Source organism: Pseudomonas sp. Tri1 (assembly GCF_017968885.1).
Taxonomy (GTDB): domain Bacteria; phylum Pseudomonadota; class Gammaproteobacteria; order Pseudomonadales; family Pseudomonadaceae; genus Aquipseudomonas.
The window spans coordinates 6,299,826-6,521,493 of the sequence record NZ_CP072913.1 but is presented as its reverse complement, the minus strand read 5'-3'; the positions used below and the strand labels follow the sequence as shown (position 1 = coordinate 6,521,493).

The window sequence follows — 221,668 nt, the reverse complement described above, 5'->3', positions numbered from 1 at the left end:
ATCAGGTGTGGGAACAGGTAGGGGCCAACGGTGTAGATCGCGCCGACTTTCAGCGGGGCGGTCAGTTGGTTCTTGCCGGCCTGGGCCAGTTCGCGGATGCCTTGGGCCTGTTCCAGTACTTTTTGTGCCTGGGCCACGATGCCTTCGCCGACGGGGGTAAGGCGCACGGCGCTTTTGCTGCGCTCGAAAATCAGCACACCGAGCTCGTCTTCAAGCTTTTTCACACCCACCGACAGTGTCGGCTGGCTGACATGGCAACGTTCGGCCGCGTGGCCGAAATGCTGCTCTTGGGCGAGGGTGACGATGTAGCGTAATTCTGTGAGGGTCATAGCAAGCGTCCATGAAGTTGCGAGCCAAGCATACCGGCTGCAATCGATAGACGCACGTTATCAGACTGGAGGCGGGGTATGACACTGTCCAATGCCTGTTGGGTGGTTGCCGGATATGGAAAAGGCATCTTTCGATGCCTTTTGGTCGGTTCTAATCATTGTGACGAGGGATCAGCGCCGACGCTTGTCGATGGAGTACACAAACGGCGCTGTCAGTTCGACGGTGCCGTTGGTCAACAGCTCGGCCGGCGGCTTGGGCAGCGGCTGGGCACGACGGATCATTTCCAGGGTGGCACGGTCCAGAGAGTCCGTGCCGGAACTGCCCACCAATTCGAATGACAACACATTACCTTCGGCATCCACCACGAAACGCAGGCGGTTGGTGCCTTCCTTGTTCATCTGCTGGGCCCTGGGTGGGTACTTTTTGTACTTGCCCAGGTGCGCCAGCAGCGTGCCTTGCCAATTGGCCTTGGCAGCCGATTGCGCGGGCGATGGGCCGGGGGCCGGTTGCGCGGATTTCTCGGTCGGTGCCGGGGTGGGCGGAGTGTCGCTGGGCTTCTGCTGCGACGGGACTTCCTTGGGCGGCTCCGGTTTTTTCTCCACCGGCTTGGGCTTGGGCGGTTGAGGCTTCGGCTTGGGCTTGACCGGTTTGGGCACGGCAATCTCGGCTTTCGGTGCTTCGGCCAGTTTAGGCAGCGGCAATTCTTCGACCGGCTCCGGCGGTTGCGGCGGCATGACGACTTTCGGCGGTGCGGGTGGCGGCGGGGCGGGCACTGGCGCCAGCTCGACCATCATCGCCTGGGGGGGCAACTCGATGGGTGGGCGGGACGTCCAGTTCAGCGCCAGCGCGATGGCAAGCGCGTGCACGCCCAGCACCACGGCCAGGCTACCGCTGTAACGCGTCAGCTTTTGGCGCGTCGTGATCATTTCTTGGGCGCCGTCTCGAGTCCGACCAGGCCGACCTTCAAGTAACCGGCGGCGCGCAGGGCGTCCATCACGTTCATGAGGTCGCCGTAATCCACGCCTTTGTCGGCCTGGAAGAAGATCGTCGTGTCCTTCTTGCCCTGGGTCTTGGCATCGAGGGTCGCACCGAGGCTTTCGGTCTTGACCTCGTCTTCGCCGAGGAACAGGCGCTGGTCGGCCTTGACGCTCAGGAACACCGGTTTCTCCGGCCGCGGCGAGGGCTTGGCCGTCGAGGCGGGGAGGTCAACCTTGATGTCCACGGTGGCGAGCGGGGCGGCGACCATGAAGATGATCAGCAGCACCAGCATCACGTCGATGAAGGGCGTGACGTTGATTTCGTGGTTCTCGGCCAGATCGTCGTCTGCGCCTTCTTTCAAATGCAGGCCCATGGCCGATTACCCCACTTTCACCATGTGCGGTTGCGAGCCGCGCTCGGGCGGCAGGTGGTCGAGGTCGCGGCTGACCAGCAGCAGGACTTCGGCCGAGGCGTCGGAGACCTGGGCCTTGTAACCGGCAATGGAGCGGGCGAAGACGTTGTAGATGACCACGGCCGGGATGGCCGCGACCAGGCCGAGCGCGGTCGCCAGCAGGGCTTCGGCGATGCCGGGAGCGACGACGGCGAGGTTGGTGGTCTGGGTCTTGGCGATGCCGATGAAGCTGTTCATGATGCCCCACACGGTGCCGAACAGGCCGACGAACGGCGCAGTGGAACCGATGGTGGCGAGCACGCCGGTGCCGCTGCTCATGTTGCGGCCACAGGCGGCCACCAAGCGTTCGAGGCGGAAGCTCACGCGTTCCTTGATGCCTTCCTTCTCGCGGCTGTTGGCCGACAGGCGCATCTCTTCGAGCGCGTCATGCACCAACAGGTTGGCCAGGGTGCCTTCCTTAGCAGCGCTGGCGCTGGCTTCCTTGAGGGTGGTGGCCTTTTTCAGGGCGGCGATTTCGCCACGCAAGCGACGCTTGGCACCCAACAGCTCGAAGCCCTTGGCGATCCAGATAGTCCAGGTGATGATCGAGGCGATGGCCAGGCCGATCATCACGATCTTCACGATGATGTCGGCGTTCTTGTACATGCCCCAAGGTGACAGATCGTGGGCCATGCCCAGGGAGTTATCGGCTTCGAGCACTTCGGGGGCATCGGCGGCGCTAGCCTCGACGGCTTGGGCCGGCTCGGTGGCCACCGGCGTCGCTACGGGAGCACTGGCGTCGGCGGGTGCCTGGGCAGATGCGGGTGCGGTAGCCGGATTGGTGGCTGGCGCCTGAGCATCGGCGAACGCGGCGGCGGGCGCCAGTAGCAGGCTCAGCAGCAGGGCTGCCACAGCGCTCCAGGCGCGAGGTCGGTTGGTTGGCGAAGCGAGGGATATTGAGCGTTTCATGCTGGCCGGACCTGAGAGGAAAAGAAGGTTGATGTTCTTCCAGGCCTCGTGGGGCCGAGAACAAAAGTGGTGGGCATTATTGCAAGTAATTCTTGTTAACAAAAGTAATACAGTTACTTTTTTTGTCGCATGGCTAGCCGCTCATCCTCTACGGAGGCTAGTCTGGGGCTTTGCCAGAGGAGTTTTTGATGTCCGCGCCTTCTGTTTTGATCGCCGGCTGCGGTGATATCGGCGGTCGCCTGGCCAGCCGGTTAGTGGCCGAAAATTGGCTGGTCCATGGCTTGCGCCGTACGATTTCGCACCTGCCGGCCGGGGTTGTCGGGGTGGCTGGGGATTTGTTCAGCGAGCAGTGTCCTGTCGAATGGCCCACCGGAGCGCTGGATTACCTGGTGTACAGCGCCGCCGCCACCGAGCATGACGAAGCAGGCTATCGCGCGGCGTACATCGAAGGGTTGCAGCATGTGTTGGGTTGGTTGAAGCAGCACGGCCAGCGGCCCAAGCGTCTGCTTTTTGTGTCCAGCAGCAGTGTCTATGGCCAGCAGAAGGGTGAGTGGGTCGATGAAACCTCGGTCACCGAGGCCAGCGGTTACTCCGGTCGGCTGATGCTCGAGGCCGAACAAGTGGCGCTGGACAGCGGCATCCCGGCCAGCCGCGTGCGCCTGACCGGCATCTATGGCCCGGGTCGTGAGTGGCTGTTGAGCCAGGTGCGCCAGGGCTATAGCGTGGTGGAAGACCCACCCCTGTACGCCAACCGCATCCATGCCGACGATGCGGCGGGCCTGCTGGCGTTCCTGTTGGACGCCGATCGCCAGGGCAAAACCCTGGAAGACTGCTACATCGGCGTCGACGATGCCCCCGCCGCGCTGGCCGAGGTGGTGGGCTGGTTGCGTGAATACATGGGCGTCACCCAATGGGCTGAAAACGCCAGCGTACGCCGCGCCGGCAGTAAACGCTGCAGCAATGCCCGGGCCAAGGCCTTGGGCTGGACGCCGCGGTATCCGAGTTTTCGTGAGGGGTATGCAGCGATTCTGGAAGGGCGCTGCTGACCCGGCATCAACGGGTCTTTAGGCAAAGGCTCACTCATTGCCGGAGAGCCAAACGCCGAGTCCTGTGGCAAGCGGGCTTGTTCGTTCAGGCAGAGCCTGCTCGGCGTGTGCCTGACGATGGGGTTTCCTGTTTGGCTCTTACCGTAGCTCAGCACCTTCCGGTCTTGACTTGCTTCATCGAGCTCGCGGAGCATTGTCCGACGCTTGCCCAAGCCAAGAGCGATGTGCAGGCCACCCGCAACCGCTTCAGTCAATCCGTTCGAGCCTACCTAACAGCGACAGGGACCGTCATCAATGCAAGCTAGTTTCAGCAAAGGCGTTATCTTTGCACTCTCCGCCGCCGCGCTTAACGCCACGATAGGCGTGCTCAGTAAAGTGCTCATGAGTAATGGTTTCACTGCCAGCAGTGTCGCCGTCATAAAGACGGTCCTGGGTTGTGTGCTGCTCTCAGCCTTGCTGCTATTTCTCAAGCGCCCGACAACGACGGCCAAATGGACCCAGGCGGCGATCTGCGCGTTTCTCGGTATCTTTGTGCTGTTCCACTTCGAAACGGCTGCCTATCGGCATTACGCCGCGGCGGGCGTAGTGGTGATGCTGATGGCCAGTGCTTCCATCTCCTCGATTGTGCTCGCACGCATATTTCTCAAGGATGCGATCACCGCGAACGCCACCGTGGGTGCCGCTCTGGCTATCGCCGGAATCGCGGTGATCTTCGGCGCCGACCTGCGACAGGGCTTCACGCTCCAAGGCGTTGCACTCGCTTCCATGGCGGGCTGCGGCTACGGGGCGTTTTCGGTAGCCATGAAGGGGATGGGGGTGTCCGGTGGGCTGCACTTTACTCGTCAGTTGCTGTTCTTCGGCAGCCTGTACTTGCTTATGCCGGCTTCGGCCGACGGCTTCGTCATCGGTGAACTGTCGCCCTTGGCAATTGCCGCACTGCTGGGGTTGGCTGCGCTGCCGACCATCCTCGGCTTTTTCTGCACCACCAAGGCAATCGAGTACCTCAAGCCATCCCAGGTGCAAGCCTTGGAGCTGACCGAGCCGCTTTTCGCCGCGCTGCTGGCGTTTGTAGTGCTCAATGAAGTGCCCCGCGAAAGCCTGTATCCGGGAGCGCTGCTGATCATCGTTGGGTTGTGTTTCTCCAATGAGCTGATCCGCCTGGGCAGAAAAAAGCCTGTCCCATCTCGCGCGTGAACCTTGACCGGAGGGCGCCCGTACATTTATTTCAAGGCGCCGTCTCGCTTACTGCTTTTCCAACAACCACTGCCGAGTACCCGGCGTGAACGACGGCATTTCATCGGCCAGCGCGGTATTGACGGTTTGGAAGATTTCCAGCTTCTTGCCGTCGCGGGCAAAGATCCAGGTGTTGCCCTGGCCATTGTGCTGCAGCCAGATATTGTCGTTGCCGCCGCTCATGGAGGCGCAGTCGCCCGCCAGGCACAGGGCGTAACGATCAGCACCCGGCAGGCCGCTGACCTGGCCGTCGGGCTGGAATTGCACGCTGGCGCCCTGGCCGGGGCCGTTGAGGATGTTCCAGGTGCCGCCGAGGTAGGCGGCATACAGCGCTCGCTCGAAACTGGCGCCGATGGGCGCGCCTTCCGGGACCTGGACTTGTGCGCGGTCGAACACCTGCTGCGGCTCGTTCTCGGTAGCCGCCTGGTTCAACTGGTTGCCGTCGCGCTTCAGTTCGCTGGCGGAGCTGCCGTAGAAATCGACTTTCCAGGCGCCGTCTTCTTCGCCCAGCAATTTGCCTTCGACATTTTCAAAGCCGTTGGTGTAGCGCGCCTGGCCAGCCCGGGTGTTGACGTCCCATTCCAGGTTGGGGCCATAGCCCTGCAATGCCTCGCGAAGCGGGCCACCCTTGGCGGCAGCGTCGATGGCTGCCTGGTTGATCCAGGTACCGCTGATGTCACGGTCGGCAGGGTCGCTGGCGCAGCCGCCCAGGAGCAGGGCGACCAACGAGAAAGCAAGCGCTTTGCGCATGGTGGAATCCTTTCAAGACGAAAACGGCGCAGCGGGGGAGGCTGCGCCGACCTTATTACTCGATGACCAGGATGGCATCCATCTCAACCTGCGCGCCCTTTGGCAGGGCTGCCACGCCGATGGCGGCACGGGCAGGGTAAGGCTGGTCGAAATATTTGCCCATGATCTCGTTGACCTTGGCGAAGTGGCTCAGGTCGGTGAGGAAGATGTTGAGCTTGACGATGTCCTTGAACGAACCACCGGCAGCTTCGGCCACGGCCTTGAGGTTTTCGAACACCTGCACGGTCTGGGCTTCGAAGCCTTCCACCAGCTCCATGGTCTTGGGGTCCAGCGGGATCTGGCCCGACATGTACACGGTGTTGCCCGCCTTGATCGCCTGGGAATAAGTACCGATGGCGGCCGGGGCCTTGTCGCTGGTGATAACGGTCTTGGTCATTGATGACTCCTTGTAATGGATGGGCCTATTGGGGGGCTATGCGCGCATCCGGGTGATGCGGATGACGCCCGTCAGGGCACGCAATTTCTTGATCACGCGGGCCAGATGCACGCGGTCGTGCACGCTGACCACCAGTTGGACCACGCTGATGCGGCCATCGCGTTCGTCCATGCTGATTTTTTCGATATTGCCATCGGCGGCGTTGACGCTGCTGGCCAACAGGGCGATCAGGCCGCGCTGGTGCTCCAGCTCGACCCGCAGCTCGACGTTGAATTCGCCGGTGACATCCTTGGCCCAGGAGAGCTGGATGCATTTTTCCGGGTTGTGGCGGATTTCGCTGATGTTGCGGCAGTTGTCCAGGTGCACCACCATCCCTTTGCCGGCGGACAGGTGGCCGACAATCGGGTCGCCCGGGATCGGCGTGCAGCACTTGGCGTAACTGAGCACCAGGCCCTCGGTGCCGCGAATCGCCAGCGGGCCTTCGGGGCTAGGCAGCTGTTCGCCTTCGCCGAGCAGGCGGCGGGCGACAACGTAGGCCATGCGATTGCCCAAGCCGATGTCTTCGAGCAGGTCTTCGATCAGCTCGAGACGGTATTCGTGGAGCATGAGTTGCACGCGCTCGGCCGGGATCTTGTCCAGGGAGCTGTCGAAACCGTTCAGCACTTTGTTCAGCAGGCGTTCGCCGAGGCTGATGGATTCGGAGCGGCGTTGCAGCTTCAGGGCATGGCGGATATGGGTGCGGGCCTTACCGGTGACCACGAAATTGAGCCACGCCGGGTTCGGCCGGGCGCCGGGGGCGCTGACGATTTCCACCGTGGAGCCGCTTTGCAGCGGTTCGGACAACGGCGCCAGGCGTCGGTTGATCCGGCACGCGATGCAGCTGTTGCCGACGTCGGTGTGCACGGCGTAGGCGAAGTCCACGGCCGTGGAGCCTTTGGGCAGCTCCATGATCCGACCTTTGGGCGTAAAGACGTAGACCTCGTCCGGAAACAGGTCGATCTTCACGCTTTCAATGAATTCCAGGGAGTTGCCGGCCCGCTGCTGCATTTCCAGCACGCCCTTGACCCACTGTCGGGCCCGGGCGTGGGTGCTCTTGGGTTGTTCGTCGCCGCTGGATTTGTACAGCCAGTGGGCAGCGATGCCGTTGTTGGCCATCTCTTCCATTTCACGGGTGCGGATCTGGATTTCGATCGGTACACCGTGCATGCCGAACAACGTGGTGTGTAGCGACTGATAGCCGTTGGCCTTGGGAATCGCGATGTAATCCTTGAAGCGCCCCGGTAACGGTTTGTACAAATTATGCACAGCACCCAGTACGCGGTAGCAGGTATCGACCTTGTCGACGATGATCCGGAACGCGTAGACGTCCATGATCTCGTTGAAGGCCCGACGCTTGCCGCGCATTTTCTTGTAGATGCCGTAGAGGTGTTTCTGCCGCCCGCTGACTTCGCCTTCGATGCCGTCGATGGCCAGGCAGTGGCTCAGGGACTCTTCGATCTTGTTGACGATTTCCTTGCGGTTGCCCCGAGCACGCTTGACGGCCTGGTTGATCCGCGCCGAACGCATAGGGTGCATGGCCTTGAAACCGAGGTCTTCGAACTCGATGCGGATCGCGTGCATGCCCAGGCGATTGGCGATGGGTGCGTAGATTTCCAGGGTTTCCTTGGCGATGCGTCGGCGTTTTTCGCCGGACAGCACTTCCAGGGTGCGCATGTTGTGCAAGCGGTCGGCGAGCTTGACCAGGATCACACGGATATCGCGCGCCATGGCCATGGCCATTTTCTGGAAGTTCTCGGCCTGGGCCTCGGCCTTGGTCTCGAAGTTCATCTGGGTCAGTTTGCTGACCCCGTCGACCAGTTCGGCCACGGTTTCGCCGAACTGCGCTTGCAGCGCTTCCTTGGCAATGCCGGTGTCTTCGATCACGTCATGCAGCATCGCCGCCATCAGGCTTTGATGGTCCATGTGCATGTCGGCAAGAATATTCGCCACTGCAAGAGGATGCGTGACGTACGCCTCGCCGCTACGCCGGCGTTGGCCGTCGTGGGCTTGTTCAGCGTAGAAATAGGCTCGGCGGACCAGATTGACCTGGTCCGTGCCGAGGTAGGCCGATAAGCGATCGGCGAGGGCGTCTATGCTCGGCATGATGATGACTCCTGCCGTTTGCTGTGACCCCGCGCCGTGCTACGTCGACCAGGCATAGGCTTAGACCGCCTCGTTGGACTCGTCCTCGAACGCTGCGAACAGCGGTTCGTCTTCGACGATTTCAGCGTTGGCGATGAACTCGTAGCTCATCAGGCCTTCGGCGATTTCACGCAGCGCTACTACAGTAGGCTTGTCGTTTTCCCACTGGACCAACGGCTCTTTGCCACCGGTGGCCAGTTGACGGGCACGCTTGGTAGAGAGCATGACCAGCTCAAAGCGGTTTTCCACGTGTTCTAGGCAGTCTTCAACGGTTACGCGGGCCATGGTATTCCTCGGAGCGAATGCAATATGCGCGCTGCCCGGTTGGGCGAGCGGACTCGACAGTTTAAAAAAACACCAGCGTTTAGGGAAGCGCTGATTTTTTAACCAAACCCCTCGGCGCGCTGCGACTACCAATGTAAAGCCGTCGCAGCGGTTTTGGGAAGGGCTGATCAGCCCAACAATTCGGCCAATAATTTACCGAAACGTTGCTGCTGGCGTTTCTGCTGCAGCTGGCTGGCGCGGAAAATCGCCTTCAGGTCGTCCAGCGCATGGGCGAAATCGTCGTTGATGATCAGGTAATCGTAGTCGACGTAATGGCTCATTTCGCTGACCGCTTCGCGCATCCGGCCTTCGATGATGTCGTCGCTGTCCTGGCCACGGTTGGTCAGGCGCTGGCGCAAGGCTTGCTGGCTTGGCGGCAGGATAAAGATCGAACGAGCCTGGGGCATGAGCTTGCGTACCTGCTCGGCACCTTGCCAGTCGATTTCCAGGATCAGGTCGTGGCCTTCGTCCAGGGTCTGCTGCAAATAGCTTTGTGAAGTGCCATAAAGGTTGCCGAAAACTTCGGCACGCTCCAGGAAGTCGCCGTGTTCGGCCATCTTCACGAATTCTTCGCGATCGACGAAGTGATAATTCACCCCGTTCACCTCCCCCGGGCGCATGGCGCGGGTGGTGTGCGAGACCGAGACGCGGATCTGCGGCTCGGCGTCGATCAACGCCTTGACCAGGCTGGTCTTGCCGGCGCCCGAGGGCGCGGAAATGATGTAGAGAGTGCCGGTGCTGTGGGTCATGTCGGGTTAGCCTTACTCAATGTTCTGCACTTGTTCGCGCATCTGCTCGATCAACACCTTGAGGTTGACCGCAGCCTGGGTGCTGCGCGGGTCGAAGGCTTTGGAGCCCAGTGTATTGGCTTCGCGGTTGAGTTCCTGCATCAGGAAATCGAGGCGGCGACCGGCCGCACCACCGGACTTGAGCACCCGGCGAACTTCGATGATGTGGGTGCTCAGGCGATCCAGTTCTTCGGCCACGTCGCTTTTTTGCGCGAGCATGACCATTTCCTGTTCCAGGCGCTGCGGGTCCAGCTCAGCCTTCATGTCGGCGAAGCGATCGAGGACTTTCTGGCGCTGGGTGGCGAGCATCTGCGGGACCAGTTCGCGCAGGGTGCTGACGTCTTCTTCAATGGAGGTCAGGCGCTCGTTGATCAACCGGGCCAGCTCGGCGCCTTCACGCTCGCGGCCGGCCTTGAGCTCCTTGAGCCCTTCATTGAACAACGCCATCGCCTCGGCGTTCAGCGCTTGCGGGTCGCTCGCATCGCCCACGAGCACGCCGGGCCAGGCCAGGACTTCCAGTGGGTTCAGGGCGGCAGGGTTGTTGATCAGGCTGGCGACGGTTTCGGCTGCAGCCACCAGCTGTGCGGCGCGCTCGCGGTCTACCTGCAGCGTCTTGCCGGTGCTTTCTTCGATAAAACGCAGGGTGCATTCCAGCTTGCCCCGGGACAGGCCTTGGCGCAGCGCCTCGCGCACGCCGCCTTCGAGGTCGCGAAAGGATTCAGGCAGGCGCAGGTGCGGCTCCAGGTAACGGCTGTTCACCGAGCGCAGTTCCCAACTCAGCGTGCCTTGGGCCCCGGCCTTTTCGACGCGGGCGAAGGCAGTCATGCTGTGCACCATGGAGGTTCCTCGCAATGCAGGCGGCCACAACCGGTGGTCGTGGAGCCTGGAATCTGTGAATAAAAGCCGAAGGGTAGCAAAGGCGCAGGATTGTAGCGCAGTGAGGCGTATGCCCCAACCGCGCTTGTGACAAAGCGCAGCAGCCCGTCGGGCGGCCCTTTGCGCGCCTTTGCTCGCATCGGCTTTTTAGAACTCGCTACGTTTAACTGCCCTATGACGATTCACGGCTCTATAATGCTCGGCAGTTTTCCGTCCTCTGTACAGGTGTTCCCTATGAAACGTCCAAGTGGTCGCGCTGCCGATCAGCTTCGCTCGATCCGCATTACCCGCAACTACACCAAACACGCCGAGGGGTCTGTACTGGTCGAATTCGGTGATACCAAGGTTATCTGCACGGTCAGCGTCGAAAACGGCGTGCCACGGTTCCTCAAGGGCCAGGGCCAAGGCTGGTTGACCGCCGAATACGGCATGTTGCCGCGCGCCACCGGTGAGCGGAACCAGCGCGAAGCCAGCCGTGGCAAGCAGGGCGGTCGTACCCTGGAAATCCAGCGCCTGATCGGCCGTTCGCTGCGCGCCGCGCTGGACATGTCCAAGCTGGGCGACGTGACGCTGTATGTCGATTGCGACGTGATTCAGGCCGATGGCGGCACGCGTACTGCGTCCATTACCGGTGCCATGGTCGCGCTGGTCGACGCCTTGAAAGTGATCAAGAAGCGTGGCGGCCTCAAGGGCGGCGACCCGCTCAAGCAGATGATCGCCGCTGTGTCCGTGGGCATGTACCAGGGCGAGCCGGTGCTGGATTTGGACTATCTGGAAGACTCCGCTGCCGAGACCGACCTGAACGTGGTCATGACCAGCGCCGGGGGCTTCATCGAAGTCCAGGGCACCGCCGAAGGCGCGCCGTTCCAGCCGGCGGAATTGAACGCTATGCTGGAGTTGGCGAAGAAAGGCATGAACGAAATTTTCGAACTGCAAAAGGCCGCATTGGCTGACTGATCGATTCACGCTTCAGACAAGGAGAGCGTCATGAGTGATGAGCAAATCCTACTGCCCCAGCCGAGCAAAGAGGCGCGTCAATGGGCAATGTTTTGTCACCTGTCTGCCTTGTTGGGGATCTGGATTCCGTTCGGTACGTTGATCGGACCGTTGGTGCTCTGGCAGCTCAAGCGCGAATCCGACCCGTTCATCGATGCTCAGGGCAAGGAAGCGCTGAACTTCCAGATCACCGTGGCCATTGCCTCGGCGATCAGCTTGCTGCTGATGGTCGTGGTCATCGGCTTCTTCCTGTTTGGCCTGGTGGCTATTGGTGCGCTGGTGCTGACCATCATCGGTGGGGTGAAGGCCAATGAAGGGCAGCCGTACCGATATCCGTTTACCTGGCGGTTGGTCAAGTAACGGAAGAAGTTGGCAACCCGGTTTGAGATAACCCGTTTGCAGCGATTCAAACAAATGCCCCGACTTGTCGGGGCATTTGTTTTGGGAGCGGGTAAGTGTTCGAACCTCATATGTGCCGCTCATACACTTCCAGTCACAACTAAATAGTCCTGGTGCGGCCAATGTTCTTGATAAGGTTGCGCCAAGTTATATTCATCAAGAAATATTTCGATATATTCAGGCCATTGAAGGTCCTTGAATAAAACAATCAATTAGTGTTGATGCGATCAACCTGTTCAAGAGGCGTGTCCAGGTAAACAGTTCGCTTCTGAATATCTGCTCAAGAATAAACCCCGATGGTTCAGCTCGATTTTTATGGAACACTGGTAGCCGCTTCTTTAGTGCTTTTACTGGGACGTGGACTTGTCGCCCGTGTCGGTTTCTTGCGCACTTACAATATCCCTGAACCGGTAGCCGGCGGTCTGGTAGTTGCCCTGGTTCTCCTGGCTTTGCGCCTCCTCGATATTGAAGTGCGATTCGATACTTCACTGCAGTCGCCCTTGATGCTGGCGTTTTTTGCCACCATTGGCTTGAGTGCAGACTTCGCCAGCCTGAAGAAGGGCGGGCGCGTAGTGGGGGTTTTCCTGCTGGCGGTCGTCGGGCTCCTGGTGGTCCAGAATGCCATGGGCATCGGGCTTGCAAAAATGCTGGGGCTCGATCCACTGATGGGCCTGCTGACAGGCTCGATTACTTTGGCAGGAGGGCACGGTACAGGTGCTGCGTGGGGGACCCTGTTCAGTGAGAAGTTCGGCCTGGCTTCCGCTTCCGAACTTGCGATGGCTTCTGCGACGTTTGGTTTGGTACTGGGTGGCCTGATTGGGGGGCCGGTGGCTCGACTACTGGTCAAGCGTGTCCAGCTACCCGGCCTGGAGCAGGAAAAGCCGCGTCTGCCAAAGGGCTTTGAGCAACCGAACAAAGAGCGTTCGATTACCTCGTTTTCGTTTATCGAGACGCTTGCCCTGATCGCGGTCAGCCTACTGGCCGGCTCCCTGTTGAATGGTTTGCTCCATGAAACAGCACTTGAGTTGCCGACCTTTGTTTGCGTCTTGTTCGTCGGTGTTGTTTTACGCAATGGACTTTCAGCGCTGGGCTTGTACCAAGTGTTTGAGCGTGAAGTTTCTGTACTGGGAAATGTCAGTTTGTCGCTGTTCCTGGCGATCGCTCTGATGTCGCTCAAGCTGTGGGATCTGGCGGCACTGGCTTTGCCGATCTTCATCATCCTGGCTGTACAAGCGTTAGCCATGGCGCTGTTTGCGATTTTCGTGACGTTCAGAATGATGGGTCGTAACTATGATGCGGCGGTACTGGCGGCAGGACATTGCGGTTTTGGACTGGGCGCCACGCCAACAGCCATCGCTAACATGCAGGCGGTGACGCAGCGCTATGGGCCTTCGCAGATAGCGTTTCTGGTGGTGCCCATGGTGGGGGCTTTTTTCATCGACATTATTAATGTCATCGTGATTAAGCTGTACCTTGCCCTGCCGTTCTTTGCCGCTGCTTGAGGTTCCGCGTATGCGTGAGTAGCGCCGGCCTGAAAAAAAATGCCCGTATCTTGCGATACGGGCATTTTCTTTAATCGGTCGGCAGACTGTCTGCTTCATCGCCTGAGCGATGTCGCGAAATACGCTTAGATGGTCAGCGTCCAGTCGTAATCGACGATCAGTGGTGCATGCTGCGAGAACCGTGGCTGGCGCGGTAGACGGGCACTGCGCACGAAACGGCGCAGGCCAGGCGTCAGCAGCTGGTAGTCGAAACGCCAGCCGAGGTTGAGCATCTCGGCTTGTTCGTTGTCTGGCCACCAGCTGTACTGGTCGCCCTCTCGGCTGACTTCGCGCAGGGCATCAACATAACCCATGTTGCCAATGATCTCGTCCATCCAGGCCCGTTCCGGCGCCAGGAAACCAGGAGATTGTTGGCTGTCGCGCCAGTTCTTGATATCCAGTTTTTGTTGCGCGACGTACAGCGAGCCACAATAAATGTACTCGCGACGTTTGCGCCGCTGTTTATCCAGATAACGGGCGAAGTCGTCCATCAACTTGAATTTCTGATTCAAATCTTCATCGCCGTTCTGCCCGGAAGGGAGCAGTAAGGTCGCGATGCTGACCTTGTCGAAATCGGCTTGCAGGTAGCGCCCGTAGCGGTCCGCCGTCTCGAAACCGAGACCGTTGATGACAGCCTTCGGTTGCAGCCGCGAGTACAAAGCCACGCCACCCTGGGCGGGGACTTCGGCATCGCAGGCATAAAGGAAGTAACCATCCAGTTGGAAGGCTGCATCGTCCAGTTCAAAGGCGGAGGCGCGGGTGTCCTGCAGGCAGATGACGTCGGCATTCTGTGCTTGCAGCCAACTGAGCAAACCTCGCTCGACTGCAGCCTGAATACCATTGACGTTCACACTGATGATCCGCATAAATGGCCCCAAAAATCACGTGCGTGTATGATACACGGCGTGTACCTATTTAGCTAAATCCGCGGTATTTGAGGCTTTTTTTCATGCAGGCGTATCAGCGCGATTTCATTCGTTTTGCCATCGATCGCGGCGTTTTGCGCTTCGGTGAGTTCACCCTCAAGTCCGGGCGCACCAGCCCGTACTTCTTCAATGCCGGCCTGTTCAACACCGGCACCGCCCTGGCGCAACTGGGTCGTTTCTATGCGGCGGCCATCGTTGAGAGCGGTATTCCGTTCGATGTTCTGTTCGGCCCGGCCTATAAAGGTATCCCGCTGGCCGCCACCACTGCCGTCGCCCTGGCTGAACACCATGGCCGCGACTTGCCTTGGTGCTTCAACCGCAAGGAAGCCAAGGCCCATGGTGAAGGCGGCAGCCTGGTGGGCGCACCGTTGACCGGCGACGTGCTGATCATCGACGACGTGATCACCGCCGGCACCGCCATCCGTGAAGTGATGCAGATCATCGGTTCCCAGGAAGGCGCCAAGGCGGCCGGCGTGCTGATCGCCCTGAACCGCCAGGAACGCGGCAACGGTGAGTTATCGGCGATCCAGGAAGTGGAGCGCGACTTTGGCATTCCGGTGATCAGCATTGTGTCGCTGACCCAAGTGCTGGAGTTTTTGGCCGACGATCCGCAGCTCAAGCAGCATTTGCCGGCGGTTGAGGCTTATCGGGCGCAGTTTGGCGTTTAAGAGATCTGCGTAATCCCCCTGTGGGAGCGAGCTTGCTCGCGATAGCGGTGTGTCAGCCAGCATTGATGTTGAATGATAAATTGCTATCGCGAGCAAGCTCGCTCCCACAGGAGCAAGGCAAAAAAAGACCCCGCTCAACCAGGCTGAGCGGGGTCTTTTTTTACCGGTGTCGCTTAAGGACGCTTGCGATTGCTGATCAGCGTACCCACGCCAGTATCGGTGAAGATCTCCAGCAGGATCGCATTCGGTACCCGGCCGTCGATGATCAGCGAGCTGCCGACGCCGCCCTGTACCGCTTCCAGCGCGCAACGGATCTTGGGCAGCATGCCGCCGTAGATGGTGCCGTCGGCGATCAGGTCATCGACCTGTTGGGTCGACAGGCCGGTGAGGACCTTGCCCGACTTGTCCATCAGGCCGGCGATGTTGGTCAGCAGCATCAGCTTCTCAGCTTTCAGCGCTTCGGCGACCTTGCCGGCCACCAGGTCGGCGTTGATGTTGTACGACTCACCATTGGCGCCTACGCCGATGGGCGCGATCACCGGGATGAAGTCGCCCTTGACCAGCAGGTTCAGCAGGTCGGTGTTGATCCCGACTACTTCGCCCACGTGACCGATGTCGATGATTTCCGGCTGGGTCATCTCCGGCGTCTGGCGGGTGACGGTGAGTTTTTTCGCCCGGATCAGTTCGGCGTCCTTGCCCGTCAGGCCAATAGCGCTGCCGCCATGGCGGTTGATCAGGTTGACGATGTCCTTGTTGACCTGGCCGCCCAGGACCATCTCCACCACATCCATGGTCTGCGCGTCGGTCACGCGCATGCCATCGATGAAGTGGCTTTCGATCGACAGGCGCTTGAGCAGGTCACCGATCTGCGGGCCGCCACCGTGGACCACCACCGGGTTGATGCCCACGGCCTTCATCAGCACGATGTCGCGGGCGAAGCCGGTTTTCAGCTCCTCGCTTTCCATCGCGTTGCCGCCGTATTTGATCACCAGGGTCTTGCCGACGTAGCGTCGGATATAAGGCAACGCTTCGGACAGGACCTTGGCGGTATTGGCGGCGGCTTCGCGTTCGAGGGTCATTCAGGGCTCCGGTGATGCTTCAAAAAATCAAAACGGTAGTTGGAGATCAGGTGCAACACGTTTGAGTTGGTTGTGGAACACATCCTTGATGCGCTGCAGTTCGGCCTCGTTGTCGGCCTCGAAACGCAGCACCAGCACCGGTGTGGTGTTGGATGCGCGAACCAGGCCCCAGCCGTGGGGATAGTCGACCCGCACACCGTCGATGGTGGTCAGTTCGGCGCCTTCGCCCCATTGAGCGTCGTGCAGTGCATCAATGATGCTGAATTTGCTCTCTTCGGTCACATGGATATTGATTTCTGGCGTAGAAATATCGTTCGGGAAGGTTGCGAACAGCTCTTCGGCGCTGGATTTTTCCTTGCTGAGGATTTCCAGCAGGCGCGCGGCGCTGTAAATACCGTCGTCGAAACCGAACCAGCGTTCTTTGAAGAAGATGTGGCCGCTCATCTCGCCGGCCAGCAGGGCGCCGCTCTGTTTCATTTTCTTCTTGATCAACGAATGACCGGTCTTCCACATCAATGGGCGACCACCATATTCCTTGATCAGTGGCACCAGGCGACGGGTGCATTTAACGTCGAAGATGATTTCGGCGTTCGGATTGCGCGCCACCACGTCGCGAGCGAACAGCATCAGCAGGCGGTCGGGGAACACCACGCTGCCGGTATTGGTCACCACGCCCACGCGGTCGCCGTCGCCGTCGAAGGCCAGGCCCAGGTCGGCATTGGTTTCCTTGACCTTGGCGATCAGGTCTTCGAGGTTTTCCAGCTTGCCCGGGTCCGGGTGATGGTTGGGGAAGTTGCCGTCCACGTCGCAGAACAGCGGAATGACTTCGCAGTTCAGGGCTTCGATCAACTGTGGGGCGATCACGCCGGCCGCGCCGTTGCCGCAGTCGACCACGACTTTCAGGCGGCGGGCGAGCTTCACGTCTTTTACGATTTCGTCGTTGTAGCGCTCGAGGATATCGACCTTGGTGATGCTGCCCTGGCCGCTGCTCAGGTCGTTGGTCTTGAGGCGGGTGTGCAGGGCCTGGATCTGCTCGTTGGCGAGGGTGTCGCCGGCGATGACGATCTTGAAGCCGTTGTAGTTCGACGGGTTGTGGCTGCCGGTGAGCATCACGCCGGATTTGCCGGCCAGCACATTGGCGGCGTAGTACAGCGCCGGGGTCGGCACCAGGCCCACGTCGCTGACGTGGCAGCCACTGTCGGCAACGCCTTTGATCAACTGTTCGACCAGCTCAGGGCCCGACAGACGGCCATCACGGCCGACGGACACGTTCGGCTCGCCCTGGGCCAGGCTCTGGGAGCCAATGGCGCGGCCGATCCAGTAGGCGGTTTCGGCGGTAAGGGTTTCCGGTACCACGCCACGGATGTCGTAGGCGCGAAAGATGCTGTCAGGGAAGATCGGGGCGATTGCAGCTGGGGTGTTCATGGGCGGGGCGCTCTATCAGGAAAGTGACTGGACAGGCCGACGGTTAGCGTCGACAGGCTCAAACTGAAGGGTATGACGGCGTTTTTGACAGAGAGTTCGTGGTGGGAAAATGCCATGAGACAGCGTTACCCCGACCTCGGACGCCTAATACATTGATTCCGGATGGGAAACCTAGCAGAAAGCCATTGCGCATTTTTTGTCCTGAAACAGAAGCTTAATAAACCGGCCGGGCAGGACGCCCGGCCCGAACAGCAGGATCAGTGGCTGCCGGAGTGCCCGAAACCGCCGGCACCGCGCTGGCTCTCGTCGAATTCTTCCACCAATTCGAAATGCGCCTGGACCACCGGCACCAGCACCAGTTGGGCAATGCGCTCGCCCACGGCGATGTTGAACGCCGTCTGGCCGCGGTTCCAGCACGAGACCATCAGTTCGCCCTGATAATCGGAATCGATCAGGCCCACCAGGTTGCCCAGCACGATGCCGTGCTTATGGCCCAGGCCCGAGCGCGGCAGGATCAAGGCGGCCAGGCCTGGGTCGCCGATGTACACCGACAGGCCGGTAGGGATCAGCAGGGTCTGGCCCGGCTCAAGGATCGTGTCCTGCTTGAGCATCGCCCGCAGGTCGAGGCCGGCGGAGCCCGGTGTGGCGTATTGCGGCAGCGGGAATTCGTTGCCGATGCGTGGATCGAGGATCTTGGCTTGTAGAGCGTGCATGAAAATTAAACCTGGTTCAGCCGTTCGGCGATAAAAGTGATCAGTTGGCGAGCGATCTTGCTCTTGCTGGTCTGGGCGAAAAGTGTGGCGTGCAACTGGCGGTCGATCACGCTGCAGGCGTTTTCTTCGCTGTTGAAGCCGATGCTCGGGTTGGCGACGTCGTTGGCGACGATCAAATCCAGGTTCTTGTCCTTGAGCTTGCGCGCGGCGTAATCGAGCAGGTGTTCGGTTTCGGCGGCGAAGCCGACACTGAACGGACGGTCGGGGCGGGTGGCGATGGTGGCGAGAATGTCTGGGTTGCGCACCATTTGTAGTAGCAGGCCGTCACCGCTTGTAGGGTCTTTCTTCAATTTTTGCGGGGCGACGACTTCGGGGCGGTAGTCCGCCACCGCCGCCGAGGCGATGAACAGGTCGCACGGGATGGCCGCTTCGCAGGCTGCGAGCATGTCCCGGGCGCTGACTACGTCGATGCGGGTGACCCGGTCCGGAGTCGGCAGGTGCACGGGGCCTGTGATCAGCGTCACCCGCGCACCGGCTTCCACCGCGGCTTCGGCCAGGGCGAAGCCCATTTTCCCCGAGCTGTGGTTGGTGATGTAGCGCACCGGGTCGATGTTTTCCTGGGTCGGCCCGGCAGTGATCAGCACGTGTTTGCCAGTCAACGCCTGGCGCTGGAAGCAGTCGGCGGCGCACTGGGCCAGGTCGGTGGCTTCAAGCATGCGCCCCATGCCGACATCGCCGCAGGCCTGGCTGCCGGAGGCCGGGCCGAAGACCTTCAGGTCGCGGCTTTCCAGCAATTGCAGATTGGCCTGGGTGGCCGGGTCGCGCCACATGGCCTGGTTCATGGCCGGTGCGACGGCGACCACGGCATCGGTGGCGAGCACCAGGGTGGTCAGCAGATCATCGGCAATGCCCTGGGCCAGGCGGGCGATCAAGTCGGCGGTGGCCGGGGCGACCAGCACCAGGTCGGCCCACTTGGCCAGTTCGATATGGCCCATGGCGGCTTCGGCCGCTGGGTCGAGCAAATCCAGGTGGACCGGGTGCCCGGACAGGGCCTGCATGGTCAGCGGGGTGATGAATTCAGTACCGCCGCGGGTCATGACGACCCGTACTTCCGCGCCCTGGTCGATGAGTCGGCGAACCAGCTCGGCGCTCTTGTAGGCGGCAATGCCGCCGCCGACGCCCAGAACGATGCGTTTCCGATACAGCCGCTGCATAGGCCTGCCTTTCGAGTTCAGTGGTCAGTGCAAGGCGAACCCCTTGGCAGCAGCTGCCAGGGTGCAAATCGCCTGCAAAAAAGATGGGCTACGATATCACAGCGACCGCTATGGAACAGCGGTGCCCACAATCAGGGAGATGGCATGAGTATTCGGGATTGGCCGGTGGCCGAGCGGCCACGGGAGCGGTTACTGGAGTTAGGAGCGGCAAGTCTTTCGGATGCCGAGCTGTTGGCGATTTTCCTGCGCACGGGGGTGTCCGGCAAAAGTGCGGTGGACCTGGCGCGACATCTGTTGCATCAATTCGGCGGCCTGCGGATTTTACTCGAGGCCGATCTGAGCACCTTCAGCGCGCACCTGGGGCTGGGGCCGGCGAAGTTTGCGCAGTTGCAGGCAGTACTGGAAATGGGGCGTCGGCATCTGGCCGAAAACTTGCGGCGAGATTCTGTGCTGGAGAGTCCGTTGGCAGTGCGGGACTACCTCAAGGCCATGCTGCGCCACGAGCCTCATGAAGTGTTTGGGTGCCTGTTCCTCGACTCCCGGCATCGGGTGCTGGCGTACGAGGCGTTGTTTCGCGGTTCCATCGACAGCGCCAGCGTCTATCCCCGGCAAGTGGTCAAGAGGGCGTTGGCTCACAACGCCGCTGCGCTGATCCTGTGCCACAACCACCCCTCCGGCAATACCGAGCCCAGCCAGGCCGATCGGTTGCTCACCGAGCGGCTTCAAGACGCCCTGGAGCTGATCGATGTGAGGGTGCTTGACCATTTCATCGTCGGCGATGGGGAGCCGCTGTCCATGGCGGAGTATGGGTGGATGTAGGCGATATCAGGCGATAGGAAAACCCTTGTGGGAGCGAGCAAGCTCGCTCCCACAGCCGGTTACTTGATGATGACTTTGGAGTAGTCCTGCCGCCCGAACGGGCTGACCGTATAACCTTGGACATCCTTGCGGGTCAGGGCGAACGCGGTTGGGTGCGCCAGGGGGAGCCATAGGGCTTGTTGCTGGATGTGCGCCTGGGCCTGTTCGTAGAGTTTGGTGCGCACGCCTTGTTCGCCGGTGGTCTTGCCGGCGCTGATCAGTTTGTCCAGGTCCGGGTTGCAGTAGCGGGCGAAGTTGGTGCCGGACTTGACCGCCGCGCAGGAAAACTGTGGCGTGAGGAAGTTGTCCGGATCGCCGTTATCGCCGGCCCAGCCCATGAAGAGCAAGTCATGCTCGCCGGCCTTGGCGCGGCGAATCAGTTCGCCCCATTCGATTACCCGGATTTCGGCCTGAATACCGATTTCCGCGAGGTCGGACTGCAGCAATTGCGCGCCAAGACTGGGGTTGGGGTTCAGCAGGCTGCCGGAAGGGCGGGTCCAGATGGTGGTCTGGAAGCCTTCTTTCAAGCCGGCCTTGGCCAGCAGGTCGCGGGCTTTGGCCGGGTCATGGGCGTAGCCGGGCAGGCTCTTGGCGTAACTCCAGGTGTTCGGCGGGTAGGGGCCGTTGGCTGCTTCGGCAGTGCCTTCGAAGACGGTCTTGAGGTAGCTGGCTTTGTCGAAGGCGAGGTTGATGGCTTGGCGCACCTCGGGTTTGTCCAGCGGCGGATGCTGGCTGTTGATCGCTACGAACGCGGTCATGAAGGCGTCGGTCTGGGCCACACTCAATGCAGGCTCTTGCCGGGCGGCTTGGACGTCCAGCGGCTTGGGCGAAAGGGCGATCTGGCATTCGTTTCGGCGTAATTTCTGCAGGCGTACGTTGGCGTCCGGCGTGATGGCGAAGATCAAGGGATCCACCTGGGGCTTGCCGCCGAAATAATCAGCGTTGGCCTTGTAGCGAATCGACGCGTCTTTCTGGAATCGGTTGAAAACGAACGGGCCGGTGCCGATCGGCAGGCTGTTGAGTTTTTCTGGCGTGCCGGCCTTGAGCAACTGATCGGCGTATTCGGCCGAGTAGATGGAGGCAAAACCCATGCTCAGCGTCGCCAGGAACGTCGAGTCCGCGTGGTCGAGGGTGAAGCGCACGGTCAACGGGTCCAGCGCGTCGATTTTCTTGATCAGCGCCGGCAGTTGCATGGACTGGGCATGGGGGAAGCCGCTCTGTGCAACCTTGTGCCAAGGGTTCGCTGGGTCAAGCATGCGCTCGAAACTGAATTTCACATCCTCGGCGCTCAGGTCGCGGCGCGGTGTGAAGTACTCGGTACGATGGAACTTGACCTGTGGGCGTAGCTTGAACAGGTACGTCAGGCCGTCGGTCGAGACTTCCCAGTGCTCGGCCAGGCTGGGCACCACCTTGCCGCTGGCGGTGTCGAAGTCCACCAGACGGTTCATCAGCACGTCGGCGGAGGCATTGGTGGTGGTCAGCGAGTTGTACTGGACGACATCGAACCCTTCCGGGCTGGCTTCGGTGCAAACGCTCAGGGCGGCGGCCAAGGCCTGCGGGGTAATCAGCAGAGGGGCGAGCAACAATGGTAGGGCAGCGAGGCGCATGGTCGGTTTCCTGTGCAAGTCGGAGGCCCATCTGCGAGTGCAGTCTGGAAAAAGCCTACCCTAGTGGGCTCGCCGCCAAATGACTATCCCCTTTTTGCATTTTCCGGCACTCTGCGCCGGCGCGTTGATGGCTCAAAACCGCCGTGGGTGAAAAAAACCTGCGCGCAGCGACGAGTGGTAACGGGCCGCGCCAGCCTTTGCCCCAGCCGTCCGGGGCGGTTGGTCGAGGATTTCCTGTGAAGACAAATCACATCGGCTGTTGTTGCACTGTGGTCTTTCTGGTATAAAGCAGCGCTCTTTTCTAGGGGCCCGGTTCCTTCACTGTAGGTGTAGCCGGTAAGACCCTTAAAGAAACGCGGCGCCTGGCGCCAAATGACTGAGAGATTAAGCGGCCAACCCATGCCGGGTTGGGCATGTGGTTTTAGAGGGCTGAGGCATGTCGAGAGTCTGTCAAGTTACCGGTAAGGGTCCGGTGACTGGGAATAACATTTCCCACGCAAACAACAAAACCCGTCGTCGTTTCCTGCCGAACCTGCAGCATCACCGCTTCTGGGTTGAAGAAGAGAAACGTTTTGTGCGTCTGCGCGTATCTGCCAAAGGCATGCGTATCATCGACAAGCGTGGCATCAGTGTCGTGCTGGCCGAACTTCGTCGCGATGGCAAGGTTTAAGGGAGCTAATCATGCGTGAATTGATTCGTTTGATCTCGAGCGCCGGTACTGGTCACTTCTACACTACCGACAAGAACAAGCGTACTACCCCGGACAAAATCGAGATCAAGAAATATGATCCGGTTGTTCGCAAGCACGTGATCTACAAGGAAGGCAAAATCAAGTAATTGATTTTTCCCTTCTTACGAAAAAGGCCCGTATCGCGAGATACGGGCCTTTTTTGTTGTGCGTCAGTTTGTGTATCAGCGACGGTGTCGATCAGCCGCAGTTGATGCTGACAATGATTCTGTCGGCATTGGTGTGCAGGTTGATGCGTCGCGGACGCAGATCCCAGCTCGAAGGGTATTTCGGGCCGGTGGCGCGTACGGGAGCCCCGTTGGCCAGGGCGCGAACCTCTTCAAGCAGTTCGGGGGTGCATTTTTGGCCGATGGTGTATTGGGCGATGGCGAGATCGCATTGATCGGGTAAGACGGGCATATTGCCTCCTTGCAAATATATATAGGGTCAGGGCGCTCACATTGTCGAGTTGGCCGCACATCCTGTGCGTTGCCATTGCGACGATGAAACATGTAGCGCCTGTGCGCAGTCTTACCGGCTGCGGCGGTCATTGGCCAGCGATAGAGTGTCAGCGTCCTTTTCGGCGGGGTTCAACTCTTCTGTTCAAACACCACATAAATCTTGCGGCAAGGCTCCAACACTTCCCAAGTGCCCTTGAACCCCGCCGGGATCACAAAGCGGTCACCGGCCCGCAGGGTCTTGGCATTACCATCGTCGTCCCGCAGAACGGAAACGCCCTGGACGATCTCGCAGTACTCATGCTCGGTGTAATTGACCATCCACTGACCGACGGCGCCTTCCCATACGCCAGCGTTCATTTGCCCGCAGGGGCTGCTGTAATGGTTGAACACCGTTTGCTCGGGGTCGCCCTTGAACACCTTGGCTGGGTCCGGGCGATAGCGTTCGGCGGTGGTGTTGGCCTGGCTGAAGTCGACGATGTCCTGAATGCTCATGCGGTAATCCCCGGTAATGACGGCGCGAATGGCTGGAAGCGCCAAAGTCTATGTTTATTAAAACGAACATCGCAAGGCTGTTTGCCTGCGTTGTGTCAAATATATTGAAACATGACCGGCCGCTGGTTTAGGGTGGCGGGTGCCCTATGCCAAAAAAGCGCCGAAAACAGGCTGGCCGGGCAGAATTCTTGGAGCGCTGCGCACTGTGTAGCGTTCGTACTCAATAAGAGGAGGACACTCGCATGACCACCCTGACTCGTGCCGACTGGGAACAACGCGCTCGCGACCTGAAGATCGAAGGCCGCGCCTTTATCAACGGTGAATACACCGATGCGGTGTCCGGTGAAACCTTTGATTGCCTCAGCCCGGTCGATGGCCGTGTGCTGGGCAAGATCGCCAGCTGTGATGTCGCCGACGCCCAGCGTGCCGTCGAGAATGCCCGTGCCACCTTCAACTCCGGTGTCTGGTCGCGCCTGGCGCCGAGCAAGCGCAAAGCGACCATGATCCGATTTGCCGGCCTGCTCAAGCAGAACGCCGAAGAACTGGCGCTGCTCGAAACCCTGGACATGGGCAAGCCGATCAGCGACTCCTTGAACATTGATGTCCCCGGTGCAGCCCAAGCGTTGAGCTGGAGCGGTGAAGCCATCGACAAGATCTACGATGAAGTGGCCGCTACCCCCCACGATCAACTGGGCCTGGTGACCCGCGAACCGGTGGGCGTCGTGGGCGCTATCGTGCCGTGGAACTTCCCTTTGATGATGGCCTGCTGGAAACTCGGTCCGGCGCTGTCCACCGGTAACTCGGTGGTGCTCAAGCCTTCGGAAAAATCCCCGCTGACCGCCATCCGCATTGCCGCACTGGCGATTGAGGCCGGCATTCCGAAAGGCGTGCTGAACGTGCTGCCTGGCTACGGCCACACAGTTGGCAAGGCCCTGGCCCTGCACATGGACGTCGATACCCTGGTGTTCACCGGTTCCACCAAGATCGCCAAGCAACTGATGATTTACTCCGGTGAATCGAACATGAAGCGCATCTGGCTGGAAGCCGGTGGCAAGAGCCCGAACATCGTGTTCGCCGATGCCCCGGACCTGCAAGCCGCCGCCGAATCCGCCGCCAGCGCCATCGCGTTCAACCAGGGTGAAGTCTGCACCGCCGGTTCGCGGTTGTTGGTGGAGCGCTCCATCAAAGACACGTTCCTGCCGCTGGTGATCGAGGCCCTCAAAGGCTGGAAGCCCGGCAATCCGTTGGATCCAGCCACCAATGTCGGTGCCCTGGTGGACACCCAGCAAATGAACACCGTGCTGTCCTACATCGAAGCCGGTCACAGCGATGGCGCCAAACTGGTGGCCGGTGGCAAGCGGATCCTTGAGGAAACCGGCGGCACCTACGTCGAGCCGACGATTTTCGATGGCGTGAGCAACGCGATGAAGATCGCCCAGGAAGAGATTTTTGGTCCGGTGCTATCGGTCATCGCTTTCGACACCGCCGAGCAAGCCATCCAGATCGCCAATGACACGCCGTACGGCCTGGCCGCAGCGGTATGGACCAAGGACATCTCCAAGGCTCACCTGACCGCTAAGGCCCTGCGTGCGGGCAGCGTATGGGTCAACCAGTACGACGGCGGCGACATGACCGCGCCGTTCGGTGGTTTCAAACAGTCGGGCAACGGTCGCGACAAGTCGCTGCATGCCTTTGACAAGTACACCGAACTGAAGTCGACCTGGATCAAGCTGTAACGATGATAGCCCCGGCTTCTGTCCAGGGCTTCAAGCAGCGCTGATCCCCCTGTGGGAGCGAGCTTGCTCGCGATAGCGGTATAGCAGTCGACGACTTTGTTGAATGTTGCGCCGTCATCGCGAGCAAGCTCGCTCCCACATTTGTTTTTGCATAGTGCTTGAAATATCACTGTCCACAGGAGCGTGGAAATGCGTTGGGCGACTTATTTCGCCGTGTTGGCGTCTGTCCTGAGTGTAGGCTTGGCCTTGGGCGTGAGCATGCCGCTGGTGTCGCTGCGCCTCGAGGGCTGGGGCTATGGCTCGTTCGCCATCGGCGTGATGGCTGCGATGCCGGCCGTTGGGGTATTGCTCGGTGCCAAAGTGTCGAGTCGGCTGGCAGCTCGGTTCGGGACGGCGAGGTTGATGCGTTTGTGCCTGTGGGGTGGTGCCGTGTCCATCGGCCTGTTGGCGCTATTGCCCAGTTATCCGGTCTGGCTGGTGTTGCGGCTGGTGATTGGCGTGGTTCTGACCCTGGTGTTCATTCTCGGTGAAAGCTGGATCAATCAACTGGTCATTGAACAATGGCGCGGACGGCTGGTGGCGCTATATGGCAGCAGCTACGCCCTGAGCCAGTTGTCCGGTCCGTTGTTGCTCGGCGCGCTGGGCACTGATCACGATTACGGGTTCTGGGTTGGCGTCGGTCTGCTGTTGATCGCACCTTTGCTGTTGCTGGGTCGAAGCGGTGCGCCTGGCAGTGAATCCGGCAGCGTGACGTTCGGGGATTTGTGGGCGTTCTGCCGAGGCTTGCCGGCAATTGCCTGGGCAGTGTCGTTGTTCGCGGCGTTCGAGGCGATGATCCTGACCTTGCTGCCGGTTTATTGCCTGCGCCAGGGCTTCAGCGCTGACATCGCCCTGGCGATGGTCAGTACGGTGGTGGTTGGCGATGCCTTGCTGCAGTTGCCCATCGGGGCCCTGGCCGATCGCCTGTCGCGCCGATCGTTGTTTACCGGCTGCGCGATGGCGTTGACGTTATCGAGCCTGGCGGTGCCATTGTTGATCGATACTTTGCTGATCTGGCCGTTGTGGGTGCTGTTTGGTGCCAGTGCAGGTGGTTTGTTTACCTTGTCGTTGATCCTGATTGGCGAGCGGTACCGCGACGATGCGTTGGTACGGGCCAATGCCCATATTGCCCAGTTGTGGGGAATCGGTTGCCTGGTCGGTCCGCTGGCGGCGGGAGCGGGCAGCCAGTGGATCAGCGGGCATGCGCTGCCGTTGTTCATGGCGGCGGGGGCATTCGGGTTGGTGATTCTGTTGTTGCGTCAGGGGGCATTTGGGGCGCCCCAAGCTGCTTGAACACCCCAAAAAACTGTGGCGAGGGCAGACCTACAACATCCGTTCTAACCCAACGGTCGTGCTGAACCAGGCATTGAAGCGGCGCCACCAACTGCCTGGCTCGCGCTCCAGAACGTGCAGTTTGTCGTTGTCTTCGGTGGTCCACACCAGCTTTCCATGTTCCAGTCGGGCCTGATAGCTCAAGGTCGGAGCCATGCCTTGCAAGGCCAGTTCGCGCACTTGGCCGGCGAGTTCCGGGCTGTCCACCAGCACGCCGACTTCGGTGTTCCACAGCACTGAGCGCGGGTCGAAATTGAACGAGCCGATGAAGGATTTCTGTCGGTCGAAAATGATCGCCTTGCTGTGCAGGCTTGAGTCCGATTCGCCGTAGGACTTGCTGTAGAACAGATGAGGGCTGGTGCCTTTGTCGCCCGGTTGCCGGCGAAGCTCATACAGACGTACGCCATGCTCCAGCAGTGCTTTGCGATAGGGGGCATAACCGCCGTGCACCGCCGGCACGTCAGTGGCTTCCAGCGCATTGGTCAGCAAACTCACCGACACCCCGGCATCGGCACGACTGGTCAGGTACACCAAGCCAGTTTGGCCGGGAACGAAATAGGCCGAAATCATGATCAATTCATTGCTCACGCCCGTCAGTTCCGGGGCCAATTGTGTGGTCAACAGCAGCTGCGGATCCGGCTCATCCTTGGCCAGGACCTTGCTGGGCGCGTCCCACAGGGCCTTGTTCCAGGCCCAGACCAGCTGATTGCGCCAGGTGTCCAGGCGCGGCTGGGTCTTGTAGCGGGTCAACTGCTGGTAGAGCGCGTGGTTCTCTTTGTGCGTCTGTTCCATGGACTCTTGCAGGCGTAGTCGGCTGTTGGCCAGGTCTCGAGGCGTTGGGCGATGGGACAGGAATTGCTCAATAGGCTTGCTCAGGGCGCTGTTCCAGTACTGGTCGAAGCTGTGCCCCAGTTGCTCGGCCACCGGCCCGACGCTGAGCAGGTCAATGTCGGTGAAGTTCAGGTTCGGTTCGGCATCAAAGTATTCATCCCCCAGGTTGCGGCCGCCGACGATGGCCATGCTGTTATCCGCCAGCCATAGCTTGTTATGCATCCGGCGGTGTTGCTGCGACAGGTTGAGCAGGCGCCCGAGGCCGCGGGTTACGCCGGTGGCTCGCCCCAGGTGCAGCGGGTTGAACAGGCGGATCTGGATTTGCGGATGGGCCGCAAGGGTTGCGATGATCTGATCCTGGCCATCACTGGTGGTGTCGTCCAACAGGATGCGTACGCGCACACCCCGGTCGGCGGCCTTGAGCAATTCGTCAACCAGCATCCGCGTGCTGATGCCGTCGTGAACGATGTAGTACTGCAAATCCAGGCTGCTTTGTGCATTACGAATCAACTCGGCCCGGGCGGTAAAGGCATCGGTGCTGTCCGAGAGCAGGCGAAAACCTGACTGTCCCTCATGGGGGGCGGCCTGAGCCTGGACCGAGCGACCGAATGAGGATTCGGTGGCCGGCAACACTTGGGAGGGCTCGCGGATGACATCGAAGTTGGCGCAGCCGCCCAGCAGCGAGGCGACTACCAAAAGCGCATGCAGGATCGGTCTGGATCTCACGTAGGATCGTTCCGCTTGTTTGCGTTGATCGGCAGGTGGGTGCTGCTTGCTTGCATACAGTTCAGACGCTGTCTCGCTGAGTTTCGTTCAACAGCGCAATGGCGGCGGTACCGACCTTGCGCACAGCCTCTTCGATCTGTGCCGTTGGCTTGGCAGCGTAGTTCATGCGCAGGCAGTTGCGGTACTTGCCTGAGGCCGAAAAGATGCTGCCGACGGCCACCTGTACGCCTTGTTCAAGAAGGATCCGATTGAGTTTCAATGTGTCGAAGCCTTCAGGCAATTCGACCCATAGCATGAAACTGCCTCGCGGGCGGCTGGCACGGGTTCCTGATGGGAAATAGCGGCTGACCCAGTCGATCATTACGTCGCGATTGCGCTGGTATTGGGTGCGCATTCGCCGTAAATGCGGTTCGAAATGCCCGCCTTTGAGGAATTCGGCAATGGCGATCTGCGGTTGTGGCGCGGTAGAGCCGGTGCTGATGTATTTCATGTGCAGCACCCGCTCCAGGTACCGGCCCGGTGCGACCCAGCCAATGCGCAGGCCCGGAGCCAGGGTCTTGGAAAAAGAACTGCAAAGCAGGACGCGGCCGTCTTCGTCGAAGGATTTTATCGTGCGTGGTCGTGGGTAGGTGTAGGCCAGTTCCCCATACACATCGTCTTCGATGATCGCCACGTCGAAGCGCTGTGCCAGGGTCAGCAGGGCGCGCTTATTGGCGTCGGGCATGATGTAGCCCAGTGGATTGTTGCAGCTGGGCGTCAACTGTATGGCTTTGATGGGCCATTGTTCCAACGCCAGTTCCAGCGCTTCCAGGCTGATGCCGGTCAGCGGGTCGGTAGGGATTTCCAGGGCCTTCATGCCCAGGCCCTTGAGGGTTTGCATGGCGCCGTGAAAGCTGGGGGAGTCCACCGCGACGATATCGCCTGGCTCACAGGTGGCGCGGATGCTGACCGATAGCGCCTCGTGGCAGCCTGTGGTGACGATCAGGTCGCAGGGGCCCAGTTGGCAGCCCGAGTCCAGTGACAGACGGGCGATCTGCTCGCGCAATGCGAGGTTGCCGTAGATGTTGTCGTAATACAGGCCGGGCATGTCTTGCCGGCGACTGATCTGCGCCAAGCTGCGCAACAGCGGTTTCATGGTCGGTGAGTGAATATCCGGCATGCCGCGCCCCAGTTGCACTACATCCTTGCGTGGCACCGCGCGAATCAACTCAAGCACTTGATCCCATTGGGAGATATCCACCGGCCGCTGGGCTGGTCGCCCCACTGCGGGCAGGTCAGGCAGCTCGCGGCTGGCCGGTACGAAATAGCCGGATTTGGGTTTCGGCATCGCCAACCCGCTGTCCTCCAGCACCCGATAAGCCTGCTGCACCGTACTCAGGCTCACGCCGTGTTCCGTGCTCAACGCACGCACCGACGGCAGCCGGTCACCGGGGCGATAGAAACCCTGTTCGATGCGGGTGCCGAGCAATTCGGCGAGGTTCACGTACAGGGTCATGGTGTGCTCCCAATGAGGTGGATATCGGCAACCAATACAGTTGGTTCAGAAAAAGAGGATTCAGTAACAAAAATGCTCAATCTGTATGTTCATAAAACATACGGTTTGAATCTGTATTGCTTCTGGCCGTCCGCGCATCATGAAACCTCTGGCTACCCAAGTAAACAGGAGCGATAAAAATGAACGGCTTGAGCGATGTGCGGCTGACGTTACACAGCCAGGAACTGGCGGCGGGGCAGGAAAAGGAGCTGCGCGCGCGCAATGCGCCTGCCTGCCTGGGGCGCTGGGGCCTGTTCTGGCATCGTCTGCATACACGTCAAGCCTTGTTGGAGCTGACACCCGAACAGTTGCGTGATATCGGGCTGACCCGGGAGCAGGCGCTGGAGGAAGGGTTGAGACCGTTCTGGCGGCTTTGAAGGACTGAGGCGTTGAACGCGAAGCCTGTGGCGAGGGAGCTTGCTCCCGTTCGGTCGCAAAAAAGAAGGGCTGCTATGCAGCCCCGCGGTAGCAAGCTCCCTCGCCACGGTTAGGGGTCAAACCAACTCTTTCAACCTATGCCACAACATCCCCAGCGCCAGCAGTGGCGAACGCAGATGCTTCCCTCCCGGGAAGGTCATGTGCGGCACTTGGGCGAACAGATCGAACCCGCCGCTTTGCTGGCCGCTGATGGCTTCGGCCAACAGCTTGCCAGCCAAGTGCGTGGCATTCACCCCGTGACCGGAATAGGCCTGGGCGTAATACACGTTGGGTTGGTCCTTGAGCTTGCCGATCTGCGGCAAACGGTTGGCTCCGATACCGATCATCCCGCCCCATTGATAATCGATTTTCACATCCGCCAATTGCGGGAAAACCTTGAGCATTTTCGGACGCATGTAGGCGCCAATGTCCTGCGGGTCGCGGCCTGAATAATGACAAGCGCCGCCGAACAGCAAACGTCGATCCGCTGAAAGCCGGTAGTAATCCAGTGCTACCCGTTGATCGCAGACCGCCATGTTCTGGGGCAATACCGCCTGGGCCTGGGCTTGGCTCAAGGGTTCGGTGGCAATGATGTAGCTGCCGGCGGGCAACACTTTGCCGCTGAGCTCCGGGTTGAGACCATTGAGGTAGGCGTTGCAGCCTAGCACCAGGGTCTTGGCGCGAACCGAGCCTCGCTGAGTGTGTACTTTCACTTCAAGGCCGTAATCGATGCGCGTGACCGCCGATTGCTCGAACAGCCTGACTCCCAGCTGCTGCGCGACGGCGGCTTCGCCCAAGGCTAGGTTCAGTGGGTGCAAATGGCCCGAACCCATGTCGATCAGGCCGCCCACGTAGCGGTCCGAACCTACCACGCTATGCATTTCATCGGCTTGCAGTAACCGGGTCTGATGGCGATAACCCAAGCCGCGCAATTCTTCGGCGTCCTCGGCGAAGCCTTCCAGGTCGCCGGGCTTGTTGGCCAGGTCGCAGTAACCCCAGGTGAGGTCGCAGGAGATCTGAAAGCGCTCGACGCGTTGTCGGACGATTTCCACCGCTTCGAGGCCCATGAGTTTCATCTGGCGTACGCCGTCGGCACCGATGACCGGGGCGAACTGCTCGAGGCCATGGCCAACGCCGCGAATCAACTGGCCGCCGTTGCGCCCGCTGGCGCCCCAGCCGATCTTGTGGGCTTCCAGCAACACGACGCTCATGCCACGCTCGGCCAGCTCGATCGCCGTGTTCAGCCCGGAAAACCCGCCGCCGATCACGCAGACATCCGCCACCGCTTCGCCTTGCAGCACCGGATGGTCCGGTTGCGGCAAGCTGCTGGCGGCGTAATAGGAGGCGGCGTGCGCGTGGCTCGGGACAGGTTGCTGAACACGGGCGTTCATGTGCGTAATCCTGATTTTTGTGTTTGAGAAATTTTACGGAGCATAAGCCGTGGATTCATTCGTGGGCAACACCGGTCGGCTGGCGCTGTCTGGAGTAAGGCTTTTAAGGCAGAATCGAGCACTGTCCCACCTCGGTAACCACCTCGATGAGCTGCAACAGTCAAAAAATCCGTACGCTGCGCCAACAGATTCCCTCGTTCGAGTGCGTACCGGGTTGCCATGACTGCTGTGGTCCGGTGACCACTTCGCCCGAAGAAATGGCCCGCTTGCCGCGTAAGAGCCGCGCTGAACAGGACGCGGCCATGGACGCACTCGATTGCGTGCACTTGGGGCCGAACGGTTGCACGGTCTACGACGAACGGCCGCTGATCTGCCGGCTGTTCGGCACCACGGCGACCCTGCCATGCCCCAATGGGCGGCGGCCGGTGGAGTTGATCCATCCACGGGTCGAAAAGCAGATTCATGAGTACATGGCCAGCACCCGGCAGGTACTGGTCTAGCAAGCAGAGAGACCAGTCGCGGCCTTTGCGAGCATGTCCTGGAGCCAGGTTCAGTCTGGAATCGGCAGGTTCAAACTCTCCTTTACCTCTTCCATCACGATGTAGCTCTTGGACTCGCGCACGTGGGGCAGTTTGAGCAGAATGTCCCCCAAGAGCTTGCGGTACGAAGCCATCTCGGAAATTCGCGCTTTCACCAGATAGTCAAAATCCCCTGACACCAGATGGCATTCCAGCACGTGTGGCAACTTCAGCACCGCGCGCCGGAACTCTTCAAAGGTGTCGCCGGACTTGTAATCGAGGCTGATTTCGACAAACACCAGCAGGCTGCCCTTCAAGTGTTGCGGGTTGAGTCGGGCGTTGTAGCCCATGATGATCCCCTCGCGCTCCAGGCGCCGAACCCGCTCGGTGCAGGGCGTCGTGGAGAGGCCGACCTTTTCCCCCAGCTCCGTGAAGGAAATCCGTCCATCCGCCTGGAGGATGCGCAGGATATTGCGGTCGATCTTGTCCAGCTCGCGTTTGGTCTGGGTGTTGGTGCGCACAGGTGATGCTCCTCCATGAAAAGGGTTTTTGCCGAGAATTCTCGCCAAATATAGGCATTTATATAGTGAAAAGCACTGGCTAATCTTTTTTACACTGCGCGCATCGAAGCTTTGTATAACAAACGTCAGCGGTTATCCGCGATGAGGGCATCAACATGCGCGTTCTGGTCTTGGGTAGCGGCGTCATCGGTACCGTCAGTGCTTACTATCTAGCCCGGGCCGGGTTTGAGGTGGTAGTGGTCGACCGTCAGCCGGCGCCAGCCATGGAAACCAGTTTCGCCAACGCCGGCCAGGTTTCGCCAGGGTATGCCTCGCCGTGGGCCGCCCCAGGTGTGCCGCTCAAGGCCATCAAGTGGTTGTTGCAACGCCATGCACCGCTGGCCATCAAGGCCACCGCTGACATCGACCAGTACCTGTGGATGGCGCAGATGCTGCGCAATTGCACCGCTAGCCGCTATGCCATCAACAAAGAGCGCATGGTGCGCCTGTCCGAATACAGCCGTGACTGCCTCGATGAGCTGCGCGCCGAGACCGGCATCGCCTACGAAGGTCGCAGCCTGGGGACTACCCAGTTGTTCCGCACCCAGGCGCAGCTCGATGGCGCGGCGAAAGACATCGCGGTATTGAAAGAGTCCGGCGTGCCGTTCGAATTGCTCGATCGCGAGGGCATCGCCCGGGTCGAACCGGCCCTGGCCAATGTCACCGACATTCTGACCGGCGCCTTGCGTCTGCCCAACGACCAGACCGGCGACTGCCAGATGTTTACCACGCGCCTGGCGGAAATGGCCGAGAAGCTCGGCGTGCAATTCCGCTTTGGCCAGGATATCCAGCGCCTGGACTACGCCGGCGACCGGATCAACGGTGTCTGGATCGACGGCAAGCTGGAAACTGCCGACCGCTATGTCCTGGCCTTGGGCAGCTACTCGCCGCAATTGCTCAAGCCGCTGGGTATCCGCGCGCCGGTGTATCCGCTCAAGGGTTATTCCCTGACCGTGCCGATCACCGACCCGGCGATGGCGCCTACTTCGACTATTCTCGACGAAACCTACAAGGTGGCGATCACCCGGTTCGACAACCGCATTCGCGTAGGCGGTATGGCGGAAATCGCCGGTTTTGACCTGTCCCTGAACCCACGTCGGCGTGAAACCCTGGAGATGATCGTCAACGACCTTTATCCTCATGGCGGCGACCTGGCCCAAGCCAGTTTCTGGACCGGCTTGCGCCCGACCACCCCGGACGGTACGCCGATCGTGGGTGCCACTCCGTTCAAGAACCTGTTCCTGAACACCGGTCACGGTACGCTCGGCTGGACCATGGCTTGTGGTTCCGGTCGCCTGTTGGCAGACCTGATGGCGAAGAAAAAGCCGCAGATCAGCGCCGAAGGCCTCGATATTTCCCGTTATGGCAGCAAACACCAGGAGTCCACGAAACATGTCAATCCAGCGCCAGCTCACCAATGACCGCATGAGCCAGGTTGTCGTGCACAACGGCACCGTTTACCTGGCGGGGCAGGTCGGCGACGACATGAGCGCCGGTATCGAGCAGCAGACCCGTGAAACCCTGGCCAACATCGAGCGCTTGCTGGACTTGGCCGGGACCGACAAGAACCGTCTGCTGTCGGTGACGATCTATCTGAAAGACATTGAGGCGCACTTCGAAGGCATGAATGCGATCTGGGACAAATGGCTGCCTAAAGGCGTCGCCCCGGCCCGTGCCACTGTGGAAGCCAAGCTGTGCGAACCGGAGATTCTGGTAGAGCTGTCGGTTGTGGCCGCGCTGCCTTAATCCCTGTCAAAACGATCCCTCTTCCGGCGCTGTTGGTGGTTCATGCCGTCAGCCAGCGCCGGTTTTTTATTCATGACCGCCTAGAAGCCCGCCGCCATGCGTCCTGCCCGTGCCCTGATCGACCTTCAAGCCCTGCGTCACAACTACCAATTGGCTCGCGAAGTCACGGGGGCCAAGGCCCTTGCGGTGATCAAGGCCGACGCCTACGGGCACGGCGCGGTGCGTTGCGCCGAGGCGCTGCAGGACACGGCCGATGGGTTCGCCGTGGCGTGCATTGAAGAGGCCCTGGAGCTGCGGGCCGCGGGGATTCGTGGCCCAGTCCTGTTGCTGGAAGGGTTCTTCGAGGCTGATGAACTGCCGTTGATCGTCGAGCACGACCTGTGGTGTGTGGTGCATTCGTTGTGGCAGCTTGAAGCGATTGAAAATGCGACGTTGAGCATGCCGATCACCGTCTGGCTCAAGCTTGATTCGGGGATGCACCGGGTCGGACTGCATCCGGCGGACTACCAAGCCGCCTATCGTCGCCTGCTCGCCAGCGGCAAAGTGGCGAAAATTGTATTGATGAGCCACTTCGCCCGCGCTGATGAACTGCACGATCCCAGCAGCAGCCAACAACTGGCTGTATTCGAGGCGGCCCGTCAGGGTTTGGCGGCCGAGATCAGCCTGCGCAACTCGCCGGCGGTGTTGGGTTGGCCGCAGATGCCGAGTGACTGGGTGCGGCCGGGCATCATGCTTTATGGTGCGACGCCTTTCGATGAACCCAATGCCGTCGCCTCGCGCCTGCAGCCGGTCATGACCCTGGAATCGAAGATCATCTGCGTGCGTGAATTGCCCGCGGGCGAGCCGGTGGGCTACGGCGCCCGTTTTGTGACCGCACAACCGACGCGGGTTGGGGTAGTCGCGATGGGTTATGCCGACGGTTACCCGCGCCAGGCACCCAATGGCACACCGGTGCTGGTGGCCGGGCAGCGCAGCCAACTGGTCGGGCGGGTGTCGATGGACATGTTGTGCGTCGATTTGACCGATATTCCCCAGGCCGGGCTCGGTTCGACTGTGGAGTTGTGGGGCAAGAACATCCTCGCCAGCGACGTCGCGAAAGCCGCCGACACGATTCCTTACCAGATTTTCTGCAACCTGCGACGGGTGCCACGGCTCTATTCCGGGCGCTGACGCAACGCGTAACCTACCGAAAGTCGCTTCACCGCACAGGATTCGGGTCAAAGTGTTGTAAATACTGAACGCTGTCGCCATGATAACGCTCACTTTCCACACAACCTGATCCCTGGAGGCTCCAGCATTGGACGTCGGTGAACGACTGCAATCCATTCGTAAACTCAAAGGCCTTTCCCAGCGTGAACTCGCCAAGCGCGCGGGCGTCACCAACAGCACTATTTCGATGATCGAGAAGAATAGCGTGAGCCCCTCGATCAGCTCGCTGCGTAAGGTTCTTGGCGGGATTCCCATGTCCATGGTCGAGTTTTTCTCCGAAGAAATCCTCCAGGAGAAACCGACCCAGATCGTCTACAAAGCCAACGAACTGATCGACATCTCCGACGGCGCCGTGACCATGAAGCTGGTGGGCAGGGCGCACCCGAGCCGAGCGATTGCCTTCCTGAACGAAATCTATCCGCCTGGGGCCGATACCGGTGAAGAGATGCTCACCCATGAGGGTGAGGAAACCGGGATTCTGGTGGAAGGGCGACTGGAACTGGTGGTCGGTGTCGAAACTTTCGTGCTTGAAGCCGGCGACAGCTACTATTTTGAAAGCACCAAGCCACACCGTTTCCGCAATCCGTTCGATGTGCCGGCGCGACTGATCAGCGCAGCTACACCGGCCAATTTCTAGGGAAAGAGGCGCCGGGCCTGGATGGCAAAGGCGCCCGAAGGAGGAGCTGTCACTTCAAACAAGACCCTTGCGACTTTGGGGTTGTTCCGTAGTGGCAGGCTTACCGCTATACTTGCGCCCGCCTGCAAACCGTGGCCGCAGGCGTGACTAGCCACCATTGAGGGTGTACGCGTGAACCTAATTATGAAAATGCTGGCTGCACCAGCAACCGTATTGGCCCTATGGGCAGTCAGTGCCCAAGCGGCGACCAACGACGAAATCGCCAAGCGCCTCGAACCCGTTGGTCAGGTCTGCGTCCAGGGGAAAGAGTGCAAAGGCATGGAAGTTGCCACTGCCGCTGGCGGCGCTGGCGGTGCCAAGAAGCCCGCTGATGTGATTGCAAAACATTGCAACGCTTGCCACGGCACGGGCCTGTTGGGTGCGCCGAAAATTGGTGACAAGGCTGCCTGGAAAGAACGCGCCGATCACCAGGGCGGTCTCGACGGCATCCTGGCCAAGGCCATTACCGGCATTAACTCCATGCCGCCAAAAGGCACCTGCGCCGATTGCTCGGATGACGACCTCAAGGGTGCCATCAAAGAGATGTCTGGCCTGTAATACGCCGACATCCTTCACAAAAAAGCCGCTTACGAGCGGCTTTTTTGTGCGTGGGTTTTTTCCAGGGCTGGTCATCGCAACCAAGACGCGGCAAGCTCGGTCCAACCCACATTCATGGAATGTCCAGGAGGGTCGGATGGTGCAGTTGTGTTCAATCGAACAGGCGGTGGATGACGTACTCGAGCGTCTACCTGAGCATATTCACCTTGGCATGCCCCTGGGGCTGGGCAAACCCAACCTGTTTGCCAACGCGCTGTACCGACGTATCGCCCAATCGCCCGAGCGACAACTGACCATCTACACGGCCCTGAGCCTGGGGCGACCGAACCTGGGTGACGGTTTGCAGAAACGCTTCCTTGAACCCTTTATCGAACGGGTCTTCGGTGATTACCCCGAACTGGATTACCTGGCCGACCTGCACCACGACAGCCTGCCGGCCAACATACGGGTCGAGCAGTTCTTCATGCAGCCCGGCAGCCTGTTGCACAGCGCGTCGGCCCAGCAGAACTACGTTAGCAGCAACTACAGCCACGCAGCCCGGGATATCAATGCGGCCGGCTTGAACCTGATAGGGCAGTTGGTGGCGAGCGATCCACAGCACCCGGATCGCTTGAGCCTGAGCTGCAACCCGGACGTCACCCTTGACCTGTTGCCGATGATCGCCAAGCGGCGCGCGGCCGGGGAGACCATCCTCCTGGTCGGCCAGGTGCACAGCGATCTGCCCTACATGCCGGGCGACGCGGAAGTCGGCATCGACGCTTTCGACCTGTTGATCGACGAGAAGGACAATCACACATTGTTCTCCACGCCGAACATGCCGGTGGGCTTCCAGGATCATCTGATCGGCCTGCACGCCAGTACCCTGGTGCGTGACGGTGGGACGCTACAGATCGGCATCGGCTCCATGGGCGATGCGTTGACGGCGGCGCTGCTGGCGCGCCAGGCCGACAACGCCGGGTACCAGGCCTTGTTGACGGACCTGAACCTGAGCCAATGGGCGCAATTGATCGAGCGCGAGGGTGGGCTCGAGCCGTTTGCCAAGGGGTTGTATGGCTGTAGCGAGATGTTCGTCAACGGCTTGCTGGTGCTGGCAGACGCCGGGATCATCCGACGCAAGGTCTATCCCGACGTCCCGACCCAGGAGCAGGCCAACGCCGGCACCCTCGACGAGGCGGCACAACCCGACGGCGTCTGCGTACATGGCGGGTTCTTTCTCGGGCCGCGCAGTTTTTACGAACGTCTGCGGGAGTTGCCACCGGCCCGCCGCCTCGAATTCAACATGACCCGCATCAGTTACATCAACGAGCTGTACGGCCAGGAACCACTCAAGCGCCTGCAGCGACGCGACGCACGCTTTATCAACACGGTCTTCACCATGACCCTGCTGGGTGCCGGGGTGGCTGACCAGTTGGAAGACGGCCGGGTCCTCAGTGGTGTGGGTGGGCAATACAACTTCGTTGCCCAGGGCCATGCGCTGGAGGGCGGGCGTTCGATCCTGCTCCTGCGTAGCTGGCGTGAGGCGGGAGGCGAGATCAGTTCGAACATCGTCTGGGAGTACGGCCATTGCACGATTCCCCGGCATCTGCGGGACATCGTGGTGACCGAGTACGGTATCGCCGACCTGCGGGGCAAGACCGATGCCGCAGTGATCGAGGCGCTACTGAACATCAGCGATTCACGTTTCCAGCCCGGGCTGATCGAGCAGGCGCAGAAAGCCGGCAAGTTGCCCAAGGACTTCTTGCTCGACCCACGGTTCGCGGACAACACCTCGGAACGTTTGCAGGCTATCCAGGCGCGGCATCCGAATCTGTTCCCGGAGTACCCGCTGGGTTGTGATTTCGACGCAATAGAGCGGGACCTGTTGCGAGCGCTGAACTGGCTCAAGAGCAAGTTCAAGCTCACCGAGATCCTGGAGTTGGGCAAAGCCGCCCTCGACGCCCCGGAGCCATGGGAATTTGCCGGTCATCTGGAGCGGATGCAACTGACCAACCCTGAAGGACTGAAGGAGGAGTTGTTTCAGCGGTTGTTGCTTGCTGGGCTCAAGACCACTGCGCAACAACAACCAACCTAAACCCCTGTGGAAGCGAGCTTGCTCGCGATATCGGACTATCAGCCAATGTTGATGCTGGATGTACCGGCCTCATCGCGAGCAAGCTCGCTCCCACAGGATTGGAGGTGGTGATCAGTCGATGAAGGTCACGACCCCACCTGCCAGCGACTTCACCCGGGCCAGCGATTCAACGCGATAGCCTTGGGCATCCAGTTCTGCGCGGCCGCCCTGGAACGACTTCTCGATCACGATACCCAAACCCGCGACGGTGGCGCCGGCCTGCTTGATGATGGAGATCAATGCCTGGGACGCTTTGCCGTTGGCCAAAAAGTCATCGATGATCAGCACACGGTCGCTGCTGGTCAGGTGACGGGGGCTGATGGCCACGGTGCTTTCGGTCTTCTTGGTGAACGAATACACGGTCGCCGACAGCAGGTTTTCCGTCAGGGTCAGAGACTGTTGCTTGCGGGCGAAAATCACCGGGACGCCAAGGTTCAGGCCGGTCATGATCGCCGGGGCAATGCCCGAGGCTTCGATGGTGACGATCTTGGTGATGCCCGAGTCCTTGAACAGCGCGGCAAACTCATCACCGATCAGCTTCATCAACTGCGGGTCGATCTGATGGTTCAGGAACGCGTCGACTTTCAGGACCTGATCGGAAAGCACGATGCCTTGCTCGCGAATTTTCTGGTGCAGGGCTTCCATGAAGCCTCCTCTGGTGACGCCTTCTGCGTCTGGATTGGGTAAAAAGCGTGGTGGAAAAAGTAGTCGATTCTAACGCTTCAACATCGCTCGTATATCGGCCAGGGCGCTGTTGCCGCGAACGACTTTGACTTCCGTCGGAGTGTCGTCATTACCTTCCCAGGCCAGGTCGTCCGGCGGCAGCTCATCGAGAAAACGGCTCGGGGCGCAGTCGATCACTTCGCCGTATTGCTTGCGCTTGGCGGCGAAGGTGAAAGCCAGAGTCTGACGAGCCCGGGTAATGCCGACGTAGGCCAGGCGCCGCTCTTCCTCGATGGTGTCGGCCTCGATGCTGGAACGGTGCGGCAGGATTTCCTCTTCCATGCCCATGATGAACACGTAAGGGAATTCCAGGCCCTTGGAGGCGTGAAGCGTCATCATTTGCACGCCTTCGGCGCCGTCTTCCTCCTCCTGCTGGCGTTCAAGCATGTCTCGTAACACCAGTTTGCCGATGGCGTCCTCGACGGTCATGTCGCCGTCTTCATCCTTTTCCAGGGTGTTTTTCAGCGCCTCGATCAGGAACCAGACGTTGCCCATGCGGTAATCGGCGGCCTTGTCGCTGGAGCTGTTGGTGCGCAGCCAGTTCTCGTAGTCGATGTCCATGACCATGCTGCGTAGCGCCGAGATCGGATCTTCGCCGGCGCACTGTTCACGGACCTTGTCCATGAAGCGCTTGAAGCGTGCCAGGCGGTCGGTGAAACGGCTGTCCAGGTGTTCGCCCAGGCCGATTTCGTCGGTAGCGGCGTACATCGAGATCTTGCGCTCGGTGGCGTAGTTACCGAGTTTTTCCAGGGTGGTCGAACCGATTTCCCGCCGCGGGACGTTGATCACTCGCAGGAAGGCGTTGTCATCGTCCGGATTCACGATCAGGCGGAAATAGGCCATCAGGTCCTTGACTTCCTGACGCCCGAAAAAGCTGTTGCCCCCGACAGGCGATAGGGGATCTGGTGATGCTGCAATTTCAGCTCGATCAGCTTGGCCTGGTAGTTGCCTCGGTACAGGATCGCAAAGTCACTGTACGGTCGATCGGTGCGCAGGTGCAGGCTGAGGATTTCCATGGCCACGCGCTCGGCTTCGGCGTCTTCGTTGCGGCAACGGATCACCCGGATCTCGTCGCCATGGCCCATCTCGCTCCACAGTTGTTTTTCGAACTCGTGGGGGTTGTTGGAAATCAGCACGTTGGCGCAGCGCAGGATGCGGCTGGTGGAGCGATAGTTCTGCTCCAGCATCACCACTTTGAGCGACGGATAGTCTTCCTTGAGCAGCATCAGGTTTTCCGGCCGCGCACCGCGCCAGGCGTAGATCGATTGGTCGTCGTCGCCCACTACGGTGAACTGGTTGCGTTTGCCGATCAGCAGTTTCACCAGCAGGTACTGGCTGGCGTTGGTGTCCTGGTATTCGTCCACCAGCAGGTAGCGGACCTTGTTCTGCCATTTTTCGAGAATGTCGGCGTGGTCCTGGAACAGCTTGACCGGCAGCAGGATCAGGTCGTCGAAGTCCACCGCGTTGAACGCCTTGAGGGTGCGCTGGTAGTGGGTATAGACGATGGCGGCAGTCTGTTCCTTGGGGTTGCGGGCGTTTTCCAGGGCTTCGGGCGGCAGGATCAAATCGTTTTTCCAGGCGCCGATCATGTTCTTGATCTCGTCCACGCCGTCGTCGCCCGAGTACTCCTTCTGCATGATGTCGGTCATCAAGGCCTTGACGTCGGTCTCGTCGAAAATCGAGAAGCCCGGCTTGTAACCCAGCCGCGCATGTTCCTTGCGGATGATATTCAGGCCCAGGTTGTGGAAGGTGCAGACCGTCAGGCCGCGACCTTCACCGGCGCGCAGCAGGCCGCCGACCCGCTCTTTCATTTCCCGGGCGGCCTTGTTGGTAAAGGTCATGGCGACGATGTACTGGGCACGGATGCCGCAATTCTGGATCAGGTGCGCGATCTTGCGAGTGATCACGCTGGTCTTGCCGGAGCCTGCGCCGGCGAGCACCAAAAGAGGGCCGCCGACATAGTTCACGGCTTCTTGCTGCCGGGGATTGAGTCGGGACATGACAGGGTCAGGGAGTCGTTTGCAAAATGGGCCGGCATTTTAACAGGCTCAGAGAATTGTGCTGCTCTGTCCGACTTGTGACGTAACACTTCATTGTCATTTGCCGCTTTTGTCACTTTCACGCAGGATGTCGGGCGAACTTGCGCCTAACCGTGTGACTTCGCGTGGGAATAAACCGCCGAAAGCAAGTGTTTGAGAACCGTTGGCATTGGTCATTGCCAATCGGCAGGGTCATAATGCCCGGCGCCAACCACCTTGCAGAGTCTAGGGAGTCAGCTTGTCTACGCCTGTCGAACCCTTGCGTTTGCTGTTACTGGCCGAAGCGCCTGAGTGGTCAGCGATTTTGCGCGAGTGCCTGGCGCCCATGGGGCCGTCGGTCGTGCTCATCAGTGCCCCGAGCTGGGACTCGGTCAGCAGCCTGTTCGAAGACAATCGAAACTCGGTATTGTTGACGATTGCGGCCTTGCAGCCGGCGCCCGGCCGCTGCCGCTTGCCGACTGTCCTGCTGCTTGAGCATGAACCCGTGACTCCACCCGATGGCGTCAGCGACTGGCTGGTGCGCGATGTCCTCGATGGGGCGACCCTGCGCCGTTGCCTGCGCCATGTGCGTGAGCGCGGCGTGCTGGAAAACACCTTGCAGCGCCTCGCCGAACAAGACCCGCTGACCGGCATTGCCAATCGCCAGGGGTTCCAGACCTTGCTGGCGGCGCGCCTGGCTGAAAACGAAGGTCGCGGCCTGGCACTCGGTCACCTGGACCTGGACAACTTTCGTCACGCCAACGATGCCCTCGGCCACCAGGCCGGTGACCGCTTGATTCTGCAGGTTGTATCGCGACTCAAGGGGGCGCTTGAGGCTGGCGATCAACTGGCACGCCTGGGCAGCGATGAATTCGCCTTGCTGATTGATACCCGTCGTGCACCGCAGCGGGCCGAGTGGATGGCCGAGCGCATCACCGAAGCCATGGCCGAACCTTATTGGGTCGACGGCGAAAGCCTGTTGATCGGCTGTAGCCTGGGTATCGCTCACGCCCGCGCCCAGGCTGGTGCGGACCCGCTGATGTGGCACGCGCATATCGCCATGCAGCAGGCCAAGAGCACGCAAGGCTGCACCTTTCATATCTTCAATGAACGCATCAATCGCAATGCCCGCAGCCTCGCCGACCTGGAAAGCGAACTGCGCCGGGCGTTGCGCCGCGACGAGTTGGAGTTGCATTACCAGCCTCGGTTGAACCTTGATGGCGGCAACATCGTCGGTCTCGAGGCCCTGGTGCGCTGGCGTCATGGCGAACGCGGGCTGCTGCCGCCGAGCGAGTTCGTGCCGCTGGCCGAACAGAGTGGCCTGATCGTGCCGCTGGGCTACTGGGTGATTTCCCGAGCGCTGCGGGACATGCAGGCTCTGCGCGAGCGTGGTTTGGCGCCGTTGCACATGGCGGTCAACCTGTCGTTCCGGCAGTTCCAGGACAGCCAACTGCTGCCAACCCTGAGCCGGCTGATTGCCGAGCGAGGTGTCGAGGCCCAGTGGCTGGAGTTCGAACTCACCGAAACCGCTGTCATGCGCCGCAGCGAACTGGTCAAGCAGACCATGGATGCCTTGGGTCGCCTGGGGGTGCGTTTCTCCCTGGATGACTTTGGCACAGGGTTTTCCTCGTTCGTGCACCTCAACAGCCTGCCCATCGCCCTGCTCAAGATCGACAAGAGCTTCGTCGGCGGCATGGAGCAACGCGAGGAGAATCGCAAACTGGTGCATGCGATGATCAACCTCGCGCACAACCTCAATCTGGAAGTGGTGGCCGAAGGCGTGGAAACCCAAGAGCAGCTGGATTTGCTACGTGGCTTCGGGTGCGACCAGGTGCAGGGTTTCCTGATCAGCAAGCCGTTACCGTTGCCTGAGCTGGTGCAATACCTGACGTTCGATGGCAATCAGTCGACGCAGCACTTCGTGGTTTAACGCCGCCCCTGCGGGAGCGAGCTTGCTCGCGATGACGGCGTGTCAGCCACCCCATCTGGAACTGATACACCGCGATCGCGAGCAAGCTCGCTGGTCACACAGGGGGCCTCAATCGGCCTGGATGGCTTCGAAACGCCGCGGCCCAGCCTCCCCCCTGATCATCCGCCGCATCTTCCATTCAAACGCCAGCGTCAGGCTCACCGCCGCGCAGGCCAGCCCCAGGGCCAGTCCCCACCAGACGCCGGTCGGGCCCCAGTGCAAGTGGAAGGCCATCCACCATGCTGCCGGCGCGCCGATCAGCCAATAGCAACCCAGGCCCACCAGGAAGGTGGTCTTGGCATCCTTGAGCCCGCGGATGCAGCCCATCGCGATGGTTTGTGCGCCGTCGAACAGTTCGAACCACGCCGCCACGGCCAGCAGGCTCACGGCCAAGTCGATCACCGGACCGAATGCCGGGTCGTTGTGGTCCAGGAACAAGCCGATCAGTTGGTTGGGCAGTAGCCAGAACACCATGGCGAACGCCAGCATCACGGCCGCGCCAAAGCCAATCCCGACCCGCCCGGCCAGGCGCGCCATCAGCAGTTCCCCGGCGCCGTAGTGTTGGCCGATGCGCATGGTGATTGCGTAGGACATCCCCGCCGGAACCATGAACGCCACCGAGACGATTTGCAGGGCGACCTGGTGTGCCGCCAGCGGTGTGCTGCCCATGGTGCCGATGCACAGCGCGGCGAACGCGAACAGCCCGACTTCCACCGCGTAAGTGCCGCCAATCGGCAGGCCCAGGCGCCAGAGCTCCTTGAGGTATTGGCGATTGAGCCGTGATAGCCCTTCCAACAGTGGATAGGCACGGTAGGCCGGGTGCCGATGGATATGCCAGGCCAACGCCAGGGCCATGCAGTTGGCGACGATGGCCGTGACCAGGCCGATCCCCATCAAGCCGAGTTTCGGCAGGCCAAACAGGCCGGTGATGAAGGCGTAGTTGAGCAGGAAATTAGCCACGGTGCCGCCGAGGCTGATCACCATCACTGGCGTGGCCCGGCCGATGGCGCTGGTGAAGCCGCGCAGGGCCATGAAGCTCAGGTAGCCGGGCAGGGCGAACGGCAGCGCCAGCAGGAACTGGCCGGCGGAAAGCACGTTGGTTTCAGTTTGGCCAAACAGCAGCAACACCGGTTTGAGGTTCCACAACAATAACCCGGCCACCAACGCCATCAGCCACGCCAGCCACAGCCCGGCCTGGGTCAGGCGAGTGGCGCCTTCGACATCGCCGGCGCCCTGACGGATCGCCACCAACGTACCCACCGCCGCGATGACGCCAATGCAGAAAATCGACACGAATGAATAGCTGGCTGCGCCGAGCCCGCCACCGGCCAGCGCTTCGGGGCTCAGGCGCGCCATCATCAACGTGTCAGTCAGGACCATCAGCATGTGCGCCAACTGCGAGGCAATCAACGGCCCCGCCAGCCGCAGGATGGCCCAGAGTTCGGTACGCGCCGGATGCCGCATGATCATCACACTCCATGTTTAAACAAGGCAGTAAAGCGATGATTCTCGGTGCTTCTGGCGGTTTGCACAAAAGGATAAAAAAGATCGCTGGCATGATTAAAACTCATGCAGAAAAGATTTTCTGGTAGGGTTTGATCCAACGCTATAGGAGTTTTCCTGATGTCTCGTCGTCTTCCTCCTCTTTATGCGCTGCGGGCATTCGAAGCAGCGGCGCGATACAGCTCGTTTACCCGGGCAGCGGAAGAGTTGTCGATTACTCAAAGTGCAGTCAGTCGGCATATTCGTACGCTTGAGGAGCACTTTGCCTGCCGGTTATTTCAGCGCAGTGGTCGCAATCTTCAGTTGACCGAGGCGGCGCGGTTGTTGCTGCCGGGTGTACGGGACGGTTTCATGGCGCTGGAGCGAGCCTGCCATACATTGCATGGTGAAGACGGCATCCTGCGCATGAAAGCGCCGTCGACCCTCACTATGCGCTGGCTGCTGGCGCGCCTGAGTCGGTTCCGGCATCTGCAACCTGGCAACGAGGTGCAACTGACCAGCGCCTGGATGGATATCGATGCGGTGGACTTCAACACCGAGCCCTTCGATTGCGCTGTGCTTCTGGGCAATGGGCATTTTCCTGCGGACTGGGAAGCCAGCCTGCTGTTCCCCGAGGAGCTGATCCCGGTGGGCGCGCCGAACCTGTTGAACGACCAGCCCTGGGATGTGGCGCGGTTGGCCAGCGCCGAACTGCTGCACCCCACGCCGGATCGCCGTGACTGGCGCAACTGGCTGCAACGTATGGGGCTGTCGGACAAGGTCTCGCTCAAGGGGGGACAGGTGTTCGATACGCTGGAGCTGGGCATGATCGCCGCGGCCCGTGGTTATGGCGTATCCATGGGCGACTTGCTGATGGTGGCCGAGGACGTCGCCCAAGGCCGCTTGAGCCTGCCTTGGCCGACCGCTGTGGCCAGCGGTGAGCACTATTACCTGGTCTGGCCGAAAACCCGGCCCGGAGGTGAACGTTTGCGTCGACTCAGCGATTTTCTCCTAAGCGAGGTGAAGGCCATGCAATTGCCCGTCGTAGAGCGTCTTGGCTGAAACGATGCAGGAGCCGTGCTAGCCACTTGGCGTTATTCCGCCTAAACCGCTCAAGTATTCGGTTTCGCCGCCGAATGTGTTGGAGATAGTACTTTCGTATTAGAAAGAGCCTACCTACATACACCCGAATAAAATGCCGAGTGCGCGACGTGATCAGGATGATCCGGTCTCTCGGCCAGGAGCCGTCATGTCTCAACCTCGTGCCCGAATCGCCTCACAGCTAGGCCTTGCCCTTGCCGTGATACTGGCGGTCGTGATCTCCGGCAGCACTGTCTTTGCCCTGCGTTCGCTGGATACTGCCAACCTTGCCACCCGTGAAGAACATCTGGCCAGCGAAGCGCGACTGATGGCCGACCAGCTCAACACCTTCCACGAGACTTTGCGTGAAAGCACCCAGCGGTTGAGCGGGCTGTTCGAGAAGCGTTTCAGTGCGGGCCTGAGCGTGAACCCGGATCAGATGGTTGCGGTGGCGGGCGTCCAGACGCCGAGCCTGAACCTGGGCAGCCAGGTGCTGAACAACAACTTCCAGGAAGTTGACGAATTCAAGCAAACAACCGCCGGGGTGGCCACGGTATTCGTGCGCAGCGGTGACGATTTCATTCGTATCAGCACGTCGCTGAGCAAGCAGGACGGTACGCGGGCCATCGGTACCATGCTCGACCGGGCCGGTCCGGCATATGGCCCGGTGATGAGTGGGCAGAGCTACATTGGTCGAGCCTTGCTCTTTGGGCGCTTCTACATGTCGCAGTACACACCCGTACGTGATAGCAGCGGTAAGGTAATCGCCGTGTTGTACGTTGGATTCGATTACACCGACGCGCAGAACGCGCAGTTCGAGAACCTCAAGCGCTTCCGCATCGGCCAGACCGGTTCGCTGGCCTTGCTGGACGAGCAAAACAAATGGTTGGTGCCACCGGCCGGCGTCCAAGCCTTGGACCAAGCTGCTACTACCATCGTTGGCTTGGTCAAGAAACCGGGTAAAGGGGCGTTCTGGAGCGATACCGCCGAAGACTTCTACAGCGTGGCCGTGCCATTTACAGGCGGGCCGTGGGCGGTCGTGGCAAGCATGCCGAAAGCTGAAATCCGTGCCGTGACCTGGAGCGTCGGTACGCAACTGGCCATTGGCAGCCTGTTGGCGATGTTGCTGGCGGTCGGTGCGGCCATGTGGCTGCTGCGCAGCAAGCTGGCGCCATTGGGAGACCTGGTGCGCCAGGCCGAAGCGTTGGGCGCTGGCGACCTGAGCGTGCGTCTGAATGTGTCGAGCCATGACGAAATCGGCCAACTGGCTCGCGCTTTCAACCAGATGAGCCAGGCCCTGTCGACCATGGTCGAGCACATTCGCAAAGCCTCGCAAGAGGTCAACAGCCGGGCCCAGGCCCTGTCCGGGTTGTCCAACGGGGCTTACGAAGGGATGGAGCAGCAGTCCGGGGAAATCACCAGCATGGCTGGCGCGGTGGAAGAGTTCAGCGCTACCTCGCTGGATATCGCCGATAACATGGGCAACACCCAGCGCTTGGCCCAGGAAAACGCCCAGCAGACTCAGATCGGTCGTACATCGATGGATGAGGCTTCGTCGTCCCTGGAGCAAATCGCCAGCGCGTTGAACAGCACTGCTACGGTGATCAACACCTTGGGCCAGCGTTCCCAGGAAATCGGCGGTATCGTCGGTGTCATCACTTCGATTGCCGAGCAGACCAACCTGCTGGCCTTGAACGCCGCCATCGAAGCCGCCCGTGCCGGTGAGCAGGGGCGTGGTTTCGCCGTGGTGGCTGACGAAGTGCGCAGCCTGGCATCCCGTACCCGCCAGGCCACTGACGAAATTTCCGGCATGATCCACAGCATCCAGCAGGAAACCGGCAACGCCATCAGCACCATGGAACAGGGCAACCTGTTGATGCAGGAAGGCCTCTCGCGCAACGCCAACGTGGCCTCGGCCCTGGCGCGCATCGATGAGCAGAGCCGTTCTGCCGGCCAACAGTTCGCCGCCATCACCACCGCCACCCAGGAACAAAGCAGCACTGCGACCCTGCTCAGCAGCAACCTGCAAAGCATCGCCATGGCCAACAGCGAACAGCGCCAGGTGGTCTCGAACCTGGCGGTCACCGCCAAGGAACTGGAAAAACTGGCCCAAGACCTGCGCCAAGAGGTTGATCGGTTCCGCTGAGGCCTATGGAACCAACGCGAGCAAGCTCCCCCGGGATCAGCGTGGGAGCGAGCTTGCTCGCGATGGCAGCGGTACAGTCAGCATCTCCACCAACTGAGCTATTGCTATCGCGAGCAGGCTCGCTCCCACAAGGGAATTGCGGTGACACACTTCTGGTGCCCGCCGGGAATCGGTGTGGGAGCGAGCTTGCTCGCGATGACGGCGGCACAGCCAACATCAACCGCTGACTGACCCACCGCCTTCGCGATCAACCCTCTCCCACAAAGCTTTCCCTCCAATTGTGTTTTTTTCAGAGATGTTGCCGTTTTTGTGCTTGCTGAAACGTTTCTTCAAGTCTATAAAAACCGCACAACTCCAATAAAAGGCCCTGTCCATGAATTCGCTCAAGCTCCTCGTTGCCCTTAGCGCCTTGGGCGCTGCTTCCCATGCCATGGCTTGGGATTATGTTCTGCTCGATACCGATAAAGCGGCTCAACCCTGGCAAATCACCAGCCAACAACTCGGCGTGAAAACCGACAAACCCTTTTCCGTGACGATGCGCACCCTGCATGGTGGCCGGCAAGAGGGCGTCAGCATCGTCGATATCGACAACGGCACCATGAAGTTATCAGTGGTTCCGACCCGAGGCATGAATGTGCTGCAGGCGTCGGTCGGCAATGTGCGCATGGGCTGGGATTCGCCGGTCAAGGAAGTGGTCAATCCAGCGTTCATCGAACTCAATGGCCGTGGCGGATTGGGCTGGCTCGAAGGTTTCAATGAGCTGGTGACCCGCTGTGGCTACGAATGGGTCGGCCATCCCGGTATGGATAACGGTGAATTGCTGACGCTGCATGGTCGCGCAGCCAACATCCCGGCCAACAAAGTCACTTTGCACATCGATGAAAAGCCTCCATACGCCATCACCCTTCGGGGCGAGTTGAAGGAGCAGGCCTTCAAGAAGGTCGACTTCTCGGTGCAGACCGAACTGGTCACCGAGCCTGGCAGTGTGACTTTCGCACTCAACGATACGTTGACCAACAACGGCGACTACCCGAAGGAATACCAGGCGCTCTATCACAGCAACTTCAGCACACCTTTCCTGGAGCAGGGCGCTCGTTTCGCTGCACCGGTGCAGCAGGTCTCGCCGTTTAACGATAAGGCCAAGGGCGATTTGCCTGATTGGCAGACGTACCGCGCGCCCACCAAGGATTACGACGAAACCGTCTATAACGTCGTGCCGTACGCCGATTCCAAGGGCGATACGCTCACCGTCTTGCATAACAAGGCCGGCAGCCTCGGTGTGTCGGTGGGCTTCAACACCGCTACGCTTCCGGTATTCTCCCTGTGGAAAAACACCGATACCCAAGGCCAGGGCTACGTGACCGGGCTGGAGCCTGGCACCAGCTTTTCCTATAACCGCCGGTATCAGCGGCCGCTGAACCTGGTGCCTACCATCGCGCCGAAAGAGCAGAAGCAATTCAAGATCCACTACAGTCTGTTGGCGGATAAGGGCGCCGTGGACAAGGCTCTCAAGCGCATCGATGAAATCCAGGGTGGCCGGAAAACCGAGGTGCGGGATACGCCGCTGGTAGACCTTAGCAAGCCATGACGCACTTCAGGGCGTTGCGGGCCGATACTGCAATGCTTCGGCCAGGTGCTCGCGACTGATTTGATCCACCCGCTCAAGGTCCGCCAACGTACGGGCGACCTTGAGCAGGCGGTGGGCGGCTCGTAGCGATAAGGTCAGGCGCTCGCAAGCGGTTTCCAGCCACGTTTCATCGATTGCGGATAATTTGCAATGCTGACGCAAGCCCGGCAGATCCAGGAAAGCGTTGGCGCAGTCCTGACGCTTTTGCTGGCGCTCCCGGGCCTGGGCCACTTGCTCGGCGACGGTGGCGGTATCGGCACCGGGTTCGTGCCTTGGGTTCAACGCCGTGGCCTCCCGGGCGACGGTCAGGTGCAGGTCGATGCGGTCCAGCAGAGGGCCAGAGAGTTTATTGCGGTAGCGCTGCACCATGTCCGGTGTACATGAGCAACGACCGCTGGGCTCGCCAAGATATCCACAGGGACAGGGATTCATCGCCGCTACCAATTGAAAGCGTGCCGGAAAGCGCACACGGTCTCGGGCGCGAGAAACCACGATGTGGCCCGACTCCAGTGGTTCCCTCAGGACTTCCAGCACCTTACGGTCGAACTCCGGCAGTTCATCCAGGAACAGTACGCCATGGTGGGCGAGGGTGATTTCCCCTGGTTGCGGTTTCGATCCACCGCCCACCAGCGCCGGACCGGAAGCCGAGTGGTGGGGCTGGCGAAACGGGCGCTGCGGCCAATGGCTCAACGGCACGCAACTGGCGACCGACTGAATGGCTGCGACCTCCAGGGCCTCACTTTCCGCCAACGGCGGTAGCAGCCCCGGCAAACGGCTCGCCAGCAGGGTCTTGCCGGTGCCCGGTGGTCCGCTGAGCAACAGGTTGTGAGCCCCTGCGGCGGCGATCAGCAACGCCCGCTTGGCCCCGGCCTGGCCTTGTACTTCATTCAGGTCGGGGTAGGGCTTGCTGGCTGAAAGCAGCCCGTTGGAAACAAACGTCTTGACCGGGGTGTGGCCGTTAAAGTGAGCCACGGCTTCGAGCAGATGATTCACCGCAATCACCTTCAGCCCCGACGCCAAGCAGGCTTCCTCGGCATTCGCCCATGGCACCACCAGCGTACGCCCGGCCTTGCGCGCCGCCAGCGCTGCCGGCAATACCCCGCGTACCGGTCGCACGGCGCCGGATAACGCCAACTCGCCAAGGCATTCAACGTCGTCGAGCATCAGGGTCGGTACTTGCACGCTGGCTGCGAGGATCCCCAAGGCAATGGCCAGGTCGAACCGACCGCCGTCCTTTGGTAGATCCGCCGGCGCCAGGTTCAAGGTGATGCGCCGCGCCGGAAAACTCAGGCCCGAGTTGATGATCGCGCTGCGCACCCGGTCCTTGCTTTCCTTCACCGCCGCCTCCGGCAAGCCGACCATCGTCAACGACGGCAAGCCATTGGCCAGGTGAACTTCAACGGTAACGGCAGGAGCCTCCACCCCCACCTGGGCGCGGCTATGGACAATGGCAAGCGACATGAATCGTTCCTTGAGTGAATAGGGCGCCGCGTCCTGCGGCTCTTGAAGGTTAGTCGTGGGGGCAGGCATCGGTGGGGTAATTGACGGGGAAATTTTGGCAGGATGTTGCGGGATAACCGGTCGATGGAAGGCGAGTGCGACACTCGTTTCCAGCATGGCTCACTGCGCGCGCTTGCTATCTGTCTCCACTCTGCCGGTTCGAAAATGACCGGGCCGGGCCTCTGCTAGACTGCGATTTGCTCCATCGGCACTTGGCGGTATCAGAGGCGCTACGAGGAGGTGGCCCATGAACGATCTGCTGGCTCTGTTGACCGATAACCGCTTCATGCCCCACGGGCATTGCTATATGTGGCGCCCGGACCTGCTGTGGACCAATGTGATCGCCGATGGCCTGATCACCCTTTCCTATATCAGCATTCCCTTCACGCTGATCTACTTCATCCACCGGCGCAAGGACGTACCTTTTGACTGGATGCTGACGGCCTTTGGCGTGTTTATCCTGGCCTGTGGGACCAGTCACGTGATGGAGATCCTGACCATCTGGCAGCCCTATTATTGGCTGTCGGCGCTGGTCAAGGTGATCACCGCGATTGCCTCGGTGATCACCGCCATCCTGCTGGTCCGGCTGGTGCCCGCGGCCCTGAAGATCCCCAGCCCGCAGCAACTGGCCAAGGTCAACGACGAGTTGCGCGAGGCGCAGGCCGAGCTGGTCACCACGGCGCGCCGGGCCGGCATGGCAGAAATCGCCACCAATGTGCTGCATAACGTGGGCAATGTGCTCAATAGCGTCAATGTGTCAGCCCAGGTCCTGTACGAGAAAGTGCATACATCCAAAAGGCCGGGAGTCGCCAAGGTCGTTCAATTGATGAGGGAGCATCCTGATGATCTGGGTGACTTCATCAGCAGCGATCCGAAAGGCCGCGCGCTACCGGATTATCTCGGCAAGCTGGCCGAGGCGCTGGCAGCCGAGGAGCAGAGCATGATCGGCGAGCTGACGAAGCTGACCAGGAGCATCGACCATATCAAGGAGATTGTCGCCACCCAGCAGTCCTATGCCGGCAACTCCAGCGTGCTGGAGCCGGGTTCGCTACGAGAGCTGCTCGAGGATGTGGTGCGCATCTGCGATGTGTCCCTGGCCCGCCATCAGGTCACGCTGGTCAAGGAGTTCAGCGATATTCCGACGATGCCCCTGGACAAGCACAAAGTGCTGCAGATCCTGGTCAATCTGATCAACAACGCCAAGCAGGCGCTTGGCTCGGGCGTGGAGCGACCGTCCCGGATTACCCTGCGCCTGAAAGCAGTGGGCGACACGCATGTGCGGATCGAGGTCGAGGACAACGGCGAGGGGATTTCGCCGGACAATCTCGCGCGGGTGTTCGAGCACGGTTTCACGACGCGTGCCGATGGTCATGGTTTCGGCCTGCACAGCTGCATCCTGGCCGCCCACGAGATGGGCGGTGAGCTGACGGCATGGAGCGCGGGGCCGGGCAAGGGCGCGCTCTTTACCCTGGAGCTTCCGCTCGCGCTTGCCCAAGGCCAATCCCTGCGAGCGGCGAGTGGTTGAGCGCTTACACCTCCCTCAGCAATTGATCGGCGATACGAATGCTCAGTGCGGCACCTGTCAGCGTGGGGTTCACACAGGATGACGACGGCATCACGCTAGTGCCAGCGATGAACAGGTTGGCGTGGTCATGGCTACGGCAGTCGCGGTCGACCACCGAGTTTTTCGGATCGTCGCCCATGATGGTGGTGCCCATGATGTGCTGGCGGTTCTGGAAGTTGACGTCGGTACTGAGGATGTCGGCGTCGAGCAGATGGGCGAACTGCTTGAGGTCCTCCAGGGCTTTCTCCTTGCCGGCATGCCAATAGTCGGGAACGCTGTAGTAGATTTCCGGTACCGGCAGGCCAATCGCGTCGAAGCGGGTTTTGCTCGGCGTGACGCGGTTTTCCGGCAGCGGCAGGGTTTCGAAGTCCACCGCCCAGTTCAAGGAGCGCGCTGACTGCAGCCGGATCTGTTCGTCGAGCCTGGAACCCAGCACGCCCTTGGCGATCAGGTTGGTGGTGATCTGCGAGGTGGGCACCGTGTTGCGCACCTTGATCTTGTAGCTTGGGTAGTCCTTGCGGAATGCGCCGTCGCGGCTGTTCAGGTACACCAGCAACTGTGTCGGCCCCTCGCCAGGCCACATGTCTTCCTTGGTCATCACGTTCATGCTCACACCAGTGTGGTCCATGAGGTTGCGGCCGACCTGGTCGGAAGTATTGGCGATGCCGTTGGGGTATTGCTCGGATGTGGACATCAGCAACAGCTTCGGTGATTCAATGCCGTAGGCCGCCAGCACGAAGTAGCGGGCGGTCAGGCGATGCTGGGTCTTGTCCGGGCGCATGTACCAGATCGCGGTGATCTTGCCGTCTTCGCCGGCCTCGATCCGATACACCACCGAGTTGTCCAGGACCTTGGCGCCGTGGCGCTCGGCCTCGTCGATATGCATCGAGCCGTCGTATTTGGCGGCAATTGGGCAGACCGGGTTGCAGTTGTTGTTGCCCGCGCACGGCGGGCGCTTGCCATAGGGGCGGGTGGCGCGACCATTGGGTTCGAGGATCGGGTTGTAGCCGCCCTTGCTCAACAGGCTTGAGAGGCGCTTGAACATGTAGCTGGGCTTGAGGCCTTCCATTGGGTAGGGGATCGAGCGCGGTGGATAGGCCGCACCGCCCTGGCCGCTTTCATCCTGGCCGTCGACCCCGGACACGCCCAGCTCGGTCTCGGCGCGGGCGTAGAAAGGCTCCAGTTCGTCGTAGCTGATCGGCCAGTCGCGCCCGCGCCCGTAGAGGGAGTTGAGGCGAAAGTCATTGGGCAGCATGCGCCACAGCGAGGAGCCGAAATGCCAGGTGGTGCCGCCGACTACGCGCAGGTAGGAGGTGTTGTACTTTACCGGGCCGACCTGTTGCAGGTAGTCGCCATAGGTGGAAGGTGCATGGGGCAGGCTCGGATAGGGCGAACCGGCACCCTGCAGCTTGGCGTTGGCCAGCGAGAGCTTGACCGGCGCATTGCGGAAGGTCTCGACGATGTCGCGGCGGTTCACCCGTGGGCCCGCTTCGAGGACGATCACTGATTTGTTCGCCTTGGCCAGGCCGCTGGCAATCAGGCCACCCATCACGCCGGAGCCGATGACGACCACGTCGGCGTCGTAAGCAACGCTGCTCATAGTTTGAAATCCTGAGTGTCGGCTGGCTTGGTGCCCCAGGAGTCGGGGCCGCCACCGTAGGTTGGGATGATGAGGATGCCGTGGGTCGGGCGATACATCAGCGCTTCGCGGTAGCTGATCAGTTCGGCGTCGGCGAGCTCGCCGACGATGCCCAGGTACCAGGCCGAGATGATGCTGGTGGCCGTCGCTTTCAGCGATGGGTCCGGGTTGGGCTGGGCCAGGTATTCATCCACATGCTTGAAACCCTGCCCGTCGACCAGTTGCCTGAGGGCTCCGACATTGCCACTGAAGTTCGGTGCGCGTCGGCTCAGGGCGCGGTAGTAGCGCGCCGCCAGGACCGGGTTGACCGGGCGACTGACGAGGAATTGCGACAGGGTGATGAAGTCCTGGTCGCCCTCGGCCATGGCCATCACCGATTGCCAAGGGCCGAGGCCCCCGACCAGAGCTGTCAGGCCGAGGGTGATCGAGCCGCGCAGCAGGCTGCGCCGGGACACCCCAGGGGCGGATGAGGATGAAACGGGCGTGTGTTGGTCAGTCATTGAGGTTTCCATTGCTCAGGCCTCCTGTTGCCGGCGACGAGCCTTGAGCCTGTAAAGCGCCAGGAGGATCAGCAGGCCGAGCGCGATCAGTGCCGGTGCGCTGTAGCGTGCCAACACAGCGATGGGGGCCTTGGGTCCGCCTTCGCGCACCTGTGCCACATCGGCGGCAGTCACGTTCAATCCGGCATTGCCGTAGCGGGACAGGACGTAGTTGCTGACGTCGGCGATCTGCTGGTCGTCGAGACGATCGGTGAACAGCGCATCGGGGCCGAAGGCCGGCATGTCGATTGCCACGCCGTCGACTTCGCGATGCACGCCGTAGACGATGGTCGCGATCAAGTTGTCGCGGCGACTGGTGGCGGTGTTGTGGAACAGCGACGGATATTCACGGGTGCCCTCGCCGTTGGCTTGGTGACAGTTGGCGCAGGTGCCGCTGAATATGTGCCAGCCCGGATTGTCCTGCGGCTTGCCGCCACGCAGGCTGAGTTCGTCGTTCGAGGCCTGGCCGAAGGTATGGCGGGCCTGTTGCTCGCCGGTAGCGATCGGTGGGGTCTGCAGCAGATAGGCCGCGATGGCCTTGAGGTCATCTTCGCCAAGGTACTGCAGGCTGTTCTCGACCGCTTCGGCCATGGGGCCGGCCGCCTGTGCCTTGCCCTCTACATGGCCGCTGCGCAGGTAGGCAACGAGCTCATCTCTCGACCAGGCACCGATCCCGCTGGTCTTGTCCGAGGTGATGTTCGGTGCATACCAGGGGCCCAGTGAACCACCGGAAAGCGCCTTGGCGTTATCCGCTGCCATCAGGACATTGCGCGGGGTGTGGCAGGTGTCGCAATGGGCCAGTGCGTTGACCAGGTAGTCGCCGCGATTGACCTGCGCGGACTTGTCCGGATCCGGCTCGAAGCGTTTCTGGCTATGGAACAGGGCATTCCAGCCGAGCATCGAGGCACGGATGTTGAACGGGAAGTCGAGCTCGGTCTTGGGGCTGGGTGTATCCACCGGTACGACTTCATGCATGAAGTACTGGTACAGGGCGGCGACATCGCTGTCGGTCATTTTTGCGTAGGAGGTGTAGGGCATCGCCGGGTACAGGCGAGTGCCGTCCGGGGTCACGCCATCGCGCACGGCGCGGGCGAAGTCTGCCTGGCTGTAGTGCCCGATGCCGGCGGTCCTGGAAGGGGTGATGTTCGTTGAGTAGATGACGCCCATTGGCGAGTTGAGCGGGTAACCGCCGGCAAACGGCTTGCCGTCACTGGTGCTATGGCAGGCCACGCAATCGGCGGCCACCGCCAGCCGTTTGCCTGGCGAGGCGCTGCTGTCGAGCGTCTCGCCATGGGCTGCCAGGCTAACCGTTATCAGGGTCAGACACCCTGCGAGCATATTCCTCACGGGCCTGGCCTTGCGCACGTCGGGCAATGCCTGACTCATCCTCTGCGGATGCATGTGTCACTCCTCACGGTTGGGCTTCGACGCACGTTCTCAGGTTCATTTCGTTGAAATGGCCAAAGTCATACGATGTCTTATGTTGTGATCAATGTGTTACATGATGTAACATTTCTCAAGAAATATGGCTATAGGCCATTACTTATATTTTTCATTGGATGCGTCTAGCCAAGGTATTTCAGAAGGTGAGAGGCCTATAGCGTTGTGAGCGCAATGGGCAAAAAAGCGAGGAGTTCGCCCCATCAAGTTTGAAGGCGAGCAGGGCACATAGCTTGTACGTTTGTGATGTTGTACGACGTCTTGCTCGAGGTTCACATCAGCGGCGATGGAGGCTGGACACAGGCCCTTTACCTGGCGTTACGCGGGGCAGGGAAATGCACACATAGCAGGGCTGCTGGACCAGCATCCCGTGAGGATCCACCGATGAACTGGCTCAATGACGCAAAATTATCAACCAAACTGATCACCTCGTTTTTCCTCTGTGCGTTGATCACGCTCGCCGTGGGCATGCTTGGCGTCAGCGGTGTTTCCGCGCTGTCGACACGCCTGCAGGGGGTGTTCAACAACAACCTGGTCTCGGTCGCCAACACGTCGCAGACCAAGACCAAGGCGGTCGGCCAGACGCGCGACATGTACCGGCTGTATGTCGCTACCGCCGGCAACGCGCCGCAGAGCCTGAAGGATGAGTTTCTCGCCTCGATGAAAGCCAACCAGTTGGCCAGCGAACAGGCTTTTGCCGCTTACCGTAAAGGGAACCTGGCTGAAGACGAGCGCCTGGCCGGTGACCAGATGGCCCGCGATTGGCCGGTCTACCAGGCCATGGTGCAGCAGTATGTGGCGATGATGGCGGCTGGCGACCTGGAGAACGGTCGCACTCTGTTGCTGGGCGATCTGCAGAAGACCTATCGCAAGGTGATGGACCAGTTGACCATCATGATCGACTCCAATGACCGCCAGATCGGCGAAGACGCCAAGGCCGCGACGCTGCAGGAGACGACGGCCAAGACTGTGTTGTACAGCGGCATCGTCGTGGCCTTTATTGCCGCGCTGCTGTTGGGCGTGTTTATCAGCCGTCTGATCAGTCGACCGATCGCCGCGGCGGTCGATTGTGCCCAACGCATCGCCCAAGGCGACCTGACCCAGCACATCAGCAGCCGCAGTCGCGACGAGGCTGGCCAGTTGCTCAAGGCCCTGGGCGATATGCAGGCGAGCTTGAAGACCACCATCCAGCAGATCGCCAGCGCTTCGGACCAGTTGGCTTCCGCCGCCGAGGAGCTGACGGCCGTCACCGATGATGGCAGTCGTGCATTGACCCGGCAGAATGACGAAATCCAGCAGGCCGCCACGGCCGTGACCGAGATGACTTCGGCAGTTGAGGAAGTAGCCCGCAATGCGGTCTCCACTTCTCAGGCTTCGCAATCGACCAGTTCACAAGCCAGCAATGGGCGTGATCAGGCCCGTAGTGCGGTGCAGGCGATCAACACTGCAACCCTGGAAATCACCTCGTCCACCGGGCTGGTCAGGGATCTGGCGGTGCAAGTCCGTGATATCGGCAAGGTGCTGGATGTGATCCGTGGGATCGCTGAGCAAACCAACCTGTTGGCGCTCAACGCGGCCATCGAGGCCGCCCGCGCCGGGGAGCAGGGTCGCGGCTTCGCCGTGGTGGCCGACGAGGTTCGAGCCTTGGCGGCGCGCACCCAGGCGTCCACTGGTGAAATCGAGAGCATGATCCACGCAGTCCAGGATCGGGCTGACAGCGCGGTCGATGCCATGGGCAAGAGTCAGGCGCTGGTGACCGAGACCCAGAGCCTGGCCCGGGCCACTGGCGAGGCTCTGGAGCAGATCGCCGACGGCATTTCGCAGATCAATGACCGTAACCTGGTGATTGCCACGGCTTCGGAGGAGCAGGCCCATGTGGCACGGGAGGTCGATCGCAACCTGGTGAATATCCAGGATCTCTCGACCCAGACCGCAGCTGGGGCGAACCAGACCAATGCGTCGAGCCAGGAGCTGTCTAACCTGGCCCTGTCATTCAATACCCTGGTCGGCCGTTTCCGTCTCTGACCCCTTGGGTTGAATACGCCTGGGCTGATGCCAGGCGTATGGCCCGAAGGTGCTTACTCCTGTGCTGGAACCAATCGCGCTTCCAGCTCCGCGACCTTGGCCTCCAGGCTTTCAAGCCGTGCCCGGGTTCGGGCCAGCACGACCATCTGGCTGTCGAATTCTTCCCGGCTCACCAAGTCCAGTTTGCTGAACCCACTTTGCAGCAGGGCCTTGAACTGGCTTTCGATTTCGCTTTTGGGTAGCGGGGTGTCGCCGCTCAATAGGCGGGAGGCGTGGCCGCTCAGGGCGTCGAGGAGGTCTTTGGGCGCAAGCATGTGCAGTGTCCTGAAAACGATGGCGGGCAGTGTACCACGCAGTGTCTATAGTCAATTGGCAAGCAAGGATGCACGCTTTTCGCGCACTGGGTCGGACGATGGCGCACTGTTGTTGTGCGTATCGCTGCGGTTCGTGGTGCGAAGCAAGCGGGTACGGTGGGTAAGAGACTGAAATCAGAGGGTTTGGGTACAGGTGGCAAGGTTTCTGCTTAGACGCTGATGACCCATGCACTGATGCAGTCGTTGTGACGAATGCAGTGCAGCAGGCGGAGCGGGGAGCTTCGTCAGGAACGGTTAGCTGGCACCTGTCGGGCAACTTGGGCCGACGATGCGTTACAAAGCCAGGCACTGCGCTTAGACTTGAGTCGGGTTTGTTTTCCTGGGGCAAGTCCACCAATTCGGGAGAAAGTTTCATGAAGCTAGTCACTGCCATCATCAAGCCGTTCAAGTTGGACGACGTGCGCGAGTCGTTGTCCGAGATCGGCGTGCAGGGCATTACCGTTACTGAGGTCAAAGGCTTCGGTCGGCAGAAGGGTCACACCGAGCTGTATCGCGGCGCGGAATACGTGGTCGACTTCCTGCCCAAGGTGAAGATCGATGTCGCCATTGACGACAAGGATCTCGACCGGGTGATCGAGGCGATCACCAAGGCCGCCAACACCGGCAAGATTGGTGACGGAAAGATCTTTGTGGTCAATCTGGAACAGGCTATTCGCATCCGTACCGGCGAAACCGATACCGACGCTATCTAAGCCGCCAAACCCAACGCCCCAGGAGAAAACAATATGACTCTGCGTAAATTCGCAGGGCTAGGAGCCCTGTTGTCCTTCGCAATGCCTGGCCTGGCCATGGCAGAAGAAGCGGCAGCCCCAGTCCTGAACTCCGGCGACACCGCCTGGATGCTGACTGCTACGATTCTTGTGCTGTTCATGACCATTCCCGGCCTGGCGCTGTTCTATGGCGGCATGGTTCGCTCGAAAAACCTTCTTTCCGTGATGATGCAGTGCTTCGCCATTACCGGTCTGATCAGCATCCTGTGGGTCATTTATGGCTACAGCATCGCGTTCGACACCACGGGTATGGAGCAGGGCGTCGTCAACTTCAACTCCTTTGTCGGCGGCCTGGGCAAAGCGTTCCTGGCGGGCGTCACCCCGTCCAGCCTGACCGGCCCGGCAGCGCTGTTCCCTGAAGCCGTGTTCATCACGTTCCAGATGACCTTCGCCATCATCACTCCGGCGCTGATCGTCGGTGCGTTTGCCGAGCGGATGAAGTTCTCCGCCATGCTGGTCTTCATGGGCGTGTGGTTCACCCTGGTGTATGCACCGATTGCGCACATGGTCTGGTCCGGTAACGGCGGCCTGCTGTGGGACTGGGGCGTGCTGGACTTTGCCGGCGGCACCGTGGTGCACATCAACGCCGGTATCGCTGGCCTGGTGGCGTGCCTGGTGCTGGGCAAGCGCAAAGGCTTCCCGACCACGCCGATGGCCCCGCATAACCTGGGCTACACCCTGATGGGCGCCGCCATGCTGTGGGTCGGCTGGTTCGGCTTCAACGCCGGTTCTGCCGTCGCCGCCAACGGCACCGCCGGCATGGCGATGCTGGTTACCCAGATTGCCACCGCTGCGGCGGCGCTGGGCTGGATGTTTGCCGAGTGGATCACTCACGGCAAGCCAAGCGCACTGGGCATCGCCTCGGGCGTGGTAGCGGGTCTGGTTGCGATCACTCCGGCAGCCGGCACCGTGGGCCCGATGGGCGCCCTGGTCATCGGCCTGGCGGCGGGCGTGGTGTGCTTCTTCTGCGCCACCACCCTCAAGCGCAAACTTGGCTATGACGATTCCCTGGATGCCTTCGGCGTGCATGGCATTGGCGGTATCCTCGGCGCGATCCTGACCGGTGTATTCGCTGCGCCGGCCCTGGGTGGCTTCGGCACCGTGACCGATATCGGTGCGCAAGTGTGGATTCAATTCAAGGGCGTGGGGTTCACGGTGGTCTACACCGCGATCGTCACCTTCATCATCCTCAAGGTGCTGGACGCCGTCATGGGTCTGCGTGTTTCCGAGGAAGAAGAAGCCGTGGGCCTGGACCTGGCCCAGCACAACGAGCGTGGCTACAACCTGTAAGCACGCGCGATAAAAAAATGCCCGGTTCGCCGGGCATTTTTTTGTCTGGGATTTGTCAGTGCTCACAGGGAGTGCTGGTTTTTCCGACGTCTTTTGTTATGTATGCGACATGGGTTTTTCTACGGCCAAAGGCTTACATGGAGGCAGGCGCATTAGGCCCTTTGTTTTTTCCCAGAGCGCGCTAGAATGCGCGCCGAACGTGCGGAGATCTGTATGTGGCAACAGACGCTGATAACCCTGCGGGCAAGGCCCCGGGGCTTTCATCTGGTGACGGACGAGTTACTCGCCGGCCTGCCTGAACTCCAGGTATGTCGTGTCGGTCTGTTGCATCTGTGGCTGCAGCATACCTCGGCCTCGTTGACCATCAACGAGAACGCCGATCCGGCGGTACGTCGAGACTTCGAACGATTTTTCAATCGGCTGATCCCACAAGGAACCGTCGATTATGAGCACAACGACGAAGGCCTGGACGACCTCCCGGCGCACTTCAAGGCCAGCGTGCTTGGTTGCCAGCTCAGCCTGCCGGTCACGGCAGGACGGCTGGCCCTGGGGACCTGGCAAGGTGTCTATCTGGGCGAGCACCGTGATCATGGCGGTGCTCGTAAAGTCCTCGCCACCTTGTACGGTGAAGGGGCATAACCGCTGATTGCCGGCGGATGTTGAATTTTTTCTGGCAGCCTTCGACAGATGGCGAAGCTGGGCTATAACTAATCTGCTTTTCGCAAGTCATGAGGTAGAACATGAGCGACGATGATCTGGAAAACGACGACCTCGAAGTAGGTGACGAAGACGAGGCTGAAGAAGGCCTGGAAGCGGCGGCTGAAGACGTTGCCGATGATGAGGCCGATGTACCGGTCCCCACCGCCAAAGGCAAGGCCAAGGCGGCGGTATCGGTCGACGAGTTGCCGAGCGTAGAGGCCAAGAACAAGGAGCGTGATGCGCTCGCCAAGGCCATGGAGGAATTCCTGGCCAGGGGTGGAAAGGTGCAGGAAGTGGAGGCCAACGTGGTCGCTGATCCGCCCAAGAAGCCTGACAACAAGTACGGCAGTCGCCCTATCTGAGCTTCTGCTTCTTGCTTGCTGGAAAAGCCCGCCGTCGCTGCGGGCTTTTTCATGGGCTGGATAAAGTTTTCAGGCTAAGCGCCGTCCCTGTGGGAGCGAACTTGCTCGCTCCCACAAAGGGTTTTTGGCGGCTACAGAGCAGGGGTTCAGGGCTGGCTGTGCCATCCCGCCAGCAATCCTGGGAGCTCCGTCAGGCTGCGAATCTCTGCGTCCGGCGCATGGTCGGCGTCCCAGGCCTTGCCTGCCGGGTTGAACCACACCGCGCGCAGGCCGGCCTGTTGGGCGCCGGCGATGTCATCGCCCGGATGATCGCCAATGTGCACGGCGGTTTGCGCCGTGGCGCCGCCGCGCTGCAAGGCTTCGTGAAACAGCCGGGCGTCAGGTTTGGCGATGCCGATGTCTTCGGCGCACAGGGCGAACTTGAAATAATCCGCCAACCCCAGGCGGCGCACATCGGCGTTGCCATTGGTGACCACGCCGAGGGCGAAATGGTTGGCCAGGATTTCCAGGGTGGGCTGTACCTCGGGAAAGATCTCCAGTTGATGGCGGGCGTGCAGGAACGTTTCGAATGCCTGGTCCGCCAGCTCCGAGGCTTGCCACTGGTCATAGCCGGCTTCCTGCAATGCCCGGAACAGCACCCGCCGGCGCAACGCACTGATGCGGTGCTTCAGGCCAGGCTCTTCGCGCAGCACTTGCTCGCGAATAGAGAACAGGTGCTCCACCGGCACGCCGCCCAGGTTCGGTGCGTTGTCGGTCAACCACTGGCGTAATACGGCTTCGGCGCTGGCGATCACCGGGGCGGTGTCCCACAGGGTGTCGTCGAGGTCGAAGGTGATGAGCTCGATGGTCATGATTCGTCGCCCTTGATACGTTTGGCCCTGGGGTGGGCACTGTCATAGACCGTCGCCAGGTGCTGGAAGTCCAGGTGGGTATAGATCTGTGTGGTCTTGATGTCCGAGTGGCCGAGCAGCTCCTGGACGGCGCGCAGGTCCTGGGACGACTCCAGCAGATGGCTGGCGAAGGAATGCCTGAGCATGTGTGGGTGCAGGTTCTGCCCCAGTTCGCGTTCGCCAGCCGCCTTGACTCGTACCTGGATCGCCCGTGGACCGAGGCGCCGCCCCTGTTGGCTGACGAACACCGCGTCGTCGGCAGGGTTGGTGAGCGCCCGCAGCGGCAGCCACAGCTCCAGGGCTTCGCGGGCCTTGCGGCCGATGGGTAGCAGGCGGGTCTTGCTGCCTTTGCCGAGCACTTGGACCATGCCGTCGGCCAGGTCCAGTTGATCCAGGTTCAGCCCTGTCAGCTCCGAAAGCCGTAGGCCGGAAGAATAGAACAGTTCGAGAATCGCCTGGTCTCGGCGCGCCAGGAAATCATCCTCGACGGCGCCTTCAAGCAGTTGCAGGGCGCGATCGGTGTCGAGGGTTTTCGGCAAGCGGCGTTCGCCCTTGGGCGGTGCCAGGCCAGTGGCTGGATCGTGATCGCAGAGGCCTTCGCGGTTGAGGTAGTGGTACAAGCCGCGCACCGCCGACAACAATCGCGCCAGGCTGCGGGAGGATTGCCCCTGTTGATGCAGGCGTGCAATCAGGCTGCGCAGACGCTGGATGTCCAGCGCCGACCAACTGTCGATGCTCTGCTTCTGGCACCAGCCCAGGACTTTTTCCAGATCGCGGCGATAGGCCGACAGCGTGTGGGGCGACACCTGGCGCTCACTGCGCAAGTGTTCGCAGTAGGCGTCCAGTTGCCGTTCCATCCTCAGCGTACCGAGCGCAGAGAGCCGGCAACCCGTGGCAGTACCCGGCCGGTGACCTCGGCGATGTAGCTCAGGAACAGCGTGCCCACCGAACTCTTGTAGTGCTGCGGATCGCGGCTGGCGATAGCCAGCACGCCATGCACGCCCTGGTGGACTATGGCGACGACGGCGGTGGAGCCGATCTGCTTGCGCTGTTCTTCGCCGAACAGGAAGTCCAGTTCATGCTCGCGCAGGCTGCCACTGACGCTTTTGTTTTCCGTGAGCAGGCCGCCGATGGCGGTCTGTGCATCGGCGTGAGTCACCCAGCGGCCCACCGGCATGGCGTTGTCACCGAACAGGATCAGGCTGACGAAAGGCACCTGGAAATCCTGGCGCAGGCTGTCTTCGACGCTCATCACCAGGTCTTCGAGGGTACTGGCGTCCATCAGGGCCAGGATCAACCGTCGGGTCTTGTCGAAGAGCCGATCATTGTCGCGGGCCACGTCCATCAGGTGGGAAAGACGATGGCGCATCTCGATGTTGCGCTCGCGCAGGATTTTCATCTGGTGTTCCACCAGCGACACGGTGTCGCCGCGCCGGTGGGGGATGCGCATCGCCGCAAGCAGTTCTTCGTGCGCGACGAAGAAGTCCGGATGGGCCTCCAGGTACGCGGCTACGGCTGCGGCGTCCGGAAGCGGGCTCGGGGATTCGTCGGGCTGTGGGGCTGGAACCTGTGGCTGGTCGGTCATGGGTTTGGCTCACTCAAAGACGAACTTGTCCTTCGTATACGCGTACTGCCGGGCCGGTCATCATCACCGGTTGGCCAGGGCCTGCCCATTCGATGGACAGGCGCCCGCCCGGAAGGTCGATCAACAATGGCGAATCCATCCACCCCTGACTGATCGCCGCGACGGCGGCGGCGCAGGCGCCGGTACCGCAGGCCTGGGTTTCCCCGGCACCGCGCTCCCAGACGCGCAATTGCGCACGGTGACGATCGATGACCTGCAGGAAACCGACATTCACCCGCGCGGGGAAGCGCGGATGATGTTCTATTTTCGGCCCCAGTTCATGCACCGGCGCGCTGTTGATGTCGGTGACCCGCAGCACGGCGTGGGGGTTGCCCATGGACACTGCTGCCACTTCCACCGTATCGCCATCGACTTCCAATGGATAGCTCAAGGCCTGGGCCGGCGCTTGGAATGGAATGTCCGCCGGTACCAAGCGTGGAGCGCCCATGTTGACGCCGATCTGGCCGTCGCTACGCACATCCAGTTCGATGATGCCGCTTTTGGTCTCGACGCGAATCTGCCGCTTGGCGGTCAGGCGCTTGTCCAGTACGAAGCGGGCAAAGCAGCGCGCGCCATTACCGCATTGCTCTACTTCCGAACCGTCGGCGTTGAAGATCCGGTAGCGGAAATCCACGTCCGGGTTGTTGGGTGCCTCGACGATCAGCAGTTGGTCGAAACCGATACCGGTGTGCCGATCCCCCCATTGCTTGGCGTGCTTGGGCAGGATGTGCGCGTGCTGGCTGACCAGGTCAAGGACCATGAAATCATTGCCCAGGCCGTGCATCTTGGTAAAACGCAGCAGCATGGTTTTACTCCGGCAGCAGGCTTTCGCCGGCAAACAACTCGGCTACCGTCTCGCGGCGACGCACTTCGAATGCCTGATCACCGTCCACCAGCACCTCGGCGCAACGGCCGCGGGTGTTGTAGTTGGAACTCATGACAAACCCATAGGCACCGGCTGAATGCACAGCCAGCAGATCGCCTTCTTCCAGCGCCAGCTCCCGGCCCTTGGCCAGGAAGTCGCCGGTTTCGCAGATCGGCCCGACGATGTCATAGCTGCGGGCGGCGGTGTTGCGAGGGCGTACCGCGGTCACGTCCATCCAGGCCTGGTACAGCGCCGGGCGGATCAGGTCGTTCATGGCCGCGTCGACGATGGCGAAATCCTTGTGCTCGGTGTGCTTGAGGTATTCGACCTGGGTCAGCAGCACGCCGGCATTGGCGACGATGTAGCGGCCCGGTTCGAACATCAGCGCCAGGTCACGCCCTTCGAGGCGCTCGCGCACTGCCTTGATGTAGTCGGCCACCAGGGGCGGCTCTTCGTCGCGGTAGCGCACGCCGACACCGCCACCCAAATCGATATGACGCAGGTAGATGCCACAGTCGCCGAGGCGGTCGACCAGTGCCAGCAGGCGGTCGAGGGCATCGATGAAGGGTTCCAGGGTGGTCAGTTGCGAGCCAATGTGGCAATCGACGCCCAATACTTCCAGGTTCGGCAGTTGGGCGGCGCGCACGTACACGTCTTCGGCGTCGGCAATGGCGATGCCGAACTTGTTTTCCTTGAGACCGGTGGAGATGTACGGATGGGTGCCGGCGTCGACGTCCGGGTTCACGCGCAGGGAGATCGGCGCGCGGACACCCAGCTCGGCGGCGACGACTTGCAGGCGCTCCAGCTCATCGGTGGATTCGATGTTGAAGCAGTGCACACCGACTTCCAGGGCACGGCGCATGTCTTCGCGGGTCTTGCCGACACCGGAGAACACGATCTTGTCGGCGCTGCCGCCAGCAGCCAATACGCGTTCGAGCTCACCGCCGGAGACGATGTCGAAGCCGGCGCCCAGGCGCGCCAGGACATTGAGCACACCCAGGTTGGAGTTGGCTTTTACGGCGAAGCACACCAGGTGCGGCATGCCGGCGAGGGCATCGGCGAAAGTCCGGTACTGGGCTTCGATATGGGCGCGGGAATAGACATAGGTCGGCGTGCCGAAACGTTCGGCGATCGCGGACAGGGCAACCCCTTCCGCGAACAGCTCCCCGCCACGGTAGTTAAAAGCGTCCATGGCGTTCCCTTAGTAAGTGGTGTGGGTGTCGTGCGCGTGGGATTTGGCTTGCGACGACTTGGCCTGCTCTTCAGGGGACTTGCTGTCATCAGGCAGGTACAGCGGACCTTTTTGACCACAGGCTGTCACAAGGCAGGCAACCGCGACGAGCGCAGCAAGGGAAGAGATCAGGCGCTTCATGGCGAAATCCTTGAAAATGCGTTAATTGCGCCGGAGTATACCGGCCACCCGGCAGATTGCCTATGCAACGGGGCTCCCGTCCGACCGGCCACCCGGCATTTGGCGGCGCCGGTAGTCGTCGGTCGGTATATCCTTTGCAATCATCGAGACGCGCCCGTATCTTGCGGCGCTTGAGCATGAGCAGACATTTTCGAGGTTGCCGCAATGAGTTTGACTGAAGCCCGTTTCCACGATCTGGTCGATAGCACCCAGCAGACGTTGGAGGATGTGTTTGACGAAAGTGGCCTGGATATCGACCTGGAAAGCTCCGCCGGAGTGCTGACCGTCAAGTTCGAGAACGGCTCCCAGTTGATCTTCAGTCGCCAGGAGCCGTTGCGGCAGTTGTGGCTGGCGGCGGTGTCCGGTGGATTCCACTTCGACTACGACGAGGAAAGCGAGCGCTGGATGTGCGACAAGAGCGAAGAGCAGCTGGGCGAGATGCTCGAGCGCATCGTCATGCAGCAGGCTGATGTCGAACTCGATTTCGAAGGCCTTTGATCGCGTGAGCCAGACCGTGCCGGCGCGGCCGCCCAAGCCGCTCTACAGTAATGTCAGCCCGGCGGTGCCGTCGCCGTGTACCAGCGTGTGCAAGCTGGACGAGCAGAGAGTCTGCCTCGGCTGTTTCCGTCATGTGGAGGACATCCGCGAATGGCGCTCGGCCGATGATGAGCGTCGGCGGGTCATCTGTGCCGAGGCGCTCAAGCGCCAATTCCGGTAGGAGCTGCCGAAGGCTGCGATCTTTTGATTTTGATCTTTGGGGGCTTTCGCTTAGTACTCAATTGTCTGGGGCAAGATCGCAGCCTCGTTGCACTCGTCAGCTCCTACTGTTAGTGTCCGGCTACGCCTCAACTCATCGAGGCCCGTGAAAACCCCGCCTTTTTGTGGCGGGGTTTTGCTTTTTTTGTGCAGAAGAAAGGAGTCTGCCAGGATCATGACCGCACCTACCATCACCCTTACCCGTCTGGACGTACAGCGTCTGGAGCGCCTGATCGACAGCCTTGATGAAACGCTGCCGGGCGTGATTGCGTTGCAAACCGAGCTGGATCGCGCCGAGAACGTGGTGGGCCACGATGAAGTGCCCGCCGATGTCGTGACCATGAACTCGCGTGTGCACTGCCGCGAAGAAAGCAGTGGCAAGGACTATCACTTGACCCTGGTCTACCCACAGGACGCGAATGCCGATGAAGGCCGGATCTCGATCCTCGCCCCGGTGGGCAGCGCTTTGCTGGGTTTGAAGGTCGGCCAGCATATCGACTGGCCAGCCCCGGGCGGCAAGACGTTGAAGCTGACGTTGCTGGGCGTGGAGTACCAGCCTGAAGCGGGCGGCGACTTCCACCTCTGAACCCGTCAGACCAAGGCCAGCGCCTCGTTCAGCGCGCTTTCCAGGTCGGCCTTGTAGCGCAGGTACAAATTACTTGAACAGGCGCTGTCACCTACCAGGCCGGAGAGGTCCAGGTCGGTGATGTAGCAGCGATAGCGTTGGGTCTCACGGCGTTGCCCGACAATCTCCCTGGCGACCACGCTGAACAACTGGTCGCCATGCTCCAATTCCGAAAACTCCTGCTGATCGCAATACAGGGTGACGTGCACCTGGCCGTGCGCGGCTTTGCCAATGATTGCCTGTACGTCGTAGAACGGTTTGTTCACCGGCGTCTGCGGTGCCTGCCGCGCTTCGATCCGCCGTGCTCGTCCACTGCCTGAGGGCAGAAGCTGGTAATACAGGGTTTCCAGGGGCAGCGGCTGGGTGGCATCCATCGGCAACAGCGCGTCGCGGCGGTATAGCACCGATTGCAAAAAGCGCTGCAGGGGAACCAGCAGGCTGTGTTCGTCGTGATAAGGCAGGCGCTGTTGCCACAAGGCGTTAAGCTCATCGAGCACGTATAGCTCGGCCTCGTGCTCGCTGACCCGGTAGAACACCTGGATGCACTCGGGCTGGCCCATGGGCAGGACCAGCGCCAGGTCGTGGTCTTCCAGGGCCATCGGGTCCAGCTGCAGCGGGCTATAGGCCGTCAGTTCCTCGCCGAGGTAATCGATCAGCGCCGACAGGCTGCCAAGCGCCACGTGATTGACCTGGCCGGGCATCAGTTCCAGCACGTGATAGTGCTGCTGGACCTGTAGCAGATAGCGGTAATTGAGCCGGCTCAACAGCAGGGTCTGGGCCGTTTCGAAGACTTCTTCGACCCGTCGCGCAATGAACTGGGCGCGGTTGTGGCAGAAGCAGCGTACCCGCAAGCGCGGCTGGCGCTGTGTGGCGGGCAAATCGTTGAGGTAGTCGCGCAGGCAATCGAGCAGGGCGTGCTCACCGTCGAAACGGTTGACCAATACTTCGTTCCAGCTGTTGAGCGTGACCTGGTCGAGGGTCAGTACCAGATTCTCCCGCACCCCGGCGTAGCTCAGGGAGTCGGTACGCTCGGTGGTCATCAGGATATTCAGGTCGCGGTGATGCTTGAGCGGGTCGACGCCGACGTTTACCAGGATCAGCACTTCGCTGGGGACGCTGGCGCGCAGCAACTGCTCTTCATCCACCGTGACCAGGGGCAGGGCGACGGACTGTTGCAGGCTGCCCAGCAGATTGAACAGCTCGAACTCGCTCAGGTCGCTTTCCCCGGGATGCAGCGCCAGGCGCGTGCTGCTGTCGATCACGCCGTTGCGATGGCTCCAGGTCAGCAGCTCCAACAGCTCGCGGCTGCGCTTGATTGGCGCGAAGTTCTCCCACTCCAGGGCGTTGAGGCTGCCGTTATACAAGCCCCACTGGTTCTGCCCCGGCTCTTTCTTGTTGGGTGACTGGACCAGGGTCAGGGTGTCTTCGGCCAAGTCCGGGGCAATGCCGGGGTTGATGAACTCGACCTTGTCGGCCTTGCGTTCGAAGGCGGCATACAGCCGCCTGCCAAGCACGTTGAGGTCGCGCCTGTTGATCAGGCTGACGGTTTTCTCGGTGCGGGCAAACTGGGTCAGGAAGCGGTAGCTGTAGGTCAGTTCATTGACCAGCGCCCGGCGTTCGTGGCTGACCTGGCGCACCTTCCATTGGCTGCGACTGTCCAGCAGCGCCAGTTGACGCTGGTCCCAGCCCCATTCCCGGGCCAGGCGTTCGAGCAATACCCGTTGCCAGCCGCCGCTGCGCGCCGTCTGGCCGGTGAGTTTGCGATTGACCTTCAAGTACAGCGCCCGGCGGATCAACTCCAGGCGTTCGGGTTCACCCCGGGTGTTGAGGTATTCCTCGAGGCGGCGATAAACCACCATGTACGGGTCCAGCTCTTCCAAGTCCAGGCGATTGGCAAACACGGCCTGTTTGAAGCGCAGGCTCAGGCAGCGCACGTTAGGGTGTTCGCTGGCATATACCTCGGTCAGCAGCAGCTTGAGCACCGACTTGTAGGGCGATTCGATGCCTTTGAACAGCTGCCAGAGCCCAGCGCCGATGAATTCCCCGGCCGGGATGTAGGCCAGGTGCCCCAGGTCCAGGGTTTCATCCGCGCGGATGAAACGCTTGGAGATCAGGGTATGAATGTATTGTTCATAGTTGTCTTCTTCGTAGACTGGTACCAGCCACCAGATGGGCGTGCGCCCGGCCAGCCAGATCGCGGTTCGGTAGAACTCGTCCAGCAACAGGTAATGCTGGGTCGTGCCGCAATCGTCGGAACTGAGCTGGTTGTCCCGTTCGCCCCGTACGAAACGTGCCGGGTCGATCAGGAAAAAGTGTGCCTCGGCGCCCTGGGTCGCGGCCCAGGCCTCCAGCAGTTGGCATTTCTTACGCAGCTCGTCCAGTTCCTCGTCGCTCAGGTCCGGACCGTGGCAGACCCACACATCCATGTCGCTCTGATCGGCCTGGGCCAGCGTGCCGAGGCTGCCCATCAAGAACAGGCCGAGAATCGGGCGCGGCGGGTTGCTGCCGTGGCGTGGTTTGTAAGAAAACGAACGGGTCAGTCGCTGGGCTTCGGCCAGGACGCTGGCGTCAGGCTCATAATTCGACAACCCGGCAGGCGTGCTGCCCGAGACGTAGCCGGGCAACAGTGGATGGTTGACGTGGAAAAACAGCGGTAGCAGCGTCAACACGCTTTGCTGGCGGGTCGACAGGCCTTCCAGGGCACGTTCCATCCGCACACTGTTGAGCTTGAGAAAACGTGCACGCAACTGGCTCAGGACCTTGCGGTCGATTCCCTCGTCCAGATCGGGGCGTATTTCGTGATTGCGGGTCATGTCAGCTCAAACCGGCTCGCGGCGTCGAACGTGGGAGATCACAGGTAATGGCAGTTTAGCGTCCGAGCTACAGAATTCTTAAGCTGAAAGTCGGCTTTTGACGTCAGAATCTTTTCGCAGGGCGCCTGCGGAAATCTCGATGAAGGAGATTTCCGTGGGCGGCAGGGGAGAGTCAGGCGGTTTCTTGAACGCTGAGTATCGTCAGAACGGTTTGTATGTTTTGTGCGGCATCGCGCCCCAGGCTGGTCAGATAACCACCGTCGGGTTGGTCGATCAGTTCTTTCTCGTACAGGCGTTGGGCGGCGGCAATGGCTTTCGGGGCAGCGGTCTGATGAATTTTCAGGCCTTCCTGGGAACTGTCCAGGTTGAAGAGTGCAAGGATTTCCAGTTCGGCAACCAGCTCAGGGGTAAGCGACATAAGGACTCCAGACTTTCTAGGAATTTGGACGACAGCGTCACTAAGGTGAGCGCACTCGGCCGGGCTGTCCAGTGTCAGTGGCATGCTTTTTTTGTTTAAAGCGATTCTTTTGTGGCGAGCGAGCTTGCTCCTGCGCGGCTGCGCAGCAGTCGTCAAGCTATTGGGGCCGCTTCGCGCCCCAGCGGGAGCAAGCTCCCTCGCCACAAGAGCGGTTCAGTTCTTTTCCGGCGGCAACTCAGGCAAGGCGCGCAAGGCGGCTTCGTACCACTGGGTATTGAACGGGCGATCTTCTTCCAGGATCGCATCGATCTCCACCGCCAGCACATGGGCCATCAGGTTGAGAATGTCTTCGCGCTCATAACCCACCAGGGTCAGCTTGTTGAACGTGGCCTTGGCCGCTGGCGGGTTATCGTTTTCGATCTGGTTTTCGATGGCCTGGATCAGCGTGTTCTCGACGAATTCTTCTTCGTCGCTGTCGATGTCGGTTGGCTCGCTCATGGCAGGCTCCTGTGAGAAAGGCCGCCAGTTTACCTGCATTCAGCGACCTGATGCGCCTGGCAAGAAATGCCTCGACGGTCTATAACCCAAGGCTGCCAACCCCACACGGCCTGGAGGCATGGGTAATGCTCAAGCTTTATGGTTTCTCTGTCAGTAATTATTACAACATGGTCAAGCTGGCACTGCTGGAGAAGGGCCTGCCCTTCGAAGAAGTGCCGTTCTACCCCAACCAGACCCCCGAAGCGCTGGCCATCAGCCCTCGCGGGAAGGTGCCGGTGTTGAAAACCGAACAAGGGTTTGTCAACGAAACCAGCGTGATCCTCGAATACATCGAGCAAACCCAGCCAGACAAGGCCCTGCTGCCCAGTGACCCGTTCGAGCGCGCCCGGGTCTTGGCCTTGTGCAGGGAAATCGAGCTATACATTGAGCTGCCAGGGCGGGCCTGCTACGGCGAGGCATTTTTCGGCATGTCAGTGGCTGAGGCCATCAAGGAAAAGACCAGGGCCGAATTGCTGCTGGGGGTCGCCTCGCTTGGCAGGCACGGCAAATTCTCGCCCTACGTGGCGGGCGATAACTTGAGTATTGCTGATCTGTATTTCTTCTACAGCGTATCGCTGGCCCGCCAAGTAGGCAGGAAGCTGTTCGATATCGACCTGCTGGCAGACATGCCGGCGGCCCAAGCGCTGATGGAAAGGTTGGAGCAAAACCCGCACGTGCAGCGGATTGCGGCGGACAGGGAAGCGGCGATGCCGGCATTTTTGGCGATGATCGCGGCCAAGAAGTGAGTTTTGTAGTGTTCTGAAGGACGCTTTCGCGAGCAAGCCCGCTCCCACATTGGATCTTTATCTGTTCACAAATGTGTGACCACTGAAGATCCTGTGGGAGAGAGCTTGCTCGCGAAGCCTTTAGCTTTTAGCGACTGGCGAGCAACGCCTGGCCGCGCACCACGGCAGCTTTGACCTGCGCCGGTGCCGTGCCGCCAATGTGGTCGCGGGCATTGACCGAACCTTCCAGGGTCAGCACCGCGAACACGTCCTGTTCGATCTGGTCGCTGAACTTGCGCAGCTCGTCCAGGCTCATTTCCGCCAGGTCCTTGCCACTGTCCACGCCGTACTTAACGGCATGGCCGACGATCTCGTGGCAGTCGCGGAACGGTAGGCCACGGCGTACCAGGTAATCGGCCAGGTCGGTGGCGGTGGAGAAGCCGCGCAGGGCCGCTTCGCGCATCACAGCGTGCTTGGGCTTGATGGCCGGGATCATGTCGGCGAAGGCACGCAGCGAGTCGCGCAAGGTGTCGGCGGCGTCGAACAGCGGTTCCTTGTCTTCCTGGTTGTCCTTGTTGTAGGCCAGCGGCTGGCCTTTCATCAGGGTCAACAGGCCCATCAGGGCGCCGAACACCCGACCGCTCTTGCCCCGAACCAGCTCCGGCACGTCGGGGTTTTTCTTTTGCGGCATGATCGAGCTGCCGGTGCAGAAGCGGTCCGGCAGGTCAATGAATTGGAATTGCGCGCTGGTCCACAGCACCAGTTCTTCGGAGAAGCGTGACAGGTGCATCATCGCGATGCTCGCGGCGGCGCAGAATTCAATGGCGAAATCACGGTCAGACACGTTATCCAGCGAGTTGCCGCCCACGGCGTCGAAGCCCAGCAGTTGCGCGGTGTATTCGCGATCGATCGGGTACGTGGTGCCTGCCAACGCGGCGCTGCCCAGGGGCATGCGGTTGGTGCGCTTGCGGCAGTCGACCAGGCGTTCGTAATCGCGGCTGAGCATTTCGAACCAAGCCAGCATGTGATGCCCAAACGTTACAGGTTGAGCGGTTTGCAGGTGGGTAAAGCCCGGCATGATGCTCTCGGCCTCACGCTCGGCTTGCTCCAGCAGGCCTTTTTGCAGGCGGGTGATCTCGGCCAGGATCAGGTCGATTTCATCGCGCAGCCACAAGCGGATGTCGGTGGCTACCTGGTCGTTGCGGCTGCGACCGGTGTGCAGCTTCTTGCCGGTTACGCCGATGCGATCGGTCAGGCGTGCTTCGATGTTCATGTGCACGTCTTCAAGGTCGACGCGCCAGTCGAACTGGCCGGCCTCGATTTCACCCTGGATGGTCTTCAGGCCATCGATGATGCTGTCGCGCTCGGCATCGGTCAGTACGCCGACCTTGGCCAGCATGGTGGCGTGGGCGATCGAACCCATGATGTCGTGGCGATACAGGCGCTGGTCGAAGTTGACGGAGGCGGTGAAGCGGGCGACGAAGGCGTCGACGGGTTCACTGAAGCGGCCGCCCCAGGACTGATTGGTCTTGTCAGTGCTCATGAATTCGCTCGTGATCGGCTGAAGAAAAAATAGCGGTTAAAGGCTGCGGCGGATGATAGCAGGGTTGTCGGGGCTGGCGCTGGCACTGGTCGGCAGGTTTTTTGTCCACAACCCGAGCATTTAATGAGGCTTTTTGCGCAACGATATTTTCCGATTGAGCAATATCGTCGCGGCAACCGTCTACAGTGGACGGTAGGACTTTTGCTTTTTCCATCCATGGCGCATCGGACGAACAGAAAAAGGGGGGAGCTCATAGTGGTCAGGTCGAGTGTTAACAATCCCTACGGCGACGCCGTGCGACAACAGGCCTCGAGCATCTATCGGCAGGCGCTGGTAAAGATAGGCAACCGCCTCGCGGCACTTTTTGGCCCTCGAGCGAGTCTTAGCGTGGATCGCGGTGACGGATGTCACTTCCCCTGTCTACGCTATCCTTGTGCGAGACTCACGCAGGAATCCAGCGCAATATGAATGTCCTGATCGTTGATGACGAACCACTGGCCCGTGAGCGCCTGAGCCGAATGGTCGGCGAACTCGAGGGTTACAGTGTCCTGGAGCCGAGCGCCACCAATGGCGAAGAGGCATTGGCCCTTATTGACAGCCACAAGCCGGATATCGTGCTGCTCGATATTCGCATGCCGGGCCTGGATGGCTTGCAGGTCGCGGCGAAGCTGTGTGAGCGAGAGTCGCCGCCCGCCGTGGTGTTCTGTACCTCTCGGGACGACTTTGCGCCCGAACTCCTGCAGGCCGGCGCGGTGGGCTATCTGGTCAAGCCGATCTCTGCCGAGGCGCTGGTTGAAGCCTTGCGCAAGGCTGAGCGGCCCAACCGGGTGCAACTGGCGGCGCTGACCCGTCCGGCAGCCGAAAGTGGCAGCGGCCCGCGCAGCCACATCAGTGCGCGTACCCGCAAAGGCATTGAACTGATCCCGTTGAACCAGGTGGTCTACTTCATTGCCGACCATAAATACGTGACCTTGCGCCATGAGAGTGGCGAGGTTCTGCTGGACGAGCCGCTCAAGGCCCTTGAAGACGAGTTCGGCGAGCGGTTTGTGCGCATCCACCGCAACGCCCTCGTGGCCCGAGAGCGAATCGAGCGTTTGCAACGCACGCCCCTGGGACACTTCCAGCTGTTTCTCAAAGGCCTCAATGGCGATGCCTTGATTGTCAGTCGGCGCCATGTGGCAGGTGTGCGCAAGATGATGCAGCAGCTTTAGCTCAGCGCTGATCGCACTTGCACACTTCATTCCAGGACATTGACGGCCAGGGAGGCCTTGGGGTCGTGATTCAAATCAAAGCGGTTTTGACTGAGCTGTTATTATCCGCCGTATCTTTTAAGTACGGATTGATCCATGTCCCCTCGCGAGATTCGCATCGCCACCCGTAAAAGTGCCCTGGCCCTCTGGCAGGCCGAGTACGTCAAAGCCCGTCTGGAAGCTGCCCACCCCGGCCTGATCGTGACGCTGGTGCCCATGGTCAGTCGTGGCGACAAGCTGCTGGACTCGCCGCTGTCGAAAATCGGCGGCAAGGGCCTGTTCGTCAAGGAACTGGAAACCGCGCTGCTGGACCAGCAAGCCGACATTGCCGTGCATTCGATGAAAGACGTGCCCATGGACTTCCCCGAAGGCCTGGGCCTGTTTTGCATCTGCGAACGCGAAGATCCGCGCGATGCCTTCGTCTCCAATACGTTTTCCAGCCTTGAAGCTCTGCCAGCCGGGAGTGTGGTCGGCACCTCCAGCCTGCGCCGTCAGGCCCAGTTGCTGACCCGCCGTCCGGATCTGCAAATCCGTTTCCTGCGCGGCAACGTCAACACTCGCCTGGCCAAGCTTGACGCCGGTGAGTACGACGCGATCATCCTCGCCGCCGCTGGCCTGATACGCCTGGGCTTCGAAGCGCGCATCACCTCGGCCATCAGCGTCGACGACAGCCTGCCGGCTGGTGGTCAGGGCGCGGTGGGCATCGAGTGTCGCAGCGCCGACAGCGATATTCAGGCCCTGCTGGCACCTCTGCACCATGAAGACACCGCCACGCGGGTGTTCGCCGAGCGAGCCCTCAACAAACATCTCAATGGCGGTTGCCAGGTGCCCATCGCCTGTTACGCCGTGCTGGAAGGCGAGCAGGTCTGGTTGCGTGGCCTGGTGGGCGATCCGAACGGTGGCCGGCTGCTCAGCGCCGAGGCCCGGGCGCCGCGTCGCGATGCCGAGGCGTTGGGTGTACGCGTGGCCGAAGAGCTGCTCGGCCAGGGCGCCGATGAGATTCTCAAGGCGGTCTACGGCGAGGCCGGCCACGCGTGACGGGCTGGCGACTGCTGCTCACCCGGCCGGCGGACGAGTCGGCGGCGCTGGCGGCTGTCCTGGCTGAAGCGGGGATCTTCAGCAGTAGCTTGCCGTTGCTGGACATCGAGCCGATCCCGGTGTCCGATGCCGAGCAGGCGATCCTGCGAAGGCTGGACCAGTACTGTGCGGTGATCGTGGTCAGCAAACCCGCCGCACGCCTGTGTGTCGAGCTGCTGCGTCAATACTGGCCCCAGCCTCCAGACCAACCTTGGTTCAGCGTGGGCGCGGCGACCGGACAGATCCTCGCTGATGCCGGCCTCACTGTGTTTTATCCCGACAACGGCGATGACAGCGAAGCCTTGCTGGAACACTTGGTGCTGCGCCAGGCGGTCGCGCGGCCCGATCCCAAGGTTTTGATCGTGCGGGGCGAGGGCGGACGTGGCTTGCTGGCAGAGCGTTTGCGCGAGCAAGGTGCTAGTGTCGATTATCTGGAATTGTACCGACGCGGCCTGCCGCACTATCGCGAAGGTGAGTTGCCAGCGAGGGTTGCGGCGGAACGCTTGAACGCCCTGGTGGTCAGCAGTGGGCAGAGCTTCGAGCATTTGCAGCGGCTGGCTGGCGACGCGTGGCCCGCTCTGGCGCGGTTACCGTTGTTTGTTCCAAGCCCGAGGGTTGCCGAGATGGCGCGTGCCGCCGGAGCCCGAACAGTTGTGGATTGCCGTGGCGCCAGTGCCGCGGCTTTGCTGGCGGCGTTACGGGAACAATCCGTGCCGTTTTCTAATGCAAAGGATGGATACGTGAGCGAAACAGCCTTGCCAAAAGAAGATCAAGACCAGCCAGCGATCGTTGCGCCGGTTGAAAACCCGGTTCCGATGGCGCCGCGTCGCAGCAACGGGCTGGCCATTGTCGCGTTGTTGTTGGGGGCTGCCGGCGTGGCCGTGGGTGGCTGGGGTGTGTGGCAGGTGCGTCATCTGCAAGCCAATAACCAGCAGCAGTCCTCCCAGGTCCAGGCGCTCAATGATCAGGCCCAGACCCTCAAGCTCAATGAACAACGCTTGAGTGAACGGCTGGCGCAGTTGCCGCCGGCCGAAGAGCTGGAGGAGCGGCGGCGTCAGGTCGCCCAGTTGCAGGGCGACCAGCAACGCCTGAACCAGCGCCTGGAAACTGTGCTCGGTGCCAGCCGCAAGGACTGGCGCCTGGCTGAAGCCGAGCATCTGTTGCGCCTGGCCAGCCTGCGTCTTTCCGCCCTGCAAGACATCAGCAGTGCCCAGGCACTGGTCCAGGGCGCTGACGAAATCCTGCGTGAGCAGAACGATCCAGGCTCGTTCGCTGCCCGTGAGCAACTGGCCAAGTCCCTCGCGGCGTTGCGCAGCACCGAACAGCCGGATCGCACCGGGCTGTTCCTGCAACTGGGGGCCCTGCGTGATCAGGTGTTGCAACTCAGCGAGTTGGCACCCGAATACAAGGACCGTGGTGAATCCCTGCTGGGCCTGACCGCCGATGGCGATGGTGCCAGCCGATGGGCGCAGTGGTGGGATCAGATCTCGCGCTATATCCGCATCGATTTCAATGCTGACGAGAACGTCCGTCCACTTCTGGCCGGGCAGAGCTTGATGCAAGTACGCCTGGCGTTGAGTCTGGCGCTGGAGCAAGCACAATGGGCCGCCCTCAACGGTCAGGCAGCGGTCTACACCCAGGCACTGACCGAAGCGCGCGATGTGCTCAGGAACAACTTCAATCAGGACAATCCGCAAAGCAAAGTCATGCTCGAGCGAGTGTCTGAGCTGAGCAAGCAACCGGTCACGGTGGTCACGCCAGACCTGACGGGCACCCTGAGCAGCGTCCAGGCTTACCTCGAACGCCGCAACCTGAATGTCGAAGAGTCGGTCAAGCCACTGCCCAAATCGGGTGAGCAGGGAGGCGCGCCATGAAACGTCTCTACGTGATTCTGTTCGTGGTCATCGCTGCCGCCGCGTTGCTGGGCGTGGCGATTGCCGAGCATTCGGGTTACGTGCTGGTGGCGTACAAGAACTTTCGTTACGAAGCCGGCCTGTGGGTCACCCTGGCGCTGGTGGCGGTGCTCTGGCTGCTGTGGCGAGGTGTGAGCGCCTTGATCGGGCTGGTGACCACCTCTGGCGGCGTGGTCAACCCATGGTCGCGGCGCAACCGCAGTCGTCGTGTGCAAGTGGCAATCGAGCATGGTCAACTGGACCTGGCCGAAGGTCGCTGGGCCAGCGCCCAACGGCACTTGCATCGCGCCGCTGAAGCCGAGCGTCAACCATTGCTGTATTACCTCGGCGCGGCCCGTGCGGCCAATGAGCAAGGTCTTTACGAGCAGAGCGACAGTTTGCTGGAACGTGCCCTGGAGCGTCAGCCCCAGGCAGAACTGGCCATTGCGCTGACTCACGCACAACTGCAGACGGACCGTGGCGACACCGACGGCGCATTGAGCACGTTGCAGGCCATGCATGAACGCCATCCCCATAACGCCCAGACCCTGCGTCAGTTGCAGCGCCTGCATCAGCAGCGCGGCGACTGGTCGGCGGTGATTCGGCTGTTGCCGGAACTGCGCAAGGACAAAGTCCTGCCAGCCAGTGAACTGACTGAACTTGAGCGCCGGGCGTGGGGCGAAAATCTCACACTGGCGGCCCATCGTGAAGAAGACGGTAGCGTCGGCTTGCAGTCGCTCAATCGTGCCTGGCAACAACTGACCTCGGCGCAGCGTCAGGAGCCAGCGCTGGTACTGGCCTATGCCGAGCAACTGCGGCAGCTAGGGGCCCAGGTCGAGGCTGAAGAGGTGCTGCGAGCCGCGCTCAAGCGTCACTACGACAGTCACCTGGCGCGCCTGTACGGGTTGGTCCGCGGCAATGATCCGAGTCGACAATTGCAGACGGCCGAAAGCTGGCTCAAGGATCATCCGGCCGATCCGAGCTTGCTGCTGACCCTGGGGCGCCTGTGCCTGCAGAACAGTTTGTGGGGCAAGGCGCGCGATTATCTGGAGAGCAGTTTGCGGGTCCAGCGCAACCCCGAAGCTTGTGCCGAACTGGCGCGGCTGCTGGCACAACTGGGCGATGCCGAGCGCAGCAATCAGTTGTTCCAGGAAGGCTTGGGGCTATTGGACGAGCGTCTTCTCGCCGCGCCTTTGCCGGTCCCGGCTCAGGTCTTGTCCACTTGAGATGGGTATGAGTCGTTCTTGAAAATGGAATGAATCATTGTGGCGAGGGCACTCGCCACAAGGTCCACCCCCTGTTCCCAGTTCAGACAGGTGCCGCCCTTGAGCCAGCGGTTGCGAATACCGGTCCGGTTTAGGGGCTTTGGCAATGCCGTCAGTAAAGTCCTACAGCTGACTGCGCGCAATCCCCTCGTGCCTGTCGGGAATTCCCTACACCCTTGGTGAAGTGTCTGCCCAGGCCCGCCTTGAAAGGCCCGAGGGCTTTCCTCTACCGTAACTGCTTGTCTCTTTTGTTACGGAACCGCCATGCCTTTGGCCAGCTCACGCTTCTTGTTTCTCATGGCTTCCATCGCCGCAGCCCTGGCTTTGGGCATCGCCAGCTATCTGGAATATGCAGTCGGACTGACACCTTGCAGCCTGTGTGTTTTGCAGCGGTTGTGTCTGCTGCTGTTTCTGGTGAATAGCCTCGTGGCCTGCGTACACGGCCCGGGCCAAAGAGGCAGCATTGGCTACGGGGTGATGGGGTTGGTTTTCGCGTCGGGGGGCATGACCCTGGCATGGCGCCAGGTTCTGGTGCAGAGCGCATCTTTCGAGTCGCTACCTGATTGTATTGCGCAGCAGCAGAGGGCGGATTCCTGGTGGTGTGCCGTGCATCGCGTCCTCGACGGTGCGGTGGACTGCGCGAACATCACTTGGACGTTGTTCGACCTGAGCATCCCTGAGTGGAGCCTGTTGTTTTTTCTTGCGGTGTCCAGTGCGATGACCTATCTGCTGCTGCGCCTTGTCTGGAATGCTCTGGTACGACCGCTCAGCGGCGATACGTCGCAGCTGGTCCGGGCCTTGGATTAAACACTTGTATGAACTTTATCTCCTGCGTACCTTGAAGCGGTTGTCGTGCGGGCATAATCTGGCCCGCACGTGTTATTGGAATTGTGCCGCTCGATCATGTTGTGTCTGGCTTGTTCCTGATCATTTCAGGCGTATGCAGGCTGCGAGGGGCATGACTCACAAGGGAAGAAATCACCATGCTCGAAAGTTGTCAGAATGCTCAGGAACGCTGGGGTGGGGTGCATCTGCTGATCGACCGCTGGTTGCAGGAGCGTCGCGAGCTGATTCGGGCCTATGATGCCCTCGGCGACAAGCCTGAAGCGCTGGGCGAAAGCCGCAAGCCGTTGCAGGAATTTTGCGGCGTGCTGGTCGACTATGTGTCTGCCGGCCATTTCGAGATCTACGAACAACTGACGGGCGAGGCCAAGGCCTTCAACGACAAGCGTGGCCTGGAGCTCGCCGAGCAGATCTACCCGCGCATCGACGTCATTACCGAAAAGCTGCTGGCGTTCAACGACCTTTGTGATGAAGGCAAGTGCGTCGCGGAAAAATTCAAAGAGCTGGGCGGCTTGCTGCACGAGCGTTTCGAACTGGAAGACTGCCTGATCGAAGTGCTGCACAACGCTCACAAGGAAGAGGCTGCGGTCCAGGCCTGAGGGGCTCGCGGTAATAAAAAACGGTGCGCATTTGCGCACCGTTTTTCGTTTGGGGCCGCGTCAGGTCGTCGCACCCAGCAACTCGATTTCAAACACCAGTGGCGTGAAGGGCGGGATCACATCCCCAGCACCTTCGGCGCCATAAGCCAGGGTCGAAGGAATCACCAGTCGCCACTTCGCGCCGACCGGCATTTGCGGCAACGCGCTGCGCCAACCGTCAATCACACTGTCGAGGCTGAACCACTGCGCCTGGCGGTTGGAATCGAATACGGTGCCGTCTGGCAACCGACCGATATACAGCACCTGGACCTTGCCGTGCGGACCGGCCTTGGCGCCGTGGCCCGGCTTGAGCTCGGTCAGCAGGATGCCGTCTGCCAGTTGCTGGACGCCGGGTCGGTTTTTTTCCTCGTTGAGAAATCTCTGTTCCGTCTTCAATGCGACTTCGACCTGCGGTGTCGTCGACTGCGCCGTCAATTGCGCCTGATGCGCGGCCAGGATCTGTTCGATGCGCTCGTCCTTCAGGGCCAGCGGCTTGCCCAGATAGGCCTGCTGCAGGCCTTCGACCAAGGCTTGGATCTGCAGGTCGGGCATGTCCTGGCGCAGGCGTTCACCCAAGCTCGCGCCCAGGCTATAAGCCAGATCGTGGGCATCGTTTGCATTGGTTTTTTCAACAGCCTGGGCCATGGAGCAAACCATGCACAGGCATAAAAAAAGGTGACGCGACATGTGTGCTCTCCGGCCTCGAATCGAGGAATTATGCCAGTGCCGATCTCTATAAAGGTGGATTGACGGGGCACTGGCGCAGAAGATTTTTCGTCTCTTGCAACGCAACGTCTTATGTAGTGTCAACATGCCCTAGCGGCGGTTGTAGCAGAGGTCTAGTATGAGCCGCACTTACGTCAGTCAGGAGGTAAACCATGTCGGCCACCAAGAAGCCTGTAAACACTCCGTTGCACTTGCTCCAACAACTTTCGGGCAGCTTGCTCGAACATTTGGAAAACGCCTGCTCCCAAGCCCTGGCTGATGCTGAAAAACTGCTCGCCAAGCTGGAAAAACAACGCGGCAAAGCACAGGAAAAACTGCACAAGTCGCGCACTAAACTGCAAGACGCAGCCACCGCTGGCAAGGCCAAGGCACAAGCCAAGGCCAAAGATGTCGTGAAAGAACTCGAAGACCTGCTCGATGCCTTGAAGGATCGTCAGTCCGAAACCCGCACCTATATTCTGCAACTCAAGCGTGATGCCCAGGAAAGCCTGAAGCTGGCCCAAGGCGTTGGTCGCGTGCAGGAAGCTGCGGGCAAGGCGCTGACGCTTCGTGCTGCCAAGCCTGCTGCTGTATCGGCCAAGAAACCGGCTGCTAAACCTGTCGCGGCAAAAGCACCGGCCAAAGCGGCGGCTAAACCAGCCGTGAAAGCGCCGGCCAAAGCAGCGGCTAAACCTGCTGCCAAGTCGGTCGCTGCCAGCGCTGCCAAACCAGCGGCAAAAAAACCAGCCGTCAAAGCTGCCGCCAAGCCAGCGGTAAAAACGGCCGCCGCTAAGCCGGTTGCTGCCAAGCCTGCTGTGAAAGCTGTCGCCAAGCCTGTCGCTAAAACCGCCGCTGCCAAACCCGCAGTTGCGAAAACCGCCGCGGCCAAACCTGCGGCTAAAGCGGCTGCAAAACCTGCCGCCAAACCCGCTGCGGCGAAGCCAGCTGCCAAGCCTGCGGCAACCAAAACTGCTGCTGCCAAACCAGCTGCTGCCAAGCCGGCTGTGAAAGCGGCGACCAAACCAGCTGCTGCCAAGCCTGCTGTGAAAGCAGCGGCCAAACCAGCTGCTGCCAAAGCTGCAGCTAAACCCGCGGCCAAACCAGCTGCGGCAAAACCTGCCGCCAAGCCAGCTGCCGTGAAGCCGGCCGCTGCAAAACCTGCAGCCAAGCCGGCTGCAAAACCTGCCGTGAAAAAGCCAGCGGCCGCAAAACCTTCGACTGCGCCAGCCGCCAAGCCTTCGACTCCGGCGCCGACCGCGACACCTGCTCCAACCGCCAGCACTTCGGCTCCGGCGACCAGTCCATCCGCCTCCGCTGTGTCGAGCACCAGCACCCCAACCAGCGCTTCCTAAGTGCCGGACACCGCGACGCGCAGCTGATGCAGCGCGTCGCGGTTCACTGGTTCGGCACTCGCCGCCAGCCCTTGCAGCCATTGCGCTGAACCTGTCTGTTGTTCTCCAGGCCAATTCTCGGTCGTCGCCTGCAAGCGCTCCAGCAAGCGCTGTTCGGCGTCCAACTCCAGTTTCTTGACCTGCTCGCGCAAGCTATGCAGTGCTGTGTCTTGAAGGGCACGGGCTTTCCATTGGCTACGAAGCGTGCGCAACGGCTTTACCACCTCTGTATCCCAAGGCTCCGCCAGTTGTCGAAGCTGTTGCAGCCTCTGTTCATTGCAGGCCACGCCACGCTGTTCCAGCCACAGGCCGCAAAGCAACAGGCAGACATTGGCACCAGCCTTCTGTAGCACCAGGCAGGCCGGCTCCACGCCGGGCTTGGCATAGAGGTCGAGGGAAAAGCTCCACAGGTCAGGGGACATCGTGCTACTCGCGCCAGTTGTGAGCGAAGCTGGTAGACTCCGCCGCCATTATGATCCGACTTCAGAACCTGACTTTACAGCGTGGCCCGCAACGTCTGCTAGAAGACGCCGAGCTGACCCTGCACGCCGGCCACAAAGCTGGCCTCATCGGTGCCAACGGCGCTGGCAAATCGAGCCTGTTCGCCCTGCTACGGGGCGAACTGCACCCGGACTCGGGCGATTGCTTGCTGCCGGCCGATTGGCGTATCGCCCACATGCGCCAGGAGGTCGACACCCTCGAGCGCCTGGCCGTGGACTACGTGCTCGACGGCGACCTACGCCTGCGCCAGGTTCAACGCGACCTGGCCGCCGCCGAAGCGGCCCACGACGGTGCCGCCCAAGCCCGTCTGCATTCGGAGCTCGACAGCGCCGACGGTTACACCGCCGATGCCCGCGCGCGCAAATTGCTCGCTGGCCTGGGTTTTACCAATGAACAGATGGACCGTCAGGTCGGGGATTTCTCCGGTGGCTGGCGGATGCGCCTGAACCTGGCGCAGGCGTTGATGTGCCCCTCGGATTTACTGCTGCTCGATGAACCGACCAACCACTTGGACCTCGACGCCATCATCTGGCTCGAAGACTGGCTCAAGAGCTACCCCGGCACATTGTTGCTGATATCCCACGACCGTGACTTCCTCGACGCCGTGGTCGATCACGTAGCCCATGTCGATCAACGCAAGCTGACCTTGTACCGTGGTGGCTACAGCGCCTTCGAACGCGCTCGTGCCGAACGCCTGGCCCAGCAACAGCAGGCCTACGAGAAGCAGCAGGCGCAGCGTGCGCACATGGAAAGCTACATCGCCCGCTTCAAGGCCCAGGCCACCAAGGCCCGCCAGGCCCAGAGCCGGATCAAGGCGCTGGAGCGGATGGAGGAGCTGTCTGCGGCCCATGTCGATTCGCCGTTTGATTTTGTCTTCCGCGAATCGACCAAGATTTCCAGCCCGCTGATCGACCTGTCCGATGCGCGCCTGGGTTATGGCGACAAGACCGTGCTGGAGAAGGTCAAGCTGCAACTGACCCCCGGTGCGCGGATCGGCCTGCTCGGCCCCAACGGTGCCGGTAAGTCGACCCTGATCAAAAACCTCTCCGGTGAACTCGAGCCTCTGGCCGGGCGCCTGACCCGGGGCGAGAACACCGTGGTCGGCTACTTCGCCCAGCATCAACTCGACTCCCTGGATTCCAAGGCCAGCCCGCTGTTGCATCTGCAACGCCTGGCGCCGACCGAGCGCGAGCAGGTCCTGCGCGATTTCCTCGGTGGTTTCGACTTCCGTGGCGCGCGCATCGACGAACCGGTGCTGAATTTCTCCGGCGGCGAAAAGGCGCGCCTGGCGCTGGCGTTGATTGCCTGGGGCCGGCCGAACCTGTTGCTGCTCGACGAACCGACCAACCACCTCGACCTGGAAATGCGCCTGGCCCTGACGATGGCCTTGCAGGAATTCAGCGGGGCAGTGCTGGTGGTGTCCCACGATCGGCATTTGCTCAAGAGCACCACGGACAATTTCTTCCTGGTGGCCGACGGCAAGGTCGAAGAGTTCGACGGCGACCTGGAAGACTACGCACGCTGGCTGGTGGAGTATCGCCAGCGCAACGCCCCTGTCAGCACCACGCCCGTCAACCCGGACAAGACCGACAAGAAAGCCCAGCGCCAAGCCGCAGCGGCGTTGCGTCAGCAGTTGGCACCGCACAAGCGCGAGGCCGATAAGCTCGAAGTCGAACTGGGCAAGCTGCATGAAAAATTGCAGAAAATCGAAACCAGCCTTGGCGACAGCGGTCTGTACGAGGCAGCGCGCAAGGACGAGTTGCGCGATCTGTTGGCCGAGCAGGCCAGGCTGAAGGTTCGGGAAGCGGAGCTTGAGGAGGCGTGGATGCAAGCCTTGGAGTTGCTGGAAAACCTGCAAGCGGAGCTGGAGGCATTGTCCTGATGGAAGCGTTGGCGTTGCCTGTCCCTGTCATGTGGATCGAGCCGATCTGGCTCGGTGTGCAAATCCTGCTGATTCTGTTGGCCGGTTATGTCGCGCAACGGGTCGTGGCACGGACTCTTACAGGCCTGGGTGAGCGTTACCCGTTCCCACCCCAGTTGGTCATTATCCTGCGGGGCATACTGCGCTGGTTGATCATGGGCAGCGCGGTGCTGGTGGTGCTCGAACGCCTCGGTGTCTCGGCCACGGTGCTGTGGACTGCGCTGTCGGGTTTCGTCGCGGTGGCCGCGGTGGCGTTCTTTGCCATTTGGAGCGTGTTGTCGAACCTGTTGTGCGCCGTCTTGATCTACACCGTCGGCCCGTTTCGCCTGGGGGATGTGGTCGAGCTGGTGGACACTACTGACAAGCCCGGCATCAAGGGGCGCGTGGTGGCGATCAACCTGTTGTACACCACGTTGATCGAACCCGAGGAGCTCGGCACTGGCAGCGCCATGGTACAGGTGCCCAACAGTCTGTTCTTCCAGCGCTCGGTGCGGCGCTGGCGTGGTAGCGAGGCCTTTCCGGTCGGCGGCTTCGTCGAATAAGCAGGCCTTGGCCGATGGGCTGTCTTTGCAAAATAGCGGTAGTCAACTGCGCGGCGGCGCATTAGCTTAGTCGTTTCGACGAATCTGAGCCGAGGTGTGCAATGGTGCTGGAAACATGGCTGGCGTTTTTTGCCGCATGTTGGGTGATCAGTCTTTCCCCAGGCGCCGGTGCTATTGCATCGATGTCCAGTGGCTTGCGCTACGGTTTTTGGCGCGGTTACTGGAATGCCCTGGGCCTGCAGCTGGGCCTGGCGTTGCAAATCGTGATTGTCGCCGCCGGTGTTGGCGCGATCCTCACCGCATCGGCTACCGCGTTCTATGCGATCAAATGGTTTGGTGTGGCCTATCTGGTTTACCTGGGTATCAAACAGTGGCGAGCCATCCCCGGCGATATCAGTGATGAGGCCGTCGTGCGGCCTATCGGCAATCCGTTGGCACTGGTGTTTCGCGGCTTGCTGGTCAACATCAGCAACCCCAAGGCTCTGGTGTTCATGTTGGCGGTGCTGCCGCAGTTCATCGATCCCCATGCACCCTTGGTCAAGCAATACCTGATCCTGGGCGTGACCATGATCTGCGTCGACCTCATCGTCATGGCCGGGTACACCGGGCTGGCGTCCAAAGTCCTGCGCCTGCTGCGTACCCCGCAACAGCAACGGCGGATGAACCGTACTTTTGCGGGCCTGTTCATCGGTGCGGCAGGTTTTCTGGCGACGATTCGCAGGGCTGCGGTGTAAAAACCGACTTTCACACAACACCTGTGGTGAGGGAGCACGCTCCCTCGCCAAAGGCTTCCAGGCATCTACCCAGTGATGTGACTCAGCGCAGGATCACCGGCGCGCTATCGCGCGGCAGATTGTTGCGCTGTGCTGGCTCGCGGGGTTGTTCGTAGCTCGGGCCGCCGAGTTGCTCGCTCAGTTGCTGCGCTACGTCCTCACCCAAGGCCTTGGACACATCGCGCACGACCCGTGGCCGGTTGAGGCTGATGTGCGCGTCACGGTGGTTCAACAGCTTGGTGTCCTGGCCTTCGCCCATGGCGGTGAAGGCCGAGGTGATTTCGTAGGTTTTGGTGTTGATCAGGCTGAAGTCCGCCACCAGGGTCAGCGCCAGCACTGCCGAGTAGCTGTCGGTGTTGGCCAGTTCGTTGATATCGCGGGTGAAATCGATGTCCGACACCGTGCCAAACAGCACGTAATCGGCACCCTTGAACTGCCCAGCCTTGATGCGCTTGATCACGTCATAGACATCGCCCTTGGACGACGCAGTGTGCGGGGTGCCCTGCACCAGCTGGAACATTCCGCTGCGCAGGATCTCGCCCTTGATGTCACCGGTGAACTTGCGCAGCTCGCCTTGCTCGATGTAGCTGCTGGTGGCTTCCATTTCGTCGTAGCTCGACGAGGCGCTGGCGCTGTACGTGTTCGCCTGGAAGTTGCTCTGGGCGGAAACGGTGTGGATGTATTCCTCCACTCGTTCCTGGTACGCCAGGTCCGTCACCGCGACTTTTGGGGCCGCCTGGGCGCCGAACGCGCAGGCCAGGGCCATGATGCCGATCCATGTGCGCATGGTTTAACGCTCCGTGGTCTTGCGGATTTCTTTCTCGTCCATCCACTCGGCCAGACCGCTTTCGACGTCGACCAACTGCAGGCTGAATTTGTAGAAGACGTCCTTGTAGTCGCTGCTGCGCTTGACGATCGAGCTGATAGAGCCCTCGATGCGGTATTTGGCCGCGATCATGTTACCGGTCTTGGCCACAGTGCTTTTCTTGTACAGGCCGCTCTGGTTCTGCAGCTTGAGCTGGTCGACCTGGCTGTCCATGGCGTTGTTGTCGCTGGCAAAACGCGCCGCACCGGTTTTCATCAGTTGGGTCTTGATGCTGGTGGTGATTTCGCGGGTGTCGATGTACTCGCTGGTCTTGTTCTTCACGTCATAGACCTGGACCACCGGGCGGCCCTGCAAAACGCCGGACTGGGCCAGGGAGCGGGTCATGGATTCGGCGATCATCTGCAGGTCGGTGGAGCCGAATTCGTTGGTCACGGTTTCCACAGCCTTGGTGTCGCCGTAGCTGATGTTCTTGTTGCCCAGGACCGGGGAGTTGTTGGCGCAGCCGCTGACCAGCAGGACGGCGAAGGCGATGGAGGAAATGCGTACAAACATGTAGGGGCTCTCGAAAGCTGAAAAAGGGATAACGCGTCACTCAGGTACTTTCTGTGGCAGCGAGCTTGCTCGCGATAGCCGTGTGTCAGTCACATCATGGCTGGTTGATCCAGCGCTATCGCGAGCACGTTCGCTCCCACAGTTTTTTGCGTCTCAAGGCGTGTTGATTTCCAACCGGAAGTCCACGGCCTTGGGTGTCGGCGCAATGGCCGGCAGGAAGCTGGTTTGTTCGCCGTACATCGTCAGGCTTTTCCAGGTTTCTTCCTCGGCGATCGGAAAACCTTCCGGCCCCAGCCAGGCAAAGCGGTAATACATCGTCTTGTTGTTGTAGCTGGTGTTACTCAACTGGACATTGACGGTCATGTAGCCGTTTTCCCGGGCTACGCGCATGGCGCCGACCACGATGTTTTTTGTCTTGCCCATCGCCACGACCTTACTGGCGGCACTGCCCGGCTCCGGTGGCGGTGGGGTGGCGCAACCGGCCAGCAAGGCCAGGGCGCCGACGGCGATCAGTTTTAAACGCATGTGAACAAGACTCCGTTCTTAAGGTTGCTTGAGGGCAATGGCGGTCGGGTTGGCGCTGGGCATCACTTGGGCGGCCAGGCCACCGGCGAACACCTGGTTACCCACCGCCCGCAGGCTGATGACCTGGTAACGCTGGTCGACGGTGACCTTGACCACCGAGCCGCCTATGGCGCTTGGCAAGGTCACCTGGTGCTCGCCTTTTTTCAGGCGCAGGCGTACCACCTGGGTGTAGTCCGGCAGGGTGCGCCAGGTCCGGGTGTCGGCGCCTTCGAGCACGGCCGAGGTGAGGCCCACAGCCAGGCCGGCCAGGGGGTTGGTGTCGTTGATCTGCTTTTGTGCCACGCCGCGGCTGATGGCGCGCACGGTGGTGCGCAGGATGATGCCTGGCATATCGTCGCGCAGGGCCCGACGGGACATGGCGGTGGTGCTGTTGAGCTGGGTCAGGTCCATCTGGCGGCCGTCGACGCCGATCTGGGCGAAGGTGGCGGTGGAGGTGTCAGGCTTGATCAGCGGGAACGACAAGGGCGTGATGACCAGGTTGCCGCTGATGGGCAAGGGCAGGGGAATGCGGATCGAGTCCCGCGACGGCGCCAGGCCACTCTGGACCACGATCAGGATGTCGCTGTCTTCGTTCTTGGCGGCAGGCTTGTCGAGGTTGAGCAGCGCCTGTTCCAGCAATGGTGTGTTCGGGCGCAGTTCGGCGGCCTTGCGATAGCCCGGCGCGGCCAGGTCCTTTTCGCCGAGGGCTTCGTAGACGAAACCGGCCAGGTAATGGCTGAACGCGCTCTGGTAACTGTTTTTGAGGCTGACCACTTCCGGGGCGTCGAGGCTGGCCACCGGGTAGCCCTTGAGGTCTTTGTACTCGGTCTTGACCCCTTGCTTCTCGGCGTCTTCTTCGCGCTTGAGGTATTCCTTGTCCCGCAGGTCGGCGATCACCGCTTCGCGTTCGTGGGTTTTCTTGATCTGGGTCCGCGCACCGTCGAAGTCGTTCACCGCCAGCAGGTTCAGGGCCATCTGCGTGGTCAGCATGACCTTTTCGTAGTCGTAGCCTTCGTAGCGGCGGACTTTATCGTTGACCAGGAAACTGCCGAACTGGGCCAGGTACTTGGCGGTGTCGAGCTTGACCGCGTCTTCCCACTGGCCGACCTGTTGGTCCGCGCTGGTCCAGGCCTTCTGGCTGCCGGACAGATCGCCCTTGGCACGCAGCAGCTCACCTTTCTCGAAGAAGTACAGGAGGTCTTTGTCCTGGTTGCTGTTGTTCTTTTCCAGCAGGGTCAACGCTGCGTCGACGTTGCCGGAAGCCAGCTGCTGGTTGGTCTGGGCCAATTCGCTGTCGTAGTTGCGAAAGGCCGAACAGCCGGACAGCAAGGTGATCGCACCGAGGGCGAGCGAAAAAGCGGCACGGGATGCCATGACTACATCTTCCCTGAGGTATCAGCCGGGGTGTGCGGGTCGGGCTGGGGCGATCCCACGGACAGGCATCGGAACGCTGTCAGTTCCTCATAAGAAGAGGAGCTTTTATGCCATCTGACAATAAGAAGGCGGCGCGATTATAAACAGGGCCCGGGGTTATGTAATGGCTTTTCAATGTCGAAGTGCCTTTTTTGTGACATCACCTCCAAAGCATGAAAATCCGATGAAAATGTACCGTCAACACACATCGCCTCTTGAGCCAAAGTCATTGGAAGTGAACAATGTGTTACTTCTTATTACCAACTGAGAGTCATTCATGACTGCCCCGTTTCGTATTCTGGCGTGGCTTGCACTGCCATTGCTGGCGTTGTGCAGCGCTCCGTTGCTGGCCGACACCGTTGAAGGCGCCCCCCAGGCGTTGCATTTGCTCGATTACATTGGTGCCGATTACCCGGTAACGGTCGAAGCGGGCAAGGTCGTCGATGAGTCGGAATACCGCGAGCAGCTGGAATTCACCCAGGCAGTGGAAGGCTTGATCGCCGGGCTGCCGGCCAAGCCGGAAAAGGCTGAGCTGACGCAAGGCATCAGTGCCTTGCGCAGCGCGATCACCCAGCGTCAGGACGGCGGTGATGTTGCCCGCCTGGCCCGACAGCTTGGGGCCAGGTTGGCGGTGGCTTATGAAGTGAGCCAGGCGCCGGTCATCACCCCCGACCCTACACGCGGTGCGCCGTTGTACGCCCAGCATTGTTCGGTGTGCCACGGGGACAGTGGTGCTGGCGACGGGCCTGCCGGCGTCGGCCTGGAGCCGCCGCCGGCCAACCTGCGCGACGGTCAGCGCCTGGATCGCTTGAGTCTCTACGCGATCTACAACACCCTCGGCATGGGCGTCGAAGGCACCGACATGCCGGCCTTCGCCGATCAGCTCGACGATCGTCAGCGCTGGGACCTGGCGACCTACATCGCCAGCTTCAGCGCCGACCCGGCCGCTGCGAAAAGTGAGCAGATCTACAATCTTGCAGACCTTGCGCGGCAGACGCCGGCCGAAGTCCTCGCTGCGCAAGGTCCAGCTGCCGCGGCCACTTTCCGTGCCCAGCGTGCCCAGCCGCCGCAAGTGCAACGCGGCCCGGCACAGTTGCTTGATTACACCGCCGCCACCCTGGATAAAAGCATCGCGGCGTATCGTGCCGGTGACCACGACCAGGCCTACGACCTGTCGGTAGCGGCTTACCTGGAAGGCTTTGAGCTGGTGGAAAGCTCGCTGGATAACGTCGATGCCAACGTGCGCAAGGACACCGAAAAGTCCCTCATGGCCTACCGACAATCCTTGCAGGATGGCTTGCCGGTCGAGCAGGCCGAACAGCGCCTGGACGCGGCCAAGGCTAAGTTGAAAGAGTCCGCCGGCCTGCTGGGCGGCGACGGCTTGAGCTGGTCGCTGAGCTACATCTCAGGGTTGTTGATTCTGCTGCGCGAAGGGTTGGAAGCGATCCTGGTGCTGGCGGCGATCCTGGCGTTCCTGCGCAATACTGGCCAGCAGTCGGCGGTTCGCAGCGTCAACGTTGGGTGGGGGTTGGCGCTGTTGGCCGGCCTGGCGACCTGGGGGCTGGCCGCGTATGTGATCGACGTCAGCGGTGCCCAGCGCGAATTGCTCGAAGGTGCGACGGCGTTGTTTGCCAGTGTGATGGTGTTGTGGCTGGGGGTGTGGATGCACGACCGGCGACATGCGGCGGCCTGGCAGGATTACATCAAGAGCAGCCTGGTGGGCGGTGGCGGGCGTTTCGGTTTTGCGATCCTGGCGTTCTTCTCGGTCTATCGCGAACTGTTCGAAGTGATCCTGTTCTATGAAACCCTGTGGCTGCAGGCGGGCCCTGCCGGGCATAACGCGGTACTGGCTGGCGGCGCGACGGCGTTGGTACTGCTGGTCGGGTTGGCCTGGGTGATTCTGCGCGGCTCGGCAAAACTACCGCTGGCATTGTTCTTCAGCATCAATGCCGCGTTGCTATGCGCACTGTCGGTGGTATTCGCCGGTCATGGTGTGAAGGCACTGCAGGAAGCCGGGATCTTCGGCACCCGTCCGGTGGCGTTCTTCGATTTCGACTGGTTGGGTATTCATGCCGATGCCTATTCGCTGAGCGCCCAAGTGGTGGCGATCCTGGCGATCGTGGTGCTGTATGGGCGCAGTTGGGTGGTCGAGAAGCGTAGAGTTCAGGTTTCCTGAGAAAAGCATTCGCTGCGCTCATTATCGCGAGCAGGCTCGCTCCCACAGGATGTAGGCTGTCTTTGTGGGAGCGAGCTTGCTCGCGAAGCTTTTAAAGAGGAACAATCCCAATGCGCGTATGGATCGACGCCGACGCCTGCCCGAAGGCCGCGAAGGATCTGGTGGTCAAGTTCGCCCTCAAGCGCCAGTTCGAGGTGGTGCTGGTGGCCGGTCAGCCGCAGATCAAGCCTGGCCTGGCCTGCGTGAAGCTGATCGTGGTACCCAGCGGCCCTGATGCGGCGGACGATTACCTGGTGGAGCATGCGGTACCTGGCGAGCTGGTCATTTGCAGTGACGTGCCCCTGGCTGACCGGCTGGTGAAGAACGGCGTCGCGGCCCTCGACCCGCGGGGCAAGGAGTTCGATGCCCAGAACATGGGCGATCGGCTGGCGGTGCGCAACCTGTTCACCGATTTGCGTGAGCAGGGCCACATGGGTGGCGGCCCGGCGGCGTACAGCGAGCGGGACAAACAGGGGTTTGCCAATGCCTTGGACCGGATACTGACGCGGTTGGCCCGAATCTCCTGAGTCTTGCCCGATCCCCTGTGGGAGCGAGCTTGCTCGCGATAGCGGTGTGTCAGCCAATGCCTATGCCACTGAACTGACGTCATCGCGAGCAAGCTCGCTCCCGCAGCGGTGGGTCAGGCGTCGTTCTCGTGCGTCAGTTCCAACACCCGGTCCACCAGCTTGTTGATGCCCGAGGCCGCTTCGCTGATGTTCCGCGCCAGCATGTAGGCCGGGGTGCTGACCAGTTTGCGGGCGGTGTCTTCGACGATGTCGGTAACGGCACAGTCCTCGTGAGTGCCGCCCATCTTGACCACGGCGGCAGCGGTGTCGGCGTCGTTGCCGATGGTGCAGACCACGCCGGGGCCATAGATTTTCGCTGCCAGGGCCGGGGAGATGCAGATCAGCCCCACCGGTTTGCCCGCTTCGGCAAAGGCCTCGGCCAGTGCCAGGACTTGCGGCTGGACGCTGCAAGCGGCGCCCTCGACAGCAAAGTTGGAGAGATTTTTCGCCGAGCCGAAACCACCCGGTACGATCAACGCATCGAAGTCTTCGGCCTTGGCGTCACGCAAGTCTTTCACGTTGCCCCGGGCGATTCGTGCCGACTCCACCAACACGTTGCGGCTCTCGGGCATTTCTTCGCCGGTCAGGTGATTGATCACATGCAGTTGGGCAATGTTGGGGGCGAAACACTGCACCTGTGCCCCGCGCTGGTCGAGACGCAGCAAGGTGATCACGCTTTCGTGGATCTCGGCGCCGTCATACACGCCACAGCCGGAAAGGATCACTGCAATTTTTTTGCTCATGGGTTTTTCTCCAGATTCATGGCGTTAAATGTCCACTAATTTGTCACTCGTTGCCATAGGGTTCTCCAGCAGCTACACCTAATCTGCCGGTTACCTCCAAGCTCGGATTGCGTCATGAATTTCATTCTGTATGCCGTGCCGTTCTTCTTCGTGCTGATTGCCGTCGAGCTGCTGGCTGATCGCTGGCGTGGCGTGAGTCACTACCGTGTGGCGGACGCGATCAACAGCCTGAGCACTGGTGTGCTGTCGACCACCACCGGCCTGCTGACCAAGGGCGTGGGGTTGGTGACCTACGCCTTCGCCCTCGACCACTTGGCCGTGATTGATCTGCCCGCCGACCGGGCCTGGACCTGGGTGTTCGCGTTTGTGTTCTACGACTTTTGCTACTACTGGCTGCACCGCATGGGCCATGAACGCAACATCCTCTGGGCCGCCCATTCGGTGCATCACCAGAGCGAGGACTACAACCTTTCCACCGCGTTGCGCCAGACCAGTACGGGGTTTGTGCTGAGCTGGATTTTCTACCTTCCATTGGCCGTGCTCGGCGTACCGCTGGTGGTGTTCGTCAGCGTTGCGGCGCTGAATCTGCTGTACCAGTTCTGGGTCCACACCCAGCACATTCCCAAGCTCGGCTGGCTGGAGTGGTGCTTCGTTACGCCGTCCAATCATCGTGCTCACCATGCACAGAACCCTCTCTACATGGATCGCAACTACGGCGGGGTGTTCATTATTTGGGACCGTCTGTTTGGCACCTTCCAGGAAGAAGACGATAGCGAGCCGGTGATTTTTGGCGTGACCACGCCGCTGGCCAGCTGGAATCCGTTGTGGGCGAACCTGCAGTTTTATGCACAGCTGTGGGCGGATGCCCGGCGGGCCGAGCGCAGGTGGGACAAGCTGAGGATCTGGTTCATGCCCACCGGATGGCGGCCAGCGGATGTGGCCGCCAGGTTCCCGCTGAACAAGCCGGACTTGAGTCAGTTCCGCAAGTTCGACGTGCCGCTGGACGGGCATCAGCAGTGGTACGTGGCCTTGCAGTTCTGCGTCTACATCGCGCTGGGCAGCTACTTGATGAACCTGGAGAACAGCTTGCCAGTCGCTGCCCTGGCGCTCGGCTGGGGGGCGGTGGCCTTGGGCTTGTTCGTGCTGGGCGTGGCCCTGGAGAATCGCCCGTGGGCACTCAGGCTGGAGCTGTTGCGGTTGGTCTCGAACCTGCCGCTGGTGTGGCTGGCGCCGCTGGTCGGCTTATGGCCGGCAGGCCCTGTGGCCTGGGTCGGGCTGCTCAGCTACAGCTTGCTCAGCGGCATTGGCCTGTATTACTGCCGCCACCGGTTTACTCGGTGGGCGTCGTAGATTCGCCGGACCTGGCTTGTTCCAGCCGCTCGGCTTCAAGGACCTTGCGGGCCAGCCGAGCGTTCTTGATGCGCCGCCGTAGCCACAGGCACAGGCCCAGCAGCAACAGGGCGCCGAGTACCCACAGCTCATATTTCTTGATACTGCCAAGCATGCCTTCGAGCACCGCGCCGAAGTGGTACGCGGCAGCGGCCAACGCCGTGGCCCAGATCGCCGCGCCGATGCCGTTGAGCAGCAGGTAGCGGCCCGGCGGGTAGCCTGACAGGCCGATGGCCACCGGCATCACCGTGCGCAGGCCATAGACGAAGCGAAAGCTCAGGACCCAGATGTCCGGATGCTTGCGAATGTGTTCCAGCGCGCGATCACCCATCAATTGCCAGCGCGGCTTGCGCGCCAGCAGCTTGCGTCCATGCTTGCGGCCCAGGAAATACCACAGCTGATCGCCCGCGTAGCTGCCGCAGAATGCCACGACCACGACCAGGTTGATGTCCATGTAGCCACGGAACGCCAGGAAACCTGCGAGCACGAGGATGGTTTCGCCTTCGAAGAACGTGCCGATAAACAGGGCAAAGTAGCCGAAGTCATGCAGAAATTGTTGGAGCATTGTCTGGGTGCTGGCGAAATGAACGCGCAGCCTAACCCTTCAGGCACATTCAGGAAAGTATCGAAATGTGTCTCGACGTGAACAATTCCTACAATGACAATAACTGCGACGACAGGACGCAGGTGCACATATCTGTCATCTGTTGGTCATAATGGCCGCTTATAACTGTCACGCTCGCCCGTCAGCGCGGGCTCAGGAGTCTGCCGTGAGCTTTACCCCCGCCAATCGTCTGTTCCCTGCTACCCGCCTGCGTCGCAATCGCCGTGATGAGTTCTCTCGTCGGCTGGTGCGTGAAAACGTGCTGACCACCAACGACCTGATCCTGCCGGTGTTTGTGCTGGACGGTGAAAACCGTCGTGAAGCGGTGGCGTCGATGCCGGGGGTGGAACGCCTGACCATCGATCTGTTACTGGAAGAAGCCGCCCACTGGGTCGAGCTGGGCATTCCGGCGCTGGCGCTGTTCCCGGTGACGCCGCCGGCCCTCAAGTCGCTGGACGCTGCCGAAGCCTGGAACCCGCAGGGCATTGCCCAGCGGGCCACGCGTGCCTTGCGCGAGCGCTTCCCGGAGCTGGGGGTAATCACCGATGTGGCGCTGGACCCGTTCACCACCCATGGGCAGGACGGCATCCTTGATGAAGAGGGCTATGTGCAGAACGACATCACCGTCGATGCACTGGTCAAGCAAGCGCTGTCCCACGCCGAGGCCGGTGCCCAGGTAGTGGCGCCGTCGGACATGATGGACGGCCGCATCCAGGCGATCCGCGAAGCCCTCGAGGTGGCCGGTCACGTCAATGTGCGGATCATGGCCTATTCGGCCAAGTACGCCAGCGCCTATTACGGTCCGTTCCGCGATGCGGTCGGCTCGGCCCTGAACCTGGGCAAGGCCAACAAGGCCTCTTATCAAATGGACCCGGCCAACAGCCACGAAGCCTTGCACGAAGTCGCGGCGGACTTGTCAGAAGGCGCAGATATGGTCATGGTCAAGCCGGGCATGCCTTACCTCGACATTCTTTACCGGGTCAAAGACGAGTTCAAAGTACCGACCTTTGTTTATCAGGTCAGCGGCGAGTACGCCATGCACATGGCCGCGATCCAGAACGGCTGGTTGAGCGAAGGCGTAATCCTCGAGTCCTTGACCGCTTTTAAACGTGCAGGAGCTGATGGCATCCTGACTTACTTTGCCGTGCGTGCCGCTCAATTGTTACGAGAGCAGAAATAGCCTCCCAGGAACTTGCGATGAATACCGAAGGACTCTCTGAAGTTGCTGTAAAAGACGCTCAGCCCGTGGTCGAGCAAATTGCCGAGACACCGCCGGAAATGGAGCCTGCTCCACCGGCCGTCATCGAGCCTGCCCCGGCCCCGGCGATTGTCGTTCCCAACCTGGATGACAGCAGCCTGTACATCCATCGCGAGCTGTCGCAACTGCAGTTCAATATCCGCGTGCTGGAACAGGCGCTGGATGAGTCCTACCCGCTGCTGGAACGGTTGAAGTTCCTGCTGATCTTTTCCAGCAACCTGGATGAGTTCTTCGAAATCCGCGTCGCCGGCCTGAAAAAGCAGATCACCTTCGCCCGTGAACAAGCCGGTGCCGACGGTTTGCAGCCGCACCAGGCCCTGGCGCGCATCAGTGAACTGGTCCACGGCCACGTTGACCGTCAGTACGCGATCCTCAACGACATCCTGTTGCCGGAGCTGGAAAAGCACCAGGTTCGCTTCATTCGTCGCCGCTACTGGACCACCAAGCTCAAGACCTGGGTGCGCCGCTATTTCCGCGACGAGATCGCGCCGATCATCACGCCGATCGGCCTCGACCCGACGCACCCGTTCCCGTTGCTGGTCAACAAAAGCCTGAACTTCATCGTCGAGTTGGAAGGTATCGACGCCTTTGGTCGCGATTCCGGTCTGGCGATCATTCCCGCGCCACGCCTGCTGCCACGTATCATCCGTGTACCGGAAGACGTTGGCGGTCCCGGCGACAATTATGTGTTCCTGTCGTCGATGATCCATGCCCACGCCGATGACCTGTTCCAGGGCATGAAGGTAAAGGGTTGCTACCAGTTCCGCCTGACCCGTAACGCCGACCTGTCGGTGGACACCGAGGACGTCGAAGACCTGGCCCGCGCCCTGCGCGGCGAGCTGTTCTCCCGTCGCTACGGCGATGCGGTGCGCCTGGAGGTGGCCGATACCTGTCCGAAACACCTGTCCGATTACCTGCTCAAGCAATTCAACCTGCATGAGACCGAGCTGTATCAGGTCAACGGCCCGGTCAACCTGACCCGGCTGTTCAGCATCACCGGCCTGGACAGTCATCCGGAACTGCAATATTTGCCGTTCACGCCACAGATCCCGAAACTGCTACAGAACAGTGAGAACATTTTCAGTGTGATCAGCAAGCAGGACATCCTGCTGTTGCACCCGTTCGAGTCGTTCACGCCGGTGGTCGACCTGTTGCGCCAGGCAGCCAAGGACCCTCACGTATTGGCGGTGCGCCAGACCCTGTATCGCAGCGGCGCCAACTCGGAGATCGTCGACGCCCTGGTGGACGCGGCGCGAAACGGCAAGGAAGTCACCGCGGTGATCGAATTGCGGGCGCGCTTCGATGAAGAGTCCAACCTGCAACTGGCCAGCCGTCTGCAAGCGGCCGGTGCGGTGGTGATCTACGGCGTGGTCGGTTTCAAGACCCACGCCAAGATGATGCTCATCCTGCGGCGCGAAGCTGGTGAGATCGTGCGTTACGCCCACTTGGGCACCGGCAACTATCACGCGGCCAACGCCCGCCTGTACACCGACTACAGCCTGCTGACCTCTGACGATGCTTTGTGCGAAGACGTCGGCAAGCTGTTCAGCCAGTTGATCGGCATGGGCAAGACCCTGCGCATGAAGAAACTGCTGCATGCGCCATTTACCCTGAAAAAGGGCATGCTCGACATGATTGCCCGGGAAACCCAGTTCGCCCTGGAAGGCAAGCCGGCGCACATCATTGCCAAATTCAACTCGCTGACCGATCCGAAAATCATCCGTGCGTTGTACAAGGCCAGCCAGTCGGGCGTGCGCATCGACCTGGTGGTGCGTGGCATGTGCTGCCTGCGGCCGGGCATTCCGGGGGTTTCCCATAACATCCATGTGCGCTCGATCATCGGGCGTTTCCTGGAACATACCCGGGTGTTCTACTTCCTCAACGGCGGCGAGGAACAGATGTTCCTGTCCAGTGCCGACTGGATGGAGCGCAACCTCGACAAGCGGGTCGAGACCTGCTTCCCGGTGGAAGGCAAGAAGCTGATCCTGCGGGTCAAGAAAGAGCTGGAAAGCTACCTCACCGACAACACCCACAGCTGGAGCCTGCAATCGGATGGCCGTTACATCCGCAACACGCCGACCGGCAACCAGAACCCGCGCAGCGCCCAGGCGACCTTGCTGGAGCGCTTGAGCAGCCCGGTGTTGGCGGTTCGTTGAGCGATTGGGCGGGAGCTGAACTCAGGCCTTGTGGCGAGGGAGGTTGCTGTGGCGAGGGGGCTTATCCCCTCGCCACAGAAGGTTTCAGGATTCAGTGAATATTCAGCACAATCCCAACCCGGGTTAGCCAGTCGGCTTCCTGGGCGAAGTCGGCCTGGGTCAGTTGGTTCTCTTCCAGCCAACCTTCGGGAAACAGCACATCCAGCTGATCGCCATTGGCGTGCAGGACCACCTGGGGCATTTCCTGGGTGCCGCGGATGTGGTGGAACAGGATCGCAAAGCGCAGCAGCACGCACAGGCGAATCAGTTTGATGCCGTCATCGCCGAACTCGGCAAATTTATCCTTGGGAATATTGCGTCGGTGACCGCGCACCAATAGCGCGAGCATCTGCTGGTCTTCCCGGGAGAAGCCCGCCAGGTCCGAGTGCTCGATCAGGTAGGCGCCATGCTTGTGGTAGTGATAGTGGGCGATGTCCAGGCCCACTTCATGCACCTTGGCGGCCCAGCCCAGCAATTCGCGCCAGACACCGTCGTTCAGATCCCAATCATCGGCCACCTGGTCGAAGGCATGCAGCGCCTTGCGCTCGACTCGTGCCGCCTGTTCCTGATCGACGTGATAACGCTCCATGAGCGAGCCCAGGGTGCGTTCACGGACGTCTTCGTGGTGATGACGCCCCAGTAGGTCATACAGCACGCCTTCGCGCAGGGCGCCCTCGCAGTGGTCCATGCGCTGCAATTCGAGAGCGTCGAAAATCGCTTCCAGAATCGCCAGGCCCGCCGGGAAAATCGCCCGGCGGTCAGGCTTGATGCCTTCAAAGTCGATCTTGTCCGCATCGCCGAGCTTGAACACCCGGCGCTTGAGCCAAGCCAGACCCTCGGCATTGACTTCGCCACTGCCATGCCCGCCAGCCTTGAGCGCCAGGCCAATGGCGCGAATGGTGCCTGAGGAGCCGATGGCTTCATCCCAGGTCAGGCGATGGAGGGCGTGTTCGATACTCATGATTTCCAGGCGCGCCGCCGTATAGGCTTGGGCGTAGCGAGCCGGGGTGATCTTGCCGTCGCGGAAATAGCGCTGGGTGTAGCTGACGCAGCCCATCTGCAGGCTTTCGCGCAGCAGCGGCTCGAAACGCTGGCCAATGATGAACTCGGTACTGCCGCCGCCGATGTCCGCCACCAGGCGTTTGCCCGGGGTGTCGGCCAGGGTGTGGGACACGCCGAGGTAGATCAGGCGGGCCTCTTCACGGCCGGAGATGACTTCCACCGGGTGGCCGAGGATCTCTTCGGCACGGCGGATGAATTCGCCGCGGTTGCGCGCCTCGCGCAGGGCGTTGGTGCCCACGATCCGCACCGCGCCCAGGGGCATGCCGTTGATCAGTTGGGCGAACCGCTTGAGACAATCGAGCCCGCGCTGGATGGATTCTTCACTCAACTGGCGTTCTTCGTCGATACCGGCGGCCAGTTGGACCTTCTCGCCGAGCCGCTCAAGAATGCGGATTTCCCCGTTCTGGGCCTTGGCGACGACCATGTGGAAGCTATTGGAGCCCAGGTCTATGGCAGCAATCAGGGACAGATTCTTGGCTTGGGATGGCGGCATGGTCAAAAAGTCTCGGTCGATAACTTCGACATCCTGCCACGATCAACCGGTTACGCCAACGCAAAGGCGACCGCTTCGCGGTCAATCGCGAGCAAGCTCGCCCCCACAGGTGAACGAACCGCATGTGGAATGCGGTCAGGGTGGGAGCGAGCCTGCTCGCGATGAGTCCGGAAGCGGCACCGCAGAACCTCAGGCCGCAGGCTCGATTGTCCCAATGAAATTCGCCAGCTCGGCCGTCTGCGGCTCGGCGAACAAGACCTTGGGGTCGCCGACTTCATGCACCTTGCCCTGGTGCATGAACACCAGCTTGTCGCCGACTTCCCGGGCGAAACGCATTTCATGGGTGACCATGATCAGGGTCATGCCTTCCTTGGCCAGTTGCCGCACCACGCTGAGCACTTCATTGACCAGTTCCGGGTCCAGGGCCGAAGTGATTTCGTCGCACAGCAGCACTTTCGGCGACATCGCCAAGGCCCGGGCAATCGCTACCCGTTGCTGCTGGCCACCGGACAAACGGTCCGGGAAGGCATCGAACTTCTCGCCGAGGCCGACCCGTTCCAACATCTGCCGCGCCAGTTCGGCCGCCTTGGCCTTGGGGACCTTCTGTACAACCTGCGGCGCGAGCATCACGTTCTCGCCGACGGTCAGGTGCGGGAACAGGTTGAACTGTTGGAACACCATCCCGACTTTCTGCCGCAGGCTGCGCAGGTCGGCACGGGCGGCGTCGAGGTATTCGCCGTCCACCTCGATCACGCCGTCGTTGATCGACTCCAGGCCATTGAGGGTGCGCAGCAAAGTGGATTTGCCCGAGCCGCTGCGGCCGATGATCGCCACCACCTGGCCTTCCTCGACGGTCAGGTCGATGCCTTTGAGCACGTGGTGATCGCCGTAGTATTTATGCAGGGCGGAAATTCTAAGCAGAGGCATGCAGTCTCCTTTCCAGGTAGCGCGCACTGAGGGACAAGGGGTAGCAGAGCAGGAAGTAACCGAGGGCCACCAGGCCATACACCATGAACGGCTCGAACGTGGCGTTGGCGAGCATGCCGCCGGTCTTGGTCAGTTCGGTAAAACCAATGATCGAGGTCACTGCTGTGCCTTTGACCACCTGTACCGAAAAGCCCACGGTCGGCGCCACGGCGATGCGCAGGGCTTGGGGCAGGATCACGTAGCGCAACTGTTCCAGTGGGTTGAGGGCCAGGCTCGAAGAGGCTTCCCACTGGCCGTTGGGGATCGCTTCGACGCAACCGCGCCAGATCTCCGCCAGATAGGCACTGGTAAACAGCGTCAAGGCAATCGCCGCCGCCATCCACGGCGAAATCTCCACCCCGGCCAGGGCCACGCCGAAGAACACCAGGAACAACTGCATCAACAGCGGCGTGCCTTGGAACAGTTCAATGTAGGTGCGGGCGACGTTGCGGGGCAGGGCGTTTTTGGAAATGCGCAAGACCATGACCAGCAGGCCGATCAGCCCGCCGCCGATAAACGCTACCAACGACAAGGCCAGGGTCCATTGCAAGCCCGTGAGCAGGTTGCGCACCACGTCCCAGAAAGTGAAATCGCTCATTGGCTGCTCCTGGCAATGTAGCGGCGACCCACCCAGTTCAGGAACTGGCGGATCAACAGGGCCATGCACAAATAGATCAGCGTGGTCAGTGCATAGGTTTCAAAGGCGCGGAAGTTGCGCGATTGAATGAAGTTGGCAGCGAAGCTCAATTCTTCGGTGGCGATCTGCGAACAGACCGCCGAGCCGAGCATCACGATGATGATCTGGCTGCTCAGGGCCGGCCAGACCTTGCCCAGTGCCGGCAGCAGTACCACGTGGCGAAAGGCTTCGAAGCGGCTCATCGCCAGCGCTGCGGCGGCTTCCAGTTGCCCGCGCGGGATGGCCTGGATGCCGGCGCGAATGATCTCGGTGGAGTAGGCACCGAGGTTGATCACCATCGCCAGCACCGCCGCTTGCCATTCGGAGATCTGCAGGCCCAGGGACGGCAAGCCGAAGAAGATGAAAAACAGTTGCACCAGGAATGGCGTGTTGCGGATCAGCTCCACGTACACGCCGAAGATCGCCGCGAACGGACGAATGTTCCACGCCCGCACCACGGCCCCGACGATGCCCAGGCTGACCCCGAGCAGCGCGCCGATGGCCGTCAGTTCCAGGGTGAACAAGGCACCGCGCAACAGCAGCTCGGTGTTTTGTACCACCGGCAGAAAATCGAACTGATATGCCATGCTCAGCCTCTCAAGCGACGGTCAGAGGTCGGCCGGCAGTGGCTGTTTGAGCCAAGTCTGGGAATTTTTCTCCAGGCTGCCGTCGGACTTGGCGGTGGCGAGGATCTGGTTGACCTTGTCCAGCAACGCCGGCTCGTTCTTGTTCACGCCCACATACACGGGCGAGTCCTTGAGTTTCACCTTCAGCGCCGGGACACGCTTGGGGTTGCGTTCGCTGATGGCGACCATCACCACGTTGCCGCTGGCAATCAGGTCGACCTGGCCGGCCAGGTAGGCGGCGATGGTCGAATTGTTGTCTTCGAAGCGCTTGATGGTGACGCCTTCGGGGGCGACCTTGGTCAGCTCGATGTCTTCGATGGCGCCACGGGTGACGCTGATGGTCTTGCCCTTGAGATCATCCAGGCCGTTGATGGCTGCGTCGGGTGGGCCGAACACTGCCAGGTAGAACGGCGCGTAGGCGCTGGAAAAGTCGATGACTTTTTCCCGCTCCGGGTTCTTGCCCAGGCTGGAAATCACCAGGTCCACCTTGCCGGTGGTCAGGAACGGGATGCGGTTGGTGCTGTTGACCGGGGTCAGTTCGAGCTTGACCTTGAGCTGGTCGGCCAGCAGTTTCGCAGTGTCGATGTCCAGGCCGCGGGGTTTCATGTCCGGGCCTACCGAGCCGAACGGAGGAAAGTCCTGGGGCACGGCGACCTTGAGCGTGCCACGCTTGACCACGTCTTCCAGGCCGTCGGCGTGGGCGGGTAGCTGGCAGAGCATCAGGCTGGCAAACAGGGCAGTGAGCAGGGCGCTGCAACGCTGAATCATGGCGAATCTCCGCAATCGGTGATGTGATTTCTGCGTTCGGACAGAGCACAGGCCATGCCAAACAAGCTTTTATTCAGTCAAAGCCACGGAATTGCTGGTGTTTGGCGGTCTTACTGGTCTGAACAGTTGCGGCACATTTCGCACCTTTATCGGGCGTCGGTATTTGTCGCCGAACCCTGCTGGGGCACGACTTGCCGGGCGCGTCGAATAGCTTTACAACTACCGGCTTCTTCACTCGGCTTGTCTGAAAATCCATGAATTCCATCTCTCGTGCCGTTCCCGAAGTGGCGCTGCAAGCCATCCGCAAACTGATCGCCGATGAAGGCTTCGGTCCCGGGGATGCGCTGCCGTCGCAACGGGATCTGGCATTGCAACTGGGTGTAAGCCGGGCGTCGTTGCGCGAGGCGCTTTCCTCGTTGAGCGCTTTGGGCATGATCAGCGTGCAGCCGGGCAAAGGTGTGTTCGTGCAGTCGTCGACAGAGATGCCACGCCACGAGTCGGCGCCGGGCTGGCCGTTCGCGGCCCAGGCTTCGCCGGTGGATATCTTCCAATTGCGCTACGCCTTGGAGGGCTTCGCGGCGGGGTTGGCGGCGGTGACGTTGAGCGCCGACGAGCTCGACACGCTGCAAGACAATATCGAAGCCATGCGCCGGGAGTTGAAAGTCGGGGATTTCGACGCCGCCGCTCGGCTGGATTTCGAATTTCATCGACGGATCCTGTTGGCCAGCGGCAATCAGGCAATGTTGAGCATCCTCACCGCCAGTGCCGATATCTTCCTGGAAAGCCAGAAACTACCGTTCATCAGGGCGGAGCGGGCGATGGAGACGTGGCAGGAGCATCGCAAAATCCTTCGCGCCTTGGCTCGCCGCGCTTCGGGGGCTGCGCAAAAAGCCATGCAGGAACATGTACGTAACGCTGCGTTGCGTACCGGAATTTCCTTCGTGGCACCTGCTGCCTCGTGACGTGGGCCATACTCAAATACACCTGCTGCCATAGCGAGACTCAATCAACTCAAGCTTCCTGAACCTTGGAAGGGCAGCTATGATGGGCCACGTTTTTTTGCTGATTACCCGGAGACTTCCATGAGCAACGAGCTTATCAAACACGTTAGCGACGCTAGCTTCGAGGCTGACGTACTCAAGGCCGAAGGCCCGGTACTGGTCGACTATTGGGCTGAGTGGTGCGGTCCCTGCAAAATGATCGCCCCGGTCCTGGACGATATTGCTACCACCTACGCAGGCAAGCTGACCATCGCCAAGCTGAACATCGACGAGAACCAGGATACTCCGGCCAAGCACGGTGTGCGTGGTATCCCGACCCTGATGCTGTTCAAGAACGGCAACGTCGAAGCCACCAAGGTTGGCGCGTTGTCGAAGTCTCAACTGGCCGCTTTCATCGACGCTAACATCTAAGCGTCGAATGCCATTGAAAAAGCCCCGCAAATCGCGGGGCTTTTTCGTTATTCAGGGCTAGACGCTCGCAAACGCAGGTGTTACATTCGGCCCCGCACTGGTTTCTCCATTGCCCCCTGCAAGCCGTCGCCGACGCTCTCCTTTCGAATAAGTACGCGATCCTGTCGCCTTCTCCGCGGCGCGGCCTCATTAAGCCAAAAGCTTAATTTCCCCCCTCCATAAATGATTACGTCATTCCTATATGAATCTGACTGAACTCAAGCAAAAGCCGATTACCGAACTGCTCGAATTGGCCGAACAGATGGGCATAGAAAATATGGCCCGTTCGCGCAAGCAGGACGTGATTTTCTCCCTGCTCAAAAAGCACGCGAAAAGCGGCGAGGAAATCTCCGGTGATGGCGTGCTGGAGATTCTCCAGGACGGCTTCGGCTTTCTCCGCTCCGCAGACGCTTCCTATCTCGCCGGCCCAGACGATATCTATGTCTCGCCGAGCCAGATCCGCCGTTTCAACTTGCGCACCGGTGACACCATCGTTGGCAAGATCCGCCCTCCAAAGGAAGGCGAGCGTTACTTCGCACTGCTCAAGGTCGACACCATCAACTTCGACCGCCCGGAAAACGCGAAGAACAAGATTCTCTTCGAGAACCTGACCCCGCTGTTTCCGACCGTGCGCATGAAGATGGAAGCCGGCAACGGCTCCACCGAAGACCTCACCGGTCGTGTCATCGACCTGTGCGCACCCATCGGCAAAGGCCAGCGCGGTTTGATCGTGGCGCCGCCGAAAGCGGGCAAGACGATCATGCTGCAGAACATCGCGGCCAACATCGCCCGTAACAACCCTGAAGTTCATCTGATCGTGCTGCTGATCGACGAGCGTCCGGAAGAAGTGACCGAGATGCAGCGCACCGTGCGCGGCGAAGTGGTCGCCTCGACGTTCGACGAACCGCCGACCCGCCACGTGCAGGTTGCCGAAATGGTGATCGAGAAGGCCAAGCGCCTGGTCGAGCACAAGAAAGACGTGGTGATCCTGCTGGACTCCATCACCCGTCTGGCCCGCGCCTACAACACTGTGATCCCGAGCTCCGGCAAGGTGCTGACCGGTGGTGTCGACGCCCATGCCCTGGAGAAACCGAAGCGTTTCTTCGGTGCTGCGCGCAACATCGAAGAAGGCGGCTCGCTGACCATCATCGCCACCGCGCTGGTTGAAACCGGCTCGAAGATGGACGAAGTGATCTACGAGGAGTTCAAAGGCACCGGCAACATGGAGCTGCCTCTGGATCGCAAGATCGCCGAAAAGCGCGTCTTCCCGGCTATCAACATCAACCGTTCCGGCACCCGCCGCGAAGAGTTGCTGACGGCCGATGACGAGCTGCAGCGTATGTGGATCCTGCGCAAGCTGCTGCATCCGATGGACGAAGTCGCTGCCATCGAGTTCCTGGTCGACAAGCTGAAGCAGACCAAGACCAACGACGAGTTCTTCCTGTCGATGAAACGCAAGTAATACCAAGCACGCTTCAAGAAAGGGCGCCCTGAACAGGGGCGCTCTTTTTTTTCGCGGCATTTGTATCAAAATAGACAACTTTCCCAGGCCGGTAGTGTCCGTGCTTGCATCAGTTCGTAAAACAACAAGGACCGTTATGCACACATTCGGCAGCCGTCGTGACATCGACGGCTTGAGGGCGCTGGCCGTTATTCCGGTGGTGCTGTTTCACTTCGGCTTCAGCACGTTCAGCGGTGGTTTTGTTGGTGTTGACGTTTTCTTCGTCATCTCCGGTTTCTTGATAACCGGCATCCTGTTCCGCGAGATCAACGCGCAGCGTTTCAGCTTCGTCGATTTCTGGGCCCGACGCGCGCGGCGCATCATTCCGGCCTTGAGCGTGGTGCTGGTGGCGGCGTTGGCCCTGGGCTGGTTGCTGCTGACGGCCAAGGATTTTTCCGAGCTTGGCCGGGCGGTTCGTTATCAGGCGCTGTTCATCTCGAACATCCTGTTCATGCGTCAGGACGGCTACTTCGAGCCCGCGTCAGACCTCAAACCGTTGCTTCATACCTGGTCCCTGGCGGTGGAAGAGCAGTACTACATCTTCTTTCCACTGCTGATGATGTTGTTGATGCGCCATGTTCGCCATTGGCGCTGGCTGCTGTTTGCCATGCTGCTGGTTTCCTTCGGATTGAACATCGCTTATCTGGAGCGCAAGCCTGACCTGGTTTTTTTCTCGCTGCCGACACGGGCCTGGGAATTGCTGTGCGGTGCGATGCTCGCGGTGTTGCCGGCGTCGAAACAGGCGGTGAAGCCATGGCTCTATCAGGTTGCCGGCGTGGTCGGGTTGGTGGCTGTGCTGGTGGCGGTTTTCACCTTCGACGAGAACACGGTATTCCCGGGTTGGGCAGCCTTGCTGCCTGTCCTTGGCGCTAGCGCACTGATCTGGTCCGGCGCACAAGGCTCGACCTGGGTCGCGCAGGTGCTCGGTACCCGGGCGCTGGTCTGGATCGGCTTGCTTTCCTATTCCCTGTACCTGTGGCATTGGCCGGTCTACGTCTATGCCAACGCGATTTCCATCGACGGTATCCAACATTGGGAGGCTGCTGGCTGGATGCTGCTGGCGCTGGGTCTTGCCTGGTCGAGCTGGCGTTTCGTCGAGCTTCCATTTCGTGAAAAGCGCGTGCTCGCTGGCCGCAAGCCGGTGCTGGTGGGAGGCTTGTTGGCCATGTTCGCCCTGGCGGTGACGGGGGCGGTGGTGCGATCGGCGGATGGATTTCCCCAACGCCTCACGGGCAAGGCACTGGAGTATGCACAGGCACGGGATTGGCGGGCCGGACAGATGAAATGCATGCTGGTGACCTCGGACAAGAATCTGGACAAGGCGTGTCTGGTTGGTGCGAACCAGGGTGAGCCGGCGACACAACTGTTCTGGGGCGACAGCCACGCTGCCGCGCTATTGCCGGCGATTGAAAATAACGCCGCCCGCCAGGGGCGCCCGGTGTGGCTGTACAGTATGAGTGCCTGCCCGCCGATCCTGAGCGATGAGCCGCGTCAGCGTTGCAAGGACTTTAACCAACGGACCATGGAGCAGATCCGTCGCCTGCAGATCAAGGACGTGGTGCTGGCTTCCAATTGGAGTCTTTACGTCTACGGTCGTGAGGACGGCGATAGGAAGGTGTTGCTCAACCCTCGCGACAATGCCGCCGAGGCCGAGGCGCGTATGGCTGCAGCGCTCAAGGCGCGGGTGGCGGCGATCAGGGCGACGGGTGCGCAAGTCTGGTTATTCAAGGAAGTGCCGCTGCAGCGCAAGGGCACTATCAGCCGCTTGACCAGCCTGGCCCGGGTTGGGCGTTCGGCCGAGGGATTGGGGCGTCCGCTCCAGGAGCACTTGGCCCGCCAGGGTTTTCTGAGTGCCTTGTTCGCCTCGATGAGCGCCGCCGACCCAGGCGTGCATGTCATCGATCCGACCCCATTGATGTGTGCGGGCCAGGTCTGCAGCATCGAGGTCAATGGGCATTCGCTGTACCGGGATGAGGATCATCTGTCTGACATTGGCAGCGCCCGGCTAAGCCCGTTGTTTGCCCCGGTGTTGCTGGGTACAAGCGATAATTGATCGCTGCTGCGTATGCCCGGGCTGCTGTTTGGGCGTGAGAGCAGGTAGGATGTACGCCTATTTTCGGGGTGGCATCTCAATGAAATTCAAGGATCTTCGGGATTTCGTGCAGCAGCTTGAGCAGCGCGGCGAGTTGAAACGCATCCAGATTCCTATCTCTCCAGTGCTGGAGATGACGGAAGTCTGCGACCGCACGCTTCGGGCCAAAGGTCCGGCGTTATTGTTCGAGAATCCTACGGGCTACGACATCCCGGTGCTGGGCAACCTGTTCGGCACGCCTGAGCGCGTGGCCCTGGGCATGGGCGCCGAAGCGGTCAGCGAACTGCGCGAGATCGGCAAGCTGCTGGCGTTTCTCAAGGAGCCCGAGCCACCGAAAGGTCTGAAGGACGCCTGGTCCAAGCTGCCGATTTTCCGCAAGATCATTTCCATGGCGCCGAAAGTCGTCAAAGACGCGATTTGCCAGGAAGTGGTGATCGAGGGCGACGATGTCGACCTGGCGATGCTACCGGTGCAAACCTGCTGGCCGGGCGATGTGGGGCCGCTGATCACCTGGGGCCTGACCGTCACCAAGGGCCCGAACAAGGATCGCCAGAACCTGGGGATCTATCGCCAGCAGGTGATTGGCCGCAACAAGGTCATCATGCGTTGGTTGAGCCACCGGGGCGGTGCGCTGGATTACCGTGAGTGGTGTGAAAAGCACCCCGGTCGGCCATTCCCGGTGTCGGTTGCCCTGGGCGCGGACCCGGCGACCATCCTCGGCGCGGTGACGCCTGTGCCTGACAGCCTCTCCGAGTACGCGTTCGCTGGCCTGTTGCGCGGCAACCGCACCGAGTTGGTGAAATGCCGTGGCAACGACCTGCAAGTGCCGGCTACCGCCGAGATCATTCTCGAGGGGGTGATCCATCCCGGTGAGATGGCGGATGAGGGCCCGTATGGCGATCACACCGGCTACTACAACGAAGTCGACAGCTTCCCGGTGTTCACCGTCGAGCGCATCACCCATCGGATCAAGCCGATTTACCACAGCACCTACACCGGCCGCCCGCCGGACGAACCGGCTATTCTGGGGGTGGCGCTGAACGAAGTGTTCGTGCCGATCCTGCAGAAGCAGTTTCCGGAAATCACCGACTTCTACCTGCCGCCGGAAGGCTGTTCGTACCGGATGGCCGTAGTGACCATGAAGAAGTCGTATCCGGGGCACGCCAAGCGGGTGATGCTGGGGGTCTGGTCGTTTTTGCGACAGTTCATGTACACCAAATTCGTTATCGTCACCGACGACGATATCAACGCACGGGACTGGAACGACGTGATCTGGGCCATCACCACGCGCATGGACCCCAAGCGTGACACCGTGATGATCGAGAACACGCCAATCGACTACCTCGACTTCGCCTCGCCGGTGTCCGGCCTGGGGTCGAAGATGGGACTCGATGCCACGCATAAATGGCCCGGTGAAACCACCCGTGAGTGGGGCCGGGTTATCGTCAAGGATGAAGCCGTTACCCAACGGATCGATGCCATCTGGAATCAGTTAGGAATAGATTGATGCGTGTAACCTTGCAGCCTTCCGGAGCGGTGCTGGAGATCCGGCCCGCCGAACGGATTCTCGATGGTGCTCGGCGCCTGGGCTATGAATGCCCGCAAAGCTGCCGCAATGGCAACTGCCACGTCTGTGGTGCGTTGTTGGTGGAAGGCCGTGTGGAACAGGCTGGCGAGGTGCGCGATCACGGTGAGATTTTCACCTGCATCGCCGAGCCTCTGGAAGACTGTGTGGTGTTGTGGGATGGCGTGCTGTCGCCGGGCGAGTTGCCGGTGCGCAAGCTGGCCTGCCAGGTCATCGAGTGCGCTGACGTGGGCGGCGATGTCTGGCGAGTACGCTTGCGCGCACCAGCGGGCAAGCCGCCGCGCTATCACGCCGGGCAGTACCTGATGATCGAGCGGGAGAACGGCGAGAAGTCGGCATTCTCCCTGGCTTCCGCGCCGCATTCGGGGCGTGACCTGCAATTGTACGTGTTGGTGCGCGAAAGCAGTGCGCAGGCACTGTTGGAACAACTGCGACGCAACCCCAACGTGCGTGTCGAAATGCCTTTTGGCGACACCCACCTGTCCGAGCTGCCGGACGGCCCCTTGGTGCTGATCGCCGCCGGTACCGGTATGGCGCAGATGCACAGCCTGATCGAGCATTGCCGCGCGGCGGGTTTCAAGCATCCGGTGCATTTGTATTGGGGCGTGCGGCGGCCGGAAGATTTCTATGAAATCGAACATTGGGACGAGTGGAAAAAGCTGCCGAACCTGTTCCTGCACAAAGTCGTCAGCGACGTATGTGGTTGGGAAGGACGTTGTGGGATGCTGCATGAAGCCGTGTGCGAGGACATCAGCGACCTCTCTGGCGTGCATGTCTACGCCAGCGGCTCGCCGGCCATGATCTACGCCACGCTCGATGCGCTGGTGGAGGCTGGAATGGACGCCCACCAAATGCGTGCCGATGTGTTTGCGTATGCGCCGCGGGCTTGATAGCGATTGAGCCCCTGTCTTGAGTCATGCGCTTTTGTGATCTGCAACCGTGCGTTTTGTGGCGAGGGAGCTTGCTCCCGCTCGGTTGCGCAGCAACCGCCTGTTTTGGGACGGCTACGCAGTCCAGCGGGAACAAGCACCCTCATCATATGAGTGGATGCCACCTTCCATCGATATAACTCCATATATTTCGTTTCGATATTTAGCCTTGGGGCTAGATACCGATAACGTATATAGGGTGCGGACTGGCATTTAACTTGCCTTGATCCCGATAAACGTCAACAGCATGACGGGCAATCCCCATCCACCGACCCGCGAGGAGCCAAACGCTAACGGCCATGACCGCTATCGAATCTGCCATTCCCTGTGCACCGTATCCGCCACGCCTTGACCTGGGGCCGCAGTTGACCCGTGAACAACTGCTCGCCTCAATGCAATCGACCATGAGCCGTCACCAAGGCGGGCCGGTCTGGCTGTTCGCTTACGGTTCCTTGATCTGGCGGCCGGAATGCACGGCAGTGGAGCGGATGCGCGGCCGGGTCCACGGTTATCATCGCGGTTTGTATCTGTGGTCCCATGAACACCGCGGTACCCCGGAGTTGCCGGGGTTGGTGTTCGGTCTGGATCGCGGCGGTTCGTGCAGCGGGTTCGCTTATCGATTACCGCAGGAGAACCTCGAAGACTCGCTGTTTGCCTTGTGGCAGCGCGAGATGCCATTCCCGTCCTATCGTCCCCATTGGCTCAGTTGCCGTCTCGAAGATGGCAGCCGGGTGCAAGCCTTGGGGTTTGTGCTGGAGCGGCACCTGCCCAGCTATGCCGGCAACTTGCCGGACCATGTGCTGAGCCAGGTGTTCGAAAGCGCCTGCGGGCGTTACGGCAGCACCCGTGATTATGTCGAGCAGACCATTCACGCACTGCGTAGCCACGCCATGCCAGACCGGAATCTGGAGGCGCGGCTCAAGCGCTGCAAATCAGCCTTGGATCAGGCGATCGCTTCGCGGCTCTGACTGGCGATTTGCTTGTGCCACAGGGTTGGCGCGAGGAACGCCATCGACAGCAGGCAGGCTCCGACCAATAGGACAAAACCACCATCCCAACCGAAATGGTCCACGGTGTAGCCCATGGCGGCACTGGCCGCGACCGAGCCGCCGAGGTAGCCAAACAGCCCCGTGAAACCGGCGGCGGTACCGGCGGCTTTTTTCGGCGCCAGTTCCAACGCCTGCAAGCCGATCAGCATGACCGGGCCGTAGATCAGAAAGCCAATGGAAACCAGGGCGATCATGTCGACGGTCGGGTTGCCGGCCGGATTCAGCCAGTACACCAGGGTTGCCACGGTCACCAGTGCCATGAACACCATGCCCGTCAGGCCACGGTTGCCGCGGAAGATCTTGTCCGACATCCAACCGCACAGCAGCGTGCCGGGAATGCCCGCCCACTCGTAGAAGAAGTAAGCCCAGGAGCTTTTGTCCACGGTGAAGCCCTTGGCTTCCTTGAGGTAGGTCGGCGCCCAGTCCAGCACGCCATAGCGCAGCAGATAAACGAAGACGTTGGCCATGGCGATGTACCAGAGCATTTTGTTGCGCAGCACGTATTTGACGAAGATTTCCTTGGCGCTGAATTCGTTCTCGTGACTGGCGTCGTAGCCTTCCGGGTAATCGTTCTTGTATTTCTCGATGGGCGGCAGGCCCACCGATTGCGGGGTGTCGCGCATGGTCACGAAAGCAAACACGGCCACGGCAAGCGCCACGGCAGCGGGCACATAGAATGCGGCGTGCCAGTCGTTGAACCAGCCCATCCCCAACAGGAACAACGGACCGATCAGGCCGCCGCCGACGTTATGCGCCACGTTCCACACCGACACCACGCCGCCACGTTCCTTCTGTGACCACCAGTGCACCATGGTCCGTCCGCTGGGTGGCCAACCCATGCCTTGGGCCCAGCCGTTGATGAACAGCAGAATGAACATCATGGTCACGCTGGACGTCGCCCAAGGCGCGAAACCGAAAACGAACATCACCCCCGCCGACACCAGCAAGCCGAAGGGCAGGAAGTAGCGCGGGTTGGAGCGGTCGGACACCAGGCCCATCAGGAACTTCGAAAGCCCGTAGGCGATGGCGATGGCCGACATGGCCAGGCCCAGTTGCCCCCGGGTGTAACCCTCGTCGATCAGGTACGGCATGGCCAGGGAGAAGTTCTTGCGCAGCAGGTAATACCCGGCGTAGCCAAAGAAGATACCGGCAAAGATCTGCCAGCGAAGGCGTCGGTAGGTGCTGTCTATTTTTTCTTCAGGCAGGGACGCCTGGTGTGCGGCAGGACGAAAGAAAGCAAACATTCAAGGGCTCCAGGTTCTTGTTATGACTGCGAATGCGAATGTTACAGTTTCGTTACCGAAAATAGCATTGCTTGCTGGTCGATAAACAGAGAAAAAAGCCTTGGGTAATGTTCTTAAGTGAACACGTCGCTCAGGCATGCGCTGATGACGCTGTAGGAATTGTCTTGTCTGGATTTTTCGCACCCACATGTCGTGATGGCGGGACAGAACAGTGGGAAACGTCCTTCAACTAAACGGGAAGTCTCGCCATTTAGCCAATGAGGCCCGGTCTTTACCCTTCACCTTTCTGCCTGCGCTGGCATTCGGGTGAGGGGTAACGGTATGAAGTGGTGTGCTGTGATGCTGTTGCTGTGCTTGTCCGGTACGAGTTGGGCGACGGATGTGTTGTGGGTGCCCGAGCGTCCTTGGACGGTGGGCAACGAACATCGGGAGCAGACGCATGTCGTGGCGCCGTTCGAGTTCCGCCTGGATGACAGGCCTTTGGATGACCGTAAATGGATCCAGGCCTGGGAGTGCTCGGACATCAATGCGCTTGGGGCCAACTATGGGTGCAAGGTTTGCTCCCGTTCCATTCCACGCGCAACTACTTGTCCAATGTGTTTTTCGTCAAGCAGATGTCGGATGTCGAGCGTCTGGCCTTGATCGCCCGCTTCAACAGGCACATGCCCATGATCGTGATGCACTACGGGCGTTTTCCTGCGTCACGGTGTGTGCGAATGTTGCCCAAGGAGATTCGCGCGTTGTGCTAGTGCTTGCCAATAGCGGCCCGCAGCGTCAAACGCCCGGACCGCTGTGAAGCTTCAGCGCACCTGCACAACCACCTTCCCCACCGCCTTGCGCTGCCCCAGGTCATTGATCGCCTGGGCGGCATTGCTCAGTGGATACACCTGTGACACCAGTGGCTTGAGCTTGCCTTCGGCGAACCAGCCAAACAGTTGCTGAAAGTTGGCAGAGTTGTCCTGGGGCTGGCGCTGGGCGAAGGAGCCCCAGAACACACCCACCACGGCAGCACCCTTGAGCAGGGCGAGGTTCACCGGCAGTTCGGGGATGCGCCCGCTGGCGAAACCGACCACCAGCAGCCGGCCGTTCCAGGCGATGGCGCGCACGGCCTGGTCGAACAGGTCGCCGCCCACCGGATCGTAGATCACATCGGCGCCCTGGCCGTCGGTAAGGCGTTTGATTTCGTCCTTGAGGCTGGTTTCGTTGTAGTTGATCAACTCGTCGGCGCCAGCTGCCTTGGCTACGGCGAGTTTTTCGGTGCTGCTGGCGGCGGCGATGACCCGGGCGCCCATGGCCTTGCCGATCTCCACCGCTGCCAGGCCGACGCCGCCGGAGGCACCGAGCACCAGCAGGGTTTCGCCAGGTTGCAGGTTGGCCCGTTGCTTGAGGGCGTGCATCGAGGTGCCGTAGGTCATGCTGAAGGCGGCAGCGGTGTTGAAGTCCATGGACGCGGGGATCGGCAACACGTTGTAGCCTGGCACTGCCACTTGTTCGGCAAAGCTGCCCCAGCCGGTCAGTGCCATGACCCGATCACCGACCTTCAGGTGGCTGATTTTTTCACCCACCGCACTGATGACGCCCGCCGCTTCGCCGCCAGGAGAGAACGGAAAGGGTGGCTTGAATTGGTATTTGCCCTCGATGATCAGCGTGTCAGGGAAATTCACCCCGGCGGCGTGCACCTCCAGCAGCACTTCGTTCTTCTTCGCGACGGGGCTGGCGACGTCTTCCAGCACCAGCGATTCGGCGGGGCCGAATTCTTTGCACAGCACGGCTTTCATCAGGGCTATTCCTTTGGGAGTGGTGGCCGATAAGTGTAGGTGTGAGAGTCAATGGGTCAACGAGCATGCCCCGCCCTGATAGCCAGCCATAAGCTTGTGCTTGAACGGTGGGACGGTATGCTGGGCCGCAAACCGGATGAGGAGTCACTTGTGAAAGCGTGGATCATGTTGATGCTGGCCCTGTCGTTGCCTGTGGCAGCGATGGCCGAAGAGGGCAAGGAAGCGAAGGAAGGCGAGGCGCCGAAGGTCAGTTACATCACCCTCAGCCCGCCCTTTGTCGGCAACTATGGGCTCGATGGTTCGGCGAAGCTGAGGGTCTACAAGGCCGATGTGGCCCTGCGCGTGACCGGCGATGCTGCCGTGGCGGCGGTGAAGGCCAACGAGCCGTTGATTCGCAACCAGTTGGTGGCGCTGTTCGCCCAGCAGACCACCGAGGCCATGAATAACCTGGAAGCCAAGGAAAAGCTGCGCCAGGAAGCATTGAAGCAGACTCAGCAAGTGATGAACGACGAAACTGGCAAACCAATGGTGGATGATCTGTTGTTCAACAACCTGATCATTCAATAAATCGCCAAGATCGCCGCCTTCGGCAATGCCACGACTGTGTCGGCGCTGCTGAAGGCGGCGCTTTTTTGATCAAGACGCCAGGCTTTTGCGAAACCGCCCCAGGGCGATGGCAAAGAACAATAGCCCGATCGCCGCCAACGCCAGCATGTCCGGCCATACCACCGCAACGCCTGCGTCACGGAACAGGATCGCTGCGCTGAGGCTGACAAAATGGGTCGACGGCGAGCCTTGCATTACCCATTGCAACCATTGCGGCATGCTGTCCAGCGGCGTGCTGCCGCCCGATAAAAGCAGCATCGGGATGATCACCGGGATCGCCAGCAAGCCGAATTGTGGTGTCGAACGGGCCAGGGTGGCGAGAAAGATGCCCAGGGCGGTACTGGCGAACAGGTAGAGCGCGGTCACCAGCAGGAAGAGCAGCATGGAGCCGGCGAGCGGCACCCCCAGCGCGAACTTGACGATGATTTCCAGCGACGCCCAGGTACACAGCACCACCACCAACAGGTTGCTCCAGATTTTCGCCAGCATGATTTCCAGCGCCGTCAGCGGCAGCACCAGCAGGTGATCGAGGGTGCCGTGCTCGCGTTCGCGCAGCAATGCGGTGCCGGTCAGGATAATGGCCAGGATCGTGATGTTGTTGACGATCTGGATCACTGCCAGAAACCACCCGCCCTCAAGGTTGGTGTTGAACAGCGAGCGGGTGGTCAGCCTCACGGGGGGCTGTTCGGTCGCTTGTGCCTGGCCGCTGTAGGTCAGCAGTTCCTGCTGGAAAATCCGTCCGATGTAGCCGGCGCCCATGAAGGCCTGGCTCATGGCCGTGGCATCGACGTTCAGTTGCAGCGCCGGTTCGCGTCCGGCGAGCAGGTCGGCCTGGAAGTTGGCGGGCACGTTAATGACAAAGGTGTAGCGGCCACTGTCCATGACCTTGTCCAGCTCGGCATAAGGCAGCGCCACTGGGTTCTGGAACTCCGGCGGTTGCAGGACCTGAGCCAGTTGGCGTGACAGGTGGCTCTGGTCTTCATCCACTATCGCCACGCTGGCGTTGTGGACACCGATCACCGAGCCCGCGGCCGGCATGTAGATCGCCACGGTAAAGGCATAGCCCAGAAACAGCAGCAGGACGGAGTCGTAGCGCAGGCTGGTCAGTTCCTTGAGCCCAAGACGCCAGATATGTGAGAGCGTGTGCATCAGGCCTCCTGCTTTTTCAGCATGACCAGGCTGAGCCCGGTGAACCCCAGGAAAAACCCGAACAACGCCAGGCATTGCGGCCACAGCTGGCGCAGATCCAGGGCCTTGGTGAAGGTGCCGACGGCGATGTCCAGGAAATAACCGGCGGGAAACAACTGGCCCATCACCGATGCGGCGCCTTCCAGGGACGAGCGCGGCACGATCAGCCCCGAGAATTGGATCGTCGGCAGGCTGGTGATGATCATGGTGCCGAGGATCGCTGCGATCTGGGTGCGAGTGAACGCCGAGATCAGCAACCCCATGCTCGTGGTCGCCAGCACGTAGAGCAGGCCGCCCAACGCCAGCGTCAGGCCACTGCCCTTGAACGGCACGCCGAACAGCCAGCGGTTCATCGCGGTCAGCAAGGCCAGGTTGACCAGGCTGACCGCCAGGTAAGGCGCTTGTTTGCCCAGGAGGAATTCCAGGCGGGTCAGCGGCGTGGCGTAGAAGTTGGTGATCGAACCCAGTTCCTTTTCCCGCACGATGCCCAGGGCGGTCAACATGGCTGGAATGAATGCGAGGATCAGTGCCATCACCCCTGGGCCGATGGCGTTCACACTGACCACATCCTGGTTGTAGCGGAAGCGGGTTTCCAGCTTGGCCGCGGTTTGGCGGTTTCGCGCCGGGCTGCTCTGTTCGACCAACTGCTCGAGATTAGCCTGATGCACGGCCTGGACGTAGTTGCGACTGGTCTCGGCGCGAAACGGCATGCCGCCGTCCAGCCAGGCGCCAACGGCGGGCTGACGACCGGCATACAGGTCACGACCGAAACCGGGCGGTATTTCCAGGGCCAGTTTGATTTCCGAGCGTTGCAGGCGCCGATGCAACTCGCTGGCGTCTTGGATAAGCGGCTGCTCGTCGAAGTAGCGCGAGCTGCGAAACGCTTCCAGATAAGCGCGACTTTGTGGGCTCTGATCCTGATCAAACACAGCGAATGCGAGTTTTTCCACGTCCAGGGAGATGCCGTAGCCGAAAATTACCATCATGAACAACGCTCCGAGCAAGGCGAACGCCATCCGCACTTTGTCTCGCAGCAGTTCCTTGCCTTCCCGGCTGGCGACGGCCCACAGTCGGCCGAGGCTCAGGCCACGCCGGTCCCGGGGGGCGTCGGCGGTGTCGAGGGTCACGGGGGCCGTGTCTTGCGGCGTCTCGCCCTGGGCTTGTTCCAGGCAGGTGACGAATGCCGCTTCCAGGGTCTGGCCGTTGAACTGCGCCTGCAAGGCTGCCGGTGTGTCACAGGCCAGGACTTTGCCGGCGTGCATCAGTGAAATGCGGTCGCAGCGTTGGGCTTCGTTCATGAAGTGCGTGGAGAGAAAAATCGTCACGCCTTGCTCGCGGGACAACTCGATCAGCAACCGCCAAAAGTCATCCCGCGCGGCCGGGTCGACGCCTGAGGTCGGTTCGTCGAGGATCAGCACTTCCGGGCGATGCAGCACCGCCACCGCCAGGGACAAGCGCTGGCGCAGGCCCAGGGGTAAGGCTCCGGAAGGTTGGTCGGCGAAGTCCTGGAGGTTGAAGCGCTGGATCAGCTCCTCGATACGGGTGCCGCTCTGGGCCTTGGGCAGGTCGAACAGCTCGGCGTGCAAGGCCAGGTTCTGTCGTACGCTCAATTCCCCATACAGTGAGAAGCTCTGTGACATGAACCCCACGCGTTTGCGGGTGGCCAGGTCCTTGGCGTCCACCGGCTTACCCAGCAGTCGGGCATCGCCTTCGCTGGCGGGCATCAACCCGGTCAGCACTTTCATGGTGGTGGTCTTGCCGCACCCGTTGGAACCGAGGAAACCAAAGATCTCACCGCGACCGATGGCGAAGCTGACTTTGTCGACGGCGGTGAAGTCACCGAAGCGCAGGGTAAGGTCATGGGCTTCGATAGCGATGTCGGCAGTGCCGTCGGTCCTGGGAGGGATCGTCAGCGGCTGGGCGTCGTGGCCGCTGTCGCCCTGGAAATGGGTGAAGGCCGAGTCGAGCTTGCCGTCGGGTGTGACGGCAGCCAGTTCGGCACTCAAACCCTTGGCGATCACGCGACCGTTGTCGAGCATCAGGCAATGCTCGAATTGTTCGGCCTCTTCCATATACGCCGTGGCGACCAGCAAGGTCAGTTGCGGTCGTTGGCGGCGTACGTCTTCTATCAGTTCCCAAAAGCGCCGTCGGGACAGCGGGTCTACGCCGGTGGTGGGTTCATCGAGAATCAGCAGGTCCGGTTCATGGATCAGCGCGCAACACAGGCCGAGCTTTTGTTTCATGCCGCCGGACAGCTTGCCCGCCGGGCGGTCGGCAAAACGCTGTAGATCGGTAGCCAGCAGCAACTGGCCCATGCGTTGTTTGCAGTCTGCCCGCGACAGGCCGAACAGTGTGCCGAAAAAGCGGATGTTCTCGCGTATCGACAAGTCAGGGTAGAGGTTGCCCCCCAGCCCTTGAGGCATGAACGCGATGCGTCGATAGAGGGTATTGCGATGGCGCCGGTCCTCGATCGAGGCGCCGAGGACCTGCAGCTGGCCGCCCTGGAGTTTCTTGACCCCGGCAATCAGCCCCAGCAGGCTCGATTTGCCGGCACCGTCGGGACCAATCAGGCCGCAGCGAGTACCGGCGGGCAGGCTGAAGGTGATATCGCTCAAGGCCAGGTGCTGGCCGTAGCGATGTTCCAGGCCCGACGCCTGTAACGCCGTTTCGCCTTGGGTGGCGCTCATTGCAGGTTGGCCGGCCAGTCGATGGGGGCGGTGCGCACGTAGCCGGCGCCGGGCATGCCGGGTTTGGCCTGAGGCACTTCACCGGGTTGGGTCAAGCGCACTTTGACGCGAAACACCAGTTTCTGGCGCTCATCACGGGTCTCGACTTCTTTGGGGGTGAATTGGGATTTGGCCGCGACGAAGCTGACCTTGGCCGGCAGCGGTCGCTCGGGCAGGGCGTCGAGCAGCAGTCGTGCTTCATCGCCCACCGCCAGTTTCCCGGCCACGGATGCCGGCAGATACAGGTTCATGTATTGGTCGTTCGGATCGATCATCAGCAGCACCCGGCCGCCGGCGCCCAACACTTCGCCCGGCTCGGCCAGGCGCAACTGGATCACGCCGTCGATGGGTGCGCGCAAACTGCTGTCGTCGATTTCGCTGGTCAGTTGGGCCACTTGGGCCTGGGTCGCGCCGATGGCGGCCGTTGCCGCCGATACCTGGGCCCGGGCAGCGTTAACCGCAGCGTTGGCGGTATCGACGCGGGCTTGCTGCTGGTCAATGACCTGGGCGCTGGCGTAGCCGCGCTTGAACAGTTCCTGGCTCCGTTTGAGCTCCTGGTGAGCGAGCAATTGTTCGCTCTGGCGCAGTTGCACATTGGCCTCGGCGGCGGCGAGGTTTTCCCGGGCCCGCACGACCTCGGCTTCAGCCTGGTTGCGCTGGGCCTCCAGGGTGCGGGTGTCCATGCGCGCGAGCAATTGGCCCTTGAGGACGTTGTCGCCTTCATCGACATGAACCTCGGCCAGGCGTCCGGGGGTCTTGCTGGCGATCTGGACTTCGGTGGCCTCCAGGCGCCCGTTGCCCATGCTCAGGCCTTCTGGCAAGCGATCATGGCGCGACTTCCAGTAGCCGAACCCACCGGCGGCCAGCAACACAGCCAGCAAGGCGAGGGCAAAAAAGCGAGAGGTACGATGGTTCGTCGACATGTACGGCGTCCTGCGGGCTGTAGCGTTACAGTCTGCTGGATCAGCGACCGGTCCAGCTTGATGTCCATCAACTCATGGGTGATCAGCGCAGGGCAATCACCGCCGCCCACTGCTCGGCTGTCACGGGCATCACCGACAGTCGGGAGCCTTTCTGCACCAGCGGCATCTCGGCCAGCGCGGTCTGCTGTTTGAGGTAGTCGAGCTTCAGCACGCGGGGGAAGGTCTCGACATGGGCCACGTCGATTGCAGTCCAGGGGTTTTTGTCCGGGCTGGCCTTGGGGTCGAAATAATGGCTGTCAGGTTCCAGTGCTGTCGGATCGGGGTAGGCTGCCCGCACGATCCGCCCGATCCCGGCAATGCCTGGCTCCGGGCAACTGGAGTGGTAGAAAAAGAACGCGTCACCCACCACCATGGTCCGCAGGAAATTGCGCGCCTGATAGTTGCGAACCCCGTCCCAGCGCGTCTGGCCGAGCTTTTCCAGGCCCTGGATGGATAATTCGTCGGGCTCGGACTTCATCAGCCAATAGGCCATGATTTCTACTCCTGGGCGGTGTTGAGAAAAAAAGTTCAGCGATTTTATGACAAACCGACAGTCGGTTGACGCCAGAGTTTGCGTGTCGGAGCAGGTTGCCGCAAAATGCCGGCCTTCCAAGCTTGACGCTGCTGCACGGCCAATAAGAAAACCGCTGCTGTCATCGTGTGTGATCTGCCTTGAGGGGGGCAATCGATGAAACGCAAACCGGATTTGTTGTGGATCTTAGTCATTCTGTTCGGCCTGGGGGTCGTCACCACGGGTTACGCCCAGAGTTTATGGTCCAACAAGACCGACGCGCCGGTGGAAATCACTCAACCTGCGCCATCGATCAAACGCTGAAACTGTCTTCCGGGCGCCGCTGATTCTCGCGGCGTCTACTGCACCAGGTACCAATGCCTGTCGCTGACCGTTCCCTGCAGCGGTACGTCCCAGCTTGCCTGCGCCAAACGTTCGACCTTCTGACATTCATGGGCCAGCCCCAGCAGCGTCGGCTTGCGCCACTGCTTGCGTCGCGCCAGATACGCCAGGCTGCGGTCATAGAAGCCGCCACCCATGCCCAGCCGGCCTCCCGCATCGTCGAACCCCACCAGTGGCATCAACACCAGATCCAATGTCCAGACCTTGCGCTGCCGGGCGATATTCTTGCGCGGTTCAGGGATGCGGAAACGGTTGGGCTGCATTTTTTCGCCAGGGTGGATGCGTTGGAAAACCATCTTGGTCTGCGGCCATGGGCTGAGCACCGGCAGATAAGTGGCCTTGCCTCGGCGCTGGGCGGCGCGCAGCAGCAGGCGTGGGTCGATTTCGCCATCGTTGGGCAGGTAAAGGGCGATGTGTCGGGCGCGGCGAAACAGCGGGTGCTGGGCCAATTGCTTGTAGAGCCCTTGGGCGGCTTGCCGCTGCTGGGCGGGTGTCAGGGCACGGCGGGCCTGGCGCAGCAGGCGTCGAAGTTGCGGGCGGGGCAGCGGCGCAGGTTCAGTCATATCGAGGCTTCACGCAGTGGCGAGGGCAGCACAGCGTAACCGCAAAACAGGGTGCTCAGAAATGCCGGCGGCGCAAACAACAATGCCAGTCCACCTGGACTGGCATTGTTTGAAATCAGGCTCCCCGGATGAACCGCTGTCGGCTTAGCCCTTGAACCCGAAAGTTCAAGGTGGAAGTTGCAGGGGGCGTTAAGGCTTTCCGTCAAGCGGACATGCACACCGGCCCCAACGTGCAACCCCCGTGGTTGTGCGTATCGGCTCAGGGACATCACCAACTGGCAAGCACCCCAGGGAGTGAGGCGAGTATACCCCAGGCAGCCTCGCGAATCAGCCCTTGCTGACGTCCGGATCGGTGGCCAGTACCAGATCCACTCGATCGAGCAGGTCACGCACCTGTTCGCGGGTCGAGCCGCTGACCTGCAGGTCCGGCGTATCCTGGCGATGCAGCAGGTCGTGGGTAATGTTCAAGGCTGCCATCACGGCAATGCGGTCGGCACCGATGACTTTGCCGCTGCTGCGGATTTCGCGCATCTTGCCGTCCAGGTAGCGGGCGGCGCTCACCAGGTTGCTACGCTCTTCCTGGGGGCAGATGATCGAATATTCTTTATCGAGGATCTGCACGGTAACGCTATTGCTTGAACTCATGAGTCTTGCTCCAGGGCCTTGAGGCGCGAAATCATCGATTCGACCTTACGCCGGGCGATTTCGTTTTTTTCAATGAGGTGCGCGCGTTCCTCGCGCCAGGTTTTTTCCTGAGCTAATAGGAGTCCGTTTTGGCTCTTAAGTTGCTCGACCCGGTCAATTAGCAATTCGAGTCTGGCCATCAGCGCTTGCAGGTCGGTGTCTTCCATTGTGTCCACTGAAGATTGTGTCTGATGGGGGATAGGGGTCGCACAGCCTTTAATGGTCTTGGCGAGTCTGTCGATGTAGGATACAAGGCCTCCATTCTAGACATAGCGCCGTCTGGCGCCTAGCTGCCCATGCCCATTCAGAATTCTCCGTACCAAGCCTTCGCCACCCTGCTGAGCACCAGTGGTCATCCCGTCTCGCCTGCCGAACTGCACGGCCTGCTGCTCGGCCGTAGCTGCGCCGGCGCCGGCTTCGATGCCGACGGCTGGTTGGCCGATGCCGCCGAGCTGCTGGAAGGCGAGCCAGCGGACAACGTCCGCAACGCGCTTATCGGCCTGCAGGAAATGGTCAAGGGCGAGTTGACCAGTGACGACATGACTGTCGTCCTGCTGCTGCCCACCGACGACGCACCGTTGGCCGACCGCGCCGCGGCATTGGGCCAGTGGTGCCAGGGCTTCCTGGCCGGCTTCGGCCTGACCCGCCGCGAATACGCATTGAGCGATGAGGCCAAGGAAGTGTTGCAAGACTTGGCCGCGATCTCTCAGGTCCAGGATGCCCTGGAAGAGTCCGATGATGGTGAAAGCGACTACATGGAAGTGATGGAGTACCTGCGGGTCGCACCATTGCTATTGTTCACCGAGACCAAGAAAACCGATGCAGCGGCGACCAAACCGTCCTTGCATTGATTCTAGAGGGAACCCCGTCTGCCCATGATTCATATCCCGAAATCGGAATACAGCCGTCGCCGCAAGGCCTTGATGGCGCAGATGGAACCCAACAGCATCGCAATCCTGCCCGCCGCCGCCGTTGCGATCCGCAACCGCGACGTCGAGCACGTCTACCGCCAGGACAGCGACTTCCAATACCTCAGCGGCTTCCCCGAGCCGCAAGCGGTGCTGGTGCTGATGCCTGGCCGGGCCCACGGCGAATACATCCTGTTCTGCCGCGAGCGCAACGCCGAACGTGAGTTGTGGGACGGCCTGCGGGCCGGCCAGGAAGGGGCGATCCGTGACTACGGCGCCGATGATGCGTTTCCCATCACCGACATCGACGACATCCTGCCGGGCCTGATCGAAGGCCGTGACCGGGTGTATTCGGCCATGGGCAGCAATCCCGAGTTCGACCGGCACTTGATGGAGTGGATCAACGTGATTCGCTCCAAGGCCCACCTCGGCGCCCAGCCGCCGAACGAATTCGTTGCCCTGGATCATCTGCTGCATGACATGCGCCTGTATAAATCGGCGGCAGAAGTGAAAGTGATGCGCGAGGCGGCACGGATTTCCGCCCAGGCGCACATCCGGGCGATGCAGGCGGCGCGGCCGGGGTTGTATGAATACAGCCTGGAGGCCGAGCTCGATTATGAGTTTCGCAAGGGCGGGGCGAAGATGCCGGCCTATGGCTCGATCGTCGCGGCGGGGCGCAACAGTTGCATCCTGCATTACCAGCAGAACGACGCACTGCTCAAGGACGGCGACCTGGTGTTGATCGACGCCGGTTGTGAAATCGATTGCTATGCCAGTGACATCACCCGTACCTGGCCGGTCAACGGCAAGTATTCGCCCGAGCAGAAGGCAATCTACGAAGTGGTGCTGGCGGCCCAGGAAGCCGCATTTGCCGAGATTGCGCCGGACAAGCATTGGAACCAGGCCCATGAAGCGACAGTCCGGGTCATTACCGAGGGGCTGGTGCGACTTGGGCTGTTGGAAGGCGAAGTGGACGAATTGATCGCCAGCGAAGCCTACCGGGCCTTCTACATGCACCGTGCCGGTCACTGGCTGGGCATGGACGTGCATGACGTGGGCGAATACCGGGTTGGCGGCGAGTGGCGGGTACTGGAGGTCGGCATGACTCTCACCGTAGAGCCGGGCATCTACATCAGCCCGAACAACCGCAGCGTAGCGAAAAAATGGCGCGGCATTGGCGTGCGCATCGAGGATGACGTGGTAGTGACCAAAACCGGTTGTGAAATCCTGAGCCATGGCGTGCCGAAAACGGTCGCCGATATCGAGGCCCTGATGGCCGCTGCGCGGACGCAAGCGGCATGAGCCGGGTCAACCTGGCGATCGTCGGCGGCGGGCTGGTGGGTGCCAGCCTGGCGTTGGCCCTGCAAGCCGGCGCCAAGGCCCGGGGCTGGAAGATCATGCTGATCGAACCCTTCGCCCCCGGTGATACCTGGCAACCCAGCTACGATGCCCGTTCCTCGGCGCTGTCGTACGGGGCTCGACAGATCTATCAACGCTTGGGTGTCTGGCAGGAAATTTCCCGTCGCGCCGAGCCGATCAAGCAGATCCACGTGTCCGATCGCGGGAGATTCTCCACGGCGCGCTTGTCGGCCATGGAAGAAGGCGTGCCTGCCCTGGGCTACGTGGTGGAAAATGCCTGGCTCGGCCAGTGCCTGTGGCAAGGCTTGGACAAAGACGTGGTCAGTTGGCGCTGCCCGGCGCAGGTCACCCGGATGGAGCCGCTGGTCGGCGGCTATCGCTTGACCCTCAACGACGAAACCACCCTGGAATGCGACCTTGCCGTGCTGGCAGACGGTGGCCGCTCCAACCTGCGAGAGCAGTTGGGTATCGGCGTGCGCAATCGGCCTTATGACCAGAGCGCGTTGATTGCCAACATCACCCCCAGCGAAGCCCATAACGGCATGGCCTTCGAACGCTTCACCGACGATGGCCCGATGGCCTTGTTGCCCCTGCCGGAAAATCGCTGCGCGTTGGTCTGGACTCGCCAGGGCATGGACGCGCAACGGCTGGCTGCCCTCGACGAGCGCAGCTTCCTCAACGAATTGCAGAGTGTGTTCGGGTATCGCCTGGGCACGCTGAAGCAGGTGGGGGCGCGGCATCTGTATCCGCTGGCGCTGGTGGAGGCCGAGGAACAGGTCCGTTCAAACCTGGCGATCCTGGGCAATGCCGCCCACAGCCTGCATCCGATTGCCGGGCAGGGGTTCAACCTGTCTCTGCGCGACGCCCAGGCCCTGGCCGACGCCTTGCTCGCCAGCGACAGCGAGCCGGGCGATTTTGCCGTGCTGCAAGCTTATCGCGAGCGCCAGCGAATGGATCAGACCCTGACCGTGGGGTTTTCCGACCAGGTCACGCGCCTGTTCAGCAGCAACCTGCCGCTGGTGTCCCTGGGGCGCAATCTCGGCCTGCTGGGCCTGGACCTGCTGCCGCCGGCCAAGCGCTGGTTCGCCCGCCAAGCCATGGGACTGGGAATACGGCCCGATGCGTGAGGCATGGTTTGATCATTTTTCTCATGGGCGGCTCAGGTCGCCAGTACAACAGGCTTAAAGCATGGAATTGCGTGCAGATCTGCTGATTGTCGGCGCCGGAATGGTCGGCAGCGCCCTGGCGCTGGCGTTGCAGGGCAGTGGCCTGCAAGTGCTGTTGCTCGACGGCAGCCCGATGAGCGTCAAACCCTTCGATCCCCAGGCTGCGTTCGAGCCGCGGGTCAGTGCCTTGTCGACGGCCAGCCAGCGGATCCTCGATCGCCTGGGTGTCTGGGACGGCATCCTCGCCCGGCGCGCCAGCCCCTATACCGACATGCACGTCTGGGATGGCAGCGGTACCGGGCAGATTCATTTCTCGGCCGCCAGCCTGCATGCCGAGGTGCTCGGGCATATCGTTGAAAACCGTGTCGTGCAGGATGCCCTGTTGGACCGGCTGCATGACTGCGACCTGGGCTTGCTGGCCAATGCACGCCTGGAGCAGATGCGCCGCTCTGGCGATGACTGGCTGCTGACCCTGGCGGACGGGCGCACCTTGCGGGCACCGCTGGTCATCGCCGCCGATGGCGCGAATTCGGCTGTACGCCGCCTGACAGGCGTGGCAACGCGAGAATGGGATTACCTGCACCATGCCATCGTCACCAGTGTGCGCAGCGCCAAGCCCCATCGCACGACGGCCTGGCAACGTTTTACCGACAACGGCCCGCTGGCGTTCCTGCCACTGGAGCGCGACGGTCAGCACGATTGGTGCTCGATCGTCTGGTCCACTACCCCCGGCGAGGCGCAGCGCTTGATGGCGCTCGATGACACTGAGTTCTGCAGCGAGCTGGAACGGGCCTTCGAAGGTCAGCTCGGCACGGTGCTGAGTACCGACCCACGCCTGTGCGTACCGCTGCGTCAGCGTCACGCCAAGCGCTATGTGGCCGAGGGGCTGGCGTTGATCGGCGATGCGGCCCACACCATTCACCCGCTGGCTGGACAAGGGGTGAACCTGGGCTTCCTCGACGCCGCTGTGCTGGCCGAAGTGTTGTTGCAAGCGGCCGGGCGCGGCGAGCGACTGGCAGACGTGAAAGTGCTCAGCCGCTACGAGCGCCGACGCATGCCCCATAACCTGGCGTTGATGGCGGCGATGGAAGGTTTCGAGCGGTTGTTCCAGGCCGACCCACTGCCGGTGCGCTGGTTGCGTAATACCGGGCTGAAGCTGGTAGACCGCATGCCCGAGGCCAAGGCGCTGTTCGTGCGCGAGGCGCTGGGGTTGATTGGGGATTTACCGGATTTGGCCAAGGCCTAGATTTTTGTCGGGGCCAAAGGCCTCATCGCGGGCAAGCCTTGCCCCCACAGGTGTGCAATGTAGGACGAGCTTTTGTGGGAGCAAGGCTTGCCCGCGATTGCGGACGCAAAAAACAGCACATCTCAGAGCTGCAACATTTGGAAATGTGTCTGGCAACTGTTCGATTGAGATGCCAAATGTGAGTCCTTATCATTTGCGCTCGTTCATACATCGAGAGACCGCTCCTATGCTGGCACCCAAGCGCTTGCTGTCCGCCCTCGCCTTGACCCTGATCGGCACCACCGCCGCCCAGGCCGCCGATGAGGTGGTGGTCTACTCCTCGCGTATCGATGAGCTGATCAAGCCGGTCTTCGATGCCTACACCAAGAAAACCGGCGTATCGGTGAAGTTCATCACCGACAAGGAAGCGCCGCTGATGCAGCGGATCAAGGCCGAAGGCGAGAACGCCACCGCCGACCTGCTGCTCACCGTCGATGCCGGCAACCTCTGGCAGGCCGAGCAAATGGGCATTCTCCAGCCATTCACCTCCCCGGTGATCGACGCCAACATCCCATCCCAATACCGCGCCGCTTCCCATGCCTGGACCGGCTTGAGCCTGCGGGCGCGGACCATTGCCTACTCCACCGATCGGGTCAAACCCGGCGAACTGACCACCTACGAAGCCCTGGCCGGCAACGAATGGGAAGGCCGTCTGTGCCTGCGCACGTCGAAGAAGGTCTACAACCAGTCCCTGACCGCCACGCTGATCGAAACCCACGGCGCGGAAAAAACCGAGGAAATCGTCAAGGGCTGGGTCAGGAACCTCTCCACTGACGTGTTCTCCGACGACACCGCGTTGCTCGAGGCGATCAACGCCGGCCAGTGCGATGTCGGCATCGTCAATACCTACTACTACGGTCGCCTGCACCAACAGAAGCCGGATCTGAAGGTCAAGCTGTTCTGGCCGAACCAGGCCGACCGTGGCGTGCATATCAACCTCTCGGGCATCGGCCTGACCAAACATGCCCCGCATCCGGAAGCTGCGAAACAACTGGTGGAGTGGATGACCACGCCTGAGGCGCAAAGCATCTTCGCCGACGTGAACCAGGAATTCCCGGCCAACCCGAAGGTGGAGCCCTCCAAGGAAGTTGCGGCTTGGGGCAAGTTCAAGGCCGACACCTTGCCGGTGGAAGTGGCGGGTAAGCGCCAGGCTGAAGCCATTCGCTTGATGGATCGCGCTGGCTGGAACTAGAAATCGGACAAAGCCTCTGTGGCGAGGGGATAAATCCCCTCGCCACGGGGCTTGTGGTCGGTCGGTCATTTAGGCTTAAACCTCTTCTTTACCCAGGCACGAACAGCACCACGCGTCATAAGATATGTGCCCGCGCCAACGCGCGGGCATCATCATTTAAACGAGAGTTCCCTTTGACCCACCCCGTCCAACGCCGCTGGTACCCTCTGGTCTTCGCCGTCGCCGCGCTGGTCCTGTTGCCCCTGAGTGTGTTGCTGTTGTCCTGGCAGAGCGTCGACCAGCAGATCTGGTCCCACCTGTGGGATACGCAGATGCCGCGTTTGTTGGGTAATACCCTCACGCTGATCCTGGGGGTGGGTGTCGGTGTGACGTTACTGGGTGTCAGCCTCGCCTGGCTCATCAGCTTGTGTGAGTTTCCTGGTCGACGTTGGCTGGACTGGGCATTGATGCTGCCATTTGCGATTCCCGCGTATGTGCTGGCGTTTGTCTTCGTCGGCCTGCTGGATTTCGCCGGCCCGGTGCAAACGCTGTTGCGTGAATGGTTCGGCAGCGGCTTGCGTCTGCCCCGGGTTCGTTCCACCGGCGGGGTGATCCTGGTGCTGGTCCTGGTGTTTTACCCTTATGTCTATCTACTGGCGCGAAGTGCATTCCTGGCCCAGGGCAAGGGGTTGATGGAAGCGGCTCGGGTGCTTGGGCAGACGCCATGGCAGGCATTCTGGCGAGTGGCGCTGCCGATGGCCCAGCCAGCGATCGGTGCGGGCGTGGCGCTGGCGCTGATGGAAACCCTGGCGGATTTCGGCGCGGTGTCAGTGTTCAACTTCGACACTTTCACCACCGCCATCTACAAGACCTGGTACGGCTTCTTCAGCCTCTCCAGTGCTGCGCAACTGGCCAGCCTGTTGCTGCTGGCGGTGATGCTGGTGCTTTACGGCGAACGCCGCGCCCGAGGCGCCCAGCGGGCCAGCAACGAGCGCCCCCGAGTCAAGGCGCTTTATCACTTGCGAGGTCTCAAGGCTGTGGCGGCCAGCGGCTGGTGCGCCCTGGTGTTTGCCTGTGCTTTCGTTATTCCGATGCTGCAACTGGTGGTGTGGTTCTGGCAACGTGGGCGGTTCGATCTGGACGAGCGTTATGCCGGGCTGATCATCCATACCCTCTATCTGGGCGGGTTGGCGGCGCTGGTTACTGTTTGCGTCGCCTTGCTGTTGGCTTTCGCCCGGCGTCTGGCGCCGACCCGTCCCATTCGCGCTGGCGTTGGTCTGGCGAACCTGGGGTATGCCTTGCCTGGTTCGGTGTTGGCGGTGTCGATCATGCTTGCTTTCAGCTATCTGGATCGAGAGCTGGTCATCCCGTTGTCGACCTTGCTCGGTGGCGCGGGCAAGCCGTTATTGCTGGGCAGTCTGGCGGCGTTGTTGCTGGCGTATCTGGTGCGATTCCTGGCCGTGGCCTACGGTCCGCTGGAGAGCAGCCTGGCGCGAATTCGCCCGTCGTTGCCGGAAGCTGCTCGTAGCCTTGGGGTCAGTGGGCCGCGACTGTTTTTCAAAGTGTATCTGCCGTTGCTGTTGCCCGGGACCTTGAGCGCAGCGTTGCTGGTGTTCGTCGATGTGCTCAAGGAAATGCCCGCGACCCTGTTGATGCGCCCATTCGGCTGGGACACGCTGGCGGTACGGATTTTCGAAATGACCAGCGAAGGGGAGTGGGCGCGGGCTGCATTGCCGGCGCTGACCCTTGTGCTGGTGGGGCTGTTACCGGTCATCGGATTGATACGGCGTTCGGCCCATCGAAACAGCTAGGTGTCAGTCCTACGTCATGCGGCTACAATGCGCGGCATTCGGTGCGGTCCGTCTGTCGGACCGGGTAACTGAGAGTGGTTGAGAACGCCTTTTCTTCAAGGTGTCTACGCCGTGCAGTGCCCGTCCGCACCTTCGCCAAGCCCGGAAGGAGAAACCCATGGGACAGCGTACGCCTCTGTATGACCTTCATCTCGCCCTAGGCGCGAAGATGGTCGATTTTGGCGGTTGGGATATGCCTTTGCATTACGGTTCGCAGGTCGAAGAACACCATCAGGTGCGTCGCGACTGCGGTGTGTTCGATGTATCCCACATGACCGTGATCGACGTGGCCGGCCCTCAGGCCAAGGCCTGGTTGCAGCGCTTGCTGGCCAATGATGTCGATCGCTTGCAGGACACAGGACGTGCCTTGTACAGCACCATGCTCAACGAGCGCGGCGGCATCGTCGACGACATGATCATCTATCGGGTCGAGGACGGTTATCGTCTGGTCTTCAACGCTTCGACCCGCGATCAGGACCTGGCCTGGATGCAGGCGCAGTTGGGTGAGTACGACGTGCAACTGCATGAGCGTCCCGAACTGGCGATGCTGGCGATCCAGGGCCCCCAGGCCCGGCACAAGATCGCCGAGCTGGTCACGCAATCGCGTGGCCAGTTGATCCAGCAACTCAAACCCTTCGAAGGTCGCGCCGACGGTGACTGGTTCATTGCCCGAACCGGCTACACCGGTGAGGACGGGCTGGAAATTGTCTTGCCCGCCCACGAAGCCCCGAGTTTCTTCAATGATCTGGTGGGGGCCGGCATTTCTCCCATCGGTCTCGGGGCCCGCGATACCTTGCGCCTGGAGGCTGGCATGAACCTCTATGGCCAGGACATCCACCAGGGTGTTTCCCCGCTGGCCTCGAACATGGCCTGGAGCATAGCCTGGGAGCCAGCCAGTCGTCAGTTCATCGGTCGCAGTGCCCTGGAAGCCGAGCTCGCTGGCGGTGTGCAGCACAAACTGGTCGGCCTGGTGCTGGAGGAGCGGGGTGTTTTACGCGCCCATCAGGTGGTTCGCATCGCTGATGTTGGCGAAGGAGAGATCACCAGTGGTAGTTTTTCTCCTACGCTTAGCAAGTCGATTGCCTTGGCACGTGTTCCGATGGCGACCGCCGACCGTGCGGAGGTGGAGATTCGTGGCAAGTGGTACCCGGTGCGGGTGGTCAAGCCGACCTTCGTCCGCCATGGTAAAACCCTGATCTAACTTTTTGCGGCGGGCCGCTGGCCGCTGACACTTTCTCTTGAGGACACAGAGCATGAGTTTTATCCCTACCGATTTGCATTTTGCCGAAAGCCACGAGTGGGCGCGCCTGGAAGCTGACGGTACCGTCACCGTGGGCATCAGCGATCACGCACAGGAAGCTTTGGGCGATGTGGTGTTTGTCGAGCTGACTGAGGTCGGTAAGGTTTTTGCCGCAGGCGACCAGGCCGGCGTGGTGGAGTCGGTCAAAGCCGCTTCCGATATCTACGCCCCGATTGCCGGTGAAGTGATCGCGATCAACGAAGAACTGAGCGGTTCGCCGGAGCTGTTGAACTCTGATCCGTATGGCGCCTGGATCTTCAAGCTCAAGCCAAGCGACAAGGCCGAGCTGGACAAGCTGCTTGACGCAGCAGGCTACAAGACTGCTATCGGCGAGTAAGGCCGACTGTACCCTGTGGGAGCGAGCTTGCTCGCGATAGCGGTGGATCAGCAGTATTGATGTTGACTGACACACTGTTATCGCGAGCAAGCTCACTCCCACAGGGGGTTGGGGCAGCCTCTGGATATTCGCCAGGCAAAAAAATGCCGCTCAATCGAGCGGCATTTTTCATGGGCCTGGGGATCAGTCCTGGGCGACGGCGTTTTTCGCCAGGATCGCGTTGGCCAGTTCCATGTCGGTGGCTTGCAGGCCAGGGTTGTCGGCACGGACTTTCTGCATCGCTGCTTCCAGGTATGGACCACGGATACCGCCGTCACTGGCGACAAAGCTGCCGGCATCATCCTGGGCGGCGACGATCAGTTTGTGATCCTTGAAGGTCAGGTAGGTGGAACCGGTGGTCGCACCGGATGAGATGACGTTACGCCAAAACGTGTCGGCCATTGCCGAGCCAACAGGAAGAGACAGCAAGGCTAGGGTAGCGACAGCAAGTTTGAGACGCATGATAGGTGACTCCACTGGGTTAACTATGACTTTGGATTACCTGCGCCTCGATTCAGTTCCGTGACTTCTCAGTCAGCCCGCTCCACCTGCAGCACCGCGCCTTCCTGCGCGACCACCCTGACCCGCGTACCCACGGACGACTCGGGACCCTTGGCCAGCCAGACACTGTCAGCCACCTTGATCTTGCCGCGTCCATCGACAATCGCTTCATGAACCGGGAATACCTTGCCGATCAGCTCCTGTCCTCGCCGGTTGAGGTACGGTTGATCGCTTTCGCGAATGGCGCTGCGCTGGCGTCGCCACCAGTACAGTGCTGTCGCGATGGCGAACAGGCCGAACAACAGGAACTGCAGCTCCCACGACATCTGCGGCAGGATGAAGGTCAGCAGGCCGACAGCTGCGGCGGCCATGCCGATCCACAGCAAGTAGCCGCCGGCGCCGAACACCTCAAGGATCAGCAGGATGACGCCCAGCGCCAGCCAGTCCCAGTACGACATTTGTTGCAGGAACACCCACATACGCGCACCTCAGGCTTTCTTGCTGTCAAAGGTGGCCTTGACGATCTCACCGATGCCGCCGACGGCACCGATGACCTGGCTGGCTTCCAGCGGCATCAGGATCACCTTGCTGTTATTGGCCGAGGCCAGGCGGCCCAGCGCATCGATGTATTTTTGCGCGACGAAGTAGTTCACGGCCTGGACATTTCCGTCGGCAATCGCCTGGGACACCACCTTGGTGGCCAGGGCCTCGGCTTCGGCCTGGCGTTCACGGGCCTCGGACTCCAGGAATGCGGCTTGGCGGCTGCCCTCTGCTTCAAGGATTTGCGCCTGTTTCTTGCCTTCGGCGGTGAGAATCGCCGACGCTCGCAGGCCTTCGGCCTCCAGGATCTGGGCGCGCTTGATTCGTTCGGCTTTCATCTGCCCCGACATGGCGGCCATCAGATCGGCCGGTGGGCTGATGTCCTTGATCTCGATCCGGGTGATCTTGATACCCCACGGCGCCGTGGCTTCATCGACGGTGCGCAGCAGTTTTTCATTGATGCCGTCGCGCTGGCTCAGCATCGCGTCCAGCTCCATGGACCCCAGCACGGTGCGGATATTGGTTTGCAGCAGATTGCGGATGGCGTGTTCGAGGTTATTGACCTCGTAGGCAGCCTGGGCCGTATTGACCACCTGGAAGAAGCACACCGCGTCGATCTGCACCGTGGCGTTGTCGGCGGTGATGACTTCCTGGGGCGGGATGTCCAGCACGCTTTCCATGACGTTGATCTTGCGACCGATGCGATCCATCACCGGGATGATGATGTTCAGGCCAGGCTTGAGCGTATTGGTGTACCGGCCGAACCGCTCGACAGTCCACTGGTGGCCCTGGGGCACAACCTTGAAACCCATGAATAGAATGGCGATTACGAGGCCGACAAAAAGTAGAAGAACGCTACCGATCTGCATGACTGTTCCCTGTTCGGATTGAAATGACTTGCGAGCCCTGAGTGTAGGGCAAGCGGCCACTATCTTCCCTATGTAGGAACAAACCTATGTGGGAGCAAAGCTTGCTCGCGATGCAGGCGCCTCGCTTCCCCGGCAGACTGCGTCGTCTTCATCGCGGGCAAGCCCTGCTCCCACAGCGAGGATAGAGCTGCCGCTACTTCTGTTCGCTCTGTGGCGTCACGCGCAGGACCTCCTCGACAGTGGTCAAGCCTGCCGCCACCTTTTGTGCCCCCGAGAGCCGCAGGCTGCGCATACCCTCCTTGAACGCCTGGCGGCGCACCGCCAGCAGGTCGGTATCGGGGTGGATCAAGGCCTTGACGCTGTCGGTCAGTTGCATGATTTCGTAGACCCCGGCGCGCCCGCGATAACCGGTGTCGCGGCACTCCAGGCAGCCGACGGCCTGCTGGGCGTTGCTTGGCAATGGAGCCTGCCAGGGCCGGGTGAGGGTTTGCCAGTCGTCTTCGTCCAGGGTCAGGGGCGCCTTGCAATGCGGGCACAGGGTGCGCACCAGGCGCTGGGCCATGACCCCGAGCACCGTGGCCTTGATCAGGTAGTGGGGGACGCCGAGCTCCAGCAGGCGGCTGATGGCGCTTGGCGCATCGTTGGTGTGCAGGGTCGAGAGCACGAGGTGCCCGGTGAGGGCGGCCTGGATCGCCATTTCGGCGGTTTCCAGGTCACGGATCTCACCGATCATGATGATGTCCGGGTCTTGGCGCATCAGCGCGCGCACGCCGGCGGCGAAGGTCAGGTCGATGTTGTGCTGGACCTGCATCTGGTTGAAGGACGCCTCGACCATCTCGATCGGATCTTCGATGGTGCATAGGTTCACCTCCGGGGTCGCCAGCTTCTTGAGGGTGGTGTAGAGGGTCGTGGTCTTGCCCGAACCGGTCGGCCCGGTCACCAGGATGATGCCGTTGGGCTGGCGGGTCATGTCTTGCCAGCGGCGTAGGTCATCGGCGGAGAAGCCGAGTTGGTCGAAGTCCTTGAGCAGCACCTCAGGGTCGAAGATCCGCATGACCATTTTTTCGCCAAACGCCGTGGGTAAGGTCGACAAGCGCAACTCCACTTCGCCACCGTCCGGGGTCTTGGTCTTGACCCGGCCGTCCTGGGGTTTGCGTTTTTCCGCGACGTTCATCCGGCCCAGGCTCTTGAGTCGACTGATAATGGCCATCGTTACCTGCGGCGGGAACTGATAGACGGTATGCAGCACCCCGTCGATGCGAAACCGTACGGTGCCCTGTTCGCGACGCGGCTCGATGTGGATATCGCTGGCCCGCTGCTGGAAGGCGTACTGGAACAACCAATCGACGATATTGACGATATGCGCGTCGTTGGCGTCCGGCTCCTGGTCGCTGGCGCCCAGGTTGAGCAACTGTTCGAAATTGCTCAGGTTGCTCGGCTGCTGGTCGACTGTGTTGGCGCCGCTGACCGATTTGGCCAGGCGATAGAACTCCACGCTCAAGCGCTGGATATCCACCGGGTTGGCGACCACCCGCTGGACGGGCAGCTTGAGCACATGGGTCAGGTCCGCTTCCCAACTGCTGACGTAGGGCTGGGCGCTGGCCACGGTGACGGCGTCGCGATCGACCGCCACCGCGAGGATTTTGTGGCGCTGGGCAAAGGCATAGGACATCAAGGGCGTCACGGCTGCCACGTTGATTTTCAGCGGGTCGATGCGCATGTAGGGCTGGCCGGCCTGCTGGGACAGCCACAGGGTCAGGCTCTCCAGGTCCAGGCGTTTGCCGGGGCGACTAAGATCGTCCAGGTGCTGGTTGGCGATGAACTCCAATGGATGCAACTGGGAATTGGCGCTATGGCGTCGGCGGGCATTGAGCGCGGTTTCGGCTGAATCCTGACTGATGAAGCCCTGGGCGACCAGTTGGCGCAGCAGATCGTTGAGGTCCAGCCAGCGGTCCTGAGTGGCGTGTTTGGTGGACATGTGGGTTCCTATTGGACAAATTGCAGCAAAGCCGCGATACAGACGCTTCGGCGTCCTGGCTCGGTCTGCAAAAGAATAGTCCCGACCCTATGGACCGTTGGGCCACTACCCGACCAATGCGTTTCGAATTCTTGCCTGGGCGCCTTCAGCCTGCCGCCTGGATCGGCTCAACCCGCGCAGTAGCAGCGTCTTGCAGGTCCACCGAACACACGCTGATCAAGTTACGCAATTTTTCCGCGAGGACCTGGGCACGATGCCAGCTCAGCCCGTCCAGGATGACCTCCAACGACAGCAAGTCGTCGTGGCGCTCGACGTGCGCCCACTGCGGTGTCAGGCCCTGCAGGGCGAATAGGTTCAGTGCCCGGCACAGCAGATCCGGTTCGGCTTCGGCCAGTAAATGGTATTGCACGCGGCAATGGGCATTTGCGCTGTGCCAGACGTCGGCGCGAGTAGGGGCCGTGGCAACGGCTTCGAATGGGGGCATGTTCGGTCTCCTTGGGTGCGGGAGAAATATTTACATGCGCTGCCCGGTATTTCTTATCTAAGATGAGTGATTTAGCGATAAACGGGAATTGTATGATTCTTGTAATGGCGTATCTGGGGTTTATTAATGCATAGCGAGCTGGATAACTACGACCGCAGGATACTGGCACTGCTGCAAGAAGATGCTTCGCTGTCCAGTGCGCAGATCGCCGAGCAGGTAGGCTTGTCCCAATCGCCATGCTGGCGACGGATTCAGCGGATGAAGGAGGAGGGGATCATTCGTGGCCAGGTGACGTTGCTGGATCGCAAGAAAATCGGCCTCAATACGCAAATCTTCGCCGAAATCAAACTCAATGCCCACGGCCGGTCGAATTTCACCGAATTCACCGAAGCGATTCGCGGCTTTCCCGAAGTGCTGGAGTGTTACGTGCTGATGGGGTCGGTGGATTTCCTGCTGCGTATCGTCACGGCAGACATTGAGGCCTATGAGCGGTTTTTTTTCGAGAAGCTATCGATGGTGCCTGGGATCCAGGAAGTGAACTCGATCGTGGCGCTTTCGGAAATCAAATCGACGACGAGTTTGCCGGTGATGCGCTGAGCTTGTTTTTTCGGTGTCTGTGCCGGCCCCATCGCGAGCAAGCTCGCTCCCACAGGGGGACTCTGACGTACACAGATAGTGTGTTCGCTGAAGATCCACTGTGGAAGCGAGCTTGCTCGCGATAGCAATATTACAGGCGCAGCAGATGCTGGAGGTTACAGACGCAGCAAAGTCTTCCAGGCCCGATTCTGGTAAACCGCAATCGCCTGTTGTTTACGCGCATCCAGCGCTTCGTCGGTGATCGGTGCGTTAGCCAACTGCGCCAGTTTATTCAGCTCACCGTAGAGGCGATCCATTTCCGGGATCTCCAGCACATGACGGGCGTGGTGGAGCCAGGCCTGGATGCGTTCGATGCGCGGCAGTTGCTCGGCGAGGTCTTCCGGCTGCTGCTGATAGCGTTGCAATTGCAGGGACGAGGATTCTTCGCCCAGCAGGCGTGGCAACCAGCTGCCCAGTTGCGCGGCGCCCTGGCGATTGCCGCGGGTGTTGCGCTCGGCGGCCCAGCTACGAGCCAGCAGCCAGCGTGAAGTGTTGAGGGAAAACAGGCCCCAGCGCGGGTCTTGCAGTTCTTCGAGGAACTGTTCTGGCGCAGCCTTGCGTACGTCTTCGTCGTCCAGGCCGGCCTGGACCAGCGGGCGCCAGTCTTCCAGCAGGGCGTCGAGTGCCACGCGCAAATCATGCGTCGATTGGCGCGGTGCGGCCTGGCCGAGGCTGCTGAGCAGGGCGCGCAATTCGGCGAGGTTTTCCACCCAGTCCTGCAACAGGCGCCAGTGGCCATTGAAACGATATTGCTCGGCCAGGCGCTGGCTGCTGCCGAGCAAATGCCAGCTCAGCGCGGCGAAGGCGTCGTCCAGCGGCGTTTCGGTGGTCAGTTGCGGGGCCGGCAGGCTCAGGGCATAGCTGCCCGCGTCATACAGGCGATAGCCACGCTCGGCCTTGCTGATGTCGCAGGGCATCAACGGCAGGGTCGCGGCCAGTTCAGCGGCCAGTTCCAGCAGCGCGGCGGGCTCGCCTTCGCGCAGTTCCAGCTCCAGCTCGCAGATTTCTTCCTTCTGCTTGCCGACCACCACGTGGCCCAGGTCCAGCGCGGCTTCGATGACCACTTTGCTCTTGCCACGACCCCAGGCGATTTCGGCGCGTTCGCGGACGAAATCGGTGGTGAAGATGGCCTTGAGGGTTTTCTTGTCCAGTTCGGCCAAGGTCTCGGGCCAGCACTCGCCGTCGAGCTTCTTCAGATCGAGCTTGGCCTTGGGCAGGTGCCAGTCGTATTCGTTGCGCTCGGACAGGCCGGCGATGCTCTGGCCACGGGTCTTGAGGGTCTGGATCACCTCTTCGCCGTCGCGACGCAGGCGCAGGGCAACCTTGGCCCGGGCCAGGTCACGCTCAGGCGTGTCGAAGTACTGGTTCATCAATTCATGGCGTTCCCAGCCACTCTTGTTGCGTTTTTTCAGCAGCGGGTGCTCGCGCAGGGCTGCCAGGGTCTCGCGGCTGACGCGGAGTTTGATTTCGGTTTCTTTCTGCATGGCCGGAAAATCCAGGGATCGGGTGCGCAGCCGGGGGAAGGTGTGGCTGCCAAGGCCGTGCAGTGTACAGGACTCACTCATCCTACGCGCCGTGGCGGTTTATTCCTTGCTCCAGATGGTTCTATGATGGACATCAACTTGTAAGCCCGGAGCCAGCGATGCCTTTGCCGTCCATGAAAGATCAGTTCGCTGCCCTGATCGCCGCGCCTTCGATCAGCTGTACCCAGCCTGGGCTGGACCAGTCCAACAGTGCCGTGATCGAGCTGCTGGCGGGCTGGCTCAGCGACCTGGGGTTCTCCTGCGATATCCAGCAGGTCAGCCCTGGCAAATTCAACCTGCTGGCCAGTTTCGGCAGCGGTCCCGGTGGCCTGGTGCTGGCCGGCCATAGCGATACGGTGCCGTTCGACGGCGCGTTGTGGCAGACCGATCCGCTGAAACTCACCGAGGTCGATGGCCGCTGGGTTGGCTTGGGTAGCTGCGACATGAAAGGCTTTTTCGCCTTGGCGATCGAAGCGGTCAAGCCGCTGCTGGACCAACCGTTCAGGCAACCACTGCTGATCCTCGCCACCTGCGATGAAGAAAGCTCCATGGCCGGCGCCCGGGCCCTGGCCGATGCCGGGCGTCCATTGGGGCGCGCGGCGGTAATCGGTGAGCCAACCGGCCTCAAGCCTATCCGCCTGCACAAAGGCGTGATGATGGAGCGCATCGACATTCTCGGGCGTAGCGGTCATTCCTCCGACCCGAGCCTGGGCCACAGTGCCCTGGAAGCCATGCACGACGCCATGGGCGAACTGCGCGGCCTGCGCCTGCAATGGCAGCGTGAATTCCGTAACCCGCAATTCACGGTGCCGCAGCCGACCCTGAACTTCGGCTGCATCCACGGCGGCGACAACCCCAACCGGATTTGCGGCCAGTGCTCAATGGAGTTCGACCTGCGGCCCTTGCCCGGCATGGACCCGCAAGTGTTGCGGGCGGCGATCCAGCAGAAACTCGACCCCATCGCCGAACGCCATAAAGTCAAGATCGACTACGCACCGCTGTTCCCCGAAGTGCCACCGTTCGAGCAGGCCGAAGACTGCGAGCTGGTACGGGTGGCCGAGCGACTCACCGGTCATCGTGCCGAAGCAGTGGCGTTCGGCACCGAAGCGCCTTATCTTCAGCGCCTTGGCTGCGAAACCCTGGTGCTCGGTCCTGGTGATATCGCCTGCGCCCACCAACCGGGCGAGTACCTTGAAATGTCACGTTTGCAACCTACCGTACAATTGTTGCGGCAGTTGATCGGACATTACTGCCTGACGCCGGCTACGGCTGGCTAAATTGCCCACATCCGGGCCCGTATTCTTGAGGAGAGCGCGCGTGTCGCCAAGCCTGTTCCGACGATAACCACCAGCCCGCTGTGCGTTCCGTTTCGTCTTTTTTCGGCTGTTATTTATTACAGGCCCAGGTTCATGCCCGAATACGTCAATTGGCTTCGTCACGCTTCGCCCTACATCAACGCCCACCGCGATTGCACCTTTATCGTCATGCTGCCCGGCGACGGGGTGGAACACCCTAACTTCGGCAACATCGTCCATGACCTGGTGCTGCTGCACAGTCTCGGCGTGCGCCTGGTGTTGGTCCATGGTTCGCGTCCGCAGATCGAAACCCGCCTCGCTGCACGAGGCCTCACCCCCCATTACCACCGCGGCATGCGCATTACCGATGCGGCCACACTGGAATGTGTGATCGATGCGGTCGGCCAGTTGCGCATCGCCATCGAAGCACGCCTGTCCATGGACATGGCGTCCTCGCCAATGCAGGGCTCGCGGCTGCGGGTCGCCAGCGGCAACCTGGTCACCGCGCGCCCGATCGGTGTGCTGGAAGGCGTGGATTACCACCACACCGGCGAAGTCCGTCGAGTCGATCGCAAGGGCATCAATCGCCTGCTGGACGAACGCTCCATCGTGCTGCTGTCGCCGTTGGGCTATTCGCCTACCGGGGAGATTTTCAACCTCGCCTGCGAAGACGTCGCCACCCGGGCGGCCATCGACCTGGCAGCCGACAAGCTGCTGCTGTTCGGTGCCGAGCAGGGGTTGATCGGCGAAGACGGTCGGTTGGTGCGTGAATTGCGCCCGCAACAGGTCCCGGCCCACATGCAACGGCTGGGCAGCGACTATCAGGCCGAACTGTTGGATGCGGCGGCACAGGCATGTCGTGGCGGCGTAGCCCGCAGCCATATCGTCAGTTATGTCGAAGACGGTGCATTGCTGGCCGAGCTGTTCACTCGCGATGGCAGCGGTACGCTGGTGGCCCAGGAACAATTCGAGGTGGTGCGCGAAGCGGCCATCGAGGACGTTGGCGGCTTGCTGGACCTGATCAGTCCGCTGGAGGAGCAAGGGATCCTGGTTCGGCGTTCCCGCGAAGTGCTGGAGCGTGAGATCGAACAGTTCAGCGTGGTCGAGCGCGAAGGCATGATCATCGCCTGCGCCGCGCTGTACCAGATCGCCGATTCGGACGCCGGGGAGTTGGCTTGCCTGGCGGTGAACCCAGAGTACCGCCACGGGGGGCGCGGTGACGAATTGCTGGAGCGGATCGAAACCCGGGCCCGAGCCAAGGGGCTCAAGACGCTGTTCGTGCTGACGACGCGGACCGCCCACTGGTTCCGTGAACGTGGCTTTGAACCCAGCAGTGTCGAGCGACTGCCAGCGGCGCGGGCTTCGCTCTACAACTACCAGCGCAATTCGAAAATCTTCGAAAAGTCTTTGTAAACGGCCTTAGGAAAACTTGCGCTGGCGCGATCTTCTTGATTTCAGACAATGAGCAGCTAGTCTGGAACACGTCAAGATCGCGGCATGCGCGAGCTGTCGTGACAGGATCGAAGGCGCAGGAGGCGCGTAAACATATCTCGTCGCCAAGAATTCGCGGGCCTCGTAAATTCCCGACGAATCATCGTTCAGTAATTCCCTGCGTCGCCGATAAGTCATGTCACGGCTTGATGGTGCTGTGATGGCGACCATATGTCGAAATGAGCTGAAAACTATTGAAACAATTCTTTTTGGAATTATAAAGAATCCATTATCCTGCGGGCCGGTGTAGCAGGGTTAGACCATAGTCGTAGTCATAAATGGTTACGATTGACTTGTCAGTCACGGTCTGGCGCTAATCGCGCATCCGCGGAATCCGGGCGTTCGATCCGGAACCAAAGACACACAAGAATTAGAAAACGAGAGGAGCGAAGCATGAACAAGTCCACCTTGGCCCTGGCTGTGGCCGTTGGGGTTTTGGCGCAGCAGGCAGGCGCCGCCGGTTTTATCGAAGACAGCAAGGCGTCTGTCAGTTCTCGTACCCTGTACTTCAATAACGATAACCATGAAACGGGTAGCGAGGACCTGCGCGAAACGGGCACCGGCCTCAAGTTCGACTACAAGTCCGGCTTCACTCAAGGTGTTGTTGGCTTTGGTATCGACGCCCAGGCGCTGGTTGGTATTCGTCTCGATGGCGGCCGGGGCCGTAACAACGGCTCCTATATGCCAGCCGATACTGATGGTTCGGCGGTACATGATTGGAGCCGTCTGTCCGGTAACGTAAAGGCGCTTTTCTCCAAGACCGAGGCCCACCTGGGCGGTGCCCTGGCGCCTAACCTGCCGATCCTGGTCGCCAACGATAGTCGTCTGCTGCCGCAGACCTTTGAAGGTGGCACCATCACCTCCAAGGAAATCGACAACGTCACGTTCAACGCCGGTCAGTTGGAACACGCTACAGGCCGTGCATCGAGCAACAGCACCGGGCTGGCAGTGGCGGGCGGTACCCAGGACAGCAACCAGTTCCGCTTTGGCGGTGCTGACTGGAAGGTCACCAAAGACCTGACGCTGCAGTACTACTACGCCAACCTGCAGGATTACTACAAGCAACACTTCCTGGGCGCGGTGCATGTTTTCCCGATCAGCGAAGGTCAATCCTTCAAGACTGACCTGCGCTACTTCGACAGCAGCTCCGATGGTCGCAACGGCGACGCGGGTTATCGGTTCAGCAACAACGGCGGTTATGCCAAGCATGCGGGCGAGGTCGATAACAAGACCTGGAGCGCCATGTTCACTTACACCCTGGGCGGCAGCGCCTTCCTGTTGGGTCACCAGCAAGTCGGTGATGACGGTGGCTTCGTATACCTGAACCAGGGCAACGTGGTTAACGGCAACGGTCGTCCCGAAGGTGCCGGCGGCGCGAGCTTCTACCTGTTCACCGACAGCATGATCAACGGGTTTGTCCGTGCCGGTGAAAACACCACCTTCGGCCAATACTCCTACGACTTCGCTTCCTTGGGCGTTCCAGGCCTGAAAGCCTCGGTTGCCTACCTGCGTGGTGACGACGTCAAATCCGCCAGCGCCAGCGGAAGCGATTACTCCGAGTGGGAACGCGACATGCGTGTGGATTACGTAATCCAGCAAGGTGCGTTGAAAGGCTTCGGCACTACCCTGCGTCAGGGTACCTACCGCAGTAGCGGTGTAGGCGACAGCCAGGATCAGACCCGCCTGATCTTCAACTACACTTACAACTTCATGTAAGACGTAGCGAAGTAAAAAAAGCCCCGCCCGGCAACACGCCGGGCGGGGCTTTTGCGTTTTCGAGTCAGGCCCACCCCTGTAGCCTTTCTCGAAACCTCTCCTCTTTTCAGCAACTCGAGGCCTTCTCGAACCTCGTTGACGATCTTGGTCCCGCCGGCGATGCGATACCAGTGAACAGTTTTTTATATTTCTAATAGCTCTAAATAAATCAATATTTATTCTTTTTAAAGCCGTCGAAACCGGTGCACAGTTGAGCTCAACAAGACCTTATCCAGGAGCCGCACCATGAGTCTCAGACTGGGCGACATCGCCCCCGACTTCGAACAGGATTCCAGCGCCGGCAAGATCCGTTTCCACGAATGGCTCGGCGACAGCTGGGGTGTGCTGTTTTCCCATCCGGCGGATTTCACGCCGGTGTGCACCACCGAACTGGGCTTCACCGCCAAACTCAAGGATGAGTTCGCCAAGCGCGGCGTCAAGGCCATTGCCCTCTCGGTTGACCCGGTGGACTCGCATCACAAATGGATCGAGGACATCAACGAAACCCAGAACACTGTCGTCAACTTCCCGATCCTGGCCGACGCCGACCGCAAAGTGTCTGACCTGTACGACCTGATCCACCCCAATGCCAGCGATACCTTGACCGTGCGGTCACTGTTCGTGATCGACCCGAACAAGAAGATTCGCCTGACCATCACTTACCCGGCCAGCACCGGGCGCAATTTCCACGAAATCCTGCGGGTGATCGATTCCTTGCAATTGACCGATAACTACAAAGTTGCCACCCCGGCCAACTGGCAGGACGGTGATGAAGTGGTGATCGTGCCGTCGCTCAAGGACGAAGAGGAGCTCAAACAGCGCTTCCCCAAAGGCTATCGCGCCGTGAAGCCCTACCTGCGCCTGACCCCGCAGCCCAATCGCTGACGCAAAACCTGAACCTGTGGGAGCGAGCTTGCTCGCGATGACGTCGGATCTGCCAACGACGATGTCGACTGATACACCGCTATCGCGAGCAAGCTCGCTCCCACAGGGGAATCACTGTGCACCAAGGGTTTTGGCCGTTTCGACGGCCTTTTTTCATGCCCTGGATAAGGCAATTTGAATATATCTATAACGAATAACTAAATGAATAAATATGATTTAAAGATATATATGTCTCCCTGTTATGGTTGGCTCCATACCGCGAGATCGCCCACTGCGAATCGCACGTGACAGTTGAGGAATGGTAGGCATGTTGGTCGTCTCACTCGGTGGCAGTCCCAGCCAACGCTCCCGCTCCGGGGTGCTGCTGGAGCGCTCGCAACGCTGGCTGCAGCAGCAAGGTGTGGAAGTGGTGAGCTATCAGGTGCGCGATTTTCCGGCCGAGGACCTGCTCCATGCCCGTTTCGACAGCCCGAAGGTGGTTGACCTGCTCCAGCAGATCGAAAACGCCGACGGCCTGTTAATCGCTACGCCGGTCTACAAAGCATCTTTTTCCGGAGCGCTGAAGACCGTGCTGGACTTGCTGCCTGAGCGAGCCCTGGCCCATAAGGTGGTGCTGCCCATGGCCACTGGCGGCAGCATCGCCCATATGCTTGCGGTGGATTACGCCCTCAAGCCGGTGCTGTCGGCGCTCAAGGCCCAGGAAATGCTCCACGGTATTTTTGCCGAAGACAGCCAGATCGCCTACGGCGAAGGCAGCGCCCAGGCGCAGTTGACCCCGGCCTTGCAACAACGCCTGAACGAAGCGCTGGAACAGTTTTTCAGCGCCATGGCCCGTCGGCCCAAGCCGTTGGACCCCAGCGTGTTGAACGAACGTTTGTTGAGTGCTCGCTGGAGCATTTGAACCGTAACCCCAGATTCAACTCACCTTACTCAGCCGCTAACGGCCAAGCAGGTGCAGCCAAACCCCCACAGCAAAAAGGAGAGGCGCCATGCGCACTGTCATTTTGCGTCGCGGGCTGGTCGCTCTGTTTGCTGCGGCTGTGTCCTTCGGCGTCATTACCCAAGCCCAAGCCGAGACCTTGCGGATCGGTTATCAGAAATACGGCACCCTGGTGCTGCTCAAGGCCAAGGGCTCGTTGGAAAAACGTCTCGCTGCCCAAGGCGTGGATGTGCAATGGACCGAATTCCCCGGCGGCCCGCAGTTGCTCGAAGGCTTGAACGTCGGCTCCATCGACTTTGGCGTGACCGGTGAAACCCCGCCGGTGTTCGCCCAGGCGGCGGGCGCCGATCTGCTCTACGTCGCCTACGAACCGCCAGCACCCGCCAGCGAGGCCATCCTGGTGCCCAAGGGTTCGCCCATCCAGTCGGTGCAAGACCTCAAGGGCAAGAAAGTCGTGCTGAACAAAGGCTCCAATGTCCACTACCTGTTGGTGCGGGCGCTGGAGGATGCGGGCCTGAAATATTCCGATATCCAGACTGTTTTCCTGCCGCCGGCCGACGCCCGCGCGGCGTTCGAGCGTGGCAGTGTCGACGCCTGGGTGATCTGGGATCCGTACCAGGCTGCCGCCGAACAACAGTTGCAGGCGCGCACCCTGCGTGATGGCAAGGGCATCGTTGACAACCATCAGTTCTACCTCGCCACCAAACCTTATGCGCAAAAAAATCCCCAGGTCATCACCACCCTGGTGGAAGAAGTGCGTGCGGTGGGCGAGTGGTCCAAGGCCAACCCTGAAGATGTGACCAAGCAGGTATCGCCGCTGCTCGGCCTGCCTGCCGATATCACGCTCACCTCGGTGAAGCGCCAGGGCTACGGAGCACTGTTCCTCACTCCGGACGTGGTGGCGGCGCAGCAGAAGATCGCCGACAGCTTCTACCAGCTCAAATTGATCCCTAAGCCCTTGAGCATCAAGGACGTGATCTGGACGCCGCCGGCGGCCGTTGCGAACGCGCAGTAATTCGATTCCTTTAGGAGACCACTCCATGAGCCTCAATATTTTCTGGTTCCTGCCAACCCACGGCGACGGCCATTACCTTGGCACCGCCGAAGGCGCCCGCGCGGTCGATCACGGCTACCTGCAACAGATCGCCCAGGCGGCGGATCGACTGGGTTTCGGGGGCGTGCTGATTCCCACCGGGCGCTCCTGCGAGGATTCCTGGCTGGTGGCCGCGTCGCTGATTCCGGTGACCCAGCGCTTGAAATTCCTCGTCGCCCTGCGCCCCGGGATCATTTCCCCGACGGTAGCGGCGCGTCAGGCCGCGACCCTGGACCGCTTGTCCGGCGGACGTGCGTTGTTCAACCTGGTGACTGGCGGTGACCCGGACGAATTGGCCGGCGACGGCTTGTTCCTGAACCACGAAGAGCGCTATCAGGCGTCGGTGGAATTCACCCGCATCTGGCGCCGGGTACTGGAAGGCGAGACCGTGGATTACGACGGCGAACACATCAGTGTGAAGGGCGCCAAGCTGCTCTATCCGCCGATCCAGCAGCCGCGTCCGCCGCTGTATTTCGGCGGCTCGTCGGAAGCCGCCCAGGATCTGGCCGCCGAGCAGGTGGAAATGGTGCTGACCTGGGGCGAGCCGCCCGCAGCCGTCGCGGAAAAAATCGAACAGGTACGGGCCAAGGCGGCGAAGCTCGGTCGCACCGTACGCTTCGGCATCCGCCTGCATGTAATTGTGCGCGAGACCAACGCCGAAGCCTGGCAAGCGGCCAACCGATTGATCTCCCATCTGGACGACGAGACCATTGCCCGTGCCCAGGCCTCTCTGGCGCGCTTCGATTCGGTAGGCCAGCAACGGATGGCCGCGTTGCACGGTGGCCGACGCGACAAGCTGGAAGTCAGCCCCAACCTCTGGGCCGGTGTCGGTCTGGTCCGTGGCGGTGCCGGCACGGCGTTGGTGGGCGATGGTCCGACTGTGGCGGCGCGGGTCAAGGAGTACGCCGACCTGGGGATCGACACTTTCATCTTCTCTGGTTATCCACACCTGGAAGAGTCCTACCGCGTGGCCGAGTTGTTGTTTCCGCATCTGGACGTGGAGCGCCCGGAACTGCCGAAGAGCCAGGGTTATGTGAGCCCGTTCGGTGAAATGGTCGCCAACGACATCCTTCCCAAAGCCGCGTCCCAGAGTTGAGGCGGCCATGAAGAAAATTATCCACAACCTTGCGCCTTGGGCGGTACCGCTGCTGTTGCTGACGGTATGGCAACTGTCGGTGTCGGCGGGTTGGTTATCCACGCGGATCCTGCCGGCACCCGTGGCGGTGGTCGAAGCTGGGGTCCATCTGGTGCGTAGCGGCGAGATCTGGACGCACCTGGCCATCAGCAGTTGGCGGGCTGCGGTCGGTTTCCTGATCGGCGGCGGCATTGGCCTGGCCCTGGGTTTCATCACCGGCCTGTCGAAATGGGGCGAGCGCCTGTTGGACAGTTCCGTGCAGATGGTCCGGAACGTGCCGCACCTGGCGCTGATTCCGCTGGTGATCCTGTGGTTTGGTATCGACGAGTCGGCGAAGATTTTCCTGGTGGCCCTGGGCACGCTGTTTCCGATCTACCTCAATACCTACCACGGGATTCGTAACGTCGATCCGGCGCTGGTGGAGATGTCTCGCAGTTACGGCCTGTCCGGTTTCAGTCTGTTTCGCCAGGTGATTCTGCCCGGGGCCTTGCCTTCGATCCTGGTGGGCGTGCGGTTTGCCCTGGGTTTCATGTGGCTGACGCTGATCGTGGCGGAAACCATCTCCGCCAGCTCCGGTATCGGTTATCTGGCAATGAATGCCCGGGAGTTCCTGCAGACCGATGTGGTGGTGCTGGCGATTCTCTTGTACGCCGTGCTGGGCAAACTGGCCGATCTCGCCGCCCGCGGGCTTGAGCGGGTCTGGCTGCGTTGGCACCCGGCCTATCAAGTGCACAAGGGGGGTGCCGCATGACCGCCCAACAACCTCCGCGCCTGCTGCGAGGCATTCCGTTGGCAGTGCGCAAGCTGCAAAAAACCTTCGGCTCGCGCCAGGTGCTGCGGGACATCGACCTACACGTTCCGGCCGGGCAGTTCGTGGCCGTGGTCGGTCGCAGCGGCTGTGGCAAAAGTACCTTGCTGCGCTTGCTGGCCGGCCTCGATCAGCCCTCGGGCGGCCAACTGTTGGCCGGCTCGGCGTCGTTGAGTGACGCCCGGGAGGACACGCGGCTGATGTTTCAGGAAGCTCGTTTGCTGCCCTGGAAAAAAGTCATCGACAACGTCGGCCTCGGGCTCAAGGGTAACTGGCGGCCGCAAGCGTTGCAGGCATTGGAAGCCGTGGGCTTGGCCGACCGCGCCCATGAATGGCCGGCGGCATTGTCCGGCGGGCAGAAACAACGGGTGGCCCTGGCCCGCGCCCTGATCCATCAACCACGCCTGCTGTTGCTCGACGAACCCTTGGGAGCGCTGGACGCGCTGACCCGAATCGAGATGCAGCAACTGATCGAACGCTTGTGGCAGCAACACGGTTTTACCGTGCTGCTGGTGACCCATGACGTCAGCGAAGCGGTGGCAATCGCTGACCGGGTGATCCTGATCGAGGACGGCCAGATCGGCCTCGACCTGGCTATCGACCTGCCACGCCCAAGGGTTCGCGGCTCTCATCGCCTGGCGAGCCTGGAAACCGAAGTCCTCAACCGTGTGCTGTCCTTGCCCGGCCAACCGCCGGAACCCGAACCCGTTTCACCCTTGCCCACGCAGTTGCGTTGGGCGCAATAACTTCATCCAGACAGGAATCGACACCATGACTATCAAAGCCATCAACGTACGCAACCAGTTCAAAGGCACCATCAAGGAAATCGTAGAGGGCGACGTACTGTCGGAAATCGACGTGCAGACCGCCTCCGGCATCGTCACCTCGGTCATTACCACTCGCTCGGTCAAGGAGCTGGAACTGGCGATCGGCAGCGAAGTGATCGCCTTCGTCAAATCCACCGAGGTGTCTATCGCCAAGCTGTGAGCGATGCTTTACCCACAGCCCCGGACGGCGCGAGCCCTTCGGGGCTTATCGTTCCCACGCTCTGCGTGGGAATGCCTCTACGGACGCTCCGCGTTCGGCTCTTGGGGACGCGGAGCATCCCTGGCTGCATTCCCACGCGGAGCGTGGGAACGATCACCGATCAATCAGAGCGCTTGGGCAAATACGGCGGCAGATACAACCCCAGGTACGCATCGAATACCCGCATGCCTTCCTCCGCCATGCGCGGGGTGATCTGGTTGTGTTGTTGCACCGAGCGGGCGTAGACGCGGTCGCCCAGCTCCATGGCCAGGGCGAACACGTCGACGTCTTTAGGCAGCGTTGGCAGTTCGAAATGGCGGTCGAACAATTTATGCATCAGGTCGCCCAGCTCGAGGTCGTGTTGACGGTCGGCCTGGGTGACTTCGGTCAGGCCATGCTGGGCCAGGATCAGTTGGCGGGCGGCGGCGTCCTGGCCATAGATGGTGAGCATGCGCTGCTCCACCAGCCGCGACAGGTCGTGCCAGTGGTTCAGGGCTTGATGATCGATCGGCGCCTGCAGGCAGGCGCGAAAGGCTGCATGGACGTCGGCGGTCAACGCTTCAAGCAACGCCGGGACGCTGGCGAAGAAGTGGTAGACGGAGGAGGGCGGGATCCCCGCGCGTTCGGCGACGCTATAGATCGACAGGCTGGCCACGCCTTCGGCGGCAAGCAGCGTACGGGCGGCATCAAGGATGGTGTCGATCCGGGCCTGGCTGCGTGCGCGGGGTTTGCGAGGGGTGGCGATGCGCGTCATGGGTGTCTCCTGCGGGGCTGCCGGGCATTGTACGAGCCGGGTCCGGTGTTGTCTTCCCGGCCGCCATCGCGAGCAGGCTCGCTCCCACATTGAGTGTGTGGTGACCCTAGAATCATGCGCACCGCAAATCCCTGTGGGACGATCTTGCTCGCGATCCGCCGAAGGCGGCCATCCACCCAAACACATAAAAAACGCCGCAGCCCTGAAGGCCTGCGGCGTTATTTTTCACTGCAACCCACTTACACGGTATGCAGGTACCAGTTGTACTCAAGGTCGGAGATGGAGTGTTCGAACTCCTCCAGCTCACTTTCCTTGCAAGCCACGAAGATATCGATGTATTTCGGATCGATGTACTTGGCCATGACTTCGCTGTCGTCCAGTTCGCGCAGGGCATCGCGCAGGTTGTTCGGCAGGCTTTGCTCGTTCTGCTCGTAGCTGTTGCCTTCCACCGGCGCACCGGGCTCGATCTTGTTGACCAGGCCATGGTGCACGCCTGCCAGCACTGCCGCCATCAGCAGGTACGGGTTGGCATCGGCGCCGGCAACACGGTGTTCCAGGCGCACGGCATCGGCGGAACCGGTGGGCACGCGCAGGGCCACGGTGCGGTTGTCCAGGCCCCAGGTCGGCGAGTTCGGCACATAGAACTGGGCACCGAAACGACGGTAGGAGTTGACGTTCGGGCAGAGGAAAGCCATCTGCGCCGGTAGGGTCTCGAGCACACCGCCGATCGCGTGACGCAGTGCGGCGTTCTGCTCGGGATCCTCGCTGGCAAAAATATTCTTGCCATCCTTGTCCAGAATCGAAATGTGAACGTGTAGACCATTGCCCGCCTGGCCCGGATACGGCTTGGCCATGAAGGTGGTATCCATTTCATGGTCGTAGGCGATGTTCTTGATCAGACGCTTGAGCAGGACCGCGTAGTCGCAGGCCTTGATCGGATCGGCGACGTGGTGCAGGTTCACTTCGAACTGCGCCGGAGCACTTTCCTTGACGATGGCGTCGGCGGGAATGCCTTGCTCCTTGGCCCCTTCCAGAATGTCCTGGAGGCAATCGACGTATTCGTCGAGGTCGTCGATCAGGTAGACCTGGGTCGAATGCGGGCGTTTGCCGGAGATCGGTGAGCGGGGCGGTTGTGGGCGGCCATTCACGTTCTCCTGGTCGATCAGGTAGAACTCCAGCTCGAATGCGGCGCAGATGGTCAGGCCCAGTTCATCGAACTTGGTCACGACCTGGCGCAGGACTTCACGAGGGTCGGCGAAGAAAGGCTCGCCTTCGAGTTCGTGCATGGTCATCAACAGTTGTGCGGTAGGACGCTTCTGCCAGGGCTCATTGCACAGGGTGTCAGGAATTGGATAACAGATTCGGTCAGCGTCGCCGATGTCCAGGCCCAGGCCGGTGCTTTCCACCGTCGAGCCATTGATATCCAGAGCAAATAGAGAGGCCGGCAGGTTGATGCCTTTCTCGTAAACCTTGTGGAGGCTGGTGCGTTCGATGCGCTTGCCGCGCACCACACCATTCATATCCGCAATCAGAAGGTCAACGTACAGAACCTCAGGATGTTCCTTAAGGAACGCGTTCGCTTCGTTAAGCTGAACGGCACGCGGGGGTACCGACATGATGCAACACCTTTGTTGTTAAAAATATCAATCATTGATCTCTTCGAAAGCCAGTCAACCCGAACGGCATGCCGAAGTCAAGCAGGGCCTTTTTTGCCCTAAAAAAGCACCTGTGGAGCTTTTTTGAGGCAATTTAGGGCGTTTTTTTCCCTTTGCCGGGCTTGGCGCCCGCAGGCTTGAGCGGGCCGTGTTGTATTTTTTACGGGGGTGTTGTGTAAAAAAATGAACAAGGCTAAGCTCGATTCAAACCCATAACAGCAATAATACCGGGGTGCTTCATGTCTCGCCTGCCGTTAATCGGCGTCACCACCTGCTCCAAGCAGATTGGTCTGCATGCGTATCACATCAGTGGCGATAAATATTCCCGGGCTGTCGCGACAGCCGCCAAGGGCCTGCCAGTGCTGATCCCGTCCCTGGCGGATTTATTCGCTCCGTCCGATATTCTGGACAGCCTGGACGGCATTCTTTTTACCGGCTCTCCTTCTAATGTAGAACCTTTTCATTATCAGGGCCCCGCCAGCGCGCCGGGTACTGCTCATGATCCTGCACGGGATGCCACCACCCTGCCGCTGATTCGCGCCGCGGTCGATGCGGGTGTGCCGGTGCTGGGCATCTGCCGCGGCTTCCAGGAAATGAACGTAGCCTTTGGCGGCAGCCTGCATCAAAAAGTTCATGAAGTCGGAACCTTCATCGATCATCGTGAAGACGACACACAATCGGTAGACATTCAGTACGGCCCGGCTCATGCCATGCATATCCAGCCTGGTGGCGTCCTGGCGGGCCTGGGCTTGCCGTCGGTGATTGAAGTCAACTCGATCCACAGCCAGGGCATCGAGCGCCTGGCTCCTGGTCTGCGGGCCGAAGCGGTGGCGCCGGACGGCCTGATCGAGGCGGTCTCAGTGACACAAGGCAAGGCTTTTGCTTTAGGTGTGCAGTGGCACCCTGAATGGGAGGTAAGCTCCAATCCGTACTACCTTGCGATTTTCCAGGCATTTGGCGATGCCTGCCGGGCAAGGGCAACACAACGCGACGCCGATGCGTCAAACAACGCCTGACTACTAATAGCAGCCAGGAAACTCACGCCTAGAGGCATTTATGAGTAACAACCTCGACCAGCTCACCGATTGGTTGAAAGACCATAAGATCACAGAAGTCGAATGCATGATTGGCGACCTGACCGGCATCACCCGGGGCAAGATCTCGCCGACCAACAAGTTCATTGCCGAAAAAGGCATGCGCCTGCCCGAGAGCGTCCTGCTCCAGACCGTTACGGGCGACTATGTCGAAGACGACATCTATTACGAACTGCTCGACCCTGCCGACATCGACATGATGTGCCGCCCGGACGAAAACGCAGTATTCCTTGTGCCTTGGGCCATCGAGCCCACCGCCCAGGTTATCCACGACTCCTACGACAAGCAGGGCAACCCTATCGAGCTGTCGCCGCGAAACGTGCTCAAGAAGGTGCTCAAGCTTTATGCCGACAAGGGTTGGCAGCCGATCGTCGCACCGGAAATGGAGTTCTACCTGACCAAGCGCAGCGACGACCCGGACTTTCCGCTGCAACCGCCCGTTGGCCGCTCCGGTCGCCCGGAAACCGGTCGCCAGTCTTTCTCGATTGAAGCGGCCAACGAATTCGACCCGCTGTTCGAAGACGTCTATGACTGGTGCGAACTGCAGGAACTGGACCTCGATACCCTGATCCACGAGGACGGTACGGCGCAGATGGAAATCAACTTCCGTCACGGCGATGCCCTTTCCCTGGCCGACCAGATTCTGGTGTTCAAGCGCACCATGCGTGAAGCGGCGCTCAAGCACAACGTGGCCGCCACCTTCATGGCCAAGCCCATGACGGGCGAGCCGGGCAGCGCGATGCACCTGCACCAGAGCATCATCGACAAGGAAACCGGCAAGAACGTCTTCTCCAATGAAGACGGGACCATGAGCGAGCTGTTCTTGCACCATATCGGCGGCCTGCAGAAATTCATCCCCGAGCTGTTGCCGCTGTTCGCCCCCAACGTCAACTCGTTCCGCCGCTTCCTGCCCGACACCTCGGCGCCAGTGAACGTGGAGTGGGGTGAAGAGAACCGCACCGTGGGCCTGCGGGTGCCGGATGCCGGGCCGCAGAACCGCCGGGTGGAAAACCGCCTGCCGGGTGCCGACGCCAACCCGTACCTGGCCATTGCCGCCAGCCTGTTGTGCGGTTACATCGGCATGGTCGAAGGCATCAACCCGAGCGCACCGGTCGTGGGCCGCGGGTATGAGCGCCGCAACCTGCGCCTGCCGTTGACCATTGAAGATGCCCTCGAGCGCATGGAGAACAGCGCGACCATCGAGAAGTATCTGGGCAAGAAATTCATCACAGGCTACGTCGCGGTCAAGCGGGCCGAGCATGAAAACTTCAAGCGCGTCATCAGTTCGTGGGAGCGGGAATTCCTGCTCTTTGCCGTCTGATGCGCCGGGCGGGGCTGCTTCGGGCAGCCTCGCTCCCACCGATATAAAGGAGAATTCGCATGACCCGCAACAACCCGCAAACCCGTGAATGGCAGGCCCTGAGCAACGATCATCACCTGGCGCCGTTCAGCGACTTCAAACAGCTCAAAGAGAAAGGCCCGCGCATCATCACCCACGCCAAGGGCGTCTACCTCTGGGACAGTGAAGGCAACAAGATCCTCGACGGCATGGCCGGCCTCTGGTGCGTGGCGGTCGGCTACGGCCGCGATGAACTGGCCGACGCCGCCAGCCGCCAGATGCGCGAACTGCCTTATTACAACCTGTTCTTCCAGACCGCCCATCCGCCGGTGCTGGAACTGTCCAAAGCCATCGCCGACATTGCCCCTGAAGGCATGAATCACGTGTTCTTCACCGGCTCCGGCTCCGAAGGCAACGACACCATGCTGCGGATGGTCCGTCACTATTGGGCGATCAAAGGCCAGCCGAACAAGAAAGTCATCATCAGCCGCAAGAACGGTTATCACGGTTCGACCGTGGCCGGCGCGAGCCTGGGCGGCATGACCTATATGCACGAACAAGGCGACTTGCCGATCCCGGGCATTGTCCACATCGCCCAGCCGTACTGGTTCGGCGAAGGCGGCGACATGAGCCCCGAAGAGTTCGGCGTCTGGGCGGCCAATCAACTGGAAGAAAAGATCCTGGAGCTCGGCGTGGACAACGTCGGAGCCTTCATCGCCGAGCCGATCCAGGGTGCGGGCGGCGTGATCGTACCGCCGGACAGCTACTGGCCGCGCATGAAGGAAATCCTCGCCAAGTACGACATTCTGTTCGTGGCCGACGAAGTGATCTGCGGTTTCGGCCGTACCGGTGAGTGGTTCGGTACCGACCACTACGGGTTGAAACCGCACATGATGACCATTGCCAAGGGCCTGACCTCCGGCTACATCCCCATGGGTGGCCTGATCGTGCGCGATGATGTGGTCGCGGTGCTCAACGAAGGCGGCGACTTCAACCACGGGTTTACCTATTCCGGTCACCCGGTAGCCGCTGCGGTGGCCCTGGAAAACATCCGTATCCTGCGCGACGAAAAGATCATCGAGCGTGTCCATGCCGAAACGGCACCCTATTTGCAGAAGCGTTTGCGGGAACTGAATGATCATCCGCTGGTGGGTGAAGTACGCGGGGTCGGTTTGCTGGGGGCCATCGAGCTGGTTCAGGACAAGGCCACGCGCAAGCGCTATGAAGGCAAGGGTGTAGGCATGATCTGCCGGCAGTTCTGTTTCGATAACGGGCTGATCATGCGTGCGGTGGGCGACACCATGATCATTGCGCCGCCGCTGGTGATCAGCAAGGCCGAGATCGATGAACTGGTGACCAAGGCGCGGCAGTGCCTGGACCTGACCCTCAGTGCGTTGCAAGGCTAAGTGCTAGGCTCTGAGCGAGGTGCCCGAAAGGGCCTCGCCCGGCGTGAACAAAAGGCTGGGCTTTTGTTGAAAGCCTGCCCTGTAACTTGCCAGACTACCGCCTGTTCAAGTTGCCAGAGAGTCGGCTACTGAACTGTGGCTAAGAAGAATAACTGGAGCACTTTTTCATGAAGGCATTAGGCATGAAGACATTAGGTATGAAGATAGCTGGCAAGACCCTCCTCGCCATGTCCCTGATGGGCGTGATGGCGGGTGCCGTTCAGGCGGACGATAAAGTGCTGCACGTCTATAACTGGTCCGACTACATTGCGCCGGACACCGTCGCCAAGTTCGAGAAAGAGTCGGGGATCAAAGTGGTCTACGACGTATTCGACAGCAACGAAACCCTGGAAGCCAAGTTGCTGGCCGGCAAATCCGGTTATGACATCGTGGTGCCGTCGAACAACTTCCTGGCCAAGCAGATCAAGGCCGGGGTCTACCAGAAACTCGACAAGTCCAAGTTGCCCAACTGGAAAAACCTCAATACCGACCTGCTCAAGGCCGTTTCGGTCAGCGACCCGGGCAACGAACACGCCTTCCCGTACATGTGGGGCTCGATCGGCATCGGTTTCAACGCCGATAAGGTCAAGGCCGCGCTGGGTGCCGATGCACCGACCAACTCGTGGGACCTGCTGTTCAAGCCGGAGAACGCGGCCAAGCTGAAATCCTGCGGCATCAGCTTCCTCGACTCGCCGACCGAAATGATCCCGGTGGCGCTGCACTACCTGGGCTACCCAACCGACAGCCAGGACAAGAAACAACTGGCTGAAGCCGAGGCACTGTTCCTCAAGATCCGTCCTTCGATCGGCTATTTCCACTCGTCCAAGTACATCTCTGACCTGGCCAACGGCAACATCTGCGTAGCGGTCGGCTACTCGGGCGATATCTACCAGGCCAAGTCCCGTGCTGCCGAAGCCGGTGGCAAGGTAAAAGTCAGCTACAACATTCCGAAAGAAGGTGCTGGCAGCTTCTTCGATATGGTCGCCATCCCTAAAGATGCCGAAAACGTCGAAGGTGCCTACAAGTTCATGACCTTCCTGCAAAAGCCGGAAATCATGGCTGAAATCACGGACACCGTGAGCTTCCCGAACGGCAACGCGGCCGCTACGCCGCTGGTCAGCAAGGAAATCACCAGCGACCCGGGCATCTACCCTCCGGCGGACGTGCAAGCCAAGCTCTACGCGATTGCCGACCTGCCAGCCGCGACCCAGCGGATCATGACCCGCAGCTGGACCAAGATCAAATCCGGTAAATAAGCCGGCCTGAAGCATCTTCCTGTTGTCGCCGTCATCGCGACGGTGACAACAGGAGCAATTAAATGACTAAAAGTTTTGCTGGATCGGTTTATCGAGGGTAAGTTGCGCGCCGGTTTTGTTGCAGGGCCTTTGCGGTCAGGTAACGGGGGCAACTTGGGCCCAACTATTTAAGAGGACCTCCACGTGCCTGTTTTTTCTTTGCTACGCAATGCCCTGTTGGTCGGCGCTGGCCTGACGCTTGCCGTCAGCGTCCAGGCGGCGTCCACCGTGCATATTTATAACTGGTCGGACTACATCGGCGAGACCACCCTGGCGGACTTCGAAAAAGCCACGGGCATCAAGCCGGTGTATGACGTGTTCGATTCCAACGAAACCCTGGAAGGCAAGCTGCTGGCCGGGCGTACCGGTTACGACGTGGTCGTGCCGTCCAACCACTTCCTGGGCAAGCAGATCAAGGCCGGGGCGTTCCAGAAACTCGACAAGGCGCAGCTGCCCAACTACGCCAACCTCGACCCTGCGCTGCTCAAGCGCCTGGAGAAGAACGACCCGGGCAACCAATACGCCGTGCCTTACCTGTGGGGCACCAACGGCATCGGCTACAACGTCGAGAAGATCAAAACGGTCCTGGGCGTCGACAAGATCGATTCGTGGGCCATGCTGTTCGAGCCGGAAAACATCAAGAAGCTCTCCAGCTGTGGCGTTTCGTTCCTCGACTCGGGCGACGAGATGATCCCGGCGATGCTCAATTACCTGGGCCTGAATCCCAACAGCGAAGACCCTGAAGACTACAAGAAGGCCGAGGCCCAGCTCCTCAAGATCCGGCCTTACGTGACTTATTTCAATTCCTCCAAATACATCTCCGATCTGGCCAACGGCGAGATCTGCGTGGCCGCCGGTTTCTCTGGCGACATTTTCCAGGCCCGGGCACGTGCCAGCGAAGCCGGCAAGGGCGTCGAAATCGCCTATGTGATTCCCAAGGAAGGCGGCAACCTCTGGTTCGACATGCTGGCGATCCCGCGAGACGCCACCAACGTCAAGCAGGCCCACGCGTTCATCAATTATGTGCTCAAGCCTGAGGTGATCGCCCAGGTCAGCGACACCGTCGGTTATGCCAACCCCAACCCGAAGGCTGGCGAACTGATGGATCAGAAAGTACGCACCGACGAAGCGGTTTACCCACCGCAAGCGGTCGTCGACAAGCTTTACGTCAACTCCGAGTTGCCGCCCAAGATCCAACGACTCATGACCCGCAGCTGGACCAAGGTCAAGTCGGGTAAATAGCGTTAAGCGCGCTCTAACTATCCAAGGTTCGCCCGCATGGGGCGAACTGCAAATTCTGTGGGAGTTTCGTAAATGGCAGTTGCCTCCGGCGCCTATAAGAAAGCCCTCGAGGGCGACCAGACACCCAAGCAGGTGTTGGTCAAAATCGACCGGGTCACAAAGAAGTTCGACGAGACGATTGCCGTGGACGATGTGTCCCTGGAAATCAAGAAAGGCGAGATATTCGCCTTGCTCGGCGGTTCGGGATCGGGCAAATCCACCTTGCTGCGCATGCTGGCTGGTTTCGAACGGCCCACGGAGGGGCGCATTTTCCTCGACGGTGTGGACATCACCGACATGCCGCCTTATGAGCGGCCGATCAACATGATGTTCCAGTCCTACGCCTTGTTTCCCCACATGACCGTGGCGCAGAACATCGCTTTTGGCTTGCAACAGGACAAGATCCCGAAAGCCGAGATCGACGCCCGTGTCGCCGAAATGCTCAAGCTGGTGCAGATGAGCCAGTACGCCAAGCGCAAGCCGCACCAGCTCTCCGGCGGCCAGCGTCAGCGCGTGGCCCTGGCCCGTTCCCTGGCGAAGCGGCCAAAGCTGTTGCTGCTCGACGAACCGATGGGGGCCCTGGACAAGAAGCTGCGCTCGCAAATGCAGCTTGAGCTGGTCGAGATCATCGAGCGGGTCGGCGTGACCTGCGTCATGGTGACCCACGATCAGGAAGAGGCCATGACCATGGCCGAGCGCATCGCGATCATGCACCTGGGTTGGATCGCCCAGATCGGCAGCCCGATCGACATCTACGAAACCCCGACCAGCCGGCTGGTCTGCGAGTTCATCGGCAACGTCAACATCTTCGAGACCGAGGTAGTGGACGATGCCGAAGGCCACGCAGTCCTGACCTGCAAGGACCTGGACCGCAACATTTATGTGGGCCACGGCATCAGTACGTCGGTACAGGACAAGTCCGTCACCTACGCCATTCGCCCGGAAAAACTGCTGGTCACCGCCGAGCAGCCGACCTGCGAAAACAACTGGTCCAGCGGCAAGGTCCATGACATCGCTTACTTGGGCGGCCATTCGGTGTTCTACGTCGAATTGCCGAGCGGCAAGCTGGTCCAGTCCTTCGTCGCCAACGCCGAACGTCGTGGCCAGCGGCCGACCTGGGGCGACCAGGTGTACGTCTGGTGGGAAGATGACAGCGGCGTGGTGCTTCGCTCATGAACATGCGCAAACTCAAACGCCGACTCGACCGAATAACGCCCGGTGGCCGTCAACTGGTCATCGGGGTGCCCTTCATCTGGCTGTTCCTGTTCTTCATGCTGCCGTTCTTCATCGTCCTGAAGATCAGTTTCGCTGAAGCCGATGTGGCCATTCCGCCGTATACCGAGATCTACAGCTACGTCGACCAGAAGCTGCAGCTGCTGCTCAACTTGAGCAACTACGCGATGCTGGGCGACGACGAGTTGTACATTGCCGCCTACCTCGGCTCGCTGAAAATGGCCCTGATCAGCACGGTGCTGTGCCTGATCATCGGTTACCCGATGGCCTACGCCATCGCCAACGCCCGCAAAGAGCTGCAGACGGTGCTGGTGCTGTTGATCATGATGCCGACCTGGACCGCGATCCTGATCCGCGTCTACGCGTGGATGGGCATCCTCAGCAACAACGGCCTGCTCAACGGCTTTTTGATGAGCATGGGCTGGATCGACGAACCGCTGCAGATCCTCAACACTAACCTGGCGGTGTATATCGGGGTCGTTTACTCCTACCTGCCGTTCATGATCCTGCCGCTGTACGCCAACCTGGTAAAACACGATCCAAGCCTGCTGGAAGCCGCGTCCGACCTGGGCTCGAGCACCTTCAACAGCTTCTGGAAAATCACCGTGCCGCTGTCCAAGAACGGCATCATCGCAGGTGCAATGCTGGTGTTCATTCCGGTGGTGGGGGAGTTCGTGATCCCGGAACTGCTGGGCGGCCCGGAAACCCTGATGATCGGTAAAGTGCTGTGGCAGGAATTCTTCAATAACCGTGACTGGCCGGTGGCATCCGCCCTGGCAGTAGTGATGCTGGCGATTCTGATTGTGCCCATCATCCTGTTCAACCGCAGTCAGGCCAAAGAAATGGAGGGCAAGGAATGAAGCGCTTCAGTTTTTCAAGCCTGATGCTGGTGCTGGGTTTGCTGTTCATCTACGCGCCGATGCTGATCCTGGTGATCTACTCGTTCAACGCCTCGAAGTTGGTAACGGTGTGGGGCGGCTGGTCGATCAAGTGGTACGTCGGCCTGCTGGACAATACTCAGTTGATGGGGTCGGTGGTGCGTTCGCTGGAAATCGCCTGCTATACGGCGGTCGCTGCGGTGGCCCTGGGCACGTTGGCGGCTTTCGTGCTGACCCGCATCACCCACTTCAAGGGGCGCACGTTGTTCGGTGGCCTGGTCACCGCGCCATTGGTGATGCCGGAAGTGATCACCGGTCTGTCGCTGTTGCTGCTGTTCGTGGCCATGGCACAGATGATCGGTTGGCCCCAGGAGCGTGGCATTATCACGATCTGGATCGCTCACACCACATTCTGTGCGGCTTATGTAGCAGTGGTGGTCTCGGCGCGCTTGCGTGAACTGGACCTGTCCATCGAAGAGGCGGCCATGGACCTCGGTGCGCGGCCGTGGAAGGTGTTCTTCCTGATCACCATCCCGATGATCGCGCCGTCGCTGGCGGCGGGGGGCATGATGTCGTTCGCGTTGTCCCTGGATGACCTGGTGCTGGCGAGCTTTGTCTCGGGCCCAGGCTCGACGACATTGCCGATGGAAGTCTTCTCGGCGGTGCGCCTGGGGGTGAAACCGGAGATCAATGCCGTGGCGAGCCTGATCCTGCTGGCCGTGTCGCTGGTGACATTCCTGGTCTGGTTCTTCAGCCGCCGCGCCGAAGAGAGCCGTAAGCGGGCGATCCAGCAAGCTATCGAAGAAAGCGCCGCCGACTCCTGGAAACAACCGGAAGTACGCCGGACCGTGACCGCGCCGGTCTAACCTGACACTGGCGCAAATGTGGGAGCGGGCTTGCTCGCGAAGACGGAGGTACATCCAACTTTCATGTTGGCTGATGCACCGCTTTCGCGAGCAAGCCCGCTCCCTCAGTTTTTTGTTCGCCTACAAATTCGCGGCCGAACGCAGATCCCCTTGTGGGAGCGAGCTTGCTCGCGATAGCGGTGGGGCGTGCTGGCTACGAATGCCAAGGCGAAGTGCGGATTACCTCCACGAAGTTCATCGGTTTGAACCCGGGTTCCTGATCCACCAGCACGTCGGTCTTCACGTTGCCAAAGGTGGTCTGCGGACGATGCCGCAAGCCGTCGGCGAAGGCGCAGATGATGCACTCCTTGAAACCTGCTCCGCGGGGGTGAGCGTGCACCACGGCGTCGCGTTGCGCTGCCGGGAACGCGGCGTAGTCCATTCCCAGCACGTCCATCTCCACTCCGGCCGTCACCAGCGCCACCGTGGGACGCAGATGTTTGGGCACGCCCGGCGTAGTGTGCAGGGCAATCGACAGCCACACCTGCTCAATGTCGTCATCGCTCAATCCGTAGGGCTTGAGAAACGCTGCGGCCGCGTTTGCACCGTCTACTTCGAAGCGCTCGTTGTCGCTGCGATAACCCTCCACCAGACCCAGATCGTGGAACATCGCACCGACATACAGCAACTCCGGGTTATAGGCCAACTGCCGACGCTGGCCACTCAAGGCGCCGAACAGAAATACCCGGCGAGAGTGGTGGTACAGCAGGTCGGACTCGATATCGCGGATGTACTCGGTGGTGGCGCGGGCGAGGGTGCTGTCGGGGATCTTGATGCCGGCGATGCTGTTCATGCTGTTCTCCTCTTGACGATGGGCCAGTGCGGCGCCGAGGGGGTCAGTCTGTTCGCCGCAAGGTCCCGGAACAATGTTCCCATGGCTGCGATCCTTGCCAATAAGCCTGGGTTTCGTGCCAGATGGCTTCCGGGGCGCGAATTGGCTAGGGTGCTGGAGTCGTTCGACTCGAAGGCAAGCAAGCACCATGCAGAAAATCGTCGCCGTCGTGGTATTCCCTGGTGTCCAGTCGCTGGACGTTACCGGGCCCATGGACGTGTTCAGCGAAGCCAATCGGTTCCTGGTCGCCGAGGATCACTATCGACTTGAAGTGATCGGCGCCGAGCGAGGCGCGATGTCCTGTTCCAACGGTTTGTCCCTGAATGCCCATCGGCATTTCAGCGAGGCTCGGCAGGCCTACGACCTGCTGTTGGTCGCGGGTGGGCCGCAGTTGCCGTTCATACACCTTGGCGCAGAATTCGATGCTTGGCTGCGGGAGGCCTGTGGTCGGGCCCGGCGCTTTGGGTCGATCTGCAATGGCGCTTTCATGCTGGCCCGGGCTGGATTGCTGGAGGGGCGGACTGTTACCACCCATTGGGGTGACGCCGCGGCGCTGGCGCAGCTGTGTCCCTCGACCCGGGTCGAAGCGGATCGTTTGTACGTGCAGGACCGCCAGCTCTACACCTCCGCCGGGGTCAGCGCTGGCATCGACCTGTCGTTGTTCCTGCTGGCCCAGGACCATGGCCCGGACGTTGCCCTGAGTGTTGCCAAGCGGCTGGTGGTGTTCACCCAGCGCGCGGGCGGGCAGTCGCAATTCAGCCCTTTTCTTGCACCCCACGCTGAACCGACATCCACCGTGGCCCAGGTCCAGGCCTATGTACTGGCGCACCTGAACGGTGACCTGACCATCGCCGATCTGGCCAATGCCGCGAGCATGAGCCAGCGTAACTTCTCTCGGGTGTTCACCCGGGAAGCGAAGATCACGCCCGCGGAGTTCGTCGAGCAGGCCCGGGTGGACGCGGCGCGGGTGATGCTCGAAAGCACCCGCGCCCCGCTCAAGACCGTGGCTTGGCAATGCGGCTTTCGCGATGCCCAGCACATGCGCAGCGTATTCAATCGCAGGCTGGGCGTAACGCCGCAGCAATTCAGGCTGAATTTCGGCGCGCTGGCGTAGGCGTCAGCCGGTCACTTCTTCAACGCGTCATGGGCCTCCAGTGCGCGCAGAGAGTAGATGTACGCCGCGCCGGCGTTCAGCGACACCGCGGTGGCCAGGGTGGCGGCGATTTCTTCGCGGGTGGCGCCGGCCTTGATGGCGGCGTCGGTGTGCACGCCGATGCAGCCGTCACAGCGGGTGGTGATGGCCACGGCGATGGAGATCAGCTCACGGGTCTTGGCATCGAGGACGTCGTTTTCGGCAGCGGCTTCATCCAGGGCCATGTAGGCCTTGACCATTTTCGGGTTGCTCTTGCCCAAGGCGCCAAAGGCACTCTTGATGGTGGGCAGCAGTTCGGACCAGTTGTTGAACATTGCGTTGACTCCTATGAAGGGGGACGGGGTGTTGAACCCTAGTAGTCTTGACCATCCATGACGATCAAGCCTGTTGGCGATGAAAAAATACCCCACAAACTCAGGGCGCGGCCCTGGCCGGCAACAGCTTCAGGGTTGCGCGGGTATTGGCCACCACTTCTTCCTCGGCCAGGTGCGCCTGGTGATACACCCCTTCGATGTAGGCCTCGGCCTGGTCTTCGTAATGCTTGTCGAACGGCACGCCGCTCTGGCCCACCGGATTGATGGTGACGCTGTGGGCCGGGTCGGCGAAGTCGATGATCCGTCGGGTGGACGGGCCGTAAGTCACTGGCCAGGGCGCCGGGCCGATTTTGGCCGAGAGGTTGTTAGGCACTTCGTGGGTGCCCGGCGCAGCGAACGGGCCGACATTGAAGATCCGATCCAGCGGCTTTTGCATGCCCAGCGGATGGCCGTGGGTCAGGGTGTGGGCCTTGCCCCACTGCCATTGCGTGGCATCCTCGCCGAGGGTGGTCTTCAGGTGCGCCAGGCTCTTGCTCCAGGCTTTTTTCACGGTGTCGGCCCGGGTTTGCGTACCCAGTGTCGAGCGGTCGTCCCACCACGGTGAGTCTGCCGCAGCCGCCAGGCGTGGAAGGGCCGCGTCGATCACCCGGGTCGACAGCGCGGTCTCGAAGAAGCCGTCGCCCAGCTCATCGTGCAGGGCCGCGTCGGCCAGGTTGAACAAGAACTGGTTGAACAGCGTGGCGCTGGTGGAGTCCAGCGGGTAATCGCCTTGCCATTGGGCCAGTTGCTCCACCCATTTGCGCTCCTGCGGATCGCTGACCACTTCACGCAGCACCGGCAGCAAAGGTGCGAGCAAGCGCGGGCCGTAGGCGGTGGTGGTACCCAGTTGCAGTTTCTGGGTGGTCTCGATGTCCCATTTCGCCTGTTTGTCGCTGAGCTGGAGGTTGAGCTGCTGGCCACGGTCAGGGAGGTTGTAGTAACCCGGGATCTCGATGCCACTGGCCGGCACCGGCTGGAAGTTGGCCGAGATGATGTAGCCCCGTGGCGGGTTTTCTTCCTGGGGGTTGCTGCTGAAAGGGTAGAAGCCTTCTTTTTCCGCCTCCGGACTGCTGCCATCGAGTATGAATCCGGGCTTCACGCCGGCCGGCCTCTTGGGTAATTGCGCCGCCGCCCACCAGCCGATATCGCCCTTGGCATTGGCCCAGACGACATTCAGCCCAGGTGCATGGATCTTGGCTGACGCGCTGCGCGCCTTGGCAAGGCTGTCGGCGCGGTTGAGCTGGTAGAAGGCGTCGAGGATCGGATTGCGACTTTCCAGGAACCCCCACCACATGGCGATCGGCGTCTCGCCGGCGTTCGCGCCGAGGGCATCGTTGACGATCGGACCGTGGGGCGACTGGCGCAGCACCAGGGTCACCGGCGCCTGGCCCTTGACCGCGATCTGCTGTTCGCTGCGGGTCATGTCCATCCATTGGCCGCGATACCAGACCTGCTCAGGGTTGTCCGGGTTGACCTTCTCGGCGATCAGGTCCAGGTCGTCGTTCTGGAACATGGTGACGCTCCAGCCGAAATCCTTGTTCATGCCCAGCGTCGCAAAGGGCATCAGCGCCTGGTAATGCCCGTAGAGCTCGAAACCCGGCGCCGACAGGTGCGCTTCATACCATACCGAGGGCGCGGAAAAGCGAATATGCGGGTCGCCCGCCAGCAAAGGCTTGCCACTGTGGGTTCGGTTGCCGGAGACCGCCCAGGCGTTGCTGCCCTCGAACTGCGGCAGGCCATTGTCGGCCAGGGCCTGCTCGCTCAGGCGAGCCAGGGCGTTGAGGTCCTTCCAGGCGCTGGCCGCCAATGGCAGGGCACTCTTGCGACTGGCGGCCAGTACGCCTTGAGGCTGCCAGTCGAGGTCGAAAATATTCAGGTAGTTGGCGCCCAGTTGGTCGCGCACGTAGGTCAGCAGTGGTTCGGTACGGAACGCGGCGGCGAAACTGTAGGCCATGTAACCGGTAATGCTCACGGTATCTTCGGTGGTGAAGGGGCGCTTGGGAATGCCCAGCACATCGAACTCCACCGGTCGGGTGTGGCTGTCCTGGTAGGCGTTGATGCCGTCCAGGTAGGCCTGCATCGCCATCCAGGCCGGGGATTGTGGGTCTTGTTCGGTGACATAGGTCGCGGCGCGCTCGCGGATACGCAGGCTGCGCATCAGCTTGTCGGTGTCGAGCAGCTTAGGCCCCAGCACCTCGGCCAGTTCGCCGCGGGCGAGGCGGCGCATGATTTCCATCTGGAACAGCCGGTCTTGGGCGTGGACATAGCCGAGGGCGCGGTACAGGTCGGTTTCGTTCTCGGCGCGGATGTGCGGCACGCCGCGCTCGTCGTAGCGCACGGTCACTGAACCGTGCAGTCCTTGCAGTTGCACCGTGCCCTGGCGGGTGGGCTGCTTGCTGTAGAGGTAGCCACCCGCGACGATGATGGCGGTGACGACCAATGACAGGAAGGCGATGAGGGTGCGTTTCATGGAGATTCCTTATTGAGTGACAGCGACCCCATGGTCTCGCTGTTTATTCCCTGTTTAACATGCCGCTGCTTCCCTGCGCATCGCTCCTCGGAGGGATTTCCCCCGGCTGGCTATTCTTTGGCTGATGTGTCCTGGCCCCACGGGCAATAACACCCCACCGCCAGCGTGTGGGTGGCATCGACCGTCCGGCCGACGCTCAATGCTTCGAGGATCGGCTCGATGAAGCTATTGCTCGAGTTGCATGTCAGCCCTTCACTGTAGGGGCCGAAATACGCCAGTTTGCCGCTGCGATCCCAGATCGCCACGGCGGGGCTGGCTGGAATCTGGCTCGAGCCGGGGAGTACCGCAAGGGACTTGAGGCTGCTCAGCGTGGTCGGCAGGCGACCTTGGCTGCCGGCCTTTTGCACCGTGTAAAACTCGACGCCTTGCGGCACATATTTATCGATCAGTTCAGCCAGGTGTTGCTGATTGCCGACGTTGCAGGGGCACGCCGGATCCCAGAAATGCACCAGGCGGATCGCGCCGGGGCCGGCCAGTTCGGTCGGCAGGCGCAAAGGGTCGCCGGAAAACACCGCCGTGTGCTGGCTGAACGTGCGCAGAAAACGTCCCTGGAACCAGTCGTAGGCGACCCACAACACGGCGGCACACCCGAGGGCAAGCAGGCTGGCAAGCAAGGTCGTGCGGTGGGGCGAACGCATGGAGTCGATCCTCTGAGACCGCGTAGCTTGCCATGCCTGCCGCGACAGATGAATATCGCAGGCCTATAAAGTCCGTTTCGCGCGCTGCGCCTTGCCTGGAAATAGTGATGCCTGCCACTTTCGACCCCGATCACCTGCGTGCCAGCCTGCAACCCTTGGCGCAGTGGCAGCCTCTCTCGGAGCAAGCGCAGGCCTATCAGCGGTTCTATGGGCTGGATTTCCCCCAGCGCCCGTTGCGCAAGGGACTGGGGCGTTTCGAGATAGACGGGTATGAGGTGGTCGCTCAGGTCTGGTGGCCGGACAAAGCCGTAGCGACGATGTTTGTGTTCCACGGTTACTACGATCACATGGGACTGTACCGACACTTGATCGAGTGGGCCCTGGAGCAGAAATTCGCGGTGATCGCCTGCGACTTGCCGGGGCATGGCCTGTCCAGCGGCGAACGCGCCAGCATTGGCGATTTCGCCGAGTACCAGGCCACGTTGCAGGGCCTGCTGAGCGAGGCCGGAAAGCTGGACCTGCCGCAACCCTGGCATCTATGCGGACAGAGCACCGGCGGGGCCATCGTGGTCGATCACGTGCTCAACCAGGGTGCCAACAGCCCGGCCCAGGGCCAGGTCATTCTGCTGTCGCCCCTGGTACGGCCGCGGGCCTGGGGCTGGTCGCGCCTGAGTTATTACCTGCTCAAACCCTTTGTGACCGGCATCGCCCGGCGTTTCAGCGAAAACTCCAACGACCCGCAGTTCCTGTCCTTCCTGCAAGCCGATCCGCTGCAACCGCTGCGCCTGCCCACCGCGTGGGTGGGGGCGTTGGGGCAGTGGATCAAACGCATCGAAGCCGCCCCGAGCAGCCCGCGCCAGCCATTGATCGTACAGGGGCAGGCGGACATGACGGTGGACTGGGGGCATAACCTGCAGGTGCTGCGCAGCAAGTTCGACCGGCCGCAGGTATTGATGTTGTCTGAAGGCCGGCATCACCTGGCGAACGAGACGCTGGCGATACGGCAGGAGATGTTTGGGTTTCTGACCAAGCGGATGAGCCGGGCGCGGCGGTGACTGGGCGATTGCTATCGCGAGCAGGCTCGCTCCCGCAGAGGCTTGAGTGAACTCAGGTTTGACGAGCGCCAAAGGTCCAATGTGGGAGCGAGCTTGCTCGCGATAGCGGTGCCATGGACGCTGAAGATCTACTGCCCGAGATTCTGCCCCACCGCCAACCCCGCCCGAATCGCCGCCAAGGCCGCTTGATAATAAGCCTGGCCCTCGGTCGACTCGGCGAAGGTGGAAAACTCTTCCAGCTCGGTATCCGTCAGGTCGCGGTAGACGTACAACAACGTGTTGTTCAGGTCGGTGCCGATCTGTTCCATCAGGCGCTGGCGCTGACCATTGAGCATGCCCTGGGCCTGGCCGCCGCCCAGCAGGCCGGGGATCATCGAACTCAGGCTATCGGCCGCCACGCCGGCGATCGCCAGGCTGACTTCAGCGCCAGCCTCGCGGGCCGGCAGGGCCTTGGCCAGGTGGCCGATGATCAACAGGCGGTTGTCGCTGGCTTGCATCTTCGGCAGGCCCTTGGCGTTTTTCGCCAGTTGATCGCGACGGGTCGCCAGTAGCTCGGCGGCCACGACTTTGCGGCCCAAAGGCGATTGGAAAAAGCTCAGGGCCGGCTGAGGGTCGCGAAGATTCTTGCGCATTTGCGCTTCGGCCCGCTGGTCCATGGCCTGGGGGGCGAAACGTTGATTGCTGTTGTTCACCAGTGCCTGGAACACCGCTGGCGGCAGGCTGTCCTGGTAACGCTGCTGCGCGGCGCTCAGGGCGTCATTGAAATGCGCCCGCTGTTCCGGCCAGCCGGCGACCTTGTACAACTGGTCATAGCTGTCTGCCCAGGCAGGCAATACGCAGAACATCAACAGTGAGAAAAGCAAACGGCGCATAGGGACTCCTGTCAGCAGCCGACTATTCTCCGTGGGGTGTGGGGTCTTGTCGAGAATTCGTATCAAGTTCGTACGGCGGTGCTATCTGGCAGCAAAAAACCTGCTGAGCGTCGCTGTCGGTTTTACGGGCACAGGAATACTATGCGCGCCATGCAAATACCTTCTGATCACCCCCTGTTGTTACGTATCGTCGACGACCTGGCCGAGCGCGGCTGGTCGCAGCAGAACATTTTCCTGCCGGATGCGCTGACCCGTGCCCTGGCGGCTGAATGTCGCCAGCGTGCCGCCGAGGGCGAGCTGGCGCCGGCCGCGGTCGGGCGCGGGCCGTTTTCGGAAATTCGTGAAGGCATTCGCGGTGATCGTATCCAGTGGATCGAACCCGGCCAGGCGCAGGCCTGCGACCGTTACCTGGGGCTGATGGACAGTCTGCGCGAGGCGATGAATCGGGGGTTGTTCCTGGGCCTGGAAGATTTCGAAAGCCATTTCGCCCTGTACCCGCCCGGCGCGTTCTACCTCAAGCACGTCGACCGCTTTCGCGACGACGACCGGCGCATGGTGTCGGCGGTGCTCTATCTCAACGACGCTTGGCTGCCGGAACATGGCGGTCAGTTGCGCATGTACCTGGACGACGGCGTGGAACATGACGTGGTGCCCTCTGGTGGCTGCCTGGTGGTGTTCCTGTCGGGGGAAATACCCCATGAAGTCCTGCCTGCCACGCGCGATCGCCTGTCCTTGACGGGATGGTTCCGGCGCCGTGGCAACGAGTTGTTCTGAGCATGGAAAAGATCCTGGTCAGTCGCTGCCTGCTTGGGCACCGCGTGCGCTACGACGGTGGCGCCAGCGGGCCGTTCGATCAGTTGCAGCAATGGCTCGACGAAGGCCGGGTCGTGCCGTTGTGCCCGGAAGTCGCCGGCGGCCTGCCCACGCCACGCGCGGCGGCAGAGATTCCCGGTGGGCAGGGCGGGCAAGTGCTCGATGGTCGCGCAGCGGTAATCACCTCGGACGGCGAAGATGTCAGCGCGCAGTTTTTATCAGGTGCGTATCAAGCGCTGGCGTTGGTGCGTGAGCACGGCATCCGGATCGCTGTGCTCAAGGCCAACAGCCCGTCGTGCGGCAACCTGCTGACCTATGACGGGACGTTCAGTGGCGTGAAAGTCAGTGGCGAAGGCGTGACGGCAGCGTTGCTCAAGCGCCATGGGGTGCAGGTGTTCAGTGAGTTGGAGTTGCCGGAGGCCGCTGCGGCGCTCAGGGCTTTGATCGACGAGTAACTACGGGGTAGCGCTGCTTTCCTGTGGCGAGGGAATAAATCCCCTCGCCACAGGGGGCACCATGTGCCCAAGCAGGAATTGTGTCATCTAGAGCTGCTCGGCCAACTGCTCGATCTGCTCCTGCCGCTCCGCCTGGCTCAACCGCGCCTGAGGATTCAACGACGACCATTGCGGATACGCCCGCGCCTTGCCCAAGGCGTCGGGCAGTTTGCCTTCGCGCCAGGTCTTGTCCTGGGGCATGGCGATGCGGATGCTGTCCACCGCCGCGTGGCCACGCTGGTTGAGGGCTTGCAGCAGTTGGCGTTGGCGTAGGGCCAGCAGGCGCAGCACGTTGTCGTCCACCGTCAGTTCCCGCTGCCCCTTGAGCTTGCCCATCAGCCGGTTGCCGTAGCCGCGTGCGGTTTGCAGAGCACCGCCGGCAATGGCCCCGGCCAAGGCGGCGGCACCGAGGGTCAGGCCACCCACCAGCAAATCCACACCGGCACCGGCCGCCGCGCCCGCCGCGATCCCGCCACCGACCCGCACGCCCAGTTGCTTGAGGGTTGCAGGGTTGAACAGGTCATCGCCCCAGCGGCCGTCGAGCAGCGGCAGGTCGCTGGCCGCCGCATCCTGCGGCCGGAACGCGTAGAGCTTGAGCAGCGCTTCGACGCAGCGCTGTTCACGCTGACGTACCGCGTTGCGTAGCTCGCTGATGGCTTGGCGTTCCAGTTCAGCATCGCTGGCCACACTGCGACGGCAGGCGGCGCAGTCGATCAGTAACTCGGCGATCAAGCGCACCGCACTCTGTTGGCGAGCCTGGCGTTGGGCCTGTTGATCGGCGACCAGTCGTTCCAGTTGCCCCCGGGCGCTTTCCAGCAACAATGCAAGGCTTTCATACAGACGTCGTTCACCGTCCTCGGGCGGGGCGACGCTGTCAAAGCGCACCAGGGCGTGCAGCCCCAACCGTGCCAGGGCTTCGCGCCAGTCGGGCTCGCGGTGATTGGCGCTGCTGACGAAATTCAGCACCGGCAGCAGCGGCTTGCCGCAACTGGCGAGCACTTGCAACTCATCGCGATACTTGGCCAGCACCGGTTCCCGAGCATCGATCACATAGAGCCCGGCATCGCTGGCAAGCAGTTGCCGCAGCACTTTGGCCTCCTGCTCGAAGCGTTGCCGCGCCTCGCTGCCCTCAAGGAAGCGGGCCAGTCGCGCCGGGCCGTCCAGGCGTTCTCCAGGGCGTTCGAGGCGATCGAGGTAGTCGAGCAGGGCGATGGCGTCTTCCAGGCCCGGCGTGTCGTACAGCTCCAGCAGCGCTTCGCCGTCCACCGACAGACGCGCGCCCTCGACATGTCGAGTAGTGCTCGGACGGTGGGACACTTCGCCGAAGCCGACATCCCGGGTCAAGGTACGCAGCAGCGACGTCTTGCCCACGTTGGTGTGGCCGACCACGGCCAGTTTCAGCGGCTTCAGGGGCTCAGTCATGGCCGGTCTCCAGCCAGTTCAGGGGTGCACAGTCGGCGAAGGGCAATTGCAACTGCTGCAACGCGTCGTGCCAGTCGCCCAGGCGCTCGGCGTCCAGCGCTTCGCCGGGCGGTGCTTGCAACAGCCAGACACGGGTGGCGCTGGCGCTGCGGGCCAGCTCGGCGATCAACGTGAGGCTGCCACGGTCAGGGGAGCGGCGTGGGTCGCAGGCAATCGCCAGTCGTGCCGGGGGAAAGCGTGACAGTTGTTCAAGGAGTTTGTGGCGCGACTCGCGGCTGTCGAGGATGCCAGCGTTCTTCACGGTGTCTGGCAGTTTCGGTGGCCAGGGTCGATTGTCCAGTTCGATGGCCACCAGCAATGCGCCATCGCTTTGCATTGCGCCGACCGCGCTTTCGGTGTGATGCAACTGCGCAGGCGCGGCGTCGTTGACGCCCAGGCGTTCGCTGCTGGGCATCAGCCGTTCGCGCAGTTGTGCGTAGCCCGGCAGGTTCAAGTCCAGGCGCAGCGTGGCCCGGCCACGCCGCCAGCGCCACAGGCACAGCAGCGCCAGGCCCAGGCGTGGCACCACACCATAGACCAGCAGCACGCCCACCAGCCAGGCGGCCCAGGCCTGCCGGGCGCTTTCGATGTTCAGGGCGCCGTCGCCGCTGGCGCGAATCATCTCCGCGGTCGGTACGCTGAACCCCAGCAGTGCGGGCAGCGCGCCTAGCGCCTGGGTCATGGCGACGAAGGTCTGGCCGCCGAGAATCGTGGTTTCCCAGACGAAGCCATAGCGCCGGGTCGCCATCAGCATCAATACGATGACAAGGGCGCTGAGCATCGCCAGCAGCCACAAGCCGTTGACCAGCGCGCCGAGGACCCAGCGATTGAGCTTGTGCCGTTGCAGCAACAGCAGCAGGGCCGGTGCCAGCTGGGCGGCCTTGGCATCGCGGGCGAGTTTTTCGCTGAGCCACAGCCACAGGCGCCCCAGTGCGGCACCTTGCTCACCGGCGAAGATCAGACCCAGGGTCCAAGAAATGAGCAGAATCAGGTTCAGCCCCAAAAGACTGCCCAAGGCCCAGAACACATTGACCGGCGTTTGCCCGTCGCCGAGGGCGGCAAAGCCCAGGCCGGCGCCGCTGATAATAGCGAGCACCGCCAATACCAACAGTGCCAGGCGCGCCCCTTGCAGCCAGTGGCGCAGGGCTTGGGTAAGGCCATCGCGTTCGGCCAGCCAGTGGGCGCGGTGGCGGATGCGGGTGGATAAGTCGCCCCCTGCCGCACGGGCCAGGCGATTGGCTTCCTGGTCCTCGAGCGGGCCGGCGTGCTCTTCACGCAGGCGTACCGTCTCGGTCAACCAGAGGTTCTGCAGTTCTGTCACGGGCGCTTCCGTTGCTCGAATGAGGGTTGAGCATAACCGCTGTGGCGCTTGTCGGGGTACGTTGCCAGGCGTCGAGCCTCTGGTATCCTCGCCGCCATGAACAGAACTCTCCCCCTAAGCCTGATCGCAGCCCTCGGTGAAAACCGTGTGATCGGCGTCGACAACAGCATGCCCTGGCACTTGCCGGGGGATTTCAAATACTTCAAGGCCACTACCCTGGGCAAGCCGATCATCATGGGGCGCAAGACCTGGGATTCCCTCGGTCGCCCCTTGCCGGGGCGTCTGAATATCGTGGTCAGCCGACAGCCTGGCCTGGTGCTGGAGGGCGCGGAAATCTTTTCCACGCTGCAGGCTGCGGTGGCGCGAGCCGAGGCGTGGGCGCTGGAACAAGGCGTCGATGAGCTGATGTTGATCGGCGGCGCCCAACTGTACGCCCAGGCCTTGGAGCAAGCGGATCGGTTGTACCTGACCCGCGTGGCCCTGAGCCCGGAAGGGGATGCGTGGTTTCCAGCGTTCGATTCGAACCAGTGGACATTGGTGTCGAACCAGCCTAACCCGGCCGAAGGGGACAAACCGGCCTACAGCTTTGAGGTGTGGGAAAAGCGCTAAGCCATGTGGGAGCAAAGCTTGCTCGAGATTCAGACGACGCAGTGCTTCAGTCCAACCGCGTCACCGTTCTTCGCGAACAAGCTTCGCTCCCACAGGTATGAGGCCATCAAGCGTGCACCAACTCCCCATGCTCCTCGGCATCCAACAACGCCTTGTCAGTCTGTTGCATCACCTGGCTGGTGATCGCCCCGGCGGTGATCGAGCCGCTGACGTTCAACGCCGTACGCCCCATGTCGATCAGCGGCTCGACGGAAATCAGCAGCGCCACCAGCGCGACCGGCAAGCCCATGGCCGGCAGCACGATCAAGGCGGCAAACGTCGCGCCGCCACCGACACCGGCCACCCCGGCCGAACTCAACGTCACGATCGCCACCAGCGTCGCGATCCATAGCGGATCCAGCGGGTTGATGCCCACCGTTGGCGCAACCATTACCGCGAGCATGGCCGGGTAGAGGCCGGCGCAACCATTCTGGCCGATGGTGGCGCCGAATGAGGCACTGAAGCTGGCAATTGCCCGCGGGATACCGAGACGGCTGGTCTGGGCTTCGATGCTCAGCGGGATGGTCGCGGCGCTGGAGCGGCTGGTAAAGGCGAAAGTCAGCACCGGCCAGATCTTGCGGAAAAAACGCAGCGGGTTGATCCCGGCGGCGGATACCAGCAGGCCGTGGACCACGAACATCAGGCCCAGCCCCAGGTACGACACCACCACGAAGCTGCCGAGCTTGATGATGTCCTGCAGGTTGGAGCCAGCCACGACCTTGGTCATCAGGGCCAGCACGCCGTACGGGGTGAGTTTCATCACCAGGCGTACCAGGCGCGTCACCCAGCTTTGCAGGGTATCGATGGCGTTGATCACTTTCTGACCTTTCTCTACGTCATCCTTGAGTAGCTGCAACGCCGCAACACCGAGGAACGCTGCGAAAATCACCACACTGATGATCGAGGTCGGCTTGGCCCGGGCCAGATCGGCAAAGGGGTTCTGCGGAATGAACGACAGCAGCAATTGCGGGATATTCAGGTCGGCGACCTTGCCGGCGTAGTCGCTCTGGATCACCTGCAGGCGCGCCAACTCCTGGGTACCGGCCACCAGGCCTTCGGCGGTGAGGCCGAACAGGTTGGTCAGGCCGATGCCGATCAAGGCGGCGATGGCGGTGGTGAATAACAGCGTGCCGATGGTCAGGAAGCTGATCTTGCCCAGGGACGAGGCGTTATGCAGGCGGGCCACGGCGCTGAGGATCGAGGCGAAAACCAGCGGGATGACGATCATTTGCAGCAACTGCACGTAACCGTTGCCCACCAGGTCGAACCAACCGATCGAGGCTTTGAGCACCGGGTTGCCGGTGCCATAAATCGTGTGCAGGGCAAGACCGAACACCACGCCCAGCACCAGTGCCAGCAGCACCTTCTTGGCCAGGCTCCAGGTGCGGTGACGGGTTTGCGCCAGGCCGAACAGCAAGGCGAGGAACACCAACAGATTGAGGATCAGCGGCAGATTCATTAAAAAAAGACTCCGATAAGACGTGCCAGTCGCCCGAAGCCGCGACTGCGAGGCGAGAAGCCTAACAGCCTGATAACTAATGAATTAATACTAAAAGAGCATGTAGATTGTCGTTTATGGAATAAGGGTGTGGCGTTTACGGATATGCCGCTGGCGCTATCAAGACGCAAGCGGTCGCGGGCAGGCGAGGACTGTCACACGCATTTGTTAGCGTCGGGTTCTTTGAACCTGGGAGAAATGCCGATGAAGCTCGTACCTCGTTTTCTCGCTGTCGCCTTGAGCCTTGGCCTTGCTGGCCAAGCCCTTGCCACCGATCTCAAGCACTGGCCGGCGGAACAGGCCAAGGCCCTTGAAGCGATGATCGCGGCCAACGCCAACAAAGGTAACTACGCGGTGTTCGACATGGACAACACCAGTTACCGCTACGATCTTGAAGAGTCGTTGCTGCCGTTCATGGAGAACAAGGGCCTCATCACCCGTGAAACCCTGGACCCTTCCTTGAAGCTGATGCCGTTCAAGGACACCGCCGATCACAAGGAAAGCCTGTTCAGCTATTACTACCGCCTGTGCGAAGTGGATGACATGGTTTGCTACCCGTGGGTTGCCCAGGTGTTTTCTGGCTTTACCCTCAAGGAGCTCAAGGGCTACGTCGACGAGCTGATGGCTTCTGGCAAGCCAGTGCCGACCACGTATTACGATGGCGACAAGGTGGTCAACTACAACGTCAACCCACCCAAGGTCTTCACCGGCCAGGCTGAGCTGTACAACAAGCTGATGGAAAACGGCATCGAGGTCTATGTCATGACCGCGGCGTCGGAAGAGCTGGTGCGCATGGTCGCCGCCGATCCGAAGTACGGCTACAACCTCAAGCCGCAAAACGTCATCGGCGTGACCACGCTGCTCAAGGATCGCAAGACTGGCGAACTGACCACCGCACGCAAGCAGATCAGCGCTGGCAAATATGATGAGAAGGCCAACCTCGGTCTGGAGTACACGCCTTATCTGTGGACCCCGGCGACCTGGATGGCTGGCAAACATGCGGCAATCCTGACCTACATCGACGAATGGAAAAAACCGGTGCTCGTGGGCGGCGACACACCCAGCAGTGACGGCTACATGCTGTTCCATGATGTGGACGTAGCCAAGGGCGGCATTCACCTGTGGGTCAACCGCAAGGACAAATACATGACCCAGATTAACGGCATGATGGCCAAGCACGCCGCCGCCCAGGCCAAGGAAGGGTTGCCGGTGACGGCGGATAAGAACTGGGTGATCGTCAAGCCGGAAGACATTCAATAAGACCCACGACCCCTGTGGGAGCTCGCTCCCACATTTGATTTCGGTGTTCTCGGGATCTGCGTTCACCCCAATAAAAATGCCCCGCACTTGGCGGGGCATTTTTATTGCGGCTAACGACGCTTACAGGCCGTCGAGCATCGCCTTGTTCCGCACCGCGCCCTTGTCGGCGCTGGTGGCGAGCAGGGCATAGGCCTTGAGGGCCGTGGTGACTTTACGCGGACGCACTTCCACCGGTTTCCAGCCTTTCTTGTCCTGCTCGACGCGGCGCGCGGCCAGTTCTTCATCGCTGATCAACAGGTTGATCGAGCGGTTCGGAATGTCGATCAGCACCTTGTCGCCATCGCGCACCAGGCCGATGGCACCGCCAGCCGCCGCTTCGGGCGAGGCGTGGCCGATGGACAGGCCTGAGGTACCGCCGGAGAAACGACCGTCGGTAAGCAGGGCGCAGGCTTTACCCAGGCCCTTGGACTTCAGGTAGGACGTGGGGTAGAGCATTTCCTGCATGCCCGGGCCGCCTTTCGGGCCTTCGTAGCGAATGATCACGATATCGCCAGCTTTAACTTCGTCGGCGAGGATCCCGCGCACGGCGCTGTCCTGGCTTTCGAAAATCTTGGCGTTGCCTTCAAACACGTGGATCGACTCGTCGACGCCGGCGGTTTTCACCACGCAACCGTCCAGGGCGATGTTGCCGTACAGCACGGCCAGGCCGCCTTCCTTGGAGTAGGCGTGCTCGACGCTGCGGATACAGCCGTTTTCGCGGTCGTCATCCAGGGTTTCCCAACGGGTCGACTGACTGAACGCGGTTTGCGTCGGGATGCCCGCCGGACCGGCCTTGAAGAAGTGATGCACGGCCTCGTCGGTGGTCTGGGTGATGTCCCACTTGGCGATGCCTTCGGCCATGGTCTTGCTGTGCACGGTCGGCAGGTCGGTGTGCAGCAGGCCGCCACGGGCCAGGGAACCGAGGATGCTGAAGATCCCGCCGGCACGGTGCACGTCTTCCATGTGGTACTTCTGGATGTTCGGCGCGACCTTGCACAGTTGCGGCACGTGACGGGACAGGCGGTCGATGTCGCGCAGGTCGAAATCGATCTCGGCTTCCTGGGCCGCCGCCAGCAGGTGCAGGATGGTGTTGGTGGAACCGCCCATGGCGATGTCCAGGGTCATGGCGTTTTCGAACGCCTTGAAGTTGGCGATGTTGCGCGGCAACACCGACTCGTCGTTCTCACCATAGTAGCGCTTGCACAGTTCGACGATGGTCCGGCCGGCCTCCAGGAACAGCTGTTCGCGGTCGCTGTGGGTAGCGAGGGTCGAACCGTTACCCGGCAACGCCAGGCCCAGGGCTTCGGTCAGGCAATTCATCGAGTTGGCGGTGAACATGCCGGAGCACGAACCGCAGGTCGGGCAGGCACTGCGTTCGTACTCGGCAACCTTCTCGTCAGAGGCGCTGGAGTCGGCGGCGATGACCATGGCGTCCACCAGGTCCAGGCCATGGCTGGCGAGCTTGGTCTTGCCGGCTTCCATCGGGCCGCCGGAAACGAAGATCACCGGGATGTTCAGGCGCAGGGCAGCCATGAGCATGCCAGGGGTGATCTTGTCGCAGTTGGAAATGCACACGATGGCGTCGGCGCAGTGGGCGTTGACCATGTATTCGACGGAGTCGGCGATGATCTCGCGGCTCGGCAGCGAATAGAGCATGCCGTCGTGGCCCATGGCGATGCCGTCATCCACGGCGATGGTGTTGAATTCTTTCGCTACGCCGCCGACGCGTTCGATTTCCCGCGCGACCAGTTGGCCGAGGTCCTTGAGGTGAACGTGGCCCGGTACGAACTGGGTGAAGGAGTTGGCAATGGCGATGATCGGCTTCTTGAAGTCGTCATCCTTCATCCCCGTGGCGCGCCACAAGGCACGGGCGCCGGCCATGTTGCGGCCATGGGTGGATGTTTTCGAGCGGTAATCAGGCATGGAGCACTCCGGGCGGCTAATCAGGTACTTATCAGGTATCAATGGGGAAGTGAGCTTCTGTCGACGTCTGGAACACCCGGGTTTGGCGGTGTGTCCGGACGTTGCCGATGACTTTGCAGGATCGCTGCGCGCCTCAGCATGAGCTCATAAACCCGCCGGGGATGAATGGCGATGAATGTCGCGATTCTACACCGCTGGCGCCAGGATGAAATGACGCAAAGCGCCGATCGGACGCCAATGTCGCGCTTGGGATGACGACTGGCAGCGTTCAGCCGGGCAACAGGCCCCTGTGACGATGCCGCACCAGGGTATTGAGTCCCAGCCCCAGGAGGCTGAGCAGCATCAGGCACAGGGCCAGGGTCACTTGCAGGTCCAGTGGTGTAAGGCTGATCGCGGCACTGGTCAGGCCACCGACGACGAAGATCAGCACACTGCCGGCCGAGGCGGACGTACCGGCTTGTTCCGGGAATAGGTTCATGGCCCGGGTGTGGGCCGCCGCCCGGGCAATGGTCGTTCCGGTGGTGCATACAATCATGGGCAGCAACAGGGTGGTGACCGACAAGCCAAAGTGACTGGACAGCCCGAGCATCAAGGCTCCCGCCGCCAGGATCAGGCCCAGGCCTGTGATGATTTGCGTCTGTGGGTCGATCCGCGTGCTCAGTACGGTCGCCACCGCTCCCCCGCCGATATAAGCCAGTCCGTAGCCCAGCAGCGTCCACGAAAAGGCCTCGGGCGAGAGTTGCAACTGGTCGATGAGCACCAATGGCGAAATGACGATAAACGAGAAGTGGCAGGAAAAGGCCAGGGCCGACGTCAACCAATAGGCCATGAAGCTGAAGTCACTGCAAACCTTTCGATAGGCTGCGATGAAATCCAGGTGCTTGCGTTGGTGGCCCGTCGCGCAAGGCTTGAGTAAAAGGCGTGCGCTCATGAACACGCCGACGGCCAGGACGATGAACACCAGGAAGCTGCCACGCCAGCCAATCCAGCTCTGTAGCCCGGTGCCGGCCAGGGGGGAAACGGAAATGAAAATACCGCCGCAAGTGACCAGGAAGATGCGCAGTCGCTGCTGCTCGCGGCCGGTGAACAGGTCTTGGATCAACGCCTGGGACAGTACGAAACAACCGCAGCCCAAGGCCTGGACGACACGAAAGAACAGAAAGGCCCCGTAGCCGTCGGCGAGCACGCAGCCTGTTGCGCCGAGGGCCGAAACGGTAATCCCGATCAAGAGCAGGTTTTTTCGCCCCATGACGTCGGAGAGTGGGCCGATCAGCAGCTGCGAAAGGGCGATACCCACCGCGAACAGGCTGACAGACAGGGCGATATCGGACGATGGGCGCTGGAAGTGTTCGGACAGTGCAGGGAACGAGGGCAGCACCACATCGATCGGAAATACACCGAGCAAGGTCAGCGTCAGCAGCAAACCGACGACGGCGGGTTTTCGGGTGTGCAAAAGGTCCTTGGTGTCAGCCATCGATAAACCCCGCTTGAGAGAAAAGCTGCCGGTTGTTCTCGTTGTCGAAAAAACTCGCTTTCGTCATGGCCGCGAATGTCGATACCGCGCCGCAGCGAACCCGTCGGGCATGGGCATCCGGTTGCCGGAGTTCGGCAATGATCTGCAGCGATGACTGCTCGTCGAAGCCGCCGCTGGAGAGGCTGCGCATCAGCCAAGGCAGGTCTGGCTCGAAGTAAAGGCCGATGATCTCCAGCAGCATCCTTGCGGCCCGATCGCGTTGGGTCGGGGGCAGGGCGGCCCACAGAAACTGGAACACCTCGCAGAAGTAGCGACTGTGGCGTGCTTCATCCTCGAGATGATTCCTGAGCATCTGGTACACCGTGGAAACCAGGCGTTCACGGGTGATGGCCAACAGTTCTTTGGCGATGATCGTTTCGGAGACGAACCCCAACAGGAACCACGCCAGGGGGCGATCGGCGGGGCTCGCGGCTTCGATCACACCCAGCAGCCGATCGATGCGCCTGGGGCGTGGGCGGTCGCGAATGTCATACAGGGCGGCGATCTGTTCGGCCACTTCATTGGAAAAAAGAGCGTGATAACCCTCGTCCGTGTAGAGCTGCAGAGCCGCGGTTTTCATCGGCCTGGGGATCGCTGCGGCCAGTTCGCCGTGAACGATGATTTCCACCGCGCGATTGACGACCTGATGTTCGAGCATGGTGGTGTAGTCGAGGAAATACACCAGGTGATTAGCCGCCAGGCGCAGGGCAACGGCGCGTCCCGCCTTGTCGATCAGTGGATGCGCGATATAGGGAATGAAGGCTGGCGGAAACCAGTCCCGAGTCGCCAGTTGTCGCTCCAGGTCGTCGGGCAGGCGGTAGTCGTTTTTTTTCACGCGTACTGCTGCCTTGTTATCCCAATCACCCAAGGTGTAACGAGGCGTTTGCGTAGAGGCTGGGCCCGTCATGGTGTGTTGTCCTGGCCATTGACCAGAGCCATCAATTCCTTGCAGTGCACCTGTCCGTCGCCATGACCACAGCCAACAAAAAACAGCGGTTGCTCGGGTGCGCCTTCAAGGCCAAGCAGGCGTTCCACTTGGCGGTCGGACAGTGCCCCGGTCAGCCAGGTCTTGAGGCCCAGTGCGGTTGCCACCATCAGGAAGGTCTGGGACACGTGACCTGTTTCGACAAAAGCCATCCGGTAGGCGCGGGAGTGTTCGTACTTCCACCAGAGTTTGTCGAAGCGCGAGGTGATGAACAGGCCGAACGGTAATGGATCGATGAAGTGCTGGCCGCATAGCAATTGGCCCAGGGGTTCATCCGGTAGCGGCCGTATCAGGCTCAAGGCATGTTCGTCAGGATGATAGGCATAGATGCCCGGTTCCAGGCCGACGACGTTGCGCACGTAGAGATAGCCCTCGCAGGCGTTCAGGCCGCCGCCCGAGGGGCTGCTGCGACGCGCGTCCAGTGCGTCGGGAAGGCTGGCGGGAATGACCGAGCGTTCGTTCAGGTAGCCCAGGGTCAGGTACAGGAGGGTGCTGGCTTGCTCGATTGAAATGGCGTGCCCACTGAATGAGCGAGAAGTGCTCCGACTCAATAGTGTCTGCGTCAGCGAAACGTCCTGCAGATTAACCAAGGCGCAGGGGGCAAGGGCAATCCGCTCGACCGGGCACGGCTGTACCCGGGTGGGAGGCGTGGGTGAGGAAAGTATTTCGCTGCAATGTTGCAGGTACGAGGCTGCCCATTGATTCACATCTTGGGGAACACATTCACACGGTATATTTTTTGTGCCGATATGAAATATTTTCGACAACTCATCCCAGTTCCAGGTAAGGGGTTTGATGGGTGTTTTAATCAGTATGTCGGCGTTTGCAAGTTCAATATCAATGGTGTTGCTGGTGTCGAATTGTGCAGGGTCGTTTATAAGTTGTGCCAGACGTAGCGAATAGTTGAGGTTAAGTTCGAATTGAGTATGGTTTTCATAGTTCCATACGATCTGGTGTGGCGGGCGCGCAAGTATGAAAAGGTACGGATTTATATGCATGAAAATTGATTCCGCTGGGCGAAGAGTCTGGATGGGGTCGAAGCGCCGGCACTCCTCGGCCCCATCGGTTACTTACTTAGCGGCTTTGGGAACAATCAGGCCCGCCAGATTAGCGATTTTGTCAGCTTCCAGATTGATTGCTTTCATGATGCAGCTCCTTTGTTTGAAACAAGTGTTGTGCTTCTAATGGTCGTCACTGCCATGTGACAGCTCAATCATAGTTTGTAATGGGGGCTTGGCAAGTGAGTATTGAGTAGGAAAGCTCCAGTAATAATGTGGGAGAGTTCATACAAGATTCGCCAAAGTCGGTATTAACTTCGGTGCTCGGTAACTTTTCATACGCGCAAAAAAAATCGCAGCCAAGGCTGCGAATCACATCGTATGTCTATGTACGGGGCACAGAGCGGTCGCTCCGGCCCCGCCAGGGACTCAACTGTTGGGCAACAGCCGGCAGGTAATGCTCTTGATGTAGCGGGTTTCGGCAATTGCCGGGTGCACTGGATGATCCGGCCCCTGGCCGCCGCGTTCGAGCAATTGGATATTGCGGTCCAGGTGGCGGGCACTGGTCAGCAGGATGTTCTGCAGGTCGTCTTCGGGCAGGTGCATCGAGCATGAAGCACTGACCAGGATGCCGTCCTTGCTGAGCAGGCGCATGGCTTGTTCGTTGAGACGGCGATAGGCGCCTTCACCATTTTTCAGGTCTTTCTTGCGCTTGATGAAAGCGGGTGGGTCAGCAACGATCACGTCGAAACGTTCTTCGCTGGCCTTGAGCTCCTTCAAGGCTTCGAACACGTCGCCTTCGATGCAGGTCAGTTTCTCGGCGAAGCCATTGAGCGCCGCGTTGCGCTCGACACCGTCAAGGGCGAAGGCCGAGGCGTCGACGCAGAACACTTCACTGGCACCGAACGCCGCCGCTTGCACCCCCCAGCCGCCGATGTAGCTGAACAGGTCCAGGACGCGCTTGCCCTTGGCATATGGCGCCAGGCGTGCGCGGTTCATGCGGTGGTCGTAGAACCAGCCGGTTTTCTGGCCTTCCATGACCGGAGCCTCGAACTTCACGCCGTTCTCTTCCAGGGCGACCCATTCCGGCACCAGGCCGAACACGGTTTCGACGTAGCGGTTCAGGCCCTCGGCATCGCGGGCGGCCGAGTCGTTCTTGAACAGGATGCCGCTGGGCTTGAGCACCTGGGTCAGGGCGGCGATCACGTCGTCCTTGTGGGCTTCCATGGTGGCAGAGGCGATCTGCACCACCAGGATATCGCCGAAACGGTCGACCACCAGGCCCGGTAACAAGTCGGAATCGCCATAGACCAGGCGATAGAACGGCTTGTCGAATAGTCGCTCGCGCAACGACAGCGCGACGTTGAGGCGATGCACCAGCAGGGATTTGTCCAGCGGCAGCTTCACGTCACGGGACAACAGACGAGCACAGATCAGGTTGTTGGGGCTCATCGCGACGATGCCCAACGGCTTGCCACCGGCGGCTTCGAGGATGGCCTGGTCGCCGGCCTTGAAGCTGTGCAGCGGAGTGGCCGCCACATCGATTTCGTTACTGTAGACCCACAGGTGGCCGGCGCGCAGGCGACGGTCGGCGTTGGCTTTGAGGCGCAGGCTAGGCAGGGACATGACGTCGCTCCGGAAAAAAGAGCGGGAGTATACCGTGTTGCAGGGGATGGCGGGCTTGAAGGACGATAGGTGGGCGGCGGTGTATCGGATCCATCTTTAAGGGTTAGAATCCCCGCCTGACCCGGAGTGTGTACTCATGTCCAAAGAACTTTCCGCCGAACAGATCCAACAGTCCCTGCAAGGGATCAGTGTGCCGCCCCAGCCGCAGATCATGGTGGATCTGCAGATGGAACAGTACATGCCCGACCCGGACCTGGAGACCATCGCCAAGCTGATCTCCCACGATCCCGGCCTTTCCGGTGCCTTGCTCAAGATCGTCAACTCGCCGTATTACGGCCTGCGCAACAAGATTACCTCGATCCAGCGCGCGGTGAACCTGCTGGGCAGTCGTTCGATCATCAACCTGATCAATGCGCAGTCGATCAAGGGCGAGTTGCACGATGACGCCATCGTCACCCTGAACCGTTTCTGGGATACCGCCCAGGACGTGGCGATGACCTGCCTGACCCTGGCCAAGCGCGTCGGCCTGGAAAATGGCGACGAAGCCTACGCGTTGGGGTTGTTCCACGATTGCGGCGTGCCGTTGATGCTCAAGCAGTTTCCCGATTACATGGGCGTGCTGGAGGAGGCCTACGCCAATGCCAATGCCGAGTGTCGGGTGGTGGACACCGAGAACCGCGTGTTCAACACCAACCATGCGGTGGTCGGTTACTACACCTCCAAGTCCTGGCGCCTGCCAGATCACGTCAGCCAGGCCATCGCCAACCACCACAACGCCCTGGCGATTTTCAGCGACGAGTCTTCGCGCAACAACAGCCAGCTGAAAAACCTGCTGGCGATCCTGAAAATGTCCGAGAACATCTGTGCTTCCCACCGGGTGCTCGGCAATCAGGCCGAAGATCATGAGTGGGATAGTGTCGGCAGCCTGGTGCTCGATTACATCGGTTTGTCGGAATACGACTTCCAGACCCAGAAACAGGAAATTCGCGACCTCGCCACTCGTTGAGTGCCGGGCTTGCCTGACTCGAGAATCCCATGCCAGAACTGCCGGAAGTCGAAACTACCCGCCGCGGAATCGCGCCACATCTAGAAGGGCAGCGGGTCAGCCGCGTGGTGGTACGCGACCGCCGCCTGCGCTGGCCGATTCCGGAAGACCTCGATGTGCGGCTCTCGGGCCAGCGCATCGTGCAGGTGGAGCGGCGGGCCAAATACCTGCTGATCAACGCCGAAGTCGGCACCTTGATCAGCCATTTGGGCATGTCCGGCAACCTGCGGTTGGTAGAAGTCGGCATGCCCGCCGCCAAGCACGAGCACGTGGACATCGAGCTGGAATCCGGCCTGGCCTTGCGCTACACCGACCCCCGGCGCTTTGGCGCGATGCTCTGGAGCCTCGACCCACTCAACCATGAACTGCTGATTCGTCTCGGTCCCGAGCCGTTGACCGAGCTGTTCGATGGCGAGCGACTGTTCCAGCTCTCCCGTGGGCGCTCCATGGCGGTCAAGCCGTTCATCATGGACAACGCGGTGGTGGTGGGTGTGGGCAATATCTATGCGACCGAAGCGTTGTTTGCCGCCGGCATCGATCCGCGTCGGGAAGCGGGAGGTATTTCCAGGGCGCGTTACTTGAAGCTGGCGGTCGAGATCAAACGCATCCTCACCCATGCCATCGAGCGTGGCGGTACCACGCTGCGGGACTTTATCGGCGGCGATGGCCAGCCCGGTTATTTTCAGCAGGAATTGTTCGTCTACGGTCGGGGCGGGGAGCCGTGTAAGGTCTGTGGCACAGGGCTGCGGGAAATTCGCCTGGGCCAGCGCGCCAGTGTCTGGTGTCCGCGCTGCCAGAGCTGATTCGGCCTACGGTCTATAGTCAGTAGTCATACTGCTACTTTGCCGAAGGATCGCCACATGAAGCTGTTTCGACCTGTCGTTCTTGCGCTGTTGCTGAGTGTCGGTTTGCCTGTCTGGGCAAACGATGGCAGCGGCGACCCGCGCTACACCATCCAGAATCCGCCTGCCTTTGCCATGATCGGCGACCTGCTGATTGCTCGCCCGCTGTTACTGGCCGCCACCGTGATTGGTGCCGGCGCATTTGTGGTGTCCCTGCCGTTTACCGCGCTGGGCGGTGGGGTTGGCGATGCGGGGAAGGCGCTGGTGGTGGACCCGGCGAAGGCCACGTTCGTGCGGTGCCTGGGGTGTGTGGGGGAGGGGTTTGAGCGGCAGGAGTGAAGCGTTCGGTGCGGCGGATGGCCTCATCGCGAGCAAGCTCGCTCCCACAGGGATCTGCTGGATTTACACCATTTGTGTCTGAAGCCAATCACTTGTGGGAGCGAGCTTGCTCGCGATAGGGCCCGCATCGGCGCTACAAAATGATCTGGCTCAAGCCTTGCCAGTAATCCTGCGATATTTCGCCATCAACTGTTCTGCAGTCTCCGGGTGGGCTTCATCCAGGGGGATGCAATCCACCGGGCAAACCTGCTGGCACTGGGGTTCGTCGTAGTGGCCGACGCATTGGGTGCACAGGTTCGGGTCGATGACGTAGATCTCTTCACCCTGGGAAATGGCTTCGTTCGGGCACTCGGGTTCGCAGACGTCGCAATTGATGCAATCGTCGGTGATGATCAGGGACATGCAGGCTCCTGCCGGGGCATAAGGCCCGGGCATCTGAAAACGTATGTGCGCAATTGTGCCGCATTGGCGAGCGCAGTGCACGCGGGCGCGATGGACTGCGTTGTGCCAGGCTGCGAAGAGGATCGCAGCCGGCGGCTTATTTCTTGAAGCGCAGGGTCAGCGCATCGGCCACGGCTGGGTGGACGAACTTGGTGATATCACCGCCCAAGGCCGCGATTTCCCGCACCAGGGTCGACGAGATGAAGGAGTAGCGCTCCGACGGCGTCAAGAACAGGCTTTCGACGTCGGGGGCCAGTTGGCGGTTCATGTTGGCCAGCTGGAACTCGTACTCGAAGTCCGAAACCGCACGCAGGCCGCGCAGGAACACATTGGCGTTCTTCTCCTTGGCAAAGTGCGCCAGCAGCGTCGAGAAGCCGACCACCTCCACGTTCGGCAGGTGCTTGGTGACTTCACGGGCCAGTTCCACACGTTGTTCCAGCGGGAACAGCGGGTTTTTCTTCGGGCTGGCGGCGACGGCAATGATCACATGGTCGAACAGGCGCGAGGCGCGTTCGACCAGATCGCCATGGCCCTTGGTAATAGGGTCGAAGGTACCTGGGTACAACACTCGGTTCATCGCGTCGTCCTGGCGGGTGTCCGTTGGGGAGTCGGATGGTATCGCAGCCTTCTCGGTCGGCCAAGTCGGCTGTTGGGTAAGAAAGCACTATAGACGCTGCGAATAACCCGCATATTCATGATTTCTTCAGACGTTCGGCCAGGGAAGTCGCCAGTTGGGCCGTCAGGCCGTACACCGATAATTGTGGGTTGGCGCCGATGCTGGTGGGGAACAGTGAACCGTCATGGATTGAGAGATTGTGCAGTTGGTGATGACGACCAAGGCTGTCGGTGACGGCAGTTTTGGGATCTTCACCCATGGCGCAGCCCCCCATCACGTGAGCGCTGCCCAGGCGCGTGCGGTACAAGGCAAGGTCAAGGCCGTCGATCTGCGTGCGGGCTTCGGCCAGGGTTTTCACATAGCGGGCATCGCTGTGCATGGGCATGACCGCCCTGGCGCCACCGGCGAACTGAATCTCGGCCATGCTGTGGAAGGCCCGGCGCAAACCGTCCCAGGCGTACGGCGAAACGTGATAGTCGAGCACGGGTGTGCCGTCGCTGCGCAACTCGACGCTGCCGCCGGGGCTGTCTGGATGAAAACCATCGCGCAACAACGCCAGCATGGCGTGGGTGTGGGGCAGTTGCGCCATGTGCAGGGCGTTCTCGCGCCCCAAGCCGCCGAGCAACGTGGCGGCGAGGGCTGGGTGCAAGGGCGGCACCTCAAGCTTGTAGGACATTTTGCCAGCAGCACCGTCCAGCCATTGGAAATGATCGGAATAAATCGATTGCGGGGCGCCGTAGAACGGGTTGATGACCTCGTCGAATTGCCCGGCGGACATGTTCACCAGATGCAGGAAAGTGCGCTTGCCCAGGCGTTCGTGCGGATCCGGCGCATCGGAGCGTAGCAGTAGGGCTGGGCTGTTGATGCCGCCGCCGGCCAGTACATAGTGTCGAGCCTTGACGGTGATGCGTCGCCCGGTCGGTGTCACGCAACGCTCGTCCATGGCCAGGCACTCCAGGCCGGCAATTCCATCGTTCTTGATGATCAGGCGCTCGGCCCGCGCCAGGTAAAGCAGCACGCCACCCTTGTCCAGCGTGGCCGGGATGGTGGTGACCAGCATCGACTGCTTGGCGTTGGTCGGGCAGCCCATGCCGCAATAGCCCAGGTTCCAGCAGCCGCGTACGTTGCGCGGGATAACGTGCCAGCTGTAGCCCAATCGTTCACAGCCCTTGCGGATCACGTCGTTGTTGGCATTGGGTGGAATCAGCCACGGCGCCACACCCAGGCGTTGCTCCATCTGTTCGAACCAGGGCGCCATCTCGGCGGGGCTGTGGCCCTTGACGTTGTGCTCGGTGGCCCAGTGGTCAAGGGTTTGAGCGGGGGTGCGAAAGCTGGAGGTCCAGTTGATCAGCGTCGTGCCACCCACCGCCCGGCCTTGAAGAATGGTGATGGCGCCGTCCTTGCTCATGCGCCCGAGCCCTTCCTGGTACAGGCTGGTGTAGGCCTGGTCCTCAAGCATCTTAAAGTCGTTGCTGGTCTTGAGCGGGCCTTCCTCGATCAGCAGCACGCGGTAGCCGGCAGCGCTGAGAATTTCGGCCGTGGTGCCGCCACCGGCGCCGCTGCCGATGATCGCCACATCCGCTTCCAGGCTCAGGTCCTGGGTCAACTGCGCGCCGTTGTGGGTGGTCCAGCCACGGGCGAGGCCTTCGCGGAAGGGATCGGGTACGGGCATTCTGGGGGTCTCTTATTATTTAAAGTTTACGATGTCCCTGTGGGAGCGAGCTTGCTCGCTCCCACAGGACCACCTGGCTTTCAGACTGTTGGTGGTCCCGGATACCCGCAATGTGCCCAGGCCTCGGCCCGGCTGTACCACGCCATCATCACCATCTGCAGCAACGAGCTATGGCCTTGTCGCAGAAGGTCCAGTGAGCTGTTTTCCCAGCGATCGAGGAATTGACGGATGTCATCGGCGCTGGCGTTTTCCCACGCGCCCCAGACCCCGGTCAGCGGCCCACGGGTAATGCCCAGGGTGAGGACGTCGAACAGTTGGCGAGTGAGCTTGAGCATGGACGGCGACAGATGAGCCAGGCCGGTATCCAGGCTTTGCAGGGTGGCGCCGGTGGCCGTGGCGATCTTTTCGACGGCCACGGCGCCGTCCAGCATCACGGGGATGACAGCGCGCAGGAACGGCAGGTCGCTGTCGCGCAGGGCTGCCAGCCCGCTGGCCGGTTGGCTGGGCGAGCACCCGCCCAGGCTGGCTGCCAACCCGACGCTGGCCAGGAACGCGCTGGCGCCGAGGCTGAATTTCAGCAGGTCGCGCCGTGACAGTGTGGGTGTATCGGTCAGGCTTGGGTTCATTATTGTTATTGCCCGGGAAGATGCGTGTTAACGGACGAACAGCTTCTGGATCAGCTTCTGCAGAGGCTTGCCGTAAGGTGGATAAATCAGTTTCGCGGCGTTGAAGCGCTGTTTGGTCAGCACGCCCTTGGCCTTGCTGAAGGTCAGGAAACCCTCGTGCCCGTGGTAGTGCCCCATCCCCGAGGCGCCGATGCCGCCGAACGGCATGTCATCCTGGGCAACGTGCAACAGCGTGTCGTTCAAACAGACACCACCGGAATGGGTTTCGTGGAGCACGCGATTCTGTTCGGCCTTGTTGTAGCCAAAGTAGTAGAGCGCCAGCGGGCGAGGCCGCTGATTGATGTAGGCAAAGGCCTGGTCCAGACGCTCATACGGCACGATGGGCAGCAGCGGACCGAAGATTTCATCCTGCATCACGGTCATGTCGTCGCTGACATTGAGCAACAGGCTGTGGGCCATGCGCCGCCCCTGGCTTTGGTCGAACAGCTCGATCAGCAGTGCGCCCTTGCTGGTGGCGTCGCTGATGTAGCCGTTGAGCCGTGCCAGTTGTCGTTCGTTGATGATCGCGGTGTAGTCCGGATTGTCAGCCAAAGTCGGATAAAACCCGCGAACCGCCTGGCGATACGCTTCAACGAATTCACCGACGCGGCTCTGCGGTACCAGCACGTAATCCGGTGCGACACAGGTTTGTCCGGCGTTCAGGGTTTTGCCGAAAGCAATGCGCTCGGCGGCGTCCTTGAGGGGAACGTCGATGGACACGATGGCCGGCGATTTTCCACCCAGTTCGAGGGTGACCGGGGTCAGGTTTTCGGCGGCGGCACGCATCACGTGCTTGCCAATGCTGGTGGCACCGGTGAACAGCAGGTGATCGAACGGTAGTTTGGAAAACGCCATGCCGACCTCGGCCTCGCCGAGCACCACGCAAACCAGGTCCTGGGGGAAAATCTGGGCCAGCAATTGCTTGAGCAGCAACCCGGTCGCGGGGGTCGCTTCGCTGAGCTTGAGCATGACCCGGTTGCCCGCCGCCAACGCCCCCACCAACGGCCCAATGGCCAAGAACAACGGGTAGTTCCACGGCACGATGACCCCGACCACTCCCAGCGGCTGATACACCACTTTGGCCGACGCCGGTTGGAAGGCCATGCCGACCTTGCGCCGGGAGGGTTTCATCCAGCCCTTGAGGTGCCGGCTGGCGTAATGAATGCCATGCAGGCTCGGCATCAACTCGGCCAACAGCGTCTCGTCCGCGCTGCGGTGGCTGAAATCCTGGCTGATAGCATCGATCAACGCTTGTCGTTCGTTGCTTAACAGTTCCCGCAATGCCTTGAGCCATTGCCGGCGCTGTTCGGCCGGTGGCATGGGATGGGCGGCGTAGGCCTGGCGCTGGGCATCGAAGAGCGCCCGCAGTTGGCCTGGTTGCTGTTGAGACTCGTGCAAGTAAGCAACGTCGGCAGGCATTGTCGGGCACCGGATATTATTGGAATGGGTGTTTTCTAGAGCTTGTACTCTAGAAAGTCAATGACATCCGCAACGGCTTTGGGTTTTTCCTGTGACCGATAGGTCGTAAGATGCCGATCAATGCCTTCGTCGAATTAAAGCCCAAACCATGGCCCCACGAATGAAAACCAGCGAGCGCATCGTGCAAAACAGCCTCGAACTGTTCAATCAGCAGGGCGAGCGCAGTGTGAGCACCAATCACATCGCCGCCCACATGGACATGTCCCCGGGCAACCTCTATTACCACTTCCCCAACAAGCAGGCGATCATCGCCGTGCTGTTCAGTGAATACGAAAACCTGGTGGACAGTTTCCTGCGGCCCCCCAAGGCCGGGCGTCCACGGTAGACGACAAGCGCTTCTACTTGCAGGAACTGCTGTCGGCGATGTGGCGCTACCGGTTCTTGCACCGGGACCTGGAACATCTTCTGGACAGTGACCCGGACCTTGCTGCCCGTTATCGTCGGTTTTCCCAGCGCTGCCTGATCCACGGCACCGCCATCTACGAGGGTTTCGTGGCGGCCGGTATCCTGAAGATGGACCGGGTGCAGATCGAGTCCCTGACGCTTAACGCCTGGATCATCCTCACATCCTGGGTACGATTCCTGTGCACTACGCGAGAAAACTCCAGCCATCTGAGTGAACAGGCCATCAAGCGTGGCGTCTATCAGGTGCTGGTGCTGGAGGCCGGCTTCGTGACCGATCAGGCTCGCGAAGCGGTGGATGCACTGTTCAAAGAGTATTACGTCCCCCTGGCCCAGACCCTGGAGGAAAGGCCGTAGGATAGGACCCTTGATTCAGCCACAGGAGCTCAGCATGTCCATCGCGCAACTCATCAGCCCCCAAGCCCTCGAGCAGCAAAGATCACAGCCCGGGCTGGTGATCCTCGATTGTCGTTTTGCCCTGGAGGACCCGGACTATGGTCAGCGCAGTTACGCCGAGGGCCATATCGCCGGTGCCTCGTTCGCGGATCTTGAGCGCGACCTGAGTGGACCGGTGATCAAGGGCGTGACTGGGCGTCATCCGCTCCCGGAGCCTGATGCCTTGGTCGAACGCCTGCAGGCCTGGGGCATCAGCAACGACAGCGACATCGTGCTGTATGACGACGGCCCCGGTGCCTATGCGGCTCGGGCCTGGTGGTTGCTGGCCTGGTTGGGTAAGCGCGATGGCGTGTTCATCCTCGACGGCGGGCTCAAGGCCTGGCATGCCGCCGGCCTGCCCCTGAGTCTCGACCCACCGCAGAGCCGTCGCGGGACCTTCAGCGGTGCGCCAGACAGCGCCTTGCTGCTCAGTGCACAAGCACTGCAACAGCGCCTTGGCCAGTTGGACATGACCCTGCTCGATGCCCGGGCGTTGCCGCGGTTCAAGGGCGAAGTCGAGCCGATCGACCCGGTGGCCGGGCACATTCCTGGCGCCCAATGCGCAGCGTTTACCGACAACCTGGGCGCCGATGGGCGTTTTTTGCCGCCGGATCAACTCAAGCAGCGCTTTGCCGAAAAGCTCGGAGATCGTTCGCCGACTGAACTGGTGGCCTACTGCGGCTCCGGCGTGACGGCGTGTCACAACCTGTTTGCCTTGTGCCTGGCGGGGTATCCGTTGGGCAGGCTGTATGCCGGTTCGTGGAGTGAATGGATCAATGATCCACAGCGCGGGGTGGCAAAGGGCGAATGACGCTCAGGCTCTAAAACAATGGAAGCGAGCTTGCTCGCGATGGCGTCGGATCAGCAGCACGTGCATTGACTGACATACCGCAATCGCGAGCAAGTTCGCTCCCACAGGGATGGTGGTGGTCATGAATCGCCACCTCGCCACGGTTCATCCCCGGCCCAGGTTGGCCAGCCATGTCGGAATCCGCCGCTCCAGATAATACCCCGGGCACCGCAAGGATCCGTCGACAAATCCCACATGCCCGCCCCGAGCGTGCAACTCAAGTCGGGTCGAGGCGGACAATTCAGCGGGTTCGGGCAGACTGTGGGGAAACACGAAAGGATCGTCGGCGGCCTGGATGACCAGGGTCGGTGTCTTGATCCCGCCCATGAAATAACGACTGGAGGCGCGGCGATAATAGTCCGCCGCATCCGAGAAACCGTGCAGCGGCGCAGTTATCCGGCCATCGAAGTCCCAGAAAGTACGCATGTTTTCCAGCGGGCCCAGCGCCGTCAGGGTCGCCAGCCCTTCGTGGCGTCCGTCGTGCTGGAACTGGCGTTGCTTGTTGCGCACGTAGGCGACCATTTCACGCATGAAATGCGCCTGGTAGAACTTGGAAAACCCTTGGTCGATGCGGTCGGCACACTGGTCGAGCCGAAATGGCACCGAGACCGCCACTGCCCCCTGCAACTGGCTATCGCTGCCCGTTTCCCCCAAATGCTTGAGCAGTACGTTGCCGCCCAGTGAATAACCCACAGCAAACAGCGGCGCCAGGGGGCGACACGCCCGCAGGTGAACGATAGTGGCGGCCAGGTCTTCGCTGACGCCGGAGTGATAACTGCGGGGCAACAGGTTCGGCTCGCCCGAGCAGCCACGCCAGTTCAGCGCCACACTGGCCCAACCCTGGCGACCGAGGGCCTGCTGCAGGCCGGCCACGTAAGGCGAGTTGGAAGAGCCGGTCAGCCCGTGCAGCACCAGCACCAAGGGTGCCTCGGCACTGTGGGGGCCATGCCAGTCGAGGTCGAGGAAATCGCCGTCGTCCAGCCATAGCCGTTCACGTTTGCGATCGATGTGGTTGGTCTTGCGCCACAGGGGCCCCCACAAGGTTTGCAAGTGCGGGTTGCCAAGCCCCAAGGCGGGGACGAAACGTTCAGATGCCGCGGACACTTTTATTATTCTCGAATGCACTGGCCAGCCGTTCAGCCAACGTCCTCTGCCAAACGCTGCCACAACGCGTAATACACCCGTCCGGATTTCTGCTCGCGATGCAAACGCCAATTGCCAGGCAAGCCCAGGGTGGACGGGGCAGTCTCGCTTTCAGTGTAGACCCAGGCATCCTCGGCCAGCCACTGGCGTTGCTCAAGCAAGGCACACACCGCTGGCAGCAGGTTCTGGTTGAAAGGCGGGTCGAGGAACACCAGGTCGAAGGGGGTCGCCGGTTGACTGTCCAGGTATCGTAGCGCGTCGGCCGTCTGCACCTGGCCGACGGTGCAGCGCAGGGTGCCCAGGTGTTCTTTCAGGCTGGAGACTGCCAGGCTGCTGGCATCCAGCGCCTGGCCCATGGCGGCGCCACGGGACAGGGCTTCGAGAAACAGCGCGCCGCTGCCTGCGAACGGGTCGAGTACCCGGGCGCCCGCCACGTAGGGTGCGAGCCAGTTGAACAGGGTTTCACGCACCCGGTCCGGGGTCGGACGCAGGCCCGGGGCGTCGGGGAAACTCAGGCGCCGGCTGCGCCATTCGCCGCCGATGATGCGCAATTGATTCACACCGTTGTGCACGGGTTTTTTGCTGGAATTCGATGGGCGGGCCATTAGTGCTCCGGAACCCCGAGCGGCTGCTCGGCAGGTTTGTCAGTGGGGGCCGGTAATGGCTTTTGCGCCACGGTCGGGCCGGCGGTGACGATGATCATTTTGTCCGTGCTCAGGTGTTTGTTCAGCGCGGCCCGGACCTGTTCGACTGTCAGGGCCTGGGATTGACGCATGAAGTCTTCCAGGTAGCTCAGTGGCAAGTCATAGAAGCCCATTGCACCAAGCTGGCCGACAATGTCGGCGTTGCTGGCGGTGGACAGGGGGAAACTGCCGGCCAGCTCACGTTTGGCGTCATCGAGTTCTTTCTGGGTCGGGCCGTTCTTGAGGTAGTCGGCGAACACGTCCTGCACCAGTTTCAACGTGCCTTCGCTCATCTCGGCACGGGTTTGCAGGTTGATCATGAACGGGCCGCGACCTTGCATCGGCGTGAAGCCGGAATACACGCCGTAGGTCAGGCCGCGCTTTTCCCGCACTTCGGTCATCAGTCGTGTGCCAAAACCACTGCCACCGAGGATCTGGTTGCCCAGGGACACTGCGGCATAGTCCGGATCGTCCCGGTCGATGCCCAGTTGCGCGAGCATCAGGTTGGTCTGCTTGGACGGAAATTCGATATGGGTAACGCTCGCCTTCGGTTCCACCGGCGCCGGGGTCTTCGCCAGGGCCGGGCCCTTTGGCAATGCCGCAGACACCTGGCTGGCAATCGCCTCGGCTTCGGCCCGGGACAGATCGCCGACCAGCGCAATCACCGCGTTGCCGGCGGCATAAGCCTTGGCATGGAAGGCGCGAGCCTGAGCCAGGGTGATTGGCGGAATACTTTCTGCGGTGCCGTCACTGGAGTGGGCGTAAGGGTGGTCACCGTACAGGCGCTTCATCAGCTCCAGGCCCGCCAGTTTGCCGGGATTCTGTTTCTGGTACTCGAAACCGGCCAGCAACTGGTTCTTGATGCGTGCAAAAGAATCGGCAGGGAAGGTCGGTTTACCGACGACCTCGGCAAACAGCTTCAGCGCCGGTTCGCGCTTGTCCACTGCACTGAGGCTGCGCAGCGAGGCCACGGCCATGTCCCGGTACGCACCGTTGCCGAAGTCCGCGCCGAGGCTTTCGAACCCTTGGGCAATGGCACTGACATCCTTGCCGGCCACGCCTTCGTTAAGCATGGCGTTGGTCAACTGCGCGAGGCCGGGGGCGTTGCCGTCCTGGCTGCTGCCGGCGGCGAAGGTCAGGCGCAGGTCGAACATGGGCAATTCCCGGGCTTCGACGAACAATACCTTGGCGTCGTCAGCGGTTTTCCAGGTCTGTACGTCGAGCTTGCGGTGGCTGGGGGCTTTGCCGTCCAGTTCCGCCAGCGATTGCAGCTTGTTGCCGGACTTGGCGTTATCCAAGGCCTGGCTGGCAGTGACGCCGGTGGTGGGGGACAGATAGAACGCCAGGGAGCCGGCCAGGGCGATGAACACCAGGCCAATCAGCACCCGACGCGGTGTTTTGCGCTCACTCATGAGCTTTCTCCTCGGGCAGTACATGCGCAACGCTCAGGCGTGAGCGGGTGAAATACAGCTGGGCTGCCTTCTGGATATCTTGCGGGGTCACGCTTTGCAGTTCGGCGAGCTCGGTGTCCATCAGCTTCCAGGACAAACCGACGGTTTCCAGCTGGCCGATGGCGGTGGCCTGGCTGGTGATCGAATCGCGCTCATACACCAGGCCGGCGATGACCTGGGCGCGCACGCGTTCCAGTTCTTCGGCCGTCGGAGGGGTGTTTTTCAACTGTTCAAGCAGGCGCCACAGACCGGCTTCAGCCTGGGCGATGGTTTTGTTTTTCTGCGTGTTGGGCGTCGCCGACAAAGTGAACAGCGTATCGCCACGGGTGTAGGCGTCGTAGCTCGACGAACCGCCGGACACCAGCTCTTCGCCGCGCTCCAGTTGGGTCGGGATACGGCCGCTGTAGCCACCGTCCAGCAGGGCCGAGATCAGCCGCAGGGCGTTGACCGAAGTCTTGTCCGTGGCGGTCGCGATGCTGGGCACATTGAAGGCCAGCATCAGGCTTGGCAGTTGGGTCTGCACATGCAAGGTGATCTGGCGCTCGCCCGGTTCGGCCAGCTCCAGGGGGATTTTCGCCACCGGCACGTTGCGCCGGGCAATCGGGCCGAAGTAGCGCTGGGCCAGGGTCTTGACCTCGTCAGGCGTCACGTCGCCGACCACCACGAGGGTGGCGTTGTTCGGGGTGTACCAGGATTCGTACCAGTGACGCAGCTCTTCGACGGTCATCCGGTCCAGGTCGGCCATCCAGCCGATGGTCGGCGTGTGGTAACCGCTGGCCGGATAAGCCATGGCCTTGAAGCGCTCGTAGGCCTTGGACATTGGCTTGTCGTCGGTGCGCATGCGGCGCTCTTCCTTGATCACCTCTATTTCGCGGCTGAACTCTTGCGGCGGCAGGCGCAAGCTGGCCATGCGGTCGGCTTCGAGTTCGAAGGCCACGCCCAGGCGGTCCCGGGCCAGTACCTGGTAGTAAGCGGTGAAGTCATCGCTGGTGAAGGCGTTCTCTTCGGCGCCCAGGTCGCGCAGGATCAATGACGCTTCGCCAGGGCCGACTTTCTCGCTGCCCTTGAACATCATGTGTTCCAAGGCGTGAGACAAACCGGTCTGGCCCGGCGTTTCGTAACTGGAGCCAACCTTGTACCAGACCTGCGACACCACCACCGGCGCACGATGGTCTTCGCGCACCACGACCTTCAGACCGTTGTCGAGGGTGAATTCGTGGGTGGGTTGTGGATCGGCAGCCAAGACTGAAAAGGGCAGACAAACTGTGCTGAGCAGCAGGCCTGCAGCGCGGCGGGCAAGAGCATTCATTCGTGTTTAAACCTGTTGGGTTGCCCGCTTGGCCTTAGCCTCAGCAGGCGAGGAGGTGCTAGGATACTGATCCGTTTTACTGGCGGCCACGCCTATCGGGTCTTTTATCGACCCCTGGCTGTTTGGGTTCCTCGGAGAAGCCTTGGGATTGTCTGTCGATCCCGGCGTTTTCGCCGACGATGCCGTACCAGTCCTTCGAAAAAATCGACCTTGAGATGTCCTGGGACACCTCGACAAAATGTTGCGCGTGAACAAGCTGGATGAAACGCAGTCTGTTCAGCATCGAATATTTATCACCGAGGCGCCTCCTTGGCGCGTCGCTACCGTGAGATAGCCGTCCTCCATGTTTGGTTCCAACGACGACAAGAAGACCCCAGCTGCGGCTGGCGAGAAAAAAGGCCTGTTCGGATGGCTGCGCAAAAAGCCGCAGGAAACCGTCGTCGAACAGCCACAACCGCTGCCTGAGCCCGATGCCGAGGCAGTGGCCCAAGAAGCTGCGCCCATTATCCTGCCGATGGCCGAGCCGGTGCTGCAACCGGTCGAGCTTGAGGTCGCTGCCGAACCGGTGGCCGAACAGCCGCTGACCCCGTCCGTCGAACAAACCCCCTGGCTGACCTTGCCGGTGGCGGAAGAGCCGGTCGCGCTGGTCGAGGACACCGCACCGCATATCACCCCGCCGATTCCGGCGCCGACCCATGCTGTCGAGGCGCCAGTCGTCGAACCGGTCATTGAGCAGCCGGCCGCCATCATGCCCCCCGTGGTTGCGCAATCTGCACCCCAGCCAGAACCAGCCCTGCCGGATGCGATGGCTCCCACCGAGCCCGTACGCAGCGCCGAGGAAAACAAGGTAGGTTTCTTCGCCCGCCTCAAGCAAGGCCTGTCCAAGACCAGCGCCAGCATCGGCGAAGGCATGGCCAGCCTGTTTCTGGGCAAGAAAGTCATCGATGACGAATTGCTCGAAGACATCGAAACCCGCCTGCTGACCGCCGATGTCGGCGTCGAGGCCACCTCGGTGATCATCCAGAGCCTGACCCAGAAGGTCGCGCGCAAGCAACTGACCGATGCCGACGCGCTGTACAAGTCCCTGCAAGGCGAGCTGACCAACCTGCTCAAGCCTGTGGAAAAACCGCTGGTAATCGCCTCGCAAAACAAGCCGTTCGTGATCCTGGTCGTCGGCGTCAACGGCGCCGGCAAGACCACCACCATCGGCAAGCTGGCGAAGAAGCTGCAGCTCGAGGGCAAGAAAGTCATGCTGGCCGCCGGCGATACCTTCCGCGCCGCCGCGGTCGAACAGCTGCAAGTGTGGGGCGAGCGCAACAAGATCCCGGTGATCGCCCAGCACACTGGCGCCGACTCCGCTTCGGTGATCTTCGACGCGGTGCAGGCGGCGAAGGCCCGTGGCATCGATGTGCTGATCGCCGACACGGCCGGCCGCCTGCACACCAAAGACAACCTGATGGAAGAATTGAAGAAGGTTCGCCGGGTGATCGGCAAGCTTGACGCCGACGCGCCCCACGAAGTGCTGCTGGTGCTGGATGCCGGCACCGGCCAGAACGCCATCAACCAGGCCAAGCAGTTCAACCAGACCGTCGCACTGACCGGGCTGGCCCTGACCAAGCTCGACGGCACCGCCAAGGGCGGGGTGATTTTCGCCTTGGCCAAGCAGTTTGGCCTGCCGATTCGCTACATCGGCGTGGGTGAAGGCATTGACGATTTGCGCACCTTTGAAGCCGAGCCCTTTGTCCAGGCACTGTTTGCCGAGCGGGAGCATTCATGATTCGTTTCGAACAGGTCGGTAAACGCTATCCGAACGGTCACGTCGGCTTGCATGAGCTGAGCTTTCGGGTCCGTCGGGGCGAGTTTCTGTTTGTCACAGGCCATTCCGGTGCCGGCAAAAGCACCTTGCTGCGCCTGCTGCTGGCGATGGAACGGCCCACCACCGGCAAACTGCTATTGGCCGGCCAGGACCTGAGCACCATCAGCAATGCGCAGATCCCCTACCTGCGGCGGCAGATCGGCGTGGTGTTCCAGAACCACCAGTTGCTGTTCGATCGCACCGTGTTCAATAACGTGGCGTTGCCGTTGCAGATCCTTGGACTGTCCAAGGCCGAGATCAACAAGCGCGTGGATTCGGCCCTGGAGCGTGTGGCCCTGTCGGACAAGACCGACCTGTACCCGGGCGACCTGTCCACCGGCCAGCAACAGCGCGTCGGCATCGCCCGCGCCATCGTCCATCGCCCGGCCTTGCTGCTGGCGGACGAACCCACGGGTAACCTCGACCCGCGTCTGGCGGCGGAAATCATGGGCGTATTCGAAGACATCAACCGTTTAGGCACCAGTGTGCTGATCGCCAGTCACGACCTGGCATTGATCGCGCGTATGCGTCATCGCATGCTCACCTTGCAGCGCGGTCGTTTGATCGGTGACGGGGAGGCTGGCGTATGAGTGCTACCCGCAGCCCGAAAGTGGCCGAACGCGTGGCCCCGAAAGCCTCCGATCCGCAGCCGCAGAAGAAAAAACGCGACGATGACGACGGCCCGGATTTCGCCACGCTGTTGCGCGCCTGGATCGAAAGCCACCGTGCCAGTTTGCTGGACAGCCTGCGGCGCCTGGGCAAGCAGCCCATCGGCAGCTTCTTTACCTGCATGGTGATGGCGGTGGCCCTGAGTTTGCCCATGGGCCTGTCATTATTGCTAAGTAATGTCGAGCGCCTGGGTGGTTCCTGGCAGCGCGCAGCGCAGATTTCCCTGTACCTGCAACTGGAGGCGACCCAGGGGGAAGGTCAGGCTCTGCGCGAGCAGATCAAAGCCATGCCGGGTGTAGCCGATGCCGAATACATCAGCCGCGAGCAAGCACTCGAAGAGTTCCAGCAGCAGTCCGGCCTGGGCGAAGCCCTCAAGGAACTGCCGGAGAACCCGCTGCCAGGCGTGGTGCTGGTGACGCCGAATGAAGTCGACAAGTCGGCCCTTGAAGCATTAAGACAAAGACTTTCCGAGCTGCCGAAGGTACAACAGGCACAACTTGATCTAGTCTGGGTCGAGCGTCTGGCGGCGATACTCAAGCTCGGCGACCGGTTTGTCTTCGGTCTGACGGTGCTTCTGGTTTCTGCATTACTTTTGGTGATAGGCAATACCATTCGTCTTCATATTGAAAACCGCCGCACCGAGATAGAAGTGATTAAACTCGTCGGCGGTACGGACAGTTATGTACGCAGGCCCTTCCTTTATATGGGGGCGCTGTATGGCTTCGGAGCCGGGATTCTGTCCTGGGGTGTGTTGGCGTTTGGCCTGGATTGGCTGAATGACGCGGTAGTGGGGCTGGCCGGTTTGTACGGCAGTGATTTTTCCCTGGCCGGAGTGCCAGTTGCCGACGGTCTGTCGCTCTTGCTTGGCGCGGTGCTGTTGGGTTATATCGGTGCATGGATTGCGGTAGCACGCCACTTGCGTGAGCTTGCGCCAAAATAGGGTTTTTTGCGCGTATTGACCTTTCAGTTCTTGTGGGAACTTGTCTTACGGTTCCCGGTCAATTTTCGCAGTGCTGAACTGCACGAGTTATGTGAGTCGGAGGTTTTTTCGTATGACCACTTCTTTGCAACCTGCTTATGCTCTGGTCCCGGGTGCGAACCTGGAGGCTTATGTGCACACGGTTAACAGCATTCCATTGCTGACGCCCGAGCAGGAGCGTGAACTGGCCGAGAGTCTCTATTATGAGCAGGATCTTGAGGCGGCTCGGCAGATGGTGCTCGCCCACCTGCGTTTTGTCGTACATATCGCCCGCAGCTATTCCGGCTACGGGCTGGCCCAGGCCGACCTGATCCAGGAAGGCAACGTTGGCCTGATGAAGGCAGTCAAGCGTTTCAACCCGGAAATGGGTGTGCGCCTGGTGTCGTTTGCCGTGCACTGGATCAAGGCGGAAATCCACGAGTTCATTCTGCGCAACTGGCGCATCGTGAAAGTGGCGACCACCAAGGCCCAGCGCAAGCTGTTCTTCAACCTGCGCAGCCAGAAGAAGCGTCTGGCCTGGTTGAACAACGAAGAAGTCCATCGCGTGGCCGAGAGCCTGGGCGTAGAGCCTCGGGAAGTGCGCGAGATGGAAAGTCGCCTGACCGGCCATGACATGGCCTTCGACCCGGCCGCCGAGGCGGACGACGACAGCGCTTTCCAATCGCCGGCCAACTACCTGGAAGACCACCGGTACGACCCGGCGCGTCAACTGGAAGACGCCGACTGGAGCGACAACTCCAACACCAACCTGCACGAAGCCCTGGAAGTACTGGACGAACGCAGCCGTGACATCCTCTACCAGCGCTGGCTGGCCGAGGAAAAAGCCACGCTGCACGACCTGGCACAGAAGTACAACGTGTCGGCCGAGCGGATTCGCCAGCTTGAGAAAAGCGCGATGAACAAGCTCAAGGTGTCGATCGCGGCTTGACCTGCGGTAGCGACAATAAAAAACGCCCCGATCAGTGATGATCGGGGCGTTTTTGTTCGTGCGGTGCGCCCCTGTGGGAGCGAGCTTGCTCGCGATGGCGGTGGGTCAGCCACCTTGAGGTTTGACTGATACACCGCCATCGCGAGCAAGCTCGCTCCCACAAGGGGTCTTCAAGGTCTTGGTTATTGCGCCCAAGGCGCCCGTCGTGAGTTATTAAGCTCCAGCAGATAACTGTCGCCCCCCAACTGGCTCATCTGCTGGCGAATCCAGTTCGCCCGCCGTAGCACGTAAGGGCTAGGCCGACCGGCGCTCCATACCCGCGGGTTGGGCAGTACTGCCGCCAGCAGGCTCGCCTGTTGCCGGGACAAGGCGTCGGCGCTGACGCGAAAATGATGGCGCGCTGCGGCTTCGGCACCGAACACTCCGTCATCCCACTCGACGCTGTTGAGGTACACCTCGAGGATCCGTTGCTTGGGCCAGAACACTTCGATCAGCGCAGTGAACCAGGCCTCCAGCCCTTTGCGCAGCCAACTGCGACCCGACCACAGGAACAGGTTCTTGGACACTTGTTGGCTGAGGGTGCTGGCGCCGCGAATCGAACCACCGCGCCCGTTGTGGGCGAGGGCGGCCTGGATCGCGCCGATGTCGAAGCCCCAGTGCTCAGGGAATTTCTGGTCTTCGCCAGCGATCACCGCGACCTTGAGGTTGTCGGAAATCTGCTCCCAGGGCTGCCAGGTGCGTTGCAGGTCAATCGGTTCGCCGCCGAACCAGGATTCAACCTTGCGTTCGATCATCAGTGCCGTGAAGGGTGGCGGCACCACGCGAAACAACAGCACGAGCACAACGCTGCCGACGGCGAACCAGAGCAGGGCTTTAAGGAATCGTCGAAACAGTAAACGCAGCATAGAGATGGCTTGGCCGAACCCGTCGAGCGGGCCATTATACAGACCCTGTCCCCCGAGTCTGATTGGAGTTCTCATGCTGCGTAGCTTTCTGATGCTGGCTGCTTTTTTCGGCTTCACAGGCGTGGCCCTGGGGGCGTTTGCCGCCCACGCCCTGAAAAATCGCCTGAGCGCCGAGTACCTGGCGATTTTCCACACCGGCGTCACCTATCAATTGGTGCACACCCTGGCGCTGCTGGGCGTCGCGCTGCTGGCCACGCACATTCCCGGACGCATCGTCACCTGGGCCGGGGTTTCCTTTGTGGTGGGCATCCTGTTGTTCTCCGGCAGTCTGTACCTGCTGACCCTCACAGGTATCAGCAAGCTGGGCATCATCACGCCGTTTGGCGGCGTGGCGTTCCTGATCGGCTGGCTGTGCCTGGGGCTTGCCGCCTGGCGGCTGGGCTGACCGGGCAGTCCATTTCATGACGAATGGCTTGGGTCGTCCAGACTGATCGGGCTAGAATGCCAGCCCCTAAAAATGATGGCGGCATCCGGCATGCGCATTCAGTTGAACGGCGAACCCCTTGATCTGCCCGATGGTGAAACCGTCGCGGCCCTGCTGACCCGTCTGGAACTCACCGGACGCCGCGTCGCGGTGGAGCTCAATCTGGATATCGTCCCGCGCAGCCAGCATGCCGAAACCACGTTGAACGACGGCGACAGTGTCGAAGTGGTCCACGCCATCGGCGGCGGCTGATACTCAGGCTTCACAGCATTTCGCAAGAACCTCACCCCAACAGAGGATTTCCCATGAGCATCGTTCGTAGCGACAAGCCCTTCGTCCTGGCCGGTCGTACCTACCAGTCGCGCTTGCTGGTAGGCACCGGCAAATACCGTGACATGGAAGAAACCCGCCTGGCCATCGAGGCCTCGGGTGCCGAAATCGTGACCGTCGCGGTACGCCGCACCAATATCGGCCAGAACCCGGGCGAACCGAACCTGCTCGATATCTTGCCGCCGGATCGCTACACCATCCTGCCAAACACCGCTGGCTGCTTCGACGCCATCGAGGCCGTGCGCACCTGCCGTCTGGCCCGTGAGCTGCTTGATGGCCACAACCTGGTGAAGCTGGAAGTGCTGGCGGATCAGAAAACCCTGTTCCCCAACGTGATCGAAACCCTCAAGGCCGCCGAAACCCTGGTCAAGGAAGGTTTCGACGTGATGGTCTATACCAGCGATGACCCGATCATCGCCCGTCAACTGGCGGAAATCGGCTGCATCGCGGTCATGCCGCTGGCCGGCCTGATCGGCACGGGCCTGGGGATCTGCAACCCATACAACCTGCAGATCATCCTCGAAGAAGCCAAGATCCCGGTGCTGGTGGATGCCGGTGTCGGCACCGCCTCCGACGCCACCATCGCCATGGAACTGGGTTGCGAAGCGGTGCTGATGAACTCCGCCATTGCCCACGCTCAGCAACCGATCCTGATGGCCGAAGCCATGAAGCACGCCATCGTGGCCGGTCGGCTGGCGTACCTCGCCGGCCGCATGCCGAAAAAACTCTACGCCAGCGCCTCCTCGCCGCTGGATGGTCTGATCAAGTAAGAGCCATTGATGACTGAATCGAACGACACGCCTGTCCTGCCGGAAGAAGGCGAAGAGCGCCAACACCGCCGCATCAAGAGTTTCGTGATGCGCGCCGGGCGTATGACCGAAGGCCAGCAACGCGGCCTGGAGCAGGGCGCGCCCCTGTTTGTACTGCCCCTGGCCGATGCGCCGGTGGATTTTGACCAGGTGTTCGGCCGCTCGGCTGCGCGCTCGCTGGAAATCGGCTTCGGCATGGGCCACTCGCTGCTGGAAATGGCCGCCGCGGCGCCGGAGCAGGATTTCATCGGCGTGGAAGTCCACCGTCCCGGCGTCGGTGCGCTGCTCAATGGCGTGCTGACCCAGGGGTTGACCAACCTGCGGGTCTACGATTGCGACGCCATTGAAGTGCTCAACCGCTGCGTGGCCGACAACAGCCTCGACCGGTTGATGCTGTTCTTTCCGGACCCATGGCACAAGAGCCGTCACCACAAGCGCCGTATCGTCCAGGCTTCGTTCGCTGAACTGGTGCGCAGCAAGTTGAAGGTCGGCGGTGTGCTGCACATGGCCACCGACTGGGAACCCTACGCCGAGTACATGCTGGAAGTGATGAACGTCGCCCCGGGCTACCGCAACCTGGCCGAAGACGGTAAATGCGTCCCACGCCCGGCCGAACGGCCGATCACCAAGTTCGAGCGCCGTGGCGAACGCTTGGGGCATGGGGTTTGGGATTTGAAGTTCGAGAAGGTGGCTTAAACACCAGAAGATCCTGCTGAAATGGGATCCCCTGTGGGAGCGAGCTTGCTCGCGATGAGGCCATGACATTCAATATCAATGTTGACTGTCAGGCCGCCATCGCGAGCAAGCTCGCTCCCACATTTCGTTCTGTGCTACATCGAAAATCAGCGACGGTCAGCGACCACGCCAATCAATACCAGCACCACCAACAACACCGGCGCCAGGCTGTAGTTGTTGAACTGGCTCAAGCCTCGGACGACCCACGGCGTGGCGTAGATCAGCGCTGCGCCGCTGCCGATCATGCACAGCAGGGCGATCAGTGGCACGCGCAAGGCGCCAGCGATGCTGCCCAGGCGTTGTTCGACCCAGCCCTTGATGTCGGCGCCAAACAGCACCAGCAGGCAGCCGACCAATGCCAGGGAGATTTCCGACAGGTTGCTGCGGCTCCAGCGGGACACGGTGGCGAGCAGGTCGAGTACCAGATCCATTCGATTTCCTTGTTTGGGTAATTAGCTCAAAAATTTCTGCAGCAAGTCGTTGAGGAACAGCTGGCCGCGCTCGGTGGCCGCCAGACGTGACGGTTCGACCTGCAACAAGCCACTTTGTTCGGCCTCGCGCCGGCCTTCGGCCAGGCTGTGCAGGGGCAGGCCGGTGCGCTCCGGATACAGCCGCGCTTCCACACCTTCGGTCAGGCGCAGGGCGTTCATCAAGAACTCGAACGGCAGCTCTTCGTTGGCCAGGGCTTTTTCGCCGGCCAGGAAGCGTTTGGCCGGGTTGAGGTAGTCCTTGGGCAGGCGCGTCTTCCAGGTGCGCACGATGCGCCCGTCCGGATGGCTGAGCTTGCCGTGGGCGCCGGCGCCGATGCCGATGAAGTCGCCGAAGCTCCAGTAGTTGAGATTATGCCGCGCTGCCCGACCGGGTTGGGCGTAGGCCGAGACTTCGTACTGGGCGTAGCCGTGCTCGGCCAGCAAGGCTTGCCCGGCTTCCTGGATGTCCCACAGCGTGTCGTCTTCCGGCAATGTCGGTGGCTGGTTCCAGAACACCGTGTTCGGCTCCAGCGTCAGCTGGTACCAGGACAGGTGAGTCGGCTTCAGCGCGATGGCCTGGCGCAGATCGCTCAGGGCATCATCGAGGGACTGGTCGGGCAAACCATGCATCAGGTCGAGGTTGAAGTTATCGAACCCGGCCTGGCGGGCCATACCGGCGGCGCGTACCGCCTCGTCACCATTATGGATTCGGCCCAAGGCTTCGAGCTTGGCCTGCTGGAAGCTTTGGATGCCGATGGACAGGCGATTGATGCCCAAGGCCCGGTAAGCAACGAACTTCTCTTGCTCGAAGGTGCCGGGGTTGGCTTCCAGGGTGATTTCGATGTCATGGGCGAAGGGTATGCGCGCCTCGACACCCTTGAGCAGCCGGCCCAGGGCCTGGGCGCTGAACAGGCTCGGGGTGCCGCCGCCGAAAAAGATCGAGCTCAACGGGCGACCATAGGCTGCATGCAGATCCTGATCGAGGTCGGCCAGCAGGGCGTCGACATACTCTTCTTCCGGCAACTGCGGGCTGGCAGTGTGGGAGTTGAAGTCGCAATACGGGCATTTGCGTACGCACCACGGGATGTGGATGTACAACGCCAGGGGCGGCAGCATTGGCAGCGGCGCCCGAGGTGTTTGTGCACCGCCGTGAATCAGCGGCGCGGGAGAATCGATGGTCATTGCAAGCCCAAGCGTTGCCGCAGCAGGGCCATGGCGCGGGCGCGGTGGCTCAGTTGGTTTTTCTCCACCGGGCCCAGCTCGGCGCTGGAGCAGTTACGCTCCGGCACCCAGAACAGCGGGTCGTAGCCGAAACCGTGTTCGCCACTGGCTTGGGTGAGGATTCGCCCGTGCCACAAGCCTTCGCAGAGGATCGGCAACGGATCGTCGGCATGGCGGACCAGGGCCAGCACACACACGAACTGCGCGCCGCGCTCGGCCTCAGGTACGTCCTTGAGGGCTTCGAGCAGCTTGGCGTTGTTGGCCGCGTCCCCTTTGCCGTCCGCGTAGCGGGCCGAGTAAATGCCTGGCGCGCCGCCGAGAAAGTCCACTGCCAGCCCGGAATCGTCGGCCAGCGCCGGCAGGCCGCAGATGCGCGCGGCATTACGGGCCTTGAGGATGGCGTTCTCGACGAACGACAGGCCGGTTTCTTCCGGTTCCACCTGGCTGAACTCGCTAATCGAGTGCAACTGCACCGACCCGCCGAGCATGGCCTGCAGTTCCTTGAGTTTGCCGGCGTTGTGGCTGGCCAATACGAGTTGGGTAAGGTTCATCATTCGCCGGGGAACAGTTCCTGGTTGAAGTTGATGGTGTTGATCTTGTCGCCGGTTTTCACCTTGATTTCGAAGGTCCGGACTTCCTGTTGGTCCACCGGGTACTGGGCGATGTAGTAGATCGCGCCTGTCTCGGTGACTTCCTTGAACTTCAGCGGGACACTCTGGCTGGTGAGGTCTTTCACCGTGCCGCTGACCTGGGCCATCAACGGCTTGCCATCCTTGAGGACCGAGACGTTGATCACGCCCTGTCCCTTGCTGCGGATCAGCTCTGCGGCCTTGGCAATGTCCGGCGTCAGGAAGGTGGAATTGAACGTGTTGTAGTGCACGGTGACGTCACCGAACACTTCCTTGCGCTCGCCCTTGATGACATCGGCGGCCATGGCGCCAACGCTCAGGCAGGCGGTGATGAGAAACAACGCTAGACGTTTCATGTCGTGCTCCTGGGTAAGGCCGGGGTTCACACCGCGACCTGGTAATCGGCAAGGCCTGGGCTGCTGACCCGATAGATGCCTATCTCACCTAACAGATTAGGCCATAGCTTGCTCGCCCACCCGTGCCGGTGCTGCTGGTCCACCGCCAGGCGATCGATGACCTTGGCTTCGCGTTCGCGACACAGCGCCTCGAAGTCGGCGAAGGTGCAGAAGTGAATGTTTGGCGTGTTGTACCAGGTGTAGGGCAGGAACTCCGACACCGGCATGCGGCCCTTGCTCGCCAGGTACCAGCGGCAGCGCCAATGCCCGAAGTTGGGGAAGGTGATGATGCACTGGCGCCCGACCCGCAGCATTTCGTCGAGGATCTTGTCCGGGTAGTGCACCGCTTGCAGCGCCTGGGTCATGACCACGACGTCGAAACTGTTGCTGGCGAAGTTGCCCAGGCCCTTGTCCAGGTCCTGCTCGATCACGTTGATGCCCTTGGCCACGCACTCGGCGATGTTGTCCGGGTCGTTTTCCAGGCCGTAGCCGGTGACTTGCTTGTTGTCCCGCAGCCAGGTCAGCAGCTCGCCGTTGCCGCAGCCCAGGTCGAGCACGCGGCTGCCGGCGGGGATCCATTCCTGGATGATTTCCAGATCGGCTCTCATGGCGTCCTCACAGGGTTATACGGTTCATGTAGTTGCCGAACGCCTGCAGGTAGCGCGGGATCGGGATCAAAAAGGCGTCGTGGCCCTGGGGTGCGTCGATTTCCAGGTAGCAGACGTCCTTGCGCGCGGCCATCAGCGCGTCCACCAGTTCCCGTGAGCGTGCCGGGGAGAAGCGCCAGTCGGTGGTGAACGACATCACGCAGAACTTGGCGCTGGCATTGGCGAAGGTTTTCGCCAGGTTATCGTCGAAGTTCGCTGCCGGATCGAAGTAGTCCAGTGCCTTGGTCATCAACAGGTAGGTGTTGGCGTCGAAGCGCCCGGAAAACTCCTCACCCTGATAGCGCAGGTAACTCTCGACCTGGAACTCGACGCTGTGGAAGTCGTAGTTGAGCTTTTCGCTCTTGAGGCCTCGGCCGAATTTCTCGCCCATGGAGTCGTCGGACAGGTAGGTGATGTGCCCGACCATCCGCGCCAGCATCAGCCCGCGCTTGGGGATGACGCCGTGTTCCTGGAACGAACCGCCGTGGAATTCCGGATCGGTGAGGATCGCCTGGCGCGCCACTTCGTTGAAGGCGATGTTCTGCGCCGATAGCTTGGGGGCCGAGGCGATTGCCAGGCAATGGCGCACGCGGTCCGGGTAGGTGATGGTCCATTGCAGGGCCTGCATGCCGCCCAGGCTGCCGCCGATCACCGCTGCCCACTGGGCGATGCCGAGGCGGTCAGCCAGACGCGCCTGGCTGTGGACCCAGTCTTCGACGGTCAACACCGGGAAATCGGCGCCGAAGGGCTTGCCGGTGTCCGGGTTGAGGCTGCTGGGGCCGGTGGAGCCGTTGCAGCCGCCGAGGTTGTTCAGGCTGACCACGAAGAACTTGTTGGTGTCGATGGGCTTGCCGGGGCCGATGCAACTGTCCCACCAGCCGGGTTTGCGGTCGTCGACGCTGTGGTAGCCGGCGGCATGGTGATGCCCCGACAAGGCATGGCAAATCAGCACGGCGTTGCTGGCCGTGGCATTGAGGGTGCCGTAGGTTTCGAAAATCAGGTCATAGGCTGGCAACGAACGACCGCAGGCCAGGGCCAGGGGCTCGCTGAAATGCGCCATTTGCGGCGTCACCAGACCAACGGAATCGGGGGGAAAGGCAGTTGGCATCGACCCTGCTCGCGTTGAAATGAGGCGTAAGTCTAAAGACCGCTGTGGCAGGCGGCAAGCAAAGGCGCGGCACGGTTTTTCCGAGCGTTCCCACGCTTTGCGTGGGAATGCTGCCAGGGACGCATCGCGTTCCGCTCAGGGTGTGACGCAGAGCGTCACGGGATGCATTTCCACGCGGAGCGCGGGAGCGATCATTGGCGGGGGACGAGGTCAGGCAAATCCGGCAGCTTCTTTGGCGAATGAATCCGCACCCGCTTTTGCCGGTTCAATTCGCCGCTGACCAGGCTGACCTGGCTCTTGGACACGCCAAACGCCTTGGCCAGGAACGCCATCAGGTAGGCATTGGCCTTGCCCTCGACCGGCGGGGCGGTGAGACGGATCTTGAGGCGGTCACCGTGCAGCCCGGCGAAATCATCGCTGCGGGCTGCCGGTTGCAGGTGACATTCCAGGATCAGGTCGTCGCCGTCCCAGCGAAAGTAGCTCACCGGGCTCAGATCAGCAGGCGCAGGATTTCCGGCATCATGGTCATTGCCGCCAGATTGTTGATCACCAGCATGTCGATCAGCTTGAGCACCATGAATGCCAGGATCGGCGAGATATCCAGGCCGCCAAGGTTCGGCACGATACGACGGAACGGCGCCAGGGCCGGTTCGCAGATCTGGTTGACCAGTTCGGCGCCCGGGTTGTGGCTGCCCGGAGCGACCCACGAGAGGATCACGCTGATGATCAGGGCGAAGAAAAATATCTTCAGGAACAGCGCAGTCACGCCGATGATCGACCAGATCAGCAATTGCAGCGGGTTGCCGGTGGTGCCGTAGGTCAGCAGCAGGGTCAGGGCCATCAGCGCCAGTTGCACGAGGATCGCCAGGACCAGCGACGACATGTCCAGGCCGAACAGGCTTGGGATGATCCGGCGCAGGGGCTTGAGCAGCGGCTGGGTGGCCTTGACGATGAACTGGCAGAGCGGGTTGTAGAAGTTGGCGCGTACCAGTTGCAGCACGAAGCGCAGCAGCACGATCAGCAAGTACAGGCTGCCGAGGGTTTGCAGCACGTAGACCGCTGCAGTGTTCAATCCAATCATGAATGGCTCCTTATTGGCCCAGTTGTTCGGCCATTTCGGCCGAGCGGTGCGCGGCGGCGCCGAGTGCTTTTTCCACCAGGGCTTCGAAGCCCCCGGTCTGGAACGATTTGATGGCCGCTTCGGTGGTGCCGGCCGGTGAGGTCACGCGGCGCCGCAACTCGGCGGCGTCGACGTCGCTGGACACTGCCATGTGCGCGGCGCCCAGGGCAGTCTGCAACGTCAGCTTGGCGGCGATGTCCCGCGGCAGGCCGAGTTTTTCGCCAGCGGCGGTCATGGCTTCGATCAGCAGGAAGAAATACGCCGGCCCGGAGCCGGAGACGGCGGTGACGGCGTCCAGTTGTTGCTCGGTTTCCAGCCACAGCGCGAGGCCCACCGCCGACAACAGCTCTTCGGCCTGCTGGCGTTGTGCGGCGCTTACCTGTGCGGTGGCGAACAGCCCGCTGACGCCCTGGCGCAGCAGCGCCGGGGTGTTGGGCATGCAGCGTACGATCGGTTGCTCGCCGAGCCAGTTGTTCATGCTGGCGCAAGTAATGCCGGCGGCAATCGACACCACCAATTGATGGGGCTTGAGGCTGGGGCGAAGGGCTTGGCACACGGTTTTCATCGCTTGCGGCTTGACCGCCAGCACGATGACGTCCACGCCGTCGATGGCCTGGGCGTTGTCGGCGAAGGTTTCGATGCCGTGCTCGGCGCTTACCCGGGTGCGGGTCTCTTCACCCGGATCGCTGGCGCGAATCTGCGAAGCGTCCAGGCCCTTGGCCCGCAGGCCGCCGATCAGGCTGGCGGCCATGTTGCCGGCGCCAATGAAGGCAATACGCGTGTTGCTCATGACAGGTCCTTGATTAGAGAGTGGGGTCGGCATGGCTTAGCTATAGTCGCGCGCGCCAAACAGGGCAGTACCGATGCGCACCCAAGTGGCACCCTGGGCAATAGCTGATTCGAGGTCATGGCTCATGCCCATGGACAGTGTGTCCAATGGCAGCTCCAGGCTGGCCTGCAGCTGTTGAACGGCGGCGAAGGCCGCGTCCTGGGCCGCACGATCGTCGGTCGGCTCGGGAATCGCCATCAACCCGCGCAGTTTCAGGCGGGGCAGGGCGCTGATGGCATTCGCCAGCGCAGGCAGGTCCGTGGGCGTGCAACCGGACTTGCTGGCTTCGCCGCTGACATTGACCTGGATGCAGATGTTCAACGGCGGCAGTTCGGCGGGGCGTTGCTCGGACAGGCGTTGTGCAACTTTCAAGCGATCCACGGAATGCACCCAGTCGAAATGTTCGGCAATAGCGCGCGTCTTGTTCGATTGAATGGGGCCGATGAAGTGCCAGATCAAGGGCAGGTCGGTCAGTTCGGCCTGTTTGCCCAGTGCCTCTTGCAGGTAGTTCTCGCCGAAGTCCCGCAGGCCGGCGGCATAGGCTTCGCGCAGGGCTTGGGCGGGCTTGGTCTTGCTCACGGCCAGCAGCTGGACGCTGTGTTCGGCGCGCTGGGCGGCCTGCTCCGCAGCGCGGATACGCGATCTAACCTGAGCGATGTTGTCTGCTATCGTGGACATAAAGAAGCGCCAGCGGTGAGGTTCGCGGCATTCTACTGGAATTGAGGAGCGCTATGGATATCACTGAGTTACTGGCGTTCAGCGCCAAGCAGGGCGCGTCGGACCTGCACCTGTCCGCCGGGCTGCCGCCGATGATCCGCGTCGATGGCGATGTGCGACGTATCAACCTGCCGGCGCTGGACCACAAGCAGGTTCATGAGCTGATCTACGACATCATGAACGACCGGCAACGGGTGGATTACGAGAAGTTTCTGGAAACCGATTTTTCCTTTGATGTTCCAGGTGTGGCGCGGTTTCGGGTCAACGCCTTCAATCAGAATCGCGGTGCGGGGGCGGTGTTTCGCACCATCCCGTCGAAAGTCCTGACCATGGAAGACCTGGGGATGGGCGAAGTGTTTCGCAAAGTGACCGAAGCGCCGCGCGGGCTGGTGTTGGTGACCGGGCCGACCGGTTCAGGCAAGTCCACCACCCTGGCGGCGATGATCGACCACTTGAACAACCACAAGCACCATCACATCCTCACCATCGAAGACCCCATCGAATTCGTCCACGAACCGCGCAAATGCCTGATCAACCAGCGCGAAGTACACCGCGACACCCAAAGCTTTTCCACGGCCCTGCGCTCGGCTCTGCGGGAAGACCCGGACGTGATCCTGGTGGGGGAGATGCGCGACCTGGAGACCATCCGCCTGGCCCTGACCGCCGCTGAAACCGGGCACCTGGTGTTCGGCACCTTGCACACCACGTCGGCGGCCAAGACCATCGACCGGGTGGTGGACGTGTTCCCGGGGGACGAGAAGTCCATGGTTCGCTCGATGTTGTCGGAATCGTTGCAGGCGGTGATTTCCCAGACGCTGGTCAAGAAAATCGGCGGTGGCCGGATCGCCGCTCATGAAATCATGCTGGGGACCTCGGCGATCCGGAACCTGATCCGCGAAGACAAAGTGGCGCAGATGTACTCGTCGATCCAGACCGGCGGTTCGCTGGGGATGCAGACGCTGGACATGTGCTTGAAGGATTTGGTGAGCAAGGGCTTGATCAGCCGCGAACATGCCCGGGAGCGGGCGCGTACGCCGGATAACTTCTAGGGAGCTTGCAGCGTTTTTGCAGGCCCCATCGCGAGCAAGCTCGCTCCCACATTTGGTCCGAGGTGTTCACAAATTATGTGGCCACTGAAGATCAAGTGTGGGAGCGAGCTTGCTCGCGATGGGGCAGTCAGCCGCGACACAAATGCCGGATCAGCGCTGAACCACCCGCAAACCACCCGGCTCTTTCGGCAGAACCCGCTTGGCCACCACATAGTGGGTGTCCCAGTACGGTTTGTTCAAGGTATCGATGCTCACCGACTTGCCACGGCGTGGGGCGTGGATGAAGCGGTCGTTGCCCAGGTAAATGGCCACGTGATTGACCCGGCGGCTCTTGAGCTTGAAGAAAATCAGGTCACCGGGCTTGAGATCCTTGCGATCGACTTTCTCGCCATGACCGGCAGCCATCGCATTGGAGGTGCGCGGCAGGTCGAAGGTGGCGTCATTGAAGGCGTATTTCACCAAACCGCTGCAATCGAAACCTTTACTTGGGCTGCTGCCGCCCCAACGATAAGGTGTGCCCAGTACATTCACGGCACGGCTCAGCACGTTGCTGCTCGCTTTGGTCGCCATCGGTGGGACCAGCTTGCTGTTGGCGGAACCCAGGCGCTCGGCGCTTGGCTTGTTCTTGCTTAAAGAAGCAGAAACATGGGATTTCGGGGTGTAGCCGTTGACGTTGGGAAGACGTTGCTCACGGTTGGTGGCGTGGGCGGCCAGGGGCAATAATAGGCAAATGGTCAGCCATGTCTTGAAAAATGGACGCATTAGGCAGGGCTCTTAAAGGTTAGCGCGCAACTTTATAACAGCTTTTTTCGCTGTTCCGAGGCCGTTTGTCGATTCGAAACCTGGCGCGAACCCCGCATGATTGCGACAAATTGACCCGATTGTCCGACAGAACCCCGACACCACGGGGGTTTCCTTGGTTCAAAGTCGCTCAGGACCGCCTGTCGGCGAGACACAAAAAAGTCACAAAAAATCCGAACAAATTTATCTATCGAGGCAAAAGAGGCCATTCATGAACAGCTATCAGCAGGGCGTAACCGGCGATACCCACAGCAAAGTCATCGGCTACTTGCTGTGGATTTTCGGTTTTACCGGGGCTCACCGCTTCTATTACGGCAGGCCGGTCACCGGCACGATCTGGTTTTTCACCTTCGGCCTGCTGGGCATCGGCTGGTTGATCGACCTGTTCCTGATCCCGGCCATGGATCGCGAAGCGGACCTGCGGTTCACCCCGGGGCCCATCGAGTACACCGTGGCGTGGATCCTGCTGACGTTTCTCGGCGTATTTGGCGTACACCGCATGTATCAGGGCAAATGGCTCAGCGGGATCGTTTACCTGCTGACCGGCGGGGTGTTTTTCCTGGGGGTGCTGTATGACTTCTGGACGCTGAACGATCAGATCTCGATTCGCAATGCGCAGAAGCGGGGGGCGTTCCAGTAAGACCGAGTCGCCTGTATCGCGAGCAAGCTCGCTCCCACATGGATCGAGGTGTTCACAGATCATGTGTTCACCGAAGATCCCCCTGTGGGAGCGAGCTCGCTTGCGATAGGAACGACGCGGTATCAGGCCTGGTGGGTGATCCGCCCATCCATCAGGGTATAGCGCACCACACCCGGCAGGCTGTGGCCAAGGAACGGGCAGTTGTCGCCCTTGGAGCGCCAGGCTTCGCCGGCCACGGTGGACGCGCTGGGGTCGAACAGCACCAGGTCCGCCGCTGCGCCAACCGCCAGTTTTCCCGCCGGCAATTGCAGCGCCTGGGCCGGGCCGGCACTCAGGCGCGCCAGCAAGGTCGGCAGGTCGAGCAGGCCGTCTTCCACCAGGGTCAGGGCCAGCGGCAGCAGCAACTCGACGCTGCTGATGCCCGGCTCGGTGGCGCCGAACGGTGCCAGCTTGGCATCGCGTTCGTGGGGTTGGTGATGGCTGGAGATGGCCGAGATCACCCCGGACTTCAGCGCCTCGCGCAAGCCATCGCGGTCGGCGCGGGTGCGCAGCGGCGGCTGGACGTGATAAACGCTGTTGAAGTCGATCAGCGCTTCGTCGGTCAGGATCAGTTGGTACAGCGCCACATCGGCGGTCACCGGCAGGCCACGGGCCTGGGCCTGGGCGATCAGCGCCGCGCCGCGGGCACTGGTCAGTTGGCTGAAGTGCGCGCGCACGCCGCTTTGTTCCACCAGCAGCAGGTCCCGGGCCAGGGCCACGGTCTCGGCGGTTTCCGGAATGCCCGGCAGGCCGAGGAAACTGGCGGTCGGGCCTTCGTGGGCCAGGCCGCCTTCGGCCAGGTCGTGATCCTGGGAGTTGAAGATCACCGTCAGGCCGAAAGTCGCCGCGTATTCCAGGGCGCGGCACAGGGTGCGGGTGTTACGGAAGCTGTTCAGGCCGTTGCCGAACGCCACGCAACCAGCGTCGCGCAGGGCAATGAGCTCGGCCAGTTGCTCGCCATCCAGACCCTTGCTCAACGCGCCAATGGGGAAGACCTTGGTGTTGCCGGCTTCGCGGGCGCGGTCGAGGATCAGTTCGGCCACGGCCGAGGTGTCCAGCACCGGTTTGGTCTGCGGTGGGCAGCACAGGCTGGTCACGCCACCGGCGGCGGCGGCGCGGGTTTCGCTGACAATACTGCCCTTGCGGCTGTAACCGGGTTCGCGCAGGGCGACGTTCAGGTCCACCAGGCCAGGGGCGGCCACCAGGCCTTGGGCGTCGAGGGTCTGGACCGCGACGAAACCGGCTGGCGCGGCGCCCAGGGCGACGATCTTGCAGGCATCGATATGGATATCAGTCACTTGATCCAGGCCACTGGCTGGATCGATCACGCGTGCGCCGAGAATGCTGAGCTTCACTGGGCGTTCTCCTGGTCGAATTGGCGCTGGGCCGTTTGCCCGCTCATGGCCATGGACAGCACGGCCATGCGGATGGCGATGCCGTAGGTCACCTGGTTGAGGATCACTGAGTGTGGCCCGTCAGCCACCGCTGATTCGATTTCCACGCCGCGGTTGATCGGCCCCGGGTGCATGACGATGGCGTCCGGCTTGGCCCCGGCCAAACGGGCGGTGGTCAGGCCGAACAGGCGGTAGAACTCGCCTTCGCTGGGCAGCAGGCCGCCGGTCATGCGTTCACGCTGCAGGCGCAGCATGATCACCACGTCGACATCCTTGAGGCCTTCGGTCATGTCGGTGTAAACCTTCACGCCGTATTGCTCGACGCCGATGGGCAGCAGGGTTTTCGGCGCGATCACGCGGATGTCCGGGCAGCCGAGGGTCTTGAGGGCCAGCATGTTCGAGCGGGCCACTCGTGAGTGCAGGATGTCGCCGACGATCGCCACCGAGAGGTTCTCGAAGCTGCCCTTGTGCCGGCGGATGGTCAGCATGTCCAGCATGCCCTGGGTTGGGTGGGCATGACGGCCGTCGCCGCCGTTGATGATCGCCACTTGCGGGCACACGTGTTCGGCAATGAAGTGCGCCGCGCCGGAATCACCGTGACGCACGACGAACATGTCGGCGGCCATGGCTTCGAGGTTGCGCAAGGTGTCGAGCAGGGTTTCGCCCTTGCTCGCCGAGGACGTGGAAACGTTCAGGGTGATCACGTCCGCCGACAACCGCTGGGCCGCCAGTTCGAAGGTGGTGCGGGTACGGGTGGAGTTTTCGAAGAACACGTTGCACACGGTCTTGCCGCGCAGCAACGGGACTTTCTTCACCGCCCGGGCGCCGACCTCGAGGAATGAGTCGGCAGTGTCGAGGATTTCCGTCAACAGCTCGCGGCGCAGGCCGTCGAGGGACAGGAAGTGCCGCAGCTGGCCCTGATCGTTGAGCTGCAGCGGGCGCTTGGTTTCGAGAGGCGTCATCGCGATGGACTCTTACAAGGGCAGTTAAAGGGCAAGGTCTTGCAGTTCGAGTTGCAGCGGCGAGGGGCCGGAGAGCTTGACTCGCTCGTGGGCCGCCAGCGTCAGCGTCGCGCCGACCACGTTCGGACGGATCGGCAGTTCGGCAGCGTCCAGGTCCAACAGGCATACCAGGGTCACGCTGGCCGGGCGGCCGTAGTCGAACAGTTCGTTCATGGCGGCGCGGATAGTCCGGCCGCTCATCAGTACGTCGTCGATCAAGACCAGGTGCTGGCCTTCGATCTCGAACGGCAGGGCCGAGGGACGTACTTGGGGGTGCAGGCCGCTCTGGCTGAAGTCGTCGCGATAGAAGGACACGTCCAGGATGCCCAGCGGCGATTGGCTGCCCAGTTCATCGAGCAAGGCCTGGGCGACCCAGACGCCACCGGTGCGAATGCCGATGTAGCGCGGTTCGCTGATGCCGCGTTGTTCCAGGTGTGCCGTGAGACGGATCGCCATCTGGCTGATCAGTTCGGCAGGATTGGGCAGGCTCATGCTGGCTCCTTCAGGTTCCCGGGCCGGTGGTGAGTGGCGCGGCTTATCGCTAAAAGAAAGCGCCTTGGCGGCGCTTTGTAAAAAATCAGGTTTCAAACAGGGCGGCGTTGGCGTCGAGCCAACCTTGCAGCAGCAAGGCGGCAGCGATGGCGTCCACCGGGTTGTCGCGGTAACTGCCTTTCTGCCCGCCGCGCACCAGGCGTTCACCCTTGGCCTCGAAGGTGGTCAGGCGCTCGTCATGGGTATAGAAGGGCAGGTTGAAGCGGCCATTGAGCCGGCGGGCGAACTTTTCGGCGCGCAGGCACATATCGCTGGGCGTGCCGTCCATGTTCAGCGGCAGGCCGACCACCACGGCATCGGGTTTCCACTCCTTGATCAGCGCTTCGACCTGGTTCCAGTCCGGAACGCCATTCTGCGCCTTCAAGGTGCACAACTCGCGGGCCTGGCCGGTGATGACCTGGCCGACCGCCACGCCGATCTGTTTGGTGCCGTAATCGAAGCCCAGCAACAAGCGCAGCGCCATCAGGCGTGTCCTGCCTGGCTGGTCAGCAGGCTGAGGTTGACCCCCAACCGGCTGGCCGCCGCTTCCAGGCGCAGTTCGCTGCTGGTGTTGAACAGGATGTCGGCGTCGAACGGGCAGGTCAGCCAGGCGTTATCGGCCAGTTCGGCTTCCAGTTGCCCAGGTTCCCAGCCGGCATAGCCGAGGGCGATCAGGCTTTTCTCCGGGCCGACGCCGTCGGCGATGGCGAACAGCACGTCCTGGGAGGTGGACAGCGATACGCCGTCCAGGTCCACGGTGGCCTGGTATTTGGGGCCCGACGGGTGGAGTACGAAGCCGCGGTCGGTCTGCACCGGGCCGCCGATGAAAATCGGCACGTGCTGGCACAAGAGCGGCGGTTCAACGTCGGGGCGCAACTGCTCAAGAATGTCCGCCAGATTCAACTCCTGCGGGCGATTGATCACCAGCCCCATGGCCCCATTGGCCGTGTGCTCGACAATGTAGGTCAAGGTATGGGCAAAATTCGGATCGGCCATGTGCGGCATGGCGATCAGGAAGTGATGCTTGAGGTAGGTGGGGCTGACGTTTTTCATAGGCGCTAGTGTGGCGGCGCAGGGCCGAACTGACAAGCTGGGGATGTGCAGGAAATCGTCTGGCGGACACAAATCCCTTGTGGGAGCGAGCCTGCTCGCGATGCGGTGTATCAGTCGCTTCCATGCTGAATGACAAATGGCTTCGCGAGCAGGCTCGCTCCCACAGGATGTTCATACTGGCTAAAAGATTGGCGGTGTGTCAGTTACTGGACAGGCGGTCGCCCCGGGCGAATTTCCAGGTGCGGATGATTTCCAGCCGGTCGATGTCCGACAGATCGCCGGTAAACGGTGCGAACGGCGCGGCCAGGCGCACGATCCGCTGGGCGGCCTGGTCCAGCAGGGGTTGGCCGGAGGATTCGAGCACCAGCACTTCATACAACGAGCCGTCGCGGTTGATCGAGACCATTAGTCGCAGGTTGCCATAGATCTGTTTGCGCCGGGCTTCGTCGGGGTAGTTGAGGTTGCCGATGCGCTCGACCTTCTTGCGCCATTCGTCCTTGTACCAGGCGCCCTTGTCGCGCATGGTCGAGGCGGCGCTCAGGCGGTGGATGCGCGGGCGTTTGGCGTACAGCTGCTGTTCCTGGGCCAGTTCGGCTTCCAGGCTGGCGATGTCGCTGGACAACTGGGAACTGTCGAAAGTCGGTGCCGGGGCCTGGGGCTTGGGGTCAGGCTTGACCTCTTCCTTGGCCGGGGCTTTTTTCGGTTTTGGCGCCACGGTGGTCACGGCAGCCTTGGGCGCCGTTTCCTGCACTTCGGGCTTGGCGGCCGGCGGCGGGGTGACTTTCTGCACCGTGTTGTCCTGGAATGGCGCGATCTCGGTGGTCTTGGGAATCGCCTTTTTTTCCAGGGTGCCACTGCCTTGCTGGTTGTCCTGGGCCAGGAAATCCGCCTTCTTGGGCTTGGTTTCGCTCTTGAAGGTGGCCAGGGTGATTTCCAGGGTCTGGCTGATCTGCTTGGGCTCGACCGTGGCAAACCCTACACCCAGCAGCAGGGCCAGGTGGATCAGCGCCGCCAGGAACAGGGTAAAACCGAGGCGATCAGCCGGGCGCACGCCACGATGGGCGAGCTCTTGGGGCAGATCGGACGGGAGAGTCATGACAAGGAAACCAACATCGCGTTTTTTTCAGGCCGGGCATGATAACGCAATGTGGGTTTCCTTCAGCAGGATCTGGATCAACGAGCCTTGAGCTTCTGATCGATGGCATCCATCAGCATCCCGCCGATGTCGGTGCCAAAGGCATTGTCGATCTCGCGGATGCAGGTCGGGCTGGTGACGTTGATTTCGGTCAGGTGCTCGCCAATCACGTCCAGGCCCACGAACAACAGGCCTTTCTCACGCAGGGTCGGACCGACCTGGGCGGCGATCCAGCGGTCCTTCTCGGTCAACGGACGGGCTTCGCCACGACCGCCAGCCGCCAGGTTGCCGCGGGTTTCGCCGGCTGCCGGAATGCGTGCCAGGCAGTAATCCACCGGTTCACCGTCGATCATCAGGATGCGCTTGTCGCCGTCGACGATGGCCGGCAGGTAGCCCTGGATCATGATCTGCTGCTTGCCGTGCAAGGTCAGGGTTTCCAGGATCACCGAAAGGTTCGGGTGGCCAGCGGTGTGACGGAAGATCGAGGAACCGCCCATGCCGTCCAGAGGCTTGAGGATCACGTCGCCGTGGTGGTCGGCAAATTCACGCAACACATCCGGGCGACGGCTGACGATGGTCGGCGGCGTGCACTGCGGGAACAGCGTGGCGAACAGTTTTTCGTTGCAGTCGCGCAGGCTCTGGGGCTTGTTGACCACCAATACACCGGCATTTTCGGCCTGCTCCAGCAGGTAGGTGGAGTAGACGAACTCCATGTCGAATGGCGGATCCTTGCGCATCAGGATCACGTCCAGGTCGCTCAGCAGCGCATCGCTTTCTTTGCCCAGTTCGAACCACTTTTCGGGGTTGGCGAAGACTTTCAGCGGCTTCATTCGCGCCCGGGCCTGGCCTTCGGCCTGGTAGAGGTCGCGCTGCTCCATGTAGAACAGCTCCCAGCCGCGCTTTTGAGCGGCCAGCAGCATGGCCAGCGAGCTATCCTTTTTATAGGAAATGCTGGCGATAGGGTCCATGACAATGCCGACGCGTACGCTCATGGCTTGGTTCCTCGAAAATTTGATAGGCACAAATGGCGTGAAAAAGTGGCGTCAGAGTGGCGCCCGGAAGATTAGCGGTCAAGGAAAAACCACCGCACCGCGCAGCCGATAGATCGGCGATGGAGACTGTGCTAAAAAGGCTGCCATGTGACGTGCGGGCCTTGAACATCAAGGGTTTGCGCTGTCGTTCACTCTTAAGCGTTAAAAACCGGTCCGCAGCGGCAATGGCAGAGCATCCGACGCAACAGCAACCCAGCGCCTTGAAGGTCATGGTCATCGACGACTCGAAGACCATCCGCCGCACCGCCGAAACCTTGCTGCGCAACGTGGGGTGCGAGGTGATCACGGCCATTGACGGCTTCGATGCGCTGGCCAAGATCGCCGATCATCACCCGGGCATTATCTTTGTCGACATCATGATGCCGCGCCTGGATGGCTACCAGACCTGTGCCCTGATCAAGAACAACAGCGCGTTCAAGGCCACGCCGGTGATCATGCTGTCGTCCCGGGACGGGCTGTTCGACAAGGCCAAGGGGCGCATCGTCGGTTCCGATCAGTTTTTGACCAAGCCGTTCAGCAAGGAAGAACTGCTGGGTGCGATACAAGCCCATGTTCCGGGCTTTACCGCTGTCCAGCCGCACCAGGCACATTAATGACGCTTGGCCACCAGGCCAGGGGTCGACAAAAATGGGGAACACCATGGCACGTATTCTGATCGTCGATGATTCGCCGACTGAAATGTACAAACTGACTGGCATGCTGGAAAGGCACGGCCATCAGGTCCTGAAGGCCGAAAACGGTGCCGACGGCGTAGCCCTGGCCCGCCAGGAAAAGCCCGATGCCGTGTTGATGGACATCGTCATGCCCGGCCTCAACGGGTTCCAGGCCACGCGCCAGTTGACCAAGGACCCGGACACCGGCCATATCCCGGTGATCATCATCACCACCAAGGACCAGGACACCGACAAGGTCTGGGGCACGCGCCAAGGGGCGAAGGATTACCTGACCAAACCGGTGGACGAAGAAACCCTGATCGCGACCCTGAACAAAGTGTTGGCGGGTTGACGACGCGGTCATGAGCCAATCCCTGACGGCCTTCGAGCTGCTGCTGCAGATCGATCGACGCTGCCGGTTGCTGGGGGCGGACCTGCCGTCCCAGCCGATCCATCGCGCCGGTTGGAGTGGCATCGGCTTTCGCCTGGGCGATCATTGGTACGTGGCCCCCATGAGCGAAGTCAGTGAAGTGCTGCACGAGCCGCGTTACACGCACTTGCCCGGGGTCAAGCCATGGGTTCGTGGTGTGGCTAACCTGCGTGGGCGATTGTTGCCGCTGATG

At 61.2% G+C, this 221,668-nt stretch carries 218 protein-coding genes, 1 other RNA gene and 4 pseudogenes (2 of these 223 only partly in view); 110 read left to right on the top strand and 113 right to left on the bottom strand.

Annotated elements, in window-relative coordinates; translation table 11 throughout:
- The 4 genes from J9870_RS28595 to exbB all read right to left on the bottom strand — a co-directional run.
- Nucleotides 1–329 carry the 5' end (the start) of a hydrogen peroxide-inducible genes activator gene (locus J9870_RS28595; protein WP_210642030.1) on the bottom strand. 592 nt of this gene lie to the left of the window's left edge, so the window shows 329 of its 921 coding nt (coding positions 1–329); the start codon lies at nt 327–329; its stop codon lies off the left edge, out of view.
- Between the two features lie 171 nt (nt 330–500).
- Nucleotides 501–1,256: an energy transducer TonB gene (locus tag J9870_RS28590; protein WP_210642029.1), complete on the bottom strand. Its 756-nt coding sequence runs from the start codon at nt 1,254–1,256 to the stop codon at nt 501–503.
- Complete coding sequence (exbD, locus tag J9870_RS28585) at nt 1,253–1,681, bottom strand: TonB system transport protein ExbD (RefSeq protein WP_025216142.1); 429 nt, start codon at nt 1,679–1,681, stop codon at nt 1,253–1,255. The genes J9870_RS28590 and exbD overlap by 4 nt, the downstream gene beginning before the upstream one ends.
- A gap of 6 nt (nt 1,682–1,687) precedes the next feature.
- The gene (gene exbB / locus J9870_RS28580; RefSeq protein ID WP_210642028.1) at nt 1,688–2,668 is read right to left on the bottom strand and encodes a tonB-system energizer ExbB; all 981 of its coding nucleotides are present in this window, start codon (nt 2,666–2,668) and stop codon (nt 1,688–1,690) included.
- A gap of 188 nt (nt 2,669–2,856) precedes the next feature.
- On the opposite strand from exbB, the gene J9870_RS28575 reads away from it, so the two are divergent.
- Together J9870_RS28575 and J9870_RS28570 are read left to right on the top strand one after the other, a co-directional pair.
- Nucleotides 2,857–3,714 carry an NAD-dependent epimerase/dehydratase family protein gene (locus J9870_RS28575; RefSeq protein WP_210642027.1) on the top strand — a complete coding sequence of 286 codons (858 nt, stop codon included), beginning with the start codon at nt 2,857–2,859 and terminating at the stop codon, nt 3,712–3,714.
- A 294-nt stretch (nt 3,715–4,008) separates the two neighbouring features.
- Nucleotides 4,009–4,908 (top strand): DMT family transporter, encoded by a 900-nt coding sequence (locus J9870_RS28570; protein WP_210642026.1) that lies wholly within the window; start codon nt 4,009–4,011, stop codon nt 4,906–4,908.
- 48 nt (nt 4,909–4,956) lie between these two features.
- Here J9870_RS28570 and J9870_RS28565 read toward each other — a convergent pair whose 3' ends face one another.
- The 6 genes from J9870_RS28565 to J9870_RS28540 all read right to left on the bottom strand — a co-directional run bounded on the left by J9870_RS28565 (nt 4,957) and on the right by J9870_RS28540 (nt 10,263).
- The gene (locus J9870_RS28565; RefSeq protein WP_210642025.1) at nt 4,957–5,697 is read right to left on the bottom strand and encodes a hypothetical protein; all 741 of its coding nucleotides are present in this window, start codon (nt 5,695–5,697) and stop codon (nt 4,957–4,959) included.
- A 55-nt stretch (nt 5,698–5,752) separates the two neighbouring features.
- Entirely contained in the window at nt 5,753–6,133 is a 381-nt protein-coding gene (locus J9870_RS28560; RefSeq protein ID WP_014340863.1) for a RidA family protein, read from the bottom strand.
- A 36-nt stretch (nt 6,134–6,169) separates the two neighbouring features.
- On the bottom strand, nt 6,170–8,275 hold the full coding sequence (gene spoT, locus J9870_RS28555) for a bifunctional GTP diphosphokinase/guanosine-3',5'-bis pyrophosphate 3'-pyrophosphohydrolase (protein ID WP_053190083.1): 2,106 nt from the start codon (nt 8,273–8,275) through the stop codon (nt 6,170–6,172).
- Between the two features lie 60 nt (nt 8,276–8,335).
- The gene (gene rpoZ, locus J9870_RS28550; protein ID WP_003177259.1) at nt 8,336–8,599 is read right to left on the bottom strand and encodes a DNA-directed RNA polymerase subunit omega; all 264 of its coding nucleotides are present in this window, start codon (nt 8,597–8,599) and stop codon (nt 8,336–8,338) included.
- A gap of 167 nt (nt 8,600–8,766) precedes the next feature.
- Nucleotides 8,767–9,387, bottom strand: coding sequence for a guanylate kinase (gmk, locus tag J9870_RS28545; protein WP_003206877.1), 621 nt, complete (start codon nt 9,385–9,387; stop codon nt 8,767–8,769).
- Between the two features lie 12 nt (nt 9,388–9,399).
- Nucleotides 9,400–10,263, bottom strand: a complete 864-nt coding sequence (locus tag J9870_RS28540) for a YicC/YloC family endoribonuclease (protein WP_210642024.1) — start codon at nt 10,261–10,263, stop codon at nt 9,400–9,402.
- Nucleotides 10,264–10,536: 273 nt separating this feature from the next.
- On the opposite strand from J9870_RS28540, the gene rph reads away from it, so the two are divergent.
- The 3 genes from rph (at nt 10,537) to gltS (ending at nt 13,199) form a co-directional block, all read left to right on the top strand.
- On the top strand, nt 10,537–11,259 hold the full coding sequence (gene rph / locus J9870_RS28535; protein ID WP_210642023.1) for a ribonuclease PH: 723 nt from the start codon (nt 10,537–10,539) through the stop codon (nt 11,257–11,259).
- Nucleotides 11,260–11,289: 30 nt separating this feature from the next.
- On the top strand, nt 11,290–11,658 hold the full coding sequence (locus tag J9870_RS28530; RefSeq protein ID WP_013694558.1) for a DUF4870 domain-containing protein: 369 nt from the start codon (nt 11,290–11,292) through the stop codon (nt 11,656–11,658).
- 335 nt (nt 11,659–11,993) lie between these two features.
- Nucleotides 11,994–13,199 (top strand): sodium/glutamate symporter, encoded by a 1,206-nt coding sequence (gltS, locus tag J9870_RS28525; RefSeq protein ID WP_210642022.1) that lies wholly within the window; start codon nt 11,994–11,996, stop codon nt 13,197–13,199.
- Between the two features lie 125 nt (nt 13,200–13,324).
- Here gltS and J9870_RS28520 read toward each other — a convergent pair whose 3' ends face one another.
- Complete coding sequence (locus J9870_RS28520) at nt 13,325–14,104, bottom strand: exodeoxyribonuclease III (RefSeq protein ID WP_013694557.1); 780 nt, start codon at nt 14,102–14,104, stop codon at nt 13,325–13,327.
- A gap of 83 nt (nt 14,105–14,187) precedes the next feature.
- On the opposite strand from J9870_RS28520, the gene pyrE reads away from it, so the two are divergent.
- The gene (gene pyrE / locus J9870_RS28515) at nt 14,188–14,832 is read left to right on the top strand and encodes an orotate phosphoribosyltransferase (RefSeq protein WP_210642021.1); all 645 of its coding nucleotides are present in this window, start codon (nt 14,188–14,190) and stop codon (nt 14,830–14,832) included.
- Nucleotides 14,833–15,005: 173 nt separating this feature from the next.
- Here pyrE and argB read toward each other — a convergent pair whose 3' ends face one another.
- The 4 genes and pseudogenes from argB to coaBC form a co-directional block, all read right to left on the bottom strand.
- Nucleotides 15,006–15,911, bottom strand: coding sequence for an acetylglutamate kinase (argB, locus tag J9870_RS28510; RefSeq protein ID WP_003206871.1), 906 nt, complete (start codon nt 15,909–15,911; stop codon nt 15,006–15,008).
- A 27-nt stretch (nt 15,912–15,938) separates the two neighbouring features.
- Nucleotides 15,939–17,342, bottom strand: a pseudogene (locus tag J9870_RS28505) (phosphomannomutase/phosphoglucomutase); the annotation flags it as partial.
- Between the two features lie 251 nt (nt 17,343–17,593).
- A complete protein-coding gene (gene dut / locus J9870_RS28500; RefSeq protein WP_003206867.1) occupies nt 17,594–18,049 on the bottom strand; it encodes a dUTP diphosphatase in 456 nt (151 codons plus the stop codon).
- Between the two features lie 5 nt (nt 18,050–18,054).
- The gene (gene coaBC / locus J9870_RS28495; protein ID WP_210642019.1) at nt 18,055–19,263 is read right to left on the bottom strand and encodes a bifunctional phosphopantothenoylcysteine decarboxylase/phosphopantothenate--cysteine ligase CoaBC; all 1,209 of its coding nucleotides are present in this window, start codon (nt 19,261–19,263) and stop codon (nt 18,055–18,057) included.
- Between the two features lie 144 nt (nt 19,264–19,407).
- Here coaBC and radC point away from each other — a divergent pair, with 144 nt between their 5' ends.
- Nucleotides 19,408–20,082: a DNA repair protein RadC gene (gene radC, locus J9870_RS28490; protein WP_210642018.1), complete on the top strand. Its 675-nt coding sequence runs from the start codon at nt 19,408–19,410 to the stop codon at nt 20,080–20,082.
- A 59-nt stretch (nt 20,083–20,141) separates the two neighbouring features.
- Here radC and J9870_RS28485 read toward each other — a convergent pair whose 3' ends face one another.
- A complete protein-coding gene (locus J9870_RS28485) occupies nt 20,142–21,728 on the bottom strand; it encodes an ABC transporter substrate-binding protein (protein WP_210642017.1) in 1,587 nt (528 codons plus the stop codon).
- 436 nt (nt 21,729–22,164) lie between these two features.
- On the opposite strand from J9870_RS28485, the gene rpmB reads away from it, so the two are divergent.
- Nucleotides 22,165–22,398 (top strand): 50S ribosomal protein L28, encoded by a 234-nt coding sequence (gene rpmB, locus J9870_RS28480; protein ID WP_003177273.1) that lies wholly within the window; start codon nt 22,165–22,167, stop codon nt 22,396–22,398.
- 11 nt (nt 22,399–22,409) lie between these two features.
- Complete coding sequence (gene rpmG, locus J9870_RS28475) at nt 22,410–22,565, top strand: 50S ribosomal protein L33 (RefSeq protein ID WP_003177274.1); 156 nt, start codon at nt 22,410–22,412, stop codon at nt 22,563–22,565.
- 91 nt (nt 22,566–22,656) lie between these two features.
- Here the strand turns inward: rpmG and J9870_RS28470 are convergent, their stop codons facing one another.
- Together J9870_RS28470 and J9870_RS28465 are read right to left on the bottom strand one after the other, a co-directional pair.
- Complete coding sequence (locus tag J9870_RS28470; RefSeq protein WP_108230896.1) at nt 22,657–22,875, bottom strand: peptidase inhibitor; 219 nt, start codon at nt 22,873–22,875, stop codon at nt 22,657–22,659.
- 170 nt (nt 22,876–23,045) lie between these two features.
- A complete protein-coding gene (locus J9870_RS28465) occupies nt 23,046–23,408 on the bottom strand; it encodes a cupin domain-containing protein (protein WP_135847769.1) in 363 nt (120 codons plus the stop codon).
- A gap of 242 nt (nt 23,409–23,650) precedes the next feature.
- Here J9870_RS28465 and J9870_RS28460 point away from each other — a divergent pair, with 242 nt between their 5' ends.
- Nucleotides 23,651–25,144, top strand: a complete 1,494-nt coding sequence (locus J9870_RS28460) for an aldehyde dehydrogenase (RefSeq protein ID WP_210642016.1) — start codon at nt 23,651–23,653, stop codon at nt 25,142–25,144.
- Between the two features lie 189 nt (nt 25,145–25,333).
- Nucleotides 25,334–26,476, top strand: a complete 1,143-nt coding sequence (locus J9870_RS28455; protein ID WP_210642015.1) for an MFS transporter — start codon at nt 25,334–25,336, stop codon at nt 26,474–26,476.
- A gap of 30 nt (nt 26,477–26,506) precedes the next feature.
- On the opposite strand, the gene J9870_RS28450 is transcribed toward J9870_RS28455, so the two are convergent.
- Complete coding sequence (locus J9870_RS28450) at nt 26,507–28,072, bottom strand: phospholipase D family protein (RefSeq protein ID WP_210642014.1); 1,566 nt, start codon at nt 28,070–28,072, stop codon at nt 26,507–26,509.
- Between the two features lie 61 nt (nt 28,073–28,133).
- Nucleotides 28,134–29,567 (bottom strand): PLP-dependent aminotransferase family protein, encoded by a 1,434-nt coding sequence (locus J9870_RS28445; RefSeq protein WP_210642013.1) that lies wholly within the window; start codon nt 29,565–29,567, stop codon nt 28,134–28,136.
- 179 nt (nt 29,568–29,746) lie between these two features.
- Between J9870_RS28445 and J9870_RS28440 the strand changes: the two genes are divergently transcribed.
- Nucleotides 29,747–29,983, top strand: a complete 237-nt coding sequence (locus J9870_RS28440; RefSeq protein WP_210642012.1) for a DUF1127 domain-containing protein — start codon at nt 29,747–29,749, stop codon at nt 29,981–29,983.
- Between the two features lie 117 nt (nt 29,984–30,100).
- On the opposite strand, the gene J9870_RS28435 is transcribed toward J9870_RS28440, so the two are convergent.
- Complete coding sequence (locus tag J9870_RS28435) at nt 30,101–31,414, bottom strand: FAD-binding oxidoreductase (RefSeq protein ID WP_210642011.1); 1,314 nt, start codon at nt 31,412–31,414, stop codon at nt 30,101–30,103.
- A 146-nt stretch (nt 31,415–31,560) separates the two neighbouring features.
- Here J9870_RS28435 and J9870_RS28430 point away from each other — a divergent pair, with 146 nt between their 5' ends.
- Entirely contained in the window at nt 31,561–31,914 is a 354-nt protein-coding gene (locus J9870_RS28430) for a YkgJ family cysteine cluster protein (RefSeq protein WP_210642010.1), read from the top strand.
- Between the two features lie 50 nt (nt 31,915–31,964).
- Here J9870_RS28430 and J9870_RS28425 read toward each other — a convergent pair whose 3' ends face one another.
- On the bottom strand, nt 31,965–32,453 hold the full coding sequence (locus J9870_RS28425; RefSeq protein ID WP_003206849.1) for an Lrp/AsnC ligand binding domain-containing protein: 489 nt from the start codon (nt 32,451–32,453) through the stop codon (nt 31,965–31,967).
- Nucleotides 32,454–32,608: 155 nt separating this feature from the next.
- Here J9870_RS28425 and dadA point away from each other — a divergent pair, with 155 nt between their 5' ends.
- The 6 genes from dadA to J9870_RS28395 all read left to right on the top strand — a co-directional run bounded on the left by dadA (nt 32,609) and on the right by J9870_RS28395 (nt 38,752).
- The gene (dadA, locus tag J9870_RS28420; protein ID WP_210642009.1) at nt 32,609–33,913 is read left to right on the top strand and encodes a D-amino acid dehydrogenase; all 1,305 of its coding nucleotides are present in this window, start codon (nt 32,609–32,611) and stop codon (nt 33,911–33,913) included.
- Complete coding sequence (locus tag J9870_RS28415; RefSeq protein ID WP_210642008.1) at nt 33,885–34,238, top strand: RidA family protein; 354 nt, start codon at nt 33,885–33,887, stop codon at nt 34,236–34,238. The genes dadA and J9870_RS28415 overlap by 29 nt, the downstream gene beginning before the upstream one ends.
- Before the next feature lie 96 nt (nt 34,239–34,334).
- Nucleotides 34,335–35,408 carry an alanine racemase gene (gene alr, locus J9870_RS28410; protein ID WP_210642007.1) on the top strand — a complete coding sequence of 358 codons (1,074 nt, stop codon included), beginning with the start codon at nt 34,335–34,337 and terminating at the stop codon, nt 35,406–35,408.
- Nucleotides 35,409–35,535: 127 nt separating this feature from the next.
- Nucleotides 35,536–36,084 (top strand): cupin domain-containing protein, encoded by a 549-nt coding sequence (locus J9870_RS28405; RefSeq protein ID WP_003206841.1) that lies wholly within the window; start codon nt 35,536–35,538, stop codon nt 36,082–36,084.
- A 183-nt stretch (nt 36,085–36,267) separates the two neighbouring features.
- Nucleotides 36,268–36,681 carry a c-type cytochrome gene (locus J9870_RS28400; RefSeq protein ID WP_210645460.1) on the top strand — a complete coding sequence of 138 codons (414 nt, stop codon included), beginning with the start codon at nt 36,268–36,270 and terminating at the stop codon, nt 36,679–36,681.
- Nucleotides 36,682–36,817: 136 nt separating this feature from the next.
- Complete coding sequence (locus J9870_RS28395) at nt 36,818–38,752, top strand: acetyl-CoA hydrolase/transferase family protein (protein WP_210642006.1); 1,935 nt, start codon at nt 36,818–36,820, stop codon at nt 38,750–38,752.
- A gap of 111 nt (nt 38,753–38,863) precedes the next feature.
- On the opposite strand, the gene J9870_RS28390 is transcribed toward J9870_RS28395, so the two are convergent.
- Nucleotides 38,864–39,436 (bottom strand): xanthine phosphoribosyltransferase, encoded by a 573-nt coding sequence (locus J9870_RS28390; RefSeq protein WP_003206836.1) that lies wholly within the window; start codon nt 39,434–39,436, stop codon nt 38,864–38,866.
- A gap of 69 nt (nt 39,437–39,505) precedes the next feature.
- Nucleotides 39,506–41,514, bottom strand: a pseudogene (gene rep / locus J9870_RS28385) (DNA helicase Rep).
- 277 nt (nt 41,515–41,791) lie between these two features.
- Here rep and J9870_RS28380 point away from each other — a divergent pair.
- On the top strand, nt 41,792–43,462 hold the full coding sequence (locus J9870_RS28380; protein ID WP_210642005.1) for a bifunctional diguanylate cyclase/phosphodiesterase: 1,671 nt from the start codon (nt 41,792–41,794) through the stop codon (nt 43,460–43,462).
- Between the two features lie 108 nt (nt 43,463–43,570).
- Here the strand turns inward: J9870_RS28380 and J9870_RS28375 are convergent, their stop codons facing one another.
- Nucleotides 43,571–44,971 (bottom strand): NorM family multidrug efflux MATE transporter, encoded by a 1,401-nt coding sequence (locus J9870_RS28375; protein WP_210642004.1) that lies wholly within the window; start codon nt 44,969–44,971, stop codon nt 43,571–43,573.
- A gap of 153 nt (nt 44,972–45,124) precedes the next feature.
- Here J9870_RS28375 and J9870_RS28370 point away from each other — a divergent pair, with 153 nt between their 5' ends.
- From J9870_RS28370 to J9870_RS28360, 3 genes are all read left to right on the top strand, one after another.
- Nucleotides 45,125–46,045: a LysR substrate-binding domain-containing protein gene (locus tag J9870_RS28370; RefSeq protein ID WP_210642003.1), complete on the top strand. Its 921-nt coding sequence runs from the start codon at nt 45,125–45,127 to the stop codon at nt 46,043–46,045.
- A gap of 187 nt (nt 46,046–46,232) precedes the next feature.
- On the top strand, nt 46,233–48,209 hold the full coding sequence (locus J9870_RS28365; protein WP_210642002.1) for a methyl-accepting chemotaxis protein: 1,977 nt from the start codon (nt 46,233–46,235) through the stop codon (nt 48,207–48,209).
- 373 nt (nt 48,210–48,582) lie between these two features.
- Nucleotides 48,583–49,797: an aldose 1-epimerase family protein gene (locus J9870_RS28360; RefSeq protein WP_210642001.1), complete on the top strand. Its 1,215-nt coding sequence runs from the start codon at nt 48,583–48,585 to the stop codon at nt 49,795–49,797.
- Nucleotides 49,798–49,803: 6 nt separating this feature from the next.
- Here J9870_RS28360 and J9870_RS28355 read toward each other — a convergent pair whose 3' ends face one another.
- A complete protein-coding gene (locus tag J9870_RS28355; RefSeq protein WP_210642000.1) occupies nt 49,804–51,297 on the bottom strand; it encodes a YifB family Mg chelatase-like AAA ATPase in 1,494 nt (497 codons plus the stop codon).
- Nucleotides 51,298–51,583: 286 nt separating this feature from the next.
- Between J9870_RS28355 and J9870_RS28350 the strand changes: the two genes are divergently transcribed.
- A complete protein-coding gene (locus tag J9870_RS28350; RefSeq protein WP_210641999.1) occupies nt 51,584–52,861 on the top strand; it encodes a HAMP domain-containing sensor histidine kinase in 1,278 nt (425 codons plus the stop codon).
- 4 nt (nt 52,862–52,865) lie between these two features.
- On the opposite strand, the gene J9870_RS28345 is transcribed toward J9870_RS28350, so the two are convergent.
- From J9870_RS28345 to J9870_RS28335, 3 genes are read right to left on the bottom strand one after another with little or no spacing between them, the layout of a single operon-like run.
- On the bottom strand, nt 52,866–54,500 hold the full coding sequence (locus J9870_RS28345; RefSeq protein WP_210641998.1) for a GMC family oxidoreductase: 1,635 nt from the start codon (nt 54,498–54,500) through the stop codon (nt 52,866–52,868).
- Entirely contained in the window at nt 54,497–55,039 is a 543-nt protein-coding gene (locus tag J9870_RS28340) for a sorbitol dehydrogenase family protein (RefSeq protein WP_246883059.1), read from the bottom strand. Before J9870_RS28340 ends, J9870_RS28345 begins: the two co-directional genes overlap by 4 nt.
- Nucleotides 55,040–55,054: 15 nt before the next feature.
- Nucleotides 55,055–56,479 carry a cytochrome c gene (locus J9870_RS28335; RefSeq protein ID WP_246883058.1) on the bottom strand — a complete coding sequence of 475 codons (1,425 nt, stop codon included), beginning with the start codon at nt 56,477–56,479 and terminating at the stop codon, nt 55,055–55,057.
- Nucleotides 56,480–56,902: 423 nt separating this feature from the next.
- Between J9870_RS28335 and J9870_RS28330 the strand changes: the two genes are divergently transcribed.
- On the top strand, nt 56,903–58,543 hold the full coding sequence (locus tag J9870_RS28330) for a methyl-accepting chemotaxis protein (RefSeq protein WP_210641996.1): 1,641 nt from the start codon (nt 56,903–56,905) through the stop codon (nt 58,541–58,543).
- Between the two features lie 53 nt (nt 58,544–58,596).
- Here the strand turns inward: J9870_RS28330 and J9870_RS28325 are convergent, their stop codons facing one another.
- A complete protein-coding gene (locus J9870_RS28325; protein ID WP_063323829.1) occupies nt 58,597–58,857 on the bottom strand; it encodes an accessory factor UbiK family protein in 261 nt (86 codons plus the stop codon).
- A 413-nt stretch (nt 58,858–59,270) separates the two neighbouring features.
- On the opposite strand from J9870_RS28325, the gene glnK reads away from it, so the two are divergent.
- From glnK to sutA, 4 genes are all read left to right on the top strand, one after another.
- Nucleotides 59,271–59,609, top strand: a complete 339-nt coding sequence (gene glnK, locus J9870_RS28320; RefSeq protein ID WP_002555808.1) for a P-II family nitrogen regulator — start codon at nt 59,271–59,273, stop codon at nt 59,607–59,609.
- A gap of 33 nt (nt 59,610–59,642) precedes the next feature.
- Entirely contained in the window at nt 59,643–60,977 is a 1,335-nt protein-coding gene (locus J9870_RS28315) for an ammonium transporter (protein ID WP_210641995.1), read from the top strand.
- A gap of 213 nt (nt 60,978–61,190) precedes the next feature.
- Nucleotides 61,191–61,616 carry a secondary thiamine-phosphate synthase enzyme YjbQ gene (locus tag J9870_RS28310; protein ID WP_210641994.1) on the top strand — a complete coding sequence of 142 codons (426 nt, stop codon included), beginning with the start codon at nt 61,191–61,193 and terminating at the stop codon, nt 61,614–61,616.
- A gap of 101 nt (nt 61,617–61,717) precedes the next feature.
- Nucleotides 61,718–62,038 carry a transcriptional regulator SutA gene (gene sutA / locus J9870_RS28305; RefSeq protein WP_210641993.1) on the top strand — a complete coding sequence of 107 codons (321 nt, stop codon included), beginning with the start codon at nt 61,718–61,720 and terminating at the stop codon, nt 62,036–62,038.
- Between the two features lie 146 nt (nt 62,039–62,184).
- On the opposite strand, the gene J9870_RS28300 is transcribed toward sutA, so the two are convergent.
- Genes J9870_RS28300 through J9870_RS28275 form a run of 6 tightly spaced genes read right to left on the bottom strand, consistent with a single transcriptional unit; the run spans nt 62,185 to nt 66,789 of the window.
- Nucleotides 62,185–62,889 carry an HAD-IA family hydrolase gene (locus tag J9870_RS28300; RefSeq protein WP_210641992.1) on the bottom strand — a complete coding sequence of 235 codons (705 nt, stop codon included), beginning with the start codon at nt 62,887–62,889 and terminating at the stop codon, nt 62,185–62,187.
- Nucleotides 62,886–63,785 carry a tyrosine recombinase XerC gene (gene xerC / locus J9870_RS28295; protein WP_210641991.1) on the bottom strand — a complete coding sequence of 300 codons (900 nt, stop codon included), beginning with the start codon at nt 63,783–63,785 and terminating at the stop codon, nt 62,886–62,888. Before xerC ends, J9870_RS28300 begins: the two co-directional genes overlap by 4 nt.
- A gap of 2 nt (nt 63,786–63,787) precedes the next feature.
- The gene (locus J9870_RS28290) at nt 63,788–64,513 is read right to left on the bottom strand and encodes a DUF484 family protein (protein ID WP_210641990.1); all 726 of its coding nucleotides are present in this window, start codon (nt 64,511–64,513) and stop codon (nt 63,788–63,790) included.
- Nucleotides 64,514–64,526: 13 nt separating this feature from the next.
- Nucleotides 64,527–65,357 (bottom strand): diaminopimelate epimerase, encoded by an 831-nt coding sequence (gene dapF, locus J9870_RS28285; RefSeq protein WP_210641989.1) that lies wholly within the window; start codon nt 65,355–65,357, stop codon nt 64,527–64,529.
- A gap of 4 nt (nt 65,358–65,361) precedes the next feature.
- Nucleotides 65,362–66,609 carry a diaminopimelate decarboxylase gene (lysA, locus tag J9870_RS28280; protein ID WP_210641988.1) on the bottom strand — a complete coding sequence of 416 codons (1,248 nt, stop codon included), beginning with the start codon at nt 66,607–66,609 and terminating at the stop codon, nt 65,362–65,364.
- 9 nt (nt 66,610–66,618) lie between these two features.
- Complete coding sequence (locus tag J9870_RS28275) at nt 66,619–66,789, bottom strand: lipoprotein (RefSeq protein ID WP_109752655.1); 171 nt, start codon at nt 66,787–66,789, stop codon at nt 66,619–66,621.
- A gap of 204 nt (nt 66,790–66,993) precedes the next feature.
- Between J9870_RS28275 and cyaY the strand changes: the two genes are divergently transcribed.
- The 3 genes from cyaY to rnk all read left to right on the top strand — a co-directional run bounded on the left by cyaY (nt 66,994) and on the right by rnk (nt 68,170).
- Nucleotides 66,994–67,326 (top strand): iron donor protein CyaY, encoded by a 333-nt coding sequence (gene cyaY, locus J9870_RS28270; protein ID WP_210641987.1) that lies wholly within the window; start codon nt 66,994–66,996, stop codon nt 67,324–67,326.
- A 4-nt stretch (nt 67,327–67,330) separates the two neighbouring features.
- On the top strand, nt 67,331–67,546 hold the full coding sequence (locus J9870_RS28265) for a DUF1289 domain-containing protein (protein ID WP_210645456.1): 216 nt from the start codon (nt 67,331–67,333) through the stop codon (nt 67,544–67,546).
- 213 nt (nt 67,547–67,759) lie between these two features.
- Nucleotides 67,760–68,170 carry a nucleoside diphosphate kinase regulator gene (gene rnk / locus J9870_RS28260; protein ID WP_210641986.1) on the top strand — a complete coding sequence of 137 codons (411 nt, stop codon included), beginning with the start codon at nt 67,760–67,762 and terminating at the stop codon, nt 68,168–68,170.
- Nucleotides 68,171–68,175: 5 nt separating this feature from the next.
- On the opposite strand, the gene J9870_RS28255 is transcribed toward rnk, so the two are convergent.
- The 3 genes from J9870_RS28255 to J9870_RS28245 form a co-directional block, all read right to left on the bottom strand.
- On the bottom strand, nt 68,176–71,022 hold the full coding sequence (locus J9870_RS28255) for a class I adenylate cyclase (protein ID WP_210641985.1): 2,847 nt from the start codon (nt 71,020–71,022) through the stop codon (nt 68,176–68,178).
- A gap of 172 nt (nt 71,023–71,194) precedes the next feature.
- Nucleotides 71,195–71,440: a TIGR02647 family protein gene (locus J9870_RS28250; protein WP_210641984.1), complete on the bottom strand. Its 246-nt coding sequence runs from the start codon at nt 71,438–71,440 to the stop codon at nt 71,195–71,197.
- A gap of 213 nt (nt 71,441–71,653) precedes the next feature.
- On the bottom strand, nt 71,654–71,938 hold the full coding sequence (locus tag J9870_RS28245; protein WP_210641983.1) for a hypothetical protein: 285 nt from the start codon (nt 71,936–71,938) through the stop codon (nt 71,654–71,656).
- Between the two features lie 125 nt (nt 71,939–72,063).
- Between J9870_RS28245 and J9870_RS28240 the strand changes: the two genes are divergently transcribed.
- On the top strand, nt 72,064–72,723 hold the full coding sequence (locus tag J9870_RS28240) for a glutathione S-transferase (protein WP_210641982.1): 660 nt from the start codon (nt 72,064–72,066) through the stop codon (nt 72,721–72,723).
- Nucleotides 72,724–72,850: 127 nt separating this feature from the next.
- Here the strand turns inward: J9870_RS28240 and argH are convergent, their stop codons facing one another.
- Together argH and J9870_RS28230 are read right to left on the bottom strand one after the other, a co-directional pair.
- Nucleotides 72,851–74,245, bottom strand: coding sequence for an argininosuccinate lyase (gene argH / locus J9870_RS28235; protein ID WP_025216090.1), 1,395 nt, complete (start codon nt 74,243–74,245; stop codon nt 72,851–72,853).
- Complete coding sequence (locus J9870_RS28230; RefSeq protein WP_210641981.1) at nt 74,235–74,459, bottom strand: hypothetical protein; 225 nt, start codon at nt 74,457–74,459, stop codon at nt 74,235–74,237. Before J9870_RS28230 ends, argH begins: the two co-directional genes overlap by 11 nt.
- Before the next feature lie 250 nt (nt 74,460–74,709).
- Here J9870_RS28230 and J9870_RS28225 point away from each other — a divergent pair, with 250 nt between their 5' ends.
- From J9870_RS28225 to rsd, 7 genes and pseudogenes are all read left to right on the top strand, one after another.
- The gene (locus tag J9870_RS28225; RefSeq protein WP_210641980.1) at nt 74,710–75,456 is read left to right on the top strand and encodes a LytTR family DNA-binding domain-containing protein; all 747 of its coding nucleotides are present in this window, start codon (nt 74,710–74,712) and stop codon (nt 75,454–75,456) included.
- 135 nt (nt 75,457–75,591) lie between these two features.
- Nucleotides 75,592–76,533 carry a hydroxymethylbilane synthase gene (gene hemC, locus J9870_RS28220; RefSeq protein WP_210641979.1) on the top strand — a complete coding sequence of 314 codons (942 nt, stop codon included), beginning with the start codon at nt 75,592–75,594 and terminating at the stop codon, nt 76,531–76,533.
- Nucleotides 76,530–77,228: pseudogene (locus J9870_RS29640) on the top strand (uroporphyrinogen-III synthase); the annotation flags it as partial. The gene hemC and the pseudogene J9870_RS29640, both read left to right, overlap by 4 nt.
- 84 nt (nt 77,229–77,312) lie before the next feature.
- Entirely contained in the window at nt 77,313–78,446 is a 1,134-nt protein-coding gene (locus J9870_RS29635) for a uroporphyrinogen-III C-methyltransferase (protein ID WP_246883164.1), read from the top strand.
- Complete coding sequence (locus tag J9870_RS28210) at nt 78,443–79,690, top strand: heme biosynthesis protein HemY (RefSeq protein ID WP_210641977.1); 1,248 nt, start codon at nt 78,443–78,445, stop codon at nt 79,688–79,690. The genes J9870_RS29635 and J9870_RS28210 overlap by 4 nt, the downstream gene beginning before the upstream one ends.
- Before the next feature lie 303 nt (nt 79,691–79,993).
- A complete protein-coding gene (locus J9870_RS28205) occupies nt 79,994–80,536 on the top strand; it encodes a disulfide bond formation protein B (RefSeq protein WP_210641976.1) in 543 nt (180 codons plus the stop codon).
- Between the two features lie 176 nt (nt 80,537–80,712).
- A complete protein-coding gene (rsd, locus tag J9870_RS28200) occupies nt 80,713–81,171 on the top strand; it encodes a sigma D regulator (RefSeq protein WP_210641975.1) in 459 nt (152 codons plus the stop codon).
- Nucleotides 81,172–81,231: 60 nt separating this feature from the next.
- On the opposite strand, the gene J9870_RS28195 is transcribed toward rsd, so the two are convergent.
- Complete coding sequence (locus J9870_RS28195; RefSeq protein ID WP_210641974.1) at nt 81,232–81,897, bottom strand: FKBP-type peptidyl-prolyl cis-trans isomerase; 666 nt, start codon at nt 81,895–81,897, stop codon at nt 81,232–81,234.
- A 191-nt stretch (nt 81,898–82,088) separates the two neighbouring features.
- Here J9870_RS28195 and J9870_RS28190 point away from each other — a divergent pair, with 191 nt between their 5' ends.
- On the top strand, nt 82,089–83,267 hold the full coding sequence (locus J9870_RS28190) for an AlgP family protein (protein WP_210641973.1): 1,179 nt from the start codon (nt 82,089–82,091) through the stop codon (nt 83,265–83,267).
- On the opposite strand, the gene J9870_RS28185 is transcribed toward J9870_RS28190, so the two are convergent.
- Nucleotides 83,264–83,728 carry a TIGR02444 family protein gene (locus tag J9870_RS28185; protein ID WP_210641972.1) on the bottom strand — a complete coding sequence of 155 codons (465 nt, stop codon included), beginning with the start codon at nt 83,726–83,728 and terminating at the stop codon, nt 83,264–83,266. The two genes, J9870_RS28190 and J9870_RS28185, sit on opposite strands and share 4 nt — an antisense overlap.
- Before the next feature lie 50 nt (nt 83,729–83,778).
- Here J9870_RS28185 and J9870_RS28180 point away from each other — a divergent pair, with 50 nt between their 5' ends.
- The 3 genes from J9870_RS28180 (at nt 83,779) to rhtB (ending at nt 87,004) form a co-directional block, all read left to right on the top strand.
- Nucleotides 83,779–85,689, top strand: coding sequence for an ATP-binding cassette domain-containing protein (locus J9870_RS28180; protein WP_210641971.1), 1,911 nt, complete (start codon nt 83,779–83,781; stop codon nt 85,687–85,689).
- Nucleotides 85,689–86,270 carry a mechanosensitive ion channel family protein gene (locus J9870_RS28175; RefSeq protein ID WP_210641970.1) on the top strand — a complete coding sequence of 194 codons (582 nt, stop codon included), beginning with the start codon at nt 85,689–85,691 and terminating at the stop codon, nt 86,268–86,270. Before J9870_RS28180 ends, J9870_RS28175 begins: the two co-directional genes overlap by 1 nt.
- A 101-nt stretch (nt 86,271–86,371) precedes the next feature.
- Nucleotides 86,372–87,004: a homoserine/homoserine lactone efflux protein gene (gene rhtB / locus J9870_RS28170; protein WP_210641969.1), complete on the top strand. Its 633-nt coding sequence runs from the start codon at nt 86,372–86,374 to the stop codon at nt 87,002–87,004.
- 82 nt (nt 87,005–87,086) lie between these two features.
- Here rhtB and J9870_RS28165 read toward each other — a convergent pair whose 3' ends face one another.
- From J9870_RS28165 to J9870_RS28150, 4 genes are all read right to left on the bottom strand, one after another.
- Entirely contained in the window at nt 87,087–87,830 is a 744-nt protein-coding gene (locus tag J9870_RS28165) for a penicillin-binding protein activator LpoB (RefSeq protein ID WP_210641968.1), read from the bottom strand.
- A gap of 3 nt (nt 87,831–87,833) precedes the next feature.
- Nucleotides 87,834–88,421, bottom strand: a complete 588-nt coding sequence (lpoB, locus tag J9870_RS28160) for a penicillin-binding protein activator LpoB (protein WP_210641967.1) — start codon at nt 88,419–88,421, stop codon at nt 87,834–87,836.
- A gap of 153 nt (nt 88,422–88,574) precedes the next feature.
- Complete coding sequence (locus J9870_RS28155; protein WP_186706841.1) at nt 88,575–88,946, bottom strand: YcfL family protein; 372 nt, start codon at nt 88,944–88,946, stop codon at nt 88,575–88,577.
- An 18-nt stretch (nt 88,947–88,964) separates the two neighbouring features.
- On the bottom strand, nt 88,965–90,359 hold the full coding sequence (locus J9870_RS28150; RefSeq protein ID WP_210641966.1) for a hypothetical protein: 1,395 nt from the start codon (nt 90,357–90,359) through the stop codon (nt 88,965–88,967).
- 316 nt (nt 90,360–90,675) lie between these two features.
- Here J9870_RS28150 and J9870_RS28145 point away from each other — a divergent pair, with 316 nt between their 5' ends.
- A complete protein-coding gene (locus J9870_RS28145) occupies nt 90,676–92,574 on the top strand; it encodes a cytochrome c/FTR1 family iron permease (protein ID WP_210641965.1) in 1,899 nt (632 codons plus the stop codon).
- 110 nt (nt 92,575–92,684) lie between these two features.
- Nucleotides 92,685–93,140, top strand: a complete 456-nt coding sequence (locus J9870_RS28140; protein ID WP_210641964.1) for a YaiI/YqxD family protein — start codon at nt 92,685–92,687, stop codon at nt 93,138–93,140.
- A 113-nt stretch (nt 93,141–93,253) separates the two neighbouring features.
- Here the strand turns inward: J9870_RS28140 and elbB are convergent, their stop codons facing one another.
- Entirely contained in the window at nt 93,254–93,922 is a 669-nt protein-coding gene (gene elbB, locus J9870_RS28135; protein ID WP_210641963.1) for an isoprenoid biosynthesis glyoxalase ElbB, read from the bottom strand.
- A gap of 114 nt (nt 93,923–94,036) precedes the next feature.
- Between elbB and J9870_RS28130 the strand changes: the two genes are divergently transcribed.
- Nucleotides 94,037–95,272 (top strand): sterol desaturase family protein, encoded by a 1,236-nt coding sequence (locus J9870_RS28130; RefSeq protein WP_210641962.1) that lies wholly within the window; start codon nt 94,037–94,039, stop codon nt 95,270–95,272.
- Here J9870_RS28130 and J9870_RS28125 read toward each other — a convergent pair.
- Nucleotides 95,253–95,876 (bottom strand): DedA family protein, encoded by a 624-nt coding sequence (locus J9870_RS28125; protein WP_210641961.1) that lies wholly within the window; start codon nt 95,874–95,876, stop codon nt 95,253–95,255. The genes J9870_RS28130 and J9870_RS28125 overlap by 20 nt on opposite strands.
- A gap of 205 nt (nt 95,877–96,081) precedes the next feature.
- Between J9870_RS28125 and hemB the strand changes: the two genes are divergently transcribed.
- Nucleotides 96,082–97,095, top strand: a complete 1,014-nt coding sequence (gene hemB, locus J9870_RS28120) for a porphobilinogen synthase (protein ID WP_210641960.1) — start codon at nt 96,082–96,084, stop codon at nt 97,093–97,095.
- 17 nt (nt 97,096–97,112) lie between these two features.
- Nucleotides 97,113–99,329 (top strand): polyphosphate kinase 1, encoded by a 2,217-nt coding sequence (ppk1, locus tag J9870_RS28115; protein WP_210641959.1) that lies wholly within the window; start codon nt 97,113–97,115, stop codon nt 99,327–99,329.
- Between the two features lie 91 nt (nt 99,330–99,420).
- On the opposite strand, the gene ppx is transcribed toward ppk1, so the two are convergent.
- The 5 genes from ppx to J9870_RS28090 all read right to left on the bottom strand — a co-directional run bounded on the left by ppx (nt 99,421) and on the right by J9870_RS28090 (nt 103,959).
- On the bottom strand, nt 99,421–100,923 hold the full coding sequence (gene ppx, locus J9870_RS28110) for an exopolyphosphatase (protein WP_210641958.1): 1,503 nt from the start codon (nt 100,921–100,923) through the stop codon (nt 99,421–99,423).
- Between the two features lie 189 nt (nt 100,924–101,112).
- Nucleotides 101,113–101,850 (bottom strand): amino acid ABC transporter ATP-binding protein, encoded by a 738-nt coding sequence (locus tag J9870_RS28105; RefSeq protein ID WP_210641957.1) that lies wholly within the window; start codon nt 101,848–101,850, stop codon nt 101,113–101,115.
- Complete coding sequence (locus J9870_RS28100; protein ID WP_135847708.1) at nt 101,837–102,487, bottom strand: amino acid ABC transporter permease; 651 nt, start codon at nt 102,485–102,487, stop codon at nt 101,837–101,839. The genes J9870_RS28105 and J9870_RS28100 overlap by 14 nt, the downstream gene beginning before the upstream one ends.
- On the bottom strand, nt 102,484–103,152 hold the full coding sequence (locus tag J9870_RS28095) for an amino acid ABC transporter permease (RefSeq protein ID WP_210641956.1): 669 nt from the start codon (nt 103,150–103,152) through the stop codon (nt 102,484–102,486). Before J9870_RS28095 ends, J9870_RS28100 begins: the two co-directional genes overlap by 4 nt.
- Before the next feature lie 21 nt (nt 103,153–103,173).
- Entirely contained in the window at nt 103,174–103,959 is a 786-nt protein-coding gene (locus J9870_RS28090; RefSeq protein WP_109752597.1) for a transporter substrate-binding domain-containing protein, read from the bottom strand.
- A gap of 254 nt (nt 103,960–104,213) precedes the next feature.
- Here J9870_RS28090 and J9870_RS28085 point away from each other — a divergent pair, with 254 nt between their 5' ends.
- From J9870_RS28085 to J9870_RS28055, 7 genes are all read left to right on the top strand, one after another.
- On the top strand, nt 104,214–104,921 hold the full coding sequence (locus J9870_RS28085) for a FadR/GntR family transcriptional regulator (RefSeq protein ID WP_210641955.1): 708 nt from the start codon (nt 104,214–104,216) through the stop codon (nt 104,919–104,921).
- A 120-nt stretch (nt 104,922–105,041) separates the two neighbouring features.
- Nucleotides 105,042–105,371, top strand: a complete 330-nt coding sequence (trxA, locus tag J9870_RS28080) for a thioredoxin TrxA (RefSeq protein ID WP_210641954.1) — start codon at nt 105,042–105,044, stop codon at nt 105,369–105,371.
- A 241-nt stretch (nt 105,372–105,612) separates the two neighbouring features.
- The gene (rho, locus tag J9870_RS28075) at nt 105,613–106,872 is read left to right on the top strand and encodes a transcription termination factor Rho (RefSeq protein ID WP_025216061.1); all 1,260 of its coding nucleotides are present in this window, start codon (nt 105,613–105,615) and stop codon (nt 106,870–106,872) included.
- A 136-nt stretch (nt 106,873–107,008) separates the two neighbouring features.
- Entirely contained in the window at nt 107,009–108,964 is a 1,956-nt protein-coding gene (locus J9870_RS28070) for an acyltransferase family protein (protein ID WP_210641953.1), read from the top strand.
- 79 nt (nt 108,965–109,043) lie between these two features.
- Nucleotides 109,044–110,510, top strand: a complete 1,467-nt coding sequence (ubiD, locus tag J9870_RS28065) for a 4-hydroxy-3-polyprenylbenzoate decarboxylase (RefSeq protein ID WP_210641952.1) — start codon at nt 109,044–109,046, stop codon at nt 110,508–110,510.
- Nucleotides 110,510–111,478, top strand: a complete 969-nt coding sequence (locus J9870_RS28060; RefSeq protein WP_210641951.1) for a CDP-6-deoxy-delta-3,4-glucoseen reductase — start codon at nt 110,510–110,512, stop codon at nt 111,476–111,478. The genes ubiD and J9870_RS28060 overlap by 1 nt, the downstream gene beginning before the upstream one ends.
- A gap of 338 nt (nt 111,479–111,816) precedes the next feature.
- Nucleotides 111,817–112,485, top strand: a complete 669-nt coding sequence (locus J9870_RS28055) for a gamma-glutamylcyclotransferase (protein ID WP_210641950.1) — start codon at nt 111,817–111,819, stop codon at nt 112,483–112,485.
- On the opposite strand, the gene glpT is transcribed toward J9870_RS28055, so the two are convergent.
- The gene (glpT, locus tag J9870_RS28050; protein WP_210641949.1) at nt 112,461–113,810 is read right to left on the bottom strand and encodes a glycerol-3-phosphate transporter; all 1,350 of its coding nucleotides are present in this window, start codon (nt 113,808–113,810) and stop codon (nt 112,461–112,463) included. The genes J9870_RS28055 and glpT overlap by 25 nt on opposite strands.
- Before the next feature lie 494 nt (nt 113,811–114,304).
- Here glpT and J9870_RS29630 point away from each other — a divergent pair, with 494 nt between their 5' ends.
- On the top strand, nt 114,305–114,559 hold the full coding sequence (locus J9870_RS29630) for a hypothetical protein (RefSeq protein ID WP_246883057.1): 255 nt from the start codon (nt 114,305–114,307) through the stop codon (nt 114,557–114,559).
- 51 nt (nt 114,560–114,610) lie between these two features.
- Here the strand turns inward: J9870_RS29630 and J9870_RS28040 are convergent, their stop codons facing one another.
- Nucleotides 114,611–115,588, bottom strand: coding sequence for an NADPH:quinone oxidoreductase family protein (locus J9870_RS28040; RefSeq protein ID WP_210641948.1), 978 nt, complete (start codon nt 115,586–115,588; stop codon nt 114,611–114,613).
- A 150-nt stretch (nt 115,589–115,738) separates the two neighbouring features.
- Here J9870_RS28040 and J9870_RS28035 point away from each other — a divergent pair, with 150 nt between their 5' ends.
- Nucleotides 115,739–116,155 (top strand): flagellar basal body-associated protein FliL, encoded by a 417-nt coding sequence (locus J9870_RS28035; RefSeq protein WP_210641947.1) that lies wholly within the window; start codon nt 115,739–115,741, stop codon nt 116,153–116,155.
- 69 nt (nt 116,156–116,224) lie between these two features.
- Here J9870_RS28035 and J9870_RS28030 read toward each other — a convergent pair whose 3' ends face one another.
- The 4 genes from J9870_RS28030 to J9870_RS28015 form a co-directional block, all read right to left on the bottom strand.
- A complete protein-coding gene (locus J9870_RS28030) occupies nt 116,225–117,343 on the bottom strand; it encodes an ABC transporter permease (RefSeq protein WP_210641946.1) in 1,119 nt (372 codons plus the stop codon).
- On the bottom strand, nt 117,343–120,069 hold the full coding sequence (rbbA, locus tag J9870_RS28025) for a ribosome-associated ATPase/putative transporter RbbA (RefSeq protein ID WP_210641945.1): 2,727 nt from the start codon (nt 120,067–120,069) through the stop codon (nt 117,343–117,345). The genes J9870_RS28030 and rbbA overlap by 1 nt, the downstream gene beginning before the upstream one ends.
- Nucleotides 120,066–121,031 carry an efflux RND transporter periplasmic adaptor subunit gene (locus J9870_RS28020; protein WP_210641944.1) on the bottom strand — a complete coding sequence of 322 codons (966 nt, stop codon included), beginning with the start codon at nt 121,029–121,031 and terminating at the stop codon, nt 120,066–120,068. Before J9870_RS28020 ends, rbbA begins: the two co-directional genes overlap by 4 nt.
- Nucleotides 121,032–121,113: 82 nt before the next feature.
- Nucleotides 121,114–121,563: an EVE domain-containing protein gene (locus tag J9870_RS28015; RefSeq protein ID WP_210641943.1), complete on the bottom strand. Its 450-nt coding sequence runs from the start codon at nt 121,561–121,563 to the stop codon at nt 121,114–121,116.
- 195 nt (nt 121,564–121,758) lie between these two features.
- Between J9870_RS28015 and J9870_RS28010 the strand changes: the two genes are divergently transcribed.
- A complete protein-coding gene (locus J9870_RS28010) occupies nt 121,759–121,905 on the top strand; it encodes a hypothetical protein (RefSeq protein WP_210641940.1) in 147 nt (48 codons plus the stop codon).
- Nucleotides 121,906–121,940: 35 nt separating this feature from the next.
- On the opposite strand, the gene J9870_RS28005 is transcribed toward J9870_RS28010, so the two are convergent.
- The 4 genes from J9870_RS28005 to J9870_RS27990 form a co-directional block, all read right to left on the bottom strand.
- Complete coding sequence (locus J9870_RS28005) at nt 121,941–122,546, bottom strand: 5-formyltetrahydrofolate cyclo-ligase (protein WP_210641938.1); 606 nt, start codon at nt 122,544–122,546, stop codon at nt 121,941–121,943.
- Nucleotides 122,547–122,663: 117 nt separating this feature from the next.
- Nucleotides 122,664–122,843: non-coding RNA, 6S RNA (gene ssrS, locus J9870_RS28000), on the bottom strand.
- 30 nt (nt 122,844–122,873) lie between these two features.
- Nucleotides 122,874–123,191, bottom strand: a complete 318-nt coding sequence (locus J9870_RS27995) for a cell division protein ZapA (RefSeq protein ID WP_003177364.1) — start codon at nt 123,189–123,191, stop codon at nt 122,874–122,876.
- Complete coding sequence (locus J9870_RS27990; RefSeq protein WP_003177365.1) at nt 123,188–123,397, bottom strand: TIGR02449 family protein; 210 nt, start codon at nt 123,395–123,397, stop codon at nt 123,188–123,190. The genes J9870_RS27995 and J9870_RS27990 overlap by 4 nt, the downstream gene beginning before the upstream one ends.
- A 129-nt stretch (nt 123,398–123,526) precedes the next feature.
- Between J9870_RS27990 and J9870_RS27985 the strand changes: the two genes are divergently transcribed.
- From J9870_RS27985 to gcvH, 8 genes are all read left to right on the top strand, one after another.
- On the top strand, nt 123,527–124,081 hold the full coding sequence (locus tag J9870_RS27985; RefSeq protein WP_210641936.1) for a YecA family protein: 555 nt from the start codon (nt 123,527–123,529) through the stop codon (nt 124,079–124,081).
- Between the two features lie 24 nt (nt 124,082–124,105).
- A complete protein-coding gene (gene pepP / locus J9870_RS27980; RefSeq protein ID WP_210641934.1) occupies nt 124,106–125,440 on the top strand; it encodes a Xaa-Pro aminopeptidase in 1,335 nt (444 codons plus the stop codon).
- Nucleotides 125,437–126,624: a 2-octaprenyl-6-methoxyphenyl hydroxylase gene (ubiH, locus tag J9870_RS27975; protein WP_210641931.1), complete on the top strand. Its 1,188-nt coding sequence runs from the start codon at nt 125,437–125,439 to the stop codon at nt 126,622–126,624. Before pepP ends, ubiH begins: the two co-directional genes overlap by 4 nt.
- Nucleotides 126,625–126,691: 67 nt before the next feature.
- The gene (locus J9870_RS27970) at nt 126,692–127,909 is read left to right on the top strand and encodes a 2-octaprenyl-3-methyl-6-methoxy-1,4-benzoquinol hydroxylase (RefSeq protein WP_210645454.1); all 1,218 of its coding nucleotides are present in this window, start codon (nt 126,692–126,694) and stop codon (nt 127,907–127,909) included.
- A gap of 226 nt (nt 127,910–128,135) precedes the next feature.
- A complete protein-coding gene (locus tag J9870_RS27965) occupies nt 128,136–129,140 on the top strand; it encodes an extracellular solute-binding protein (RefSeq protein WP_210641929.1) in 1,005 nt (334 codons plus the stop codon).
- 173 nt (nt 129,141–129,313) lie between these two features.
- Entirely contained in the window at nt 129,314–130,930 is a 1,617-nt protein-coding gene (locus tag J9870_RS27960; RefSeq protein WP_210641927.1) for an iron ABC transporter permease, read from the top strand.
- Nucleotides 130,931–131,087: 157 nt separating this feature from the next.
- Nucleotides 131,088–132,170 (top strand): glycine cleavage system aminomethyltransferase GcvT, encoded by a 1,083-nt coding sequence (gene gcvT / locus J9870_RS27955; protein ID WP_210641925.1) that lies wholly within the window; start codon nt 131,088–131,090, stop codon nt 132,168–132,170.
- Between the two features lie 52 nt (nt 132,171–132,222).
- Nucleotides 132,223–132,606, top strand: a complete 384-nt coding sequence (gene gcvH / locus J9870_RS27950; protein WP_210641923.1) for a glycine cleavage system protein GcvH — start codon at nt 132,223–132,225, stop codon at nt 132,604–132,606.
- A gap of 183 nt (nt 132,607–132,789) precedes the next feature.
- Here the strand turns inward: gcvH and J9870_RS27945 are convergent, their stop codons facing one another.
- The 5 genes from J9870_RS27945 to J9870_RS27925 all read right to left on the bottom strand — a co-directional run bounded on the left by J9870_RS27945 (nt 132,790) and on the right by J9870_RS27925 (nt 137,017).
- A complete protein-coding gene (locus tag J9870_RS27945; protein ID WP_170846005.1) occupies nt 132,790–133,110 on the bottom strand; it encodes a DUF2388 domain-containing protein in 321 nt (106 codons plus the stop codon).
- A 65-nt stretch (nt 133,111–133,175) separates the two neighbouring features.
- Nucleotides 133,176–133,625, bottom strand: a complete 450-nt coding sequence (locus tag J9870_RS27940) for an NfeD family protein (protein ID WP_210641921.1) — start codon at nt 133,623–133,625, stop codon at nt 133,176–133,178.
- 9 nt (nt 133,626–133,634) lie between these two features.
- Complete coding sequence (locus J9870_RS27935) at nt 133,635–134,555, bottom strand: SPFH domain-containing protein (protein ID WP_210641919.1); 921 nt, start codon at nt 134,553–134,555, stop codon at nt 133,635–133,637.
- A 193-nt stretch (nt 134,556–134,748) separates the two neighbouring features.
- Nucleotides 134,749–136,533: a GspE/PulE family protein gene (locus J9870_RS27930; protein WP_210641918.1), complete on the bottom strand. Its 1,785-nt coding sequence runs from the start codon at nt 136,531–136,533 to the stop codon at nt 134,749–134,751.
- 145 nt (nt 136,534–136,678) lie between these two features.
- Nucleotides 136,679–137,017 carry a hypothetical protein gene (locus J9870_RS27925; protein ID WP_210641916.1) on the bottom strand — a complete coding sequence of 113 codons (339 nt, stop codon included), beginning with the start codon at nt 137,015–137,017 and terminating at the stop codon, nt 136,679–136,681.
- A 126-nt stretch (nt 137,018–137,143) separates the two neighbouring features.
- Between J9870_RS27925 and J9870_RS27920 the strand changes: the two genes are divergently transcribed.
- Nucleotides 137,144–137,614, top strand: coding sequence for an Lrp/AsnC family transcriptional regulator (locus J9870_RS27920; RefSeq protein ID WP_210641914.1), 471 nt, complete (start codon nt 137,144–137,146; stop codon nt 137,612–137,614).
- A 155-nt stretch (nt 137,615–137,769) separates the two neighbouring features.
- Here J9870_RS27920 and J9870_RS27915 read toward each other — a convergent pair whose 3' ends face one another.
- The gene (locus J9870_RS27915; protein ID WP_210645452.1) at nt 137,770–139,137 is read right to left on the bottom strand and encodes a CYTH domain-containing protein; all 1,368 of its coding nucleotides are present in this window, start codon (nt 139,135–139,137) and stop codon (nt 137,770–137,772) included.
- Nucleotides 139,138–139,295: 158 nt separating this feature from the next.
- Between J9870_RS27915 and argE the strand changes: the two genes are divergently transcribed.
- The 10 genes from argE (at nt 139,296) to J9870_RS27865 (ending at nt 149,565) form a co-directional block, all read left to right on the top strand.
- Nucleotides 139,296–140,453, top strand: a complete 1,158-nt coding sequence (argE, locus tag J9870_RS27910; protein WP_210641912.1) for an acetylornithine deacetylase — start codon at nt 139,296–139,298, stop codon at nt 140,451–140,453.
- 132 nt (nt 140,454–140,585) lie between these two features.
- Nucleotides 140,586–141,884: an amino-acid N-acetyltransferase gene (gene argA, locus J9870_RS27905; protein ID WP_210641911.1), complete on the top strand. Its 1,299-nt coding sequence runs from the start codon at nt 140,586–140,588 to the stop codon at nt 141,882–141,884.
- 471 nt (nt 141,885–142,355) lie between these two features.
- Entirely contained in the window at nt 142,356–143,678 is a 1,323-nt protein-coding gene (locus J9870_RS27900) for an OprD family porin (RefSeq protein ID WP_210641909.1), read from the top strand.
- Between the two features lie 285 nt (nt 143,679–143,963).
- Nucleotides 143,964–144,602 (top strand): peroxiredoxin, encoded by a 639-nt coding sequence (locus J9870_RS27895; protein WP_210641907.1) that lies wholly within the window; start codon nt 143,964–143,966, stop codon nt 144,600–144,602.
- Between the two features lie 307 nt (nt 144,603–144,909).
- Entirely contained in the window at nt 144,910–145,503 is a 594-nt protein-coding gene (gene ssuE / locus J9870_RS27890; protein WP_210641905.1) for an NADPH-dependent FMN reductase, read from the top strand.
- 88 nt (nt 145,504–145,591) lie between these two features.
- Nucleotides 145,592–146,557, top strand: coding sequence for a sulfonate ABC transporter substrate-binding protein (locus tag J9870_RS27885; RefSeq protein WP_210641903.1), 966 nt, complete (start codon nt 145,592–145,594; stop codon nt 146,555–146,557).
- 25 nt (nt 146,558–146,582) lie between these two features.
- On the top strand, nt 146,583–147,731 hold the full coding sequence (gene ssuD / locus J9870_RS27880) for an FMNH2-dependent alkanesulfonate monooxygenase (protein ID WP_210641901.1): 1,149 nt from the start codon (nt 146,583–146,585) through the stop codon (nt 147,729–147,731).
- 7 nt (nt 147,732–147,738) lie between these two features.
- A complete protein-coding gene (gene ssuC, locus J9870_RS27875; RefSeq protein ID WP_210641899.1) occupies nt 147,739–148,521 on the top strand; it encodes an aliphatic sulfonate ABC transporter permease SsuC in 783 nt (260 codons plus the stop codon).
- Nucleotides 148,518–149,324 (top strand): aliphatic sulfonates ABC transporter ATP-binding protein, encoded by an 807-nt coding sequence (gene ssuB / locus J9870_RS27870; protein WP_210641897.1) that lies wholly within the window; start codon nt 148,518–148,520, stop codon nt 149,322–149,324. The genes ssuC and ssuB overlap by 4 nt, the downstream gene beginning before the upstream one ends.
- A gap of 25 nt (nt 149,325–149,349) precedes the next feature.
- The gene (locus J9870_RS27865; RefSeq protein ID WP_003177394.1) at nt 149,350–149,565 is read left to right on the top strand and encodes a TOBE domain-containing protein; all 216 of its coding nucleotides are present in this window, start codon (nt 149,350–149,352) and stop codon (nt 149,563–149,565) included.
- Nucleotides 149,566–149,725: 160 nt separating this feature from the next.
- Here J9870_RS27865 and J9870_RS27860 read toward each other — a convergent pair whose 3' ends face one another.
- Nucleotides 149,726–150,358 carry a TetR/AcrR family transcriptional regulator gene (locus J9870_RS27860; protein ID WP_210641894.1) on the bottom strand — a complete coding sequence of 211 codons (633 nt, stop codon included), beginning with the start codon at nt 150,356–150,358 and terminating at the stop codon, nt 149,726–149,728.
- A 239-nt stretch (nt 150,359–150,597) separates the two neighbouring features.
- Nucleotides 150,598–151,974 (bottom strand): glutamine synthetase family protein, encoded by a 1,377-nt coding sequence (locus J9870_RS27855; RefSeq protein WP_025216023.1) that lies wholly within the window; start codon nt 151,972–151,974, stop codon nt 150,598–150,600.
- A gap of 278 nt (nt 151,975–152,252) precedes the next feature.
- Here J9870_RS27855 and J9870_RS27850 point away from each other — a divergent pair, with 278 nt between their 5' ends.
- The 8 genes from J9870_RS27850 to J9870_RS27815 all read left to right on the top strand — a co-directional run bounded on the left by J9870_RS27850 (nt 152,253) and on the right by J9870_RS27815 (nt 161,444).
- On the top strand, nt 152,253–153,029 hold the full coding sequence (locus tag J9870_RS27850) for a gamma-glutamyl-gamma-aminobutyrate hydrolase family protein (protein WP_210641892.1): 777 nt from the start codon (nt 152,253–152,255) through the stop codon (nt 153,027–153,029).
- A gap of 40 nt (nt 153,030–153,069) precedes the next feature.
- On the top strand, nt 153,070–154,428 hold the full coding sequence (locus J9870_RS27845; protein ID WP_210641890.1) for a glutamine synthetase family protein: 1,359 nt from the start codon (nt 153,070–153,072) through the stop codon (nt 154,426–154,428).
- Between the two features lie 59 nt (nt 154,429–154,487).
- Nucleotides 154,488–155,852, top strand: coding sequence for an aspartate aminotransferase family protein (locus J9870_RS27840; RefSeq protein WP_210641888.1), 1,365 nt, complete (start codon nt 154,488–154,490; stop codon nt 155,850–155,852).
- A 197-nt stretch (nt 155,853–156,049) separates the two neighbouring features.
- A complete protein-coding gene (locus J9870_RS27835) occupies nt 156,050–157,147 on the top strand; it encodes a polyamine ABC transporter substrate-binding protein (protein WP_210645450.1) in 1,098 nt (365 codons plus the stop codon).
- A 183-nt stretch (nt 157,148–157,330) separates the two neighbouring features.
- Nucleotides 157,331–158,428, top strand: a complete 1,098-nt coding sequence (locus J9870_RS27830) for a polyamine ABC transporter substrate-binding protein (protein ID WP_210641886.1) — start codon at nt 157,331–157,333, stop codon at nt 158,426–158,428.
- 72 nt (nt 158,429–158,500) lie between these two features.
- A complete protein-coding gene (gene potA / locus J9870_RS27825) occupies nt 158,501–159,643 on the top strand; it encodes a polyamine ABC transporter ATP-binding protein (RefSeq protein WP_210641885.1) in 1,143 nt (380 codons plus the stop codon).
- Nucleotides 159,640–160,560 (top strand): ABC transporter permease subunit, encoded by a 921-nt coding sequence (locus J9870_RS27820; RefSeq protein WP_210641883.1) that lies wholly within the window; start codon nt 159,640–159,642, stop codon nt 160,558–160,560. Before potA ends, J9870_RS27820 begins: the two co-directional genes overlap by 4 nt.
- Entirely contained in the window at nt 160,557–161,444 is an 888-nt protein-coding gene (locus J9870_RS27815) for an ABC transporter permease subunit (RefSeq protein WP_210641881.1), read from the top strand. The genes J9870_RS27820 and J9870_RS27815 overlap by 4 nt, the downstream gene beginning before the upstream one ends.
- A 193-nt stretch (nt 161,445–161,637) precedes the next feature.
- Here the strand turns inward: J9870_RS27815 and J9870_RS27810 are convergent, their stop codons facing one another.
- A complete protein-coding gene (locus J9870_RS27810; RefSeq protein WP_210641880.1) occupies nt 161,638–162,276 on the bottom strand; it encodes an HD domain-containing protein in 639 nt (212 codons plus the stop codon).
- 187 nt (nt 162,277–162,463) lie between these two features.
- Here J9870_RS27810 and J9870_RS27805 point away from each other — a divergent pair, with 187 nt between their 5' ends.
- Nucleotides 162,464–163,429 carry a DJ-1/PfpI family protein gene (locus J9870_RS27805; RefSeq protein WP_210641878.1) on the top strand — a complete coding sequence of 322 codons (966 nt, stop codon included), beginning with the start codon at nt 162,464–162,466 and terminating at the stop codon, nt 163,427–163,429.
- Between the two features lie 11 nt (nt 163,430–163,440).
- On the opposite strand, the gene J9870_RS27800 is transcribed toward J9870_RS27805, so the two are convergent.
- From J9870_RS27800 to J9870_RS27790, 3 genes are all read right to left on the bottom strand, one after another.
- Nucleotides 163,441–163,782 carry a carboxymuconolactone decarboxylase family protein gene (locus J9870_RS27800; RefSeq protein WP_003206631.1) on the bottom strand — a complete coding sequence of 114 codons (342 nt, stop codon included), beginning with the start codon at nt 163,780–163,782 and terminating at the stop codon, nt 163,441–163,443.
- A gap of 100 nt (nt 163,783–163,882) precedes the next feature.
- Nucleotides 163,883–166,291, bottom strand: a complete 2,409-nt coding sequence (locus J9870_RS27795) for a penicillin acylase family protein (protein ID WP_210641877.1) — start codon at nt 166,289–166,291, stop codon at nt 163,883–163,885.
- 110 nt (nt 166,292–166,401) lie between these two features.
- Nucleotides 166,402–166,989, bottom strand: coding sequence for a DUF6436 domain-containing protein (locus tag J9870_RS27790; RefSeq protein ID WP_210641871.1), 588 nt, complete (start codon nt 166,987–166,989; stop codon nt 166,402–166,404).
- Between the two features lie 107 nt (nt 166,990–167,096).
- Here J9870_RS27790 and J9870_RS27785 point away from each other — a divergent pair, with 107 nt between their 5' ends.
- Complete coding sequence (locus J9870_RS27785; protein WP_210641869.1) at nt 167,097–168,044, top strand: alpha/beta hydrolase; 948 nt, start codon at nt 167,097–167,099, stop codon at nt 168,042–168,044.
- A gap of 128 nt (nt 168,045–168,172) precedes the next feature.
- On the opposite strand, the gene J9870_RS27780 is transcribed toward J9870_RS27785, so the two are convergent.
- Nucleotides 168,173–168,916 (bottom strand): DUF2059 domain-containing protein, encoded by a 744-nt coding sequence (locus J9870_RS27780; RefSeq protein ID WP_210641867.1) that lies wholly within the window; start codon nt 168,914–168,916, stop codon nt 168,173–168,175.
- A gap of 141 nt (nt 168,917–169,057) precedes the next feature.
- Between J9870_RS27780 and J9870_RS27775 the strand changes: the two genes are divergently transcribed.
- Both J9870_RS27775 and J9870_RS27770 read left to right on the top strand, forming a co-directional pair.
- On the top strand, nt 169,058–169,690 hold the full coding sequence (locus tag J9870_RS27775) for a 2OG-Fe(II) oxygenase (RefSeq protein WP_210641866.1): 633 nt from the start codon (nt 169,058–169,060) through the stop codon (nt 169,688–169,690).
- Nucleotides 169,691–169,692: 2 nt separating this feature from the next.
- Nucleotides 169,693–170,184, top strand: coding sequence for a DUF523 domain-containing protein (locus J9870_RS27770; protein ID WP_210641864.1), 492 nt, complete (start codon nt 169,693–169,695; stop codon nt 170,182–170,184).
- A gap of 87 nt (nt 170,185–170,271) precedes the next feature.
- On the opposite strand, the gene J9870_RS27765 is transcribed toward J9870_RS27770, so the two are convergent.
- Complete coding sequence (locus tag J9870_RS27765) at nt 170,272–171,645, bottom strand: GTPase/DUF3482 domain-containing protein (protein WP_210641862.1); 1,374 nt, start codon at nt 171,643–171,645, stop codon at nt 170,272–170,274.
- Entirely contained in the window at nt 171,638–173,005 is a 1,368-nt protein-coding gene (locus J9870_RS27760; RefSeq protein ID WP_210641860.1) for a DUF2868 domain-containing protein, read from the bottom strand. The genes J9870_RS27765 and J9870_RS27760 overlap by 8 nt, the downstream gene beginning before the upstream one ends.
- Before the next feature lie 96 nt (nt 173,006–173,101).
- On the opposite strand from J9870_RS27760, the gene J9870_RS27755 reads away from it, so the two are divergent.
- Entirely contained in the window at nt 173,102–173,614 is a 513-nt protein-coding gene (locus J9870_RS27755; RefSeq protein WP_210641858.1) for a dihydrofolate reductase, read from the top strand.
- A 106-nt stretch (nt 173,615–173,720) separates the two neighbouring features.
- On the opposite strand, the gene J9870_RS27750 is transcribed toward J9870_RS27755, so the two are convergent.
- Nucleotides 173,721–175,112 carry an L-cystine transporter gene (locus J9870_RS27750; protein ID WP_210641856.1) on the bottom strand — a complete coding sequence of 464 codons (1,392 nt, stop codon included), beginning with the start codon at nt 175,110–175,112 and terminating at the stop codon, nt 173,721–173,723.
- A 243-nt stretch (nt 175,113–175,355) separates the two neighbouring features.
- Between J9870_RS27750 and J9870_RS27745 the strand changes: the two genes are divergently transcribed.
- Nucleotides 175,356–176,411, top strand: a complete 1,056-nt coding sequence (locus J9870_RS27745; protein WP_210641855.1) for a haloacid dehalogenase-like hydrolase — start codon at nt 175,356–175,358, stop codon at nt 176,409–176,411.
- A gap of 120 nt (nt 176,412–176,531) precedes the next feature.
- Here J9870_RS27745 and ilvD read toward each other — a convergent pair whose 3' ends face one another.
- The 5 genes from ilvD to J9870_RS27720 form a co-directional block, all read right to left on the bottom strand.
- Complete coding sequence (ilvD, locus tag J9870_RS27740; RefSeq protein WP_210641853.1) at nt 176,532–178,373, bottom strand: dihydroxy-acid dehydratase; 1,842 nt, start codon at nt 178,371–178,373, stop codon at nt 176,532–176,534.
- 268 nt (nt 178,374–178,641) lie between these two features.
- Nucleotides 178,642–179,847: an MFS transporter gene (locus J9870_RS27735; RefSeq protein ID WP_210641851.1), complete on the bottom strand. Its 1,206-nt coding sequence runs from the start codon at nt 179,845–179,847 to the stop codon at nt 178,642–178,644.
- A complete protein-coding gene (locus J9870_RS27730; RefSeq protein WP_210641848.1) occupies nt 179,840–180,793 on the bottom strand; it encodes a diiron oxygenase in 954 nt (317 codons plus the stop codon). Before J9870_RS27730 ends, J9870_RS27735 begins: the two co-directional genes overlap by 8 nt.
- The gene (locus tag J9870_RS27725) at nt 180,790–181,869 is read right to left on the bottom strand and encodes a SagB/ThcOx family dehydrogenase (RefSeq protein ID WP_210641845.1); all 1,080 of its coding nucleotides are present in this window, start codon (nt 181,867–181,869) and stop codon (nt 180,790–180,792) included. The genes J9870_RS27730 and J9870_RS27725 overlap by 4 nt, the downstream gene beginning before the upstream one ends.
- A gap of 429 nt (nt 181,870–182,298) precedes the next feature.
- The gene (locus J9870_RS27720; RefSeq protein ID WP_210641843.1) at nt 182,299–183,495 is read right to left on the bottom strand and encodes a class I SAM-dependent rRNA methyltransferase; all 1,197 of its coding nucleotides are present in this window, start codon (nt 183,493–183,495) and stop codon (nt 182,299–182,301) included.
- Between the two features lie 190 nt (nt 183,496–183,685).
- On the opposite strand from J9870_RS27720, the gene J9870_RS27715 reads away from it, so the two are divergent.
- The 3 genes from J9870_RS27715 to J9870_RS27705 are packed head-to-tail and all read left to right on the top strand — an operon-like array spanning nt 183,686 to nt 185,721.
- A complete protein-coding gene (locus tag J9870_RS27715; RefSeq protein ID WP_210645448.1) occupies nt 183,686–184,501 on the top strand; it encodes an HDOD domain-containing protein in 816 nt (271 codons plus the stop codon).
- Between the two features lie 29 nt (nt 184,502–184,530).
- A complete protein-coding gene (gene mutM, locus J9870_RS27710) occupies nt 184,531–185,343 on the top strand; it encodes a bifunctional DNA-formamidopyrimidine glycosylase/DNA-(apurinic or apyrimidinic site) lyase (RefSeq protein WP_210641841.1) in 813 nt (270 codons plus the stop codon).
- Nucleotides 185,344–185,400: 57 nt separating this feature from the next.
- Entirely contained in the window at nt 185,401–185,721 is a 321-nt protein-coding gene (locus J9870_RS27705) for a multidrug transporter (RefSeq protein ID WP_210641839.1), read from the top strand.
- Nucleotides 185,722–185,871: 150 nt separating this feature from the next.
- Here the strand turns inward: J9870_RS27705 and J9870_RS27700 are convergent, their stop codons facing one another.
- The 5 genes from J9870_RS27700 to J9870_RS27680 all read right to left on the bottom strand — a co-directional run bounded on the left by J9870_RS27700 (nt 185,872) and on the right by J9870_RS27680 (nt 190,534).
- Nucleotides 185,872–186,123 carry a YfhL family 4Fe-4S dicluster ferredoxin gene (locus J9870_RS27700; RefSeq protein ID WP_210641837.1) on the bottom strand — a complete coding sequence of 84 codons (252 nt, stop codon included), beginning with the start codon at nt 186,121–186,123 and terminating at the stop codon, nt 185,872–185,874.
- Between the two features lie 136 nt (nt 186,124–186,259).
- The gene (coaD, locus tag J9870_RS27695; RefSeq protein WP_007897855.1) at nt 186,260–186,739 is read right to left on the bottom strand and encodes a pantetheine-phosphate adenylyltransferase; all 480 of its coding nucleotides are present in this window, start codon (nt 186,737–186,739) and stop codon (nt 186,260–186,262) included.
- A 115-nt stretch (nt 186,740–186,854) separates the two neighbouring features.
- Entirely contained in the window at nt 186,855–188,450 is a 1,596-nt protein-coding gene (locus J9870_RS27690) for a GMC family oxidoreductase (protein ID WP_210641835.1), read from the bottom strand.
- Between the two features lie 80 nt (nt 188,451–188,530).
- Nucleotides 188,531–189,076 carry a twin-arginine translocation pathway signal protein gene (locus J9870_RS27685; RefSeq protein ID WP_210641833.1) on the bottom strand — a complete coding sequence of 182 codons (546 nt, stop codon included), beginning with the start codon at nt 189,074–189,076 and terminating at the stop codon, nt 188,531–188,533.
- A 27-nt stretch (nt 189,077–189,103) separates the two neighbouring features.
- Entirely contained in the window at nt 189,104–190,534 is a 1,431-nt protein-coding gene (locus tag J9870_RS27680; RefSeq protein WP_210641831.1) for a coniferyl aldehyde dehydrogenase, read from the bottom strand.
- A gap of 148 nt (nt 190,535–190,682) precedes the next feature.
- On the opposite strand from J9870_RS27680, the pseudogene J9870_RS27675 reads away from it, so the two are divergent.
- Both J9870_RS27675 and J9870_RS27670 read left to right on the top strand, forming a co-directional pair.
- Nucleotides 190,683–191,353: pseudogene (locus J9870_RS27675) on the top strand (TetR/AcrR family transcriptional regulator).
- 34 nt (nt 191,354–191,387) lie between these two features.
- Complete coding sequence (locus tag J9870_RS27670; protein ID WP_210641829.1) at nt 191,388–192,242, top strand: sulfurtransferase; 855 nt, start codon at nt 191,388–191,390, stop codon at nt 192,240–192,242.
- A 144-nt stretch (nt 192,243–192,386) separates the two neighbouring features.
- On the opposite strand, the gene J9870_RS27665 is transcribed toward J9870_RS27670, so the two are convergent.
- The 4 genes from J9870_RS27665 to J9870_RS27650 are packed head-to-tail and all read right to left on the bottom strand — an operon-like array spanning nt 192,387 to nt 196,867.
- Nucleotides 192,387–193,385, bottom strand: coding sequence for a hydrolase (locus J9870_RS27665; protein WP_210641827.1), 999 nt, complete (start codon nt 193,383–193,385; stop codon nt 192,387–192,389).
- A 32-nt stretch (nt 193,386–193,417) separates the two neighbouring features.
- Nucleotides 193,418–194,029 carry a 16S rRNA (guanine(966)-N(2))-methyltransferase RsmD gene (gene rsmD, locus J9870_RS27660; protein ID WP_210641825.1) on the bottom strand — a complete coding sequence of 204 codons (612 nt, stop codon included), beginning with the start codon at nt 194,027–194,029 and terminating at the stop codon, nt 193,418–193,420.
- Nucleotides 194,029–195,519 (bottom strand): pitrilysin family protein, encoded by a 1,491-nt coding sequence (locus J9870_RS27655; protein ID WP_210641823.1) that lies wholly within the window; start codon nt 195,517–195,519, stop codon nt 194,029–194,031. Before J9870_RS27655 ends, rsmD begins: the two co-directional genes overlap by 1 nt.
- Nucleotides 195,512–196,867, bottom strand: a complete 1,356-nt coding sequence (locus J9870_RS27650) for a pitrilysin family protein (protein ID WP_210641815.1) — start codon at nt 196,865–196,867, stop codon at nt 195,512–195,514. Before J9870_RS27650 ends, J9870_RS27655 begins: the two co-directional genes overlap by 8 nt.
- A gap of 343 nt (nt 196,868–197,210) precedes the next feature.
- Between J9870_RS27650 and ftsY the strand changes: the two genes are divergently transcribed.
- From ftsY to rpoH, 4 genes are all read left to right on the top strand, one after another.
- Nucleotides 197,211–198,644 carry a signal recognition particle-docking protein FtsY gene (gene ftsY, locus J9870_RS27645; protein WP_210641813.1) on the top strand — a complete coding sequence of 478 codons (1,434 nt, stop codon included), beginning with the start codon at nt 197,211–197,213 and terminating at the stop codon, nt 198,642–198,644.
- Nucleotides 198,641–199,312 carry a cell division ATP-binding protein FtsE gene (gene ftsE, locus J9870_RS27640; RefSeq protein ID WP_024778908.1) on the top strand — a complete coding sequence of 224 codons (672 nt, stop codon included), beginning with the start codon at nt 198,641–198,643 and terminating at the stop codon, nt 199,310–199,312. The genes ftsY and ftsE overlap by 4 nt, the downstream gene beginning before the upstream one ends.
- Nucleotides 199,309–200,331, top strand: coding sequence for a permease-like cell division protein FtsX (gene ftsX, locus J9870_RS27635; protein WP_210641811.1), 1,023 nt, complete (start codon nt 199,309–199,311; stop codon nt 200,329–200,331). Before ftsE ends, ftsX begins: the two co-directional genes overlap by 4 nt.
- Nucleotides 200,332–200,443: 112 nt before the next feature.
- Nucleotides 200,444–201,298, top strand: a complete 855-nt coding sequence (gene rpoH / locus J9870_RS27630) for an RNA polymerase sigma factor RpoH (protein WP_003177476.1) — start codon at nt 200,444–200,446, stop codon at nt 201,296–201,298.
- A gap of 182 nt (nt 201,299–201,480) precedes the next feature.
- Here the strand turns inward: rpoH and mtgA are convergent, their stop codons facing one another.
- Nucleotides 201,481–202,203, bottom strand: a complete 723-nt coding sequence (gene mtgA, locus J9870_RS27625) for a monofunctional biosynthetic peptidoglycan transglycosylase (RefSeq protein ID WP_210641804.1) — start codon at nt 202,201–202,203, stop codon at nt 201,481–201,483.
- 73 nt (nt 202,204–202,276) lie between these two features.
- Between mtgA and J9870_RS27620 the strand changes: the two genes are divergently transcribed.
- The 4 genes from J9870_RS27620 (at nt 202,277) to trmB (ending at nt 204,522) form a co-directional block, all read left to right on the top strand.
- A complete protein-coding gene (locus J9870_RS27620) occupies nt 202,277–202,648 on the top strand; it encodes a DUF423 domain-containing protein (RefSeq protein WP_210641802.1) in 372 nt (123 codons plus the stop codon).
- A gap of 90 nt (nt 202,649–202,738) precedes the next feature.
- Nucleotides 202,739–202,939 (top strand): sulfur carrier protein ThiS, encoded by a 201-nt coding sequence (thiS, locus tag J9870_RS27615; protein ID WP_018609493.1) that lies wholly within the window; start codon nt 202,739–202,741, stop codon nt 202,937–202,939.
- Nucleotides 202,940–202,992: 53 nt separating this feature from the next.
- On the top strand, nt 202,993–203,787 hold the full coding sequence (locus tag J9870_RS27610) for a thiazole synthase (RefSeq protein WP_003177480.1): 795 nt from the start codon (nt 202,993–202,995) through the stop codon (nt 203,785–203,787).
- A 9-nt stretch (nt 203,788–203,796) separates the two neighbouring features.
- A complete protein-coding gene (gene trmB / locus J9870_RS27605; RefSeq protein WP_210641800.1) occupies nt 203,797–204,522 on the top strand; it encodes a tRNA (guanosine(46)-N7)-methyltransferase TrmB in 726 nt (241 codons plus the stop codon).
- A gap of 146 nt (nt 204,523–204,668) precedes the next feature.
- Here the strand turns inward: trmB and J9870_RS27600 are convergent, their stop codons facing one another.
- The 10 genes from J9870_RS27600 to J9870_RS27555 form a co-directional block, all read right to left on the bottom strand.
- The gene (locus tag J9870_RS27600) at nt 204,669–204,992 is read right to left on the bottom strand and encodes a DUF3392 domain-containing protein (protein ID WP_003177482.1); all 324 of its coding nucleotides are present in this window, start codon (nt 204,990–204,992) and stop codon (nt 204,669–204,671) included.
- Nucleotides 204,993–205,013: 21 nt separating this feature from the next.
- On the bottom strand, nt 205,014–206,147 hold the full coding sequence (gene hemW, locus J9870_RS27595; protein WP_246883163.1) for a radical SAM family heme chaperone HemW: 1,134 nt from the start codon (nt 206,145–206,147) through the stop codon (nt 205,014–205,016).
- Nucleotides 206,148–206,209: 62 nt separating this feature from the next.
- Complete coding sequence (gene rdgB, locus J9870_RS27590; protein ID WP_210641795.1) at nt 206,210–206,806, bottom strand: RdgB/HAM1 family non-canonical purine NTP pyrophosphatase; 597 nt, start codon at nt 206,804–206,806, stop codon at nt 206,210–206,212.
- Nucleotides 206,803–207,237 carry a DUF4426 domain-containing protein gene (locus J9870_RS27585; protein WP_210641793.1) on the bottom strand — a complete coding sequence of 145 codons (435 nt, stop codon included), beginning with the start codon at nt 207,235–207,237 and terminating at the stop codon, nt 206,803–206,805. Before J9870_RS27585 ends, rdgB begins: the two co-directional genes overlap by 4 nt.
- A 26-nt stretch (nt 207,238–207,263) precedes the next feature.
- The gene (gene metW / locus J9870_RS27580; protein ID WP_210641791.1) at nt 207,264–207,884 is read right to left on the bottom strand and encodes a methionine biosynthesis protein MetW; all 621 of its coding nucleotides are present in this window, start codon (nt 207,882–207,884) and stop codon (nt 207,264–207,266) included.
- Nucleotides 207,885–207,891: 7 nt separating this feature from the next.
- Complete coding sequence (locus J9870_RS27575) at nt 207,892–209,031, bottom strand: homoserine O-acetyltransferase (RefSeq protein WP_210641788.1); 1,140 nt, start codon at nt 209,029–209,031, stop codon at nt 207,892–207,894.
- A 191-nt stretch (nt 209,032–209,222) separates the two neighbouring features.
- Nucleotides 209,223–209,516, bottom strand: a complete 294-nt coding sequence (locus J9870_RS27570; protein WP_210641786.1) for a DUF167 domain-containing protein — start codon at nt 209,514–209,516, stop codon at nt 209,223–209,225.
- Nucleotides 209,517–209,521: 5 nt separating this feature from the next.
- Nucleotides 209,522–210,112, bottom strand: coding sequence for a YggT family protein (locus tag J9870_RS27565; RefSeq protein WP_210641784.1), 591 nt, complete (start codon nt 210,110–210,112; stop codon nt 209,522–209,524).
- Nucleotides 210,113–210,122: 10 nt separating this feature from the next.
- Nucleotides 210,123–210,941 carry a pyrroline-5-carboxylate reductase gene (proC, locus tag J9870_RS27560; protein ID WP_210641782.1) on the bottom strand — a complete coding sequence of 273 codons (819 nt, stop codon included), beginning with the start codon at nt 210,939–210,941 and terminating at the stop codon, nt 210,123–210,125.
- Nucleotides 210,942–210,977: 36 nt separating this feature from the next.
- Complete coding sequence (locus J9870_RS27555; RefSeq protein ID WP_210641780.1) at nt 210,978–211,658, bottom strand: YggS family pyridoxal phosphate-dependent enzyme; 681 nt, start codon at nt 211,656–211,658, stop codon at nt 210,978–210,980.
- Nucleotides 211,659–211,711: 53 nt separating this feature from the next.
- On the opposite strand from J9870_RS27555, the gene J9870_RS27550 reads away from it, so the two are divergent.
- The gene (locus J9870_RS27550; protein ID WP_210641777.1) at nt 211,712–212,746 is read left to right on the top strand and encodes a type IV pilus twitching motility protein PilT; all 1,035 of its coding nucleotides are present in this window, start codon (nt 211,712–211,714) and stop codon (nt 212,744–212,746) included.
- A 150-nt stretch (nt 212,747–212,896) separates the two neighbouring features.
- Here J9870_RS27550 and J9870_RS27545 read toward each other — a convergent pair whose 3' ends face one another.
- Entirely contained in the window at nt 212,897–213,508 is a 612-nt protein-coding gene (locus J9870_RS27545; RefSeq protein WP_210641775.1) for a C40 family peptidase, read from the bottom strand.
- Between the two features lie 250 nt (nt 213,509–213,758).
- Here J9870_RS27545 and J9870_RS27540 point away from each other — a divergent pair, with 250 nt between their 5' ends.
- A complete protein-coding gene (locus tag J9870_RS27540) occupies nt 213,759–214,187 on the top strand; it encodes a TM2 domain-containing protein (RefSeq protein WP_210641773.1) in 429 nt (142 codons plus the stop codon).
- A 122-nt stretch (nt 214,188–214,309) separates the two neighbouring features.
- Here J9870_RS27540 and J9870_RS27535 read toward each other — a convergent pair whose 3' ends face one another.
- From J9870_RS27535 to gshB, 7 genes are all read right to left on the bottom strand, one after another.
- The gene (locus J9870_RS27535) at nt 214,310–215,581 is read right to left on the bottom strand and encodes a dihydroorotase (RefSeq protein ID WP_210641771.1); all 1,272 of its coding nucleotides are present in this window, start codon (nt 215,579–215,581) and stop codon (nt 214,310–214,312) included.
- Nucleotides 215,578–216,582 carry an aspartate carbamoyltransferase catalytic subunit gene (locus tag J9870_RS27530; RefSeq protein WP_003177495.1) on the bottom strand — a complete coding sequence of 335 codons (1,005 nt, stop codon included), beginning with the start codon at nt 216,580–216,582 and terminating at the stop codon, nt 215,578–215,580. The genes J9870_RS27535 and J9870_RS27530 overlap by 4 nt, the downstream gene beginning before the upstream one ends.
- Before the next feature lie 24 nt (nt 216,583–216,606).
- Nucleotides 216,607–217,113 (bottom strand): bifunctional pyr operon transcriptional regulator/uracil phosphoribosyltransferase PyrR, encoded by a 507-nt coding sequence (gene pyrR, locus J9870_RS27525; protein ID WP_210641770.1) that lies wholly within the window; start codon nt 217,111–217,113, stop codon nt 216,607–216,609.
- Between the two features lie 85 nt (nt 217,114–217,198).
- Nucleotides 217,199–217,636 (bottom strand): Holliday junction resolvase RuvX, encoded by a 438-nt coding sequence (gene ruvX, locus J9870_RS27520; RefSeq protein WP_109752386.1) that lies wholly within the window; start codon nt 217,634–217,636, stop codon nt 217,199–217,201.
- Nucleotides 217,636–218,205: a YqgE/AlgH family protein gene (locus J9870_RS27515; protein ID WP_018609528.1), complete on the bottom strand. Its 570-nt coding sequence runs from the start codon at nt 218,203–218,205 to the stop codon at nt 217,636–217,638. The genes ruvX and J9870_RS27515 overlap by 1 nt, the downstream gene beginning before the upstream one ends.
- A gap of 199 nt (nt 218,206–218,404) precedes the next feature.
- The gene (locus J9870_RS27510) at nt 218,405–219,301 is read right to left on the bottom strand and encodes an energy transducer TonB (RefSeq protein ID WP_210641768.1); all 897 of its coding nucleotides are present in this window, start codon (nt 219,299–219,301) and stop codon (nt 218,405–218,407) included.
- Nucleotides 219,302–219,378: 77 nt separating this feature from the next.
- Entirely contained in the window at nt 219,379–220,332 is a 954-nt protein-coding gene (gshB, locus tag J9870_RS27505) for a glutathione synthase (protein ID WP_210641766.1), read from the bottom strand.
- 224 nt (nt 220,333–220,556) lie between these two features.
- On the opposite strand from gshB, the gene J9870_RS27500 reads away from it, so the two are divergent.
- The 3 genes in view from J9870_RS27500 to J9870_RS27490 are tightly spaced (at most 46 nt apart) and all read left to right on the top strand, a layout consistent with a single transcriptional unit that may run on beyond the window.
- Entirely contained in the window at nt 220,557–220,985 is a 429-nt protein-coding gene (locus J9870_RS27500) for a response regulator (RefSeq protein WP_210641764.1), read from the top strand.
- A 46-nt stretch (nt 220,986–221,031) separates the two neighbouring features.
- Nucleotides 221,032–221,397: a twitching motility response regulator PilH gene (pilH, locus tag J9870_RS27495; RefSeq protein ID WP_210641763.1), complete on the top strand. Its 366-nt coding sequence runs from the start codon at nt 221,032–221,034 to the stop codon at nt 221,395–221,397.
- Between the two features lie 10 nt (nt 221,398–221,407).
- Nucleotides 221,408–221,668: the start of a chemotaxis protein CheW gene (locus J9870_RS27490; protein ID WP_210641761.1), read on the top strand. Its footprint extends 279 nt past the window's final position; 261 of the gene's 540 nt are visible here — the first part of the coding sequence; it begins with the start codon at nt 221,408–221,410; its stop codon lies beyond the right edge, outside the window.

What these genes read in the sequence shown, in the direction of transcription:
- J9870_RS28590 (WP_210642029.1), bottom strand. Translation starts at nt 1,256, where the DNA reads ATGATCACGACGCGCCAAAAGCTGACGCGTTACAGCGGTAGCCTGGCC.
- exbD (WP_025216142.1), bottom strand. Translation starts at nt 1,681, where the DNA reads ATGGGCCTGCATTTGAAAGAAGGCGCAGACGACGATCTGGCCGAGAAC.
- exbB (WP_210642028.1), bottom strand. Translation starts at nt 2,668, where the DNA reads ATGAAACGCTCAATATCCCTCGCTTCGCCAACCAACCGACCTCGCGCC.
- J9870_RS28575 (WP_210642027.1), top strand. Translation starts at nt 2,857, where the DNA reads ATGTCCGCGCCTTCTGTTTTGATCGCCGGCTGCGGTGATATCGGCGGT.
- J9870_RS28570 (WP_210642026.1), top strand. Translation starts at nt 4,009, where the DNA reads ATGCAAGCTAGTTTCAGCAAAGGCGTTATCTTTGCACTCTCCGCCGCC.
- J9870_RS28565 (WP_210642025.1), bottom strand. Translation starts at nt 5,697, where the DNA reads ATGCGCAAAGCGCTTGCTTTCTCGTTGGTCGCCCTGCTCCTGGGCGGC.
- J9870_RS28560 (WP_014340863.1), bottom strand. Translation starts at nt 6,133, where the DNA reads ATGACCAAGACCGTTATCACCAGCGACAAGGCCCCGGCCGCCATCGGT.
- spoT (WP_053190083.1), bottom strand. Translation starts at nt 8,275, where the DNA reads ATGCCGAGCATAGACGCCCTCGCCGATCGCTTATCGGCCTACCTCGGC.
- rpoZ (WP_003177259.1), bottom strand. Translation starts at nt 8,599, where the DNA reads ATGGCCCGCGTAACCGTTGAAGACTGCCTAGAACACGTGGAAAACCGC.
- gmk (WP_003206877.1), bottom strand. Translation starts at nt 9,387, where the DNA reads ATGACCCACAGCACCGGCACTCTCTACATCATTTCCGCGCCCTCGGGC.
- J9870_RS28540 (WP_210642024.1), bottom strand. Translation starts at nt 10,263, where the DNA reads ATGGTGCACAGCATGACTGCCTTCGCCCGCGTCGAAAAGGCCGGGGCC.
- rph (WP_210642023.1), top strand. Translation starts at nt 10,537, where the DNA reads ATGAAACGTCCAAGTGGTCGCGCTGCCGATCAGCTTCGCTCGATCCGC.
- J9870_RS28530 (WP_013694558.1), top strand. Translation starts at nt 11,290, where the DNA reads ATGAGTGATGAGCAAATCCTACTGCCCCAGCCGAGCAAAGAGGCGCGT.
- gltS (WP_210642022.1), top strand. Translation starts at nt 11,994, where the DNA reads ATGGTTCAGCTCGATTTTTATGGAACACTGGTAGCCGCTTCTTTAGTG.
- J9870_RS28520 (WP_013694557.1), bottom strand. Translation starts at nt 14,104, where the DNA reads ATGCGGATCATCAGTGTGAACGTCAATGGTATTCAGGCTGCAGTCGAG.
- pyrE (WP_210642021.1), top strand. Translation starts at nt 14,188, where the DNA reads ATGCAGGCGTATCAGCGCGATTTCATTCGTTTTGCCATCGATCGCGGC.
- argB (WP_003206871.1), bottom strand. Translation starts at nt 15,911, where the DNA reads ATGACCCTCGAACGCGAAGCCGCCGCCAATACCGCCAAGGTCCTGTCC.
- dut (WP_003206867.1), bottom strand. Translation starts at nt 18,049, where the DNA reads ATGCACGCTCTACAAGCCAAGATCCTCGATCCACGCATCGGCAACGAA.
- coaBC (WP_210642019.1), bottom strand. Translation starts at nt 19,263, where the DNA reads ATGCAGCGGCTGTATCGGAAACGCATCGTTCTGGGCGTCGGCGGCGGC.
- radC (WP_210642018.1), top strand. Translation starts at nt 19,408, where the DNA reads ATGAGTATTCGGGATTGGCCGGTGGCCGAGCGGCCACGGGAGCGGTTA.
- J9870_RS28485 (WP_210642017.1), bottom strand. Translation starts at nt 21,728, where the DNA reads ATGCGCCTCGCTGCCCTACCATTGTTGCTCGCCCCTCTGCTGATTACC.
- rpmB (WP_003177273.1), top strand. Translation starts at nt 22,165, where the DNA reads ATGTCGAGAGTCTGTCAAGTTACCGGTAAGGGTCCGGTGACTGGGAAT.
- rpmG (WP_003177274.1), top strand. Translation starts at nt 22,410, where the DNA reads ATGCGTGAATTGATTCGTTTGATCTCGAGCGCCGGTACTGGTCACTTC.
- J9870_RS28470 (WP_108230896.1), bottom strand. Translation starts at nt 22,875, where the DNA reads ATGCCCGTCTTACCCGATCAATGCGATCTCGCCATCGCCCAATACACC.
- J9870_RS28465 (WP_135847769.1), bottom strand. Translation starts at nt 23,408, where the DNA reads ATGAGCATTCAGGACATCGTCGACTTCAGCCAGGCCAACACCACCGCC.
- J9870_RS28460 (WP_210642016.1), top strand. Translation starts at nt 23,651, where the DNA reads ATGACCACCCTGACTCGTGCCGACTGGGAACAACGCGCTCGCGACCTG.
- J9870_RS28455 (WP_210642015.1), top strand. Translation starts at nt 25,334, where the DNA reads ATGCGTTGGGCGACTTATTTCGCCGTGTTGGCGTCTGTCCTGAGTGTA.
- J9870_RS28445 (WP_210642013.1), bottom strand. Translation starts at nt 29,567, where the DNA reads ATGACCCTGTACGTGAACCTCGCCGAATTGCTCGGCACCCGCATCGAA.
- J9870_RS28440 (WP_210642012.1), top strand. Translation starts at nt 29,747, where the DNA reads ATGAACGGCTTGAGCGATGTGCGGCTGACGTTACACAGCCAGGAACTG.
- J9870_RS28435 (WP_210642011.1), bottom strand. Translation starts at nt 31,414, where the DNA reads ATGAACGCCCGTGTTCAGCAACCTGTCCCGAGCCACGCGCACGCCGCC.
- J9870_RS28430 (WP_210642010.1), top strand. Translation starts at nt 31,561, where the DNA reads ATGAGCTGCAACAGTCAAAAAATCCGTACGCTGCGCCAACAGATTCCC.
- dadA (WP_210642009.1), top strand. Translation starts at nt 32,609, where the DNA reads ATGCGCGTTCTGGTCTTGGGTAGCGGCGTCATCGGTACCGTCAGTGCT.
- J9870_RS28415 (WP_210642008.1), top strand. Translation starts at nt 33,885, where the DNA reads ATGTCAATCCAGCGCCAGCTCACCAATGACCGCATGAGCCAGGTTGTC.
- alr (WP_210642007.1), top strand. Translation starts at nt 34,335, where the DNA reads ATGCGTCCTGCCCGTGCCCTGATCGACCTTCAAGCCCTGCGTCACAAC.
- J9870_RS28400 (WP_210645460.1), top strand. Translation starts at nt 36,268, where the DNA reads ATGAAAATGCTGGCTGCACCAGCAACCGTATTGGCCCTATGGGCAGTC.
- J9870_RS28395 (WP_210642006.1), top strand. Translation starts at nt 36,818, where the DNA reads ATGGTGCAGTTGTGTTCAATCGAACAGGCGGTGGATGACGTACTCGAG.
- J9870_RS28390 (WP_003206836.1), bottom strand. Translation starts at nt 39,436, where the DNA reads ATGGAAGCCCTGCACCAGAAAATTCGCGAGCAAGGCATCGTGCTTTCC.
- J9870_RS28375 (WP_210642004.1), bottom strand. Translation starts at nt 44,971, where the DNA reads ATGATCATGCGGCATCCGGCGCGTACCGAACTCTGGGCCATCCTGCGG.
- J9870_RS28370 (WP_210642003.1), top strand. Translation starts at nt 45,125, where the DNA reads ATGTCTCGTCGTCTTCCTCCTCTTTATGCGCTGCGGGCATTCGAAGCA.
- J9870_RS28365 (WP_210642002.1), top strand. Translation starts at nt 46,233, where the DNA reads ATGTCTCAACCTCGTGCCCGAATCGCCTCACAGCTAGGCCTTGCCCTT.
- J9870_RS28360 (WP_210642001.1), top strand. Translation starts at nt 48,583, where the DNA reads ATGAATTCGCTCAAGCTCCTCGTTGCCCTTAGCGCCTTGGGCGCTGCT.
- J9870_RS28355 (WP_210642000.1), bottom strand. Translation starts at nt 51,297, where the DNA reads ATGTCGCTTGCCATTGTCCATAGCCGCGCCCAGGTGGGGGTGGAGGCT.
- J9870_RS28350 (WP_210641999.1), top strand. Translation starts at nt 51,584, where the DNA reads ATGAACGATCTGCTGGCTCTGTTGACCGATAACCGCTTCATGCCCCAC.
- J9870_RS28345 (WP_210641998.1), bottom strand. Translation starts at nt 54,500, where the DNA reads ATGAGCAGCGTTGCTTACGACGCCGACGTGGTCGTCATCGGCTCCGGC.
- J9870_RS28340 (WP_246883059.1), bottom strand. Translation starts at nt 55,039, where the DNA reads ATGACTGACCAACACACGCCCGTTTCATCCTCATCCGCCCCTGGGGTG.
- J9870_RS28335 (WP_246883058.1), bottom strand. Translation starts at nt 56,479, where the DNA reads ATGCATCCGCAGAGGATGAGTCAGGCATTGCCCGACGTGCGCAAGGCC.
- J9870_RS28330 (WP_210641996.1), top strand. Translation starts at nt 56,903, where the DNA reads ATGAACTGGCTCAATGACGCAAAATTATCAACCAAACTGATCACCTCG.
- J9870_RS28325 (WP_063323829.1), bottom strand. Translation starts at nt 58,857, where the DNA reads ATGCTTGCGCCCAAAGACCTCCTCGACGCCCTGAGCGGCCACGCCTCC.
- glnK (WP_002555808.1), top strand. Translation starts at nt 59,271, where the DNA reads ATGAAGCTAGTCACTGCCATCATCAAGCCGTTCAAGTTGGACGACGTG.
- J9870_RS28315 (WP_210641995.1), top strand. Translation starts at nt 59,643, where the DNA reads ATGACTCTGCGTAAATTCGCAGGGCTAGGAGCCCTGTTGTCCTTCGCA.
- J9870_RS28310 (WP_210641994.1), top strand. Translation starts at nt 61,191, where the DNA reads ATGTGGCAACAGACGCTGATAACCCTGCGGGCAAGGCCCCGGGGCTTT.
- sutA (WP_210641993.1), top strand. Translation starts at nt 61,718, where the DNA reads ATGAGCGACGATGATCTGGAAAACGACGACCTCGAAGTAGGTGACGAA.
- J9870_RS28300 (WP_210641992.1), bottom strand. Translation starts at nt 62,889, where the DNA reads ATGACCATCGAGCTCATCACCTTCGACCTCGACGACACCCTGTGGGAC.
- xerC (WP_210641991.1), bottom strand. Translation starts at nt 63,785, where the DNA reads ATGGAACGGCAACTGGACGCCTACTGCGAACACTTGCGCAGTGAGCGC.
- J9870_RS28290 (WP_210641990.1), bottom strand. Translation starts at nt 64,513, where the DNA reads ATGACCGACCAGCCACAGGTTCCAGCCCCACAGCCCGACGAATCCCCG.
- dapF (WP_210641989.1), bottom strand. Translation starts at nt 65,357, where the DNA reads ATGCTGCTGCGTTTTACCAAGATGCACGGCCTGGGCAATGATTTCATG.
- lysA (WP_210641988.1), bottom strand. Translation starts at nt 66,609, where the DNA reads ATGGACGCTTTTAACTACCGTGGCGGGGAGCTGTTCGCGGAAGGGGTT.
- J9870_RS28275 (WP_109752655.1), bottom strand. Translation starts at nt 66,789, where the DNA reads ATGAAGCGCCTGATCTCTTCCCTTGCTGCGCTCGTCGCGGTTGCCTGC.
- cyaY (WP_210641987.1), top strand. Translation starts at nt 66,994, where the DNA reads ATGAGTTTGACTGAAGCCCGTTTCCACGATCTGGTCGATAGCACCCAG.
- rnk (WP_210641986.1), top strand. Translation starts at nt 67,760, where the DNA reads ATGACCGCACCTACCATCACCCTTACCCGTCTGGACGTACAGCGTCTG.
- J9870_RS28255 (WP_210641985.1), bottom strand. Translation starts at nt 71,022, where the DNA reads ATGACCCGCAATCACGAAATACGCCCCGATCTGGACGAGGGAATCGAC.
- J9870_RS28250 (WP_210641984.1), bottom strand. Translation starts at nt 71,440, where the DNA reads ATGTCGCTTACCCCTGAGCTGGTTGCCGAACTGGAAATCCTTGCACTC.
- J9870_RS28245 (WP_210641983.1), bottom strand. Translation starts at nt 71,938, where the DNA reads ATGAGCGAGCCAACCGACATCGACAGCGACGAAGAAGAATTCGTCGAG.
- J9870_RS28240 (WP_210641982.1), top strand. Translation starts at nt 72,064, where the DNA reads ATGCTCAAGCTTTATGGTTTCTCTGTCAGTAATTATTACAACATGGTC.
- argH (WP_025216090.1), bottom strand. Translation starts at nt 74,245, where the DNA reads ATGAGCACTGACAAGACCAATCAGTCCTGGGGCGGCCGCTTCAGTGAA.
- J9870_RS28230 (WP_210641981.1), bottom strand. Translation starts at nt 74,459, where the DNA reads ATGGAAAAAGCAAAAGTCCTACCGTCCACTGTAGACGGTTGCCGCGAC.
- J9870_RS28225 (WP_210641980.1), top strand. Translation starts at nt 74,710, where the DNA reads ATGAATGTCCTGATCGTTGATGACGAACCACTGGCCCGTGAGCGCCTG.
- hemC (WP_210641979.1), top strand. Translation starts at nt 75,592, where the DNA reads ATGTCCCCTCGCGAGATTCGCATCGCCACCCGTAAAAGTGCCCTGGCC.
- J9870_RS28210 (WP_210641977.1), top strand. Translation starts at nt 78,443, where the DNA reads ATGAAACGTCTCTACGTGATTCTGTTCGTGGTCATCGCTGCCGCCGCG.
- J9870_RS28205 (WP_210641976.1), top strand. Translation starts at nt 79,994, where the DNA reads ATGCCTTTGGCCAGCTCACGCTTCTTGTTTCTCATGGCTTCCATCGCC.
- rsd (WP_210641975.1), top strand. Translation starts at nt 80,713, where the DNA reads ATGCTCGAAAGTTGTCAGAATGCTCAGGAACGCTGGGGTGGGGTGCAT.
- J9870_RS28195 (WP_210641974.1), bottom strand. Translation starts at nt 81,897, where the DNA reads ATGTCGCGTCACCTTTTTTTATGCCTGTGCATGGTTTGCTCCATGGCC.
- J9870_RS28190 (WP_210641973.1), top strand. Translation starts at nt 82,089, where the DNA reads ATGTCGGCCACCAAGAAGCCTGTAAACACTCCGTTGCACTTGCTCCAA.
- J9870_RS28185 (WP_210641972.1), bottom strand. Translation starts at nt 83,728, where the DNA reads ATGTCCCCTGACCTGTGGAGCTTTTCCCTCGACCTCTATGCCAAGCCC.
- J9870_RS28180 (WP_210641971.1), top strand. Translation starts at nt 83,779, where the DNA reads ATGATCCGACTTCAGAACCTGACTTTACAGCGTGGCCCGCAACGTCTG.
- J9870_RS28175 (WP_210641970.1), top strand. Translation starts at nt 85,689, where the DNA reads ATGGAAGCGTTGGCGTTGCCTGTCCCTGTCATGTGGATCGAGCCGATC.
- rhtB (WP_210641969.1), top strand. Translation starts at nt 86,372, where the DNA reads ATGGTGCTGGAAACATGGCTGGCGTTTTTTGCCGCATGTTGGGTGATC.
- J9870_RS28165 (WP_210641968.1), bottom strand. Translation starts at nt 87,830, where the DNA reads ATGCGCACATGGATCGGCATCATGGCCCTGGCCTGCGCGTTCGGCGCC.
- lpoB (WP_210641967.1), bottom strand. Translation starts at nt 88,421, where the DNA reads ATGTTTGTACGCATTTCCTCCATCGCCTTCGCCGTCCTGCTGGTCAGC.
- J9870_RS28155 (WP_186706841.1), bottom strand. Translation starts at nt 88,946, where the DNA reads ATGCGTTTAAAACTGATCGCCGTCGGCGCCCTGGCCTTGCTGGCCGGT.
- J9870_RS28150 (WP_210641966.1), bottom strand. Translation starts at nt 90,359, where the DNA reads ATGGCATCCCGTGCCGCTTTTTCGCTCGCCCTCGGTGCGATCACCTTG.
- J9870_RS28145 (WP_210641965.1), top strand. Translation starts at nt 90,676, where the DNA reads ATGACTGCCCCGTTTCGTATTCTGGCGTGGCTTGCACTGCCATTGCTG.
- J9870_RS28140 (WP_210641964.1), top strand. Translation starts at nt 92,685, where the DNA reads ATGCGCGTATGGATCGACGCCGACGCCTGCCCGAAGGCCGCGAAGGAT.
- elbB (WP_210641963.1), bottom strand. Translation starts at nt 93,922, where the DNA reads ATGAGCAAAAAAATTGCAGTGATCCTTTCCGGCTGTGGCGTGTATGAC.
- J9870_RS28130 (WP_210641962.1), top strand. Translation starts at nt 94,037, where the DNA reads ATGAATTTCATTCTGTATGCCGTGCCGTTCTTCTTCGTGCTGATTGCC.
- J9870_RS28125 (WP_210641961.1), bottom strand. Translation starts at nt 95,876, where the DNA reads ATGCTCCAACAATTTCTGCATGACTTCGGCTACTTTGCCCTGTTTATC.
- ppk1 (WP_210641959.1), top strand. Translation starts at nt 97,113, where the DNA reads ATGAATACCGAAGGACTCTCTGAAGTTGCTGTAAAAGACGCTCAGCCC.
- ppx (WP_210641958.1), bottom strand. Translation starts at nt 100,923, where the DNA reads ATGCCGCCATCCCAAGCCAAGAATCTGTCCCTGATTGCTGCCATAGAC.
- J9870_RS28105 (WP_210641957.1), bottom strand. Translation starts at nt 101,850, where the DNA reads ATGCCTCTGCTTAGAATTTCCGCCCTGCATAAATACTACGGCGATCAC.
- J9870_RS28100 (WP_135847708.1), bottom strand. Translation starts at nt 102,487, where the DNA reads ATGAGCGATTTCACTTTCTGGGACGTGGTGCGCAACCTGCTCACGGGC.
- J9870_RS28095 (WP_210641956.1), bottom strand. Translation starts at nt 103,152, where the DNA reads ATGGCATATCAGTTCGATTTTCTGCCGGTGGTACAAAACACCGAGCTG.
- J9870_RS28090 (WP_109752597.1), bottom strand. Translation starts at nt 103,959, where the DNA reads ATGATTCAGCGTTGCAGCGCCCTGCTCACTGCCCTGTTTGCCAGCCTG.
- J9870_RS28085 (WP_210641955.1), top strand. Translation starts at nt 104,214, where the DNA reads ATGAATTCCATCTCTCGTGCCGTTCCCGAAGTGGCGCTGCAAGCCATC.
- trxA (WP_210641954.1), top strand. Translation starts at nt 105,042, where the DNA reads ATGAGCAACGAGCTTATCAAACACGTTAGCGACGCTAGCTTCGAGGCT.
- rho (WP_025216061.1), top strand. Translation starts at nt 105,613, where the DNA reads ATGAATCTGACTGAACTCAAGCAAAAGCCGATTACCGAACTGCTCGAA.
- J9870_RS28070 (WP_210641953.1), top strand. Translation starts at nt 107,009, where the DNA reads ATGCACACATTCGGCAGCCGTCGTGACATCGACGGCTTGAGGGCGCTG.
- ubiD (WP_210641952.1), top strand. Translation starts at nt 109,044, where the DNA reads ATGAAATTCAAGGATCTTCGGGATTTCGTGCAGCAGCTTGAGCAGCGC.
- J9870_RS28060 (WP_210641951.1), top strand. Translation starts at nt 110,510, where the DNA reads ATGCGTGTAACCTTGCAGCCTTCCGGAGCGGTGCTGGAGATCCGGCCC.
- J9870_RS28055 (WP_210641950.1), top strand. Translation starts at nt 111,817, where the DNA reads ATGACCGCTATCGAATCTGCCATTCCCTGTGCACCGTATCCGCCACGC.
- glpT (WP_210641949.1), bottom strand. Translation starts at nt 113,810, where the DNA reads ATGTTTGCTTTCTTTCGTCCTGCCGCACACCAGGCGTCCCTGCCTGAA.
- J9870_RS29630 (WP_246883057.1), top strand. Translation starts at nt 114,305, where the DNA reads ATGGATCCAGGCCTGGGAGTGCTCGGACATCAATGCGCTTGGGGCCAA.
- J9870_RS28040 (WP_210641948.1), bottom strand. Translation starts at nt 115,588, where the DNA reads ATGAAAGCCGTGCTGTGCAAAGAATTCGGCCCCGCCGAATCGCTGGTG.
- J9870_RS28030 (WP_210641946.1), bottom strand. Translation starts at nt 117,343, where the DNA reads ATGCACACGCTCTCACATATCTGGCGTCTTGGGCTCAAGGAACTGACC.
- rbbA (WP_210641945.1), bottom strand. Translation starts at nt 120,069, where the DNA reads ATGAGCGCCACCCAAGGCGAAACGGCGTTACAGGCGTCGGGCCTGGAA.
- J9870_RS28020 (WP_210641944.1), bottom strand. Translation starts at nt 121,031, where the DNA reads ATGTCGACGAACCATCGTACCTCTCGCTTTTTTGCCCTCGCCTTGCTG.
- J9870_RS28015 (WP_210641943.1), bottom strand. Translation starts at nt 121,563, where the DNA reads ATGGCCTATTGGCTGATGAAGTCCGAGCCCGACGAATTATCCATCCAG.
- J9870_RS28010 (WP_210641940.1), top strand. Translation starts at nt 121,759, where the DNA reads ATGAAACGCAAACCGGATTTGTTGTGGATCTTAGTCATTCTGTTCGGC.
- J9870_RS28005 (WP_210641938.1), bottom strand. Translation starts at nt 122,546, where the DNA reads ATGACTGAACCTGCGCCGCTGCCCCGCCCGCAACTTCGACGCCTGCTG.
- J9870_RS27995 (WP_003177364.1), bottom strand. Translation starts at nt 123,191, where the DNA reads ATGAGTTCAAGCAATAGCGTTACCGTGCAGATCCTCGATAAAGAATAT.
- J9870_RS27990 (WP_003177365.1), bottom strand. Translation starts at nt 123,397, where the DNA reads ATGGAAGACACCGACCTGCAAGCGCTGATGGCCAGACTCGAATTGCTA.
- J9870_RS27985 (WP_210641936.1), top strand. Translation starts at nt 123,527, where the DNA reads ATGCCCATTCAGAATTCTCCGTACCAAGCCTTCGCCACCCTGCTGAGC.
- pepP (WP_210641934.1), top strand. Translation starts at nt 124,106, where the DNA reads ATGATTCATATCCCGAAATCGGAATACAGCCGTCGCCGCAAGGCCTTG.
- ubiH (WP_210641931.1), top strand. Translation starts at nt 125,437, where the DNA reads ATGAGCCGGGTCAACCTGGCGATCGTCGGCGGCGGGCTGGTGGGTGCC.
- J9870_RS27965 (WP_210641929.1), top strand. Translation starts at nt 128,136, where the DNA reads ATGCTGGCACCCAAGCGCTTGCTGTCCGCCCTCGCCTTGACCCTGATC.
- gcvT (WP_210641925.1), top strand. Translation starts at nt 131,088, where the DNA reads ATGGGACAGCGTACGCCTCTGTATGACCTTCATCTCGCCCTAGGCGCG.
- gcvH (WP_210641923.1), top strand. Translation starts at nt 132,223, where the DNA reads ATGAGTTTTATCCCTACCGATTTGCATTTTGCCGAAAGCCACGAGTGG.
- J9870_RS27940 (WP_210641921.1), bottom strand. Translation starts at nt 133,625, where the DNA reads ATGTGGGTGTTCCTGCAACAAATGTCGTACTGGGACTGGCTGGCGCTG.
- J9870_RS27935 (WP_210641919.1), bottom strand. Translation starts at nt 134,555, where the DNA reads ATGCAGATCGGTAGCGTTCTTCTACTTTTTGTCGGCCTCGTAATCGCC.
- J9870_RS27930 (WP_210641918.1), bottom strand. Translation starts at nt 136,533, where the DNA reads ATGTCCACCAAACACGCCACTCAGGACCGCTGGCTGGACCTCAACGAT.
- J9870_RS27925 (WP_210641916.1), bottom strand. Translation starts at nt 137,017, where the DNA reads ATGCCCCCATTCGAAGCCGTTGCCACGGCCCCTACTCGCGCCGACGTC.
- J9870_RS27920 (WP_210641914.1), top strand. Translation starts at nt 137,144, where the DNA reads ATGCATAGCGAGCTGGATAACTACGACCGCAGGATACTGGCACTGCTG.
- J9870_RS27915 (WP_210645452.1), bottom strand. Translation starts at nt 139,137, where the DNA reads ATGCAGAAAGAAACCGAAATCAAACTCCGCGTCAGCCGCGAGACCCTG.
- argE (WP_210641912.1), top strand. Translation starts at nt 139,296, where the DNA reads ATGCCTTTGCCGTCCATGAAAGATCAGTTCGCTGCCCTGATCGCCGCG.
- argA (WP_210641911.1), top strand. Translation starts at nt 140,586, where the DNA reads ATGCCCGAATACGTCAATTGGCTTCGTCACGCTTCGCCCTACATCAAC.
- J9870_RS27900 (WP_210641909.1), top strand. Translation starts at nt 142,356, where the DNA reads ATGAACAAGTCCACCTTGGCCCTGGCTGTGGCCGTTGGGGTTTTGGCG.
- J9870_RS27895 (WP_210641907.1), top strand. Translation starts at nt 143,964, where the DNA reads ATGAGTCTCAGACTGGGCGACATCGCCCCCGACTTCGAACAGGATTCC.
- ssuE (WP_210641905.1), top strand. Translation starts at nt 144,910, where the DNA reads ATGTTGGTCGTCTCACTCGGTGGCAGTCCCAGCCAACGCTCCCGCTCC.
- J9870_RS27885 (WP_210641903.1), top strand. Translation starts at nt 145,592, where the DNA reads ATGCGCACTGTCATTTTGCGTCGCGGGCTGGTCGCTCTGTTTGCTGCG.
- ssuD (WP_210641901.1), top strand. Translation starts at nt 146,583, where the DNA reads ATGAGCCTCAATATTTTCTGGTTCCTGCCAACCCACGGCGACGGCCAT.
- ssuC (WP_210641899.1), top strand. Translation starts at nt 147,739, where the DNA reads ATGAAGAAAATTATCCACAACCTTGCGCCTTGGGCGGTACCGCTGCTG.
- ssuB (WP_210641897.1), top strand. Translation starts at nt 148,518, where the DNA reads ATGACCGCCCAACAACCTCCGCGCCTGCTGCGAGGCATTCCGTTGGCA.
- J9870_RS27865 (WP_003177394.1), top strand. Translation starts at nt 149,350, where the DNA reads ATGACTATCAAAGCCATCAACGTACGCAACCAGTTCAAAGGCACCATC.
- J9870_RS27860 (WP_210641894.1), bottom strand. Translation starts at nt 150,358, where the DNA reads ATGACGCGCATCGCCACCCCTCGCAAACCCCGCGCACGCAGCCAGGCC.
- J9870_RS27855 (WP_025216023.1), bottom strand. Translation starts at nt 151,974, where the DNA reads ATGTCGGTACCCCCGCGTGCCGTTCAGCTTAACGAAGCGAACGCGTTC.
- J9870_RS27850 (WP_210641892.1), top strand. Translation starts at nt 152,253, where the DNA reads ATGTCTCGCCTGCCGTTAATCGGCGTCACCACCTGCTCCAAGCAGATT.
- J9870_RS27845 (WP_210641890.1), top strand. Translation starts at nt 153,070, where the DNA reads ATGAGTAACAACCTCGACCAGCTCACCGATTGGTTGAAAGACCATAAG.
- J9870_RS27840 (WP_210641888.1), top strand. Translation starts at nt 154,488, where the DNA reads ATGACCCGCAACAACCCGCAAACCCGTGAATGGCAGGCCCTGAGCAAC.
- J9870_RS27835 (WP_210645450.1), top strand. Translation starts at nt 156,050, where the DNA reads ATGAAGATAGCTGGCAAGACCCTCCTCGCCATGTCCCTGATGGGCGTG.
- potA (WP_210641885.1), top strand. Translation starts at nt 158,501, where the DNA reads ATGGCAGTTGCCTCCGGCGCCTATAAGAAAGCCCTCGAGGGCGACCAG.
- J9870_RS27820 (WP_210641883.1), top strand. Translation starts at nt 159,640, where the DNA reads ATGAACATGCGCAAACTCAAACGCCGACTCGACCGAATAACGCCCGGT.
- J9870_RS27815 (WP_210641881.1), top strand. Translation starts at nt 160,557, where the DNA reads ATGAAGCGCTTCAGTTTTTCAAGCCTGATGCTGGTGCTGGGTTTGCTG.
- J9870_RS27810 (WP_210641880.1), bottom strand. Translation starts at nt 162,276, where the DNA reads ATGAACAGCATCGCCGGCATCAAGATCCCCGACAGCACCCTCGCCCGC.
- J9870_RS27805 (WP_210641878.1), top strand. Translation starts at nt 162,464, where the DNA reads ATGCAGAAAATCGTCGCCGTCGTGGTATTCCCTGGTGTCCAGTCGCTG.
- J9870_RS27800 (WP_003206631.1), bottom strand. Translation starts at nt 163,782, where the DNA reads ATGTTCAACAACTGGTCCGAACTGCTGCCCACCATCAAGAGTGCCTTT.
- J9870_RS27795 (WP_210641877.1), bottom strand. Translation starts at nt 166,291, where the DNA reads ATGAAACGCACCCTCATCGCCTTCCTGTCATTGGTCGTCACCGCCATC.
- J9870_RS27790 (WP_210641871.1), bottom strand. Translation starts at nt 166,989, where the DNA reads ATGCGTTCGCCCCACCGCACGACCTTGCTTGCCAGCCTGCTTGCCCTC.
- J9870_RS27785 (WP_210641869.1), top strand. Translation starts at nt 167,097, where the DNA reads ATGCCTGCCACTTTCGACCCCGATCACCTGCGTGCCAGCCTGCAACCC.
- J9870_RS27780 (WP_210641867.1), bottom strand. Translation starts at nt 168,916, where the DNA reads ATGCGCCGTTTGCTTTTCTCACTGTTGATGTTCTGCGTATTGCCTGCC.
- J9870_RS27775 (WP_210641866.1), top strand. Translation starts at nt 169,058, where the DNA reads ATGCGCGCCATGCAAATACCTTCTGATCACCCCCTGTTGTTACGTATC.
- J9870_RS27770 (WP_210641864.1), top strand. Translation starts at nt 169,693, where the DNA reads ATGGAAAAGATCCTGGTCAGTCGCTGCCTGCTTGGGCACCGCGTGCGC.
- J9870_RS27765 (WP_210641862.1), bottom strand. Translation starts at nt 171,645, where the DNA reads ATGACTGAGCCCCTGAAGCCGCTGAAACTGGCCGTGGTCGGCCACACC.
- J9870_RS27755 (WP_210641858.1), top strand. Translation starts at nt 173,102, where the DNA reads ATGAACAGAACTCTCCCCCTAAGCCTGATCGCAGCCCTCGGTGAAAAC.
- J9870_RS27750 (WP_210641856.1), bottom strand. Translation starts at nt 175,112, where the DNA reads ATGAATCTGCCGCTGATCCTCAATCTGTTGGTGTTCCTCGCCTTGCTG.
- J9870_RS27745 (WP_210641855.1), top strand. Translation starts at nt 175,356, where the DNA reads ATGAAGCTCGTACCTCGTTTTCTCGCTGTCGCCTTGAGCCTTGGCCTT.
- ilvD (WP_210641853.1), bottom strand. Translation starts at nt 178,373, where the DNA reads ATGCCTGATTACCGCTCGAAAACATCCACCCATGGCCGCAACATGGCC.
- J9870_RS27735 (WP_210641851.1), bottom strand. Translation starts at nt 179,847, where the DNA reads ATGGCTGACACCAAGGACCTTTTGCACACCCGAAAACCCGCCGTCGTC.
- J9870_RS27730 (WP_210641848.1), bottom strand. Translation starts at nt 180,793, where the DNA reads ATGACGGGCCCAGCCTCTACGCAAACGCCTCGTTACACCTTGGGTGAT.
- J9870_RS27725 (WP_210641845.1), bottom strand. Translation starts at nt 181,869, where the DNA reads ATGCATATAAATCCGTACCTTTTCATACTTGCGCGCCCGCCACACCAG.
- J9870_RS27720 (WP_210641843.1), bottom strand. Translation starts at nt 183,495, where the DNA reads ATGTCCCTGCCTAGCCTGCGCCTCAAAGCCAACGCCGACCGTCGCCTG.
- mutM (WP_210641841.1), top strand. Translation starts at nt 184,531, where the DNA reads ATGCCAGAACTGCCGGAAGTCGAAACTACCCGCCGCGGAATCGCGCCA.
- J9870_RS27705 (WP_210641839.1), top strand. Translation starts at nt 185,401, where the DNA reads ATGAAGCTGTTTCGACCTGTCGTTCTTGCGCTGTTGCTGAGTGTCGGT.
- J9870_RS27700 (WP_210641837.1), bottom strand. Translation starts at nt 186,123, where the DNA reads ATGTCCCTGATCATCACCGACGATTGCATCAATTGCGACGTCTGCGAA.
- coaD (WP_007897855.1), bottom strand. Translation starts at nt 186,739, where the DNA reads ATGAACCGAGTGTTGTACCCAGGTACCTTCGACCCTATTACCAAGGGC.
- J9870_RS27690 (WP_210641835.1), bottom strand. Translation starts at nt 188,450, where the DNA reads ATGCCCGTACCCGATCCCTTCCGCGAAGGCCTCGCCCGTGGCTGGACC.
- J9870_RS27685 (WP_210641833.1), bottom strand. Translation starts at nt 189,076, where the DNA reads ATGAACCCAAGCCTGACCGATACACCCACACTGTCACGGCGCGACCTG.
- J9870_RS27680 (WP_210641831.1), bottom strand. Translation starts at nt 190,534, where the DNA reads ATGCCTGCCGACGTTGCTTACTTGCACGAGTCTCAACAGCAACCAGGC.
- J9870_RS27670 (WP_210641829.1), top strand. Translation starts at nt 191,388, where the DNA reads ATGTCCATCGCGCAACTCATCAGCCCCCAAGCCCTCGAGCAGCAAAGA.
- rsmD (WP_210641825.1), bottom strand. Translation starts at nt 194,029, where the DNA reads ATGGCCCGCCCATCGAATTCCAGCAAAAAACCCGTGCACAACGGTGTG.
- J9870_RS27655 (WP_210641823.1), bottom strand. Translation starts at nt 195,519, where the DNA reads ATGAGTGAGCGCAAAACACCGCGTCGGGTGCTGATTGGCCTGGTGTTC.
- J9870_RS27650 (WP_210641815.1), bottom strand. Translation starts at nt 196,867, where the DNA reads ATGAATGCTCTTGCCCGCCGCGCTGCAGGCCTGCTGCTCAGCACAGTT.
- ftsY (WP_210641813.1), top strand. Translation starts at nt 197,211, where the DNA reads ATGTTTGGTTCCAACGACGACAAGAAGACCCCAGCTGCGGCTGGCGAG.
- ftsE (WP_024778908.1), top strand. Translation starts at nt 198,641, where the DNA reads ATGATTCGTTTCGAACAGGTCGGTAAACGCTATCCGAACGGTCACGTC.
- ftsX (WP_210641811.1), top strand. Translation starts at nt 199,309, where the DNA reads ATGAGTGCTACCCGCAGCCCGAAAGTGGCCGAACGCGTGGCCCCGAAA.
- rpoH (WP_003177476.1), top strand. Translation starts at nt 200,444, where the DNA reads ATGACCACTTCTTTGCAACCTGCTTATGCTCTGGTCCCGGGTGCGAAC.
- mtgA (WP_210641804.1), bottom strand. Translation starts at nt 202,203, where the DNA reads ATGCTGCGTTTACTGTTTCGACGATTCCTTAAAGCCCTGCTCTGGTTC.
- J9870_RS27620 (WP_210641802.1), top strand. Translation starts at nt 202,277, where the DNA reads ATGCTGCGTAGCTTTCTGATGCTGGCTGCTTTTTTCGGCTTCACAGGC.
- thiS (WP_018609493.1), top strand. Translation starts at nt 202,739, where the DNA reads ATGCGCATTCAGTTGAACGGCGAACCCCTTGATCTGCCCGATGGTGAA.
- J9870_RS27610 (WP_003177480.1), top strand. Translation starts at nt 202,993, where the DNA reads ATGAGCATCGTTCGTAGCGACAAGCCCTTCGTCCTGGCCGGTCGTACC.
- trmB (WP_210641800.1), top strand. Translation starts at nt 203,797, where the DNA reads ATGACTGAATCGAACGACACGCCTGTCCTGCCGGAAGAAGGCGAAGAG.
- J9870_RS27600 (WP_003177482.1), bottom strand. Translation starts at nt 204,992, where the DNA reads ATGGATCTGGTACTCGACCTGCTCGCCACCGTGTCCCGCTGGAGCCGC.
- hemW (WP_246883163.1), bottom strand. Translation starts at nt 206,147, where the DNA reads ATGCTGCCGCCCCTGGCGTTGTACATCCACATCCCGTGGTGCGTACGC.
- rdgB (WP_210641795.1), bottom strand. Translation starts at nt 206,806, where the DNA reads ATGATGAACCTTACCCAACTCGTATTGGCCAGCCACAACGCCGGCAAA.
- J9870_RS27585 (WP_210641793.1), bottom strand. Translation starts at nt 207,237, where the DNA reads ATGAAACGTCTAGCGTTGTTTCTCATCACCGCCTGCCTGAGCGTTGGC.
- metW (WP_210641791.1), bottom strand. Translation starts at nt 207,884, where the DNA reads ATGAGAGCCGATCTGGAAATCATCCAGGAATGGATCCCCGCCGGCAGC.
- J9870_RS27575 (WP_210641788.1), bottom strand. Translation starts at nt 209,031, where the DNA reads ATGCCAACTGCCTTTCCCCCCGATTCCGTTGGTCTGGTGACGCCGCAA.
- J9870_RS27565 (WP_210641784.1), bottom strand. Translation starts at nt 210,112, where the DNA reads ATGATTGGATTGAACACTGCAGCGGTCTACGTGCTGCAAACCCTCGGC.
- proC (WP_210641782.1), bottom strand. Translation starts at nt 210,941, where the DNA reads ATGAGCAACACGCGTATTGCCTTCATTGGCGCCGGCAACATGGCCGCC.
- J9870_RS27555 (WP_210641780.1), bottom strand. Translation starts at nt 211,658, where the DNA reads ATGTCCACGATAGCAGACAACATCGCTCAGGTTAGATCGCGTATCCGC.
- J9870_RS27550 (WP_210641777.1), top strand. Translation starts at nt 211,712, where the DNA reads ATGGATATCACTGAGTTACTGGCGTTCAGCGCCAAGCAGGGCGCGTCG.
- J9870_RS27545 (WP_210641775.1), bottom strand. Translation starts at nt 213,508, where the DNA reads ATGCGTCCATTTTTCAAGACATGGCTGACCATTTGCCTATTATTGCCC.
- J9870_RS27540 (WP_210641773.1), top strand. Translation starts at nt 213,759, where the DNA reads ATGAACAGCTATCAGCAGGGCGTAACCGGCGATACCCACAGCAAAGTC.
- J9870_RS27530 (WP_003177495.1), bottom strand. Translation starts at nt 216,582, where the DNA reads ATGACGCCTCTCGAAACCAAGCGCCCGCTGCAGCTCAACGATCAGGGC.
- pyrR (WP_210641770.1), bottom strand. Translation starts at nt 217,113, where the DNA reads ATGAGCCTGCCCAATCCTGCCGAACTGATCAGCCAGATGGCGATCCGT.
- ruvX (WP_109752386.1), bottom strand. Translation starts at nt 217,636, where the DNA reads ATGGCGCTGCGCTTGTTGCTGGGCTTCGATTACGGCACCAAACAGATC.
- J9870_RS27515 (WP_018609528.1), bottom strand. Translation starts at nt 218,205, where the DNA reads ATGAAAAACGTCAGCCCCACCTACCTCAAGCATCACTTCCTGATCGCC.
- J9870_RS27510 (WP_210641768.1), bottom strand. Translation starts at nt 219,301, where the DNA reads ATGACTCTCCCGTCCGATCTGCCCCAAGAGCTCGCCCATCGTGGCGTG.
- gshB (WP_210641766.1), bottom strand. Translation starts at nt 220,332, where the DNA reads ATGAGCGTACGCGTCGGCATTGTCATGGACCCTATCGCCAGCATTTCC.
- J9870_RS27500 (WP_210641764.1), top strand. Translation starts at nt 220,557, where the DNA reads ATGGCAGAGCATCCGACGCAACAGCAACCCAGCGCCTTGAAGGTCATG.
- pilH (WP_210641763.1), top strand. Translation starts at nt 221,032, where the DNA reads ATGGCACGTATTCTGATCGTCGATGATTCGCCGACTGAAATGTACAAA.